Annotated in this window: 193 protein-coding genes, 11 tRNA genes, 1 other RNA gene, 2 pseudogenes and 1 riboswitch (1 of these 208 cut by a window edge); of the genes and pseudogenes, 90 read left to right on the forward strand and 117 right to left on the reverse strand. The window is 45.1% G+C overall.

Annotated features, from left to right (window positions below; genetic code table 11):
- Positions 1-50 precede the first annotated feature (50 nt).
- The 6 genes from HUB64_RS06755 to HUB64_RS06780 all read right to left on the reverse strand — a co-directional run bounded on the left by HUB64_RS06755 (position 51) and on the right by HUB64_RS06780 (position 5,136).
- The gene (locus HUB64_RS06755) at positions 51-488 is read right to left on the reverse strand and encodes a phosphate ABC transporter substrate-binding protein (RefSeq protein ID WP_028760063.1); all 438 of its coding nucleotides are present in this window, start codon (positions 486-488) and stop codon (positions 51-53) included.
- A 10-nt stretch (positions 489-498) separates the two neighbouring features.
- Positions 499-1,677 (reverse strand): porin, encoded by a 1,179-nt coding sequence (locus HUB64_RS06760; RefSeq protein WP_105252605.1) that lies wholly within the window; start codon positions 1,675-1,677, stop codon positions 499-501.
- 325 nt (positions 1,678-2,002) lie between these two features.
- A complete protein-coding gene (locus HUB64_RS06765; protein ID WP_173496658.1) occupies positions 2,003-2,833 on the reverse strand; it encodes an alpha/beta fold hydrolase in 831 nt (276 codons plus the stop codon).
- A gap of 112 nt (positions 2,834-2,945) precedes the next feature.
- Complete coding sequence (locus HUB64_RS06770) at positions 2,946-3,659, reverse strand: M15 family metallopeptidase (protein ID WP_173496659.1); 714 nt, start codon at positions 3,657-3,659, stop codon at positions 2,946-2,948.
- Positions 3,653-4,792: a succinyl-diaminopimelate desuccinylase gene (dapE, locus tag HUB64_RS06775; RefSeq protein ID WP_173497894.1), complete on the reverse strand. Its 1,140-nt coding sequence runs from the start codon at positions 4,790-4,792 to the stop codon at positions 3,653-3,655. The genes HUB64_RS06770 and dapE overlap by 7 nt, the downstream gene beginning before the upstream one ends.
- The gene (locus HUB64_RS06780) at positions 4,792-5,136 is read right to left on the reverse strand and encodes an ArsC family reductase (RefSeq protein WP_173496660.1); all 345 of its coding nucleotides are present in this window, start codon (positions 5,134-5,136) and stop codon (positions 4,792-4,794) included. Before HUB64_RS06780 ends, dapE begins: the two co-directional genes overlap by 1 nt.
- A gap of 269 nt (positions 5,137-5,405) precedes the next feature.
- On the opposite strand from HUB64_RS06780, the gene HUB64_RS06785 reads away from it, so the two are divergent.
- Positions 5,406-6,776, forward strand: a complete 1,371-nt coding sequence (locus tag HUB64_RS06785) for an MFS transporter (protein WP_173496661.1) — start codon at positions 5,406-5,408, stop codon at positions 6,774-6,776.
- Between the two features lie 221 nt (positions 6,777-6,997).
- On the opposite strand, the gene crr is transcribed toward HUB64_RS06785, so the two are convergent.
- The 5 genes from crr to HUB64_RS06810 all read right to left on the reverse strand — a co-directional run bounded on the left by crr (position 6,998) and on the right by HUB64_RS06810 (position 11,988).
- Positions 6,998-7,507, reverse strand: a complete 510-nt coding sequence (gene crr, locus HUB64_RS06790; protein ID WP_006081821.1) for a PTS glucose transporter subunit IIA — start codon at positions 7,505-7,507, stop codon at positions 6,998-7,000.
- Between the two features lie 71 nt (positions 7,508-7,578).
- Positions 7,579-9,282, reverse strand: coding sequence for a phosphoenolpyruvate--protein phosphotransferase (gene ptsP / locus HUB64_RS06795; RefSeq protein WP_173245108.1), 1,704 nt, complete (start codon positions 9,280-9,282; stop codon positions 7,579-7,581).
- Positions 9,283-9,460: 178 nt separating this feature from the next.
- Positions 9,461-9,718, reverse strand: coding sequence for an HPr family phosphocarrier protein (locus tag HUB64_RS06800; RefSeq protein ID WP_028760055.1), 258 nt, complete (start codon positions 9,716-9,718; stop codon positions 9,461-9,463).
- Positions 9,719-9,746: 28 nt separating this feature from the next.
- Positions 9,747-10,142, reverse strand: coding sequence for an ACT domain-containing protein (locus HUB64_RS06805; protein WP_173245105.1), 396 nt, complete (start codon positions 10,140-10,142; stop codon positions 9,747-9,749).
- A gap of 208 nt (positions 10,143-10,350) precedes the next feature.
- Positions 10,351-11,988, reverse strand: a complete 1,638-nt coding sequence (locus HUB64_RS06810) for a methyl-accepting chemotaxis protein (protein WP_028760053.1) — start codon at positions 11,986-11,988, stop codon at positions 10,351-10,353.
- A gap of 357 nt (positions 11,989-12,345) precedes the next feature.
- Between HUB64_RS06810 and HUB64_RS06815 the strand changes: the two genes are divergently transcribed.
- Positions 12,346-13,074: a DUF3334 family protein gene (locus HUB64_RS06815; protein WP_028760052.1), complete on the forward strand. Its 729-nt coding sequence runs from the start codon at positions 12,346-12,348 to the stop codon at positions 13,072-13,074.
- 104 nt (positions 13,075-13,178) lie between these two features.
- Positions 13,179-14,225 (forward strand): LacI family DNA-binding transcriptional regulator, encoded by a 1,047-nt coding sequence (locus HUB64_RS06820; protein WP_028760051.1) that lies wholly within the window; start codon positions 13,179-13,181, stop codon positions 14,223-14,225.
- 112 nt (positions 14,226-14,337) lie between these two features.
- Here the strand turns inward: HUB64_RS06820 and HUB64_RS06825 are convergent, their stop codons facing one another.
- Entirely contained in the window at positions 14,338-14,964 is a 627-nt protein-coding gene (locus tag HUB64_RS06825) for a PolC-type DNA polymerase III (protein ID WP_173496662.1), read from the reverse strand.
- Positions 14,965-15,183: 219 nt separating this feature from the next.
- Between HUB64_RS06825 and HUB64_RS06830 the strand changes: the two genes are divergently transcribed.
- A complete protein-coding gene (locus HUB64_RS06830; RefSeq protein WP_173496663.1) occupies positions 15,184-16,341 on the forward strand; it encodes a cupin domain-containing protein in 1,158 nt (385 codons plus the stop codon).
- A 272-nt stretch (positions 16,342-16,613) separates the two neighbouring features.
- Here the strand turns inward: HUB64_RS06830 and fadE are convergent, their stop codons facing one another.
- A complete protein-coding gene (fadE, locus tag HUB64_RS06835) occupies positions 16,614-19,061 on the reverse strand; it encodes an acyl-CoA dehydrogenase FadE (protein WP_028760048.1) in 2,448 nt (815 codons plus the stop codon).
- 244 nt (positions 19,062-19,305) lie between these two features.
- On the opposite strand from fadE, the gene HUB64_RS06840 reads away from it, so the two are divergent.
- Positions 19,306-20,085: a class II glutamine amidotransferase gene (locus HUB64_RS06840; protein WP_113939616.1), complete on the forward strand. Its 780-nt coding sequence runs from the start codon at positions 19,306-19,308 to the stop codon at positions 20,083-20,085.
- Positions 20,086-20,432: 347 nt separating this feature from the next.
- Here the strand turns inward: HUB64_RS06840 and HUB64_RS06845 are convergent, their stop codons facing one another.
- Together HUB64_RS06845 and HUB64_RS06850 are read right to left on the reverse strand one after the other, a co-directional pair.
- On the reverse strand, positions 20,433-21,224 hold the full coding sequence (locus tag HUB64_RS06845) for a DUF3108 domain-containing protein (protein WP_105252420.1): 792 nt from the start codon (positions 21,222-21,224) through the stop codon (positions 20,433-20,435).
- Positions 21,225-21,439: 215 nt separating this feature from the next.
- Positions 21,440-21,868: an MGMT family protein gene (locus HUB64_RS06850; protein ID WP_173496665.1), complete on the reverse strand. Its 429-nt coding sequence runs from the start codon at positions 21,866-21,868 to the stop codon at positions 21,440-21,442.
- A 545-nt stretch (positions 21,869-22,413) separates the two neighbouring features.
- Between HUB64_RS06850 and def the strand changes: the two genes are divergently transcribed.
- From def to HUB64_RS06865, 3 genes are all read left to right on the forward strand, one after another.
- Complete coding sequence (gene def, locus HUB64_RS06855) at positions 22,414-22,905, forward strand: peptide deformylase (protein WP_173496666.1); 492 nt, start codon at positions 22,414-22,416, stop codon at positions 22,903-22,905.
- Positions 22,906-23,135: 230 nt separating this feature from the next.
- Complete coding sequence (rhlP, locus tag HUB64_RS06860) at positions 23,136-23,981, forward strand: rhombotarget lipoprotein (protein WP_173496667.1); 846 nt, start codon at positions 23,136-23,138, stop codon at positions 23,979-23,981.
- A 143-nt stretch (positions 23,982-24,124) separates the two neighbouring features.
- Positions 24,125-24,565 carry a DUF4274 domain-containing protein gene (locus HUB64_RS06865; protein ID WP_173496668.1) on the forward strand — a complete coding sequence of 147 codons (441 nt, stop codon included), beginning with the start codon at positions 24,125-24,127 and terminating at the stop codon, positions 24,563-24,565.
- A gap of 81 nt (positions 24,566-24,646) precedes the next feature.
- On the opposite strand, the gene HUB64_RS06870 is transcribed toward HUB64_RS06865, so the two are convergent.
- From HUB64_RS06870 to HUB64_RS06890, 5 genes are all read right to left on the reverse strand, one after another.
- Positions 24,647-24,856, reverse strand: a complete 210-nt coding sequence (locus tag HUB64_RS06870; RefSeq protein ID WP_168825107.1) for a hypothetical protein — start codon at positions 24,854-24,856, stop codon at positions 24,647-24,649.
- Between the two features lie 185 nt (positions 24,857-25,041).
- The gene (locus tag HUB64_RS06875; protein WP_113939623.1) at positions 25,042-25,425 is read right to left on the reverse strand and encodes a VOC family protein; all 384 of its coding nucleotides are present in this window, start codon (positions 25,423-25,425) and stop codon (positions 25,042-25,044) included.
- Positions 25,426-25,567: 142 nt separating this feature from the next.
- On the reverse strand, positions 25,568-27,739 hold the full coding sequence (locus HUB64_RS06880; RefSeq protein WP_173496669.1) for an alpha-amylase family protein: 2,172 nt from the start codon (positions 27,737-27,739) through the stop codon (positions 25,568-25,570).
- Positions 27,736-29,976 carry a glycoside hydrolase family 13 protein gene (locus HUB64_RS06885; RefSeq protein ID WP_254451401.1) on the reverse strand — a complete coding sequence of 747 codons (2,241 nt, stop codon included), beginning with the start codon at positions 29,974-29,976 and terminating at the stop codon, positions 27,736-27,738. Before HUB64_RS06885 ends, HUB64_RS06880 begins: the two co-directional genes overlap by 4 nt.
- 120 nt (positions 29,977-30,096) lie before the next feature.
- Positions 30,097-32,919, reverse strand: coding sequence for a TonB-dependent receptor (locus HUB64_RS06890; RefSeq protein WP_173496670.1), 2,823 nt, complete (start codon positions 32,917-32,919; stop codon positions 30,097-30,099).
- A 495-nt stretch (positions 32,920-33,414) separates the two neighbouring features.
- Here HUB64_RS06890 and HUB64_RS06895 point away from each other — a divergent pair, with 495 nt between their 5' ends.
- The 4 genes from HUB64_RS06895 (at position 33,415) to HUB64_RS06910 (ending at position 40,221) form a co-directional block, all read left to right on the forward strand.
- Positions 33,415-35,037, forward strand: a complete 1,623-nt coding sequence (locus HUB64_RS06895; protein WP_173496671.1) for an alpha-glucosidase family protein — start codon at positions 33,415-33,417, stop codon at positions 35,035-35,037.
- A gap of 141 nt (positions 35,038-35,178) precedes the next feature.
- Positions 35,179-36,450, forward strand: a complete 1,272-nt coding sequence (locus tag HUB64_RS06900) for a sugar MFS transporter (RefSeq protein ID WP_173496672.1) — start codon at positions 35,179-35,181, stop codon at positions 36,448-36,450.
- Positions 36,451-36,593: 143 nt separating this feature from the next.
- A complete protein-coding gene (locus tag HUB64_RS06905) occupies positions 36,594-37,808 on the forward strand; it encodes an RsmB/NOP family class I SAM-dependent RNA methyltransferase (protein ID WP_131524969.1) in 1,215 nt (404 codons plus the stop codon).
- A gap of 148 nt (positions 37,809-37,956) precedes the next feature.
- Positions 37,957-40,221 (forward strand): EAL domain-containing protein, encoded by a 2,265-nt coding sequence (locus HUB64_RS06910; RefSeq protein WP_173496673.1) that lies wholly within the window; start codon positions 37,957-37,959, stop codon positions 40,219-40,221.
- A gap of 206 nt (positions 40,222-40,427) precedes the next feature.
- On the opposite strand, the gene HUB64_RS06915 is transcribed toward HUB64_RS06910, so the two are convergent.
- Complete coding sequence (locus HUB64_RS06915; RefSeq protein WP_173496674.1) at positions 40,428-41,441, reverse strand: D-alanine--D-alanine ligase; 1,014 nt, start codon at positions 41,439-41,441, stop codon at positions 40,428-40,430.
- 333 nt (positions 41,442-41,774) lie between these two features.
- On the opposite strand from HUB64_RS06915, the gene HUB64_RS06920 reads away from it, so the two are divergent.
- Positions 41,775-42,245 carry a GNAT family N-acetyltransferase gene (locus HUB64_RS06920; RefSeq protein ID WP_105252433.1) on the forward strand — a complete coding sequence of 157 codons (471 nt, stop codon included), beginning with the start codon at positions 41,775-41,777 and terminating at the stop codon, positions 42,243-42,245.
- Between the two features lie 168 nt (positions 42,246-42,413).
- Here the strand turns inward: HUB64_RS06920 and HUB64_RS06925 are convergent, their stop codons facing one another.
- The 10 genes from HUB64_RS06925 to rmuC all read right to left on the reverse strand — a co-directional run bounded on the left by HUB64_RS06925 (position 42,414) and on the right by rmuC (position 61,785).
- Positions 42,414-42,809 carry a hypothetical protein gene (locus HUB64_RS06925; protein WP_217363085.1) on the reverse strand — a complete coding sequence of 132 codons (396 nt, stop codon included), beginning with the start codon at positions 42,807-42,809 and terminating at the stop codon, positions 42,414-42,416.
- A gap of 95 nt (positions 42,810-42,904) precedes the next feature.
- Positions 42,905-45,103 (reverse strand): exodeoxyribonuclease V subunit alpha, encoded by a 2,199-nt coding sequence (gene recD, locus HUB64_RS06930; protein WP_173496675.1) that lies wholly within the window; start codon positions 45,101-45,103, stop codon positions 42,905-42,907.
- Positions 45,100-48,888, reverse strand: coding sequence for an exodeoxyribonuclease V subunit beta (gene recB / locus HUB64_RS06935; RefSeq protein WP_173496676.1), 3,789 nt, complete (start codon positions 48,886-48,888; stop codon positions 45,100-45,102). Before recB ends, recD begins: the two co-directional genes overlap by 4 nt.
- Positions 48,885-52,670, reverse strand: coding sequence for an exodeoxyribonuclease V subunit gamma (recC, locus tag HUB64_RS06940; RefSeq protein ID WP_173496677.1), 3,786 nt, complete (start codon positions 52,668-52,670; stop codon positions 48,885-48,887). The genes recB and recC overlap by 4 nt, the downstream gene beginning before the upstream one ends.
- A gap of 155 nt (positions 52,671-52,825) precedes the next feature.
- A complete protein-coding gene (locus HUB64_RS06945) occupies positions 52,826-54,997 on the reverse strand; it encodes a DUF3488 and transglutaminase-like domain-containing protein (protein ID WP_173496678.1) in 2,172 nt (723 codons plus the stop codon).
- Positions 54,994-56,091, reverse strand: coding sequence for a DUF58 domain-containing protein (locus tag HUB64_RS06950; RefSeq protein WP_173496679.1), 1,098 nt, complete (start codon positions 56,089-56,091; stop codon positions 54,994-54,996). The genes HUB64_RS06945 and HUB64_RS06950 overlap by 4 nt, the downstream gene beginning before the upstream one ends.
- A 71-nt stretch (positions 56,092-56,162) precedes the next feature.
- Positions 56,163-57,074, reverse strand: coding sequence for a MoxR family ATPase (locus HUB64_RS06955; protein ID WP_028760026.1), 912 nt, complete (start codon positions 57,072-57,074; stop codon positions 56,163-56,165).
- A 185-nt stretch (positions 57,075-57,259) separates the two neighbouring features.
- Positions 57,260-57,964 (reverse strand): EAL domain-containing protein, encoded by a 705-nt coding sequence (locus HUB64_RS06960; RefSeq protein ID WP_131524978.1) that lies wholly within the window; start codon positions 57,962-57,964, stop codon positions 57,260-57,262.
- Positions 57,965-58,203: 239 nt separating this feature from the next.
- Positions 58,204-60,129: a transglycosylase SLT domain-containing protein gene (locus HUB64_RS06965; protein ID WP_028760024.1), complete on the reverse strand. Its 1,926-nt coding sequence runs from the start codon at positions 60,127-60,129 to the stop codon at positions 58,204-58,206.
- 81 nt (positions 60,130-60,210) lie between these two features.
- A complete protein-coding gene (gene rmuC / locus HUB64_RS06970) occupies positions 60,211-61,785 on the reverse strand; it encodes a DNA recombination protein RmuC (RefSeq protein ID WP_173496680.1) in 1,575 nt (524 codons plus the stop codon).
- 253 nt (positions 61,786-62,038) lie between these two features.
- On the opposite strand from rmuC, the gene msrP reads away from it, so the two are divergent.
- Complete coding sequence (msrP, locus tag HUB64_RS06975) at positions 62,039-63,073, forward strand: protein-methionine-sulfoxide reductase catalytic subunit MsrP (protein ID WP_173496681.1); 1,035 nt, start codon at positions 62,039-62,041, stop codon at positions 63,071-63,073.
- Positions 63,074-63,119: 46 nt separating this feature from the next.
- Complete coding sequence (gene msrQ, locus HUB64_RS06980) at positions 63,120-63,782, forward strand: protein-methionine-sulfoxide reductase heme-binding subunit MsrQ (RefSeq protein WP_105252441.1); 663 nt, start codon at positions 63,120-63,122, stop codon at positions 63,780-63,782.
- A gap of 158 nt (positions 63,783-63,940) precedes the next feature.
- Here the strand turns inward: msrQ and gloA are convergent, their stop codons facing one another.
- The 14 genes from gloA to HUB64_RS07050 form a co-directional block, all read right to left on the reverse strand.
- A complete protein-coding gene (gene gloA / locus HUB64_RS06985) occupies positions 63,941-64,351 on the reverse strand; it encodes a lactoylglutathione lyase (protein WP_006087315.1) in 411 nt (136 codons plus the stop codon).
- Positions 64,352-64,842: 491 nt separating this feature from the next.
- Positions 64,843-65,484 carry an endonuclease III gene (gene nth, locus HUB64_RS06990; RefSeq protein ID WP_168825144.1) on the reverse strand — a complete coding sequence of 214 codons (642 nt, stop codon included), beginning with the start codon at positions 65,482-65,484 and terminating at the stop codon, positions 64,843-64,845.
- Between the two features lie 192 nt (positions 65,485-65,676).
- Positions 65,677-66,375 (reverse strand): electron transport complex subunit E, encoded by a 699-nt coding sequence (locus HUB64_RS06995; protein WP_028760019.1) that lies wholly within the window; start codon positions 66,373-66,375, stop codon positions 65,677-65,679.
- Positions 66,368-67,006: an electron transport complex subunit RsxG gene (gene rsxG / locus HUB64_RS07000; RefSeq protein WP_131524983.1), complete on the reverse strand. Its 639-nt coding sequence runs from the start codon at positions 67,004-67,006 to the stop codon at positions 66,368-66,370. Before rsxG ends, HUB64_RS06995 begins: the two co-directional genes overlap by 8 nt.
- 74 nt (positions 67,007-67,080) lie before the next feature.
- On the reverse strand, positions 67,081-68,130 hold the full coding sequence (gene rsxD, locus HUB64_RS07005) for an electron transport complex subunit RsxD (RefSeq protein ID WP_173496682.1): 1,050 nt from the start codon (positions 68,128-68,130) through the stop codon (positions 67,081-67,083).
- Between the two features lie 26 nt (positions 68,131-68,156).
- Positions 68,157-70,757, reverse strand: coding sequence for an electron transport complex subunit RsxC (gene rsxC, locus HUB64_RS07010; protein ID WP_173496683.1), 2,601 nt, complete (start codon positions 70,755-70,757; stop codon positions 68,157-68,159).
- Complete coding sequence (gene rsxB / locus HUB64_RS07015) at positions 70,751-71,350, reverse strand: electron transport complex subunit RsxB (protein WP_063884360.1); 600 nt, start codon at positions 71,348-71,350, stop codon at positions 70,751-70,753. Before rsxB ends, rsxC begins: the two co-directional genes overlap by 7 nt.
- A gap of 1 nt (position 71,351) precedes the next feature.
- Positions 71,352-71,930 (reverse strand): electron transport complex subunit RsxA, encoded by a 579-nt coding sequence (gene rsxA, locus HUB64_RS07020; protein ID WP_006081543.1) that lies wholly within the window; start codon positions 71,928-71,930, stop codon positions 71,352-71,354.
- 125 nt (positions 71,931-72,055) lie between these two features.
- The gene (locus HUB64_RS07025) at positions 72,056-73,960 is read right to left on the reverse strand and encodes a GGDEF domain-containing protein (RefSeq protein WP_173496684.1); all 1,905 of its coding nucleotides are present in this window, start codon (positions 73,958-73,960) and stop codon (positions 72,056-72,058) included.
- 211 nt (positions 73,961-74,171) lie between these two features.
- Positions 74,172-74,247 (reverse strand) — tRNA-Asn (locus HUB64_RS07030).
- 50 nt (positions 74,248-74,297) lie between these two features.
- A tRNA-Asn gene (locus HUB64_RS07035) sits at positions 74,298-74,373 on the reverse strand.
- A 43-nt stretch (positions 74,374-74,416) separates the two neighbouring features.
- Positions 74,417-74,492, reverse strand: a tRNA-Asn gene (locus HUB64_RS07040).
- Between the two features lie 32 nt (positions 74,493-74,524).
- Positions 74,525-74,600: transfer RNA gene (locus HUB64_RS07045), tRNA-Asn, on the reverse strand.
- A gap of 57 nt (positions 74,601-74,657) precedes the next feature.
- Positions 74,658-74,733, reverse strand: a tRNA-Asn gene (locus HUB64_RS07050).
- A gap of 611 nt (positions 74,734-75,344) precedes the next feature.
- On the opposite strand from HUB64_RS07050, the gene HUB64_RS07055 reads away from it, so the two are divergent.
- Together HUB64_RS07055 and uvrB are read left to right on the forward strand one after the other, a co-directional pair.
- Entirely contained in the window at positions 75,345-75,497 is a 153-nt protein-coding gene (locus tag HUB64_RS07055; RefSeq protein WP_158497640.1) for a hypothetical protein, read from the forward strand.
- Between the two features lie 305 nt (positions 75,498-75,802).
- Positions 75,803-77,809 carry an excinuclease ABC subunit UvrB gene (gene uvrB / locus HUB64_RS07060; RefSeq protein WP_173496685.1) on the forward strand — a complete coding sequence of 669 codons (2,007 nt, stop codon included), beginning with the start codon at positions 75,803-75,805 and terminating at the stop codon, positions 77,807-77,809.
- A 76-nt stretch (positions 77,810-77,885) separates the two neighbouring features.
- On the opposite strand, the gene rrtA is transcribed toward uvrB, so the two are convergent.
- Positions 77,886-78,482, reverse strand: coding sequence for a rhombosortase (gene rrtA / locus HUB64_RS07065; protein ID WP_173496686.1), 597 nt, complete (start codon positions 78,480-78,482; stop codon positions 77,886-77,888).
- Positions 78,479-79,201, reverse strand: coding sequence for a 7-cyano-7-deazaguanine synthase QueC (queC, locus tag HUB64_RS07070; protein WP_173496687.1), 723 nt, complete (start codon positions 79,199-79,201; stop codon positions 78,479-78,481). The genes rrtA and queC overlap by 4 nt, the downstream gene beginning before the upstream one ends.
- Positions 79,202-79,372: 171 nt before the next feature.
- Between queC and queE the strand changes: the two genes are divergently transcribed.
- Positions 79,373-80,041 (forward strand): 7-carboxy-7-deazaguanine synthase QueE, encoded by a 669-nt coding sequence (gene queE, locus HUB64_RS07075; RefSeq protein ID WP_131524163.1) that lies wholly within the window; start codon positions 79,373-79,375, stop codon positions 80,039-80,041.
- Between the two features lie 112 nt (positions 80,042-80,153).
- On the opposite strand, the gene HUB64_RS07080 is transcribed toward queE, so the two are convergent.
- The 4 genes from HUB64_RS07080 to HUB64_RS07095 all read right to left on the reverse strand — a co-directional run bounded on the left by HUB64_RS07080 (position 80,154) and on the right by HUB64_RS07095 (position 81,994).
- Complete coding sequence (locus tag HUB64_RS07080) at positions 80,154-81,299, reverse strand: PLP-dependent cysteine synthase family protein (protein ID WP_173496688.1); 1,146 nt, start codon at positions 81,297-81,299, stop codon at positions 80,154-80,156.
- Between the two features lie 227 nt (positions 81,300-81,526).
- A tRNA-Tyr gene (locus tag HUB64_RS07085) sits at positions 81,527-81,611 on the reverse strand.
- A 142-nt stretch (positions 81,612-81,753) separates the two neighbouring features.
- Positions 81,754-81,838: transfer RNA gene (locus tag HUB64_RS07090), tRNA-Tyr, on the reverse strand.
- 71 nt (positions 81,839-81,909) lie between these two features.
- Positions 81,910-81,994 (reverse strand) — tRNA-Tyr (locus HUB64_RS07095).
- 125 nt (positions 81,995-82,119) lie between these two features.
- On the opposite strand from HUB64_RS07095, the gene HUB64_RS07100 reads away from it, so the two are divergent.
- The 3 genes from HUB64_RS07100 (at position 82,120) to HUB64_RS07110 (ending at position 85,533) form a co-directional block, all read left to right on the forward strand.
- Positions 82,120-82,608, forward strand: a complete 489-nt coding sequence (locus tag HUB64_RS07100; protein ID WP_173496689.1) for a VC2046/SO_2500 family protein — start codon at positions 82,120-82,122, stop codon at positions 82,606-82,608.
- Positions 82,609-82,817: 209 nt separating this feature from the next.
- A complete protein-coding gene (locus tag HUB64_RS07105) occupies positions 82,818-83,105 on the forward strand; it encodes a DUF406 family protein (RefSeq protein WP_173496690.1) in 288 nt (95 codons plus the stop codon).
- A 244-nt stretch (positions 83,106-83,349) separates the two neighbouring features.
- Positions 83,350-85,533, forward strand: coding sequence for a GGDEF domain-containing phosphodiesterase (locus HUB64_RS07110; protein WP_173496691.1), 2,184 nt, complete (start codon positions 83,350-83,352; stop codon positions 85,531-85,533).
- A gap of 150 nt (positions 85,534-85,683) precedes the next feature.
- On the opposite strand, the gene HUB64_RS07115 is transcribed toward HUB64_RS07110, so the two are convergent.
- Positions 85,684-86,202, reverse strand: coding sequence for a YchJ family protein (locus HUB64_RS07115; protein ID WP_131524167.1), 519 nt, complete (start codon positions 86,200-86,202; stop codon positions 85,684-85,686).
- Positions 86,203-86,306: 104 nt separating this feature from the next.
- On the reverse strand, positions 86,307-86,882 hold the full coding sequence (locus HUB64_RS07120; RefSeq protein ID WP_131524168.1) for a nuclear transport factor 2 family protein: 576 nt from the start codon (positions 86,880-86,882) through the stop codon (positions 86,307-86,309).
- A gap of 118 nt (positions 86,883-87,000) precedes the next feature.
- Here HUB64_RS07120 and smrA point away from each other — a divergent pair, with 118 nt between their 5' ends.
- On the forward strand, positions 87,001-87,591 hold the full coding sequence (gene smrA, locus HUB64_RS07125) for a DNA endonuclease SmrA (RefSeq protein ID WP_173496692.1): 591 nt from the start codon (positions 87,001-87,003) through the stop codon (positions 87,589-87,591).
- An 84-nt stretch (positions 87,592-87,675) separates the two neighbouring features.
- Here smrA and HUB64_RS07130 read toward each other — a convergent pair whose 3' ends face one another.
- Complete coding sequence (locus tag HUB64_RS07130) at positions 87,676-89,535, reverse strand: M2 family metallopeptidase (RefSeq protein WP_173244956.1); 1,860 nt, start codon at positions 89,533-89,535, stop codon at positions 87,676-87,678.
- Between the two features lie 220 nt (positions 89,536-89,755).
- Here HUB64_RS07130 and HUB64_RS07135 point away from each other — a divergent pair, with 220 nt between their 5' ends.
- Positions 89,756-90,394 (forward strand): TetR/AcrR family transcriptional regulator, encoded by a 639-nt coding sequence (locus HUB64_RS07135; RefSeq protein WP_028760001.1) that lies wholly within the window; start codon positions 89,756-89,758, stop codon positions 90,392-90,394.
- Positions 90,395-90,410: 16 nt separating this feature from the next.
- The gene (locus HUB64_RS07140; RefSeq protein WP_028760000.1) at positions 90,411-92,690 is read left to right on the forward strand and encodes an acyl-CoA dehydrogenase; all 2,280 of its coding nucleotides are present in this window, start codon (positions 90,411-90,413) and stop codon (positions 92,688-92,690) included.
- A gap of 242 nt (positions 92,691-92,932) precedes the next feature.
- Here HUB64_RS07140 and pyk read toward each other — a convergent pair whose 3' ends face one another.
- Positions 92,933-94,372 carry a pyruvate kinase gene (gene pyk / locus HUB64_RS07145; RefSeq protein WP_105252459.1) on the reverse strand — a complete coding sequence of 480 codons (1,440 nt, stop codon included), beginning with the start codon at positions 94,370-94,372 and terminating at the stop codon, positions 92,933-92,935.
- A gap of 187 nt (positions 94,373-94,559) precedes the next feature.
- Entirely contained in the window at positions 94,560-95,414 is an 855-nt protein-coding gene (locus tag HUB64_RS07150; RefSeq protein WP_006081563.1) for a MurR/RpiR family transcriptional regulator, read from the reverse strand.
- A 312-nt stretch (positions 95,415-95,726) separates the two neighbouring features.
- Here HUB64_RS07150 and zwf point away from each other — a divergent pair, with 312 nt between their 5' ends.
- The 4 genes from zwf to HUB64_RS07170 are packed head-to-tail and all read left to right on the forward strand — an operon-like array spanning position 95,727 to position 100,420.
- Positions 95,727-97,199, forward strand: a complete 1,473-nt coding sequence (gene zwf / locus HUB64_RS07155) for a glucose-6-phosphate dehydrogenase (RefSeq protein WP_028759998.1) — start codon at positions 95,727-95,729, stop codon at positions 97,197-97,199.
- A 9-nt stretch (positions 97,200-97,208) separates the two neighbouring features.
- Entirely contained in the window at positions 97,209-97,907 is a 699-nt protein-coding gene (pgl, locus tag HUB64_RS07160; protein WP_105252460.1) for a 6-phosphogluconolactonase, read from the forward strand.
- A 24-nt stretch (positions 97,908-97,931) separates the two neighbouring features.
- Positions 97,932-99,758 (forward strand): phosphogluconate dehydratase, encoded by a 1,827-nt coding sequence (gene edd / locus HUB64_RS07165; protein ID WP_028759996.1) that lies wholly within the window; start codon positions 97,932-97,934, stop codon positions 99,756-99,758.
- 20 nt (positions 99,759-99,778) lie between these two features.
- Positions 99,779-100,420 (forward strand): bifunctional 4-hydroxy-2-oxoglutarate aldolase/2-dehydro-3-deoxy-phosphogluconate aldolase, encoded by a 642-nt coding sequence (locus HUB64_RS07170; RefSeq protein ID WP_028759995.1) that lies wholly within the window; start codon positions 99,779-99,781, stop codon positions 100,418-100,420.
- Between the two features lie 190 nt (positions 100,421-100,610).
- Here the strand turns inward: HUB64_RS07170 and HUB64_RS07175 are convergent, their stop codons facing one another.
- From HUB64_RS07175 to HUB64_RS07185, 3 genes are all read right to left on the reverse strand, one after another.
- Entirely contained in the window at positions 100,611-101,960 is a 1,350-nt protein-coding gene (locus HUB64_RS07175; RefSeq protein ID WP_173244953.1) for an anti-phage deoxyguanosine triphosphatase, read from the reverse strand.
- A 25-nt stretch (positions 101,961-101,985) separates the two neighbouring features.
- The gene (gene yfbR / locus HUB64_RS07180; protein WP_173244950.1) at positions 101,986-102,573 is read right to left on the reverse strand and encodes a 5'-deoxynucleotidase; all 588 of its coding nucleotides are present in this window, start codon (positions 102,571-102,573) and stop codon (positions 101,986-101,988) included.
- A gap of 209 nt (positions 102,574-102,782) precedes the next feature.
- Entirely contained in the window at positions 102,783-103,997 is a 1,215-nt protein-coding gene (locus HUB64_RS07185; protein ID WP_131524175.1) for a pyridoxal phosphate-dependent aminotransferase, read from the reverse strand.
- 753 nt (positions 103,998-104,750) lie between these two features.
- Here HUB64_RS07185 and HUB64_RS07190 point away from each other — a divergent pair.
- Together HUB64_RS07190 and HUB64_RS07195 are read left to right on the forward strand one after the other, a co-directional pair.
- On the forward strand, positions 104,751-106,133 hold the full coding sequence (locus HUB64_RS07190; protein WP_173244947.1) for a Na+/H+ antiporter NhaC family protein: 1,383 nt from the start codon (positions 104,751-104,753) through the stop codon (positions 106,131-106,133).
- 296 nt (positions 106,134-106,429) lie between these two features.
- The gene (locus HUB64_RS07195; protein WP_173244944.1) at positions 106,430-107,764 is read left to right on the forward strand and encodes a glutamine synthetase family protein; all 1,335 of its coding nucleotides are present in this window, start codon (positions 106,430-106,432) and stop codon (positions 107,762-107,764) included.
- 132 nt (positions 107,765-107,896) lie between these two features.
- Here HUB64_RS07195 and efp read toward each other — a convergent pair whose 3' ends face one another.
- The 6 genes from efp to HUB64_RS07225 form a co-directional block, all read right to left on the reverse strand.
- Positions 107,897-108,457 (reverse strand): elongation factor P, encoded by a 561-nt coding sequence (gene efp, locus HUB64_RS07200; protein ID WP_105252465.1) that lies wholly within the window; start codon positions 108,455-108,457, stop codon positions 107,897-107,899.
- A gap of 45 nt (positions 108,458-108,502) precedes the next feature.
- Positions 108,503-109,684 carry an elongation factor P maturation arginine rhamnosyltransferase EarP gene (gene earP / locus HUB64_RS07205; protein ID WP_028759989.1) on the reverse strand — a complete coding sequence of 394 codons (1,182 nt, stop codon included), beginning with the start codon at positions 109,682-109,684 and terminating at the stop codon, positions 108,503-108,505.
- Between the two features lie 86 nt (positions 109,685-109,770).
- Entirely contained in the window at positions 109,771-110,298 is a 528-nt protein-coding gene (gene fldA, locus HUB64_RS07210; RefSeq protein WP_006081576.1) for a flavodoxin FldA, read from the reverse strand.
- Between the two features lie 54 nt (positions 110,299-110,352).
- Complete coding sequence (gene ybfE, locus HUB64_RS07215; RefSeq protein ID WP_006081577.1) at positions 110,353-110,625, reverse strand: LexA regulated protein; 273 nt, start codon at positions 110,623-110,625, stop codon at positions 110,353-110,355.
- A 10-nt stretch (positions 110,626-110,635) separates the two neighbouring features.
- The gene (locus tag HUB64_RS07220) at positions 110,636-110,857 is read right to left on the reverse strand and encodes a DUF2788 domain-containing protein (protein WP_006081578.1); all 222 of its coding nucleotides are present in this window, start codon (positions 110,855-110,857) and stop codon (positions 110,636-110,638) included.
- A 101-nt stretch (positions 110,858-110,958) separates the two neighbouring features.
- Positions 110,959-111,735, reverse strand: a complete 777-nt coding sequence (locus tag HUB64_RS07225) for an alpha/beta fold hydrolase (protein ID WP_173496693.1) — start codon at positions 111,733-111,735, stop codon at positions 110,959-110,961.
- A gap of 298 nt (positions 111,736-112,033) precedes the next feature.
- Here HUB64_RS07225 and seqA point away from each other — a divergent pair, with 298 nt between their 5' ends.
- Both seqA and pgm read left to right on the forward strand, forming a co-directional pair.
- Positions 112,034-112,576: a replication initiation negative regulator SeqA gene (gene seqA / locus HUB64_RS07230; protein ID WP_173496694.1), complete on the forward strand. Its 543-nt coding sequence runs from the start codon at positions 112,034-112,036 to the stop codon at positions 112,574-112,576.
- A 73-nt stretch (positions 112,577-112,649) separates the two neighbouring features.
- Complete coding sequence (gene pgm / locus HUB64_RS07235; protein ID WP_173496695.1) at positions 112,650-114,302, forward strand: phosphoglucomutase (alpha-D-glucose-1,6-bisphosphate-dependent); 1,653 nt, start codon at positions 112,650-112,652, stop codon at positions 114,300-114,302.
- Between the two features lie 116 nt (positions 114,303-114,418).
- On the opposite strand, the gene msrA is transcribed toward pgm, so the two are convergent.
- The gene (gene msrA / locus HUB64_RS07240; RefSeq protein ID WP_105252470.1) at positions 114,419-114,898 is read right to left on the reverse strand and encodes a peptide-methionine (S)-S-oxide reductase MsrA; all 480 of its coding nucleotides are present in this window, start codon (positions 114,896-114,898) and stop codon (positions 114,419-114,421) included.
- 331 nt (positions 114,899-115,229) lie between these two features.
- Here msrA and astE point away from each other — a divergent pair, with 331 nt between their 5' ends.
- From astE to nadA, 5 genes are all read left to right on the forward strand, one after another.
- Positions 115,230-116,264, forward strand: coding sequence for a succinylglutamate desuccinylase (gene astE / locus HUB64_RS07245; protein WP_173496696.1), 1,035 nt, complete (start codon positions 115,230-115,232; stop codon positions 116,262-116,264).
- Between the two features lie 162 nt (positions 116,265-116,426).
- Positions 116,427-117,605: a thiamine pyrophosphate-dependent dehydrogenase E1 component subunit alpha gene (locus HUB64_RS07250; protein WP_113939702.1), complete on the forward strand. Its 1,179-nt coding sequence runs from the start codon at positions 116,427-116,429 to the stop codon at positions 117,603-117,605.
- A gap of 3 nt (positions 117,606-117,608) precedes the next feature.
- Positions 117,609-118,586 carry an alpha-ketoacid dehydrogenase subunit beta gene (locus tag HUB64_RS07255; RefSeq protein WP_028759982.1) on the forward strand — a complete coding sequence of 326 codons (978 nt, stop codon included), beginning with the start codon at positions 117,609-117,611 and terminating at the stop codon, positions 118,584-118,586.
- A 9-nt stretch (positions 118,587-118,595) separates the two neighbouring features.
- Complete coding sequence (locus HUB64_RS07260; RefSeq protein WP_173496697.1) at positions 118,596-120,218, forward strand: dihydrolipoyllysine-residue acetyltransferase; 1,623 nt, start codon at positions 118,596-118,598, stop codon at positions 120,216-120,218.
- Positions 120,219-120,350: 132 nt separating this feature from the next.
- Positions 120,351-121,433 carry a quinolinate synthase NadA gene (gene nadA, locus HUB64_RS07265; RefSeq protein ID WP_028759980.1) on the forward strand — a complete coding sequence of 361 codons (1,083 nt, stop codon included), beginning with the start codon at positions 120,351-120,353 and terminating at the stop codon, positions 121,431-121,433.
- Between the two features lie 162 nt (positions 121,434-121,595).
- Here nadA and gap read toward each other — a convergent pair whose 3' ends face one another.
- The gene (gene gap / locus HUB64_RS07270) at positions 121,596-122,606 is read right to left on the reverse strand and encodes a type I glyceraldehyde-3-phosphate dehydrogenase (protein ID WP_006081590.1); all 1,011 of its coding nucleotides are present in this window, start codon (positions 122,604-122,606) and stop codon (positions 121,596-121,598) included.
- 201 nt (positions 122,607-122,807) lie between these two features.
- Positions 122,808-123,707: a DUF2989 domain-containing protein gene (locus HUB64_RS07275; RefSeq protein ID WP_173496698.1), complete on the reverse strand. Its 900-nt coding sequence runs from the start codon at positions 123,705-123,707 to the stop codon at positions 122,808-122,810.
- Between the two features lie 203 nt (positions 123,708-123,910).
- On the opposite strand from HUB64_RS07275, the gene HUB64_RS07280 reads away from it, so the two are divergent.
- From HUB64_RS07280 to HUB64_RS07300, 5 genes are all read left to right on the forward strand, one after another.
- Positions 123,911-125,344, forward strand: a complete 1,434-nt coding sequence (locus HUB64_RS07280) for a glyceraldehyde-3-phosphate dehydrogenase (RefSeq protein WP_028759978.1) — start codon at positions 123,911-123,913, stop codon at positions 125,342-125,344.
- 363 nt (positions 125,345-125,707) lie between these two features.
- A tRNA-Gly gene (locus tag HUB64_RS07285) sits at positions 125,708-125,783 on the forward strand.
- 24 nt (positions 125,784-125,807) lie between these two features.
- Positions 125,808-125,881 (forward strand) — tRNA-Cys (locus tag HUB64_RS07290).
- Between the two features lie 49 nt (positions 125,882-125,930).
- A tRNA-Leu gene (locus tag HUB64_RS07295) sits at positions 125,931-126,017 on the forward strand.
- A 413-nt stretch (positions 126,018-126,430) separates the two neighbouring features.
- Positions 126,431-127,624 carry an amino acid aminotransferase gene (locus HUB64_RS07300; protein ID WP_028759977.1) on the forward strand — a complete coding sequence of 398 codons (1,194 nt, stop codon included), beginning with the start codon at positions 126,431-126,433 and terminating at the stop codon, positions 127,622-127,624.
- A 113-nt stretch (positions 127,625-127,737) separates the two neighbouring features.
- Here the strand turns inward: HUB64_RS07300 and HUB64_RS07305 are convergent, their stop codons facing one another.
- The gene (locus HUB64_RS07305; RefSeq protein ID WP_173496699.1) at positions 127,738-128,658 is read right to left on the reverse strand and encodes a YvcK family protein; all 921 of its coding nucleotides are present in this window, start codon (positions 128,656-128,658) and stop codon (positions 127,738-127,740) included.
- Positions 128,659-128,968: 310 nt separating this feature from the next.
- Here HUB64_RS07305 and HUB64_RS07310 point away from each other — a divergent pair, with 310 nt between their 5' ends.
- Together HUB64_RS07310 and HUB64_RS07315 are read left to right on the forward strand one after the other, a co-directional pair.
- Positions 128,969-129,781, forward strand: coding sequence for a glucosaminidase domain-containing protein (locus HUB64_RS07310; protein ID WP_173496700.1), 813 nt, complete (start codon positions 128,969-128,971; stop codon positions 129,779-129,781).
- On the forward strand, positions 129,774-130,397 hold the full coding sequence (locus HUB64_RS07315) for a DUF2987 domain-containing protein (RefSeq protein WP_173496701.1): 624 nt from the start codon (positions 129,774-129,776) through the stop codon (positions 130,395-130,397). Before HUB64_RS07310 ends, HUB64_RS07315 begins: the two co-directional genes overlap by 8 nt.
- Before the next feature lie 184 nt (positions 130,398-130,581).
- Here the strand turns inward: HUB64_RS07315 and ttcA are convergent, their stop codons facing one another.
- The 11 genes from ttcA to ccoN all read right to left on the reverse strand — a co-directional run bounded on the left by ttcA (position 130,582) and on the right by ccoN (position 140,812).
- Positions 130,582-131,550: a tRNA 2-thiocytidine(32) synthetase TtcA gene (gene ttcA / locus HUB64_RS07320; RefSeq protein ID WP_173244915.1), complete on the reverse strand. Its 969-nt coding sequence runs from the start codon at positions 131,548-131,550 to the stop codon at positions 130,582-130,584.
- A gap of 78 nt (positions 131,551-131,628) precedes the next feature.
- On the reverse strand, positions 131,629-132,561 hold the full coding sequence (uspE, locus tag HUB64_RS07325) for a universal stress protein UspE (protein WP_168827704.1): 933 nt from the start codon (positions 132,559-132,561) through the stop codon (positions 131,629-131,631).
- 222 nt (positions 132,562-132,783) lie between these two features.
- A complete protein-coding gene (gene etrA / locus HUB64_RS07330) occupies positions 132,784-133,536 on the reverse strand; it encodes an electron transport transcriptional regulator EtrA (RefSeq protein ID WP_006081599.1) in 753 nt (250 codons plus the stop codon).
- A 55-nt stretch (positions 133,537-133,591) separates the two neighbouring features.
- Positions 133,592-134,284, reverse strand: coding sequence for a sulfite exporter TauE/SafE family protein (locus HUB64_RS07335; RefSeq protein WP_173496702.1), 693 nt, complete (start codon positions 134,282-134,284; stop codon positions 133,592-133,594).
- Positions 134,281-134,529, reverse strand: coding sequence for a cbb3-type cytochrome oxidase assembly protein CcoS (gene ccoS / locus HUB64_RS07340; RefSeq protein ID WP_173244909.1), 249 nt, complete (start codon positions 134,527-134,529; stop codon positions 134,281-134,283). The genes HUB64_RS07335 and ccoS overlap by 4 nt, the downstream gene beginning before the upstream one ends.
- Positions 134,530-134,567: 38 nt before the next feature.
- Positions 134,568-136,967 (reverse strand): heavy metal translocating P-type ATPase metal-binding domain-containing protein, encoded by a 2,400-nt coding sequence (locus HUB64_RS07345; protein WP_173496703.1) that lies wholly within the window; start codon positions 136,965-136,967, stop codon positions 134,568-134,570.
- Between the two features lie 22 nt (positions 136,968-136,989).
- Positions 136,990-137,469, reverse strand: a complete 480-nt coding sequence (locus HUB64_RS07350) for a FixH family protein (RefSeq protein ID WP_028759968.1) — start codon at positions 137,467-137,469, stop codon at positions 136,990-136,992.
- Between the two features lie 110 nt (positions 137,470-137,579).
- On the reverse strand, positions 137,580-138,548 hold the full coding sequence (ccoP, locus tag HUB64_RS07355) for a cytochrome-c oxidase, cbb3-type subunit III (protein ID WP_028759967.1): 969 nt from the start codon (positions 138,546-138,548) through the stop codon (positions 137,580-137,582).
- Positions 138,548-138,724: a CcoQ/FixQ family Cbb3-type cytochrome c oxidase assembly chaperone gene (locus HUB64_RS07360; protein ID WP_028759966.1), complete on the reverse strand. Its 177-nt coding sequence runs from the start codon at positions 138,722-138,724 to the stop codon at positions 138,548-138,550. Before HUB64_RS07360 ends, ccoP begins: the two co-directional genes overlap by 1 nt.
- A gap of 11 nt (positions 138,725-138,735) precedes the next feature.
- Positions 138,736-139,362, reverse strand: coding sequence for a cytochrome-c oxidase, cbb3-type subunit II (ccoO, locus tag HUB64_RS07365; RefSeq protein WP_028759965.1), 627 nt, complete (start codon positions 139,360-139,362; stop codon positions 138,736-138,738).
- A 13-nt stretch (positions 139,363-139,375) separates the two neighbouring features.
- The gene (ccoN, locus tag HUB64_RS07370; RefSeq protein WP_028759964.1) at positions 139,376-140,812 is read right to left on the reverse strand and encodes a cytochrome-c oxidase, cbb3-type subunit I; all 1,437 of its coding nucleotides are present in this window, start codon (positions 140,810-140,812) and stop codon (positions 139,376-139,378) included.
- A gap of 257 nt (positions 140,813-141,069) precedes the next feature.
- Between ccoN and HUB64_RS07375 the strand changes: the two genes are divergently transcribed.
- Complete coding sequence (locus HUB64_RS07375) at positions 141,070-141,522, forward strand: hypothetical protein (RefSeq protein WP_173496704.1); 453 nt, start codon at positions 141,070-141,072, stop codon at positions 141,520-141,522.
- A 77-nt stretch (positions 141,523-141,599) separates the two neighbouring features.
- On the opposite strand, the gene HUB64_RS07380 is transcribed toward HUB64_RS07375, so the two are convergent.
- The gene (locus HUB64_RS07380) at positions 141,600-143,171 is read right to left on the reverse strand and encodes a DUF3369 domain-containing protein (RefSeq protein ID WP_113940482.1); all 1,572 of its coding nucleotides are present in this window, start codon (positions 143,169-143,171) and stop codon (positions 141,600-141,602) included.
- A gap of 180 nt (positions 143,172-143,351) precedes the next feature.
- Here HUB64_RS07380 and HUB64_RS23150 point away from each other — a divergent pair, with 180 nt between their 5' ends.
- Both HUB64_RS23150 and HUB64_RS07385 read left to right on the forward strand, forming a co-directional pair.
- Positions 143,352-143,570 carry a hypothetical protein gene (locus HUB64_RS23150; RefSeq protein ID WP_081729032.1) on the forward strand — a complete coding sequence of 73 codons (219 nt, stop codon included), beginning with the start codon at positions 143,352-143,354 and terminating at the stop codon, positions 143,568-143,570.
- A 61-nt stretch (positions 143,571-143,631) separates the two neighbouring features.
- Positions 143,632-144,927 (forward strand): site-specific integrase, encoded by a 1,296-nt coding sequence (locus HUB64_RS07385; protein ID WP_173244903.1) that lies wholly within the window; start codon positions 143,632-143,634, stop codon positions 144,925-144,927.
- 964 nt (positions 144,928-145,891) lie between these two features.
- Here HUB64_RS07385 and HUB64_RS07390 read toward each other — a convergent pair.
- Positions 145,892-146,791: a hypothetical protein gene (locus HUB64_RS07390; protein WP_217363087.1), complete on the reverse strand. Its 900-nt coding sequence runs from the start codon at positions 146,789-146,791 to the stop codon at positions 145,892-145,894.
- A 182-nt stretch (positions 146,792-146,973) separates the two neighbouring features.
- Here HUB64_RS07390 and HUB64_RS07395 point away from each other — a divergent pair.
- Positions 146,974-148,151 (forward strand): IS3-like element ISSba5 family transposase gene (locus HUB64_RS07395; RefSeq protein ID WP_173244624.1). Its coding sequence is split into 2 segments (ribosomal slippage): positions 146,974-147,232 and positions 147,232-148,151, totalling 1,179 coding nucleotides; the frame shifts between segments, so codons are not numbered across the junction.
- Here the strand turns inward: HUB64_RS07395 and HUB64_RS07400 are convergent.
- Complete coding sequence (locus HUB64_RS07400) at positions 148,070-148,912, reverse strand: hypothetical protein (protein ID WP_173496705.1); 843 nt, start codon at positions 148,910-148,912, stop codon at positions 148,070-148,072. The two genes, HUB64_RS07395 and HUB64_RS07400, sit on opposite strands and share 82 nt — an antisense overlap.
- 511 nt (positions 148,913-149,423) lie before the next feature.
- Entirely contained in the window at positions 149,424-150,416 is a 993-nt protein-coding gene (locus tag HUB64_RS07405; RefSeq protein WP_173496706.1) for a class 1 fructose-bisphosphatase, read from the reverse strand.
- A 266-nt stretch (positions 150,417-150,682) separates the two neighbouring features.
- Between HUB64_RS07405 and HUB64_RS07410 the strand changes: the two genes are divergently transcribed.
- Positions 150,683-152,995, forward strand: coding sequence for a S9 family peptidase (locus tag HUB64_RS07410; RefSeq protein WP_173496707.1), 2,313 nt, complete (start codon positions 150,683-150,685; stop codon positions 152,993-152,995).
- A 97-nt stretch (positions 152,996-153,092) separates the two neighbouring features.
- Here the strand turns inward: HUB64_RS07410 and arcA are convergent, their stop codons facing one another.
- Positions 153,093-153,809, reverse strand: coding sequence for a two-component system response regulator ArcA (gene arcA / locus HUB64_RS07415; RefSeq protein ID WP_006080127.1), 717 nt, complete (start codon positions 153,807-153,809; stop codon positions 153,093-153,095).
- A gap of 588 nt (positions 153,810-154,397) precedes the next feature.
- Here arcA and HUB64_RS07420 point away from each other — a divergent pair.
- The 3 genes from HUB64_RS07420 to HUB64_RS07430 all read left to right on the forward strand — a co-directional run bounded on the left by HUB64_RS07420 (position 154,398) and on the right by HUB64_RS07430 (position 157,736).
- A complete protein-coding gene (locus HUB64_RS07420) occupies positions 154,398-154,832 on the forward strand; it encodes a DUF3293 domain-containing protein (protein WP_131525181.1) in 435 nt (144 codons plus the stop codon).
- Between the two features lie 100 nt (positions 154,833-154,932).
- A riboswitch (Lysine riboswitch) is annotated at positions 154,933-155,107 on the forward strand.
- 150 nt (positions 155,108-155,257) lie between these two features.
- Positions 155,258-156,613: a lysine-sensitive aspartokinase 3 gene (gene lysC, locus HUB64_RS07425; protein ID WP_173496708.1), complete on the forward strand. Its 1,356-nt coding sequence runs from the start codon at positions 155,258-155,260 to the stop codon at positions 156,611-156,613.
- Position 156,614: 1 nt separating this feature from the next.
- Positions 156,615-157,736, forward strand: a complete 1,122-nt coding sequence (locus HUB64_RS07430) for a succinylglutamate desuccinylase/aspartoacylase family protein (RefSeq protein ID WP_173496709.1) — start codon at positions 156,615-156,617, stop codon at positions 157,734-157,736.
- Positions 157,737-157,835: 99 nt separating this feature from the next.
- On the opposite strand, the gene HUB64_RS07435 is transcribed toward HUB64_RS07430, so the two are convergent.
- Positions 157,836-158,801, reverse strand: coding sequence for a zinc transporter ZntB (locus HUB64_RS07435; RefSeq protein ID WP_131525184.1), 966 nt, complete (start codon positions 158,799-158,801; stop codon positions 157,836-157,838).
- 196 nt (positions 158,802-158,997) lie between these two features.
- Here HUB64_RS07435 and HUB64_RS07440 point away from each other — a divergent pair, with 196 nt between their 5' ends.
- On the forward strand, positions 158,998-159,372 hold the full coding sequence (locus HUB64_RS07440; RefSeq protein WP_105250233.1) for a YacL family protein: 375 nt from the start codon (positions 158,998-159,000) through the stop codon (positions 159,370-159,372).
- Between the two features lie 91 nt (positions 159,373-159,463).
- Here the strand turns inward: HUB64_RS07440 and HUB64_RS07445 are convergent, their stop codons facing one another.
- Positions 159,464-160,093, reverse strand: coding sequence for a response regulator (locus tag HUB64_RS07445; RefSeq protein WP_105250232.1), 630 nt, complete (start codon positions 160,091-160,093; stop codon positions 159,464-159,466).
- The gene (narQ, locus tag HUB64_RS07450) at positions 160,086-161,921 is read right to left on the reverse strand and encodes a nitrate/nitrite two-component system sensor histidine kinase NarQ (protein WP_168824638.1); all 1,836 of its coding nucleotides are present in this window, start codon (positions 161,919-161,921) and stop codon (positions 160,086-160,088) included. Before narQ ends, HUB64_RS07445 begins: the two co-directional genes overlap by 8 nt.
- A 225-nt stretch (positions 161,922-162,146) precedes the next feature.
- On the opposite strand from narQ, the gene nrfA reads away from it, so the two are divergent.
- Positions 162,147-163,550 (forward strand): ammonia-forming nitrite reductase cytochrome c552 subunit, encoded by a 1,404-nt coding sequence (nrfA, locus tag HUB64_RS07455; protein WP_113939112.1) that lies wholly within the window; start codon positions 162,147-162,149, stop codon positions 163,548-163,550.
- A 155-nt stretch (positions 163,551-163,705) separates the two neighbouring features.
- Here the strand turns inward: nrfA and HUB64_RS07460 are convergent, their stop codons facing one another.
- Positions 163,706-164,248: a hydrolase gene (locus tag HUB64_RS07460; protein ID WP_168824640.1), complete on the reverse strand. Its 543-nt coding sequence runs from the start codon at positions 164,246-164,248 to the stop codon at positions 163,706-163,708.
- A gap of 344 nt (positions 164,249-164,592) precedes the next feature.
- On the opposite strand from HUB64_RS07460, the gene HUB64_RS07465 reads away from it, so the two are divergent.
- From HUB64_RS07465 to aroG, 5 genes are all read left to right on the forward strand, one after another.
- Positions 164,593-164,931 (forward strand): P-II family nitrogen regulator, encoded by a 339-nt coding sequence (locus HUB64_RS07465; RefSeq protein WP_028761800.1) that lies wholly within the window; start codon positions 164,593-164,595, stop codon positions 164,929-164,931.
- Between the two features lie 10 nt (positions 164,932-164,941).
- Positions 164,942-166,192: an ammonium transporter gene (locus HUB64_RS07470; protein ID WP_028761801.1), complete on the forward strand. Its 1,251-nt coding sequence runs from the start codon at positions 164,942-164,944 to the stop codon at positions 166,190-166,192.
- Between the two features lie 178 nt (positions 166,193-166,370).
- The gene (locus HUB64_RS07475) at positions 166,371-166,709 is read left to right on the forward strand and encodes a hypothetical protein (RefSeq protein ID WP_173496710.1); all 339 of its coding nucleotides are present in this window, start codon (positions 166,371-166,373) and stop codon (positions 166,707-166,709) included.
- Positions 166,710-166,837: 128 nt separating this feature from the next.
- Entirely contained in the window at positions 166,838-168,031 is a 1,194-nt protein-coding gene (locus HUB64_RS07480; protein ID WP_131525190.1) for a tetratricopeptide repeat protein, read from the forward strand.
- A 351-nt stretch (positions 168,032-168,382) separates the two neighbouring features.
- Positions 168,383-169,438 (forward strand): 3-deoxy-7-phosphoheptulonate synthase AroG, encoded by a 1,056-nt coding sequence (gene aroG, locus HUB64_RS07485; RefSeq protein ID WP_131525191.1) that lies wholly within the window; start codon positions 168,383-168,385, stop codon positions 169,436-169,438.
- Between the two features lie 103 nt (positions 169,439-169,541).
- On the opposite strand, the gene HUB64_RS07490 is transcribed toward aroG, so the two are convergent.
- Positions 169,542-169,718, reverse strand: a complete 177-nt coding sequence (locus HUB64_RS07490; protein ID WP_105250227.1) for a hypothetical protein — start codon at positions 169,716-169,718, stop codon at positions 169,542-169,544.
- Between the two features lie 472 nt (positions 169,719-170,190).
- On the opposite strand from HUB64_RS07490, the gene HUB64_RS07495 reads away from it, so the two are divergent.
- Positions 170,191-171,987, forward strand: a complete 1,797-nt coding sequence (locus HUB64_RS07495) for an ABC transporter ATP-binding protein/permease (protein ID WP_173496711.1) — start codon at positions 170,191-170,193, stop codon at positions 171,985-171,987.
- Positions 171,988-172,066: 79 nt separating this feature from the next.
- Positions 172,067-172,324: a hypothetical protein gene (locus tag HUB64_RS07500; RefSeq protein ID WP_105250225.1), complete on the forward strand. Its 258-nt coding sequence runs from the start codon at positions 172,067-172,069 to the stop codon at positions 172,322-172,324.
- Positions 172,325-172,432: 108 nt separating this feature from the next.
- Here the strand turns inward: HUB64_RS07500 and HUB64_RS07505 are convergent, their stop codons facing one another.
- The 3 genes from HUB64_RS07505 to HUB64_RS07515 form a co-directional block, all read right to left on the reverse strand.
- Positions 172,433-172,642, reverse strand: coding sequence for a hypothetical protein (locus HUB64_RS07505; RefSeq protein WP_105250224.1), 210 nt, complete (start codon positions 172,640-172,642; stop codon positions 172,433-172,435).
- Between the two features lie 151 nt (positions 172,643-172,793).
- The gene (locus HUB64_RS07510; protein WP_173496712.1) at positions 172,794-174,284 is read right to left on the reverse strand and encodes an FMN-binding glutamate synthase family protein; all 1,491 of its coding nucleotides are present in this window, start codon (positions 174,282-174,284) and stop codon (positions 172,794-172,796) included.
- An 11-nt stretch (positions 174,285-174,295) separates the two neighbouring features.
- On the reverse strand, positions 174,296-174,913 hold the full coding sequence (locus HUB64_RS07515; RefSeq protein ID WP_173496713.1) for a histidine phosphatase family protein: 618 nt from the start codon (positions 174,911-174,913) through the stop codon (positions 174,296-174,298).
- Between the two features lie 226 nt (positions 174,914-175,139).
- On the opposite strand from HUB64_RS07515, the gene HUB64_RS07520 reads away from it, so the two are divergent.
- The 3 genes from HUB64_RS07520 (at position 175,140) to HUB64_RS07530 (ending at position 177,329) form a co-directional block, all read left to right on the forward strand.
- Positions 175,140-175,754 carry a DUF5610 domain-containing protein gene (locus HUB64_RS07520; protein WP_173496714.1) on the forward strand — a complete coding sequence of 205 codons (615 nt, stop codon included), beginning with the start codon at positions 175,140-175,142 and terminating at the stop codon, positions 175,752-175,754.
- Positions 175,755-175,890: 136 nt separating this feature from the next.
- Positions 175,891-176,640 (forward strand): ferredoxin--NADP reductase, encoded by a 750-nt coding sequence (locus HUB64_RS07525; RefSeq protein WP_105250220.1) that lies wholly within the window; start codon positions 175,891-175,893, stop codon positions 176,638-176,640.
- A 92-nt stretch (positions 176,641-176,732) separates the two neighbouring features.
- Positions 176,733-177,329 (forward strand): glutathione S-transferase N-terminal domain-containing protein, encoded by a 597-nt coding sequence (locus tag HUB64_RS07530; RefSeq protein ID WP_131525196.1) that lies wholly within the window; start codon positions 176,733-176,735, stop codon positions 177,327-177,329.
- A 14-nt stretch (positions 177,330-177,343) separates the two neighbouring features.
- On the opposite strand, the gene HUB64_RS07535 is transcribed toward HUB64_RS07530, so the two are convergent.
- Entirely contained in the window at positions 177,344-177,745 is a 402-nt protein-coding gene (locus HUB64_RS07535; protein WP_113939102.1) for a hypothetical protein, read from the reverse strand.
- Between the two features lie 220 nt (positions 177,746-177,965).
- Here HUB64_RS07535 and HUB64_RS07540 point away from each other — a divergent pair, with 220 nt between their 5' ends.
- The 5 genes from HUB64_RS07540 (at position 177,966) to HUB64_RS07560 (ending at position 184,802) form a co-directional block, all read left to right on the forward strand.
- Positions 177,966-178,973 carry a Fe(3+) ABC transporter substrate-binding protein gene (locus tag HUB64_RS07540; RefSeq protein ID WP_173496715.1) on the forward strand — a complete coding sequence of 336 codons (1,008 nt, stop codon included), beginning with the start codon at positions 177,966-177,968 and terminating at the stop codon, positions 178,971-178,973.
- A 76-nt stretch (positions 178,974-179,049) separates the two neighbouring features.
- The gene (locus HUB64_RS07545; RefSeq protein WP_173247444.1) at positions 179,050-180,681 is read left to right on the forward strand and encodes an iron ABC transporter permease; all 1,632 of its coding nucleotides are present in this window, start codon (positions 179,050-179,052) and stop codon (positions 180,679-180,681) included.
- The gene (locus HUB64_RS07550) at positions 180,681-181,760 is read left to right on the forward strand and encodes an ABC transporter ATP-binding protein (RefSeq protein ID WP_173496716.1); all 1,080 of its coding nucleotides are present in this window, start codon (positions 180,681-180,683) and stop codon (positions 181,758-181,760) included. Before HUB64_RS07545 ends, HUB64_RS07550 begins: the two co-directional genes overlap by 1 nt.
- A gap of 145 nt (positions 181,761-181,905) precedes the next feature.
- Positions 181,906-183,618 carry a gamma-glutamyltransferase gene (gene ggt / locus HUB64_RS07555; RefSeq protein WP_173496717.1) on the forward strand — a complete coding sequence of 571 codons (1,713 nt, stop codon included), beginning with the start codon at positions 181,906-181,908 and terminating at the stop codon, positions 183,616-183,618.
- A 248-nt stretch (positions 183,619-183,866) separates the two neighbouring features.
- Positions 183,867-184,802 (forward strand): Dyp-type peroxidase, encoded by a 936-nt coding sequence (locus HUB64_RS07560; RefSeq protein WP_173496718.1) that lies wholly within the window; start codon positions 183,867-183,869, stop codon positions 184,800-184,802.
- A 72-nt stretch (positions 184,803-184,874) separates the two neighbouring features.
- Here HUB64_RS07560 and HUB64_RS07565 read toward each other — a convergent pair whose 3' ends face one another.
- A complete protein-coding gene (locus HUB64_RS07565) occupies positions 184,875-185,777 on the reverse strand; it encodes a LysR family transcriptional regulator (RefSeq protein WP_113939097.1) in 903 nt (300 codons plus the stop codon).
- A gap of 106 nt (positions 185,778-185,883) precedes the next feature.
- Here HUB64_RS07565 and HUB64_RS07570 point away from each other — a divergent pair, with 106 nt between their 5' ends.
- Positions 185,884-186,516, forward strand: a complete 633-nt coding sequence (locus HUB64_RS07570) for an NAD(P)-dependent oxidoreductase (RefSeq protein WP_173496719.1) — start codon at positions 185,884-185,886, stop codon at positions 186,514-186,516.
- 161 nt (positions 186,517-186,677) lie between these two features.
- On the opposite strand, the gene argR is transcribed toward HUB64_RS07570, so the two are convergent.
- Positions 186,678-187,148, reverse strand: a complete 471-nt coding sequence (argR, locus tag HUB64_RS07575; protein WP_006080175.1) for a transcriptional regulator ArgR — start codon at positions 187,146-187,148, stop codon at positions 186,678-186,680.
- A 294-nt stretch (positions 187,149-187,442) separates the two neighbouring features.
- Here argR and mdh point away from each other — a divergent pair, with 294 nt between their 5' ends.
- Complete coding sequence (mdh, locus tag HUB64_RS07580; protein ID WP_105250210.1) at positions 187,443-188,378, forward strand: malate dehydrogenase; 936 nt, start codon at positions 187,443-187,445, stop codon at positions 188,376-188,378.
- Positions 188,379-188,472: 94 nt separating this feature from the next.
- Here mdh and HUB64_RS07585 read toward each other — a convergent pair whose 3' ends face one another.
- Complete coding sequence (locus HUB64_RS07585; RefSeq protein WP_173496720.1) at positions 188,473-188,871, reverse strand: thiol-disulfide oxidoreductase DCC family protein; 399 nt, start codon at positions 188,869-188,871, stop codon at positions 188,473-188,475.
- Positions 188,872-189,137: 266 nt separating this feature from the next.
- On the opposite strand from HUB64_RS07585, the gene folM reads away from it, so the two are divergent.
- Positions 189,138-189,884, forward strand: coding sequence for a dihydromonapterin reductase (folM, locus tag HUB64_RS07590; RefSeq protein WP_173496721.1), 747 nt, complete (start codon positions 189,138-189,140; stop codon positions 189,882-189,884).
- Positions 189,885-190,028: 144 nt separating this feature from the next.
- Here the strand turns inward: folM and HUB64_RS07595 are convergent, their stop codons facing one another.
- From HUB64_RS07595 to HUB64_RS07605, 3 genes are all read right to left on the reverse strand, one after another.
- The gene (locus HUB64_RS07595; RefSeq protein WP_173496722.1) at positions 190,029-190,727 is read right to left on the reverse strand and encodes a 5-formyltetrahydrofolate cyclo-ligase; all 699 of its coding nucleotides are present in this window, start codon (positions 190,725-190,727) and stop codon (positions 190,029-190,031) included.
- Between the two features lie 9 nt (positions 190,728-190,736).
- Positions 190,737-190,917, reverse strand: a non-coding RNA gene (gene ssrS, locus HUB64_RS07600) — 6S RNA.
- A 117-nt stretch (positions 190,918-191,034) separates the two neighbouring features.
- Positions 191,035-191,337, reverse strand: a complete 303-nt coding sequence (locus HUB64_RS07605) for a cell division protein ZapA (RefSeq protein ID WP_105250206.1) — start codon at positions 191,335-191,337, stop codon at positions 191,035-191,037.
- A 235-nt stretch (positions 191,338-191,572) separates the two neighbouring features.
- Between HUB64_RS07605 and HUB64_RS07610 the strand changes: the two genes are divergently transcribed.
- From HUB64_RS07610 to gcvP, 6 genes are all read left to right on the forward strand, one after another.
- Positions 191,573-192,148 (forward strand): UPF0149 family protein, encoded by a 576-nt coding sequence (locus tag HUB64_RS07610; protein WP_105252998.1) that lies wholly within the window; start codon positions 191,573-191,575, stop codon positions 192,146-192,148.
- 179 nt (positions 192,149-192,327) lie between these two features.
- Positions 192,328-193,569 carry a 2-octaprenyl-6-methoxyphenyl hydroxylase gene (ubiH, locus tag HUB64_RS07615; RefSeq protein WP_173496723.1) on the forward strand — a complete coding sequence of 414 codons (1,242 nt, stop codon included), beginning with the start codon at positions 192,328-192,330 and terminating at the stop codon, positions 193,567-193,569.
- Between the two features lie 42 nt (positions 193,570-193,611).
- Positions 193,612-194,835 carry an FAD-dependent monooxygenase gene (locus HUB64_RS07620; protein ID WP_173496724.1) on the forward strand — a complete coding sequence of 408 codons (1,224 nt, stop codon included), beginning with the start codon at positions 193,612-193,614 and terminating at the stop codon, positions 194,833-194,835.
- Between the two features lie 253 nt (positions 194,836-195,088).
- Positions 195,089-196,183 carry a glycine cleavage system aminomethyltransferase GcvT gene (gcvT, locus tag HUB64_RS07625; RefSeq protein ID WP_173496725.1) on the forward strand — a complete coding sequence of 365 codons (1,095 nt, stop codon included), beginning with the start codon at positions 195,089-195,091 and terminating at the stop codon, positions 196,181-196,183.
- Positions 196,184-196,208: 25 nt separating this feature from the next.
- On the forward strand, positions 196,209-196,598 hold the full coding sequence (gene gcvH / locus HUB64_RS07630; RefSeq protein WP_011845766.1) for a glycine cleavage system protein GcvH: 390 nt from the start codon (positions 196,209-196,211) through the stop codon (positions 196,596-196,598).
- A gap of 122 nt (positions 196,599-196,720) precedes the next feature.
- A complete protein-coding gene (gcvP, locus tag HUB64_RS07635; RefSeq protein ID WP_173496726.1) occupies positions 196,721-199,609 on the forward strand; it encodes an aminomethyl-transferring glycine dehydrogenase in 2,889 nt (962 codons plus the stop codon).
- 392 nt (positions 199,610-200,001) lie between these two features.
- On the opposite strand, the gene HUB64_RS07640 is transcribed toward gcvP, so the two are convergent.
- The 4 genes from HUB64_RS07640 to HUB64_RS07655 all read right to left on the reverse strand — a co-directional run bounded on the left by HUB64_RS07640 (position 200,002) and on the right by HUB64_RS07655 (position 205,531).
- A complete protein-coding gene (locus HUB64_RS07640; protein WP_173496727.1) occupies positions 200,002-201,159 on the reverse strand; it encodes a hypothetical protein in 1,158 nt (385 codons plus the stop codon).
- Positions 201,156-201,608: a hypothetical protein gene (locus tag HUB64_RS07645; protein ID WP_173496728.1), complete on the reverse strand. Its 453-nt coding sequence runs from the start codon at positions 201,606-201,608 to the stop codon at positions 201,156-201,158. Before HUB64_RS07645 ends, HUB64_RS07640 begins: the two co-directional genes overlap by 4 nt.
- A 1-nt stretch (position 201,609) precedes the next feature.
- On the reverse strand, positions 201,610-204,519 hold the full coding sequence (locus HUB64_RS07650) for a hypothetical protein (RefSeq protein WP_173496729.1): 2,910 nt from the start codon (positions 204,517-204,519) through the stop codon (positions 201,610-201,612).
- Positions 204,520-204,616: 97 nt separating this feature from the next.
- Complete coding sequence (locus tag HUB64_RS07655) at positions 204,617-205,531, reverse strand: nuclease-related domain-containing protein (protein WP_173496730.1); 915 nt, start codon at positions 205,529-205,531, stop codon at positions 204,617-204,619.
- A gap of 649 nt (positions 205,532-206,180) precedes the next feature.
- On the opposite strand from HUB64_RS07655, the gene HUB64_RS07660 reads away from it, so the two are divergent.
- Entirely contained in the window at positions 206,181-207,500 is a 1,320-nt protein-coding gene (locus HUB64_RS07660) for an SGNH/GDSL hydrolase family protein (RefSeq protein ID WP_217363088.1), read from the forward strand.
- A 497-nt stretch (positions 207,501-207,997) separates the two neighbouring features.
- On the opposite strand, the gene HUB64_RS07665 is transcribed toward HUB64_RS07660, so the two are convergent.
- Together HUB64_RS07665 and HUB64_RS07670 are read right to left on the reverse strand one after the other, a co-directional pair.
- Positions 207,998-208,558, reverse strand: coding sequence for a DUF2726 domain-containing protein (locus HUB64_RS07665; RefSeq protein WP_173496731.1), 561 nt, complete (start codon positions 208,556-208,558; stop codon positions 207,998-208,000).
- A 161-nt stretch (positions 208,559-208,719) separates the two neighbouring features.
- Positions 208,720-208,800: pseudogene (locus tag HUB64_RS07670) on the reverse strand (DUF3297 domain-containing protein); the annotation flags it as partial.
- A gap of 86 nt (positions 208,801-208,886) precedes the next feature.
- Between HUB64_RS07670 and HUB64_RS07675 the strand changes: the two are divergent.
- The gene (locus tag HUB64_RS07675; protein WP_251073360.1) at positions 208,887-209,702 is read left to right on the forward strand and encodes an ABC transporter substrate-binding protein; all 816 of its coding nucleotides are present in this window, start codon (positions 208,887-208,889) and stop codon (positions 209,700-209,702) included.
- Positions 209,703-209,763: 61 nt separating this feature from the next.
- Here the strand turns inward: HUB64_RS07675 and HUB64_RS07680 are convergent.
- Positions 209,764-209,850: pseudogene (locus tag HUB64_RS07680) on the reverse strand (DUF3297 family protein); the annotation flags it as partial.
- A 251-nt stretch (positions 209,851-210,101) separates the two neighbouring features.
- Between HUB64_RS07680 and thrS the strand changes: the two are divergent.
- A complete protein-coding gene (thrS, locus tag HUB64_RS07685; RefSeq protein ID WP_173496733.1) occupies positions 210,102-211,298 on the forward strand; it encodes a threonine--tRNA ligase in 1,197 nt (398 codons plus the stop codon).
- A gap of 189 nt (positions 211,299-211,487) precedes the next feature.
- On the opposite strand, the gene HUB64_RS07695 is transcribed toward thrS, so the two are convergent.
- From HUB64_RS07695 to HUB64_RS07705, 3 genes are all read right to left on the reverse strand, one after another.
- Positions 211,488-212,018: an SMI1/KNR4 family protein gene (locus HUB64_RS07695; RefSeq protein ID WP_173496734.1), complete on the reverse strand. Its 531-nt coding sequence runs from the start codon at positions 212,016-212,018 to the stop codon at positions 211,488-211,490.
- Positions 212,019-212,407: 389 nt separating this feature from the next.
- Entirely contained in the window at positions 212,408-212,653 is a 246-nt protein-coding gene (locus tag HUB64_RS07700) for a DUF3297 family protein (protein ID WP_173496735.1), read from the reverse strand.
- 137 nt (positions 212,654-212,790) lie between these two features.
- Positions 212,791-213,414: a short chain dehydrogenase gene (locus tag HUB64_RS07705; protein ID WP_173496736.1), complete on the reverse strand. Its 624-nt coding sequence runs from the start codon at positions 213,412-213,414 to the stop codon at positions 212,791-212,793.
- Between the two features lie 99 nt (positions 213,415-213,513).
- Here HUB64_RS07705 and HUB64_RS07710 point away from each other — a divergent pair, with 99 nt between their 5' ends.
- Complete coding sequence (locus tag HUB64_RS07710) at positions 213,514-214,401, forward strand: LysR family transcriptional regulator (protein ID WP_173496737.1); 888 nt, start codon at positions 213,514-213,516, stop codon at positions 214,399-214,401.
- 164 nt (positions 214,402-214,565) lie between these two features.
- Complete coding sequence (locus HUB64_RS07715; protein WP_173496738.1) at positions 214,566-214,982, forward strand: ribosome recycling factor family protein; 417 nt, start codon at positions 214,566-214,568, stop codon at positions 214,980-214,982.
- A gap of 31 nt (positions 214,983-215,013) precedes the next feature.
- Here the strand turns inward: HUB64_RS07715 and HUB64_RS07720 are convergent, their stop codons facing one another.
- Positions 215,014-215,193 carry a DUF6435 family protein gene (locus tag HUB64_RS07720; protein ID WP_028759324.1) on the reverse strand — a complete coding sequence of 60 codons (180 nt, stop codon included), beginning with the start codon at positions 215,191-215,193 and terminating at the stop codon, positions 215,014-215,016.
- Between the two features lie 207 nt (positions 215,194-215,400).
- Positions 215,401-217,065, reverse strand: coding sequence for a methyl-accepting chemotaxis protein (locus tag HUB64_RS07725; RefSeq protein WP_173496739.1), 1,665 nt, complete (start codon positions 217,063-217,065; stop codon positions 215,401-215,403).
- A gap of 285 nt (positions 217,066-217,350) precedes the next feature.
- Here HUB64_RS07725 and HUB64_RS07730 point away from each other — a divergent pair, with 285 nt between their 5' ends.
- Positions 217,351-217,581, forward strand: coding sequence for a hypothetical protein (locus HUB64_RS07730; protein ID WP_113939077.1), 231 nt, complete (start codon positions 217,351-217,353; stop codon positions 217,579-217,581).
- A gap of 258 nt (positions 217,582-217,839) precedes the next feature.
- Positions 217,840-220,029 carry an OsmC domain/YcaO domain-containing protein gene (locus HUB64_RS07735; protein WP_173496740.1) on the forward strand — a complete coding sequence of 730 codons (2,190 nt, stop codon included), beginning with the start codon at positions 217,840-217,842 and terminating at the stop codon, positions 220,027-220,029.
- Between the two features lie 160 nt (positions 220,030-220,189).
- Here HUB64_RS07735 and HUB64_RS07740 read toward each other — a convergent pair whose 3' ends face one another.
- Complete coding sequence (locus HUB64_RS07740) at positions 220,190-221,098, reverse strand: GGDEF domain-containing protein (protein ID WP_173496741.1); 909 nt, start codon at positions 221,096-221,098, stop codon at positions 220,190-220,192.
- Positions 221,099-221,496: 398 nt separating this feature from the next.
- On the opposite strand from HUB64_RS07740, the gene HUB64_RS07745 reads away from it, so the two are divergent.
- Both HUB64_RS07745 and lgt read left to right on the forward strand, forming a co-directional pair.
- Entirely contained in the window at positions 221,497-221,967 is a 471-nt protein-coding gene (locus HUB64_RS07745; RefSeq protein WP_173242850.1) for a cupin domain-containing protein, read from the forward strand.
- 216 nt (positions 221,968-222,183) lie between these two features.
- Positions 222,184-222,963 carry a prolipoprotein diacylglyceryl transferase gene (lgt, locus tag HUB64_RS07750; RefSeq protein ID WP_105250184.1) on the forward strand — a complete coding sequence of 260 codons (780 nt, stop codon included), beginning with the start codon at positions 222,184-222,186 and terminating at the stop codon, positions 222,961-222,963.
- An 83-nt stretch (positions 222,964-223,046) separates the two neighbouring features.
- Here lgt and HUB64_RS07755 read toward each other — a convergent pair whose 3' ends face one another.
- A complete protein-coding gene (locus tag HUB64_RS07755) occupies positions 223,047-223,964 on the reverse strand; it encodes an alpha/beta hydrolase (RefSeq protein ID WP_168824707.1) in 918 nt (305 codons plus the stop codon).
- A gap of 412 nt (positions 223,965-224,376) precedes the next feature.
- Here HUB64_RS07755 and HUB64_RS07760 point away from each other — a divergent pair, with 412 nt between their 5' ends.
- Positions 224,377-225,738, forward strand: coding sequence for an MATE family efflux transporter (locus HUB64_RS07760; protein ID WP_173496742.1), 1,362 nt, complete (start codon positions 224,377-224,379; stop codon positions 225,736-225,738).
- 27 nt (positions 225,739-225,765) lie between these two features.
- Here HUB64_RS07760 and HUB64_RS07765 read toward each other — a convergent pair whose 3' ends face one another.
- Together HUB64_RS07765 and HUB64_RS07770 are read right to left on the reverse strand one after the other, a co-directional pair.
- Entirely contained in the window at positions 225,766-226,371 is a 606-nt protein-coding gene (locus HUB64_RS07765) for a DUF4274 domain-containing protein (RefSeq protein ID WP_173496743.1), read from the reverse strand.
- 99 nt (positions 226,372-226,470) lie between these two features.
- Entirely contained in the window at positions 226,471-226,896 is a 426-nt protein-coding gene (locus HUB64_RS07770) for an HPP family protein (protein WP_173242855.1), read from the reverse strand.
- 255 nt (positions 226,897-227,151) lie between these two features.
- On the opposite strand from HUB64_RS07770, the gene HUB64_RS07775 reads away from it, so the two are divergent.
- Together HUB64_RS07775 and HUB64_RS07780 are read left to right on the forward strand one after the other, a co-directional pair.
- Complete coding sequence (locus tag HUB64_RS07775) at positions 227,152-228,918, forward strand: alkaline phosphatase (RefSeq protein WP_173496744.1); 1,767 nt, start codon at positions 227,152-227,154, stop codon at positions 228,916-228,918.
- Positions 228,919-229,202: 284 nt separating this feature from the next.
- Positions 229,203-229,769 (forward strand): phosphoribosyltransferase, encoded by a 567-nt coding sequence (locus tag HUB64_RS07780; protein WP_028759331.1) that lies wholly within the window; start codon positions 229,203-229,205, stop codon positions 229,767-229,769.
- Between the two features lie 89 nt (positions 229,770-229,858).
- Here HUB64_RS07780 and HUB64_RS07785 read toward each other — a convergent pair whose 3' ends face one another.
- On the reverse strand, positions 229,859-230,686 hold the 3' portion of the coding sequence (locus tag HUB64_RS07785) for a glycerophosphodiester phosphodiesterase family protein (protein WP_173496745.1). The gene runs 450 nt beyond the window's last position; the window shows 828 of its 1,278 coding nt (coding positions 451-1,278); its start codon lies beyond the right edge, outside the window; its stop codon occupies positions 229,859-229,861.

A 230,686-nucleotide genomic window follows, 5' to 3' on the forward strand; every position in this document is an offset into this window, starting at 1 on the left:
GAAACCTTGTCCGCCACAGATTAAGGCGGACAAGGATGATGCAGTATGGGTTAGAACTTACTGATCACTTTCACGCTATCGTTGACTTCGCTGACGTCAACAAATCCGATCATATTGGGATTGGCGGCAATCAATGCGAGCATTTCAGCGCTGGAGTCGACGACTTTGGGCGGTTGACCTTGGCCTGAAAAGACCAGTTTTGACCAATAGGCTTTTAACTGACTCTCGGTTTTATTAAGGATCTGTTTAACAAATGCATCACGTGCGGGCGTGCCTTCAGGTTGATCGAGTGCGACGACAGTGCCACCACTGGGGAAAGACTTGAGTTTGCCTAAATAGATCCGTGAAATATCCGCAGCGCTAATTTCTGACGTATTAGAAGGGTGCACCACGACGGCAATTTCGGCTTGAACACAGGCACTGCCAAGTAGAAGCGCACTGGCGACTAAGGTTTTTATCATCAACCGAGAACTTATTAATAGTTTCATGCTTAACTCCTTAAAAAACTAAGTCTATTGCCATACTCAGCAACTGTTCATCGGAGGACGGTTTGTCGTTACTGTAGTTGGTGTACTCTAGTTTCAGTGCGGCAGAAGGATGGAAATCCCAGCGGGTGCCTATGATGTAGTAGGCGCTGTCTTCCTGCTGTGCTTCAAGCGCCGCTTGTGTTCCAAAAACAAGCGGTGCGAGTGCAGCTTGGTTTGCCGGTGGCAGACCATTGTAAACAGGTAACATAGCGTCATAGGCATCGTATTGGGGCTCACCTTTATCAATACCGTAGGTTAAGTGGAAGGTGAAATCGTGATAGCGGATCCCGCCGGAAACAAAGGCTGAATCTTGAATATTAAAGCTACTGGGATCGACATCAATTCGTGTGTATTCGGCCAAAATAAACCATTTTTCAGCATCATATTTAACATTCGCGCCAATGAGTAACGCGCTGTCATTAATCGGTAAAAGATCATCAACCACTTGCTGAGTAAAGAGTCCGGTTTGAGAAATTGCATTGCCTAAGCCAAGCAGTGCGGGTAATTCGTAGGAGAAATCGGTAACTATGCCAATATTTAAACCGTACTCAAACCCTGAGGTTACAAAGTTAAAGTTCATTATGTGGCCCTCGGCGGAGAAGGGCGCAGGAGGCGTTGATGAACCAGTAGGCGAGTAGTCAGAAACTGAAGTGGTAATGTATTTATAGGTCAAACCTACTTCGGTATCGCCCCATAAATCGGCATAAACTAAGCCTACACCTTCACCTGAATTAAATGGCAGTGAATAAACTCCGCGGGGCGGAGTGATCCAATGATAGGCATAGCCTACATCAATATAATCGGAGTATTTATAGAGATTAAAACGTTGGCGACCTGCCATAAGCATAAGTTTGTCGCTGATGTCATAGGAGATATAAGCCCATTCGAATTCAGCGCTATAATCGTTACTGCCTCTGGATAGCACTTGTGCAGTAGCTCTTAAGCCACTACCAAGATCGGCGGTAAATTGTAAGGCAACTTTGGAATCATTATTAAAATCGAGTTCTTTATCGTAACCATAATAGCTTTTATCGTCACTTAGACTCGAGCCCGCGACAATAGAGGCAAATCCATTTATTTGAACATCGGCATAAAGAGACGGCATATAAAGTGTGCTGAATACGCAGAGGGCAACTGTACTTTTTCTCATGGCAGAATACCTTGTTGAGGGAATACAGTATAAAGGTAGTTGATAATTAGTAGATTTCACCTTTGTGCAACATTTTTTAAGCCGCTTGGAACAAAAACAAGGTCTTTACTTGTTAATAGAGGTTTCACAGGTGAGTTTAATGAAATGAGGCGTGCTCAATAACAGACTTTAATAAAGTAAAGCCTAATGTATTTATCCATAAAATAGGAATTAAGTATGGGTGAGCAATATTGATATAAGCACATTTTGGTAACATGTGCTAAGTAGAAATACTCATCTTCAAGATGCGAGTTTTCGCACCTTGAAGCGTAGATTTAGCGATTAATTAATAATGTTTAGCCAGAAAATCGGCTAAATGTTGGTTAATAAATTCCGCTTGTTCGAGAGTTGATATGTGTCCTGCCGCAGGAATATGCACAAGTTGGCTGCCGTCAATGGCATCACTCATCAGGTAACTTTCCAATACGCTGCGGGCCTTATCTTCCACGCCAGCCATGATGAGGCAGGGTAGCGTCAATTGCTCGGCGTATTCCATGGTATCGCGACGACCAAAAATCATTCGTCCAAGTTTAACTATCGTGAGGATTTGCTCCGCTGTGATACTGGCAAGTGACTGTTCAAAGTCCGTAACCAGTTCGGGAGTGCTATTCGCGGCATCATTGGCGAAGAATAAAGGTGAAATTGCACTGATCAGCGGCGCAGGGATCGCCTTAGCGGCGGTAATCATATCCAGCATGCCATCATATTTCGCACGGGTGACTTCGGGTTCGAAGCCGATAAAACTGTTGAGCATAACGAGGGTTTTAACTCTTGTTGGTGCTTTCAGTACCAATTCTGCGCCCCACATAGCACCGACAGATTGTCCGACAACACTAAAGTGAGTTATCTCAAGAGCATCCATTAGCTCAAGCATTTGATCGGCAATATCGAGTAGCGTTTTGCAGTTATTGGGCAGTAAATCTGACTGACCATGGCCCCAAAGTTCAGGCACTATGCAGCGATACTGGGCGCTTAAGGTGGCAATTTGAGGCGCCCACATAGCGCTATCCCATAAATAACTGTGCCCAAACAACAATACAGGGCCTGAGCCGACATCAAGGTAACTTAATTTTCGATCGGCAATAACAAGCTGCTGGCGGTGTGAAGAAAAATCCATAAAACCTACTTTATCAAATATATCATTGTGTTAAACCGCATTTTGGCGCCAATTTTGACGATATAGCGCTATGCTTAACCTGTGTTGACTGATCTTGGCGAGTATTTCGTGATTAGGGCTGAGCGATACGCAGCACGTATTCATCTATTAGATTGTCTAATCGGGCGAGTACTGCATCTTTTAGCAACATATCACTGTTTTCTAACAGGATTGCCAGTTCGGCACGATCGAATTGTGGCAACAATAACTGTGCTACAGGGAAATAGCTGATGTGCCAAGGCTCAGGACTTACCGCACTTTGTCCCTGCTGAAACGGGAAGTAAAAGCCAAAATCATGGGCATTTTCTACCAGCCAAGCATGCAATTTAGCGCAGGGACCACCCTGAACATATTCAGCTTCAACAAGGCGCAGGACTTTAACATCAATTTGAGCCGCATCGAACACATCGAGATCGGTACCCCAATGGTGGCGTGAAGCGCCAGGCAACGCCGACCAGAGCAAAATCAAGTCAACTATGGCATCGTCACTTAAGCCCTGAATATTGACCGGTAACTCATTGGCATCCAATACCGCGCGTTTACCGCTAGCCTTGGCATTCCAAATTGCCAGTTGCCGTTCAAAGGGACGATGTGCCGAGCAAATCGCGAGTTTTATGCCCGCATCTTCAGCTTTTGCCGCCATAGACTTAAAGGCGATAGCTGTGTTCTCCTCTAACCCAAAGCTATGATAACCAAGGTGATACGGGCTTAAATAATCCACTAATTCAGGGGAGCTTAAGCCGTAAAGTTTTGCGGTTTCGGGACGGATCTTCAGATGTGCTAACACAGTAATTGTTCCAAAATGACTTCATAACACAGGGCTAACTGCTCAAGGTCGTCCACTTTAACGCATTCATTCACTTTATGAATGGTGGCGTTGACAGGGCCAAGCTCTAACACTTTGGCGCCCGTTGGTGCGATAAAGCGACCGTCTGATGTGCCGCCCGTGGTTTGCGGATCGGTTTCATAACCTGTGACTTGGCGGATCGCGATACGGGTTGCATCTAATAACGGGCCATCACCGGTTAAAAATGGTAGTCCATTGAAAATCCAGCTGATATCGTAGTCTAGCTCATAGGCTTTCAATAGAGTTTCAACTCGCTCAATCAAGATTTCGGCGGTCACTTCGGTGGAGTAACGGAAGTTAAACATCACTTCCAGTGCACCAGGGATCACATTTGATGCACCTGTGCCGCCATTAATATTGGCGATTTGGAAGCTGGTGGGCGGAAAGAACTCATTGCCATTATCCCAGTGCATTTGACTTAGCTCGGCTAAGAAAGGCGCGGCTTTGTGGATTGGATTATCGGCAAGGTGTGGATAGGCCACGTGGCCTTGAATGCCTTTCACGGTTAAGTTGCCGGTTAAACTGCCGCGGCGACCATTTTTGACCACATCGCCCAGCTTTAGGGTTGATGAGGGTTCGCCGACTAATGCCCAAGTGATCTTCTCGTTGCGCGCTTCTAAGGTATCAATGACTCGCGTCGTGCCGTTGATGAATGGACCTTCTTCATCGCTGGTGATCAAAAAGGCGATAGAGCCATTGTGATTTGGGTGTTTCGCTATGAAGCGTTCGGTGGCAATCACCATAGCCGCGAGTGAGCCTTTCATGTCCGCTGCGCCGCGGCCATACAAGTAGCCATCGATAATGGTGGGCACAAAAGGCGGCGTGTGCCAGCGGCTCACATCGCCTGTTGGCACAACGTCTGTGTGACCCGCAAAACAAAAAACGGGGCCTTCATTACCACGGCGAGCCCACATATTGGTGGTGTCTTCAAATACCATAGGTTCGATATTAAAACCGATGGCGCTGAGTCTTTCAGCCATTAAGGTTTGGCAGCCTTCATCAAGCGGTGTCACCGAAGGGCGGGCGATCAGCGCTTTTGTCAGTTCTGTAACGGGATAATTGTCGGCTGGCATCATACTGAGAATACTCTTTTATAGGCGGCTTCATCAAAGCCAATCAGCACTTGTTCACCGACGACTAAGACGGGGCGTTTGATCAGTGTCGGTTGCGCCAGCATAAGTTGAATGGCTTTGGCTTGATCGATATCGGTTTTATCTGCGTCACTGAGCGCACGAAAGCTCGTGCTGCGCTTATTGAATACGGTTTCCCAGCCTGAGGTTTTACACCATAATTCGAGGTCTTCTTGACGTAGGCCGTCATCTCTAAAATCATGGAAATGAACTGGAAGTTGATGATTTTCAATCCATTTACGTGCTTTACGCACTGTATCGCAATTCTTAATACCGTAGAGGGTCAAAATGATGCTCCAGTGTGGATGGACGCTTGGCTTGCAAGCATTGATTTTACTGGCATTGTGGCATTGTGCGTCGCATGTCACAAGTGGGATGTGTTGCCGATATCTGGTGATTAATAAAACGTTAATTTTCTAGAGATAATAATCGCTGGTGACTTGCTTTGGTTTAACTTTTTAACACTTGTCTAACTTAAGTGCCTTGTATATATTGTTTTTTCATTAAAATCAGTTTGATTTAAGCATTGAAGTCAATGCGCTTTTAAAGGATTAAGATGCACAGCGATGTTTCATTGCAGCGATTTAAGCAATTTCCGCGCTTGATGTGGATATTTTTGTTTGGGTCTTTTATCACCCGTGGCAGTTATTACATGGTGTGGCCATTCTTAGCCGTTATTTTATATGAGAAATTTGCGCTAAGTGCCACTGAGGTCGGCATGGTCTTGTCCAGCGCCGCGATTATTTCGGTATTTACGAGCTTTGTTGGTAGCTCATTGTCCGACAGAATCGGTCGTCATAAGCTGATGTACCTGACGGGCATTCTCTATATCATCTCGTTTTCGTTATTGGCTGAAGCCAATTCTGTCGAGGGGTATGTGGTCGTGATGCCCCTGTGCTCTATGGCCACTTCACTGTGGCGACCGCTGACATCCGCCGCTATTGGCGACATTATTGCCGATCCTAAGACACGCGAATTGGCGATGCAGTCGCTGTATTTTATCGTCAACGTTGGCTGCGCCGTTGGCCCTATGCTGGGGGTATGGCTTGGTCTTACGGGCAAGCAATCCAGTTTCTACCTTACTGCAGTGGCCTTTGCCGTGTTGTTGGCCTTGTTATATTGGGGATTTAACCATCAAACCCGTCAGGAACTTGCTATGGCGGCTGGCGCCTCATCGAGTGACAATTTAAGTGGCGATACGAGTAGCAGTGAAAGTGACTTTGTAAATGACATGACAAGTGATGGTGTTAATCGTGGTGTGAATGGCTTATCGACTGATGCAGAGGCGAGCACGAAAAAAGCGGCAGTCGTGAGCCGTAAGCAAATTATCGCCATTCTATTGCAAGATAAACTGCTGCAATGTTTAATTTTTGCCAATATTTTGTGTATGTTCATTTATGCCCAAATGGACAGTTCGTTGATCCAATATCTTACTCGCGCAGGTGCGCCTGATTTGCTGACGTTAATTTCTGGCATGATTTTCACCAATGCTATGGTGATTATCTCCACCCAATTTTTGCTATTGAAACTCATGGCCCGTTTTCCGCTCGTCAAACGGATTCAAATCGGATTGCTATTACTGATCGGATCACAAATCTGGCTGGCATTTAATCCGCTGGATCTATTTTGGGGCTGGATTGGTGCGATTGTGGTGATGAGCGTCGCCGAGACTATTTTGTTCCCCACTATGAATGTGCATATCGACCGCTTAGCCCCTGATCATCTTCGCGGCGCCTACTTTGGGGCTGCTTCATTCTATGACTTAGGATTTGCGCTCGCGCCCCTTGGAGGTGGCATCATATTGGATCATTTTGGCGGTCAGTGGCTGTTTTTGACAGGCGCTTTACTCTCGGTATTGGTGATTTATCTGTACAGTATTTTAGATAAATTGCCGCGCCCCGATTTTGCCATGTTCAAAGTAGATTAGTTTACTAGAGTCATGTAGCCGTTATTCGCAGGGAACGTGATGCTTAGCGTGAGAATGGTCGAAATAGATTCTCTCAAGCCTGTGTATCGGTGCAGCTTGGCGAATTCAAATACTGTGTATAGGCTTGGTTTTTAAAAATTTAAAAGGCTGGCTCATGATGGTGAGTCAGCCTTTTATTATTCAGAAAACAGCCGATAAACGATTTATTCGAAATGGTTAAATTAGAGCTGTACCGTAAAGATCACGTCTTTGCCCGCGGTGACACTGCCTTGGGCTTTGTCGAGGTATTTGACATCTTCCATGTTCGCCAGCACGACAGGAGTGAGTAGGCTGTCGACTTGATCTTTTAGATAATCAATATCGAATGACAGAATCGGATCGCCGACTTTCACTTCTTGACCTTCCTGGGCCAAACGTTTAAACCCTTTGCCTCTCAGCTCGACTGTACCTACACCAAAGTGAACAAATAGCTCTAAACCTTGGGGAGACTCAATGCTGAACGCATGATTTGTCTCAAAAATTTTACCTATGGTGCCGTCGATAGGCGCCAGAATTAATTCGCCTTTGGGGGCGATAGCGATGCCATCACCGACAATCTTTTCAGCAAAAACCACGTCGGGGACTTTTTCAATGGCGACGATATCGCCGGAAACGGGGGCATATACCATGATACCGCCAGCTAATTGAGTCTGGCCCGATACCAAGCGCCTTATTCGGCTTAAAAATCCCATAATCTAGAGCCTCTTTTGCTTGTTTTTGTCATTGTTTTTGTTCTGTAATGCAGCATAACGAATAAATGTCTCTATTTATAGCTTGTTATACACTGCTGTAAGCTTGCAATTCTATCTTGTTGTAATGCCGTGTGAGCTAATGCCGAAAATTGTGTGATGCTGCCTTGGCAAATGGCCGCTTTCACTTCTAAGAGTGAGCTTAAGTTAACACTGAGTTCGTCCAAGCCCATGCCGATTAACAGCGGCGCAATTTGCGGTGAACTGGCGAGTTCACCGCACAGAGAAACTTTAACATTAGCGGCCTTAGCTTGGGTTATTGTCATGTTAATTAAGGCTAAAATGGCAGGCGAAAGGGACGGATAGTCACGGGTAAGCTGCGGGTTTGTCCTATCGGCTGCCATTGCATATTGGGTTAAATCGTTGGTGCCAATGCTGACAAAATCAAGTCTTGGCAGCATAGCGTTGAGGTTGAATACCGCAGCAGGGGTTTCGACAACGATACCGTAGCTAAGTTCGCCATAGCCTTTCTCTTCTTCTTCCAAGGCATCTTGGCACTGGGCAATAAGTTCAAACACTTCGTCCAATTCTTCGACTTGATTGACCATAGGGAACATCAAACGGATCGGGCCATGGTTAGCGGCACGCAAAATTGCCCTCAATTGGGTTTTAAATAATTCTGGGTGCGCCAAGGTGTAGCGAATGCCGCGAAGACCTAAGGCAGGATTATCTTCAATTTCTTGGCATAAACAGGGGAGTTCTTTGTCTGCACCGATATCTAAGGTGCGGATGGTAAAGGTTTTACCGCCTAGGGCGTGCAATGCATCGCAATATAAGCTGTATTGGGCTTTTTCATCGGGCAGGGTGGCGACGTTCATCAACATAAATTCGGTGCGAAACAAGCCTATTCCATCGGCGCCGACATCGCTGACATGGGTGATGTCGTTGAGATTACCCACGTTTGCCATGAGTCCCACAGTATGACCGTCTTGGGTTTGCGCTGGGACATCCTTGTAAGTTTGAAGTGCTGCGCGCCTTGCTTGTTCATGGTGAAAGGTAACTGTGAGTCTTGCCTGTTGGTCTGGATTGGGATTGACACAAAGTTCACCCGCGAGTGCATCGAGCACTAAGGGCGTACCGTTGGGAATAGAGTCTGCGTCGAACTGACAACTTAAGATGGCAGGAATGCCGGCTGCTCTGGCTAAAATGGCCGTATGGCTCGTTAAACCGCCCGTTTTCAGTACAATACCGCAGAGGTTTTCCCGTGGTAGTAAGGCAAATTCGGCGGGTGTCAAATCCTGCGCTAATAAGATAGTGGGTCTATCGAGTTTTTCGAGCCCTTGAGCTAAATGGCCGTTTATCGCCGCGACGACTCTTTGGCCCAAACAGCGTACATCTTGGGCTCTATTGGCTAAATAGGGATCATCTAAGGATTGTAACTCATTGGCCTGATGGGCAAAAATACGTTCAACCGCCACACTTGCCGACAATTGTAAGGTGCGAATGGCATCGTTCACTTGCTCGATTAATTCATCGTCTTCTAATAACAACAAATCGGCTTCGATTAACTGATAATTTTCGGAGTCGCTGTCGAGTGCAGCTTGGCTGTGGGTCAGTTGTGCCTGTAGTTCTTGCAAGGCTTTGGCAAATTTACCCTGTTGTTGAGGGATTTTAGACAGGGGAATAGGGCGATAATCGAGGTGGTGTTCGGTGTGGAGTAGGTGAAGTGCCTGTCCAAAGGCAATTCCCGATGACACTATAATCCCCGTTATTGACATATCCCTTCCTAAATTAACCACTGAACTGAGTGTCCGTTAGCGATAGCGAGTCTAGTTGAGTGACGCTAAGCTTGTAAAGCGTTTGTATGTAAAGCATTAGCATGTCAAGACGGTCGAGACGAGTTTTTTGCGTGTCGGTTAAACCTGCAGATAAACGCATTTTAGCGTAAGAAAAGGCCTAGCTTAGGGTAATGAGCAGCTCAGAGACTTTCTCAACCGCGGCCTGTGCCTGTTCACCTTCGGCAAACACTCTTACCGTGACGCCAGAATATAAGCCTAAGGTTTGTAGTTTAAACAGACTCTTAGCACTGGCTTGCTTACCATTACATTCGACCATGACATCACAGTCAAAGGTTTTGGCTTCTTTAACCAGTAAGGCTGCTGGACGGGTGTGAATGCCATGTTTGGCGGTAATGGTGACTGTTTTTTCGTACATAGTAGATGAGCTCATATTTAAAGGGGTATTACACTTCGTCTTTCGATTCTATGATGTGATAGCCCTGTTTTTTCAAGGCGGCGACGGCACTTTTGAGGCGATTATTTTTTACTAAAATGTAATCGGTATCAAAGGTCGAAATCGCAAAAATACTGATTTGTTCGTCCGCTAAGGTGCCAGACACTTTAGATAAAATGCCTGTCATCGAAAATCCCAGTGGCCCGAGTACTTCAAAGCAACACCAGCCCGGTTCTTGCTCTAGGCTGTCGAGTTCCATTTCACTGGAAACGACTAAAGATAAACCTTCTTGGGTCTTACCAATGAAATACATGTCCTGTGCAAAAACCTCACTGGGCAATACGGCATTCGGGCTAAAGCTATGAATTGTGTACTGTTCAGGGTGAACGGCTAAGGTCATTCGCATGGCAGTGTCTCGGTTGGATTTTTAAGGCTAAAGCATACCGCATATCAAACGTTAGCGTGACAGAGAATTTGTGGTTAATGGGATTTTGTCGTTGAAATTCATTATTGGTGAGATAGCGGTTAACAAGCGTTACCAGAAGGTTTACCCAAAGAAAAGGGCGCCCTATGGCGCCCCAATCGACAAGTCATGCCGTTCTCATACACTTTAGTTAGATTTTAAACTGGCCTAAGGTGCGGGACATGTCTTGGCTAATGTCTTGCAGTGACTGAGCTGCATGGCTATTACTTTCGTTAGCTTTTACTGAGACTTCGGTTAATTCCGAAATATTACAAATATTTCGATTAATTTCTTCGGTCACCAGTGATTGCTCTTCGGTGGCGCTGGCTAATTGTGTGTTCATGTCACTGATATGGGCAATCAATTGCAGAATCGCCGCCATGGCTTTACCCGCTTCGTGGGCTTGGGCCTGTAGCTCATCGGATTGCAGTTGAGTTTGATTGTTGCTCTTCATCACTGAGCCAACACCGGATTGGATCTCGCTAATGATTTTTTGGATCTCATTGGTCGAGTCTTGGGTGCGAGTAGCAAGGGCGCGGACTTCATCGGCAACTACGGCAAAACCACGGCCGTGGGTCCCAGCTCGAGCAGCTTCAATGGCGGCATTAAGGGCGAGTAAGTTGGTCTGCTCGGCAATGCTGCGGATCACATCGAGAATGCTACCGATTTGCTGTGAGGCGACGCCCAGCTTTTGGGTGATGACTTCAGAGGCTTTTAATTCTGCCACCAGTTTTTCTGTGTTGCTGACTGTGTTGTCGATCACGACTTGGCTTTGCTGCGCTTGTTCTTTTACGCTGTTCGCCGCATCGGCCGCTTGCTGGGTGTTGCTCGCCATTTCATGGGTGGTCGACAGCATTTGATTGACGGCTGTGGCGACGCTGCCAGTTTCTCTGTGGATATGTTCAGCACTCTGATTGGACTCTTCAACTGCAATCAAAAGCTGTTTTGCATCTTTATCTAATGCTTGGCCTAAAGGTTGTAAATGGCCGACCATGTCGCCAATTTTTTGGGCGAACATGTTGAAGGCGCGGGCGAGATGGGCAATCTCATCTTTACCTTGAGCATTAATGCGCTGACTTAAGTCGCCTTCGCCTTGGGCAATATCTTCAAGGGCATCAATAGCATCATTTAATGGTGAGGTGATGGAATGGTTAAGCACAAGGAAGAAGGCAAAAATCGGCACTGAAATCAAAAACATGATAATTAGATAGTCGATAATGACTGACTTTAAGCTCGCTTTGACATCGCTAAGATAAGCGCCTGTTATGACTGTCCAACCCCATTGTGGGTAGTAACGGGCTTCTGCGAGCTTATCTTCGATGGCACGTGTCATAGGATCGGCGATAGGGTATTCGAGGGTCGTTTTCGATTTAGCACGCGCTAATGGCAGCATAGTGGCTAAGGGATTTGTGCCATTAGGTAACTTGAAGGTTAATGCTGAGGTGCCAATAAGATTTGCGCTATCCCCGTGGGCGAGGATTTGATTATTATCATCAATAACAATGAAGTAGCCTGAACCTGAATAGCGAGTTTGATTGATTAAATCCGCGGCGATTTGTTTAGCTTCTGCTTCGCTAAACTTACCTTTGAGCGCATCCTGACGATGCACATCTATCACACTTAACATGCTGGCGAGCTGACCGTCTATCTGCAACCATTTCTGTTCAATTAAATTGCTGTACTGCTCTTTAATTGAAAAACTGGCAAAACACACAGTCCCTATCGCGGCCATAAGGAGCATCATCATTAAGCGTTGTAAAATGGTAAACCGGCGCAAAAACGTGATCATTTGGATTCCTTAAGGACTTATTATTGTGCATCAATATACCTGCGAATCAATCTCAATTGAATCGTCTGTGACATAAATTAAGCAAAAGCCGTTATAAAATATGAGTTTCTTTGATCTAAAGCAGGGAATAGTGATAGGGAACTTTAATCTGTTGCATTATGGGGCATGTTCTTATTAAGTTAGGCCGTTTTATAAGTCGCTTTATGTTGAAGGTTTTATCTGATCTATTAAATATCAATAAGTTAGCGTTATGTTAATTTTACCATCTTGCTATATTAGGCTAATCAATTGTTTTAATTTTGATTTTTTACGCTTTTACGCGCAAGATTAATTCATTATTCAGTTTGAGAATCGATTATGACCACAAATACTATCGTAACGTCGGATGATATTTTACTGAAGTTATGCCACTCAGTTGCCCACGTCCTCTCTAGCACCAGTGCCAGCAATGTTACCCATGCGGGTATGGTACAAAGTATTGCGCGTACTCGTCTTAAACCTGATCTCGGTTGTTTCTCGATTTTTGATGGTGGTTTTTCAGGCCTAGTGGTGATTAACTTTTCAGCTTCGGCGGCGATTGAAATCTACCGTCGCTACATGCTGAACATGGGTATGCCTGAGTCTGAGCTCGCGTTTTCGCATACGTCAGATGAAGTGAGTAACGTGATGGGTGAGTTGATGAACCAAATCTTAGGGGATTTTATTAATAAAATTTCAAAAGAATTGCAAACGTCAATCAGCCAAAGCCAGCCAAAAATGTTGACGATTAATAAAGAGTTAACCATATCAATCGACGCTAACTTAGACGATGCGGTTGCCCGCAGAGTGTCGTTTAGGACTGAAAATAACCATATTTTTTACCTCGAGTTTGCCATGGACAAAACCGAATTCATTCGCTTAGATGAATTTGTCTACGATGAAGAATTCGATCCCGATAGTCTGTTAGAGCAGCACAGTTCGATTGGGGGAAATAACGACTCAAATTCGAATGTTTCGCCTTGGGTTAAGATGGCCGATAAACCCGCCATTGCGACTCGTGCCATTGATAATGAAGCCGATGATTTGCTCGATCAGCTCGGCATTTAAGCAGAGTCTCTAATGTAAGACGGATGTTAACGCATTCGTCTATACAAGTGGGTGGAACTGTTTTAGTATCGACGCAAAATAATAACTAAGGTTAAATCCTCTTTATGGCATCGAAAGCGACCTCGATTGATATTGCTTATCGTGCTGGCGTATCCCAGTCAACGGTTTCCCGTGCCCTTAGAAACAGCCCGCTAGTCAATTTAGAAACTCGCCAACGTATTCAAACCATTGCCAAAGAGCTGAATTATAAGGTCGATAAAAATGCCAGCAATCTTCGCACCCAAAATAGCCATACCTTAGCGCTGTTATTGTGTGAAGACCCCACCAACGATGACTCGTTAATCAATCCTTTTTTCCTGTCTATGCTTGGCTCCATTACCCGAGCAACGGCGCAGCAAGGTTATGATTTATTGGTTTCTTTTCAGCAATTGTCCAGCGATTGGCACGCCGATTATGAAGACAGTAATAAAGCTGACGGCATTATTTTGCTCGGTTACGGCGACTACATGGACTACGAGCAAAAGTTGGAGCGATTGCTCGCGCAGAATACTCATTTTGTGATCTGGGGTGCTGAGCATAACAATAAGTCAGTACTATCGATTGGTTGTGATAATCATCAAGGCGGCTTGATTGCAACAGAGCACTTGATTTCCCTTGGTCGTAAAACTTTTGCCTTTTTAGGCGATGCCTCGAGCCACAGCCCTGAGTTTAGGGACAGATATTTAGGCCATGTGAAAGCGCTGCAAATGGCGAATATTGCAGTCGATCACACTAAGCAAGTGTCGGCAATTAGCACTGAAAGTGCTGGTTACGATGCGGCTATGGCATTGATGGCCAAAGGCGCACAGTTTGATGCTATTTTTGCTGCTAGCGATCTGATTGCCATTGGTGCTATTCGTGCGCTGAAAGAGAAGGGCATTTCAGTTCCAGAGCAAGTGGCCGTCGTGGGATATGATGATATTCCGGTGGCGAGTTTTGCCAATCCGCCATTAACGACCATTAAGCAGAACACCCAATTAGCCGGTGAAATCTTAGTCGACAGTGTACTCAAACTTATCCGCGGACAAGAGGTGAGTGCGCAGCTTATTCCGACGACCTTAGTGGTTCGCAGTTCCTGCGGCATTGATAGCGCGCCGCTTAAGCCGTTATAGATGGGTCATTATTGCTAGGAGTGTTTTTTGCTGGCAAGTCGTTGAGCACTTAATTTGCTTATTGAAAAATCGCCGATAATCCTTGGATTTATCGGATTTTTGCTTTTTGGGATCACTTAACCGCATATTGACGTAAAAACTTCGGCACATCTGCTTTGGTTTTCTTGGCGATTTTTTGCAGTAACTCGAAGGTGGGAGCATTGAGACCGAACTCTTGCTGAAGGTCTGCCAGCATTGCCAGCCACAAATGGCCAGTCATCTCAGCATCGGCTAAGGCGCGGTGAAAGGTGCCATCGCTTGGTAACTGTTTATAGCGCACTAAAGTACCTAACTGATGATTCGGCGCCGCTTGATACAAACGTCTCGCCACCAGCAAGGAACAGCCAAATTGTCCAAGATAACGATGGCGAATTTGAGCAAATTCCGCGTCTAAAAAGCGCTGATCAAATGCCGCATTGTGGGCGACTAAGTTATGATCGGCGATAAAGTCGGCAAAACGCGCCATCACTTCATTGCAGGGCGCTGCATCCCTGAGCATTTGATTGCTGATCCCTGTGTAGTCCTCAATAAAACGACTTATTCTAAATCCTGGGTTCATCAACTCTGAAAATCTTTGGGTGATCACGCCGTTTTCAATCAGCACAGCTCCGATTTCAATCGCGCGGTCCCCTTGATTGGGCGATAGCCCCGTGGTTTCAAAGTCGAGCACGACCAAAGTGTTAGCTGCAGATGTAGGCATAGATCTTACATGGACTCTATAAATGATGTGTCAGCATTGCCGTCTTTGACAGTGCAACGCTTTTAGATAAGCCGATTGTAATTCAATACGTTAGTAAATTCACTATCACATTGACGCTGATAAAAGACTTAATGCTTTGTTGATCCGGTCGAGCTTTCTTGGTTTCGCTTCCTGTTAGCATTTACCTCTATGAATAACAGTTTGGTTTGTGAGCGACCCATGCAACTCGATATTAATGGCTTAACACCCGCGCAATTTTTAGCAGAATATTGGCAGAAAAAACCTTTGGTTATCCGCCAAGGATTCAAACATTTTCAAGATTTAATCTCGCCCGAAGAGTTAGCCGGCTTAGCCATGGATGAGCTGGTGGAATCTCGGCGAGTGTACCAACAGGCAGGGCAATGGCAGGCTGAATTTGGCCCTTTTGATTCCTACGATCATCTCGGTGAACGGGATTGGACTTTGATCGTGCAAGCATTGAACAACTGGGTGCCCGATGCAGAAGCCCTGATCCAATGTTTTGATTTTATTCCGCGCTGGCGTTTAGATGATGTGATGGTGAGTTTTGCCACTCCTGGCGGTGGCGTGGGGCCGCATATCGATCTGTATGATGTGTTTATTTGCCAAGGTTCGGGACGTCGCCGCTGGCGCGTGGGCGATCTGGGGCCGCACAAAGAGTTTGCCGCCCATCCCGCTTTGCTGCACACAGAAGCCTTTGAACCGATTATCGATACTGAGTTGTTGCCCGGCGACATCCTTTATATTCCCCCTGGATTCCCCCATGACGGCATAACCTTAGAACAGTCTTTAAGTTTTTCAGTTGGTTATCGTACAGCTTCCGCCAAAGATATGGTAAGTGCTTTGGCCGATCATCTGTCTGAGCAAGATTTAGGCACACAGCAGATTGAAGATCCAGACCGCGAGCAGACAACGCGCAGTGGTTGTGTTGATAATCGTGATTTAGCGCGGTTACGCACGCAACTGACTAATATGTTAACCGATGAACTGGTGAGCGAGTTTTCGGGCCGCTATTTAACTCAATCTAAATGCGCCCTCGATTTACCCGATGAGCCATTGGACATCACGCAAGACGAAGTGCTCGCTTGGCTCGATGAGCAGCCGCTTATTCGCCTCGGCGGACTGCGTTGTTTGTATTTTGATATCAATGTGGGACAAGGCGTTGTCTATATTAATGGTGATAAGTATCAGCTCTCTGCCGAATTGGCCGCGGTGATCCCACTCCTGTGTGATAGCAATCAGTTAGATAAAACCGCCTTAGCCCCCTGGTTAGCCGATGCCGATTTGCTTACGCAGCTGACTGAGTGGGTGAACCTCGGTTACTGGTACTTTGAAGACCTGAGTGATGAAGAGTGTTAAGGCTGAATTAGATCTAAAGCCTTACAGGTTTAAAAACTGAACAGTTTTTAAAGTGGCATGTCAGCGACTTACTGACATGGTATTCTTTTATCAATGGATTGATAGTAATGTCATTTGCATAGTACTGTTCAGTCATACTGAGCAATGAAAGCATTGGTCAAAGTCGAGGTCGTAACTCAACCAAATTCACTTAGTTGTGGCACGCCCTGCCATCGGAATAAAAAAGGAGGCTAATTAGCCTCCTTTTTGTGGTTTAAATCTTACTGAGTGGATTACGCAGCACGTTCCTGTGAAGTGGTTGAAACCACTTCTGGACGCAGTTCTGCTGGGTCAAAGTCATCAACGTTGATTGATTTCATTCGACCAATTTCCGCTCTTTCCAGTAATTGCACTTCGGCATCGCTTAACACACCTAAGGCTTTACCTTCGGCGGCAACTTTATCTAACCACATAAATGGTAGACGTTTACCACTGGCTTTACAGACTTTGTCATGCAGCGGTTCAGACGCGATGATGTCGAGTAGTGTTTGTTCTTGGATCCCCACAGCATTGTGCTCAGAGTTAGTCCAGAACTGACCTTTACCTAAACGGTTACGGCTTTCACACGGTGTTTGCATGATCTTAGCGACTTTATGATCTAACACATCGCTTGGGCGTTTCAGTGGACGACCGAATGGGAACATCACCACACGTAACGCGCCGCCAAGGCCCATAGGGAAGTTATCCAGTAAATCGTCTAAAGAAGCTTGCAGCTTGTACAGCGCATCTTCAACTGCCCATTGTACTAATGGCAAGTCGTCGGTTTGACGGCCTTCATCTTCATAGCGTTTCAGCGTGGCTGATGCCAGATACAGTTGACTCAGTAAGTCACCTAAACGGGCAGAGATACGTTCTTTACGTTTAAGGTTACCACCCAAGGTTGCCATGGCTAAGTCAGAGAGCAGGGCAAGGTTGGCACTGAAACGGTTCATCTGTTGATAATAACGCTTGGTTTTATCTGAATAAGGCGCGTTAGAGAAACGGCTTGATGTTAGACCTAACCAGAAGCTACGGATGAAGTTACTGGTCGCGAAACCAATGTGACCAAAAATAGCTGCATCGAAGTTAGCTAAACCTTGACCCGATTCAGTATCAAACGCAGACTCCATTTCTGCGAGTACATACGGATGGCAACGAATTGCGCCTTGGCCGTAGATGATCATAGAACGGGTAAGGATGTTTGCACCTTCAACAGTAATTGCGATAGGCGCAGCTTGGTAGCCACGGCCTAAATAGTTATTGGGGCCAAGACACACACCTTTACCACCGTGAATATCCATGGCATCGATAACGCATTTCTGCATTCTGTCTGTCAGGTGATATTTCACAATCGCAGAGATAACCGACGGTTTTTCACCTAGGTCGATACCTGTAGTGGTCAACGTGGTTACCGCATCCATCAGATAAGCGTTACCGCCGATGCGTGCCATTGGCTCTTCGATACCTTCAAGCTTGCCGATAGGCAATTTGAACTGACGACGAATGCGAGCATAGGCCCCTGTTGCCAGCGCTGCGGTTTTCACGCCGCCAGCTGAGTTTGATGGCAGTGTGATACCACGGCCCACAGATAAACATTCCACCAGCATGCGCCAGCCTTGACCAGCCATTTTCGGGCCGCCAATGATGAAGCTTAATGGTACGAATACTTCGTTGCCGCGAGTCGGACCGTTTTGGAACATGCAGTTGAGCGGGAAGTGACGACGACCCGTTTCTACTCCTTCCACATCGGTAGGGATCAAAGCACAGGTGATGCCGAGTTCTTCTTTATCGCCAAGGAGATGCTCTGGATCGCGCAGTTTAAAGGCTAAGCCTAATACTGTCGCGACAGGGGCTAAAGTGATGTAACGCTTGTTCCAAGTCAGCTTCATCCCCAGAACTTCTTCACCTTCCCATTGGCCTTTACACACTATACCAAAGTCAGGAATAGAGCCTGCATCGCTACCTGCTTCTGGGCTGGTCAGAGCGAAACAAGGGACTTCTAAGCCTTTGGCTAAACGCGGTAAATAATGGTTTTGCTGCTCTGGCGTGCCGTAATGTTGCAGAAGCTCTCCAGGGCCTAAAGAGTTAGGTACGCCAACAGTTGAAGCCAACTCACTGCTTAACCCCGCCAGTTTTTGTAACACACGAGATTGGGCATAAGCTGAATATTCTAAACCGCCGTATTTTTTCTTAATGATCATGGCGAAGAAACCGTGATCTTTCAGATATTGCCATACGTCGGCAGGCAGATCGGCAAGTTGATGTGACACTTGGTGTTGATTCACCATGCGGCACACTTCTTCAACAGGGCCATCGAGGAAGGCCTGTTCGTCTGCACTTAAACGCGCAACTGGGTAGTTATGGAGTTTTTTCCAGTTCGGGTTACCCGCAAACAGATCCGCTTCCCACCAAGTGGTGCCGGCTTCAATCGCTTCTTTCTCTGTTGAAGACATTTCCGGCATGATGCCGCGATATACCTTCATCAGTGGACGACTGATCACATTTTGTCTAAATGCACTGATATTTAACGGCAGCGCGATCACGAGGAAAACGATCCAAGAGATAGGGCCGACAACATCGAGTGTCCATCCTGCTGTCATCACAACAGCGGCTGTAATAGTGGCAGTGAGCAAAGATACCCGAAGGTAAGCTAGGGCTCCTAGCACTAAGATCATGGCGATGATCCAAAGTAGGGTAGTCACTGTAATTCTCCTTAAATATGACCGAGTGCCAACCACAGGTCATAGAGTGTTTTATTGATTGCGATCACAATTATAGTTTGTGGTCAGACCTGTGTCGCATAAAAGTTAAACCTAAGAGAATTTTAATACAAGTATTTTTCAAACAATTGTTTAAATTATTTGTCAGCTTTGATCATTCCACAAATGTCATCAACTAGTTACAATGCCAATAAGTAGTTTTTTTGATTGATGATAGGCGAGAAATATGTGCGAGTTACTGGCGATGAGCGCCAATGTGCCGACCGATATTGTGTTTAGTTTTACGGGATTAGCACAACGTGGTGGTGTAACCGGTCCCCACGTGGACGGCTGGGGTATTACTTTTTACGAGGGGAAAGGCAGCCGTACTTTTAAAGATGCTTGCCCGAGTAGCGAATCGCATATTGCAAAATTGATCAAATCCTACCCGATTAAAAGTGAAGTGGTGATAAGCCATATTCGGCAGGCTAATCGCGGCTGTGTGTCTTTAGAGAATACTCATCCTTTTACCCGCGAATTATGGGGACGTTATTGGACCTATGCCCATAATGGGCAATTGACGGACTATCTGCCCAAGTTTCATGTCTCGCGCTATCAACCCGTAGGCGATACCGATAGCGAACTTGCTTTCTGCTGGATTTTGGAACAAGTCGCCCAGAAGTTTGGCGGTACTAAACCTGAAGATATGTTGGCAGTTTTCCATTACGTCGCAACGTTGGCCGAGCAAATCCGTGCGTTAGGTGTGTTCAACATGATATTGAGCGATGGCGAGCATTTAATGAGCTATTGCAGTAATAACTTATGTTACATCACTCGCCGCGCGCCGTTTGGTAAAGCGAAACTTATCGATACCGATGTGGTGATTGATTTTGATAAGGAAACTACCGCCCATGATGTGGTGACTGTGATTGCGACTCGCCCTTTGACCGAAAATGAACAGTGGCGCGTTATGCAGCCGGGTAACTGGAAGCTGTTCAGATTGGGTGAGCTGTTAATCGATCTCTGATGTGATACCACTGAGCTAAATAATGAGGGCAAGCGGATTTACGGTTGACTTTGTTTTGTTCAGGTCACTTTATTAAAAAGTTCGAGTCAGTATCTAACATACCTTCTAGCAATCAGTGATGAACCATTAGCCATGAACATTAACTGAACTTAGAGGTAGGCCCTAAGTTCAGTTAGATATAGTTCAGTTAAATATAGTTCGGTTAGATATAGTTCGGTTAGATATTAGTTCGGTTAGATATTAGTTCGGTTAGATATTAGTTCGGTTGGGCTTTAGTTCAGTATTGTGAAGCTAAGGCTTTGTATCATTGGGTTAAGTTTATACATCTTAACTCAATGCCTTACCGATTAACCTTCAGTCGTGCCGAGCAGTTTAGGCACTAGCGGTTTCTCTGCAATGTCTGCTGGTATGGTTTCTTGGTGCGGCACTTCATCGAAGTGATATTTAAGTAACTTAATATCGAGCTGCTTACTGCCTTTTTCAAAGTGAGTTAACCGCACGGGCAAATACGCTAAGTCAGGCGCCATCCAGAAGAAGGTTTGACGTTTTTTATTGTCACGCACGACTTCGATTTTGACTGTGTCGTAACTGCCGCTGTCGATGTTCATTCGTTCTTTACCGATCACATGAAACTTGTATTCATCGACTTCGTTGTCCTTGACCATCTTATAGTCGAGCACTTCTTTGCCCGCCATCATATCTAGCCTAAATTGCAACTGCACCATAAGAGGATCAAAGATTTTATCATCATAGGGAAACTTGCCTTTTTCATCTTTGTAACGGGTATGAATAAAGCCTTGAGCTTTGGCGAATGCGGTTTGCTCCGTGTAATTAGGCCCGACACCTTGGCGTTGTTGTAAGTAACGCAAAGGACTGAGCTGCGTATCATTTTGAGTAAATTCACTCAAGATGTGACGCACATCGGTTAACAATAACAGGCTGAGATCGCTATCAAAACGATACTTAAACACGCCATCTTCGGGATTGGGTAGCGTGTATTTGGCTTTTCCTAATTCAATGTCTCCATAGTTGACTTGGTATTCGGCCGTCTGCGGTGTTAGCGGCGTTGGCGCTGCCATGGCAAACATACTTTGAGTGAGGACGGTAAAACTCACTAATAATGTGGGAATGGTACGCAAAGAATGCTCCTTGGGTCGCAGGTTTTCACCTTGTATCACTACAGAATGGTCGGTAGTGGTTGATAAAAAAGTGTCGAGTAGCATGCTTACTTACACAGTTCTGGGTCAATCAGTTGAGTATAAATCAATTATCGGATCGACTGTAAGCAGGTTATAGCCGAGGACGACGTTTCTGTAAATAGAGATGTAAATAGTTTATGGATCAATATATTAAACTAAAATGGCATTGCCATGACTAAAGTCACCAGATCCGGGCGCCACTCGTATTCAGACAAACTAATTTTGCCGCAGTTCACTGTTATCCCTTCAATTCTTAACAATTCCATCTGTTCTTGAAAGAAGGTTGAATTTTTCTCGAAGGATATTTTGCCTTGACTATTGAGTACCCTATGCCAAGGGAGTGACAAATGTTCGGGAGCTGCTTTCAGCGCTTTTGACACATAACGCGCTCGTCCCGGTAATCCTGCATAATCGGCTATTTTGCCATAGCTGCTGACTTTACCCTGCGGGATCATGGCGACGATATGCCAGATTTTCGCCATAGGAGACAAGTCCACTGCTTGGGGCTGTTTTCTCGCTACACTCTGTTTATCTTGTTCAAGGTATTGATACAGTGGTGATTTTTCTTTAGGAAACGATGCCATTGAATTGTTAACCCTCAGCTTAATGGTATTGATACCAATCACATTAAATATCTAATCAGTTCAAAGCCTCACAGGTATTTAAATCTCAGGCGCATTGACGCAGAAATCGTTATTCTCTTTTAAGTCAATGCAACACCGGAGTGGGATACCTGTGAGGCTCCCAAAGGGCGGGTTTCAAAACGCTTTATACTGCGTTTAAGGCTTTCGACAGAGCACCACTATGCCTTCATGCCTTCGCCTTGTCTAAAGCGCGTTGAATTCTCGCTGAATGAACAGATATTTAATACGATTGGTATGACTCACAAAGAATCACTCTCAAAAACTTTTGCTTGATGAGTTCACGCTAGTGTAACGGTAAAGCGTGGCTTAGCGGTAGATGTGAGGGTATTTGGCATTTAAAGGATTAAGCACTTCTCGATATTTTTATCGGCTAGCTCGATTACTAACAAAATATTTAAACTGTTTTTAGCTTAAATGTTGTGTAAATGGTCAAATAGTCCATAATAGCGCCAATTTTTTTGACTCGATGAGAGAAGATAACTGGCATGGCTGTACTCGATATTCTAACTATTCCCGATGAGCGCCTTAAACGTAAAGCGCAACCTGTAAAAAATATTGAAGCTGTTCAGGGATTTATCGATGATTTAATCGAAACCATGTATCACACGGACGATGGTATCGGTTTAGCGGCAACGCAAGTCGGCAGTACAGATGCCATTATCGTGATCGATTTATCTGACGGTCGCGACCAGCCTTTAGTGCTGATTAACCCTGAGATTGTTGAAAAGTCAGGTGAGTTCGTCGGTGAAGAAGGTTGTCTGTCTATCCCAGGTTATCGCGCTAAAGTGTCACGTTTTGAAAAGGTTAAAGTGACCGCCTTAGACAGAACGGGCAAAGCTATCGAAATCGAGACCGATGAGTTTTTAGCCATAGTGTTGCAGCACGAAATCGACCATTTGCATGGCAAAGTATTTATCGAACATTTATCCATGCTAAAACAACAAATCGCCCTTAAAAAAGTGCGTAAATACGCTTAATTTTTGACTTAAGTTGTATTTTAGAAGGTGGTTTTACCTATTCACTAGCCGCATTTATAGTGCGGCTTTTTTGTATTTAAAATCTAATCAAAGAAGATTAATGCTGTGATATGTGAACATAACAGCTTGTTTTTACTCTGATGAGTGGATAAGGTAATCCAAAATCTGCATTAGTTGTGGGTTCAGTTTTCATCATTAACAGCAAGTGTATGTATACGGTAGGGAAACAAATGAAACTTAAGGTAATAGCCTGTGGTATAGCCTCATTCGCAATGCTTTCACTGGGTGGTTGTAGTGCATTTTTTAACGGTAATACTACTGAGAAAAATGCGGTATCAAGTAGCTTAGTTGAATATTTATACCCTGATGAGAAGAGTCGCCAAGCCCAGCAGCCATCCTTACCTGTGCTGCGTTTACCTATTACCGTCGGCATCGCTTTCTTGCCTTCGTCCCATTGGCAAGCCGATGCAATTGATAGCCGAACTCAGATGGCATTACTTGATAAGGTGAAAAAATCCTTTGTTAAATATGACTATATTGATCGTATCGAAGTGATCCCAAGTACCTATCTTAAAAATGGTAAAGGTTTTGAAACCTTGCAGCAGGTTGCTCGCCTGCATGATGTTGATGTTATGGCATTGGTTTCTTACGATCAATTGATGCAAAGCCACGAGAACAAGTCCGCCATTCTTTATTGGACTATCGTGGGCATGTATTTAATCCCCGGCAATGAAAATGCGATTCAAACCTTTGTTGATACAGCCGTTTTCGATATGCGTAGCCAGAAGATGTTATTTAGGGCGCCAGGTATTAATCAGTTAACTGAGAGTTCAACCGCTGTTGGCGTGACGACAACCCTAAGAGAGAAATCCTACGAGGGCTTTGATCTTGCGGTGAACGACATGATAGTCAATTTAGATGACGAGCTTGCCCGTTTTAAAACTCGGGTTAAGGAAGAGCACGTCGCCACCATAGAACATAAACAAGGTTACAGCGGCGGTGGCAGCTTATCGCTATTGACACTTTCACTACTGGGCATTTTTGCGGTGCGCCGTTTTACCATCTGCCGAGAATAGTTGAAATCATTTATCAGGGGTGAGGTGAACGACAAGGAGTTTCAATCTTTTGGCCATTCCTATTTCGGGCTTTGTATTAAGTTCTTATCACTCCTTTACCCTATGTTAAATGGGCTGATTGAAACATTAAGGACTTAAATATAATGACAGAAATTATTGATAGAATTGTTTATGAAATCGAGGATGTTGAAGAGGCGGTAAACCTTGTAAAAACTATCTCGTCAGCACATGAATTGTATGCCTTATTGGACCATTATAATTGGGATGATGGTAATGAGATTCCTATTGCAATTGCGGATCATCCATTATGCGAGTTAGCCATTGCCATAAAGCTATTTTGGCTTGCTGAAGCGATGGATTGGCTAGAAATGAATGAGTTAAATGAATTAATTCCAACAAATGATGTAATAGAACCTTATCAACAGGAACATTATGATTTCGCGGTCATGCTGACTAAGCGAATTTTAAGCGGTTATTATCAGGTAAAAACTGTTTCTCATACTGAAAAAATAACAAAGACGGCGCAATATTTTCTTAAGAAGCGTGGAGTGCCTGAGATTCTGTATCAACCTATTGTGGTATGAGTGTAGAGGTATACGAAGTTGTATTAGCCTCACCATTTATTTTGTAGCTATCTGTTCGTAAACATTTCTATAAACCCCAAATCATATCCTTACAAAATAGGGCAGTGCGATCAGGGCGATGCCGATAGCGATAAGTAACGCGAGATTGGTGACAAAATAGGGATAAATCATCAGGGTGAGGCCAACAACTAAAGGGATGGGGGCCGCTTGGCGTTTGCCATAGGTGAAAAAGCCAAGACCAAAGAGGCTAAAGACTAAACTCCATAGTAATAATGCTGGATTATCAAACATCTTGAGTTCCTAAATGGTTAGCCTAGGTAGGCTTTGACCTTATCACAGTGCCAAATTGGTCAATCGATTACTTAAACTATTGGTTAAACGGCTGCGTCGTTTTATTGAGTCTAATGCTGACTATCCCGTAGCGTAATTAAGCTTTATTCATCTTATTGCTGCGATGTTGCCTTATTTCACTCGTGCTATAGCTCATATAACTCTAAGGGTAAGCCGTCGGGATCGCTAAAGAAGGTGAATTTTCTGCCTGTGTATTCGTCAATGCGGACGGGTTCAACGGTAATGTGATGGCTATGAAGATGTTCGATGGCGGTTTCAATCGATGCTACGCGAAAGGCGAGATGCCTAAGTCCACAGGCTTCGGGATAGCTTGGTCGTTTGGGTGGATTATCGAATGAAAATAACTCAATTTGACTCTTATCGGCCAGTTGTAAATCAAGTTTATAGGACTTACGTGCCTCACGGAAATGCTCTGCAAGCACGGTAAGGCCAAGAATGGTTACATAAAAGTGTTTGGACTTTTGATAGTCGCTGCAAATAATCGCTGCATGGTGAATGCCGAGTAACATCGCTTTCCTTTGTGATTTTTAAAGGGTGATCAAATAAGATAGAAAAGTTTGAGAGTATACGGTTAAAAAAAGATAGCGTCACAGTTTAGCGTGACGCTATCGGTCGATTTCACTTTTTAGCTCACCTCGGCTTTTTGCTCGTTTAATCTTCCAGCTCGAATATGGCTGAAGACAGCGGTGCAAGTTGCATCTGAACTTGTCCTTCCCCTTGTTTGACAACCAACTGCGCTTTGTTGTCTTCCAGCAAATCCTTAAGTGGATAGGTCCCATCCGTTAACTGCCATTGGTCGATAAGTGGCTTTGGCAGCTTAAGGGATAATGGCTTTGCTTGGGTTTGATTAAAGTTATTCACAATAATCAGTTTTTGGCCCGTTTTATTGGCTGTATTTTCCTCAAAGCGCACAAAGGCAAAAGTGCTGTCATCATAACCCGTTGCACTGCCATGAGTATCCATTGTGGCGGTTTGTGCGCTGCGGTTGGCGGCATCGAGTGAGTAATATTCTCCTAAAAGTGCAGGTACATTTTTACCTGTGCTTAGGTTCAGTAATTTTTGATAATAAGCCCGCAAAGTGACTTCCTTTACGGTTGATTGTCCACCATCAAACTTGCCATTGTTCATCCAGCGCTGATGGGCGGGGACGCCAACATAGTCAAAAATACTGGTGCGTGATGCATGACCAAATCCTGGGTTGTCGATGGCTTCTTCTCCCACTTCTTGGCCAAAATACACTAACGTCGGTGAAGTGCCTATCGTTGCCGACACTACCATAGCGGGTAGGGCATAGTGTGGATTCACTGCTTGGGTTGCCGTGGGCTTATTTGTGTGTAGCGATGCTAAAAATGCCGCATTACCAATACGTTGCTCGTCGTGGTTTTCTAAAAAGTGCAGCATGTGAGATTCAATATCGTGCACTTTTTCCTGATCTGCCGCGATATTAGCTGTGCTGGTTTTACCCGCCATCACGGCTTTTAGGGTGTCGTAAAGATCGACCTTATCGTACAGATAATCCATTTTGCCAAGCTGAATATAATCTCGGTACAAGTTAGGGTTATAGACCTCGGCTAAGATAAAGGCATCGGGATTTGTGTGTTTTATCTGGCTGTTGAGATAGCTCCAAAACTCCACTGGCACCATTTCGGCCATATCATAGCGAAAGCCATCGACCCCTTTCGCTAGCCAGTATTGCGCAATCTGATTGAATTTAATCCAAGAGCTTGGGAGCTCGGCTAAGTGTTGTTGCCAAAAAGCGTAATGCTGCGCCTGCGTTAAAGTGGCGAAATTGGCTGGCAGGCGAGGGAAGTCATAGGTGCCATCGGGGCGTACGCCGTAATTGATTTTTACTGTTTCGTACCAATCATTGGCATCGGGCTTGGCTAAGCGTGAGCCATTGCCAGTCCATTTTGCGGGAAATTCGTTGAATTTTCCGTCACTTAATGGGTGAGCTTCTCCGCCCAGCGGTTTAAGATTTGCGGGTAGGCTTGGCACTTCAAAGGTATGCGCTTTTCCCTTTGCCCTCTCGAAGCCATTATTAACATCAACTTTATCAACGACGTAATAGAAGTTATTATTTTTGGCATACTCCAGACTGGTATCATCATCTTCGCCAAAATCGCGCACGCCTTGGGGTTTATTAACGGATTGATAATGGCGCGCCACATGGTTTGGCACGATATCGATAATCACCTTTAAGCCGTGGTGATGGGTACGGGCAATGAGCGCTTCGAACTCGGCTAAACGGTTGGCGGGATTGACCGCCAGATCTGGATTGACGTTGTAGTAATCTTTGACTGCGTAGGGTGAGCCCGCACGGCCTTTTACCACATCGGGATCATCTGCACTCACGCCAATCGCGCTGTAATCACCAATCAAGGCATGGTGGGGAACGCCCGTGTACCACACATGGGTAACGCCTAGGTCCTTGATGCTATTGAGTGCAATATCATTGATATCATTAAACTTGCCGATGCCATTGTCGGCAATCGTGCCCCAAGGTTTGTTGGTTGGATTTTTATTGCCATAAAGGCGAGTAAAGATTTGATACACCACAGGTTTAAGCGTCATAACCTCACTCTCAGACTTTGGCAGTAACTCATTATCAAGCGCCTGCATCGATGTATTTGCATTGGTCGAGACGCTAAAAAGCGAGGCAGTTAATAAAGAGGTACTGAATAGAGCGTTTAAACATAAGCTGAGTGATGACTGTCGGCGCTGCTGGGTTTTTGCCGCTTTGGTTATAAGTAAAGCCACTATGGGAAATTTAGCCTCTTCAGGGCACTGAGTCACTCGGGAATAGATAGGCGATAAAAAGCTCAAGACTGAATTCCTTTTAGGGTTGAGTTTTTGATTGGGTGAGTTGTTTGAGCCTGAGTTAAATCGCTAGCTGAGTAACTCATGTAATTAGAGGTTTGACGGCTAGGTAAGCCAGTATTTAGCTGCGGTCTGGCTTTAAGCTCAAGGATAGTGACACCTGCGTGGGGCAATGCTAGCGCTTGATTGAGTGAAACTGTGTTGCCACTGATAATATCTGTAGCGGCGCGGTTATCGCCAAGTACACTGGCAAAGCGGTTTACATCTAGCGTGACTGCTTTGTCATTTTTATTGTAAATCAACATGACTTTATCGGCTGAGGGCTGAGTACAGGCATTGTGTTGGGTTGGAGAATTGTGTTGAGTTAGTGACTTAAGTACTTCAGCTGTCTGTTCAGCTGATAATGGCACATTTAATATGCAGCGAAATTGCACATAGATGCCATCCTGCGGCACAAAGTGCAGTAAGTCGCCCGATTGTAGCGCTGGGGATTGTTTGCGGTAATTCAGTAGGGTTCGGACAAATTGCTGTGCTTGTCGCTGGGGTTCACTCAGCCCTTGGCCGGTAAAGGCGTTAGTGGCACTGTTGGCAAACCCGCCGGGGAAATCACTGCGCACAACGCCATCGTGACGGCCTTCTGTCGGGCTAGTCATTAACACTTCTGTACCGTAGAACAGCTGCGGAATGCGTTTGGCGGTCAGCACATAAGTGAGGGCCATCTTGTATAAGTCTATATTTTCTTTCACTAAACTGAAGATACGATTGGTGTCGTGATTGCCTTCAAATAGCACTAGCTTACTGGGATCAGCATACACAACATCGTTGGCTAACATCTCGTAAAGCTTAATAAAACCCGTATCCCAGGTTTCTGGCTCATTAAGGCTGGCAATCAATTTTTCGTATAGCGGGAAGTCCATCAAACTGGGTAAATCTGAGGTATAACCATCGTCATTGATTTTGCCCTTTTGCCAATAGGACACTGTGATGGGGTTTGCGGTCCATTCTTCACCCACAATATTAAAATGGGGGTATTCAGCCATCACGGCCTTAGACCATTTAGCAAGAAATGCTTTGTTGGCGTAGGAGTAAGTATCTTCACGTATCCCCGAAAGTCCTGCGTACTCGACCCACCAAATACTGTTTTGGATAAGATAGGTTGCCAGTTTTGGATTGCTTTGATTTAGATCTGGCATAGTGTCGGTAAACCAGCCGTCGACAAAATCAATATGATCTTGCGCTGCCGCGTAGGGATCTTGCACTGTCGTGCGCCTATGGCTGGTGAAACGGGGGCTGGTAACGCTGGATTTAATAGCACTGGATTTAGTATCGGCAGACTGCATCAAGTCAGGCTTGGATTTGCGATTATGTAGCTGCGTTTTTGTGGCATCGTTCAGCCAGTCTTGGCTAGGTAAATCGTTGAGCCACCAATGGTTAGAGCCGATATGATTCACCACAACATCTTTAATCACCCCTAGGCCAAGCTTGTTAGCCTTAGCGACTAAGGCTTTATAATCTTCGTTGCTGCCAAAGCGGGGATCGACGCGGTATAAATTGGTAATTGAGTAACCGTGGTATGAATACTGGGCTTGATTATTCTCAAGCAGCGGATTGATCCATAACTGAGTCACGCCAAGTTTTGCCAGATATGCTAAGTGCTGGCTGATCCCTGCTATATCGCCGCCATGGCGAGCATCGGGATAGTTGAGATTACTGGGAGAGTTAGCTGCGACTTGCTCTAACATATCGGCTTGATTGTCATTACTCGTGTCGCCATTGGCGAATCGGTCCGGCGTGATAAGGTAAATCACATCCTTATTGCTAAATCCTTGGCGCTCACGGCTGCCCTTAGCACGCCCTTGCAACGTATAGGGCAGGCGATAAAGAGGCGTGTCGGCTTTTGAAGCCGAGTCAGTGTTGGAAATTATTAGCTCAAAGGTTTGCGGCGCAGCTTGGGTCAGATCTAAATTGATAAACAGATAGTGAGGGTTATCAGTGTGCTCAAGGCTTTTAAGTGCGATGCCTTTTCCTTGTATATCAACCTTAATCTGCTGCGGTAAGCTTGGAAGTTCGCGGCTATACAGCATCAGCTGTAACTCAGGATTCTGCATTCCCGCCCACCAAAAAGCGGGTTCAAGCTTAACGTCCGTCGATATATCTTGCTCAAAGGTGTTTGCATAGGCCGTATTAAATGAAGAGCAAACCAAGCATAAATAAAGCGCAATCATTAGGTTTTGACGGATCATAATGTAAGCCTTTTAAAGAGAAATAAGTAAAACGTGCTGGCATGATGAATGTTAGAAATGCTGAAATCTACATAAGCAAAAGCCTGCTTCTTAATTGAAGCAGGCTTTATTTGGGGTAGTTTATAAAGAGTAACTTAACCCTAGGAAGTACTGTCTACCGAAGTATTGGATTGTTCCTGTCTGATGTTCTTCACCAAAATAGGTTTTGTTCGGTTCATCAGTTAAGTTATTAATTTGGAATAAGAACTTAAGTCCATTTTCCAGAGCGTATGAAGCTTGATAATCCACAATCGTTTCGGCATCGAAGAAAGCAAGTTGTGATTCAACAGCCACTTGTTCTGAAACATAGCTGCTACGATATCTCATGCTGACGCGAGTATCGAAACCGTCCAGAGTATAGAACAAGGTGGTGTTGAGTACGCTTTCTGATAAACCTGGTAATGGAATGGTTAAGTTTGAACCACTTAAATCTGTGGTAAATTCCACTTCACTGTCTGAATACGAGTAGCTGCCAGTGAAGCCAAGACCGCTGAGTGGCGATGGTAGGAAATCAAAGACTTGGGTATAACCTAACTCAACACCACGAATGTAGCCGCCATTGTCGTTGTTGATCGCAGTTTGATATTGACCTTCATCTTTCACTACTGGGAATTCAACACCATTATCGATAATAGTATCGGGGACGATAAATCCATTACCTTCAAAATCAAATGGTTGGATTGTAAAGTTGTTGATAAAGGATTTAATATCTTTGTAGAACAAGGCTACGACAACCGCACCTTCAGAATCTTCAAAATAGTGCTCGTAAGATAAGTCGTATTGATCTGCATAAAACGGATCGAGTAGAGGACTGGTGTTACCCCAAGCATTGTATTTTTTGTATCCCGGTGTAGCAGAATCGTCATACCAAGATCCCATGCCTGACTTTAGCTTGTCGATTGGAGGACGTGACATCACAGATGCTGCAGCAAAGCGCAGTTGATCATTTTCAGTGAGGTGGAAAGTTAAGTTGAGTGACGGTAAATAATCGGTATAGGTTTTACCTATCTCGTTACGGATATAATCGGTACTGATCACGCCAAGTTCATCAGTAATCGCTTCACCTAGACCATAGCCAACTTGTTGTAGACCTTTACTGCTTTGATCTGTTTGAACAACACGCACGCCCACGTTACCCGTGACTTTCATATCGCCTAAGTCAAACTCGAGATTACCTTGGACATAGCCAGCTAATACATCTTCATTGACCGAACCGCTTTGGATCATGGTCCAGTTATTAGACCAATTTGCTGTCGGGGTGAAAGGGGATTGTCCTGTTGCCGCTAACTGCGCGTTAACCAGCTCAATGGCTTTGTTAAAATCAACGGAAAGGAAGTTAGGGTAGCCTGATAATTCACCGCCAAAGTTGACGACATTTGTCATGTCAGTGTTCATTTGAAGCACCGGCTGGTTAGTTGGGTTTTTACCAAATTCAAAACCATAACCGGCTTGTGAACGTTGCGCATTAAACTCACGTTCTGAGTAGCGCAGACCAAAATCAATTGAAGTTAAGAAACCAGAATCTAATGCATAGTTAAAGTCTAACTTGTAAGCGACAAGATCATTTTGTTGATCGTATGGCCACATACCCACTTCTTTTAAACCCAAGGTAGCGGTATTGGTATAGTCGTTTGAAAAGCTGACATCGGCTGGGCTTAAACCATGTAGTTGATAATTAATTGATTCGGCTGAGCGTATTTCATTACCTATATCATCATATAAAACGGCACGAGTGCCGCCGTTGACGAACTCACCATCGGCTTTTGAATAGCTCACATCACCTGCGACAGTTAATGCGCCGCCATTGTTCCACTCAATATTGACTGAGCCTGATGTCAGTTCTGAATATTTTGAGTCGTTATCATTGATAACAAAAACGGCAAAGTTATCAGTACCATCAGTTGATACCGTTCCGCCTGTCATAGAACCATTTTCGACAACCGCATCACTAATAGTACCGTTTTTTAATGACTTAACGCGAAAGCCTCGGGCAAAGTTTTCGGAAGTGAATTTTGAATGGAATAAATCACTTTTTACACTGAGATTGTCTGTTGGTTGCCAATGGATAGCCGCCATATAACCATCACGTGTATCATCACCGCCTTTTTGCTGTAACTCAAAACCTTCACTGATTGATTCGGCAGCACCGTCGCCATTGACATCTTTTTTATCGTCGTTGAAACGTAAACCAATGAATTGACTGGCAACATAAGGTTGGTACAAATGGGCATAGCCTAGCGCCACACCGAGTGTATCTTCAAGGAATTTGCCTTGATAGGCAAAGCTAAGACGGTTGCCATATTGATCGGCATCGGAAATCTCATCCGCTCTGTCATTAAAACTGCCGCGAGCATTGATATTAAATGATTGGTCTTTGTCGCTTTTTAAGGGATCTGCGGTTTTTAATTCTACCGTACCGGCGACGCCACCTTCAATCAGCGAGGCTTTTGGTGTTTTATAGACGGCGGCTTGACTAATTAATTCGGATGGATATTGGTCAAACTCAATCGCGCGTTTACCGCCCGTTGTCACTTGTTCGTGTCCATTAAGCGTTGCAAAGACGAAATCACCATCAAGACCTCGAATATTGAGGCCGCTTGCTTGTCCACCAGTGCGCACTGCGGTCACGCCTGGTAAGCGAGTCAGTGCATCAGCGATTGACTGATCGGGAAGGGCGCCAAGATCATCTGCTGAAATCGATTCAGAGACGGTATCTCCAAAGCGTTTATCATTTAGTGATTTGATGACACTGGTTCTAAAGCCTTTAACTTCAATAACCTCAATAGCAGCTTCTTTTGCTTTTGCTTCCTTATCTGTGGTCACTTCATCTGCCGCATAGGAGTGCATACTGGCACCTGCGGCGATGAGCGCTAAGGTTAGCAAACTGGGTTTAAATCGCATCATATCTCTCTTCCCCTTGGAGTCGCTTTATCGCTTTGTAGAGCGTTTTATCGTTATCACCGCGTTATTTTTGCGGCCTTTTTTTGGTATATGGGCGCTTAATTGACTGCATAAGTGCTGCGTTTATGACCAAATTGTTATGCAACGGTGAAGATACTACTCCCGAGTTTCTTAGCTGAACAACAGAGTGCATACGTATTCAATACCTAGCAGAGTTAAGAATAGACTGTGATAGAGGGTGAACTCAGGGAATAAAATGATTTTATTTTGTAATCAAGTGACTGTTACTAAAAAGTAAATTTCATTGTGATGCCATGTGACTATTGGCTGCATCTTCTGCATACGTATGCAGGTGTATTGAACCTTATTTCCCTCTTCACGTATGCTCGGTAACACAAAAGAAGCCGCGATGACTTTACTCTGCAGTAACAAAACGATAACTGTTTGCTTGAGTGTGTTAGGGAAAGTTCGCTGTAGAATAATGATAAAGGGGCAACAATGAGTGAGTTAACGTGGTGGCGTGGTGCTGTGATTTACCAAATTTATCCGCGTAGCCTTTTAGATACCGATGGTGACGGCGTCGGGGATTTACGCGGCATTATCATAAAGCTGGATTACATTGCGAGTCTCAATGTCGATGCCATCTGGATTTCACCTTTCTTTAAATCTCCTATGGCAGATTTTGGCTACGACATCAGTGATTACCGTGAAATTGACCCTCTTTTTGGCACTATGCATGATTTCGATGAATTGATTGAAAAAGCCCACGGTTTAGGTATTAAGGTCATTATTGATCAAGTATTAAGTCATACCTCGGACCAACATGCGTGGTTTATCGAGAGCCGCGAAAACCGTTCGAATCCCAAGGCGGATTGGTATGTGTGGGCAGATCCTAAGGAAGACGGTACAGCGCCTAACAACTGGCTCGCGATTTTTGGCGGTTGTGCTTGGGAGTGGGAACCGCGCAGACAGCAATACTATTTACATAACTTCCTGCGTAGTCAGCCCGATATTAATTTCCATCATCCCGAAGTGCGCCAAGCTGTGCTGGATAACGTTGAATTTTGGCTTAAAAAGGGGGTAGATGGCTTCCGCTTAGATGCCATTACCTTCTGTTATCACGATGAACTGCTCAGGGATAATCCGGCAAAACCTAAGGATAAACGTCAGGGCCGTGGTTTCAGTGAAGATAACCCTTACGCATATCAATACCATTACTACAATAATGACCGTCCGCAAACCATCGCTTTTATTGAAGATTTACGAAAGCTCATCAATCGCTATCCAGGAGCGGTGACCTTAGGCGAAGTCTCTGCCGAAGATTCTTTGGCTGTAATGGCTGCCTACACTAAGGGCGAAGATCGCCTGCATATGGCCTACAGTTTTGAGCTGCTGACTGATGATTACAGCGCAAGTTATATTCGCCAAACCGTAGAGGCTTTGGAAGCGAGCATAGGTGATGGCTGGCCATGTTGGGCTATCGGCAATCATGATGTGCAGCGCGTAGCGAGTCGTTGGGGGCAAGGTAAGCAGAATTCAGACATGGTCAAAATGCTCAATGCCATGCTAAGTTCGCTGCGCGGCAGTATATGTAGTTATCAAGGTGAAGAACTCGGTCTAACTGAGGCGCCAATTGAATATCATGAGCTGCAAGATCCCTTTGGCAAAACATTTTGGCCTATGTTTAAGGGGCGTGATGGTTGCCGTACGCCAATGCCGTGGCAGCAAGGCGCTGACTTTAGTGGTTTTAGTGATGTTTCTCCTTGGCTGCCAATTGCACCTGCGCACCAAGCGTTAGCTGTGGATCTACAAGAATCTGATGCTGATTCTATGCTCAATGGTTATCGACGTTTTCTGGCTTGGCGTAAGTTACACCCAGTGTTAGTTGAAGGTGATATTAAATTTGTTGATACAAAGGAGCCCATTTTGGCCTTTGTTCGCACCTTAGGCGATATAAAAGTGCTCGTGGGATTCAATTTAGGTGATACCGAGGTCGAGTTTGATTTCTCTGCATTTGAAATCAGTGAGTCGCTGACGGGACACGGCCTTAAAACCGCACAAATAGAACACAATCAGCTGAAGTTTTCGGCATTTACCAGCTTTTATGCAGTGTTAAAGTGAAAATGATTCATTTTTATTCGGTTGAAGTGTTATAGATACGGGATCCCAAGCCCACAGTTCGATATAAACCCGCCCACGGGCACCATGGGGAATGTAACCTTAATTAGTTCCTGATAATAAAAACATACAGAGAGAATAACTATGGCGTCATCAATTAATACCGGTAGCTACACGAGCAGCACTGGCGAAAATGGGTCGGGCAGTTATCGTTTTGCCTTGATCTCATTGACTTCACTGTTTTTTATGTGGGGTTTTATCACCTGCTTGAACGATATTCTGATCCCGCATCTTAAAGCGGTGTTTTCACTGAATTATACTCAAGCCATGTTGATCCAGTTTTGTTTCTTCGGTGCTTATTTTCTAGTCTCAATCCCTGCGGGTAACTTAGTGAAAAAGCTGGGTTATCAAAAGGGAATTGTTACAGGTCTCGTGATTGCAAGTATTGGTTGTGCGCTGTTTTATCCTGCGGCGGCCCTCGCTACTTACAACTTGTTCCTCGGTGCATTATTTGTTTTGGCATCCGGCATCACAATCCTGCAAGTGGCAGCCAATCCTTATGTCAATGCCTTAGGCAGTCGCGAAACTGCGTCGAGTCGTTTGAATTTAACGCAAGCGTTCAACGCCTTAGGCACAACGGTTGCGCCGTTTTTTGGTGCTATGTTAATTCTTTCTGTCGCCAGTTCAGTATCAGGCGATTTAGCCCAAGCGAGCGCTGAAGCAGAAGTGGTTAAACTGCCATACCTGTTACTTTCTGGCGCCTTGGCAATTTTAGCGCTGATTTTTGCGAAGTTAGATTTACCTGTGATCCGTGAGCATGATGAAAGTGTTCAAGGTGAAGTTCAGACCCATCTAGGTAAAACCAGTGCCTTACAAAGCAAGCACTTAGTGCTCGGCGCTGTGGGTATTTTCGTGTATGTCGGCGCAGAAGTGTCTATCGGTAGCTTCTTAGTCAGCTTCTTAGGTGAAAGCCATATTGCCGGTATGCCAGAAGCCGAAGCCGCCCATTACATCGCCTATTATTGGGGCGGCGCTATGGTGGGACGTTTCATTGGCTCTGTGGTGATGCAAAAAGTACCGGCAGGCTCAGTACTTGCATTTAATGCTTTTATGGCGGCGCTACTTGTGGTTGCAGCGATGACAACCAGTGGCAGCATTGCCATGTGGGCAATCCTTGGGGTGGGGTTATTTAACTCGATTATGTTCCCAACGATCTTCAGCTTAGCGCTTCGTGATTTAGGTCCACACACTTCACAGGGCAGTGGCATTCTGTGTTTGGCGATTGTGGGCGGCGCGATTTTGCCTTTATTCCAAGGCATGTTAGCGGATAATCTTGGCGTTCAGCTTGCCTTTATTCTGCCCGTGATTTGTTATGGTTTTATCCTGTTCTACGGGGCTAAAGGCTCAAAAATGTAATGGATTAAACTGACTGTGGCAAAAAAGCGATCTTAGGATCGCTTTTTTTATGGCTTTAACCTTAACTCGGCGCCAGCGCGCTTGCGTATTAGGGCCTGACCTCCTATGATCCTCCGGTTTTATCATTCATGGTGACCTTTTAAATGTTGAATTCTCCGCTTTCTGCCAGCTCGAACGAATTAGTGATCAGTATCTTAACTATGGTGCTGAGCCAAGGAAAACCCTTAGATCGGGCCTATTCTCAGCATTTTTCTGGGTTGCAATTGGTACCCGCCGAACAGGCGCGTATCGCATTAACGACGGGTGATATCCTACGTCGTTTAAATTTATATTGTTATCTGGCGGAAATCAGCCCAGATGAGATGGAGCGTTTTGGCTCTAAATTGCTTAATGCCTGGCATTTATTCCACGGGCTTGAATTGCCTAAAATGCAATATTCGCTGCAAGTTGATGAGGTGCGTTTAGCTGAGCGTATCGAGCAAGCGAAAACTAAGCCTGTGTTGTGGGATGGTTGCCCTGAGTGGCTCGATGTTATGGGCCGTGAGCAACTAGGTGAGTCTTGGGAAAAAGAGCGCGCCGCGTTAAGTACTGCGCCGAAACGTTTTTTACGCGCTAACGGCCTTAAGGTGACTCGTGATGAACTGGCCGCTAAGCTTGCTGCCGAGTTTGTGAGCACGCTCTGTGTTGATGGGGTCGATTCAGCCCTTGAAGTGACCTCCGATTCAGCCTTGTTCCGTACCCAAAGCTTTAAAGATGGCTTATTCGAGCAGCAGGATGCGGGCTCTCAGCGCGTAGCTGCGGCGCTTGATGCCAAGCCAGGCATGAAAGTTATTGACGCTTGCGCAGGCGCGGGCGGTAAAACCTTACACATAGCTGCGCAAATGCAGGGTAAAGGACGCTTGTTGGCCATGGATGTGGAGCAATGGAAACTCGACAAACTTAAGGAACGCGCCCGTCGTAATGGGGCACACAATGTCGAAACCCGTGTTATCGCCAGCAGTAAAACCATTAAACGCTTAAAGCTCAGTGCCGATAGAGTATTGCTTGATGTGCCTTGCTCTGGTTTGGGTGTATTAAAGCGTAATCCCGATGCAAAATGGCGTGATACCGTAGAGCGTTTACCCGTGTTAATGGAACTGCAAAAACACATTTTGAGCAGTTATAGCCGCATGGTCAAAGTCGGTGGCATAGTCGTCTATGCGACTTGTTCTATCTTCCCTTGCGAGAACCGCGGTCAAGTGGATGCGTTTTTAGCCGAGAACCCCAACTTTCGCCTGATTGAGGATGAAAGTATCAGCCCAGCCGATAGCGGTTTTGATGGCTTTTACCTTGCCAAACTTGAACGTATTCAAGAATAAAGCATTGCTTTTTAGACTAAAGTAAACCTTTTACCGCGCAGGTAAAGGGTTTACTTAATTAACATTAGTGCCTAGAATTTCTTATAAGTTATAAATATTTAACAATGTTAATCAGTATTTATATTGCAACTTTGCTCTTAAGGAAATTATGGCGTACGGCGTTAACCTTCCAGATCTGCTCGATCATGCAGACGTTAAACTCGCCCACAATGTCAGCATAGCTTGTTATAGCAGTATTCTTTCTATGCTGCTTAATGGCGCACCGCTACATGAAATATTGCACGCCTTAGTCTTAAAAATCGAAGCTCAAAAAGTAGGAACCAGAGGGTCTGTGTTACTGCTCAGTGCTGACGGTAAACGTCTGTTATTAGGTGCCGCACCCAATTTACCCGACAGTTACAATCAAGCCATTAATGGTGTCGAAATTGGCCCCAACGTGGGTTCTTGTGGCACGGCAGCCTATTATGCGCAGCGTGTTATCGTTGAAGATATCGCTCAACATCCTTACTGGGTTAATTATAAAGAACTACCATTACGTGCAGGTCTTAAATCTTGCTGGTCAGAACCTATCAAAGATACTCATGGTAAAGTGCTAGGCACATTTGCCATGTATTATGATACGATAAAGTCCCCAACAGAACAGGATTTAGAACTCATTTCAGAGGCGGCAAGACTGGCGAGTTTAGCCATTGAACGCAGTCGTGCAATGGAATTTCAGCATTTAGCTGTGAAAATTTTTGACCGGTTACCCCTTGCTCTGGTTATTTCCAATTCTGACGATGCAGTTCTCTATGCTAATCCTGCTTTCAGACATATAGTTATCCATCAAGATACTGATATTGCTAGCTTTCATCCTAAGATTTTTTTAGCATCATCCCAATCTAATGAATTAGTGGGGTTATTTGAGCATTTAGCTCAGGACAGAATGTGGCAGGGTGAGTTGGTGGGTCTTAGGGGAAATGGTGAGGAGTTTTATCTTGACCTTATCGTCACGACCTTCCGAGAGTCCAATGGTCAGCAACCCTGTTTTGCATGGCTATTTTCAGATATTAGTGAACGTAAGAAAGCGGCGCAGCTAATTAAGTATCAGGCCAATAATGACTCTCTTACCGGACTTGCTAACCGCAATGCGTTATTCAAGCAGATCCAAGCGTTAATTACTTCCGACAGTTTGACTCCCGGCTTTAGTTTTATGTTGATGGATTTAGATAACTTTAAGCAAGTTAACGACACCCATGGCCATGACAAAGGTGATGCACTGTTAGTGCAAGTGGTTAAACAGATCAGCGAGTGTGTCGATGACACTATGGTGTTTGCACGCTTAGGAGGGGATGAGTTTGCCTTGCTATTACCTGGGGTTGTTAACCAGAAAGAATTGGCACAAATTGCAGATACAATTAACAAAAATGTGGCAAAACATTATGTGCTAGCCGATGGAAAAGGCGTTTATAGCTCGGTAAGTATAGGGATTGCACGTTTTCCTGAAGATGCCCTCGATCTTGAACAGTTGTTAAATTGTGCCGATCAGGCCATGTATATTTCTAAGGCAAATGGTCGCAATCGATATCATTTTTTTACTGAACAAATGCAGCTAAATGCCGAGCGTGTTGCTAGCCTTCATAATCAGCTTAAGCAGGCATTAGATCAGCATACCTTCGAGCTTTATTACCAACCCATAGTCAATGCGACCACAGGCTTGATTGTCCGTGCTGAAGTGCTGCTGCGCTGGCAGCATGAGGGAACGTTTATTCCACCCGATGAATTTATTCCCATCGCTGAGAACAGTGGTTTAATCGTTGATATTGGTCGAGATGTTCGCCTTGGTGCTATGCAGACTATTTTAGAGATGCAGGAACGAAATTGGCCCATTAATTTATCGGTGAATGTCTCGACTTTTGAGTTTTGGTCCCATGAACTACAAGATGCCTTTGTGGAATCCTTTGCTGCGATTACCGAGCAACTTGAGGTGACAGATTTCCCTTATGACAGATTAACCCTTGAGATCACTGAATCTTTATTGATGAAGCAGCATACGTATCTTATTGATGTACTTAATGGTTTGCGAGTTAAAGGGATTAAAATCTCCTTAGATGATTTTGGGACGGGTTACTCATCTCTATCTTATTTAGCTAATTTTCCTATCGATCAAATTAAAATCGATAAGAGCTTTATCGACAGATTAGATGAAGGCAAACGTCACGAAGCGTTGGTGGAGGCCATAGTGCGTTTAAGCCATGCGTTAGATTTAACTGTGACGGCAGAAGGGGTAGAAACTGAGTCCCAGCTTAAATTTGTAATGGCGAATCATATTCAAGAAATTCAAGGATATTTATTTTATAAGCCTATGCCCAAAGCTGCATTCTTTGCCCTGTTGGCAAAGCAAGCTGAGCTGCATAAGGGTTTTGACGTTTGACCTTGATGTTTGACCTAGATGTGAGGGCGGCTTAATTAGTGACAGTCTGATTTTGATATTGGGTTTAGATGTAAGGTAATAATTCAAGTTTTAGATATAAAACATTGAAAAATAATAAATAAAAAGAGCGCAGAGGCGCTCTTTTTATTACTGAAAACAGGTGCTGCACTGAGTCTCTGAGTTTACATTGAGTCAGGTGGCGAGCGCTAAGATTTAGCGGTTATCTGGTTGTTAATCACTAGACTCAAGTATTCAGTAAAGTCATGACCGTGATTTTGCAGCATTTTGGGGAACATAGAAATCGGCGTAGAACCTGGGAAGGTATTGATTTCATTTAGTAAAATTTCATTGTCCGCGGTTAAGAAAAAGTCGATGCGCGACAGGTGACGCAATTTCATGCCTTTAAATGCCTTGATTGCATAGGCGCGGATTTGTTCACTGATCTCAGCTGACACATGCTGTGCCACCACATCGGTGCGTGCTTTACTGTTTTTGGCGTATTTCTCATCGAAGGTGTAGAAGGTGTTGGTATCACAGATGATTTCACCTGGTACTGTCGCCACCACTTCACCGTTGTATTCGTATACTGCGACTTCTAACTCACGGGCTTTAATGGTTTTTTCAACGATAACATAGGGCGCATAGCCGAAAGCATCTTTAAGCACGTCAGCGACTTTATCGTTGTCATCGACTTTATAACAACCAACAGAGGAACCCTGTGAGGCCGCTTTGACAAAGATGGATCCCCATAGTGCTAATGCGGCTTGGGTTTGCTCTATTGCTGCATCATCGAATTGGTTTAGGAAAATATACGGGGTATTCGGAATACCTAAGGCCGAGAACCACATTTTAGCGGTGATCTTATTAAAGCAGTTACTGCTAGCCTCGGATTCACAGCCAAAATAGGGCAGTTGGATTAGGTTAAAATAGGATTGAATGTCACCTGTTTCGCCGGGATAGCCATGAATGCAGGGAATGACGTAATCGACCGGCCATGGGGCTTTGCTCTCATCGCGGAAGCGAATTTCACGGCTATTGGTCAGTTCACAATCATCACCCGCAGCGGTGCGGTATTGACCAAATTTATCCAGTTCGACTCGCAATACACAAAACTGCTCGGATTTTGCCAGTGAGGTTTCAAAATAATTGGCCGACATGAGTGAAATATCGTGTTCGGCACTTCCGCCGCCGCACAGCAAAAGCAGGTTGATCTTAGACATTGTGAGTGATTCCTCAAAGTGAGCAAAATCGGATGACATCGGCCTGTGGCAATACGAATATCATCCTATAGTACAGCCGCTGTCATCTTAGTTTTCTTGACCCTATGAGTGCAAGGTTTTGCTGACTGACGGCTATTAAGTGGTGAATTTTAACGCATTACATCGCATTGCAAATATGGGGTTGTGCCTTTGTCGGGTTTATTTTGATTTTTGCTGCGTGAGATGGCAATGTCGTTGGACTATTGCTTCGTCACCGTCACCGTCACCGTCACCTAAACTATGCAACCCAGTACGAGTGACATTGACTTTAGGCAGATTACAGCATGGTATCTCATGGTGAATAAAAACATTCGGTTAGCCCGCTTACAGGATACAGATAGTGTGCAGGTATTACTTGAGCAACTCGGTTATTCTTTGCCCCATGCCGCTTTAGCCCAGACGTTAAGCCAATATCAGCATGACTCTTTGCGCCGCAGTGATGAATTACTGGTGTATGAGCAACATAATGCGCAGGGTGACCTGCAAGTTGTCGCTGTGATGGCCTTAATGTTCTTTGATTATTTCCCCGCCTTGAGTCGTATCTGTCGTATAACCGCAATTGTGGTGGATGCCGACATGCGGGGTCAGGGCGTTGGCTCTCAGTTGATTGCCTTTGCGAAAGAGAGGGGAAAGCAAGAGAATTGCCAGTTACTCGAACTCACTACATCGATGCAGCGCATTGCCACACAGCAATACTATGAAAGTATAGGGTTTACCAAAACATCCTTTCGCTACAGCTTAGTTTTGAGCGAACCAAACGGCTAACTCTTGGCTCGAGCGAGCATAATCAGATCCGTTGTCCTTGTGCATTCGGGTACTGGAAAAACGTTGCGGGTGACATTGATAATTTCAAATTGATTGATTTTAGCAACTGATATTGCTTGGCCCACCACCGATATTTAGTCATCCGAATTTGTACATTAATACAAAAGATCAGAGTAAGTAGTTCAGATCAAAACAGATGTTTAGCCCTAAGTTATAGGCATGATTTTTATGTAAATTCACCATTAACTCGACATCCATCAGTTGCGCTAAGGTCACTGGTCTCGCTTCCCAGCGCGGTGCGTGGCCAGCATCATTACAGTGTGCTAGGTATAAACGTCGCGTACTTTGATGTATGCCAAAATACGTCATATTACAACGCTGGCTAATCGTTAAATAGGGCTCAAAGTCGAGTGCATATACCTGCATGTCTTTAAATTCTGACCACTGGATATAGCGGGTTTTTTCATAATAACGCTTAGGTAAAGCGGCATCTGGTGCTATGGCGTCAAACAAGGCAATAACGGCTTGTAGATCCTTAAGTGTAATAATGTCCTTTTTAATCAATGTTTAAATCCTTAGTTTCATGGTTAGAATAAATCTAAAAGCCATATCTTAAAATGTAGTTCCTAAAGTGTTCCCCATTGACCACAAAGCTTCATTTACCCCCAAAGGCGGTCGGCAAGACCCGATGCGCGTTGGGTTGCTTGGCTACTGGCCCGCTCGAATACGTGCTGGGTGCCTAAGCAGGTAAAGTGGACTTTAGCGCGGGTGATGGCGGTGTAGACCAACTCTTTGGTCAGCAGTTGCCATTGGGCTAGGCTGGGGCTCGGCGGCAATACTAAGGCCACACGGCTAAATTCGCTGCCTTGGCTTTTGTGTACTGTCATGGCATAACAGGTTTCATGGCTGGGCAAACGGGCTGGCAAGACTTTTAATAGGCTGCCATCGGCCTTGATGAAGTGCGCCATTAAACGTTCGGGTTTATCTTCATCCTGCAAAATCAATCCGATATCACCGTTAAAAAGGCCTAAGTTATAGTCATTGCTTTGGATGATAATGGGCCGACCCAGATAAAACTCCTGTAGCGGTTTAATCAGCTTGGCATTGGCCAGTGCTTGAGTCACATACTGATTAATGCCTTCAACCCCATAATCGCCCGAGCGCATAGCACATAGAATACGGTACTGGTTAAAGCGTTCAATGATGTCAGCTGTGCTTGGACGCTTGCTTAAATCACTATTACTCGTATCGCTATTCAAGGCGCTGAGATAAGTGCCATATTGCTGGCAGGCCTGCTCCAGAAGTGAATTGAGTCCCATATTATTAGCAGACTCGCTCACTTTGGCTTGGGTTTGGCTTACGACCATACTGTGTTCTAACCAGCTCAATTCTGCAGGTCCCTGTTGCCATACCTGCAAAATACCTTGAAGATCAGCACGATTGACGGCGCTAGCAAGCAGTCCAATCCCTGCATCGCCTTTAAATCTGTGGCTGTGCATTAGCATACATAAGCTATCGCCAAGCTTAGGGGCGTCGCTGATATAGGGCGTTAACTCAAAACCTGTTAAAGCACTCAGACGCTCGGCTTGTTCCTTGGAATAGCGCATTTGCCACAGAGCAGGGCTGCTTGACACTATGTTATTTTGCGCAAGGTTATTGGGATCTACTGGTATTTTAAGGCCCGCACAAATATCGGCGAGCACAGCGCCAGCCTCAACCGAGGCGAGTTGGTCTTGATCGCCGAGTAAAATCAAACTGGCGTGCTCAGGCAATGCGCTCAGCAATTTATACATCATGGGCAAATCGACCATAGAGGCTTCGTCGACAATCAATAAGTCGAGCCTAAGCGGATTACTTTGATGGTGGCGAAAGTGCGGCGAATTGGGGATCACCCCAAGCAGTCTGTGTAAGGTTGAAGCTTCCTCTGGAATGCGGCCCAGAGCCGTTAAAAAGTCTTGGCTATTTCTATTGCGAACTTCATCAATAACATTAGCATGGGCGCTGAGTTCCTTCGCTAGACGCGCTTTTGAGGCTTTGATTGATTCGCTTAAGCGAGCCGCCGCTTTTCCCGTTGGCGCGACTAAACGGATTTCCTGCTGTGATTCCATTTGTAGCAATAACAAAAGTTTAGTTACAGTGGTGGTTTTACCCGTACCTGGGCCGCCAGTGATCACTGACAGTTTTTTACCCAGCGCTGTGGCCGTTGCGACCTTTTGCCAATCAATGGGTGCTGTGTCTTCACTGTTAGTGAGTACATTGGTAGTGAGTGAATGGGGATCGCTCACATTGGCAGGGAACAGTTGATCTAGCAGTGACCTCAACTTAGCGATTTGCGGTTGCTTTTGGTGGCTTGTTTCTTCAGATAATTGCCTAGATACACTTCCGGACAAGCGGATTAATGAGGCGGCCACTGAGGTTTCAAATTGATGATAACGTTGTAAATAGAGTCTGCCATTATCAAAAATAAGCGGTTTGTTACTGCCTGCTTGGCCGACGGCATCAAAGGTTTGCAAGGTCTCTGTGAGTGCTTCGAGGCTTAAGGTGATTTTACAATGGCTATTTTGTTCGGCCATGGGATTGAGTGGCACAATATGGGCGAGCACTAGGCAACTGTGCTGTGAAGATAATTGCTGGCTTAATAGCGCACATAGCAAAATAAATAAGGGTTGTTGGCTGTCGCTTGGATGTAAGAGACTCATTTCGAGTGCGAAATGTCGATCGAGCGGTGTGAGCAGTCGTTCTTGCTCCCACTGTTTTAACAGCTCTGGCAGCGGCGCTGTAAGCTGAATTGTGCCATGGTCTATCCATTTCGCCGCTGTGAGTGAATGTGCATTTAGCCCTTGGGTTGAGCGCATCATGCCGTGACTCCTGTATCGATTGCACGAGCCAATTTGCTGTGAAATAAATTGTCATTAAAAAGTGAATCTAGCGCGAGAATAAGTGCCTTCGGCGGCTTGTCGTAATAAATACCATAGCCGGGATATTGAGCCGACATTCCCCGTAAGAACAAGTAATAACAACCGCCTATGTGGCTGTCGTAGTCATAACTTGGCAGGCGTAAACTCAAATACCTGTGTAGCGCCAATGAATAGAGAATGTACTGCAAATCGTACCTGTGATCGGTTATTGCGCTTTGCAGCGCGCTCTGATGATAGGCATTGATGTTGTCGCCTAAATGATTCGACTTATAGTCGGCGATATAATATTGACCTTGGTATTCAAAGGTTAAATCGATAAAGCCTTTGAGCATGCCCTTGAGATCATCAAACTTAAGTGTCGACTCATAGCCAAATTGCTGCAGTAGCGCATTGAGCTCAGTATCTTTAAGTTCGCGTAAGGGTAAATAAAACTCCATTTCGACTAAGGTATTCTGCGGCGATAACTTGGCTAAGCACAGATCTGGATGAGCAGGTTTGACGGCGCTTACATGCCCCGTGACCTGCGACTCTAAGGCGTGCGGTATCGCGCAGAGCGGTGCATGCAGCACATCCAAATACCAAGTATGTAATACTGTTTGCCATTCGGGCGCGATACCGTATTGCAGCATGGCTTTAGGCAATTGCAGCGGTAAGTCGATTTCTGCCTGCGTAAAATCAATCTCTTCTAACACTAAATGCATAAAGCTACCGGCATTGGCGCCGCGCTCAAAGTTAAAGCGATTGAGCATGCCATCCTGCAGCTCATGGCTTGCCTCATTAGGAATAGAGAGTGTTTGCGCAGCCGTATATTCAAGCGTACCTAATATTTCATCATCGGCGCCCGGCGCGGCTTTACCATGGCTGGTATTTTTAACGAGACCTGAATAACTGCCGACTCGCCACGGCGTGCGGTATTGGCGGGTTAAGGCTTTCGCGCTCAGTATTTGCGCTATGTCTTGGCTTGAGGGCAATGGGCGCTCGTCTATGTCATCGGGCACCTTATCAATACTTATGGCTTCCACATCTTGGGCGAGCTGCTGCGCAGCATTGCAGATACGGGCAAAGTCACATTCTGAGTCGCCTATGCCCAATAGATAGCCGATAGCGGTTTCATGCAGCTGACTTTTGAGACCATTTTTAAGCTGACGACTGTGGTTGGCGATATACAAGTAACACAAATACACAGGGCGAGTGAGCGCCACATACAAAAGGCGCAAGTCTTCGGCCAAGGTTTCTTGTTTTGCGCGCTCCCAACCCTCATCCGTGCCTTCGATATCCCATACTAGCTCTTGCTCACCTGCATCGTTAGTTCTGTGGTACAGCATAGGCGTCGGGCGGCGGCGATTGTCACGGGCTAGGCTGACAAAGGGCACAAAACACACGGGATACTCAAGGCCCTTACTCTTATGGATAGTCACAATTTGCACCAGATTCTGCTCGCTTTCAAGACGCAGCTGCTGTTCATCGGTGCCTGTGTTATCAATCAGTTGCTGTTCATACCAATTGAGCAGGGCGCTAATACCATCAAGTTCGGTGGCCTTTTGCTGTAATAGCTCGGCAAGGTGGCGAAAATCCGTCAGGCGGCGCTCACCGTTTGTGGCATCTTGCTCTTGAGCATCTACCTCAGCACTGGCGGTGTGCAGTAAACGGTCAATCAACTTAGTGTTATTGGCAAGGCTTAATAGCGCGGGCATGATGCCGCGTTTTTGCCACACTTGGTGTAAGTTAAAAAACTGCTCTAATAACAGCTGTCTGTGTTCTTCATCTTGGTTAAAGGCATGAATTTGCTCAGCGCTGTAGCCCAATAATGCCGTGGCTAGGGCGCTGCGCAGTGCCCGCTCATCCTTAGGGTTTGCCAGAGATCGCAAAATTAACGCCATTTCCCGCGCTTCAAGGGTATCGAACACACTGTCGCGGCTTAAAAACACTGCGCCTATGTGACGTTTACTCAGTGCGGTTTTCATCACCGCCGCCTCGTTGCGATCCCGCACTAAGATAGCGATGTCTTTAGCGATTAAAGGCCCTTTCGGGCTGTGGCATTCGCCATTGGCCGCATCTGTCAGTAAACGGGTGATCTCCGCCGCGGTATCTTCGGCGAGCAAGTGTCTGGCGGTGGTTTTGTTGAGGCCGTTTTCTGCGCTTTCGCTTAAGAGTCTTAATCTTAAGGCAGCTGGATTGACGGTTTTTTCAGTGAGAGTTTTCTCCTTGGCACTGCTGGGCGTTTTCACGCTATCAAAGGGGATCGACTGACTGATAAACGGATCGTGATGCTGGCTAAACAGATGGTTAACCCCAGCGACCATGTTTGCGCTTGAGCGGTAGTTGGTATCCAGATGATAGTGGGCCTGCGTATGATGACGGGCCTCAATATAGGTATGGATATCGGCGCCGCGAAAGGCATAAATAGCTTGCTTAGGATCGCCAATCATCAACAGGCTGAGCTTATTTTCTGTAGCGTCAGCACCTTGCTTTGCAAACGAGTAGCGGTCTTGGTAGATACCAGAGAAAATCGCAAATTGCAGCGGATCGGTATCTTGGAATTCATCAATAAGCGCGACGGGAAAACGTGTTGCCACGGCTTTGGGCAAGGTTTCATTATTAGCGTTTAACGCGCTCGCTAATGTCGTGAGTAAATCATCTGGGGTCAGCACATTTTTTTGCTGCTTTTGCTGGGCAAATCGCTCGCTTATGCCAAGTTTCGCGCTATATAAAAATGCTGGTTTAATGGCGGCAATCAATGTGGCGAGTTGCTCCATATGATCCATTAGCGGCGCTTCGCTTACACTTGGGATCACGCCGCCCTTGTTGAGTTTTAACTCAGACAGCGATAAGGCTTCTAACTCTTTCAGCGGCGGCAACCCATGACCGAAAGCGAGCCAGTTATCCAGCGCATCGAACATGGCGGCGAGTTTGGGGTACTTATCCGTTGCCTTGCCAAAGCGGGTGCCATTGAGTGGCAAACTGTAAAGCAATGCCAATAAGCCATCGCGTCCCCGTGGCCAAGCTAATTTAAAGCGCTCTAAACTTTGGCGTAGTGACAGGGCTAAGGCATCAAACTTAAGCGCGGATTTCAAAGGCTTTGCTTGACTGGCGCCAAGGAGCGGTCGCAACTGTTTGACTAAACCATCGGGCTCGCCAAATTCCTTGGCAATGATTTGCGCTAAGTAATCGGGCAGCGGATAACAGGCCTCACGCCAAAAATCCCGCACCGCATGGTGCAAAAATTCGCTGTCGTCCAAGGTAAAGTCCGATTCGAACAGCAAGGAAGACTCAAAGGCGAGATCCGATAAAATTCGCTGACAGAAACCGTGGATGGTAAAAATTGCTGCTTCGTCGAGTGATTTAAGGGCGAGATCGAACCGCCGCAGGGCAATGGCGCGTTCACTCTCTGGGGTGTTGTCATACAACGCCTGCACAAAGGGATCGGCAATCGTTAGCCCTAAGAAGCACTTAAAGGCGACTTGAATACGGCGGCGAATACGATCCCTTAGCTCTTCGGTGGCCGCATTGGTGAAAGTTACTACGAGAATTTGTTCGCAGGTGAGCGGCGCAGGAATGCCATCACCAAGCAATAGGCGTAAGTAAAGACCTGAAATCGTGTAGGTTTTACCTGTGCCAGCGCTGGCCTCAATAAGACGACTACCGCCAAAGGGCAATGTGAGTGGATCAAGCGCCTGCGCCACTGAATGTAACGCTGCTGCGTTTAACTGCATCTGTTCACTCATGCTTGCTCTCCCTGTGCGCTATCGCGGTTCAAATGTGGTGCGAGAGCTTGTGTGTCAGTCGCGTGTTCATTAGCAGGGCCTTGGCTCATACCATCGTTGAGCGCAAATTCCTCAAGCTGAGCCAGCGTGTCTTTGAGATATAAACTCACCATAGGGCGATAGATACGCTCGGCTAATGCGCCAAAGCTATCCTCAGAGAAATCCCGCGGGAAACTGAATAATCGCTGGTAATGGGGTTCGTTCCCTTCACCCAATTGACTTTGCTCATCTAACCATTCGGGTAACGCTTGCTGCAAACGCTCATCGTGCTCACCCTCGCAGCTGACGTAGGCCAGTGACGTGCGCGGCATAAAACACAGTGGGTGTTGTTGGCCTTGGTAAAACAACACCAACAAATCGGCCAGTAACGCATGGGCGCGCTCAGCAGTGATTGGAGCCAAGGCGTGGAAGTGCCCCATGTCGAGTAGATAGCTTGCATGTGTGTGGCCCATTGCCATTAAACACAGGTGGCGAAGGTACAACCTCAGCACATCGCGACCGTGGGCGCTACCAGGACGGTAATTCACTAACCCCTTAGGGCTAATATCATCGATACGGCCTTGCAGTAACACTTGCTGGGATTTACCCGCCGTGATGGGCAAGTCAAACACGAGTTTAATATCCGCATGGCTGCTGGCTTGTTCTCCCTTGAGGAACAAGGTTCTGCCAATCAAAGGTTTAATATCATGCTGATATTGGCGCAGTAGCAAATCATCGAAGGGCTGCATGGGCAAAGTGCCACTGGCTTTGAGGCGTTTAATCAGCTCGATATCGGGCTCAGTCTGACCTTGGCCTATGGCATCGTCGAGTAACTTGGCCTGTAACATATAGCGCTCTAGCGCATTCAAGCTAAAGGGCTCGTCATTATCATCGGCCTGAATATTAAGACTAAGGTCGACTTTAAGCGTTCGGTTGAAGAAGTACTGCGCTGGATTTCGAAAGAAACGGATCAGGGCGGACACATCCACTTGTTTGCTTTGCTGTTGTTCGTGCACAGAAGCGGGCTGTGCCTCTGTATCTGGCACTGAGTCTTGTTCATCCGCTTCGAGCAGAATGCGAGTTTGCGCGCTGATAAAGCGGCCCGCATGTGTACCCACAGCGTCCGTATTGGGTGGACACCATTGCAGGCTGTAACTTTGGCCTATGCCTGAGTTATGTTGGCTTATGTTTGAGCCATCTTTGTCATCATTTTTTACTGTGGCTTGATACAACTTGGGATCAAAGGGTTGCAGCGGCTGGTGGCTGACAATTGCGTTATAGAGGGCTTTTTCGGCATCCTCTGGGTCTATGGGGCTTGAAGCGTTTTGCGATTGAATCAATAGGGCTTCAGGCAAATAGCACAGCTGACAATATTCAATCAGCTCAGAGACGAGCATAGAGGCGATACGTTCAGAGTTATCCCGTTCGCTGCGGCCAATATAGCTGATATACAGTTGTTCCCGCGCCGACAATAAGGCTTCTAAAAACAAATATCTGTCATCGAGGCGGCGGGAGCGATCGCCTTTACGGGCACCAAAGTGTGCCATTAAATCAAAGCCAACGGGATGTTGAACCCTAGGATAAACCCCATCATTCATGCCGAGTAAACACACGACCTTAAAAGGAATCGAGCGCATCGGCATCAAGGTGCAAAAGTTCACGCTTCCCGCAAGATAACGCTGGCCGACCCGAGATTCGGTTAAGCGTTGATTAAACCACTGTTGCAGCACTTCAATACTGAGGCTCAGTCCGCTTATGCTTTCTTGGGCTAGCGGCGCTAACGGGTTTGTATCCAACGTTTTTGTATCAAAGGGCCTGCCCGCCGATAGTAACTCTTGCTCTAGGGTGGCAATGGCATCGCGGATTTCCTGTAATTGTTCGCGCTCGTCTTCATCTGTGTCGTAGAAGGCATCTAGTAGCTCAGTTAATTCCGCTAAACGCAGGGCGCCCACTTGCGGTAAGGCGAGTATTTGCGCCGTTTCATCGAGCACTTCAATAAAATTGAGTAGCTTACCCAGCGCCTGCGCCGATTGGCCTTCGATGCCAGTGACGACCAGATGGTCTTGGTAGAGCGGCGCATCGTCACTCAAGGCGTAACCTAAAATCAGCCTTTTAATACCAAAGGCCCAAGAGTTTTGCTCAAACGCTGGCACACCTTGTTTAAGGCGGCTTTGTTCATCGCGGCCCCAGCGTACGCCCGCTTCATCTAACCAGCGGCGGATCAGTTGCAATTCATCGTCATCGAGCTGGAAACGGCGCAAAATGGCGGGCACTTCGAGTATGCTCAAAATGTCGGTCAGACCAAAACGACTCTGATTAATCCCGAGTAAATTTAAAAAGCTATTGATGAGCGGTGATTCCTGCGCTGCGCCGCGGTCGGCAATGGCGTAGGGAATGTAATGCAGGCCTTGCTTCGCCGAGAAGACGGCATCGATGTAGGGCGCGTAGGCGGCGACATCGGGCATCATCACCACTATGTCTTTAGGCGTCAGGTCGATATCATTGCTGAGTAACTCAAGCAAGTGATCGTGCAGGGTTTCGATTTCCCGCAGTGGGCTGTGACAACTCTTGACTCGAATAGATTCATCGTCGCGCTTTAGTAGGCGTCTGTTCTCGACATTTTGGTACAGCTCGGCATCTGGCCCTAGCACTCTGTCTAAGGTTTGCATCTCTAAAATATCGTATTGCACGCCGTGGAGCATGCTGGCGTGACTGTGTGGCGAGTTGGGATCGTCACAGGGCTCACAATACACATCATCGCCAAAGTCGCAGTGTTCGGCGGGGAGCTCAAGCAGCATATCGAGTAATTCACGGCCCATCTTGCCGTTATTGGCAAGCAGCGGATTGCCCACTTCGAGTTTATCTTCCCACAGTTCGGCTAATTGGCGTTTACCCGCATATTGCACCGCCATGCGGGCACGATTACGGGGATCAACAATGTCACCCCAATAGTGCTGACACGGGCTTAAGCCAAGCACGATCACATCGATACGGCCTGCCAGATGGTAAAGCACTTCAAGGGTTTGCGGCGCCATCGAGGAAATGCCAAACACAAATAGGCGTTGTGGCAATTTGGCGAGTGACGTGTCGGGATTATTCAGCGCGGCAATTAAGTCACTGTGCAGGTTGGCCCTGTGGTAATGGCTTTGATTAAGCTCATCACGGTTAAAGGCAATGAGCGCGCGCCATAAAATAGGTTGCCAGCGTTGGTCTTCATTCAGCGGCTTGGTGAGTGAGTCGGGCTGCTCGTTTTGCTCCCACGCTAAAATCCAATCGGGGCGATACACTAAGTATTGGTCGAAGATATCGGCGATGCGGCCACAGAGTTGGTACAGCGTAATATCATCAGCCGTCAGGTTACTGGCGTTGAGATGTTCATTCGTGTCGGCGGCATTTGTGCTGGATTGCTGATGACTTAGATAGTGTCTCAACGGCCCAAAGGCGTCATTTTGCAACATGCGCGGTAAGAGTTGCATCAGCTTCCACGTCATTGCCGCCTTAGTGAAGGCGTTATTCTTAGGCACATTGGGCAATAAGTCATGGCACAACTGCCAGGTAAAGCTCGATGGCAGCGGGAATTCCAGTGCGGCAGCAATTCCATTCTGTTTGGCGATTTCGAGGCGTAGCCAAGTCGACATGCCGGGACTCTGTACCAGAATATGCTCGTTACTCAGTAGACGTGCGAAAGCAAGGGGTTGGGTCAGGTAAGCGGCTAAATGGGCGCAGAGCACTTCCATCTGATTGGACTGGATTAACTTTAGCATGTGCAACTCGGCATGGTGACAATAAAACAATTCTATGTGTTTGATTTATAAGATTCAACACTATTGCTGCTTCTGTGGAATTAACCCGCAATTTTAGGTGTTTATTGGTGCTTGCTCCGATGATGTATCGTCAGTTACAGCTCAGTTGACGAATGCTAGGCTAGATTGAACTTATCTTTCACTTTGGCTCTGAGCAATAACCAGTTGAGTTGCTTCGCCGCCGCTTTAAATGCGGTTAAATGCGCTTGATAGTCTTTAGCCGGTAAATCTTGGTACTTCAGCGCTACATAACTTTGGGTCAAGGTTTGGAACAGCGTGCAAAGCTTTGGTGCACTGTGTTGGTATTGCTCAATAATCTGCTGCGCAAATTGATTTGGTCCATCACTGTCTTTGCGCTTAATGCCGTGGTGTGCAAGACGATTACAGATCTGTTGATAACGAGTGCTAATAGGATCGCCTTGAACTCTAAAATGTAATAAGCCCGCACTGTAGGCGATATAGAGCACGATAAGGCTGATACAGATCCCCATAAAGACCGCGATTTTAGTGTGAGTCACATCGCCTAAAATGCCACTGAGCACTTGATTCTGCTTCTCTTGGTTAAAACCCAGTACCCACACGCTCCAGTAATAATCTATGCTGGCAAAACGTTGTCTTAACTCATTGAGCCAAGGCATTGATTTAAATCGTAAGCTACTAAAAGGGCTTTCCTGCAGGTAACTTTGCTCGGGATCAAATTGGGCGTCGAAACCTTGTTCGATACGATCGGGCGCCACCATAGCGGTGGGGTCGAAACGCACCCAACCTTCATCTTCAAGCCAGACTTCTGCCCATGCGTGGGCCATATATTGATATACACTGTAGTAACCCGCTTGCGGATTAAATTCACCGCCCTGATAGCCTGTGACCATACGCGCGGGTAAGCCTGTGGCCCGCGCCATAAAAATGAAGGCTGCGGCATAGTGCACGCAAAAACCGGCTTTGTTTTCAAATAAGAAATCATCCACTTGCTGCGGCCCAAGGGGAGGCGGCGTGAGAGTGTAGAAGAAAGGCTCACTATTAAAGTGACCCATCATGGCCCATAGTCGTGGCTTAGGCGCGGGATACTGAGTCTTAAACTGCTCAGCTAACGTTAAAGTGCGTGGATTACTTTGGCTCGGCAGTTCGAGGTTAATCTGCCTTTGCCGCGCAGATAGCCTGAGATCCATCTTAGCCTTAGGCCAAGACTCTACTTGATAACTCATTCGCTGATCGATATTGCGCAGCGCCAACAGCCGATAGTCGGGCATATTGACCACGTTATCATCTTGGCTATAGGCCACATCGAGACCAAATAACCACGGCTGGTGGCTCGGCTCAGCAATCACTTGATAACGAATACTATGCTTATCTTGCTTACTTAATGCGATCTCTTGATCTTCACTGCTTATCGGAGCAGGACTTTTACTCATGGGATCACTCATGGGATCAGGATGATTGACCATCAATGCTGGGCTGGGCCGTGAGGGCGGAAACAGCAGCGCATCTTTTTGCAACTGTTTAATCCCTGCTTCTTGGCGCCAAGTGACACCATCATAGTTCTCCATCACGAGGGCGCGCCAATATAACTCGGCATTAATGGGCGTTGCATTGGTAAAACTCGCCCTAAAGGCAAGTTCAGTCGAACGGGTGAGCTTACCTATATCACCAATCGCTAGACTATCGGACAAGCCCGTTTGGGTTTCTTTCATGTTAGGCACTAACCAGAGCGGTGCAAGACGCGGTAACACTAAAAATAACAGCAGCGCGAGGGGAAGGCTCTGGAGTAAAAATTTGCCACCGATCCAAGCCGTGTGTTTTAAGGATTGCTTATCTTGATACAAAGTCACGAGTACGCAGGTATTGATCAGCGTTACCACGAGTAAATGCGCGGTATTAAGCAGGGATTGATGGTCGATAAAGGTCAGCGCGATAATAAAATAGCCCGCGAGGACGACAACGCGCACATCCCTTTGATTACGCATTTCAATGTATTTTAAGGCATAACCTAACAGCAGCAGATTCACTAGCGCATTGAGTAAGCCGATTTCCTTTGAAACGAGTGCCAATGTGGTTGCGGCGCCGATCGCAAGACTGGTGACCAAAAAACGCGGTGGTTTTGCCACTTTGCCGACATAAATCCCCACACGCCACAGCAAACAAATTGCGCAAATGCCTAAGGTCCAAGGCGTGGTTTTATCAAATAGTGGGCTTAATACCGCAATATTGGTGATTAATAACCAAAAGAGTGTCTGACGGCTGATGTTATCGCCAATTTGCGGTGTTGTGCTGCTGGCCGTTAATGTCATGTCTGTTCCCTCGAAGTCGGGATATGACGTTTCTTGCTGGTGGTTTTCGCCGTTTTATTTGAGTGCTTTGCCGCTGATGACGAATTAACGGCTGACGGCGCTAGCTGTGGATACAAGGCAATGGCTTTTTGACAGGCGATCCTATGGTGATTGCCTATCGCGGGCGCGATCAGCACATCGTCTCCCATTGGGTTTTGCAGATGTAAGCCAAAATACTGCTCAAGTTGCGTGAGTTTATTGACTTGCCAGCTTAGCTGACTCAATTGGATTTCGAGGCGTTTGGTATCGGGTCTGAGCCTTAACCAGACGGGATCACCTTGGGGCTGCTGGAATTCTTTAGTCAGCATGCCGCGACCCTGTGCCCATTGTTTCCATGCCACTTGCTTGAGGGATTCGCCGAGCACATGGGGTTTAAGGCCTTTAAACTCATCAATCCCCGATACATGTTTACCCGCGAGTAACAGGGGATCTTGCTCCGACTGGGTATGATCAGCCTCAAGCTGCAGCGGCGCTTCAATCGGCTGGGCAAAGACTAAGTGACTAATGGCCAAATCCACATGGGACCATGCGCGGCAAAGCCCTAAGGGATAGAAGGATTCAATTTTGAGCCGACCCGGTGACACTTGGCCCCGCTGATGATATTCGAAGGGTACGAGCGCTTGCTGTTCATCTGTGCCGACGTTCTGCACCGTATAAGTGCGATTATGCGGATAGTTAAGTTGTATGTTATGGCCACTATGGTGAGTGTTGATAAGGACAGGAAAAGTTAAGGTTTCGCCCGCATAGACTTCGGGCGGCGTCGTGGCCCGTACATGTAAGCCGGCCAGATTTTTGTAACTGTAGAGAATGCAGGTATTAAAGAGGCTTAGGAGTAAGATGCTGAGGCCAATGACTAAGTTGTTTTGATAGTTAGTACCGAATAAGTATAAGAGTAAAACCAGACCAAGCCAAACTAACCCAAAACCGCTCGGCAGAATAAAAATGCTGCGATGGCTTAAGGTTATTTCGGGACTCGGTGGCAAGCGTCTTGCTAACCAACGTTGCCAAATCGGGACTAACGTCGGAATGAAAGTCGGGAGTATCAGTCGTTTCACTTCTGAGTTATTTCCTTAGTTTAATGGGTTAACTGCATACTTTAGCGATATCTCCTCATTACAGTATCTTGCTACATAATAGGGTTAACGCTGGCGAGAATTCGCTCAGATAGGGCTTCACCCTGTAATTGGCTACTGGTTCTGAGTCTATGCTCCGCTACACAACAAAATACCGCTTGCACATCTTCTGGGACTAAATAATGTCGACCTTCTAAAAAGGCCCATGCCTTAGCCGCTTGTAATAGCGCTTTGGTGGCACGCGGTGATAACCCCACGCTGTCACTTTGGCTACGGGAAAAACTCACTAAGGCCAGAATATAATTGAGTAAGGCATCGGAAGCGCTGACCTTGTCGCACTGCTCTTGCAGTTGCATTAAGGCCATCGGTGTCAGGCATTGGGGCAATTGATCTAAGGTTAAGTGGTTATGATTGCTCTTAAGCATAGCGAGTTCAGCATCGTGGCTTGGATAACCAATAGACAGACGCATCATAAATCTGTCGAGCTGCGATTCTGGTAGCGAAAATGTACCGGATTGATCGGTGGGATTTTGAGTCGCGATCACAAAGAAAGGATTGGGCAATCTGTGGGTGATGCCATCGACGGAAATTTGTTGTTCGGCCATCGCTTCGAGTAAAGCGCTTTGTGTCTTAGGGCTGGCGCGATTAATTTCATCGGCCAAAATCATCTGCTTAAAAATTGGTCCAGGATGAAAGATAAATTGTGCTTGATGTTTATCAAAAATCGATACGCCGAGAATGTCGGCAGGCAGCATGTCACTGGTGAATTGGATCCGCTGATAGCTCAAACCTAAGCTTTGGGCTATACCATGGGAAATACTGGTTTTACCCATACCGGGTAAGTCTTCAATCAACAGGTGCCCACGGGCGAGAATACAGGCTAAAGCGAGACGAATTTGCCTAGGCTTGCCCAGCAATACTTGTTCGAGTTGTTGTAGTAATTCGCTGATCCCAGATTGTGCCACGGGCGACTCCTAATACATTTGGAAGTGTGCTTAAGGTGCATTTGCAAGCTGATGTGCGTTATCACTATGGCGGATCATCGCCCGTATATCCAGTGGCATTTCTAGTGCTAAATCAATTACTCGACAGCATTAGGTTTGGTCTTTAGTGGGCTGGTGGCGCGAATGTAAACCGTTTTAGCCTGATCTTACGTAAGGCACAGTACTTGGCTGCTGGTGGGGCGAATAAACCAGGATTTAAACAAAAAGCCTTGGACAAAGTCGACACCGATATCCCGCGCAAAGGCTAAGTGAGCTTCAGTTTCTATGCCTTCTAAAATGCACTGTTTGTGGGTCTTTTTGGCAAAGTTGACCAATGCAATTAATAATTGGGCTCCCTCGGGGTGTGTTATGTGCGTTAACCAATGGCGGTCAAACTTAAGATAATCCACGTTCATCATCAGATCGACACTGAGCATGGAGTGGGGCGCACCAATATCATCCAGCGCCACATGTATCTTAGCTTGTTTAAATTGAGTGAATAATTGACTGGCCAGCTGGGCATCGTTAATGCAGGTGTTTTCGATGATCTCGACTGTGACTCGTTCATAGTGGGACAGTAAACGAATGAGCTTGGCGGTATGTGGTCCATCGACGGCGTGGGGATCAACATTGATAAAAATTCGCTGCTGACTCGGCGCATGGATGAGTTGAAATGCCTTGGCTTGATATTCAACTGCAGCGAGTATTTCTGTGGATTCATGCAATTGCTCGAACACAATATTAGGTGCAACCGCATCACCATTAGGCAAGTAAAAGCGTGCTAAGGCTTCATAGCCGTCGATGGCTAAAGTATGAGGATTGACAAAGGGTTGGTATTCGCAGCTAAGCGTTAACGAACTAAGGTTAATCATGGGTGTAATGGGATTCTTAATGCTTTAATACTAATTATTCGCATTTAACGCCCTTCAGTGCAAACAAGTTTTCGATAAAACGGCGTGATTGCTGAATAATTATTCGCTTTGCTAATTATTTGAATTTAGAGAATATCATTTAGAATTTTTGGTGGTTAAAGCATGAGCTTTACCCTAGGGTATGCTGAAAAGTAGGAACTCGATGCAGCTGAGTATCGAGTTCCTTTTCATGTCACGAGTTAGTAAGCAAACTTAAGCTCAGCTTCGCTGAATAATGGCTGTGCTTTTTGCTTTTGCGCCTCATAAATCAATCGATAGCTGAGGACGGCTTGAACATATTCACGGGTTTCAGTAAAGGGAATGGCCTCGATAAAACCCATGGCATCGAGTTTGCCATCAGAGTTTGATAACCAGCGACGCACGCGAGAGGGACCTGCGTTATAGGCCGCCGTGGCGAGGATGCGGTTTTGGTTAAACTCTTTCAACAGCTGGGCATAGTAAGCGCTACCAAGATTGAGGTTAAGCTCTGCGCTGTAGAGATCCTTTGGATCGCTATATCTGGCCCCGTGTTTTTTGGCGGTAGCTTTGGCCGTGGCAGGCATAATTTGCATTAGACCACGGGCACCTACGCCCGAGGTCGCATAAAGATAGAATGCACTTTCGCGGCGGCTAATCGCACGGATCTCATCGATGTTAACCCTATGCTTTTTGCTGGCGTGCTCAAAACCGGCTTGGTGTGCCATAGGGAAGCGTAGAGGAATATCATCCCACAGCTTACCTTGAATACTGGCTTCAACACCAAAATCGTACCAGCCCTGTTCATGGGCATAGCGTCCATAGCGTGCTCGCATCGTATTGTCACTGCGTTTTAGTAGTGACATCCATTCATAGCGAGCATCAAAATAACGGTCGAGCGCCATCAGCTCTTGCACGCGCACAAAACCCAGATCATCTGTTAACTTTTGGCTATTGGCATCAACAACAGGCTCAGGGCTTTGATTGAGTGATACCGGTTTATTTAAGAACTGCGCAGCAGCAAAACCGTAAAAATTACGTTCATTACTGATTGTCGCGAGCGCTTTTATGGCGCTTTCAGGCGCTTCTTTGGCATTGGTGCGATAAAGCCAGTATTGCCAACGTTCCTTTGCCAAGGTTTCTGGTTGGAGTAGGTTCAAGTAACGGGCAATACTGCGCATGTCGTGATCGCGGATAGCCCATCTTAAACGGCGCTCAAATAAGTCGTCATTTTTCAGCTCAGTGAGCACATTGTCGACATAGTTTTTATAGTTATCATCTTGTTCAATTAAAATGCGGCGAACAAGGTATTTATCGAGTTGCTGTGCTTGTTCTGGGGTAAAACGATGGGCCTTTTGATACCGTTCATACAAATTAATAGCTTGGTCGAGATCCTTACGGGCAAGGCGTTTTAATCCTGCGGCAACTATGTCACCGACAATGGGATTTTTATCTTTAAACTTTTCGGTATGGCGCAGGCTATTAGGATCTTTATAGACGGCGACTAAACGCTTAGCTTCGTTACTATGGGTGGTGATTTTTTGGGATAAAAAACTCAGTAAACTCGTTTCGCCAGCCTCGAAACTCAGCATCATTCGCGCCCATACGACATCTTGCGTGCGTTTACCGGCTTTGGTCCATGTGTTGAAAAGAGGATCACATTCCTTTGGTCGCGAACCCCCAAATACCCAAAGTGATTGTGCGGCCGCATAAGCCGTTTTTAGATCGCCCTTGGCGAGTTTCGCCTCATAGTAATAACACTGCAGGCGGATGTCGGTAGGCGCTTCTGGGGTGATCGCAAGATAATCATTCCAGCGTTTTTGGCTACCAGCATTGTTTAAATATTTAGACCGTAACCTATTGTACATGGGTGTGGTTTCATATTTTTCAATCAAGGCTTTAGCTGCATAACCCTGTAAGGCATTAAGAGCACCTATGTCGATATCATGATCTAAATAAATCGCGAGCGGATAATTACCTAGTTTTGCCCGTAGGGGTTTATAGGTTGCATAATCTTGCTTCTTCAGGGCTTTTTCGGCCTCAAGAAAGGTTTTCTGCGTTGATGTTAACGCAAGTGCAGCAGGGGCATTCAATGCGCCTGCGAGCAATATTGCACTGGATATAACCACATTTATAACTGCTTTGCACATGGAGCGTTTGCCTCCGGGCATCAAGGTATCAATCGACATGTCCGTATCGATTTGAGGTAATTAATGGGTGTTCAATTCTTGTTATCTATCATTGCACTCGACAGGCTCGAGTTCTGTGTCCTTAGGATCGCGGGTCTGCGATAGATTAAGTTCAGCGTCGTCATCCTGAGTGTCGTTATCGTCTTGGGCTTCATTGAGTGCTTTTTCTAGCAGCATTTTATCCAGTTGTTTGCTGGTATCGACCCCGAGCTGCTGCATTAAATGGGCTTGACGCACTAGGTTGCCTTTGCCCGATGACAGCTTGTTCATTGCACTGTGATAGGTTTTCTCCGCATTATCTAAGGCGCGGCCGAGTTTTTCCATGTCTTCAATATAACCACATAACTTGTCGTAAATTCGACCCGCTTGTTTTGCAATGGTTTGTGCGTGTTGATTTTGATATTCGTAGCGCCAAATATTGTTAATTGTGCGCAGGGCCACCAACAAATTCGTTGGACTAACGAGCATGATATTTTGCTCAAGGGCAAAATTGACTAGGCTAGGATCATGCTCCAATGCCAGTAAAAATGCCGGTTCGATAGGAATAAACATCAACACATAATCGAGACTCTTAAGGCCATGCAGATGTTGATAATCCTTTTGACTTAAGCCTTTAATGTGACTGCGAATTGAAATGACATGCTCGTTAATGGCCTGTTGGCGCAGTGCCGGATCTTCACTGTTGAAGTAGCGCTCATAACTAACCAACGACATCTTAGCATCGATGACCACATCTTTATTTTCTGGCAGATGCACAATCACATCCGGCTTAAAGCGTTTACCGCTATCATCCTTGAGATCTTGCTGAGTATGGTACTCATGGCCTTCACGTAGGCCGCTTTCCTGCAGTACGCGATCGAGGATCACTTCACCCCAATTACCTTGTTGCTTGTTATCGCCCTTGAGCGCTTTGGTCAGGTTGATAGCATCTTGGCTCATCTTCAGATTGAGCTCCCTTAAGTGCTCAAGCTGATGTTTGAGGGCGCTGCGCTCGGATTGTTCGTGGGTGTAGGATTCACGAATTTGCTGTCTGAATCCTTCAAGTTGTTGTTTTAATGGCCCAAGTACGCCTTCGAGTTGGCTGGCATTTTGGTGCTTAAAGTTTTCGCTACGTTCTTCAAAAATACGGTTTGCGAGGTTTTCAAATTGGGTTTGTAAACGCACTTCGGCCGATTCTAAGCTGGCAATTTTATCCTGCAGCGATTCTTGCTGGGCATCGGCCTTGGCTTGAATGGTTTGCTGCATGGCATTGGATTTCGACAGGGCTAATTGGATCTCTAACTGACGGCGCTGGCTATCATTTAATTGCTGCTCTAAGGTGGGAACGCGTTCGGCTAAGGCCTCGGCTTTGCCCAGTTGTTCAATTTTGAGCTCAAGGCGTTGCTGGTATTGACGTAATTGCGCTTCTTTGTCATCGACCAAAATTTGCTGTTGTGCTAAGGATAATTCCGCATCTTCATTTACTTGACGCATTTCTTGCTCAAGTTGGTCTTTGTGTAGTTGCCAGCGTTGGCGGGTGAGTCTTTGATTGAGCAGAGCACCGATCAACAGGCCTAAGAAGGCAATGGCGAGAAGGCCGATGATTTCGGCGACAGAAAAAGATTGAGAAAATGGCATGATCAATAGCACTCCTTTAGCTTTGGCGCTTAGGTTCGCATGCCCCCCAACAGGCTTCAAGCCCTTTAATCAACTATATCTGCGCTTAATGCTTGAATGAGCAAGTCTTATACGTTTAAGGTGAATTTATTCACGGGTGGAAAGTTTTTCTGGCTTTTACCTGTCTATATAAGAGTGAGCGATACAGACGAGCGCCAGAGAAGGTTTTTATCGCGACTCGGTGGCTTTAATCATTGGATGGTAGAGGTGTCAATTGGCTAAACATTCCCGTTTTACCCCAGGTATTCTTAAAAAAGCGCAGTGGCACATGCAAGACAATCAAGTGACGCCCGAAGCGGTATTTCGCTCGCGTCGGCAAATTGTAAAAGCCATGGGACTCGGTGCTATCGGTGCCAGCGTGCCCGGTTATGTGCAGGCTGGATTATTCGATCTATTTGGCGATCAACCTAAGTCCTCATTTATCACTACGCCACTGACGTTTCAATCCAATAAGCAGTACGGTGCCGCCGATGTGTTAACCCCGTTTGATAAAGTGACGCAGCATAATAATTTCTACGAATTTGGTACGGACAAACAAGATCCCTTCAATAATGCCCAAGGCTTTAAAGTCGATCCTTGGCAACTGCGTATCGAAGGTGAAGTTGAACGGCCCATAACCTTAGATTTTAATGATCTGACTAAAATGTTCCCGCTTGAGGAGCGTAACTATCGCCTGCGCTGCGTTGAAGCTTGGTCTATGGTGATCCCTTGGGTGGGGTTCCCGCTGGCGGCGTTATTAAAAAAGGTTGGCGTCACCAGTAAGGGCAAGTATGTCGCCTTCGAAACCGCTTTTGATCCCGAGCAAATGCCGGGGCAGAAGAGCCGATTAATGGGTGGAGGTATTCATTATCCCTATGTTGAAGGCCTCACGATAGCCGAAGCAATGAACGATTTAACCTTAATGTCGGTGGGTTTGTATGGCAAAACATTGCCACCGCAGAACGGCGCGCCCATTCGCTTAGTGGTGCCGTGGAAATACGGCTTTAAGAGTATTAAATCAATAGTGCGAATTCGCGTCATGGATAAACAACCGCCGACCAGCTGGAATCAGCTTGCCTCACACGAGTATGGATTTTATGCCAACGTTAATCCGGCGGTGGATCATCCACGCTGGTCGCAAGCCACAGAGCGTCGTATCGGCGAGGGGGGATTGTTTTCAGCAACCCGCATCGATACCCAGCCGTTCAACGGTTACGGCGAGTTTGTGGCTTCACTGTATGACGGCATGGATCTGAGGAAATACTATTGATGATTGGTTTGTTGTTTGGATATTCGCCATTAAGCGGGGACAACCTATGTTGAGATTAACCGCTAAGCACTTGTTTTGGCTAAAGGCGTTATTTCATTTGTTGGGTTTAGTGCCAATCGTCTACCTTGTGCTCACTGTGGTGCTTGGCCGTGCGGGTGGCGATCCCGTGCAGCACATTATTCACTACACAGGCATAGGCGCATTAAATGCGCTAGCGGCGACCTTACTGATCTCACCGATTGCCAAGTTGACCAAGCAAGGGTTGTTGATGCAGACCCGCCGTTTAGTGGGGTTATATGTGTTTGCCTATGCCACCTTGCATATCTTGGCGTTTTTTAGTTTAGATCTGTTATTTGCTTGGGAATTACTGTTTAGTGAAGTGGTAAAACGGCCGTACATTTTAGTCGGCGCAGTGGCTTATCTTATCGTCACCGCTTTGGCGATAACTTCGTTTAAAGCCTTGATGCGCAAGATGGGACGTCGTTGGCAAACCTTGCATAATGGGGTGTATTTAGTCGCGATATTAGCGCCAATCCATTTTTACTGGTCGGTAAAATCGGAAATCATCGAGCCGAGTCTGTATATCGTAGGTTTTAGTGTGTTGCTGCTGTGGCGCACGCCTTGGTTTAAACGTCATTTCAGCCGTAAAGTGGCGAACAAAACCGAGCGTAAGCTGACACAAGATAAAGCTTCGATAAAGTCGGTTTAGACGCATGGCGCGAGCAGTAAATCACTGGCTTGATTTATGTTGCTTTGTGCCTAACGTGAGATCTAAAGTATAAAAACAAAAATGCCGAATGAAGATCCGGCATTTGTCGCTGAATAAATAGTCTTGCTCAGCTATTTTTCGGGTTCAGTTAGCAGGACTTAACCTAAACCTTGAGTCGCTGATTTCATTTGAATGAACTCAATTTTATAACCGTCTGGATCTTCAACAAACGCAATCTCAGTGGTACCACCTGCGACAGGACCTGGAGCACGAGTCACTTTGCCACCGGCTGCGGCAATCGCTGCGCAACGGGCATAGATATCTTCATCACCAATCGCTAAGTGGCCAAAGCCTGTGCCTAAATCGTATTTGTCAGTGCCCCAGTTATAGGTCAGTTCAACTACGGCTTGGCCTGTGGATTCTTCACCGTAACCCACGAAAGCTAAAGAATATTTGTACTCTGGATTTTCAGAGGTGCGAAGTAGCTTCATGCCGAGCACTTCAGTATAAAAAGCAATACTGCGTTCTAAGTTACCGACGCGGATCATAGTATGTAATAGTTGCGACATAGGTCCTCTCTCTAAATAGATTACGGGGTGGAGTATACCAAAAATCCGTAGATGGACCTCGATAAATGTCAGCCATTGTTTTTACTGCGCTTGACCCAGATTAACGCTTAGGATAGGGAAATGATTGTCTGTAAGAGGAATTTTCAGGATTTAGAAGAGAAAATTGCCGATAAATTGGCTATCGCTCACAAAACACAGATACAAACATGGGTTTTTATCACTGGGTTGATAATAATGTAGCCATACCAACTAGGAGAGTGAATGATGAACACCGAACTTAAAATGGCTTTAGGCACCACAGTTGTTATTGCTTTATTTTTCAGTGCTTTTTTTGTTTCAATGTTTTAACGACTAATACAAGTTTGAGTTAACCCAGTTCCAAGTTAAGCAAAAAAGCCGCTATTGCGGCTTTTTGTTTGTCTGAAATCCAGTCTAATCAATGTGAAAACAACACTGAAACGTCAATTTGCTCCACTCAGTTGATTCGAAGCTTATTCTTCAGGGTATATTTTTTCTTTAAATTCACACAAGTCTTCAATGATACAGCTGCCACAGCGGGGTTTGCGCGCAAGGCAAGTGTAGCGTCCGTGCAGGATAAACCAGTGGTGCACATCGACTTTAAATTCTGCCGGCACGACTTTTAGCATTTTCTCTTCCACTTCGACTACGTTCTTGCCGGGCGCGAATTTAGTGCGATTGGCGAGGCGGAAAATATGGGTGTCGACGGCGATGGTTGGCCAACCAAAGGCAGTGTTTAGTACCACGTTAGCCGTCTTGCGGCCAACGCCGGGCAGAGACTCTAGAGCTTCGCGGTTTTCTGGTACTTCGCCATTGTACTTTTCAATCAAGATCTCACAGGCTTTGATCACATTGATGGCTTTGTTGTTATATAAGCCTATGGTTTTTATGTATTGCTTTAAACCTTCTACGCCAAGGGCATAAATGCTGTGGGCTGTGTTTGCCACAGGAAAGAGCTTGTCTGTTGCCTTGTTGACGCTCACATCTGTTGCTTGGGCCGATAACGTCACTGCCACTAGCAGTTCGAAGGGACTTGAAAAATTGAGTTCGGTTTCAGGTTTGGGATTGTTATCGCGAAGACGAGTGAGGATCTGGATACGTTTTTCTTGATTCATGTACGATTCCTGCGCTGTGGTGGGGTTCAACTCTCAACCGCTCATTATTAATATCCTATTAATGATGATTGATGAGTTTACAACCCACGTTCGCTGATTTTCTTATGCTTTGAGTTTTGCCGCTAATCATGTGCTAGGCACACATTAAACGCGTTAACACGAGCGCCATAATGCCTGTCGTTACTTGAAAGCCTAACCTACCTTAGTGATCCGTGCGCGGGTAACGCTCGGTTCTGCGGCGACTTGAGGTTGGCGTTCTTTGACTTTTTTATCAATTACATTTTTCAATGCAATCAATAATCCCATCACGATAAATGCGCCGGGTGGCAACATAGCAAGGAGAAATGGGGTATCGACTTGCCATAGATGCATGGTTAACGATTTAGCCCATGGGCCGAGCAGTTGATCCGCTCCATCAAACAGTGTGCCTTGACCTAAGATTTCCCGCGTTGCGCCCAGCACTGTAAGCACTAAAGTAAAACCAAGGCCCATCATTAAGCCATCGAAGGCGGCACTAAACGCATTATTGCGCGAGGCAAAGGCTTCGGCGCGGCCGATGATGATGCAGTTCGTCACAATTAATGGCAGGAAGATCCCAAGGGATAAATACAGGCCGTAGGCATAGGCATTGATGAGCAGTTGCACTGTGGTGACTAGCGCGGCGATGATCATCACAAACACAGGAATACGAATTTCTTTTGGCACATAGTCGCGCACCAGTGACACCAAAATGTTAGAGCCAATCAGCACCAGCATAGTGGCTAGACCAAGGCCAAGGGCGTTAGTGATCGTTGCAGTAACCGCGAGTAGCGGACATAAACCTAACAGTTGCACTAGGCCTGGGTTGTTTTTCCACAGTCCTTGCCACGCAATTTCGCGATAATTAGTCATGGTTGGCCTCACAATTTAGCGGCTGGCTGAAAATTTGTGCTTGGTTAGTGCTGAAATACCATACCGCGTTTTTGACTGCTTTAACATAAGCGCGCGGGGTGATGGTTGCACCGGTAAATTGGTCAAAATCGCCGCCATCTTTTTTAACTAACCATTGCTTATCATCTGCAGAGCCCAGCACTTTACCAACAAACTGAGTGACCCAATCCGATTTACGTAGTTCAATTTTGTCACCCAGCCCAGGGGTTTCTTGGTGGGACAAGGTACGTACGCCTAAGACTTCACCTTGGATATTAATTCCAACAATTAATTTGATATTACCGCTATAGCCATCGGGTGCTATGGCTTCCATGGCGATAGCGACAGGCTTGCCTGCATGGGTAGCAATATAGGCTGGCATTGGACTATCCGTGCCTAATGCTTCTTTGTTTAATAGCAAGGTACACTGAGCGGTAAGCTCGTTATCATGTATTTCATCAGGGATTAATTGTTGCAATACTCGCATCAATTCCTGTTGTTCTTGCTGCTTAATCTTGTCAAAGGTTTGTTGATTGACCGCGGCGACGAGACCCGTGCAAATCAAGGCAAACAGCGCCAATAAAAAACCATTTTTAATCATCGGATTTTTCAACTCTTTTTCCTTAAGCTCTCGTTGCCAGCAGAATGACATTATCTTGTAGCATGACTGTAGTCCGCCAAATGACCTTAGCTAGCTGAATGACCATAGGTGCGTGGCCGCACATAGTAGTCAATAAAGGGGGCGCTGAGGTTAGCCAATAACACGGCAAAGGCAAAGGCGTCAGGGTAACCGCCTTTAATGCGGATGATATACACCAACACACCAATTAACGCGCCGAAGATAATGCGACCACGGGGGCTGGTTGCTGCTGTGACGGGATCGGTTGCGATAAAAAATGCCGCTAACATGGTCGCGCCAGAAAACAAATGTAATAGGGGACTGCCTTGTGTATCGGGCGACAGTAAGAAACCGATACTCGATGCGAAAAAGAGCCCCAATAACACGCCAGTACTGATGTGCCAACGAATGGCTTTCAGTTTAAGTAACACTAAACCGCCAGCCAGATAAGCTAAATTCACCCAGAACCAACCTACGCCTGTGCTGCCATCAAAGATGGCTTTAGTCTGGCTTTCAGTGGTGGTTAATCCTAGGGATAAATCGGTTTTAAGGGTATCGAGTGGTGTCGCCATTGCGATGCCATCTATCCCTAAACGAAACTGTTCCAAGTTAACGTGGGCGCCAATGTTGAAGATAAGTTGCAAGCTCTCAGCTAGGCTAGGCGAATGCAGCGCAACGGTACTCGGTGCTATCCAAGTGGTCATTTGCACTGGGAATGAGATTAACAGCAATACATACGCCGCCATTGCAGGGTTAAACAGGTTATGGCCTAAACCGCCGTAAAGGTGCTTAACGATAACGATCGCAAAGGCGGTGCCCATCACTATCATCCACCAAGGTGCTAGGGGAGGAATGGCGACACCAATCAAGATTGCGGTCAGCATGGCGCTGTTATCGCTAAGGCTGGCTTTGATATCACGATTGCGAAGTTTCATCACCGCGGCCTCACAGCTTAGGGCAACAAGAATCGCAAGCAACACTTGAACAAGCGTGCCCCAGCCAAAAAAGGCGCATTGCACCACAAGGCCCGGCAGTAAACATAAAATCACCCTTTGCATCACAGTTGAGGTATGCAAATTACGTGTGACATGGGGTGATGAGGCTATTTTAAACGCCATTGTGTTCCCTTTTTATCATTCTGTTCTTAATCATTAGCAACATTTGAATCGCTCGAGGCTTCGGTTTGTTGAGCGAGTGCCGCTTTTTTGGCTTTCGCCTTGGCGATGGTCGCAGCAATCCGTGCTTTTTTAAGCTCATCGCCTGATAAGGCTGCCGTTTCAATGGGTTCTGCAATTTGTTCTGCGGATGGTAAAACGGCTTCGGGTTTGGTTGCGACGGCATCAAGGGCTGCTATCGACGGCGATGCCACGTTAGCTTTAGTTTGAATGTCGTCAACGGACTCTATTTCAGACTCAGCTGCTGATGCCGCAGCTATTTTCTTCGCTTTAGCACGAGCAACAGTGGCGGCCACTTTGGCCTTTTTAATCGCTTTAGCGTCGTTAACGTCAGTAGCGGCTGCTTCTGTATCATCATTCACATCTGCTTGAACGCTAGCTGCGGAATCAACTGCTGGAGTCGCTGTCTGAGTTAAATCATTGTCAGCATTTGTCTCAACTTGCTGCGCGGCTTTTTTCGCTTTAGCACGGGCAACCGCGGCGGCTACTTTGGCTTTCTTAATCGCTTCTGAATCATTAACGTCACTAACGCTAACATCACTAACGCTAACGTCAGTATTGCTAACTTCAATATCACTAGCGGCGGTTTCTGCTTGCTGCGCCGCTTTCTTGGCTTTTGCCCGCGCGACTGCGGCAGCCACTTTGGCCTTTTTATCATCGGCAGCGCTGGCTTCTGATGTGCTGTCAGTGGTTTCAGTAGGCTCAAGCGGCGCAGTATCGGCTTGCTGAGCCGCCTTTTTAGCTTTGGCACGAGCAATGGCCGCGGCGACTTTGTCCTTCTGAGATAACGGCACTTCTTGCGCGATTGCATTTGTTGCTAAGAAGGATTCATCACTTGCAGTAACATTCACCACATCGTTTGTATCAGCACCATTGGCATTCACTTGGGCGGCTTTCTTCGCCTTAGCGCGGGCGATGGCTGCGGCAACGGCAGCTTTACCCTTGGGCGCGTCTGTCGTATCAGTGCTTATTACGTTTGATTGATGATTCAATGATTCTTCAGTCGACAACTCTTCAGTTGCTGATTGTGCCGCTGCGGCTTTTTTCGCGGCGATCCGTGCCATGGCTTCAGCAACGGCATTTTTATCTGTGCCAGTCATAGTCGCTTGTCGGCGCTCTGCGGCTTCTTTGGCCTTAGCTTCACGGGCAAGCTTTTCTTCTTCAAGACGCGCTAAACGGGCATCGAAACGCTGTTTAGCGCGCTCCGCTTGTTGCTTTTCATCGGCGGCTTGTTTAAGTGCAGACTTGGCAATGCGGTAATACTCGACTAAGGGAATATCACTCGGGCAGACGTAACTACAACAACCGCATTCAATACAATCCTTTAGATTGTAGCTGGCAGCTTTGTCATATTCTTCGGCCTTGGCGTGCCAAAAGAGTTGCTGTGGCAATAAGAGTGCAGGGCAGGCATTGGCGCATTCGCCGCAGCGGATACAGGCTTTTTCTTCTGGCGTAGTTCCTATTTCTTGGCTGCTTGGCACCAGAATACAGTTAGTACCTTTTAAAATAGGCACTTGGATATTCGCCAATGCATGGCCCATCATAGGCCCGCCAATAATCACCTTTTGTTCAGGTTCTGGCGTGAACTCAGTCGCAGCTAGCACATGCTCAACAGGTGTGCCTATCGGTAACCAGTAGTTCCCCGGTTTACCGACATTTTTGCCCGTCACAGTCACAACGCGCTCAATCAGCGGTTTACCTTGGGTAACCGCTTGATGAATTGCAAAGGCAGTGCCGACGTTATGCACGACGATACCGAGTTTGGCGGGAATCGCGCCCGAGGGTACTTCGCGGCCAGTAATGATTTGAATTAACTGCTTTTCACCACCAGAAGGATATTTTGTCGGAATGACCGTTACCCGAATACTGTCCGCTGGGAGCCCACATTGGACGACTGCAGCTTGCATGGCTTTGGCCGCTTCTGGCTTATTATCTTCAATGGCGATAACAATGCGTTTTGGCGTTAATAACCGATGAATAATGCCAATACCGGCGAGGATATCTTGGCTGTATTCGCGCATTAATCTGTCATCGGCGCTGATATAAGGTTCGCACTCGACGCCGTTGATGATGACTAAATCAATTTCACTGACCGGATTAAGCTTAATATGAGTTGGAAACGCCGCGCCGCCCATGCCTGCAATGCCAGCAGCACGGATCTTATCGATCATCTGTTGATGGGTTAAATCATCAAGCTCATTTTGCACCAGCTCACACCAAGTGTCTTTGCCATCGGCTTGGATAACGCAGGTATTAACCGGCAATGCTGAGGCGTGGTTACTTGCCCTTGGCTCAATGGCAACGATAGTGCCTGATGTCGGCGCATGCACAGGTAAATGCCAAATGGAGGTGCCTTGCGTTAACGGCGTGCCTTTTAATACGCTATCGCCGATTTTTACCGCAAGTGTGCAGTTTTCACCGACTTGAGGAATGGGCACTAAGTACGTAGCGGCTAAGGGCAGTTGGCTAATCGGCGTCGCGTTCGAGAGGAATTTGACTTCGGGTGGATGTATACCACCGGGTGAGCGCCAAAGGGTTCCTTTATCTAATTGATCTAATAAAGTTAACACCGCTTTTCCTCTTCTAACTGTGGGTCTTGGTTCTGAATCTCTTGAATGAGAGTCACTGGGATGGCATTTAAGCGCCAGTTCCAATTTTTAAGATTCTGGGTGACTGGGATCATATCAATACAATCGACGGGACAAGGCTCAACACAGAGATCGCAACCCGTGCAATCGGTTGTCAGCACAGTATGCATAAGCTTACCTGCACCGATAATCGCATCCACGGGGCAGGCTTGAATACACTTAGTGCAGCCAATACATTCGTCTTCACGTATGTAGGCGACCTTTTTCACTTGAGATTGTGCTTCGGCATTCAGCGGCTCTGGCTCGACGCCCATCAGGGTCGCCAGTTTTTCCATGGTGGCAGTGCCGCCGGGAGGGCATTTGTTGACTTTATCGCCGTTGGCAATCGCTTCAGCGTAAGGGCGACAGCCAGGGTAACCACATTGACCACATTGGGTTTGTGGCAGAATCGCTTCGAGTTCATCGACAATCGGATTGCCTTCAACCTTAAATTTAACGGCGGCAAAACCGAGTAATAGCCCAAAGACTAATGCCAATAGGGTCAACAATATGACTGCAATTAAAATTCCGGACATCTTACTTAACCAATCCTGTGAATCCCATAAAGGCGAGGGACATAAGACCTGCGGTGATCATCGCTATGGCGCCGCCTTTGAAAGGTAAGGGGACATCTGCGGCTGCTAAACGTTCGCGCATCGCCGAGAAGAGAATTAACACTAATGAGAAGCCTAATGCAGCACCAAAGCCATAGATAGCCGATTGGATAAAATCGTGCTTCTCGTTAACGTTCAATAGGGCAACACCCAACACCGCACAGTTAGTGGTGATCAGCGGCAGGTAAATGCCTAAAGCGCGATGCAGTGCAGCACTGGTTTTTTGCACCACCATTTCAGTAAATTGCACCACAACCGCAATCACTAAAATGAAGCTCATGGTTCGCAGGTAGCTCAGATCAAAGGGTAATAATAGATACTGGTTGACGAGGTAACTGAGAATTGAGGCTAACGTCAGCACAAAAGTAGTCGCCATAGACATGCCAATAGCGGACTCCAGTTTACTGGAGACCCCCATGAAAGGACACAAGCCTAAGAATTTCACTAAAACGAAATTGTTGACCAGTACTGTACTGATCAACAAGAGGAGATATTCAGTCATCTCAATACTTTTCTAAACGGATCTTGGCCGTATTATCGACTTTTCCGTTTGCATAAACAACATATAGAATGCAGGGTTAACCATCTTTACTGTAAATTTTGGCGACGAATTAACCCGTTAAAGTATTAAATTTGATCTGTAATCGCCATGGCTTGGGGCTGTGCTATGTAATAGCCTTGCAATCCATCAACTAAGAGTTTTTCGAGGGTGAGTTTTTCTTCTTGGCGTTCGACGCTGGTCGCAATAACCCGAATGCCTATCCGTCTTGCAACATCCACCATCATACGGACGAAGAACTTATTATTGCTGTCTTCATCGATGTTCGATGTGTAGCTGCCATCAAGCTTTATGTAGTCTGGGCGCACTTCACTGAAGAATTTGAAGGACGTAAAGCTCATGCCAAAACGCTCTATCGACACCCGCGATCCAACGCTATGTATTTCGCGAACGAACTTATAGCTTGCCCCTAAGTTAGACTGCATACCGGACTCATTGATCTCAAATACTAAGCGCGAGGCGATGTATTTTTGCTTGCCTAAAATGTCCTTTAGCCAAGCGACAAACATATCTTGATGCGCAGAAAATGCGCTGATATTGATGCCAAAGTTACCCGAAATGGTCGGGTTTTCCTTAAGCATTCTTAATGCACTGATCACCACCAGTTTATCTAATTCAGAACTCATTCCGTGACGTTCGGCCATAGCGATCACTGTGGTGGTCGGTAAAAACTTACCTTCGCTATTGTAAAAGCGCGCCAACAACTCACGGTAAACCTCTACATCGGTACGACACGGCTGAATTGGCTGTTGGTAGAATTTTAATGCTTGGCGAGTGACTAAATCATTGATCGCCATTTTCCAGCGATCATCACCAAACTGCTCGTCACCATTGAGTTTTTCTTGGATATGATAGCTATTAGGTCCAAGGGTCTGCGCTATGCTGACTGCGGTATCCGCAATCGTCAGTAAATTAACCGCATCGGTACCTTGGTGATAGGGAACTAAACCGATATGGGCAACAGATTCCGCTTTTGTCATCTGCAAATATTCATCGAGATAAATTTTTAATTGATCTAAAAATTTTGGCGCATCCTTCAGCATGACATCAGGAATAAAGATGGCAAAATCAGCGCTCGATACCCTGAAACATTCTGCATCTGAATACTTACTACAGGCTTTGCGGATACAATTTGCCACCCTTGAAAGATAATCATCCCCCGCAGTTCGCCCTTGTTTTTGATTGATTTGCGCAAGCTCTGTGGCCTTAACCATTGCCATCAGCCCCAATTGAGGAATATCGGGATTGCTTATGGTTTCTAATTTTTGGGTAAAGCGCTGGCGACTACCAAAACCCGTCACTGTGTCTTGATAGGCCGCTTTATGCAGCTTTTCATTCTCTTGATTGAGTTTATCGATTTGGGCTTTAAGTTGAAGACGACACTCTTCAAGGGATATTCCAATGGGGTTGAGCTCACCTGTGAGTTTTGATGATGCGACAGCAGAAAACCCTAACTCAGGTATTTTTGAAATATAATCAGCAGCATAACGTATCGCCGCCCTATGTTTTGACATTAACAGAATAAACACTAACAGCAAGATAAGGTAAGCCACCAGTAACATGACACCGAGCTTTTGAGTATGACTAATCGAAGTTTCAATCGCTTGGTTTGCACTGAGTTTGACTTGTAAACGACCGGTTGCCAATTTTTGTGTATGACTGAGCTCGATAGAAAATAAACGGGCTAAAGGATGAGGATGTTGGCTGTCTAAACGACCTTCTGTATGACTCCGTTGGCCATCGGTATCATCAATATATTGGAAAAATTGGAATGGGTAATTTTCAGAAAGCTTTTTGAAGAGTTCGGCGCCATCACCTTGCCATTGTTGGTAGCGGGTTAAACTGGTTTTAAAGCTATCCAGTTCTTGCTGTTGTTGGATTTGTAATTGGCTATTTTCGCTTTGATATACCCAAGCAAAAAGACCTAAGAAAATAAGCAGTAAAAAAATTGGATATGATTTTGACATGGCCATAAAAATCCGCTCTATTTTTTTGGGTGAGCTCAAACAGGATAAGTTTAAGTCAAGAATACTTAACTGCAGCTATCTGTGTGATGACACTCATAAATTTTTATTAATAAGCTGATAACAGTGTAACTGCATTTGCTTAAAAACAAAACGGAAAAGAATAGGGTAACTAGAAGCCGGAAGAGGCAAAGACACGGGAACAAAATGAAGAATAAATTGGCTCCCCTGACTGGACTTGAACCAGTGACATACGGATTAACAGTCCGCCGTTCTACCGACTGAACTACAGGGGAGTAGAGGGTGCGATATTGCTATCGACTTTACAGAAATAACACTTTTTAAATGGCTCCCCTGACTGGACTTGAACCAGTGACATACGGATTAACAGTCCGCCGTTCTACCGACTGAACTACAGGGGAATCGAGGTGCGATATTACTATCTACTTTTTAGCTTGCTTAAATTGGCTCCCCTGACTGGACTTGAACCAGTGACATACGGATTAACAGTCCGCCGTTCTACCGACTGAACTACAGGGGAATCATTTTAATGCTTCAGCTTGATAATGTAATTGGCTCCCCTGACTGGACTTGAACCAGTGACATACGGATTAACAGTCCGCCGTTCTACCGACTGAACTACAGGGGAATTGTTTACAACTTATCTTACTGCTTGTTCTAACTCATTTTTATCATGTGCTAAAAGTGGCTCCCCTGACTGGACTTGAACCAGTGACATACGGATTAACAGTCCGCCGTTCTACCGACTGAACTACAGGGGAATCGTTTCACACAATCGTAGCGACTCGTTGAGAACGGAGCGCATAGTAAAACGCTCTGTTGGATGAGTCAACTCGAGTTACTAAAAAAAGTGTAATTATGCTGTTAAGTGCTCATCTAATGTGCATCGTGGTGCAGAATTCGACATTTTCCGTGAAAAACCACTTAACAATTCGCAATATAGCCATAATTGAGTCCATCGTTTTTAAGCGGTGATTCTATGAAATTGAAATCATTCGCTAAATAATCGACACCGTTTTCGGTACTTGGTCGAGTACTTAAGACTCAAACCGCTCAAAAAAGGATCTCAGGTGGGGTAATGTGAATTTACTCAGTTCTTTATACCGATAGAAAACGTGGGTTATCTTTTCGCTGTTAAAGTCTGTTTTTCTGTTTTAACAAGTTTGCTGTTGTTGATGGAGGTGTTAATTGAGGCTTTATCGAATTAGCGTGAGCTGTTTTTCAAATGAAGTGATGCACTTCACTATAAAGTTGTGGCACCAGATGCGCTACCACAGCGCGTGTTAATTACAGTTAGTGAAATTGATACAAGTAGCAACATTTATCAAATGTAATTAAATTACTAAATGCCGAGAGACGGTTGTTAAGGCACATGACAGCCTCCAATCCCGCGTGGTTTCTAGGTTATTTCGACTTATCAACAAAATCTGTGGATAACCCTGTGAGTTGTCCTGAAAAATGGCCGCCAAAGCCTTGGGGTATGGGCGGCGGACTTAAAATGCACTATTTTGGGGTTCAAAAATAAATTTAAGTATTATCAAATGCATACTAAAAGCAAGTGGTTTTTGTTGAGGGTGAAAACAAGGTTGCAATTTTGTAATCGAACGAAATTGATTTCTTGTGTATTAAATTGGCATTTTTGCTTAGTTTGCGGGTGTTTTGTGAGCAAAAAACGCTGAAAACGCCTTAGTTTAAAAGTTTCATGTTTCTTCCTTTAAATTGTCATCTTGCGGTTTTAGACCGTATTGATATGACGACAGGAAGGATAACTGTGGAGCTTAGTCGGCGACTTGATTAGAATGGTGCGACTCACTAAAAGGATATGTGCGCGTGTCAGAATCTGTTTTTCAGCTTGAATCGCAATTCGCCCCCGCAGGCGACCAACCTACAGCGATTGCCAAATTAGTCGATGGACTCGAAGCGGGTCTGGCCTGCCAAACCTTACTCGGGGTGACGGGCTCAGGTAAAACCTTCACGATTGCCAATGTGATCCAAAAGTTAGGTCGGCCCACGATTATCATGGCGCCTAATAAAACCTTGGCGGCGCAGCTTTATGGCGAGATGAAAGAGTTCTTTCCCCATAATGCGGTCGAGTATTTCGTTTCTTACTACGATTACTATCAGCCCGAAGCCTATGTACCTGCATCAAATACCTTTATCGAAAAGGACGCTTCGGTTAATGCTCACATTGAGCAGATGCGTTTATCCGCCACTAAGGCGCTGTTAGAGCGTAAGGATGTGGTGCTGATTGCTTCGGTGTCGGCTATTTATGGCTTGGGCGATCCCGATTCCTATTTAAAAATGTTGCTGCATCTACGCCAAGGCGATGTGATGGGGCAGCGTGACATCTTAATTCGTCTCAGTGAATTGCAGTACAAGCGCAATGATATTGAGCTACAACGTGGTACTTATCGTGTGCGCGGTGAAGTGATTGATATTTTCCCCGCCGATTCTGAGCGTAATGCTATTAGAGTCGAGTTGTTCGACGATGAGATTGAACGCTTAAGTGAGTTTGACCCGTTAACGGGCCATATTATTAAACGTATCGCACGTACGACGGTTTACCCTAAAACACACTATGTCACGCCGCGGGAAAAAATCATCGCCGCCACTGAGTTTATTAAAGAAGAACTACGCGAGCGTAAGCAATATCTACTCGATAACAACAAGTTAATTGAAGCCCAGCGTATCCATGAGCGGGTGCAATACGATGTGGAAATGATGGTGGAGTTGGGTTACTGCTCTGGCATCGAAAACTACTCGCGCTATTTGTCTGGCCGCGCACCGGGGGAAGGGCCACCAACCTTGCTCGACTATTTGCCTGCCGACGGCTTATTAATTATCGATGAATCCCATGTGACAGTGCCGCAAATCGGCGCTATGTACAAAGGTGACCGTTCCCGTAAAACCACACTTGTGGAATACGGTTTCCGCTTACCGTCCGCCTTGGATAACCGGCCGCTCAAGTTTGAAGAGTTTGAGCAATTGATGCCGCAAACTATCTATGTGTCGGCAACACCGAGTGCCTACGAGCTGGAAAAGAGCGAAGGCGAGATTGCTGAGCAGGTCGTGCGGCCAACGGGATTACTCGATCCTGAATTAGAAGTGCGCCCCGTTGGGACCCAAGTGGACGATTTATTGTCTGAAATCGCCAAGCGAGTGGCCGTCAATGAGCGGGTGCTAGTGACGACGCTGACTAAGCGTATGTCGGAGGATTTGACTGAATACCTCGACGAACATGGCGTAAAAGTGCGTTATCTGCATTCGGACATAGACACTGTCGAACGGGTTGAGATCATCCGCGATCTGCGTTTAGGTAAGTTTGATGTATTGGTTGGGATCAACTTATTGCGCGAAGGCTTAGATATGCCTGAAGTGTCATTGGTGTGTATTTTAGATGCCGATAAAGAGGGCTTCTTGCGCTCTGAGCGCTCGCTCATCCAAACGATTGGCCGCGCGGCGCGTAACGTCAATGGTAAAGTGATCCTCTATGCCGATCGCATCACCAATTCGATGGAGAAAGCGATAGGTGAAACTGACCGACGTCGTGAACGTCAGCGGGCGCACAACTTAAAACACGGTATCACGCCTAAGGGCGTCGTTAAACGGATCACCGATGTGATGGATGTGGATGATAGCCGCGACAGTAAAGCTGTGTATGGCAAAGTGGCTGAGCCTAAGTCCCATTATCATAAAGCCGATGCGGCAGAGTTGAGCCATCAAATCGATCAGCTTGAGAAGAAGATGCATGAACATGCGCGCAACTTAGAGTTTGAACAAGCGGCGGCAATGCGTGATGAAGTCAAGCACCTGCGGGACCTGTTGATCAAAGCCTAGATTTATTCTTACGCTCAGCATTAAAAAAGCCGTCCAGCAATCATGCTGCGACGGCTTTTTAATATCTTGACTTGGATTAAGCAGGGACTTTTGATTGGCTCATTTTGAGCTTGATAAACACCGCTAAAGTGCAAATCAGCCCGCAGATTAAGCCGACCAAATGCGCCTCGGTTGCTACGCGCGCACCTATCATGGCGGTGACATCACTGCTGGCACCATAAAGCTGTTCGTAACCGACCTTGATGATAACGCCAACGAGCAGCAGATAGCCTGAGCGCAGCTTACGGACAATATCCTGCACTGCGCCGTAGGCGAACAAACCATGCAACATACCGCTTAAGCCGACATAACCAAGCAATTGCGGATAGCCTAAATACAAGCCTATACCTTCAAGTAAACATAACACGAAAAATAGTGCACTTAATCCTTTGAGATGATAATGAAAATGGTGCAAAAATAGCACCACCCACAGCCCTGCAAGGTTCATCAATAGATGCCATTGATTCGTATGCAGTAAATTTCCACTGATTAATCGCCACCATTCACCCTCACTAATTGCACTGCGGCGATAGGCGAGTAGGTTATCGACATCGGGGCTTGCTAAGCCTGCGGCATACAAACCCACACAGATCAGACTCACCATCAGCGCGACCCAATAGGGACTGCGTGTCATGCTTTAGGCTCGCTGGCGTCAAGCTCAGCCATAACTGCTGCTTTATTCTGTAGATAGTCATCTAATCCACGTTTGCGAAGATGACAGGCAGGGCAATCACCACAGCCATCGCCAATCACGCCGTTATAGCAGGTGAGAGTATGGTGGCGAACCAGATCAAGTTGCTGATATTTATCCGCCAGTGCCCAGGTTTGTGCCTTATTGAGCCACATTAAAGGCGTGCTGATTTTTAGTTGTTTATCCATGCCTTGAACTAAGGCGGATTCCATCGCTTTGACAAAATCGTTACGACAATCAGGGTAGCCTGAAAAATCGGTTTCACACACGCCTGTGATAATCGCCTGCGCGCCTAATTGATAGGCATAAATGCCTGCAAGCGTTAAAAATAAAATATTACGGCCGGGCACGAAGGTATTGGGTAAGCCATTTTCCATCAACTCGTGTGAAACGGGTATTGCATCACGGGTGAGGGCTGAAATAGCTAACTCATTGAGTAAGGTGACATCCATGACTTTATGGCTGGTGATCTTCAAGCGTTTTGCTAAGGATTTGGCAACTTCTATTTCTTCGCGGTGACGTTGACCGTAGTCAAAAGTGATCCCATGTACTTCATCGTACTGGGTTAAGGCTTGAATAAGACAGGTTGTTGAGTCTTGTCCGCCACTGAATACCACCACTGCTTTGGACGCGACTGTTTTTGACACTAAGCTCGTTGACATAAAGGATTTCACTTCACCGTAGAACAGGTATAAATAGGGCGTTAGTGTAACTCAGGCCTTAGGGCTTGCAAACTCTGACTATAGGGTCGAAATAGGCTTTCTCGGCGCAAAAACTTGCAGCTCAAGCTAAAATCCACTATAAATGCCGCCCCAGAAAAGTGGAACGTCAGTATGAATTACCCTGTCAACGAAGTATTTGAAACCATTCAAGGTGAAGGTGTATTTACCGGAGTGCCCGCCATATTTGTCCGCCTACAAGGTTGTCCCGTGGGATGTGCTTGGTGCGATACGAAACAGACATGGGATGTACTTGAAGCCAATAAGGTCTCGCCAGAGCAAGTGATTACCGTGGACGGCACCATTGGTCGCTGGGCTGATCATACGGCGCAAAGTCTTATTGCTGCTTTTCACGCTAAAGGTTTTACTGCGCGGCATATCGTGATCACCGGCGGTGAGCCTTGTATGTACGATTTACGCGAATTAACCGAGACCTTGCACAGCCAAGGTTTTGCGACTCAAATCGAAACCAGTGGCACCTTCGAAATCAACTGTGCCGATGACACTTGGGTGACAGTATCACCCAAGGTGAACATGAAAGGGGGCTATCAGGTATTAGCACAGGCGCTGAACCGTGCCAATGAGATTAAGCATCCTATCGCCACTGAAAATCACATCGATGAACTTGATGAGTTACTGCATGACATCGATATTTCAGCGAAAACGATTTGCCTGCAGCCGATTAGTCAAAAGCCTAGAGCGACAGAACTGGCGATGAAAGTGTGTATCGCCCGTAATTGGCGCTTATCGATCCAGACCCATAAGTATTTGAATATTGATTAATGCTAATCTGCAAAGCATAAAAAACGCCTCACAGTTGTGGGGCGTTTTTTATGATGGATGTTTTGTGGATTCTAAACCTAACGACTTAAGATAAGGTTTTTAATACAGTTGCTTAATCAAGTTCACTTAACTGGCCGAAATGATTAAATGCTGCAAGTTGGCGCTGATAGGGCGCAATATCGCCGATGTTAGCTGTAATCCAATCTGTATCGTAATAAGTATCAAGATAACGCTCACCCGAGTCACAAATGAGGGTCACTATTGAGCCTTGCTCTCCGCGTGCTTGCATTTGTACTGCAAGTTGCAATGCACCGTACAGGTTGGTTCCTGTGGATGCGCCGGTTTTACGGCCAATCAATTGTTCTAACCAATGAATTGTCGCCACTGATGCGGCGTCGGGAATTTGCAGCATAGTATCGACAACTCCAGGAATAAACGATGGCTCGACTCTCGGTCGACCTATGCCTTCAATCTTACTGCCATTGCAACAGGTTAAGCTGGCATCGCCGCTCTGATAGAAATCAAAAAAAACGGAGTTTTGCGGGTCGACCACGCAAAGTTGTGTCGCCAACCTTTGATAGCGAATGTAACGGCCTATGGTCGCCGATGTGCCGCCAGTGCCTGGGCTCATCACTATCCAGCGCGGGATAGTGTGTGGCTCGCGCTCCATCTGATTGAAAATCGAGTTAGCGATATTGTTGTTGCCACGCCAGTCGGTTGCACGCTCGGCGTAGGTGAATTGATCCATATAATGGCCGCCTAGCTCTGCGGCAAGGCGCGCCGATTCGGCGTAAATCTCACTGGAATGATCGACAAAATGACATTGACCGCCATAGAAAGTGATCTGCTCAATCTTCTTTTTAGCTGTGCTTTTGGGCATCACGGCAATAAAAGGTAAACCGAGTAAACGGGCAAAATAGGCTTCAGAAATCGCTGTGCTGCCCGATGAGGATTCGATAATCGGCGTGCTTTGCTTAATCCAGCCGTTACACAGGGCATAGAGGAAGAGTGAGCGGGCGAGGCGATGCTTTAAGCTGCCTGTCGGGTGGGTACTTTCATCTTTAAGATAAATATCTATGCCATCGAGCATAGGTAATTCAAGCTTAATCAAGTGTGTATCGGCGCTGCGCTGAAAATCCGCTTCAATCTTGCCTATCGCGTGGGCTTCCCATGTGGGGCAGAGTCTGTGAGCGCTGTGAGAATCCACTGGTGGTTGAATCGTGTTAGAAATCATAGTAGTCACATCGAAAGGGATCATTTTCAGAGCATATCACAGGGACGGGCAAAGCGGTTTTATTGGATGAGCTTGAAGTCATTCGCTTAAAGTAGAGCACGACGTAATTGAAATCAAAAATGTCGTCCACCAAGAAGTTTACTTAATATAGAAATGCCAAGAATTTAATCAGATTAAGCTGGAACAGTCAGATTAAGTTGGAACAGACTAAGCGGAAGTGGAACAAGAAGGATATGCGAGAGTGAAAGAAATGGTGGAGGGAGAAGGATTCGAACCTTCGAAGGCTGAGCCGTCAGATTTACAGTCTGATCCCTTTGGCCACTCGGGAACCCCTCCACAAACTTTTTTTTTAGCTTTACAACTAACTTTTAAAATTGTCTTTCAAAACATCATCAATAACAGACTTATTTATCAAGACAAAACTAAACATTGGCCATGTTTAGTCTTTGAAAATGATTCTCTGCGTTAGAGATAAAGATGGTGGAGGGAGAAGGATTCGAACCTTCGAAGGCTGAGCCGTCAGATTTACAGTCTGATCCCTTTGGCCACTCGGGAACCCCTCCACGAATACCTTTAACGCTTTTGTAAAACTCTACATCATTTTCGAATAACACGATAAAACTTGCAGTGCAAATGGTGGAGGGAGAAGGATTCGAACCTTCGAAGGCTGAGCCGTCAGATTTACAGTCTGATCCCTTTGGCCACTCGGGAACCCCTCCTCAATTGCGGCCGCCATAGTAGTCAGAAACCTTTTCCATGTAAATACCCAATTTAAAAATATTCCTAAAGTTATGTATCAAATGGTCGATTAACTAACAACGAATTGTTTTGACGATGTTTTTTTATGCAAATTGATGTTCCTTTAGTCAACGAAGCCCAAATTGGCACCCGCTTAAACGCGGCGATAGAAAACGACAGACGGGGCGAATTCGCCCTGTTGCTGTCGTTACTGTCGGTTGACGCTCGGGACATGGCACAATTCCAATGGCAAAATGAACTTGATATGGCGCAAAAATTACAACGTCAGTTCGAATTGCCACCGCAGCAAAGTTTAATGGCGGATTTATCGTCTGCTGAACCAGTGGTTGATAACAGCAGTATTTTTATGTCTCAAGGTCCACGTGCGTTTCAATTACAACAAGCATTGCGACCGGAAGCCTTAGTCATCCGTGGCGGCGAGCCAGTCGCAATGGCAGAAGCGTTAAGTAACTGTGACCATGTCACTCAGCTGAGACAAAGGGGCCAATTAACCGCACCCAAAGTCGAGATCATGCACTTTGCTGATCAATTGGCAATCCAACGTAATCTTGTGCCTTTGCTCGCCTCAGCCTAAGGCAGTCTTCCCGCAAGTGATCTTCAATACCCATCGGGTCAATCTAATCCATTTCTATAAATAAGCGTGAGCTAAAGCCAGTTATCTTGAAGCTTAATTACCTATAATTCGTATTTAACCTATCGAGTTAAAATTTACCGCGTTAAAAATTTAACGAGCATATTTTAGTGATGCCGTTAATCAGTCGCTCTATACATTAAGGAATACAGATGAAAGGCATAATAGAAGCACAGAGCCCGACAGTGAATGACACTTGCACCGATTGCGGCAGCTTTGTCGATATCGGCGCCGTTATTGATGAACACGATACGTTATTGACGTTAAATTTTGTTGGCGATAGCGCTCAAGCGGATGCCAAAAGCATGGCAACACGCGCTCAAACTCGATTTGCTGAAGTACAAACTGAATTTGTGACTAAAGCTGAAGGCGTCGACTTACTGCTGACCTTCAATGTCAGCGCGGAAAAAATGATTTTTCAATTGGAAAACGGCCTGTAATTTTTAAAGCAGCACTTTAGTTTTTAGTCGGTTATGGATATCCGGAAATCGCGCTAATTGCCTAAAAATGCTGCTATTGTTAACCAAATTGTAATAAATTGTGCCACATGTTGCTGTGCTTACAACAGTTAGTGTAATCTGCCTCCAAATAAGAATAATTCAATCAGCTTAATTCCACATTTTGAGGTAAGTTTGCTAACAGCAAAGACCTTTAGCCCAACACGAAGTTTTGTAGGGAACCAGCGTGAAGCGACGTCAGCATCAGCATTTATTGGAGTCTTTGGTACAGTCAACTGCAAAACAGCAGGGCGATTTCACAAAGACGGCAGAGTTAACCACAGAGTTGTTGTGCCAGAATTTAGCGGTTTCTTTGGTATCAGTGTGGACTTTTTCATCTGATCAACAAACCCAATCACTCGTCGCACAATTTGGTTCTATGATGTTGCAAGACATTCATAGACCTAAGTTATTACAAGATTGCCCCCGGTATGTACACGAGCTCAAAACTTTGCGCCATATCGATGCAGGCAATGCCCTGACCGATCCACGTTTAAGTGAATTGGCTGAGTGCTATTTTATCCCGCGGCAAATCAACTCGAGTCTTGACATCGCCATTCGCATCAATGGTCATCTTGAAGGTGTGCTCTGCATTGAGCGGGCACAATTGACTCCCCACTGGCATGACAGTGAAATTCACCTCGCGTGCCAGATGGCCGACCAATTAGCCCTGACCTTAGCGACAAAGCACAGCTACGATAAAGAAGAAAGCTTAAGTTTATTTCGCTGTGCCACTGAACAATCGCGACAAATCAGTATGTTAATTAATCTGCATACTGAAAAAGTCGAGTATGTGAATCAGGCGCACAGTAAAATCACCGGCATGCCCCGTGAGCAGATTATCGGCGCGAATATTCGTGAGTTGGCTTTTTTCAAGCAGCATGCCCAGTTAGCCGAGCAAACCCTAGCGCAAATCTTTAGGGGCGAAATTGCCAAAGGCGAAGTGCAGTTTAGTCGCGCCGATGGCAGTCGTTATTGGCTGACATACGTGCTGAGTCAGTTCATTACCGATCGCGGTAATCATTATGCCTTGGTCTCGTGTGAAGAAAATACCGACGAGCATAACTATAAGTCAGAGCTTGAACGGCTTGCTTGGCGTTGTGGATTAACGGGACTCCATAACCGTACTCATTTTAATCGAGTCCTTGAACGTACCACGAAGGGACTGTTGTTATTAGTTGATTTAGTGGGATTTAAGCGTTTTAACGATACCTATGGTCATGAAAATGGCGATAGCTTGTTGATAGAAATTGCCCGCCGTTTGAAACATTTTTCTGAGATTAATAAGGCCACCGAAATTGCCCGCGTCGGCAGCGATGAATTTGCAGTGCTATTGACCGATGATAATGCGGTTTACGATCTCGATTATTTTAGTACTCGCCTGTATCAACATCTTGCTATGCCTATTTTAATCGGCCGCGAGCAAGTCGAACCAAAGCCTGCTTTAGCTGTGGTTGATATTGCCTCTGTGGCGAGTTTGTTTGCCCCATTAACCTGTGCCGATATTGCAGTGCAGTATGCTAAAAAGAAAAAAGGCACTGCAATCCAAGTATTTAACAGCACGTTATTGAGTGCATTTAAAGAGGATGCGCAGATAGAACGTGATTTACACAGTGCGATCCGTGGTCGTCAGTTTGAGCTTTATTATCAGCCTCTGAGGGATCTTGAGCAGAATACCTATATTGGCGCCGAAGCCTTAATCCGTTGGCACCACCCTAAAAGAGGCGTGTTATTTCCAGCTTCCTTTATTGATATTGCTGAGCAGTCGGGGATGATTAATTCTATCGGCAGCTGGGTTTTAGAGGCCGCATGTCGACAGTTAAACCTATGGCAGCATCATAATGCAGATATGACCATGCATGTGAATGTGTCGGCCCGCCAGTTCTTCAGTGGTAATTTATTCGAGCAAGTGTGGCAGTTGTTGACGCGTTATCGCTTGAAACCTAAGACGTTAATCTTAGAGATCACTGAGACTGAATTGATGGGTGATATTCGCCACGCGACCTTGTTATGCCAAGAATTAGCGGAATTAGGCGTAGGGCTCGCGATTGACGATTTTGGGACGGGTTACTGCTCTATGCGTTATTTGAAGCAGTTTCCGATCAGTAAACTTAAGATTGATCGTTCGTTTATTTCAGATCTTACCGTCAGCCGCGAAAGTCGCGAAATTGTGTCAGCCATTATCGCCATGGCGAATGCATTAAATATATCTTTGACGGCAGAAGGGGTTGAAACCCTTGAGCAAGAAGCATTTTTAGCGAAAAGTTTTTGTCATCAGGCGCAGGGTTATCTCTATAGCCCTGCATTACGGGAGCCTGAGTTTGCACAATTTATCTTGTCGGCTAAAAGTGCTTCGGTCATAACCCACTAAGTCACAATTATTTCAAATGTGCTGCTCACGATAAAATAAAGGCAACCTAGGTTTGTAATCTAGGTTGCCTTTATTATTCATCTCTGTGCTTGTTCAATCAGCACTATAAACCTTCATCGTCATTCTCTAGTGCAGTTCAGCACTGTATATCTATCGAGATTTTAAACAGCATTGTTTGAATTTTTTGCCACTATGGCAAATACAGAGATCATTTCTACCAGGCAATTTAGCCGTCATTTGCTGGCCTTGGCTGTAATACCAGCGACTTGCTTGATAGATGAATTCGGATCGCTCATAGATAGCATCAATTTCACCATCGAGCTTATACCAAGCTTTAAAAGTAACAGTGCCATGTCGTTGTTCAGCTATCGCCGCTTGAGCATTGTGGATTGGTGTTTCAGTACTGCTCTGTACATCTAATCCTAACCAATGTGGATGAGGACCAGTAGTGAGGCTCGTGAGAGTAAGGCCATTTAGATGGTCAGGGTGATGTGTTTTTAAAATGTAATCAAAATTTTTCAATACAAATGCGCAGTAGCGTGAGCGCATAAGCTGTTCAGGTGTACGGGCAATCACTTGCCCAGTGTCTACATGCGTATGCAGTGGACCACAGCAATCTTGATAGCTTATCCCACTGCTACAGGGGCAGGCTTGTGTAGTTATAGTCATGTTAGCTAAATCTTTAATTTAATTGTATTTGTTTAAATTTATTCGATTTCTATCTAAATGCGTTAGATGTGAGATAGTCCATTTAAACGTAATCGGCATTAATATTAGGGTAATTTTTTACCCGCAGGTAAAGGCGGAAATTGGCGACCATAATATAAGTTAGGTACCGGTTTCGCATTCAGATAATAGCTAGGTTCTGCGCGGTTATTGGTATCTAAGCTCACTTTCCATTGGGTGGATGAGACTTTTTCTGAACCAATAGCAAACTTGCCCGCAAATTCACTCACAGGTTCGCCGGTTTCTTGTGCTGGGTAAAATCGAACCAAATAATAGCCTGTATCTATGGCACCATTACCGATAATTTTGCGTTTAGTAATGCGAAAATCCACGTCGATAGTGGCTTTTTTGGCGCGGATTTTATCGAAAAACTTCTTGTAAATGGCGATAATATTGTCTCGTCCATAGTAAATTTCTTTACTTTGACTTTCAGATAAGTAGCTAGCGTCATCAGCGTAAATCTCACGGGTCACCTCGGGGGACAATTGATTAAAAGCGCTAATAAACAAAGGATAATTAGCGTTGATCAATTGATCATCAGTGGATTTTGTATGAGTTTTAGCTGGATTGGCTAAGCTTGGCAGTGACAATAAGCACATCAGGACTAGCGGCAAAAATTTCATTACTTTATTCTAATCTGGCAATCATGGCGTCACTATAATGGAGGCGCTCGCTGAACTAAAGCCTTGAATGTTTACAAAGTGTGTTTCTATACAAGAGTGTGAAGTAAAGGAGCTTGCCATGCTGGATGATGAATCAGCACTGTTTTTTGAGGAAATGGCTGGAGTCGTGCCACTAAAAGGCGATATGCCAGTGGTAAATTTAGCACCGAAAGCGTTGACGGCTGAGCAAATACACAGACGCGATGCTTTACAACGGGAAGTCTTCCTAGCGTCTATGCCACTGGATTTAAAAGTATTTCCACAGCAAGCGCCAGATGACATTGTGAGCTTTAAGCGTGAGGGGGTACAAGGCGGCGTTTTTAAACGACTCCGAATGGGGCAATACAGCATCAAGATGGAGCTTGATGTGCATGCTTATCGGTTAAACCAAGCTCGTGATGCCGTCCTTAACTATTTACTGGCAGCGCAGGCACATGGTGAACGCTGTGTCATGTTGATCCACGGTAAAGGCTATCAGAGTCAACCCTTTGCGGGATTGCTCAAATCCGCTGTGTGCTATTGGTTATCACAACTCGACATGGTGCTTGCCTATCATTCGGCGAAAACCGAGCAGGGCGGTGCTGGGGCACTTTATGTGATGTTAACTAAGTCAGAACAGCTCAAGCTTGAAAACCGTGAAGCTAATCGTAAAGGCATGGGATGGCGTTAGATTAAACAGATAAGTATTGAATAAAAATGCCCAATTTTATTGGGCATTTTGTTTTATGTTATTGGGTGATGATTTAACGAACCCTTACCAACCACACTGGCGGTTTGCGGTGGTATTTTGCTCATCTAACCATGTTTTAAGTGGGGCGAAGTAATCGAGCACCGCTTTTGCATCCATCGTTTCTTTGCCTGTGACTTCTTTCAATGCTTCTGGCCAAGGTTTACTTAAGCCTAACTCGAGCATCTTATTGAGTTTCTCTCCCGCGGCTTGATTACCATAAATACTGCATCTGTGTACCGGACCTTTATCGCCTGCAGTTTCACACAGCGCTTGATGGAATTGGAATTGCAAAATATGCGCTAGGAAGTAACGGGTGTAGGGTACATTGCCTGGTACATGGTATTTAGCACCCGGATCAAAATCTGCTTCACTACGTTCAGTCGGTGCTTTTACGCCTTGGTATTTTTCCCTCAGATCCCACCAAGCTTGGTTATATTGGGCAGGCGTGATTTCGCCGCTAAACACTTTCCAGCGCCACTGATCTATCATCAGGCCAAAGGGCAAGAAAGCAATTTTGTCTAAGGCTTGTTTTAGTAAGAGGCCGATATCCTTAGATGCATCAGGTACTTCTTCTAATAAGCCGATTTGCTTTAAATAGCTTGGCGTAATCGACAGTGCTATTGTGTCACCAATTGCTTCATGGAAACCATCGTTAGCGCTGTTTTTAAACAGGAATGGTTGTTGCTTATAAGCGCGTTGATAGAAGTTATGCCCAAGTTCGTGGTGGATAACGCTAAAATCTTCGGCAGTTTTTTGGATACACATTTTAATGCGGATATCGTCGAGATTATCGAGATCCCACGCCGAAGCGTGACAAACCACATCACGGTCCTTTGGCTGAACGAATAGAGAACGTGCCCAAAAACTTTCTGGCAATGGTGCGAACCCTAATGATGTGAAGAAGCCTTCGGCTTGTTTCACCATTTTATGCTCGTCATAGCCTTTCTTTGCCAGTAACTCAGTGACATCGTAACCCGGATCAGCATTGTTAGGGGCGACGAGATCATACACATTACCCCATTGCTGGGCCCACATGTTGCCAAGTAAGTGTGCCGGGATGGGGCCTGTGGTCGGTGCGACGGTATCGCCGTACTCTTTATTCAATTCTCCCCGCACGTAGCAGTGCAAGGACTCATAAAGTGGCTTAACTTGGCCCCAAAGACGGTCGAGTTCCTGTGAAAAGTCATCGGGCTTCATATCATATTGACTGCGCCATAGTTCAGACAGGTTGGCATAACCGAGATCCTTTGCGCCTTCATTGGCCAGTTCAACTTCGCGTTGAAACAAGGGGCGCATGGGTTTAGCGATTTCACGCCAGCCTTTCCACGCTTCCAGTAATTTTACGGGATCACGTGATTCGGCCATTAAGCTCGATAGCTCAGGCTGAGTCATACACTTGCCGTCGGCAAAACAGTATTTTCCTTTGCCGTACAAGCCATTTAATTCTGAACTAATTTGCGCCAGCTCGGTATTTTTCGCAGGATCGAGCGGCGCGGGTAACACTAACGCACTGCGCAGGATATTGAGCTTGCGGGCATTAACGGGATCGAGTTGCACATTGGCGTACTTCGCCGCCTCGGTTGCAAATTTTACCGACGCGGCACTGACCTTTTCGCCGACTGCGGCAGACAGGGCCGCGGTATCATCAGTAATAAAGTTGCTGTAAATCCACTCGGCGCGATTAGATTCAATCGATAATTCGGCCATCTTGGCTTCAGCATCATTAATAAAAGCAATGGCTTGTGCTTTATCTGGGGCGGTATTGATGACAGCTGCTGTAGCTGTTTTGTCTGTTTTACTTTGTGCATCATTACAGGCCGTTAATCCCAGCGCGAGTGCCACTGTGAGGGCGATTTTACTGCGACGATTCAATGAAATAACCATGTCTAGTTGTCCTTGTTGTTTTTGTGTTACACAGTTTACCTAAACCACTGGGTTATTGCACAAGGGTTAATTGACTTGTTTTTAACACTTATTCGGACATGTACGACATACCGCTTGTATCACAGACTAGAAAGCGGTGAATTTGTCCAATTTTTGTTTGACATCCTAGGTGCCAATGTTTAATTTAAACGAGTGTTTTAAATTAATTCAAGGTCACGGAATGGCAAGTCGATCCGATACAAAAACTAGAATACTTGATGCCGCAGAAAAACTGTTCGCCGAACGGGGCTTTTCTGAGACTTCCTTGCGACTCATTACCAGCAAAGCTGAGGTGAATTTAGCATCGGTCAATTATCACTTTGGTTCTAAAAAAGAGCTGATCCGTGCAGTGTTAGCCCGCTATTTAGACGTATTTATGCCTGCTGCTTCAAGCCAAATTCACCGTTTAAATGCCGCTCCAGCACAAGCTACACTCGAAGAGATCCTGTCTTCTTTGGTCGATCCTTTATTGGATTTAAACGCGCTACGTACCGAAGGTACCACGATCTTCCTGCAGCTTTTAGGCCGTGGCTATATCGAAAGCCAAGGGCATTTACGTTGGTTTATTACTACCCATTACGGCCAGCATCTCGATGCTTTTGTTAAAGCCGTTTCGGCCAGTGCACCACATATTCCACCCGCTGAAATGTTTTGGCGCTTACACTTTACCTTAGGCACTATCGTGTTCACTATGGCGTCCGCTGATGCCCTAAATGACATTGCTGCTGCTGAGTTTGGTGAGCATAACGACATCGAAGCCGTGATCCGTAAAGTGATCCCCTACATGGCGGCTGGTGTATCAGTCCCCGTTTCTTCTTAATTAAAAGGTCTTGATAATGTTGACGATTATAATTCTTGCCCTGATAGCCATTGTCGTGTTGTTTGCGGTGAAAAATATCCGGATGCAGTTTATTACCCGCCCAGTTTTTAGTTTTTTCAAGAAGGTCTTGCCGCCACTTTCAGATACCGAGCGCGAAGCGATGGAAGCCGGTGATGTCTGGTGGGAAGGGGAGTTATTCCGCGGAAATCCTAACTGGAATACCTTGCACAGCTACGGTAAGCCGACGCTGACAGCTGAAGAAAAAGATTTTATTGATAATCAAGTAATGACAGCACTGACGATGATCGATGATTTCGACATAGTGCATAACCGCAAGGATTTACCGCCAGAGCTGTGGGAATACTTTAAGAAAGAAGGTTTCTTCGCACTGATCATTCCGAAGAAATTTGGTGGTAAAGCTTTCTCTGCCTATGCAAACTCGACCATTGTCAGCAAATTAGCCAGCCGTAGCGTAAGCGCTGCTGTGACTGTGATGGTGCCGAACTCTTTAGGCCCAGGTGAGTTGCTGACCCACTATGGTACGAGCGAGCAGAAAGAACGCTGGTTACCTGCTTTAGCTAAAGGCGATGAAATTCCTTGTTTTGCATTAACTGGTCCAGAAGCGGGCAGTGATGCCGGCGCTATCCCCGATGTAGGTATTGTGTGTCGTGATATTTTCAACGGCGAAGAAATGCTTGGGCTTAAACTTACATGGGATAAGCGTTATATCACGCTGGCTCCTGTAGCAACAGTGCTGGGTTTAGCGTTCCAAATGCGCGATCCTGAAGGTCTGCTTGGCGATAAGAAAAACTTAGGCATTACCTGTGCGTTGATCCCAACGGATCATCCTGGTGTGGTTATTGGTCGTCGTCATAATCCGCTGGGAATGGCGTTTATGAACGGTACTACTCAAGGTAAAGAAGTGTTTATTCCGCTCGATTGGATTATCGGTGGCCCTGAGTTTGCTGGTAAAGGCTGGCGTATGCTGGTTGAGTGTTTGTCAGCGGGCCGCGGTATTTCATTGCCAGCATTGGCAACGGCTTCTGGTCACATGGCGACGAAGACGACAACGGCTTACAGCTATGTGCGTCACCAGTTTGGAATGGCAATTGGTCAGTTTGAAGGGGTGCAAGAAGCGCTGGCGCGTATTATTGCCAACACTTATCAGTTAGAAGCCGCACGCCGTTTAACAACCACGGGTATCGATCTTAAAGTCAAACCTTCTGTCGTGACCGCGATAGCTAAGTACCACATGACTGAATTAGGCCGTTCAGTGATGAACGATGCCATGGATATTCAATCGGGTAAGGGCATTCAATTAGGACCTAAAAACTATTTAGGCCACCCTTATATGTCGAATCCAATTTCGATCACTGTGGAAGGCGCGAATATTCTAACCCGCTCGTTGATGATTTTTGGTCAAGGTGCGACTCGCTGCCATCCATACGTGCTCGCCGAAATGGAAGCCGCAGCGATGGAAAACCAACATGAAGCCTTAGAGCGTTTTGATGCGTTATTAATGGGTCACATGGGTTATGCCACGCGTAATGCTTTCAGTGCTTTGTTTAGCGCGTTAAGCGGTAGCCGTTTTGGCAGTGCGCCAGTGAGCGGTGAAACTAAGCAGTACTATAAAGATATGTCGCGTATTTCGTCTGCATTAGCCTTAATGACAGATTTATCTATGCTGATCATGGGCGGCGATTTAAAACGCAAAGAAATGCTGTCTGCACGTATGGGTGATGTGCTCAGCCAGTTGTATTTAGGCTCAGCGACCTTGAAGTTATTTGAAGATAATGGCCGTCAACAGGACGATTTGCCTGCGGTACGTTATGTAATGGCCAATCGTTTGCACTTGGCGGCTAAAGCGTTGGAAGACACGATTCGTAACTTCCCGAGCCGTCCTGTGGCCTGGTTACTGCGCGGCTTAATTTTCCCGCTGGGTAATCACTTCACTGCACCGAGCGACAAAATGGCGACCGATTTAGTTAGCGGTATGTTGAAGCCTGGCCCTGCTCGTGAACGTATTACTTTCTTATGTCCTGAATTTGAAGGGGATAAGGGCGGTATTGCTGAAGTAGAGCAAGCATTTATCGCGCAATATGCCTGTAAAGATATCTATAAAAAACTGAAGAAAGCGCAGCGTGCCGGTGAGTTGCCAGCAAAAGTGCCGAATCTAGTCTTGTTTGCAAAAGCACTCGAGACTGGCGTTATCACTGCCGACGAAGAACAAAAGTTACAGCATGCTGATAAGCTGCGCTTAGCGGCAATTAATGTGAATGATTTCGAAGCGTTATAGTGATTGCTAGTGTTTGATGTTCGCGTTTAATGTTAATGCAGTTTGGTCTAAGCGGTGTTAAGTTCGATAGCTAAGCCGTTTGGGCCGCTTAGATTTCCTTCAGCAATGAGAACCTGACAAATTTCCATCAACAGAAATAAGCACTTACAGAAAACAGTCAATATAAAAAACCACCTTCATGAGGTGGTTTTTTATTGGCTGTTTTCTAACGAGCTTGAGTTGTTAGAGGAAGCTTAAGCAACTTAAGCTACGATCAACACTTTACAGGTGTTAGTGCCGCCGATCGTTTCCATTGCATCGCCTTTGGTCATCAGCACCATATCACCGCTATTCAAATAACCAGCCGCTGTTAATGCTTCTAACGCTTTTTGCGCTAGCTCATCGGCTGGGTGGATAGTTGAATCGAAGTAGATTGGTAACACGCCGCGGTACAAGGCCATTTTGGCTAGGGTTGTTGCGTGACGTGATAAACCCAAGATTGGCAGTGAAGAACTGATACGAGACATCAACTGTGGTGTTGCACCTGATTCAGTCAGAGCGATAATTGCCTTAACGCCTTCTAGGTGGTTTGCTGCATACATAGTTGATAGCGCAATGGTCTCTTCAACTGAAGTGAAACGCACATCTAATCTATGTTTAGACACAATCACACTTGGGTGAGATTCAGCGCCAACACACACATTTGCCATTGCCTTAACGGTTTCTTCTGGGAAGTCACCGGCAGCAGTTTCAGCAGATAACATCACAGCATCGGTACCATCAAGCACAGCGTTCGCCACGTCCATTACTTCGGCGCGGGTTGGCATTGGGCTTGAAATCATCGATTCCATCATCTGGGTGGCAGTGATGACGACTTTATTCAGTTGGCGTGAACGGGCGATTAACTTCTTTTGTACTGCAACGAGTGCTGCATCACCAATTTCAACACCTAAGTCACCACGGGCAACCATAACAACGTCAGACGCTAAGATAACATCATCCATAGCGGCATCGGTCGCAACCGCTTCAGCACGTTCAACTTTAGCAACGATCAACGCATTACAACCTGCTTGACGGGCAAGATCGCGTGCATAGTCCAAGTCAGCACCACTGCGCGGGAAAGACACGGCTAAATAATCCACTTGGATCATTGCTGCAGTGAGAATGTCAGCCTTGTCTTTTTCGGTCAGCGCAGCAGCAGAAAGTCCGCCGCCTTGTTTGTTAATACCTTTGTTGTTAGATAAAGGGCCTGCCACAGTCACTGTGGTATGCACTTTACGGCCTTCAACACGCTCAACGCGTAATTGAACACGGCCATCATCTAACATCAGGATATCACCAACAGTCACATCGTCTGGCAATTGCTTGTAATCGATACCCACTTGGGTCTCGTCGCCTTCACCTTTGGCTAACTCGGCATCAAGTACATAGGCTTGACCTAATACGAGTTGTACTTTCTTATTGTCTTTGAAAGTAGAAACGCGGATTTTAGGGCCTTGTAAGTCACCAAGAATGGCCACATGAACGCCTAACTCTTTAGCGATTTCGCGCGCTTGAGTTGCTCGTTTTAGATGATCTTCGGGGGAACCGTGGGAGAAATTAAGACGTACAACGTTTGCACCTGCCGCGATGATGCGGCGTAGGTTATCATCACGATCGGTAGCGGGACCTAGAGTGGTGACGATTTTGGTTCTGCGGAACATAAGGATACTCCGTTAAAGTTAAAAAAAATCTTGGGACTATATTACCATGCAATTCCAAATTTTGTAGTAAAGTTACAATCAAATTGATCTAAAGTTATGTATGAAAATTGTGAGGTATCGCTGATATTTGCACGATAAATGGCTAGGTTAAGGATCAACACTAGCCATTTTTAGAAAAGGAAGTGAGTTACAGTATCGGATCTTTATTGATGCGAGACTCTTTTAACACTTCTTTCACTCGTTTCAAATTATCGCGGAAACGTGGACCTCTACGTAAGGTAAAACCCGTTGCCAATACATCTATAGTGACTAATTGGGCTAAACGCGAGGCCATAGGTAAATACATGTCAGTATCTTCTGGCACTTCCATTGTCACGGGCAGTGTACATTCCATTGATAAAGGCGAGTTGCGGGCGGTAATACCAATCACAGCTGCACCATTTTCTCTCGCTAAACGCGCGATTTCAATCAATGACTTAGTACGGCCAGTGTGGGAAATCAATACCACCACATCGCCCTCATTACTATTAATACAGCTCATGCGTTGCATTAGAACATCGTCAAAACAGATGACAGGGACATTAAATCGGAAGAATTTATTTTGCGCGTCATGGGCAACTGAAGCGGATGCGCCTAGGCCAAAAAAGGAAATAGTCTTAGCTTGAGTGAGAATATCAACGGCTTTATTAATGGCTGAAATGTCTAGGCTTTGACGTGCGGTATCGAGCGAAGCCATTGAAGATTCGAATATTTTTGTCGTATAAGACTCAGTCGAATCATCTTCTTCAACGTGGCGGCTCACATAAGGTGTACCGTTCGCAAGACTTTGCGCTAGATGTAACTTAAAATCAGGGAAACCTTTAGTATCTAAGCGGCGGCAGAAACGATTCACAGTAGGTTCACTGACATCTGCCATCTTAGCCAGTGTGGCGATGCTAGAATGTATAGCTGTCTGTGGTGATGCTAAGATCACCTCTGCAACTTTGCGTTCTGATTTACTAAAATGGGTGAGGCTTTTTTGAACCTTTTCTAGGGTATTCATACGCGTATGTCCGCTAAATTGAGAATGTAATTTTATTTATTTTTATTTCGTGGGAGCAGATCAAGACTGGCAGCCCACTAATAGACTCTATGTAGTAACTTTTCAGTACAATTTTGAAATAAGACTTTACTACCTTCAGTAATTTAAGCACAAAAAGCATATCAGATTTATGCAGCAAGTGACTAGTTAGCAAGAATGTTAATATTTATAAAAATAGATGCATTTAACAAATTCTGTTGTTATATTACAACAAAAGTGTGGATTTCTTCATCGACATGAAGGGACACGACATACAAAGGAGATCGTAACGCAATGGGCAAAACAACATCAGGCGCCAAAGCTTGTGACTTCGTACTCTTTGGTACTAAAGGCGATTTGGCACGACGCAAGTTGTTACCTTCTTTATACCAGCTAGATAAAGCTGAACTTCTCGATAAAGATACGAAAGTGATCGGTGTCGCGAAAGACGAGTTTACTCAAGATGAGTTTATCGAATTAGTCACGCTTGCATTAAACACCTTCGTGAAAGAGCCTTTGTGCGAAGAGACTCTCCAACGTTTTCTGTCCCGCTGCCACTATATAGGCACTAACTTTACCGATTCAGCGGGCTACAGTGCCTTCCATGATCTGCTCAAACCAGAAGAGCGCGTTATGGTCAGTTACTTTGCTACGCCACCTGCAATATTCGGCGACATTTGCCGTTGTTTGCATGAACAAGATCTTATCCACCCAGATTCACGCGTGGTGCTCGAAAAGCCCATCGGCTCAGATTTAGACTCTTCTCGCGTTATCAATGACCAAGTTTCCGCTTACTTCAAAGAACGTCAGGTTTACCGTATCGACCATTACTTAGGTAAAGAAACCGTACAGAACTTGATTGCCCTGCGTTTTGCGAACTCTTTATTTGCCTCTAAGTGGGACAACCGTACGATTGACCACGTCCAGATCACAGTCGCAGAAGAAGTGGGTATCGAAGGCCGTTGGGGTTACTTCGACAAAGCGGGTCAAATGCGTGACATGATCCAAAACCATTTGCTGCAAGTGTTAACGCTCGTTGCCATGGACCCACCTGTTAACTTAGACGCTGACAGTATCCGTGATGAAAAAGTTAAAGTACTTAAATCACTGCGTCCGATTAATTCTGACAATGTGTATGAAAATACCGTACGCGGTCAGTACAGCGCAGGCTTCTTAAAGGGCAGTCCAGTACCGGGTTATTTAGAAGAAGAAGGCGCCAACCTTCAATCACACACAGAAACCTTCGTGGCTATTCGTGTGGATATCGACAACTGGCGTTGGGCGGGCGTGCCTTTCTATTTACGTAGCGGTAAACGTATGCCGTTTAAGAGCTCTGAAATTGTGGTGTATTTTAAAAACCCACCGCATAACTTATATCGCTCAAGCTACCGTAATCTGCCACCGAACAAGCTGACGATCCGTCTGCAGCCCCATGAAGGGGTTGAAATCCAGATGATGAACAAAGTGCCAGGTTTGGAGCAAAAACAACGTCTACAAACCACTAAACTCGATTTGAGCTTCTCTGATACCTTTAAAAATGAACGTATCGCTGATGCCTACGAGCGTCTATTACTCGAAGCTATGCTCGGTAATCAAGCGCTGTTCGTGCGCCGCGACGAAGTCGAGCAGGCATGGACTTGGGTGGATGGCATTATCCAATCGTGGGAACAAAGCAACGAAAAACCAAAACCTTATCCTGCGGGTACTTGGGGTCCAGTTGCGTCAGTTGCTTTGATCACCAAAGATGGCCGTTCGTGGGACGAGTAGGAGACTTTGATGATTAAAGAAACCGTATTCAAATCTTTCGATACGCCAAGTGCGTTAGAACAACAGCTTGCGAATAGAATTGCGAGCCAGTTGCAGGAAGCCGTCGATGCCCGCGGAAAAGCGAGCTTAGTGGTTTCCGGTGGTTCGACGCCGCTTAAGTTATTTCAACTATTGAGCATGAAATCCATCGATTGGAGTGATGTTTATATCACGCTTGCCGATGAGCGCTGGGTTGAAGCCGACGCCGATGCTTCTAATGAGCGTCTCGTGCGTGAACATTTATTACAAAACCGTGCGGCGAATGCCAAATTCCGCGGTTTAAAAAACATGTTTTCGACCGCAGAAGCGGGCGCCGATATGGCCGCCGAGTCCTTGTCTAACTTCCCACGTCCTTTTGATGTGGTGGTGTTAGGCATGGGTAACGATGGTCATACTTGTTCTTGGTTTCCCTGCAGTGCAGAGCTTGAAAATGCGCTCACAACCCAAGCCCTGTGTGTGGCGACGAACCCCACCACAGCGCCCCATGGCAGAATTACGCTCTCTAAGAGTGCGATTTTGAACAGCAGACAAATCTACCTGCACTTGGTCGGGGAACAAAAATTATCCGTATATCGTCAAGCGTTAGAAAGTGATGATGTCCATGCTATGCCTATCAGAGCCGTATTAGCGCAGCGTAAAACGCCCGTTGATGTGTTCTGGAGCGCTTAAGGAGTCACTATGCACTCAGTAGAAATACATTCAGTAGTTCAAGCTGTTACCGACAGAATTATTGCCCGTAGCAAAGCGTCACGTGAAGGTTATCTCGCCGCATTGAATGATGCCCGTAACCATGGTGTACACCGTAGCTCATTGAGCTGTGGCAACTTAGCCCATGGTTTTGCCGCCTGTAATCCAGACGACAAAAATGCATTGCGTCAATTGAATAAGGCGAACATCGGCATAGTGACGGCATTTAACGATATGTTATCTGCGCACCAACCCTATGAAAGCTATCCTGAATTGCTTAAAAAAGCCTGTCAGGAAGTCGGCAGTGTTGCACAAGTGGCGGGCGGTGTTCCGGCCATGTGTGACGGTGTGACTCAAGGTCAACCCGGTATGGAATTGAGCTTACTGAGTCGTGAAGTGATTGCGATGGCAACGGCTGTGGGCTTGTCTCACAACATGTTTGATGGCGCTTTACTGCTCGGCATTTGCGATAAAATCGTACCAGGTTTGCTTATCGGTGCCTTAAGCTTTGGTCACTTACCTATGTTATTCGTGCCGGCAGGGCCGATGAAATCAGGTATCCCGAACAAAGAAAAAGCCCGTATTCGTCAACAATTTGCCCAAGGTAAAGTAGATCGCGCGCAGCTGCTCGAAGCAGAAGCCCAGTCTTACCACAGTGCAGGAACCTGTACTTTCTACGGCACGGCAAACTCGAATCAGTTGATGCTTGAAGTGATGGGTCTGCAGTTACCTGGTTCATCTTTTGTTAATCCTGATGATCCACTGCGCGAAGCGTTAAATAAGATGGCGGCTAAGCAAGTGTGCCGTTTAACTGAAATGGGGACTCAATATACCCCAATCGGTGAAGTGGTCAGCGAAAAATCTGTGGTTAACGGCATTGTGGCACTTTTGGCTACTGGCGGTTCAACTAACTTGACGATGCACATTGTCGCCGCGGCTCGTGCTGCCGGTATTATTGTGAACTGGGATGATTTTTCTGAATTATCCGATGCTGTACCATTAGTGGCGCGCGTGTATCCAAACGGTCATGCCGATATTAATCATTTCCATGCAGCCGGTGGCATGGCGTACTTAATCAAAGAATTGCTCGATGCGGGTCTATTGCATGAAGATGTGAATACCGTTGCGGGCTTTGGTTTACGCCGTTATACCCAAGAGCCAAGGTTGCTCGACGGTGAACTGCGCTGGGTCGATGGTCCAACGACTAGCTTAGATACTGAAGTGTTAACGTCAGTCGCATCACCTTTCCAAGGCAATGGTGGCTTAAAATTACTCAAAGGTAACTTAGGCCGCGCTGTGATCAAAGTGTCAGCAGTACAAGAACAACATCGTGTCGTTGAAGCGCCCGCAGTGGTGATTGACGATCAAAACAAACTCGATGCCTTGTTCCAAGCCGGTGCTCTGGATAGAGATTGTGTTGTGGTGGTTAAAGGTCAAGGCCCGAAAGCCAACGGTATGCCAGAGCTGCATAAATTAACGCCATTATTAGGCACGCTTCAGGACAAAGGTTTTAAAGTCGCGCTGCTGACTGACGGTCGTATGTCTGGCGCGTCGGGTAAAGTCCCTGCGGCGATTCACTTAACGCCAGAAGCCTTAGATGGCGGTTTAATTGCCAAAGTCCAAGATGGCGACTTGATCCGTGTCGATGCGTTAACAGGCGAACTGAGCCTGCTTGTATCTGAAGCTGAACTTGCCACCAGAGCAGCGGGAATAGTGGATTTACATCGCTCACGTTATGGCATGGGCCGCGAGTTATTTAGTGCGCTACGTTCAAATCTAAGTAGTCCAGAAACTGGTGCGCGTTGTACTAATGCCATCGATGAACTTTATTAATACAAAGGAAGAATAACGCAATGCTTGAGAATAACTGGTCACTACAGCCACAAGATATTTTTAAACGCAGCCCTATTGTTCCTGTTATGGTGATTAACAAGATTGAACATGCGGTACCATTAGCGCGAGCACTGGTTGCCGGCGGCATTAGCGTGTTAGAAGTGACTTTGCGTACGCCTTGTGCACTCGAAGCTATCACTAAAATCGCCAAAGAAGTGCCTGAGGCCTTAGTCGGCGCAGGGACTATCTTAAACGAAGCTCAGCTTGATCTTGCGATTGCCGCGGGTGCGCAGTTTATTATTACCCCAGGCGCAACGGTTGAACTGCTCAAAGCGGGTATGCATGGTCCAATCCCTTTAATTCCAGGGGTTGCGAGCATTTCAGAAGTGATGACGGGGATGGCGCTCGGTTACACCCACTTTAAATTCTTCCCAGCTGAAGCTTCGGGTGGTGTTGATGCTCTTAAAGCCTTCTCGGGTCCGCTAGCGGATATTCGCTTCTGCCCAACAGGTGGCATTACGCCAAGCAGCTATAAAGATTATTTAGCGCTGAAAAACGTCGATTGTATTGGTGGTAGCTGGATTGCGCCAACGGATGCAATGGAACACGGCGATTGGGATCGTATCACTCAACTTTGTAAAGATGCCATCGGCGCTTTATAAATCGAGCTTGACTTGAAATAGTGACAAAATAAAAACCACCGCAAGGTGGTTTTTTGTCTTTTATCTTTCGCATTTTGATAAAGAACGGCTGTGATCGCTGACTCTGTAGAAAGTCTAGCTTTTATAGAAACTCGTACATTTACAAACGGTCTGGCTTTATAGCAAGTCGGGCCGCGCAATGTCTGCTTACCTACATTTCCTTGCTCAGTTCCACATTTGAGCCCGCTTTGGGGCTAAATAGCTGTTGATACAGTCGCCCCGCAAACTCATCTGTCATCCCTGAAATATAGTCCGCCAACACTCTGTGACTGTTTAAGCCTTGTTGCTCACTTTCGCGCCAGCGCTCTTGGGTGTTCAGTGGCAGTAAACGCTCGGGATCGGAAGCGAAGGCTTCGAATAATCCCATCACAATCTGCTGGCCCTTATATTCGAGCATTTGGATCTCAGGTTTACGGATCACGTATTTATAAACCAGTTGCTTGAGCACATTGAGCGCAATGGCAAATTCTGGCTCTAACGTCGCATTAAAGCGTAATAATGGCTCTTCGAACACGTCATCTTCTGAGATAACAATAGCGGTGACAAAGCCATTAACGAGTGTGCCTATGGCATCTTTACGTAGGTGATGCTCATGGGAAAACAGCTTGTTGCCAATATCTGCCAGCTCTTGTTTTATCCACGCATCGCTGCTGTTGGTCAGTGTCGGCGCCACATCTTGATGCCACTGGGACGCTGTGACTATGCCCATCACAATCGCATCTTCGAGATCGTGCACCGCATAGGCGATGTCATCTGCCAGTTCCATAATCGAGCAATCGAAGGATTTAAACTGGGTTCGCAGATGTGGATAGTGGTGCAGGGCGGGGTGTGAACCTTGCTGAGTTGATGTAAAACGACGGCTATCCGCCTCAGACAAAGGCTCAAGCACCCAAGCGAAGATGTCGTTATCATCGTCGAAAATGCCCTTAACCGGCGGCCATTGTGACGGTTTTAACTGTCTGTGGTTGGTGATTTCATTATGTTCACCCGCGACAAATAGCTTCGAGTGCGGCGCAGGGTATTTCAAAATCCCGAGCATGGTACGCCGACATAAGTTCATCCCGAAATCTAATGTGTAAGGCTCAAGTTTCGATAAAATACGAAAGGTTTGGCCATTGCCTTCAAAACCGCCGTGGTCGCGCATCATGTAATTTAATGCGACTTCGCCACCGTGGCCGAAGGGAGGATGACCAATATCGTGGGCCAAGCACAGGGACTCTAATAAGCTCATAGAGCAAAGCAGCTGTTTATGTTGTGGATATTTACGTCTGAGCTGAGCAGCTATGCCGGTGCCAATTTGCGAGACTTCGAGTGAGTGGGTTAATCGGGTGCGATAGAAGTCATTCATGCCAACGCCGAGCACTTGGGTCTTGGCCTGAAGGCGGCGAAAGGCGGCCGAGTGGAGAATACGCGCCCTGTCTCTTTGGTAAGGGCTGCGGTGATCAAAGCGCCGTTGTTTATCTTCACCATGACGGCGTTCTTGCCAAACACTTGAAGTCATATGCATTCCTAGCGAGAGTGGAAAATCAAAGCATCTTGTTAATTTCGTCTAAATTCAAGGTGAAACTTGGCACAAAGCAGCTTATAAAATACTGTACTGCGGGATCTGGATTTGTCGCCAGCATGTCTTCGAGACGCTTACGGGCGGTATTGAATTCACTGTTGCCAGCGCGGTTTTCCTCAAGGCATTTAAGATAGGCACACAGAGTATCAGCCGATTTCACTATGGTCTTGTAAACGGGGTCGGCGTAATCGCTGATGAACAGACTGCGATAATCTTCTTTAAATTCCTCAGGTACCATATCTAACATGCGCTGCTCGGCAATCGCCTCAATCTTTTTATACTCGGCTTCAATTTCTTTATTGAAGTATTTTACCGGCGTCGGTAAGTCACCCGTGAGAATTTCACTGGCATCGTGAAAAATCGCCAGACTCGTGGCTTGATGGGGATCGAGCGTCGTGCCGAATTTCTTATTACTGATGATCACCAGTGCATGGGCCACCATGGCAACTTGCAGCGAGTGTTCTTGAACATTTTCAGTGCGAACGTTGTACATCAAAGGCCAGCGTTGGATCAGTTTCATGCGAGCTAAATGGGCAAATAAGTGACTCATAGTTTTCCTGCTAAAGAGTGAAATCGGAAGGCGACAAGCTGCAATGGAAGACATGAAACGAGTGAGTAGGCAGTATTGACGCTAGTGAAGTCTTAGATTATCACAGCCTTGGATGACACGTGAGCATGAGCGTAGAGGATTTAAAGAAATAGCTAAAAATAAAGCGACCACTAGGATCGCTTTATGTCTCAAACCGTTAAAGGGATATTTTACTGTCGATAGTTTTCGAGGAAGGCCCCAAACTCGGTAAATGCTTTCTTCAGATCTTCTTTATAGGGCAAGAAAACCACTCGCAAATGATCGGGCTCAGGCCAGTTAAAGGCGCTGCCATGGACTAACAGGATTTTCTTTTCTCTGAGCAAATCCAGCACTAAACGCTCATCATCCCGCAAATTGAATTTTTTCATATCCAGTTTCGGAAAGGCATAGAGTGCGCCCTTTGGTTTTTTAACGCTCACACCTGGAATTTGGTTAAGCAATTCGTAACAGGCATCCCTTTGGACTGTGAGGCGGCCATTAGGCAAAATAAGCTCGTTAATACTCTGATAACCGCCGAGCGCGGTTTGAATTGCATGTTGATTGGGCACGTTTGCACAGAGGCGCATCGAGGACAGCATTTCTAAGCCTTCGATGTAACTTTTAGCAGCCTTAAGATTGCCAGATAACATCATCCAACCAACACGAAATCCTGCTGCACGATAAGCCTTTGATAAGCCGTTAAAAGTAACAGTTAAAATATCGTCTGATAGACCCGCAGCAGGAATATGCTTGGCTTCGTCGTATAAAATTTTATCGTAAATTTCATCGGCAAAAAGGATCAGATCATGTTGACGACACAGTTCAACCACTTGCAGCAGTAATTCTCTGCTGTATACCGCTCCGGTTGGGTTGTTCGGGTTAATCAGCACTATGCCGCGAGTACGTGATGAAATTTTACTTTTAATGTCGTTGAGATCGGGGAACCAGTCCGCTTCTTCATCGCAGCGATAATGCACAGCCTTGCCGCCCGCGAGATTCGCCGCTGCTGTCCACAGGGGATAGTCTGGTGAGGGGATTAAGATCTCATCATCGGTATTCAGCAGGCCTTGCATTGCCATCATAATGAGTTCTGAAACGCCGTTACCTATATAGATATCTTCGATATCGACACCAAAAATCCCTTGGGCTTGATAATGCTGCACTATGGCCTTACGGGCAGAGAATAATCCTTTTGACTCACAGTAGCCTTGGGCACTGGGTAAATTGAGGATCACATCGCGCACAATTTCTTCAGGCGCTTCGAAACCGAAGGGGGCCGGATTACCAATGTTGAGTTTGAGGATTCGATGCCCCTCGTCTTCTAAACGTCTGGCTTCCTTGTGCACTGGGCCGCGGATGTCATAGCAAACGGTATCCAGCTTGTTGGATTTGATGATAGGGCGCATTTACACCTCGGAACATGCATAAAGTTTTGGCTTAAGTTAGCGCACCATAACGAAATTTCATTGTAGATGAAAGGGGGGATAAGCACAGAATTGCGCTTTTTTTATAAATATCCCTCAGTTAAATATGCTTTAACAGACGATTAAAGAAATCTGCACAAGTTTTATGTTCTGACATTGGCATGATTTTAAGATTGTTTATCTATTGGGTTGGTAGGGGAATCTTGTTTATGTTTTTTCATTTCGAAAGATGAAAATGCGTTTTCATTAGCTGACCCATATTTAATTTCTCTATATTAGCCATATCAATCGTGACAGAAGGAAATGTATTTTAGCTGATACTTAATGGTTGATTTTTAGTCAGATATTTTTGATAAGGTAAACTTATGCCGCGGCATTTTATCTTGTGATAATTAGGCATATTTATTGAATGCTTATTAAGCTAAGAAGATCATAAATGTTTAAGTTACAATCGCGTTAAAAGTCTTCTAGATTATACGGTTATGTAAAATTGTCTCGCGGGAAATAAATTTATTTTCTATCAAGTTAAATTTATAGTTGACTCAATATTCGATGCGCTTTATTTTCTGCGCGATGTTTTTGGCAAGGCACCTTAGATAGCAAGCAATTCGCGGGTTTTATCTTCAGGGTTAGTCATCATGAAGCAGCTGTGTTGACGTTCTAAATCGTGTTGATTTCAGACGTTATTCTAAAACCATTTGCCTTTTAGGCGATTTATTTAGAGGACCTAAGTGCATGTCTGAACCGACAGCGTTAAGTCTCATTCCACCTTTGGTGGTATTGGTGTTAGCTATTTGGTTACGCCGTCCTATTTTATCTTTGATCATAGGTGCGGTAACCGGTTTCCTGTTACTCGATCCCAGTCAAGTCTTAAACAATTTTGCTAGTGTGTCATTGAAGGTTATGGCCGATGAAACCATAGGTTGGTTGATTCTGGTGTGTGGTGGTTTTGGTGCGCTCATCGCACTTTTAGTACGAACTGGCGGCGCATTAGCGTTTGGCCGCAATGCACTTAAATTGGCGAAAGGACCTAAATCTTCCCTATTAATGACATTTATCCTTGGGATCGTGATTTTTATCGATGACTATCTCAATGCGTTGACCGTGGGTGAAACCATGAAGCGTGTAACGGATAAATTTAAAGTGTCCCGTGAAATGCTCGCCTATGTCGTGGACTCCACCGCCGCGCCCGTGTGCGTGTTAGTGCCATTATCGACTTGGGCGGTATTTTTTGGTGGATTACTGGTGGATAACGGTGTGGCAGCCGAAGGTCAAGGCATTGCAGTTTATATGCAAGCTATTCCTTACATGCTTTATGCTTGGTTAGCTGTGGCTATGGTGCTACTTGTCGCATTAGGTATTGTGCCCGCCATTGGTCCAATGAAGGCTGCGCAGCTGCGCGCTGCCCAAGGTGAACCCGCTGAAGCGCAAGTGGATTTCGACCAAGTGCAAACTTCGGATGAATATGCGGTTAAAGCCATAGAAGAGGAATTTAAGCACGCCGATAATCAGGGCAAACTGCATAACTTTTTAGTGCCTATTGGTTTGTTAGTTGCCTTTACCGTGTACTTTGATATCGACGTGTGGAAAGGCTTGCTGGCGACCTTAGTTATCACGATTCCTTATTATGCAGTGCAGCGTTTGATGCCATTTTCAGAGATGATGGACCAAATGATCGATGGCTTTAAAAGCATGCTACCAGCCATTAGCACTGTGATTGCGGCGTTTGTGTTTAAGGATGTGTGCGATCAGTTATTACTGCCGCAGTATGTCATTGAATCATTAAGCCCATTTATGACACCTAAATTGCTGCCTGCGGTAGTGTTCTTATCTATGGCTATACTCGCGTTTGCCACAGGTTCGAGCTGGGGTATATTTGCCGTGACGATTCCTATCGTGATGCCATTAGCGCAAGCGGTTGGGGCGGACATCCCATTAGTCATTGGGGCCTTATTGTCTGCATCATCATTTGGTAGCCAAGCGTGCTTCTACTCAGATTCAACCGTATTGGCCGCCCAAGGCTCAGGTTGTAACTTAGTGAGCCATGCTGTGACTCAGTTACCTTATACGCTTATCGCAGCAGTAATAGCATTTATCGGCTTTATTGTGATTGCATAACTTCTGTCACGATTAATATAAGAAACCAGCTACGGCTGGTTTTTTAATGTCTGCCGTAATGGGGTTAGGCGGCTAGAGTGAGTAAAAGGTGAGTAAAGAGTGATGAGGTTTGAACTAGAATAAACACGATTACACTGTTAAATGAATATTTTCAACTGATGTCAAATTATATTTTACGAAATTGTCATTTATATTTTACATATTTCATCGTCGCCATGTAGCTTTTCAAATCAAAGCCTGATTATACTTTGCATCCTTCAGGGCATTATTTTCAACATTAGTGGCAAACGAATCAAATGGACTCAACTCTTCTTACTGCGTTTTTCGAGCACGGCACAATACGTGATGTCGAATGTTTATTCCCTGATATTTCAGGCTATCCAAGGGGAAAGCTTATGCCAGCCCGAAGTTTTGCTCAGGGTGCTGAATTACGTATTGCCCAAGCGATTTCGATGCAGGCGATTACCGGTGAGTATTCCTACGATCCTGTTTTCCCTGATGCTGATCCTGATCTTTTACTCGTCCCCGATTACAGCACTCTCAAGATGATCCCATGGAGCACAGTGCCGCGCGCATTTGCCATCCATGACTGCGTATTACTGGATGGCAATTTATGTCCATTTGCGCCGCGCTCTATGTTAAAAAATGTATTGGCCCGTTACCAAGCCCTTGGGTTAACGCCCGTGGTGGCCCCTGAGATTGAGTTTTATCTGACTGAATCGAATACCGATCCGAGTGTGCCGTATCAGGCACCCATTTCAAAAAGTGGCCGAGCTGAAAATGGTCAATCCGCGTTTAGCATGAATATGCTCAATGAACTCGCACCATTTTGGGATGAGTTTAATGCCGCCATCGATGCGATTGGGATTAAAGGTGATACTTGGATCCATGAAATGGGGCTATCGCAATATGAAATTAACCTAGTGCATGGCGATCCGCTGGCCTTAGCGGATCAAGCCTTTATGTTTAAATACGCGGCGAAAGAAATCGCCATTAAACATGGCTTGAATGCAATTTTTATGGCAAAACCCATAGCGGGGCAACCCGGCAGTTCTATGCATTTACATCAAAGTGTCATCGATGATAAAGGTAATAATATTTTCAGCCATGCTGATGGTAGCGACACTGACCGTTTTCACCACTACATCGGCGGATTACAAAAGTATCTACCTGATTTAATGTTGTTATTCGCACCCAATATCAATTCATTTAGACGTTATATTTCCGGCAGTCAAGCGCCGATTAATTTAAGTTGGGGCGTTGATAATCGCACCACTGGCTTACGTGTGCCATTAAGTGCTCCTGTAGCGAGACGGGTAGAGAATCGTATTGCGGGCGCCGATGCTAATCCGTACCTGATGATTGCCGCATCTTTGGCTGCGGGCCTTGCCGGAATGGAAGAAAAATTATCGCCAAGTGCACCAGAAACAGGGAGCGCCTACGATAGCAGCCATGACCTAGCGCAGACATTTTTAGCTGCGTTAACGCAAATGCGCCAAAGTGATTCGGCACGACGCTTACTCGGGGACGATTTTGTCACTGGCTTTGTATCGGTGAAGGAAATTGAATTCCAAAGTTATTTGAGTGAGATAGGGGCTTGGGAGCGACGTTTCTTAGGGCCGCAATGCTAACGCTTATTTAATGAGGGGATTTTGCTGGATAACACCTATTCCCTTGAGTGACTCGACACATCACTAAAAAAACAGCAACAAAAAAGCCAGTGCAAGCACTGGCTTTTCTGTGTCTGGAAACGAGAAGGGCGATTAAACGCGCTTCTTGAATTCACCAGTACGAGTGTCGATTTCAATTTTGTCGCCTACTTTCACGAAGTCAGCAACACTCACTGTGCCACCGCCAGTGATAGTCGCTGGCTTCATCACTTTACCTGAAGTATCGCCACGAGCTGAAGGCTCAGTGTAGATCACTTCACGTACGATAGTGGTTGGCATTTCAACAGAGATAGCTTTGCCATCATAGAAAGTCACTTGGCAAGTTTCTTCCATACCATCAACGATATAAGCCGCTGCATCACCTAGGTTTTCAGCTTCTACGTCGTATTGGTTGTATTCTGCATCCATGAATACAAACATAGGATCTGCAAAGTAAGAATATGTGCAGTCAAGACGATCTAAGATGATGTCTTCTAACTTATCTTCACCTTTGAAAGTCGTTTCAGTACCAGAGTTAAGCAGTAAGTTTTTCAACTTTAACTTAACGATAGCAGCGTTACGGCCAGAACGAGTTGTTTCAGTTTTCTGCACAACCCATGGGCTGCCATCTAACATGATCACGTTACCAGGACGGATTTCATGAGCAGTTTTCATTACACTATTTCCTATATTTAGATTTTTCTGTTTTCGCGCAGTATCTTAGCTGTTTTTAACGAACTGAACTAGTCGAGTAGCGAGATCTGCAGCATTTAATGCATTAATTGGCCATTGTTTAGCATGGTGATGCAACAAGGGCAAATTAACAGGATTAAGGTTTTGCCAGTGAAGGCTCACGGCTGATTGCTGTGCTTGGTTGAACGCGAGATTCAATTCAGACCAATAACAAGCAATTTTAGGTGGCAGATTATCGCAGTAAAGTTTGAGAAAAGCTTCTAATTTTACGAGGTGATAATCATCTTCTTGGGGATAAATGTGCCAAATGAAGGGTTTTGCGGCCCATTGGGCACGTAAAAAGGAATCTTCACCGCGCACGATATTAAAATCACAGCTCCAGAGCAGGCGATCAAACCCCTGTTGGTCTGTCATAGGTAAAATGTGCAGGGTTAAATTACCATGATTTATCTGTTGACCCGGCACTAGATCGGCAATCTCACAGGGCAGTAAATGTGTCAGACTGTTTAAGCTACGCCCCTTTGGGAGCAGCGCATGGATTTTTTCTACCGATTGCTGCCATAACTCACATAATGCGGGTAGCGCCTCGGTCTCATAGCTAAAAACGCTAATCACTGTGTCTTGTGCCTGAATGTCCTTAAGACCTAGATCAGTAAAAAGCTGCAATTTATTGGCAGTATCAGCTTGCCAAGCATCACGCTCTGCAAACAAATTTTGCTCGCAAATGAGTCCACCCGTTTTGGCGCTAAAACCGGGAAAGTAGAAATACTTTTTCAAACCATTGGCTTGTAACGATGGCAAACCATGGCAGCCTTCAACCCAATCCTCTGCGCTTAAATACTCTAAATTCAGCCAAACAGGTACAGATTTTGGGGCGTTCTGATGTAAATAAGCCAGCTGCTCTTTTACCTGTTCGGGGAGTTCACAGGCAAAGGCTTCGATGAGCACTGCTCCTGCGACAAACTCTATAGGTAAAGGCTCTTTCCAATGAATAATATTCACACCATTGAAGGTTTGAGTGGCTTTTAGTGGATCGAGTGTCGGTAAGATATGCGAGAAGCTTGCGAGGTCGTCGACCCACAAATTAACGGGGATCTGATACTCATTGGCTATTTGTTTGGCTAAACGCCAAGTGACGCCAATATCGCCATAGTTATCAACGACGGTGCAAAAAATATCCCAATGATTGGAGCGAGGTGTGTTGCTCATGAGTGTGGTATGTCGTTATTCTTAGTCAGAAATATATGCATAAAAAAAGCGGCGTTAAAGCCGCTTTAATCAAATGGTTAACAGAATTAATCTTCTAATTCAGCTAAACACATTTCTTCGTAAATTTGCTTAACCCAAGCATCAACACGTTCTTCAGTCAGCTCTGGCTGGCGATCTTCATCGATACCTAAACCAATAAAGTGGTCGTCATCGACTTGACCTTTAGAGGCTTCAAAATTGTAGCTTGCAGTTGGCCAATGGCCGATGATGATACCACCACGGGCCTGAACAATATCGCCAACCATGCCCATGGCATCAAGGAAGTACTCAGCGTAATCTTCTTGATCACCACAACCAAAAATAGCGACAAGTTTGTCAGTAAAATCAATTTGCTCTAATTCAGGGAAGAAATCATCCCAGTCACATTGCGCTTCACCGTAATACCAGGTCGGGATGCCGAACAGCAGCAAGTCATACTCTGCAATCTGTTCTTTGGTACTTTTGGCGATATCTTTCACCTCAACCATTTTTTTACCCAGTTTTTTCTGGATCATCTTGGCTACAGCTTCGGTGTTACCTGTGTCGCTACCGAAAAAAAGACCTACAGTTGCCATTGTCTATCCTTTAATGTCTAGTTCACTTATTAGGTTAATCTTGCTGGTACTCGTTCAGCACTCAACTTGTTGCTGAAGAATTAATTCGATTAACTGGCTACGGCTGATGTTACTGGCCAATGCCTGCTCATTCAAGGCGTCATACAAATCTTGTGACACCTTTAACTCTATTCGCTTTAATCCGTTGGCTTTATCGCGCTGGATTTGATTGCGTTTGTTGACCTTAAGCTGTTGGCTACGGGACAAAGGATTGCTACGTGGTCGGCCCCGGCGCTTTTCGTTGGCAAAAAGGTCAATAGTGGTTCTGTCTGTCGCTTCTTTTGCCATGTTCTTATTGTTAACCGATCCCTGAGCCTTCCCAAGTGATCTGGATAATACCTTTTACAATAAACCCGGCGCAGCCGAGAAATAACACTAACCAAACAATAAATCGACCAAATTTTGGCACGTTACCTTGTTTAAGCACATCGTGGATGGCCATGCCGATAAAGAAAAATATCGAGGCAAAAAACAGGTTCAGGCCGATGGTTTCAATTTGTTCCATGTACTGAGATAACATACTTTCTTAGTCCTTGAGAGTGTTCTAAGGCCAAAAGAGGCGCGAATATATCACAACAAGATGGCGGCTGCCATATGCTTTCGGTCGAGTTTGCTGCTGATTTACATTGAATGTTTGTCAATAAATTCAGACACGATCCGGTTAAAAATGACGGGTTTTTGCGCATGCAACCAATGACCACATCCTTCAAGTGTTTTTGCCTGTGCCGCGGGGAATTGCGCCATGATAGCGCTTCTGTGCTCGCTAGTGACATAATTTGAGTCGCCGCCGCGAATAAACAGACTTGGTCCAGCATAGCTTTGTACTGGATTTAGTGTCTGATTTTGCCAGCCAATAATATTAGGATAACAAGCCTTTAGGCCACTTAAGTTCATTTTCCAACGAAAGCCAGTATCCGTGCGTTGTAGATTTTTGAGTAAAAATTGTGCCGTTGCTTCGTCAATACCATTGTCAATTAAATGGTTTAGGGCAAAGCGTCTGTCGGTATGGCCTTCTAAGGGCAGGCTTTCTAATGCCGCAAACACTGTGTCGTGTCTTGGCTCATAGGCGACGGGGGCGATATCGGCTGCCACCATACTGATAATGCGCTCTGGAAAGGCTAACGCCGTCGCCATGGCGATTTTACCCCCCATGGAGTGACCCACAATATGGGCGCGTTCAATAGCCAGTTCGTCGAGCAAGCTGATCATTGCAGTGGCCAGACGAGGGTAGTCCATTTGATCCCAATGCTCACTTAAACCATGATTGGGCACATCGACACGAATAACTTGATACTGATTTTCTAATACTTGCCCTAGACCTTTGAGGTTATCTAGATTACCGAACAAGCCGTGGATCAAGAGCACTGCGGGTCCTTGGCCTGTGGAAACAAAGTTCATGGTGATTCCTGTTGGAGATTTTTAGCTTAGCGTGACGCGAATTGTGCCCTTAATGCCGTTGGCTTGACAAGTCAGTTGCCATTTCTATAGTGGGGGCGGCCAGTAACTTGTGTGCTTTTTCGGCAATTGTCGATTAACTGCTAGTTTGCTGTGCTATTTCCCGCACTTTTAGAATAATGGCGCTTTATCAGATTGATAGAGATAGATACACTGGTAACAGATCGCAATGATCTGCCCCGATCGCTGTGGTAAACTTTTTTCGGTTAAGCCTGTCGAATAACAAAGGATAATTAAGGTTATGAAATATATCGAAGTAGATGAAGAGCTCTATCGTCATATTGCCAGCAAAACAGAACGTATTGGTGAGAGCGCCTCTGACATTCTTCGTCGATTACTCGGCCTGTCCGTCGATGCGGTCGAACAACCCCAGCCTTTGGCGATTAGCCAACCGAGCCTTGAAGCTGAACCTATTCAGCCTATCGCGGCGCAAACAGTGCCAGCAGTGAATGATTTTAGTCGCTTAGTCGATGAACATCAGTTATCGCAGCAAAAAGGCGCAGTAGGTCGTTTTCTGTTTTTGCTCGAAAGTTTGTATCAATTAGCCCCAGAGCAATTCTCACAAATTTTGCAGATCCAAGGGCGCGATCGTTTGTATTTTGCTCGCTCTAAGGAGCAACTGCTCGAAGCGAGTGCTTCGGCTAACCCAAAAGAAATTGGTACAAGTGGTTTCTGGGTAACGAGTAACAACAATACCGCCAAGAAACGCACTATTTTATCGGAAGTTTTAGTGCAATTTGGTTGTGATGCGACAGTAGCTGCGGGCATCGCCGAGCGCGTTTAATCCGCGGGTGAGCCAAGTTAGTACGACATTTTTCTACTTTTTCTAATTGTAATTGAGTGCAGGAGAGCCATAGGTGGCAATACATCAAAGGGCAGGACAAATCGCTAATCAGACGGATCTGGTCAATATTCCAAAACTGATGAGCCATTATTACAGCATCACGCCAAATATGGATGACGTACAACAACGCGTCACCTTTGGCACTTCTGGGCACAGAGGCTGCGCCTTCAATGGCAGTTTTAACCAACAACACATTTGGGCGATTACCCAAGCTGTGGTGGATTATCGCCAATCGGTGAATATCAATGGGCCGCTGATCCTTGGGATTGACACCCATGCGTTATCCTACGCCGCTTATTTATCGGCCATTGAAGTGCTTGCGGCAAATAAAGTCACAGTGAAAATCCAACAGAACGATGGATTTACGCCTACACCAGTGGTGTCCCATGGGGTGATTTGCGCCAATCGCGAAGCAAATATCACAGGTGCGTCTCTTTCTGATGGTTTGATTATCACGCCTTCACACAATCCGCCTCAAGATGGCGGGATCAAATACAATCCACCTCATGGCGGACCGGCCGAAGGTAATATTACTGCTTGGATTGAATCGCGGGCCAATGATTACTTGCGCCAAGCGTTAGCTGGCGTGCAAAAATTAGCGTATGCCGAAGCGCTGGCATCAGGCTATGTCAACGCCATTGATTTGATCACGCCCTATGTGGCTGATTTAGAAAATGTTATCGACATGCAGGCGATTGCTAACGCTAAGCTGCGTATCGGCGTTGACCCGCTCGGTGGTTCAGGGATTTTCTACTGGGCACCGATTGCCGCGCGTTATGGGCTCGATATCACCTTAGTCAATGATAAGGTTGATCCAAGCTTTAGCTTTATGCCGCTGGATAAAGACGGCAAAATCCGCATGGATTGCTCATCTCCCTACGCGATGGCCGGGTTACTCGCCCATAAAGAATCCTTTGATTTATGCCTTGGTAATGATCCCGATTATGACCGTCACGGCATAGTTTGCCCTGGTACGGGTTTGATGGATCCGAATCATTATCTTGCGGTCGCTATTGATTATTTACTGACACACAGACCAGATTGGAGCGATACCTTAGCCATAGGTAAAACCTTAGTATCGAGTGCGCTTATCGATAAAATCTGTGCTTTCCACGGCAAAACGTTACTCGAAGTGCCAGTGGGCTTTAAGTGGTTTGTTGACGGTTTAGCCGAAGCCACAATCGCCTTTGGCGGTGAAGAGAGTGCTGGCGCGGCATTTTTACGCCGTGATGGCAGCACATGGTGCACAGATAAAGACGGCTTCATTTTAGGGTTACTTGCCGCAGAAATTCTTGCAGTGACAGGTAAAACCCCAGGTCAGCGTCACCAAGAGTTAGTAAAACAATTTGGCCAAAGTTTCTATAAGCGTATCGATAGCCCAATCAGTCTTGAAAACAAAGCCAAGTTTGCTTTGCTCAATGCTGATACCTTAAATGCCACTGTGCTTGCAGGTGAGAAAATCGAAAACGTGTTAACCCATGCGCCGGGCAATAATGCGGCGATTGGCGGCATCAAAGTGACTACGGCGAATGGTTGGTTTGCGGCGCGTCCATCGGGCACTGAAGCGTTATTTAAGATCTACGGCGAAAGTTTTATCAGTGAGCAGCATTTAGCTGAAATCATCAAAGATGCGCAGGCATTAATTGATAAGGCGCTAAACGCTTAATGCAGTAGTAGGTTTAGCTAACGTCTCAAAATAAAAAACGCACTCAGATTTGAGTGCATTTTTGTTTGTGTCTAATTCAGCTGTGAATAGTTAATCTAATACTGATTTGACCGTATTTAGTACTCGATATGACAACTCGGTAAGTTATTCTTATCGATGTAATTTTGATGATATTCCTCAGCCACATGGAACTGTTGAAGTGGCACTATTTCAGTGACGATATGGCGTAATCCCCAACGGCCCGAGCGGGCAAAAGCTAACTTTGAGGCTTCTGCGGCCGCTTTTTGCTCACGGTCGTGGAAGAAAATAGTGCTGCGATATTGAGTGCCAATATCTCCGCCTTGCATGTTCAGACTCGTAGGATTATGGTTTTTCCAAAATACATCGAGCAAGTCTTCATAACTGACAAGGGCGGGATCGAATTCCACTTGCACCACTTCGGCATGGCCCGTTTTGCCTTTTTTGACTTCTTCATAGCTCGTCGCCGCATTATTGCCGCCCATATAGCCGCAGGTGGCATTGGATACGCCGTTCACTTGTCTAAAAAAATACTCTACGCCCCAGAAACAGCCGGCACCAAAGGTTGCTAACGCCATAATTAAATCCAATAGAAGTCTAGATGGCTAAGGATTGTGATAAAACTTGAGTGCAAAAGCAAGCCTCAAGTTGGAATATTTATCATGGGAAATTCTTAGGGAATGTCCTGAGAATTTAACAATCAGCTTAGTTGAATGTCATTCCGCTTAAAACTGGGTCCTACGGCAATAAATGTCTGAGAACAGCACTAAAAACATGTGTTAGTATTGAAGCCGTTTTTTAGGTGCGAGTGAGACTAACCGCGGTGAGAAAAATGCTTAAGAGGTTATTTACTGCCAGCACTTATGTTATTGCGCCAATACTGTTACACACCATTATAAGGAGAATTCTGTGTTACAAGCTCTGTTAGATTCAAAGGATTTTTTAGCGCTCACCTTAGCCCATCCTGAACAGTTCGATGGCGAATTTTCATTTAACTTAGGCGATCATACTCAAGTGGAAGTGTGGGATACCGGTGTTATTGTTTTCGAACCAATACAGAATGAAGGAAAAGATATTGTGCTTTCCTGCGGTGTTCACGGTAACGAGACCGCGCCCATTGAACTCTGCAATAGCTTAATTAAACAACTTCTACAGCAAAAGATCATCGCAAAGCAGCGCACTTTATTTCTCATTGGTAACCCATTAGCGATTAATAACGGCACGCGGATTATTGACGAAAACATGAATCGTCTCTTTAGTGGTGAGCATTCCAATCCACCAGGGTTAGTGAACCCTGAGCGAGTACGCGCAAAAAAACTCGAAGCCTATGTCGATCGTTTTTATACTACGGTTGCCGATGGACGTCAGCGCATCCATTATGATTTGCACACGGCGATGCGCGCCTCGAAGCATGAAAAGTTCGCTATCTATCCCTACCGTCCAGGGCGCGCCTTTAGCGGCGAGCAAATTATGTTTTTAGCCGCAAGCGGCGTCGATACAGTACTTTTCCACCACGAACCGACCACGACCTTCAGTTATTTTTCCTCTGAACGCTACGGTGCCGATGCCTTTACCATTGAGCTTGGCAAAGTGTATCCCATGGGGCAGAACGACATGACGCGTTTTATCGCGACCCATGAAATGTTCATGCGCTTGATCACCGCTAAGCCGTTGGAGCTGGATGCATTTGATGCCGATAAGGTTAACTTGTACCAAGTGTGCCGCGTCATCAATAAACATTTCGATGATTTTGAATTTACCTTCGCAACTGATGTCGAAAACTTCAGATCTTTCCCGAAGGGCTTTGTTTTAGCGCGGGAAGGTGGGCAAGAAATTAAAGTGGAACATGAGTTTGAGTCTGTCGTGTTCCCTAATGCCAAAGTGCCTATTGGCAATCGCACTGTGATTTGCCTGATCCCTGCGGTGAATGCGGACGTGCGTTAGGCTTGTAAAGCAATATATACATGCGTGGCAGGGATAACTTGTGGTTTGAGCTATGCCAATGGTTGATAGGTAGTTTACGTTAACGTAATGTTCGTCGGGCATATTCGTATAAACAGACGCATCAAAACGCTTTGATGCGTAATGAGATAACAAGAGCACAATATGAGCAAAGCAACACTCAACACTGATACAGTGCACCGTGTCGGCTTCTTGGATAAGGCATCGCTACACATTCCTATCCTTCGAATTCTACAAGCCGACGGCACCACTTATGAAACCGCGGTTTTGCCTGTGATAGATGAAACCTTAGCCACTAAAATTTACGATACCTGTGTATTCACTCGGGTACTTGATGAACGTATGCTTGGCGCCCAGCGTCAAGGGCGCATCAGCTTCTACATGACCTGTACGGGTGAAGAAGCGGCGATTGTCGGCAGTGTGGCCGCACTCGATCAAGAAGATGTGATCCTCGCGCAATATCGCGAGCATGCGGCGCTGCGTTATCGCGGCTTTACCACTGAACAGTTTATGAATCAGATGTTCAGTAACGAGAAAGATCTTGGTAAAGGTCGACAAATGCCAATCCATTACGGTAGTGCGGCATTGCATTATCAAACGATTTCTTCACCGTTAGCCACGCAAATCCCGCAGGCGACTGGTGTGGGCTACAGCTTAAAAATGCAAGGTAAGCGCAAAGTCGCGGTTTGTTATTTTGGCGAAGGCGCTGCATCGGAAGGGGATTTTCATGCTGGCCTAAACATGGCCGCGGTACTGAAATGCCCAGTGATTTTCTTCTGTCGTAACAATGGCTACGCGATTTCTACCCCCACTGAAGAGCAGTTTGCCGGTAACGGTATTGCCAGCCGTGGTGTCGGTTATGGCATGCACACCATTCGTGTTGATGGTAATGACATGTTGGCCGTGTTAGCCGCAACTCAGCAAGCCCGCGCCTATGCGATTGAGCATAATGCGCCTGTGCTGATTGAAGCCATGACTTATCGTCTCGGCGCGCACTCTTCTTCAGACGACCCCTCTGGTTATCGCTCGAAAGATGAAGAAGCCAAGTGGCAGCAACACGATCCGGTTAAACGCTTCAAATTATGGCTTATCAACAAAGGTTGGTTGGCTGAAGCGGATGATGTGAAACTGCATGAAAAATATCGTGAAGAAGTATTGGCTGCGGTAAAAGTGGCTGAAAAAATTCCTGTGCCTATGCTGGATGAAATTATTGAAGATGTGTACGACAAGCCGACGCCAGTGCTGAAAAAGCAACTCGCCGAGCTTAAAGAACATATCAAGAAATATCCGCAAGCCTATCCAAAAAGTGCAGGGAGACTATAAGCCGTGGCTGAAATGAATATGTTACAGGCCGTCAATGAGGCCTTGTCGATTGCCATGCAAGCCGATGAACGCATGGTGGTTTTTGGTGAAGATGTGGGCCACTTTGGCGGGGTATTTCGCGCCACCTCTGGTCTTCAAGAAAAATTCGGTCGCGCTCGCTGCTTTAATACGCCGCTGACAGAACAAGGTATTGCCGGTTTTGCCAATGGTTTAGCCTCAAATGGCATGACCGCCGTGGCTGAAATTCAATTCGCCGATTATATCTTTCCGGCGTTCGATCAAATCGTCAACGAGTCGGCTAAGTTCCGTTACCGTAGCGGTAATGAGTTCGATGTCGGTGGATTAGTGTTCCGTACGCCCTATGGCGGCGGCATCGCGGGCGGACATTATCACTCACAATCACCTGAAGCCTATTTTACCCAGACGCCGGGGTTAAAAGTCGTTGTGCCACGCAACCCTGAGCAAGCCAAAGGCCTGCTGTTGGCGTCAATCCGTGACAAAAATCCGGTGATCTTCTTTGAGCCTAAGCGTTTATATCGTGCATCGGTTGGCGAAGTGCCCGCGGGCGATTATGAAATTGAACTGGGTAAGGCTGAAGTGGTTCGCGAAGGTAAAGACATCACCTTAGTGGCGTGGGGCGCGCAAATGGAAATCCTTGAAAAAGCCGCCGACATGGCCGCTAAAGAAGGGATCTCCTGTGAAGTTATCGATTTACGCACCTTGTCACCTTGGGATATTGATACCGTTGCCGATTCAGTCAAAAAGACCGGACGTTTACTGGTTAACCATGAAGCGCCATTAACCGGTGGTTTTGCTGGTGAGATAGCGGCGACGATTCAGCAAGAATGCTTCTTGTATCTAGAGTCGCCCATCAGCCGCGTTTGTGGTTTAGATACCCCGTACCCACTCATTCATGAAAAAGAATACATGCCAGATGCTTTCAAAACGTTTGAAGCCATCAAAGCATCAGTGACCTTCTAGGAGTCCGGTATGATTAAAGATTTTATTTTGCCGGATATTGGCGAAGGTGTTGTGGAGTGTGAGTTGGTTGAATGGCTGGTCAAAGAAGGCGACACAGTCGTTGAAGACCAACCTATTGCCGATGTCATGACAGACAAAGCCTTAGTGCAAATCCCTGCGCCTTTTGCGGGCGTGGTCACTAAACTGTATTACGCCAAGGGCGATATTGCGAAAGTGCATGCGCCGCTCTATGCCGTAAAAATTGAAGATGCCGTTGAAATCGCAGGCGAATCTGTTACGGCTGAACCTGCTGCGACGACTGCAAAAGTGACTGAGCCAGTGGCAGTCACAAACGCGACCACGTCATCCCATTCATCAGTCAGTATTGAAGAGTTTTTACTCCCAGATATCGGCGAAGGCATTGTTGAATGTGAGCTAGTTGAATGGTTAGTGAGCGAAGGTGATTGGGTTGAGGAAGATCAACCGATTGCCGACGTGATGACAGATAAAGCGCTGGTGCAAATTCCTGCCATTAAAGCGGGTAAAATTGCCAAACTGCATTATCGCAAAGGTCAGCTAGCTAAAGTACATGCGCCTTTATTTGCCATTGAAGTTGAACAGACGGCTTCTGCACCTGCGGCGACAATAAATACAGATACTGTGGCCAATGCCGCACCTGCAGCGCAGATTGTGAATGCAGAGCCTGCTCGCCAAGGTAAAGCCTTAGCCAGCCCCGCAGTTCGTCGCATGGCGCGGTCGTTAGATATCGATTTGAGCCAAGTACCTGGCACAGGAAAGCACGGCCGTGTGTATAAGGAAGACATCACTCGCTTCCAACAAGGCGCGAGCAATGTTTCTGCATCAAGTGCGACTCAGGTAAAAGAGGCGCCAGTTCAAGCGACTCAAGCATCTCAAACCCAAGTTCCAACATCTACAGTGACTCAACGCGCTGACACGGTTGAGCCGATTCGCGGCGTAAAAGCTGTGATGGCACGCATGATGGTGGAATCTGTGTCGAGCATTCCGCACTTTACCTATTGCGAAGAGTTTGATTTAACAGACTTAGTTGCACTGCGTGAAAGCATGAAAGTGAAGTATTCGTCAGATGAAGTGAAGCTGACCATGATGCCTTTCTTCATGAAGTCAATGTCGCTCGCGTTAGGTCAGTTCCCTGTGATGAACAGTCAAGTGAATGCTGATTGCACTGAACTAACTTACAAGGCGCGTCACAATATCGGCATGGCGGTGGATTCTAAAGTCGGTCTTTTAGTGCCTAACATCAAAGACGTGCAGGACAAGAGTATTTTAGAAGTGGCGGCAGAAATCACCCGTCTGACCCAAGCTGCCCGCAGCGGCCGCGTGGCGCCAGCGGATCTGAAAGACGGCACGATTTCCATATCGAACATTGGCGCCTTAGGTGGCACAGTGGCGACGCCTATCATCAACAAACCTGAGGTGGCGATTGTGGCCTTAGGTAAGTTGCAAACCCTACCGCGCTTTAACGTGAAAGGGGAAGTCGAAGCTCGCCAAATCATGCAAGTGAGCTGGTCTGGTGACCATAGAGTGATCGATGGAGGTACGATTGCTCGCTTCTGTAATCTGTGGAAACAGTATCTTGAGCAGCCTCAAGAGATGTTATTAGCGATGCGCTAAGCCGCTGGCACGAATAACTGACACTAAAAGGACGCTAAAAGCGTCCTTTTTTATTTGCTTTGCACAAATGGGTTAATCTTTTGATCCCGATTACGTATAATTCCCAAACGTAGTTATCCTGATGGATGTGTTATGAGTCAGTTAGCCCCCAGCCCATTTGCTCCAACAATAGAAACCATTGATTACCCGTTTCCGCCTAAACCAGTGCCTTTGTCCGATGCGCAAAAAGCCGATTACAAGGCGCGTATCAAGCAACTGCTCATTGAAAAAGATGCCGTTCTGGTTGCCCACTATTATACCGATCCTGAAATCCAAGCCCTTGCCGAAGAAACCGGCGGCTGCGTTTCAGACTCCTTAGAAATGGCGCGCTTTGGCCGCGATCACCCAGCAAAAACCTTGATCGTTGCTGGGGTCAAGTTTATGGGCGAAACCGCCAAGATTTTGAGCCCTGAAAAAACTATCCTAATGCCGACCTTAGAAGCCACTTGTTCATTGGATTTAGGTTGTCCGATTGATAAGTTCAGCGCTTTCTGCGACGCGCACCCAGATCATACTGTGGTGGTTTACGCCAATACTTCGGCTGCGGTTAAAGCGCGCGCCGATTGGGTGGTGACCTCCAGTATTGCCCTTGAAATCGTAGAGCACTTAGACAGCGAAGGCAAAAAGATCATTTGGGGACCCGATCGTCATTTAGGCAGCTATATTGCCAAGCAGACGGGCGCCGACATGTTGATGTGGCAGGGCGATTGTATCGTTCACGACGAGTTTAAATCTAATGCGCTGCGCGATATGAAAAGCGTTTACCCAGATGCGGCTATTCTTGTGCATCCTGAGTCGCCAGCCAGTGTGGTGGCGATGGCCGATGCAGTTGGCTCGACCAGTCAACTGATTAAAGCAGCGCAGACCATGCCAAATGAGCGTTTTATCGTGGCAACCGATCGCGGCATTTTTTATAAAATGCAGCAGGCGGCGCCAGGTAAAATTTTAATTGAAGCGCCAACGGGCGGAAATGGCGCAACCTGTAAGAGCTGTGCCCACTGTCCTTGGATGGCGATGAACGGTTTGCAGGCAATTGAAGCGTCACTCGCCGACAGCGATAAAACCACCCATGAGATTTTTGTGGATGAAGACTTAAGAGTTAAAGCGCTTATCCCACTGACGCGTATGCTGGATTTTGCCAAGACACTGAATATGAAAGTGAAGGGTAATGCCTAAGCCCATTATTTAGCTTTTCTTCAGCCTAATAAAAATCCCCGCCATAGAGTGGGGATTTTTATGTCTGTTGCTTTTATTAAAACTAAGGCAATAAAAAGCCCCGCAAATGCGAGGCTTAATTGAGTAACGCGGAATCTAGTGACTAGATTACTTTACGCTTACTTACTTGGCGTTCATCAGTGCAACCGCGTTATCTAACATACGGTTACTGAATCCCCACTCGTTATCATACCAAGACATCACTTTCACTAAACGACCGTTTACACGGGTTTGAGTTGCGTCAAAGTTTGAAGAAAACGCATTGTGGTTAAAGTCGATAGACACCAATGGCTCTTTGTTTACCGCTAACACTTCGCTCAATGGCGCAACGCTGGCAGCACGTTCAATAATGGCATTCACTTCTTCAACCGTAGTATCACGGGCAGCGATGAAAGATAAATCCACGAGTGATACGTTAACTGTAGGTACACGAACCGCTAAACCGTCGAATTTACCTTGTAATTCAGGTACAACCAAACCTACAGCAGCAGCTGCGCCAGTTTTAGTTGGGATCATTGACAGTGCCGCAGCACGGGCACGACGTAAATCTGTATGGTACACGTCAGATAAACGTTGATCGTTGGTATAAGCGTGAATGGTGGTCATCAGGCCTGATTCGATACCAATCTCGTCATTTAACGGCTTAGCAAAAGGGGCTAAACAGTTTGTTGTACAAGAAGCATTTGAAATCACTGTCATGTCTGACGTCAGCACGTTGTTGTTCACACCGTAAACAACTGTGGCATCCACATTTTTACCTGGAGCAGAAATAATCACTTTCTTCGCGCCAGCGGTTAAATGTGGTTGAACGGTTTCTTTAGAAGTGAAGATACCGGTACATTCGAAAACCACGTCAACCTGTAGCTCTGCCCATGGCAGTTTTGCAGGATCACGTTCTTGGAAAGTGAGGATCTTATCGCCATTCACATAAATAGCTTCGGCATCATGGTCAACTTTCGCATTGAAACGACCATGAACAGAATCGTATTTTGTCAGGTGAGCGTTGATTGAAGCGTCGCCTAAATCATTAATAGCGACAATCTTGATTGGATAAGCTTTTTCGCTTTCGTACAAGGCGCGTAATACGTTTCTACCGATACGGCCATAGCCATTTATTGCTACACGGATAGTCATCTCATATCCCTCTGGTGATTATAAAATTCAACTGGTAGTAAAATTACCAAACTGACAGCTATCGTCAAGTTAAATCGGCATTTTACCGCTGTCTTGATTAACAAATTAGGTATTTTTTTTACATCGGTCGCGAAATCGCCATTTTTTACGCGTTAATTGGGTAAAAAATTACAAGATGGCAAACATTTTGCCATCAGTTGCTTAGTTTACTTTTTCGACAGGCGCAGGCGGCACCACCTCAGTTACAGTTGGCGCTTGGGCAACCGCTTGAGGATCAAGCCATTGTCTTACTGGGCTCATAGAATAAGTGCCCTTTTTTAGCGCATCGATAAGGGCTTGGGCTTTTAAATCGAGTTCAGTCGCCAGCGTTTTATTGCCACCGAGCAAGGCTAGCATTTTTTCTTCAGAATACTTCTGCTGCGTAAGTAGTAAATTTGCTTTCGTCAGCATATAGGATTTATCTAAAACTTGTTGCTGGCGATAGACAGATGCGAGCCCAAGTAACCAGTTAACGTCGAAATCATCGTAATGGATCTCCGCAAAGACTTTAAGATAGAGTTGTTGCGCTTTGATGGCATTTCGATTGCTGTAATAGGTTGCGACTTGGGCAAGTAGAAAGGGGTCAGTCACTTCGCCGGCGTTTTCCTGTTCTAATAATCTATTTAACGCTGCGGTATCGCCAAAGCGAGTCCATTGGTAATAGGACATAAAAGGGTCTTGCCGTTCACGGGTTTGATCTTGTAGTAAACTTAAATTTTGAGTGCTTAGTCTAAAGGCTCTGGCTCTATCTGCTGTGCGATTGGTGTGGATGATATGCTGAACGCCAGAGGCGAGTTCAATGCAACGGCTGTAATCCTCAAGGTAGGTTAATTGTGAGTAGAGCTGCTTACCTGTGAGGTTTTCGTTGTCTTTTAACATGTAGCGGTTTTGGATAAGCTTGGTCTTTTCAGTCAAACACCAGCTGTCCTTATGCAAATCGGCACAAATTTCAGGATTATTTTTACAAATTGCTGAGATATTTCGGTCATTATCACAACCGAAAAGACCGAAAAAGCTCATCCCTAAGGTAAATGATGTAATTATTACTAGATTTTGTCTCAAAACACTCTCCAAACGATAATTTTTCTAATAAAATTACAGATTTACAGAAAATATCTTACTGGCAACAAAGCGCGACTTTCATTACAATGGCGCCGACCAAAACAGGGTTTTCCCTAAAACCCGCATTAGATTATTGGTCTTTTCGTCATGTTACTCAAACCTTTCAGTACATTTTATTGAAAAGTGAGATAAAGGATCTGTAAATGAGCGCTGATAAACACCTACAAAGTTGGCAAGAACGTTTTGAAATGGCAGAGGCGATGCAGCCTTTGTTAGGCAAGTTGTACCGTAACCAAGGCGTTGAAGTCGTGGTCTACGGCAAGCCGTTACTCAATGCTTCTACGATTGAAATCATTAAAGCGCACCGTTTAGTTCGTCGTCATGTCGGTGAAAAATTACGTTTACGCGAGAGTTTCCCCTTCGTTCAAGCTTTGAGCAAACTCGCAGTTAAACAATGTAAAGTGGATATTGGTAAACTCGCTGTCAATTACTGGCGCGACCATACTGATGTCAGCGAAATTGAAAGCTATATGGCAAAAGAATTGGCCGATGCTATCGACCATGCCGATGATGTCGCGCCGCGTGACGTTGTGCTTTATGGTTTTGGCCGTATCGGTCGCTTATTGGCACGCTTGCTGATTGAACGCACAGGTCGCAGCAATAAGTTAAGGTTACGCGCTATCGTTTTACGTGGCGGTAAGAAAGGCGATTTAGAAAAACGCGCGAGTTTACTGCGTCGTGACTCAGTCCATGGTCCTTTCAATGGTTCTGTTGAAGTTGACGAAGAGAACAACGCCATCATAGCCAATGGCACTTATATCCAAGTGATCTATGCTAATTCACCCGACGAAGTGGATTACACTAAATACGACATCAATGATGCATTGATTGTTGATAACACGGGTATTTGGAAAGATGAAGCGGGTCTTGGTTTACACCTTAAGAGCCCAGGTGCCAGCAAAGTATTACTGACGGCTCCTGCAAAAGGCGCGATTAAGAATATCGTTTACGGTGTGAACGAAGGCGATATTACCCCAGAAGACATTATTGTTTCTGCGGCGAGTTGTACCACCAATGCTATTACGCCAGTACTGAAAGCTGTGAATGATAAATATGGTATCGAGAATGGTCACGTTGAAACGATTCATTCTTATACCAACGATCAAAACCTGATTGATAACTATCATACCGCTGACCGTCGTGGCCGTAGTGCACCATTAAACATGGTGATCACTGAAACGGGGGCAGCAAAAGCGGTTGCTAAAGCTTTGCCTGCATTAGCCGGTAAGTTAACAGGTAACGCGATTCGTGTGCCGACGCCTAACGTCTCTATGGCGATCATCAGCATGAACCTGAATGCTGAAACCAGTAAAGATGAGCTTAACGAGTATCTGAAAGATACGGCGCTACAATCACCACTGCAAAATCAAATTGACTATACAGACTCTACTGAGATTGTATCGAGCGATTTAGTGGGTTCTCGCTACGCGGGTGTGGTTGATTCACAAGCGACTATTGCAGAAGGCAAGCGTGCCATTCTTTATGTATGGTATGACAACGAATTTGGTTACAGTTGCCAAGTGGTTGGCGTAATGCAAACTATGTTAGGTTTAACGACGCTATCTCTACCTGCGTAAATTGCCCACGTAGTTTTTGCTTGAGTGATTAATAACTTTGCCTAACCTTTGAATAAAGCGCCCAATAGGGCGCTTTTGTTTTTCTATACTTCTACAATTTTATTGGACTCGACTCCATGATCCCCTGTTTATCTGCCGTGTTTAATTAGCGGTAGCATCGGCATCAGTATCGGTAAAAAGCCTAAATTGATGAATGAAACATCAACTTTACTGAGGTGTGGCGGTTTATTGGGCAAACGATGCGGCTTAGATCATTTTTTAAAAATTGTTGATTGACTCTGAGGTCTAAATCGGTAGAATGCCAATCCGCAGTCAGGGGAAAGCATGCCGAGCATGAGTTCAAATGATTAAGCGCAATGATAGGCGACATTAGCTCAGTTGGTAGAGCGATACCTTGCCAAGGTATAGGTCATCGGTTCGAACCCGATATGTCGCTCCAAATTTTAATAAATTTGGCAGTTTGGGCGCGATGGCAGAATGGCTATGCTGCGGATTGCAAATCCGTCGATCTCGGTTCGACTCCGGGTCGCGCCTCCATAGATTAAAGTATTAATGACACGATTCCCGTCGTTAATATAAAGAGTTTGCCCGAGTGGTGGAATCGGTAGACACAAGGGATTTAAAATCCCTCGCTGGTAACAGCGTGCCAGTTCAAGTCTGGCCTCGGGTACCAAAAACAGAAAAGCCCTGACTGATGTCAGGGCTTTTTTGCTTTATAACTTCTACATCCACATTTTATGATTCTTAATCTAGTATCACTACAGCTATAGTCTAGTATCACTACAGCTATAGATTGGTTAGGCCCAAGCCCACTATTTTACTCATTCAGTATTGCGACTTCTGACCTGTTTCTTTTCTACAATATAAAACTGAGTGATTTTGTGTTCTAGATGTTGTAAATCGCTTTATTCAAGTAGTGTAACTATATTAATGGGAATTATACAATAAAATGTACTTTTTATTGTTGAATCGACAATAGTGTAATAATTTCCCTAAGAAGGGACTTAAGTCGCTATTACCCCCTTAAAGACAGTGGTATAAATAAGCCGAAATTTCCCCTACACGCGCATATTAGGATACGTAGTCATGATTTTCTCTCAAGTATTACTCGCACCCGCTGATCCAATTCTTGGTTTAACCGATACCTTTAAAGCTGATCCGCGTCAGGATAAAGTTAATCTTGGTGTTGGCATTTATAAGGATGAGGCAGGACAGACTCCCGTTCTGGCTTCAGTGAAAAAAGCCGAGGCCATTTTACTTGAGCAAGAGAAGACCAAAAACTACTTAGGCATTGAAGGCGTTCAAGCTTATAACCGTGTAGTACAGACATTGTTGTTTGGCGAAGGCAGTGCATTAATTTCTTCTGGCCGTGCTGCCACAGCGCAAGCTCCTGGTGGTACAGGAGCACTGCGTATTGCTGCTGAGTTTTTACTGCGTAATACCGATTCGCACACGATTTGGGTGAGTAATCCAACATGGGCCAACCATCAGAATATTTTTGAAACGGCGGGTTTAACGGTTAAAGAGTACGGTTATTACAAAGCAGAAGCCCATGACATCGATTTCGATACCATGATGACTGATTTATCTAACGCGAATGCGGGTGATGTCGTGTTGCTACACGGTTGCTGCCATAACCCAACGGGTATCGATTTAACGTTGGCGCAATGGGAACTTGTTGCTCAATTGTGTGCTGATAAGAAACTCGTGCCACTGTTTGACTTTGCTTATCAGGGTTTTGGTGCTGGCATTGAAGAAGATGCGGCAGGTCTGCGTTTAGTAGCGTCTAAAGTGTCTGAGTTGCTGGTCGCTAACTCTTTCTCTAAAAACTTTGGTTTATACAACGAGCGTATTGGCGCCGTGACTGTGGTGGCTGAAGATGCTGATGCTGCCGTACGTGCTTTTAGCCAAGTGAAACGTACCATACGCGCCAACTATTCTAATCCGCCAGCCCATGGCGCACTGATCGTCAGCACGATATTAAATGATGCAGCTCTGAAAGCCATGTGGGTGCAGGAAGTCAAAGAGATGCGTGAACGTATCGCCGAAATGCGTACTCTGTTTGTTGATAGCTTAAAGGCTGAGGGCGTGACTCAGGACTTCAGTTTTATTTCTCGCCAAAATGGCATGTTCAGTTTCTCAGGTTTAAACAAAGCCCAAGTGGCACGTTTGAAAGACGAGTTTGGTGTCTATATTGTCGGCTCTGGGCGCATTAGCGTTGCAGGCATGACTAAGACGAATATGCCTGTTATCTGTAAAGCCATAGCACAAGTGTTGTAATGGTTATAGCAGCCTTATAGACAGACTAAAGGGACATTCCTTTTAGCTTTACAATATAAAGGACAGCACTTGCTGTCCTTTATTATTTCGATTGAATGATTAACAGGTAAGCGCTAGCAGGCAAGCGGTTGTTGAGTGAGATCATTGATCTGCAGCAGGGCGCTTAATGCATCTAATAAATTAGCTTGATCATGTAGATTGGGATTATGGCGATTCTTCAACGGAAAATAGTTAATCAGTGGCCCTAAACGCGTTTGTTCAGCGTGGCGAAGTACTTTGTGAATAATGGGCTTGCCAATCACCTGGTGACACCAAGCTATGCGTTGCTCAATGCTAAACCGACCCGCGGGTGAGGCCTCTTCGGCAAGGTTATCGATAAAGATCACCTGCGCTTTAGTTGCTGCAAGACTTTTGGCAAATTTAGGTAACAGCAGCGGTGGCATGATACTGGTTAAAAAACTTCCAGGGCCTAAGATGACCAAGTCTGCCTGACGAACAGCTTCACAGGCTTCAAAGGTGGCATCGACCTGTGGTTCAAGGCTGAGTGCAATAGGAGCCTCATTCATACTGTCGACATTAATCTCCCCAAAGACTTTACTACCACAGGCTTGCAGGGCCACTAAGTGAGTGGGCTGCTCTGACATGGGAATAAGTTGGGTTTCTATCTTAAGTAAGTTACGGATGAGATTAACCGCTTCTAATGGACGAACGCAGAGTTGATCAAGAGCCAGTAAGATTAAATTACCTAAATTATGACCACTGAGTTCAGTGGCACCTTGGAAACGGTATTCAAACAATTGCGAACCAACGGAAGGACGATTAGCTAAATGGGATAAGCAGTTACGTAAATCCCCCCAAGCAATACAGTCTTGCTCGGCTCTCAGTCGACCAGTAGAACCGCCATTATCAGTGGTGGCGACAATCCCCGTAAGGCGGTTGCCTAAAAAATCGAGCGAGGATAATACTCGGCCTAAACCATGGCCTCCGCCGATGGCGACGACACGTTCAAATTGATTTAACATCAAATGCTGCATCTGGGTTTTTCCTTCCTGAATACCCGAAAATTTAATGTCATAGCCATCCATTGTCGCTATAAGCGGGATGACTCATGAGCCGTTGTGCAATGGTGATAACGCTAAGGAACCTTAGTATAAATACTCAGTCAAATGCTTGCATCTATAAATGACGGCGTAATAGCAAGCTCGACTCGATAATGGTGCCTCAGGCGTAATATTGTACCTGAGTTCGTGATCATGATGATGGGCAAATTTCGTGAAATCTGACAAATAGCTTATAATCCGGCCTTTATTTGCCCAATAAGGGCGTTACACCTAAGGTGAATGATTGAAAACGGGTAGAATCGGTTCGTTTACATTGGCATTAGCCATGGTCATAGTGGCGATTTTTGCATTACGAGTTTGGATCATTCCTCACTCGAATGACTCATCCGCTATTGCGCCCCAATTCGTCAGCGATGTCGATCCTGTTACGCAAGTCCCTGACTTTTCAGCGATCAGCGACATTACCGAAAAGAAGAAAGCTTTTTTTGATTTCCTGCGGCCGATTGTTCAGCAACAGAATGCCATTATCTTGATGGAGCGTGGCTTTATCAATGAGATGCTTGCCTTAGTCGATAATGGTAAGAGTTTATCTGATACTGAATTAGCGCAGATCAATGCGTTACTTGATAAATACCAATATGCGGCGCGTAACGTAGATGCTAAGTCATTAGCAAGCTTACTTAAACGTGTCGATATCGTGCCTGAATCTATGGTGTTAATTCAAGCCGCGAATGAATCGGGTTGGGGGAGTTCACGTTTTGCCAGAGAAGGTTTTAACTTTTTTGGTGAATGGTGTTTTACTTCTGGCTGCGGCATAGTGCCGTCCTCACGTGGTTCGGGTAAAAGTCATGAGGTGAAAGTGTTTTCATCGGTCGATGAATCGGTTTCATCCTATATGCGTAATTTAAATTCTAATACTGCCTATGCGTTATTTCGCTCTATTCGAGCAGATCTACGTTCACAGGAGCTAGAGCCAACAGCGGATCAATTGATTTACGGTTTAGTGAATTATTCTGAAAGACAAGAAGCTTATATTGATGAGCTGCTTGATATGTTACGTCATAATGAAAAATATTTGGTGAATGTCGATGTATAAAAAACTGTTGTTTAGTAGCCTGTTTTTTTTGGCAACTAGCGCCGCTGCAGAAACCGTATCCCTTGAATATAAAGGCTTTTATGATAGGTTAAAACAAGTCAATAAAGGCGGTTATCAACTCGTGGAAGTGGCTTTTAGCGTTCCAATGCAAAAGAACTGTTTGATCCAAAGTGGTTCTATTTCCAGTGAAAAAACCTCAACGCCACTGACGTATACTGATGCTCAGCGGTTATTCATTCCCTTAGATGATGATTTAAAAGATCAGCGAGCCTTGGTTAATCTGAATTTCGCTGGCAGCGCTGAGGGATGTGGTATTGCAATGCAAGTTAGAGCAAAACAGACATTAGCCGAGTACGATAAAACGCGCCTACAACAAATCATGACTGAGATGGACACGCTGCTCGGTGCTATGCAAGGCTTCCCGATGCGTTATTTTAGGGAATCCATTACTGGCTTAAACTTTGAATTCTCACCTGAACAAGAAGTCTATGTACGCTTTAATGGCCGTGAAGAAGCGATAAAAGGCAGTTATAAATTAGCCGCTAATGAGCTTGAAAGCATCACCACGCTAAGCTTCAGTGTCCAGCCATTAGTCTTGAGTCCTTGGGTGAAGTAATCATCTTTGTATATTTGAATAGGCGTCTTGAGATAAGCGATTCAGAAGCGCTGGCTCAAAGATAAACTTATTCTGTAGCCATAAAAATGCCCACATTAAGTGGGCATTTTGTTGTGCTAATTTATCTTGCTTACTTTCGTTGCGTTAACTTCTCTTACTGAATAGGCGCTAAATTCAGTCTAATTTAGACTTCGTAAGTGTTAACAATATCAATGCGTTTTGCTGCATCCAAATCGATACGACCGCTATTGGCGATATCAAGAAAATCGAATGCAGGTAGATTGGCTTCAGCAACATCACCACGCATAGGCGCATCTGGGTCACGTGTTAGAGACACAAAGTCGAACTGTTCACGGTCAACACCCTGTGATGGTGCGGTGTTTTGCATGGCGGTGAATATTGTTTCAATGCGGCCTGGGTATTGTTTATCCCACTGATTCAACATGTCTTTGACTGCGGCGCGCTTTAAGTTTTCCTGTGAGCCACACAAGTTGCATGGAATGATTGGAAATTCTTTTAAGCTGGCATATTCTTCGAGATCTTTCTCGCGACAATAGGCTAGGGGACGTATGACGATATTAGCGCCATCATCCGACAGCAGCTTTGGCGGCATTGCTTTCATCTTACCGCCAAAGAACATATTTAAGAACAAGGTCTCGATAATGTCATCCCTGTGATGGCCTAGGGCGATTTTAGTGGCGCCGATACGCTGAGCAAAGCCATAAAGCGTGCCGCGGCGCAGGCGAGAGCACAAGGAGCAGGTGGTTTTACCTTCAGGGATTTTGTCTTTCACTATCGAGTAAGTATCTTTCTCGAGGATGTGATAAGGCACATTGAGCTTATCGAGATAGGCAGGCAATACATGTTCAGGGAAGCCCGGTTGCTTCTGATCTAAATTAACCGCAATGATTTCAAACTGAATGGGCGCGCGTTGCTGCAGATTCATCAAAATATCGAGCATGGCGTAGCTGTCTTTACCGCCACTGAGGCAGCACATGATCTTATCGCCATCTTCAATCATATTGTAATCGGCAATCGCGCTGCCCACTTCACGACGAAGCCGCTTCTGTAATTTATTCAGACGGGTAGTTTGTTTTTTTGATAATTCTTCCGGCATAGGATTTACCGTAACTTCAGATATAGCTTCAAGCATAAAAAAGCGCCCAGTAACACAGTTTCAGGGCGCGTATTATTCCAGCTATCTTTGGCGGGGTAAAGAGTCGCGTATTGCTTAGGCTTCTTCTAACGGTGATTTATAACCGTCGGGCTTTATAGCCAATAAATCGCAGTTGATGCTATCGATAACATGTTCAGCGGTATTGCCTATCAGTGCTGCTGAAAATCCGGTACGACCGACAGTCCCTAGGATCACCAATTCAGCATCAAGTTTTTCAGCAAGCTCAGGGATCACATCCTCTGGTAAACCTTCTTTTACATGGCAATGACTTGGATTAATATCATAAGCGCCAGCAAGATAACTCACGCGCTGCTCATGCTGCATGCGAATGGTTTCGTTGTATGACTGGGCATCAAAGTCAGGAAGCTCAATGGCAAGGTTAACAGGCGTGCCGGGATAACCATTGACTAAATGTACTTCAGCAGAGAACTTTTTCGCCAAATCTTTTGCATGTTCAATAATTTTACCGTTAAGCATTTGATGATCGGTATCTTCGGTTGCCACATTCACAGCACAGAGGATTTTACCCGTGGCTGGCCAGTCATGTGCTTTCACCATCAACACTGGCACAGGGGCTTTACGCATCAAATGCCAATCAGTTGGAGTGAAGATCACCGCCTTGAGTTTGTCGTGGGCATGGGTGCCTTTAACAATCAAATCGTATTGCCCTGAAATAGCATGATTAATAATGCTTTCAAAGGGGCGATTATGCCAAATAACTTGAGTATCGATATTGAGTTGCAGATGAGTATAAGCGGCGAGTAAGTCTTGGATCCAAGCGAGCCGTTGATCTATGACACCTTGACGCATAGCTTCGCGTTCTTGATTCGACAGAATCGAAGTCATTTCGTAAGAGAAGTCGAAGATAGAAAGAAACACAGTGACTTGAGCGTTGCATTTACTGGCCAAGGCGACCGCTCGTGCAAGGGCAACTTGATTCTCAGTGGTAGGGTCAACCACAACCAGTATTTTTTGATAATCCTTCATGGGAGGTTCCTTTAGTCATAGGCTCAATATCATCATGAGCCTTTGGCAGTGAGCTGTATTGTTCTAGATCAAACTCATTTGAAATTGATTAAAACTCGCTTAAAAATCATGCCTTAATCTGCATGACATGTCTAGCAAGCACAGCTTTTACCATTAAACTGTTATGCTATTGGCGACAATTATTTAGGCTTGACCTCTCACGGTTAATGCTCTTGCGATTGACTATCTCGCGATGCGAGAATTACCCGCTAACAGATTTAGCTCTTGCGAGTCGAGGATAGTGATGTACTTACCCTTAACCTCTATCAAGCCTGACTTTTGGAAGCGTCCAAGTAAGCGGCTGATGGTCTCAACGGTTAAACCGAGATAATTGCCAATGTCACCGCGGGTCATGGTTAAACGGAATTCTTTAGGTGAGAAACCACGGCTGCCGAAACGATTTGCTAAATTGCTGATAAACGCTGCTAGACGTTCTTCGGCATTTTTCTTACTGAGCAGCAGGATCATTTCTTGATCGCTCATGATCTCATTACTCATTAGACGCATGATCTGCTGACGTAACTTAGGCATAGTGCCCGAAAGTTCATCGAGGATATTAAAGGGGATTTCACAAACCATAGAGGTTTCGAGGGCCTGTGCAAAACTCTGGTGCAACTGAGCGTGAATACCATCAAAACCAATCACATCACCCGCCAGATGGAAGCCCGTTATCTGCTCATCACCTTGCTCGGTAATAGTGTAACTTTTGATGGTGCCAGAGCGGATCGCAAACAGGGATTTCAACGCATCACCTGACTTAAAAATTTGCTCGCCTTTCTGGATTGGCTTTTTACGCTCAATAATATCATCGAGCTGATCTAGCTCACTTGCATTGAGGGTAAAAGGAATACAAAGGGTACCCATACTGCAATCGTGACAATGGATTGTGCATCCGCTAGCGGCAGGACGACGATTCTTATTTTGTTCAATTGTCATGTTGATTCTCAAGTTTATCCACTGCAACCATGTTAAACCAATTCACTCACTTGGGCTAGTTTAGCTGCGCGAGTGCGATATATAAAGTTTGACCACCAAAGGCGATTAACAGTAAGCCGCTCAATAGTCTAACGGTTTTCTTTTGTACCCATGCAGCAAGGCGTTTTGCCGCCACGCCAGCGCTTAATAGGGCGGGTAAAGTACCCAAGCCAAAGGTTAACATAATCAAGGCGCCTTGGCTGGCAGAGCCAGATGCAACCGACCAAGTTAAGGTGCTATAGACGAGGCCGCAGGGGAGCCAGCCCCAAATGAATCCCGCCATGACTGCTTGGCTCGGATTCTTGATTGGAACAAGGCGCTGCGCTATGGGTTTTAAATATTGCCATAGCCATTGACCTACACGCTCAATTTGCACTATACCAACCCAAATTTTAGCGATGTAAAGTCCTGTGGCGATCATCATTAGTCCGGCAATCATGCGCAGGACAATCAGATAAATATCCAACTCAAATAAGTGACCAAGACCTGCCGACGATGCGCCCACTAAGCCGCCCGCTAAGGTGTAACTTAAAATACGGCCTAAATTGTAACTCAGTAAATATTTAAGCTGATGGGCCAGATGGTTACCTATTTTAGGATGAGGGATTTGGGCGGAAAACGCGCCCACTAAACCGCCACACATACCAAAACAATGTGCAGCTCCCATCAAGCCGACGAGAAAGGCACCAGTGACATTGTACTCAATCACAAAGGCATGCCTTTTTGCTGATTTTTTATCGCTTGCTGCGCTGCGATATCATCATGTTCTGCTGTTGACTGAATGGCGGGGGTGGGTAGATGGCCTGGTTTATCAGTATTTTCATCAAACAATATAGAAACACTTTGACGGTCAAGATCGTCAAATTGCTCAGATTTCACTGCCCAGAAAAATACCATTACCGCAATGGCGACGAAGATCATGGCAATGGGGATAAGCACATAAATAATTTCCATAATGACCTCTTAGTATCTGGTTAAACGTTTTATTATGATCACACTTTTACCCGTAATAATCTCAGGCTATTACCGACCACAATCAAAGAACTCGCCGACATGCCAATCGCGGCAATATAAGGTGCCACATGACCAGTGACGGCTAAAGGCAAGATAAGGGCGTTGTAACCCAGCGCCCACGCTAAATTTTGTTTAATAATTTGCGTGGTCAGTTTAGCGACCGCGACAGCTTGGGTGAAACGGGATAGATGATCGCCCAGTAAAATCAAATCGGCACTGTTTTTGGCAATCGCACTGCCACTACCCATGGCGACCGACAAATCAGCCCCCGCAAGTACTGGCGCATCATTGATGCCATCGCCAAACATCGCCACGCGAGTATGCTGTTGTAATTTCGTTACTAGGGCAAGTTTACCCGCGGGCGTTAATCCGCTGTGCACATCTTCAATTCCCAGCTCTTTGGCTAGTTGATGCACATGTCCGGAGCTATCGCCGCTGGCGATACTAATGCGGCAACCTTGTTGCTTTAATATCTCAATCGTGGCCTTACTGTCTTGACGAATATTGTCTTGGATCTCAAAGCTGGCAAGCACTTCAAGCTGCTCATTGGCTGAGCGTGCTAACCAAATCTTTTGGGTTGGGTCCTGAGTATCGACACGTGCGCCAGTAAATACTGCATTACCAATTAAATAGTCAGTCCCCTCGATACGACCTCGAACACCAAAGCCGACTTCATGGTGAACTTGTTCCGCGACCAAGGCATTATCGGCAAATAGGGTAAATGCTGCCGCAATCGGATGGCGAGAGCCCATTTCCAGCGCTGCAGCAATCGCTAAGGCTTGCGTCTTGGTTAAATCGGCCATGCACTGCGTTTGCCCGATAGAGAGCGTACCACAGGTAAGGGTGCCAGTTTTATCAAAGACCACATGTTTAATCTGCGGCAGTTTTTCAAATACGCCGGCTTTGCGGGTAATGATCCCAAGACGGGTAAAAATGGCGGTTGCACAGGTGACGGCGGTCGGTGTCGCTAGCGCTAAGGCACAAGGACAAGTGGCGACCAGAACCGATAGCGTTACCCAAAAGGCATCCTCTGGGGAAATCTGTTGCCAAACCAAATAGGTGATCGTCGCGATTGTTAGAATCGTACCCGAGAAATAGCGGGATAATTTATCGGCTAATAGAGCTATCGCAGGTTTTGTATTGGATGCCAGTTCCTGCAGTCGAATAATTTCAGCCACGAGTTGGTCTTGCCCCAATGCGGTAACTTTAACTTTTATCGGTTGGTCGACGTTGATAGTACCAGCGTACACTTGCTGATCTTGCTGTTTTTCAATGGGCATTTGCTCACCTGTGAGCATAGCTTCATTGATATTTGTGTGGCCTTCAATCACCACACCATCGGCCGCAACCATTTCCCCTGGTTTCACAAGGATCACATCATTGAGGCGTAACTTTTTGGCCGGAATTTCTTCTTGACCATTTTCGGTGACTAAGTGTGCAGTGAGCGGCACCAATTTATGTAAATTACTGGAGCTGACCGAGGCCTTTTGTCTTGCCTTTTGCTCGAAGTAACGCCCAAGTAACAAAAAGAAAGTAAACATGGATACGGATTCAAAATACACTTCGCCTGTGCCATTCACTGTGGCAAAACAGCTTGCGGTATAGGCACCACCAATGGCAATCGAAACAGACACATCCATATTGAGTTTGCCGCTGAGCAGGGTACGAATGGCACTAAAATAGAAGGGCTGCGCCGAATAAAGCACCACAGGCGTGGCAAAAATCATGCTAACCCAGCGGAAATAGTCCCGATATTGCACGTCTAAATCGGTGAAGTAGCCAGTATAAAGGGCGAGGGCGAACATCATAACTTGCATAGTCGCAAAGCCAGCTAAGCCTAAACGCAGTAAAAATTTGCGACTATTGAGTTTATTGTTGAGCTCTTGTTCGTCAACTTGGTAGGGCGCGGCTTGATAGCCAATACGACTAATTTGTCCGAGAATATCGCTAAGTTTTACCTTGCGTTTATCCCAACTGATCATGGCGCGTTGGGTGGTTGAGTTGACTAGCACTTGGCTCACGCCCGCAAGTTGTTTGACTTTGTGTTCAATTAACCAAGCACAGGCGGCACAGGTGATACCATCGATGGAGAGTGATACTGATTCGACATTGTCCTCAGAATGCACAAAGTCTTGCTGCACTTCGGGCAAGTCATAGGCGCTAAATTGCGTTAATGCTTCGGGGACTAGGGCATTCTGTTTATTGCCAGGCTCAGTGCGGAACTTGTAATAACTGAGTAATCCCGCATCGACAATCGCTTGAGAAACTGCCTGGCAGCCAGGGCAACACATCCGTTCATCACGGTCATTAATGCGAGTCACAAACTGCTGGCCCGTGAGAACGGGCTCTTGGCAGTGAAAACAACTTGGATACGTCATAGCGCTACTTATTTAACCACAATCAATTTAGCCAAAGTTGGACGTGATCTTTTAATTCAACGCGTTGGTGAATTCGCCATTTACCGTCGTAGCTTTCGAGGCGAACTTCCCAAGGGCCGGTTAGGGTAGAAGGGATGGTAATGCGATACACATTACTGGCATCGGCCGTCGCAGTGAGTTTCATATCTCTGTCGGCAATGGTTGGATGATAGAACTCGACTTTCAAGGCGGCTTGATATGCAGGTCCCCCTTGCTGCGTCAGTAAAATCTCATTATTGGCTTGATCGAGTGAAAAATTCATGCCTATTTGTTTGGCATACTTCACTTTACTTAAGTCCATATTAATGGCTTTGCCATCTTTGTAGTAATCCTCGGCGACTAAAGAGTCCGAGTTCGTAAGGGCAATTTTTAGCGTGGTAAAACTTGCGACGACGGCACATAAAGGAAGAATAATTAAAAACCAAGGCCAGAACTGCTTATACCAGGCTTGTTGTTCGCTCATGTCAGATACCCATTCAAAAAATTTGCGCCATTTTACCGTTAAAAGACGGTTTTAGCACTTTAAAAAAAAGGCCTCGAAGTCTTCGAGGCCTTAGTGTTACTTATACCTAATTACTTGTTTGACAAGCTATAAACATAAGCTGTAATGACGTGAACTTTCTCTTCACCTAGAACGTCTTTCCACGCTGGCATCACACCTGCGCGACCATGTTTAATGGTCTCTTCGATCATGCCACGGCTACCGCCATATAACCAAACATCGTCAGTTAAGTTAGGAGCACCCATAAACTTGTTGCCTTTAGCGTCCATACCATGACACGCAAAACAACCTTTCATGAATGAGCCTTGACCTTGGGCAGCGAGTTTCTCGTCATGCTCACGACCAGACAATTTAACAACGTATTCAGCTAAACCAGCAATCTCGCTATCTTCGATTGGCAAACCACCTTTGGGTGGCATCATGCCATGACGACCTGCCATGATAGTGGTCTTAATCGTGGCTAATTCACCACCATATAACCAGTCACCATCGGTAAGATTAGGGAAGCCTTTGCTACCACGTGCATCAGAACCATGGCACTGAGCGCAGTTTTGCAGGAACAAACGGCCACCCACTTTCAACGCTTCTTGGTTTTTCACTAATTCTTCTAGTGGTGTTGCCAAGTAAGCCGCGAAGATTGGGCCATATTTTTCATCAGCGTGTTTTACTTCTTGATCATACTGAACATAAAGACCTTCTTTTGCTGCTAGCTCAATCGCTGCGGCAGAATCGGCTTTAATGCCATGCTCTGTACCGATACTCTGGTTAGAACTCGTCCAGCCTAATAAGCCTTTGTAGTTACCTAAACCAGGAAATAGTGCCAAATAGATCAAGCCAAACACGATAGTGATATAGAACATATAACTCCACCATTTTGGCAGTGGGTTATTGAGTTCTTCAATACCGTCGAAACTGTGACCCATGGATTCGCCTTCTTTTACGTCAGTGGTGTTCTTAGAACACACACGCAGTAATAGAAAACAACCCGCGATCACGACTAACGAGAGTACAGTAATCCAAACACTCCAGAAGCTACTCATCACTTATTCTCTCCTGAGTCCTTCGATACCTTGTTGACTTCCTCATCGGAAAACACAAGGTTAGCTGCTTCATCAAATGATTTTTGACGACGCGAGCTATATGCCCAAGCAAATATACCGACGAAGGTCAGCATCACAATGATGGTTAAAATGCCTTGTAATGTGCCGTAATCCATATATTGCCTCCTTATTTGAGTGCGTGACCCAAAGACTGAAGATATGCAATCAAGGCGTCCATTTCTGTCTTACCTGCAACAGCCTGCTGTGCGCCTGCGATTTCTTCATCGGTATAAAGATCATTACCTTTGTAACCGCCTTTATGCAGGTTACGTAGTATAGTCATCTTGTCACCCGTTAGTTTGCCGTCTAACTTGTTTTCGGCTAACCATGGGAACCCTGGCATATTCGATTGAGGAACTACAGCACGAGGATCGATTAAGTGAACTTCATGCCATTTATCGCTATAACGACCGCCAACACGTGCAAGATCAGGACCCGTACGCTTAGAACCCCATTGGAATGGATGATCCCAAACTGATTCGCCCGCGACAGAGTAGTGACCATAACGTTCAGTTTCTGCACGTAAAGGACGGATCATCTGGCTGTGACAGTTATAACAACCTTCACGAACATAAATGTCACGACCTTCAATTTGCAGGGCAGTGTATGGCTTTAAACCTTCAACTGGCTCAGTCGTATCTTTTTGAAAAATCAACGGTGTGATTTCAACGAGACTACCGAAGCTGATAGCGATAACGGTAAAAATCGCTAACAAACCGATGTTTTTTTCAACTATCTCATGATTAAATTTCATCGAGTTTGCTCCTTTAAGCCGCTGTTGGTTCAGCCAATGCTGGCAATGAATCTTTAGAGGCTTTCACAGTACGGATCACGTTATATGCCATGATCAGCATACCGGTCAGGAAGAAACAACCGCCAAGGAAACGTACAAAGTAGAAAGGATAAGAAGCTTCCAGACTTTCAACAAAGCTATAAGTCAAAGTACCGTCAGCATTCACTGCGCGCCACATCAGACCTTGCATTACACCTGAAATCCACATAGAGACGATGTAAAGCACAGTACCAATAGTCGCTAACCAGAAATGGACGTTAATTAACTTGATGCTGTACATACGGCCGTGACCGAACAATACAGGGATCAAGTGATACAGAGAACCGATTGACACCATCGCAACCCAGCCTAGCGCGCCGGAGTGAACGTGACCGATAGTCCAGTCTGTATAATGTGATAGTGCGTTAACTGTCTTAATTGCCATCATAGGGCCTTCGAAGGTAGACATACCGTAGAAAGACAGAGAAACAACTAAGAAACGTAACACAGGGTCAGTACGCAGTTTATGCCAAGCACCAGACAAGGTCATGATACCGTTAATCATACCGCCCCAAGAAGGTGCGAATAGGATCAGTGACATCACCATACCTAAAGACTGAGTCCAGTCAGGTAAAGCTGTGTAATGTAAGTGGTGAGGACCAGCCCAGATATACAGTGCGATCAGTGCCCAAAAGTGGACAATAGAAAGACGGTAAGAGTACACAGGACGACCTGCTTGCTTAGGTACGAAGTAATACATCATCCCCAAGAAGCCTGCGGTTAATAAGAAACCTACAGCGTTGTGACCATACCACCACTGCACCATAGCATCGACAGCGCCGCTATACAGAGAGTATGACTTGAACAGACTGACTGGTACTGCCATAGAGTTAACTATGTGTAGTACGGCAACGGTAATAATAAAGGCACCAAAGAACCAGTTCGCCACATAAATATGCGAAGTTGTTCGTTTGATAATAGTACCGAAGAACACGATAGCGTAGGACACCCAAACGATAGTAATTGCGATATCGATAGGCCATTCTAGTTCAGCGTATTCTTTTCCTTGGGTGAAACCCATTGGTAAAGAGATAGCTGCTGACAGAATGATGGCTTGCCATCCCCAAAACGTAAATGCGGCTAACTTAGGTGCAAATAGTCGGGTTTGACAGGTGCGTTGTACGACATAATAGGATGTTGCAAAAAGGGCTGATGTACCGAACGCGAAGATCACCGCATTGGTGTGTAATGGTCGCAAGCGACTATACGTTAACCAAGGAGTGTCAAAGTTCAGCTGAGGCCAGATTAACTGAGCCGCAATTAATACGCCGACTGACATACCAACAATACCCCACAAAACTGTGGTTAAGGCAAATTGGCGGACAATGGCGTAATTGTAATCAGCGCCTGTTGGCTGGGAATGGTTCATCATAATGCTTCCACTGCTTATTACTTTTACTTTTAGTAAAGACAAGCTTTACCTGTTATAAATGACATAAAACTCAGCCTCCCTATTAAGGTTGCTGAGTGATGTCAATGCGTTACCCTGCATATTTTTGCTCAAATATGAGGTTTCGCAATGATACTTGAGCCATATCAAAAAAGATACCAAAGAAGGGGTGTGGAAAGTTGATCTAGATCAACCTACGCCATAGAATGTTAACATATTGCATCATAAGGTTAATCTTTGTGCTAACTCGTCTGAGCCCCTATTTATTTATTGCATTATTTAGCTTCAATCTCACAGCTTGTAAGGAAGATGCAAAGCAAGTCACACTTAAAAGCAGTCTTGATCCTTCACTTTGCCAATTTTCTAAGGGGGATTGTGTTAAAAAAGTTGGGGATGTTGAGCTCACTTTTCGCTTGTCACCAGCGAGTGCACCAAGCGAAAAGCCATTGACATTACAGTTGTTATCTTCCATGCCAATTTCTAATGTGCAAATCCGCTTAGAAGGAAGAGACATGTTTATGGGCGTTATTCCTGTAAATGTGAAGCAAACTGACAAAATGACTTATATCGGTCAGTTAGTCTACGGTTCTTGTAGTAGTGGCTACATGGTTTGGCGTGGCTTTGTTAGTTTTAGCGTTAATGGTGAAACTAAAACGGCTGTTTTTGATTTTCTCGCAGATGACAATGGTTAAAACTGCCTTGATATATCTTTGAAAGTGCTTGATATGGCTTTCTAAACATCAAGACCATCAACTGGGCATATTACAGATTAGTGATCCTTCCAGTTTTCTTTTACTTTGACAAAAATGTCTACATTTTCAATAAAGAGCTGTAATAAGTGAGGATCGAAGTGTGTTGCCGCCCCTTTACGCATTTCAGCTAAAACCTCTTCTAAAGGCCAAGCTGTTTTATAACAGCGAGCATGGGAAAGAGCATCAAACACATCTGCGATTGCCACAATCCGCGAGAAAATGTGAATTTCGTCTTGTTTTAGATTTGCAGGATAACCAGAACCATCATATTTTTCATGATGTTGCAGTGCAATAATTGATGCGGCCTTTAGTATTGGTCGCTCAGAATTTGCAAGAATTTGATGGCCAATCATAGGGTGCTGACGCATAACTTTCCATTCTTCGTCATCTAATTTGCCGGGTTTAAGTAGGACAGCATCGGGGATCGCAATTTTACCTATGTCATGCATTGGTGAGGCACGGCGCAGTAAATCGGCTTCGTATTCACTTAAACCGGCTAGTAATGCTAATTGAGAACAATACTCCGCCATACGTTTCACATGATTGGCAGCTTCTTTCGAGCGGCTTTCAACAACATCACCTAAACGTAAAATAAGCTCTGATTGTGTATCTTCCACCTCCTGATTGAGCAGCAAATTTTCAAAAGCTATGCCCACGTTGATGGCAAAAATATCAATGAGTTTCTTATCAAGATCATCAATTCTATCAATACCATCCATATAAAGTAGATTGATTAAACCGCCTTTGGTGGGAAAGTAACCGATAAAACAATTGTCTTCATAAAGGCACCGCTGTTGGGTGAGCGCACTGCGCAGTAGACGATCAATATGTTCAGGTAGTTGCGTAATGTGGGATTTATTCGCAAATTGGCCAGTACCTGCAAGGATTTCTATATTGACAGGTTCAACATGACCACTAATTGCATCAATCGCATTACAAGTCAGCAGTAGCGTTTCTGAATCGAGATTAAGTAGAGTGGCCACTTGAGTCAGTAGCCCATCGGCGAATTTATGTAGGGTGCGCAGTTCAAATAATCCTGAGGTGGCTTCTAGTACTCTTTCTAAGCCCTTACGGTGATTTATTTGGGTGCGCCTTGCTTGCTCGATTTCCATGATATCGCGATAAGAGCGAAGGGCTGAGTAGACGCTAGTCATCAGTTTACGGGAATCCAGTTCAGCTTTTGCTTTGTAATCATTGATATCGTAATTGACGATAACGTCTTCTTCAGGTGCTTGCCCTGGCTGGCCTGTACGTAAGATCAATCGAGTGGTTTTATTCAATAATTCTTCACGGATCCACTTTACTAGTTCTAACCCCGCATGGTCACTTTCCATGACAACATCAATAAAGGCAATGGCGATGTCATGTTCTTGATTGAGTAATTCTTTTGCTTGTTCGGCACTATAAGCATTAATAAAGGTGAGGGCACGGCCATCAAGTTTAAAGCGGGAGAGGGCAAGCTTAGTGACGGTATGAACATCAGGTTCATCATCGACCACTAATACCTTCCAAGGAATACCAGACTCTGTTGTCTCGGTAGACTTTTTACCGGAAAAAAGAGGGTTTTTCTTTGCAAGATCAATCAGCATCCGATACCTCATTCAAGTAAAAATAATGATCACATAATCAGTGTAGTAGACACATTTCAAAGCGGTGCAAAATCTTGCATAAAATAGCGAGGTGAGTGGCAATCCTTAAATTACATTGTTGATAACGATTCTCATTTGTGTATTCTGTTACTATCAAACAATGATAGGGAGGGAAAGGGCATGACTAATCGAATTAACTTATCAATTTCAGCGCATAAATTGGCACAGCTAATACATGATGGACACATCTGCGCATCTGACTTCACGTGCTTAGATAGCCAATCGAAACAGCAAGTGTGGCAGCTATGCTTGATCTGCTGCAAAAAGCGTATTACTTGTCAGCAATGTTCATTTTCAAGTTGCACTAAAAATCTGACATATCTTGATGCCGATAAATAACATTATCGGCATTTGCGTTTAAGTATTATCATACAAGAAACTCTTATAATTCAGATGTAATATGCAACTTCCTCCAGTAATCCCGTTATTTGACTCATTTGAATTCATACAAGTTGGCAATAGTATTGTTAACCAATATATCACCCAAATTAGCATGAAAAAGGTGGTTGATGCGGGCTTAGTCATCGAGCATGCCAGTGATTGGCTATTTGAGCAAAAGCATAACGAAAACAACTATAAAGCTTATCGCAGTGAACTCACTACGTTTCTGCATTGGTGTTTTGATGTGGTTTCAATGTCTCCCATTCAAGTTACGCGCAAAGACATGAGTCGTTACGTTGATTATTGCCAAGCACCGCCGATAGCACTGATCGGTTATTTTAATGTGCCACAGTTTAAGTACGATAAACTGCATGATGAACGGGTTCCAAACTCGCAATGGCGACCATTTGTCGGCAAAAAACAACTCGGGCAAATCCAGCCTTATGTGTTAAGCGATAATGCGTTAAAAACAAAAATGGCCATTTTGTCTTCGTTTTATTCGTATCTGACAAGTGAAGAATATTGTGAGCGGAATCCTGCTCAAATCTGGCTTAATCACAGTCGATTTGCAGCAAACAGGCAATATCAGCGTCAAAGTCATGAAGATGAAAATAGTCTCGCATTCACTGAATTACAGTGGTCATATATTATGGCGACCGTTACTGGACTAGCAGAAGAATTTCCTGAGTTACATCAAAGAAGTTTATTCCTCATTACATTGATTTATTGCTGTTATTTACGCGTTTCAGATGTGTCTGCACGTGCGGGTTATTCGCCGGTGATGAACCAGTTTAAACGTAATCAGCAAACGGGCATCTGGAGTTTTCATATTCCGTTGAGTAAAGGTGGTAAAAGACGCAGCGTTGCGATTTCAAAAGCTTTGCTCGATGCGTTAGTCAAATATCGTCAGTTTTTAGGATTAACGGATTATCCAGGACCAAACGAAAATCATCCTTTGTTTGTACGGCACAAAGCTGCTGGACGCGGCCGAGATGTTGGTATCCTCAATGCCAATCTAGGCATTCGTCATGTTCGCGACGAAATTCAAAAAATAATTAATCTGGCTGCAGAACGTATAGAAATCGATGGCTTTACACAAGATGCGGCGCAGATGCGCAAACTAACTGCCCACAATATTCGTCACACTGGCATTACGCACGATATCAATATCAACCGCAGACCGTTATCCCATGTACAAGCCGACGCTGGCCACGAAAGTATCGACACTACATCGCAATATTTGCACACTAGCCAAATTGAACGTCATGAAAGTGCGTTCAACAAACCAATCGATCATTTGAAAGGTATAGAGTGATTAGATACAATGCTGCGCACAATATATATTATGTTAAATATTCTCTATATTGCTTGAAATCGTCGTATTTTTATTGTGGCTTGTCATTCCAAATGAGTTTTGTGTCATTTCGTGAGTCTGATTTTTGTTTTTATATATCAATACCATAAGTAACTCCGTCAAAAAACTTGCTCCATTATAGTGCAAAACTGTTCATCCAGAGCGCATTAAACTTTGTGTTTGCTGCTTTTTAACAAAGTGCATCTCACACGCAGCTATGCGAACACTTTTGAAGTATAGATGACGTGTTAGAAATGAATTTTATGAAACAATGTCCCAATCAAATTATGTTGCTCCATTAGAATGATTACTTACAATAATTCATAGGTTTACCAAGCTTAATTGAAATTGGTTCGTAGCTATATTTCCACTGCTAAATCTTACCGATTAATTTGTTGTAATGTTGATGACGTGATTTATCAACATAGGAGTCGCTCGAACACATCACCAGTTCCACTTGACTGTATCTTAAACAATTTAATCGTCGCTACGTGAATGCTTTGGTATATTGGACTCGCAAACTAGCCAGAAACACCTAGCAACGCGCTTATGCTTGTCAAAAAAGTCACAATAAAATACTAAGATGTTGCCGATTTTGAGCCGCTATGGACATAAATATGTCATTTTCAGGAGTTTTTATAGATATCGAGTGAAGCGCCCTAACCTTCTTTTGTCGGATAGACGGCACCTGTTACCAAGTGCCGCCCTCCTAAGAACCGTACGTGCAACTTTCACTGCATACGGCTCAAGCCTCCACTAAGGCGTATTCTGTTACCCAGCACCCTACATAGCAGCTGTAGTGCTCAACTAAATTTGGCCACAACAGTTTATCAGCAAGTGTAGTGATGTATAAATTTTTCATTTCTACTTTAAGGTAAAACCATAAATTTCGAATTTAAGCTTAAAAAAAACAGAGCATTGAAATTCAACTTTGTATGGTTCTAGTTACCTCATGTAACCAAGTTACACCTCTAAATAGCCTATTCTCTGCATCAACGGGAATAACATTGATCCGGTCACGAAACTGAAGTGATATTCTTAGGCGCTTAATAAGGCGCCTTTTCTGTTCTTCAGCTGTGCCATCAGTTTCTAGGCACACCCAATATAAGGACTTTTCTTTTTCCTCAATCAATTTGCGGAATAATCCATTGATATGACTGTCGTCTATGTTAAATCCATAGCCTACGACAACTATGGCTTCACATTCCGAATATTGGTCAAATAGACCCACGTATCGTCTGGACATGTCTACCGAAGTAAGAGGCTTTAGTCCACTTTGGGTCAGGACAAAAGGCACATAAATTTGGTCTTTGGGAACATCTTCTGGACTGACACCGGATATCACAGAGTTCTTATAGGGGTTGTAGTAATCAGTTACGCCACCATTCAGGTGCTGAACTGGAGGGATATCGAAGTTCAAATTCTCTGAGATTTTTTCAACAAGATTGTTGTAGTTAGATGTGCCAATCGCACCGATTTCGATTCCTAATTCTTTGCATTTTTCCAAATCATGGTAATAACCAGTATCAGGTAGCTCACCTACACTCTCTAATTGCTGCACGATGTATTCGCGAGTCGAGCGCAAGAATATGACCATTTTGGAAAACTTTGCCCATTCTGTGCGCGGGGAAAAAAGATATCTAAAATGGCTGTCAATCAAAGACTGATAGTCAAGCACAGTCGTAAAAATGTTCTCTAGTACTTGCTGCGATATCGCAGATAACAGATCGCATACATTACAGGCAGGTAAATCATATTCCTTATGTTTCTCCAGCAGCAGCTCTAAAGCGGTCAGTCCAGCCCGACTAAACTCGAGTTTGAACATTCCGGTTACGTCATCAAATATTGGGATATCATCTGGAGCTGTCTCAAAGAGCTCCTGATTTAACCTTTGAACAAGATCTTGCCCATGCGCACCAACTAGAAGTTGTAGTGTAGTGGCACACTAATTTTGGCCACCTAAATAGAGGTGATATTATTACCTCGTAGATGACTTTAGGTGAAAACATGAGATCGACAACCAGAAAAACATTTAGTGCTGAATTCAAACTTGAAGCAGCCCAATTAGTCCTCGATAAAAACCATAGCATCATCGAAGCTGCAAAGGCGATGAACGTAGGTAAGTCCACTATGGATAAATGGGTGAGACAGTTAAAACTAGAACGCCAGGGTGGCACACCAAAAGCATCTCCGATTACCCCTGAACAAATTGAAATCCGTGAGCTGAAGAAGCAAATAGCTCGTCTTGAGGAGCACAATCTTATCCTAAAAAAGGCTACCGCTCTCTTGATGTCAGACTCGATGAACAATTTACGCTAATCAGCGCACTCAAGCAGAGCCACTCTATTCTCACAATTTGTAATGCATTCAAAGTGCATCGAAGTAGCTATAAGTATTGGCTAAAAAGAAAAGAACATATTGATACAGACTTTACTATTTTATGCAGTGAAGTGAAGGCCGCACATCGTATTAGTCATGGCTCTGCCGGTGCGCGAACGATAGCGCAATTAGTGACTAACAAAGGGATTGGTCTCAGTCGTTATCGAGCCCGTAATCTAATGAAAAAACTTGGGTTATTAAGCTGTCAGCAGCCTAAGCATTCTTATAGGAAAGCGACACAAGAGCATGTTGCAATCCCCAATACGCTTAATCGACAGTTTGCAGTAACTCAACCAGATCAAGTGTGGTGTGGCGACGTGACGTATGTTTGGGTCGGTAATCGCTGGGCCTATCTAGCCGTTGTTTTAGACTTATTTTCCCGCAAACCTGTTGGATGGGCTTTGTCATTATCACCAGATAGTGCGCTGACCTGTAAAGCTTTGAAAATGGCATTTGAGTTAAGGGGTAAGCCTGAGAATGTGATATATCACAGCGATCAAGGTTCGCATTACACAAGCTTGAAATTCAGACAATTAATATGGCGTCTTCAGATTGAGCAAAGTATGAGTCGCCGCGGGAATTGTTGGGATAACGCACCAATGGAGCGTTTCTTTAGAAGTTTGAAATCTGAGTGGATACCTGCCAGTGGTTATGGGAATTTTACAGAAGCAGATAAAGAGATCACAAATTACATCACTGGATATTACAGTGAGACCAGACCCCATCAATATAATGGTGGGTTAACGCCAAATGAGTCAGAACGTTTATATTGGAATGACTCTAAAACCGTGGCCAATTTTACTTGACCACTACAATATAAGCTATTTTGTATTGAATCCCAGTCAGAAGATTGCTTAGCGAGCATAACCTTTAGCTGATAGAAGAAAGCGATTTCGCTCGAAACATCTGAAATTAACTCTTCGAAAGCAAGGTCTTCTGATTCATATTTACTACCAAGGTAAGAAAATATTAATTTATCATAACCCATTAATTTTATATGGTTTAGTTCAAAGTTTGAAGACATGCTTGGAGTGGTATCCTCGTTCTCACTTAAGAAAAAATCAGCGTGAAATGGAGAAGGGCCCACATAGTCAAGTTGTAGGACCTTTCCGGTTGAGTCGAACTCTCGCTTTAAGTATTCCCTAACTATTTGAATTGCGGTAGAAGGTGAAGAGTTTTCACCAGCTCCGATAAGCTCTATAACGGTAAAAGGTCCATACCAATCATGTTTAAACACTATTCTGAAGTGTTCAGTTTCGGTATGAATATAGTTTTGATCTTCATTAATTACTTCCGCTTGTATTCTTCGAGGTAGGTAAAGATTAAATGAGAGCTCAAAAAATGGAATATGTGGATGGCAAGGGTCACCATCATTCATATGAGTACTTTCTGAGATGCTGATCTTTTCGTCTTTTACATCTTTATCAAAGTCGAGTTCAACATCGCTAACATTAGAAAGTCTTTCTAAAGATGCTCTAACTTCGTCAATATACTCTTGGACTGTAATTTCTTCTTCTACACCGCCCTTAAAAGAAAAGTGTAGGCAGCCAATGCCAAATGCCTTCATACATAGTCCTGTTCGATTGGTGTTATAACGTCTTAGTATTTATACGCTGTGCTGTTTGCAAAGCATAAATCGTTTGTTGGACTTGGCAGCTACCACATCCATGTAAATTGTTATAAATGATGCTATAGGAATTTGCTTTTTTGCGGTAGCAGTTTTTATACAGTTTGGCAGGTAATTACTTGATATCGTTTTAGCTTTATCATTCTTTCTGGTTCACTTTTCTCTGCGAAGTTGCTGTGAGCCATTGGAGTAAATCGTTCGAAAGATGGTACAGGCACAAATCTCTGGGGATTAATAGCTCGCACAGTGGTTACAGAAGTTCACGTTCCCCCACGACTTTGATTCATCTCGTCCGACAGGCCGCATAAACTCCAAATGTGAAACCCATCGCTAAAACTTTACAGATCCCTGATTTCGCAATCACAACCCAAAATGTCGCATTACGCGACAACAAAAAAGCCACTGTGGTCAGTGGCTTTTATCCTAAAAATCAAAATCTAAGCGATTCGGCTTACTCTATATTTGGCTCTTCGCTGTAATCGATACCGTGGTAGCTCAGGCAAGTGTCGACTTCGTTGCTGCTGCCTAGGATGACGGCAACACGTTGGTGAATTTGAGTTGGTTGAATATCTAAAATGGTTTCATAACCCGTTGAGGCTTTGCCGCCAGCTTGTTCGACTAAGAAGGCCATTGGGTTGGCTTCGTACATCAAGCGCAGTTTGTACGGTTTTTTAGGATCTTTATTGTCGGTTGGGTAAGTGAAAATACCGCCACGGGATAGCACGCGGTGTACATCGCCGACCATGGCCGCGATCCAGCGCATGTTGAATGATTTCTCGCGTGGGCCAATTTTACCGAGCAGTAAATCGGCAATATAGGTCTGCATTGGCGCTTCCCAAAAACGCTGGTTCGACATATTAATGGCAAATTCGGCGGTGTCTGCGCTAATGCTCATGGCGGCGTTAGTCAGTAAAAACTCATTGGTTTCTGGGTGCAAAGTAAACAGTTGCACGCCTTGGCCTGTGGTTAATGCCAGCATGGTCGATGGACCATAAAGTACATAACCTGCGGCTAATTGCGCACGGCCAGATTGTAAAAAGCTGGTTTCAGTCAACTCGCCAGCAGAGGCGGGCAGGATAGAGAAAATCGTGCCGACTAACGAGTTGATATCAATATTAGATGAGCCATCAAGTGGATCGAAACACACCAGATATTGACCATTTTGGCTGACTTCAACCACATGATCTTCTTCTTCCGACGCTAAACCGCGCACTGTACCGTCAGCTTTTAATGCATCTTTGAGCATGTCGTTGGTGATGATATCCAGTTTTTTCTGGGTTTCACCTTGGACGTTTTCTTGCTCAGTCGCGCCTAACACGCCTGCAAGCGCACCGTGGCGAACGGCATGGCTAATGGCTTTTGAGGTGTCGGCTAAGGTTAAAATTAGGTGGGAGAGGGAGTCGTTCACTGCCTGTGAGGTCAGGTGCTGGGCCAGAGTCTGCATGTTATGTCCTTTAGAGGTTCAACAATGAGGTCAATTTCGTTATTTGCCGCGAATGATAACTCAGTTAGTCGACAATTTCAGCGATGTTGCTGATGCTTTTAGCGAATATTAGGGCTTTTTGGGATTATTTGGATTGGGCTTGGCGCAAGGGCCTAATTTGTATCGGCATATTGCATGCTCTTTCTATTTATAGGCGGCCTCTGGCACAATGTCGGCTTGTTTTTAATCGCTGACATCTTAGGCGATTATGCTCCCAAGGAATAATAATGATTAAAAATAGGTTAACTTGGTTCCCTGCGTGCTCACTTAAGGTGCGCGCCGTTCCCCTACTGATAGCGAGCCAAATGGCCATGATTTCGACAGCTATGTTTTCAATTACCCCAGCTTTTGCAATGGAAGGCGGCAAACTGCCACTGACGATTGAGCGAATGAATGCCTCGCCCGCATTAGCGGGCACCAGTCCTCGAGGTTTGAAATTGTCACCTGATGGTCAGCGTGTCACTTATCTTGCGGGCCGTAAAGACAATCAAAATTTTTATGATCTCTGGCAGATGGATGTAAAGACGGGAAAATCTAGCCTATTGCTCAATGCAGATAAGTTGGCAAGCAATGAATTATCCGATGAAGAAAAGGCCCGCCGCGAACGCCAACGTATTTATGGTGAAGGCATTATGGAGTACTTCTGGGCCGATGATAGCCAAGCGCTATTAATTCCGGCTGCTGGTAATCTGTATTACTTTTCATTAGTGGATAACAGTGTCAGCCAACTTCCCATTGGCGAAGGGTTTGCCACAGATGCGCGCCTATCGCCCAAGGGACGTTTTGTGTCTTTCGTGCGGGATCAAAATCTGTATGTGTTAGAGCTGGCGACCAAAAAACTCCAAGCTATGACGAGCGATGGCGGCGGGGCGATTAAAAATGCCATGGCCGAGTTTGTCGCTCAGGAGGAAATGGATCGCATGACAGGTTATTGGTGGGCGCCCGATGAATCGGCCATCGCCTTTACCCGTATTGATGAGTCCGGTGTCGAGCAAGTAACCCGTAACGAAATCTATGCTGATGGTATTAAACTTACTGAGCAGCGCTATCCCTATGCCGGCAAAAACAACGTCGATATCGCCCTCGGTGTGGTCACGCTAAAAGATAAGGCCATCAATTGGGTGAAGCTGCGCGAAGAGAACAGCAAAGACAAGAGCAAAGATATTTACCTGCCGCGGGTCGATTGGTTGCCCGATAGCAAACATTTGTCGTTCCAGTGGCAGAGCCGCGATCAACATCAGCTCGATTTACAGTTAGTGGCGTTAGATGCGCTTACTAAACCAAAAATCTTAGTGAAAGAACGCAGTAACGCTTGGGTGAACCTCAATAACGATCTGCACTTTTTAAAACAACAATCGGCTTTTATTTGGGCATCTGAGCGTGACGGCTTTAATCATCTGTATCTTTTTGACTTAAAAGGCAAACTTAAAACCCAATTGACTCAGGGCGAGTGGGCTGTCGATGCGTTGGAATACATAGATGAAACCGCTGGTTGGGTATATTTCACTGGCCGCAAAGATACGCCAATCGAGAAACAACTTTATCGCGTGCCTTTAGCGGGTGGCAAGGTTGAGCGGGTAAGCAAGCAAGCGGGCATGCACGATCCTGTGTTTGCCGACAATCAAAGTGTGTATCTGGATTATTTCAATAGCTTATCTCAGCCACCGCAGATCAGTTTACACGGTGACAAGGGCCAGCAACTGGCTTGGGTTGAGCAAAATGAAGTCAAGCAAGGCCATCCTTTATATGACTATGCGGGTCTGTGGCAAATCCCTGAATTTGGTGAACTAAAAGCCGAAGATGGCCAAGTGTTACAAACCCGTTTATTCAAACCTGTTCCCTTCGATGCGAGCAAGAAATACCCTGTCGTAGTGCGGGTTTACGGTGGGCCGCACGCACAGTTAGTGACCAACAGTTGGAGCGAGCAGGACTACTTTACCCAGTATCTGGTGCAACAAGGCTATGTGGTGTTCCAGTTGGATAACCGCGGCAGCGCCCACAGGGGCACAAAGTTTGAGCAAGTGATTTACCGTCATTTGGGTGAAGCTGAAGTCAAGGATCAAAAAGTGGGAGTGGACTATTTACGGAGTCTGCCATTTGTCGATGCCGATAATGTAGCGATTTACGGCCACAGCTACGGCGGTTACATGGCCTTGATGAGTTTATTTAAGGCGCCGGATTACTTTAAAGCCGCGATTTCGGGTGCACCTGTAACCGACTGGCGCTTATATGACACCCATTATACTGAGCGTTACTTAGCCCATCCTGAGGGGAATGAAAAAGGTTATGAAGCCAGCAGTGTGTTCCCTTATGTGAAAAACTATCAAGCGGGTTTGTTGATGTATCACGGCATGGCCGATGATAACGTCTTGTTTGAAAACAGCACTCGGGTTTATAAGGCGTTGCAGGATGAGGGCAAGCTGTTCCAGATGATCGATTATCCTGGATCTAAACATTCGATGCGTGGCGAGAAAGTGCGTAATCACTTATATCGCTCACTGGCAGATTTCCTCGATAGGCAGTTGAAAAACGCCAAATAGTAGGCATAAAAAAACCAGATCCTAGGATCTGGTTTTTTGTGAATTGATTCTTATCAAACCAATCCTGTTTCTAATGCGGGTGTTGCTTAGCGGGCGATTAGCCTTCTAAGTTACCGCAAAAACGATAGCCTTCACCGTGAATAGTCGCGATGATTTCTGGCGTATCTGGCAAGCTTTCGAAATGCTTACGGATACGACGGATAGTCACGTCTACAGTACGATCGTGTGGCTTAAGTTCACGGCCAGTCATTTTCATCAGTAGATCGGCACGAGTCAAAATTTTGCCTGGGTTTTCAACAAAGTGCAGCATAGCGCGGAACTCGCTACGTGGCAGTTTGTAAGATTCACCCTGTGGGCTCACTAATGAACGGCTGTTGATCTCTAAGCTCCAATCATTGAAGCGGTAGTATTCTACTGAGCTCTTTTCTTCGACTTCAGCGCCAGCGCTGTTGACACGAGTCAGAAGGTTACGAGCACGAATCGTTAATTCACGTGGGTTGAACGGCTTGGTAATATAATCGTCCGCGCCAATTTCAAGTCCAAGAATTTTGTCGACTTCGTTGTCACGACCTGTCAGGAAGATAAGACCGATGTTGTTGATTTCACGTAGTTCACGTGCCAACAATAGACCATTCTTACCTGGCAAGTTAATATCCATAACGACCAAGTTAATTTTGTTTTCCTGCATAGCCTTATGCATTTCTGCGCCATCATTGGCCTCAGTTACCACATACCCTTCTGCCTCGAAAATACTTCTCAGCGTGTTACGGGTAACGGCTTCATCTTCAACGATCAGAATGTGCGGATTTTGCATATTATTTACCTAAATTTTAATCAGTTTATACTAACCAATAAGAGCAACTTACTTCGGGCTCTTATATTCATAAAAGCGTTGATACTTCCTTGAACTGCTTTGTGCTCAAAAGGAAAATCTTTACGGTGACATCTATATCTGGATGTAGATTAAGTGCACGTTTAAGTGTAATACGAGAAAACGTAATCAGTACCAACTTCGATAAGCAATAGTTAGAATAAGTTCCTTAACTATTGTTTTTTTTAAATGTTTAAAAGACAAATCAAATGTAGAACAGATTTTAAACAGATGCCCGGTCAGTTCACGTTACTTAAAGCGATATATGTAACAAACTGTATTGAACGATAAGCATCTTGCTCAATCTATTTCAACTCACCAGTACGTACATTGTACTCGTTTTAGTCATTTGTTAACAAATGAAATGTTAACAAATTTTAGGTGAGCAGGGGTTTTTACCATGATATTTACTTTAGCTATTGATTAGTATAACTAATGTATTTCTTATTCCTGTGAGCCAGTTCACGCCTCTTTGGATTTTACAATCACTCTGCTACACTAGCTTGGGTTCATTTTTCGACTAGACTACCAATGGACAATACGACTCAAAATTTGTGGCAATGTTACCAAGCGCCGTTGTTTTTGCTGACTCAAGCATTATCCTGTGATTTTTCCTTTGCTGTTATTACCGCTCATAATCCCGCTTCAAAGCTTCTCTCTCCTAGCCAAAACCGTTTACTCGATCGCCAACTTCTCCGTGAAATTGAATTACTCGGTAGCCCTTATCGTGCTTTAGTGGGCGCAGCACCGGATTTATCCCACATGGAAAAAAGTTGGGCCGTGTTTATCGATAGAACGATGGCATTGCAATTGGGTAAGAAATTTAATCAATATGCGATTTATGTTGTCGAACAAGGGGATGTGAGCTTAGTGCCTTGCATCTTGGATGGACATGATGAAGTGTGTTTAGGCAAATTTAGAGATTATGTGCAGCTGGTATACGAGCTACCCGATTTGAACATTTAGTTGTTTTCAAAAGATTTTATTTAAATTGTTCATTTGTTATGAAATTAGCATTGACTTCATTAGGGGTTTATTGCTACTTTTTTCGTCCCTTTCCTAGGAAAGGAACAGAAGAGGAGCGTTAACTAGGTAGTCGGTCAGAGGAGCACAAACTCCAGCGATGACTGATGAGGGAGATTAACGCCGAGGCATAGATATGGTTGCTGCATGTTTATGTCGGTCGCTCAGGCTGAATCCTGACGATTGTCACCTGTAATTGGTGGAGAGCTTCTGGTGACGATTGCTGTTTCCCTTCTTTTGGGGTGCGTTATCATTGAGCACCAGGCTCTTCGAACGAAGTCAGTTCGGAGTGTGATCATGTTAGTTAATCAATATCTTATTCAATCTGCATTTATTTGTTGCCCTACGTGTTTTACGGAGGTGCGCTAATGTCTCTCGTTGTCGCAAAATTTGGTGGCACCTCAGTTGCCGACTATAACGCTATGAATCGCTGTGCAGACATAGTGTTAGCTAATCCTCATTGTCGTTTAGTCGTGGTCAGCGCTTCGAGCGGCGTGACTAATCTGTTAGTGGAATTGACCCAAGAATCGATCAACGACGATGGCCGATTACAGCGATTAAAACAAATTGCCCAAATTCAATATGCGATTTTAGATAAGCTCGGTCGTCCTAACGATGTGGCCGCCGCATTAGATAAATTATTGACTCGTATGTCAGTATTGAGTGAAGCGCTCGCATCACAACGCAGCAAAGCGACTATGGATGAGTTGTTGTCCCTCGGTGAGCAATGTTCTTCGGCGTTGTTTTCGGCGGTGATCCGCGAGAAAGGTGTTAACTCAAGTGCCTTCGATGTGCGCCGAGTGTTACGTACTGACAGCCACTTTGGCCGCGCCGAACCTCAGGTCGAGCAGATTGCGACTCTAGCTCGTGATTATCTACAGCCACTGTTAGCGGAACAAGTGATTGTCACGCAAGGCTTTATCGGTGCCGATGAAGCCGGTCAAACGACCACGTTAGGTCGCGGCGGTAGTGACTATTCTGCTGCACTGTTAGCTGAAGCGTTACGCGCCTCAGCGGTAGAGATTTGGACCGATGTCGCGGGAATTTATACAACGGATCCTCGTTTGGCGCCCAATGCCTTTCCGATTGCAGAGATCAGTTTCAATGAGGCTGCCGAGATGGCGACCTTTGGTGCCAAGGTATTGCATCCAGCGACTATTCTTCCTGCCGTTCGTCAGCAAATTCAAGTGTTTGTGGGTTCAAGTAAAGAGCCTGAAAAGGGCGGAACTTGGATCCGTCATCAAGTGGAAGATGCACCCGTATTCCGCGCTGTGGCTTTGCGCCGCGATCAAACCCTATTAAATCTTCACAGCTTGCAAATGTTGCATGCTCAGGGCTTTTTAGCGGAAACCTTTGCGACATTAGCGCGACATAAGATCAGTGTGGATTTGATTACCACATCAGAAGTGAATGTGTCTCTAACCCTCGATAAAACTGGTTCAGATTCGAGTGGTCAAGGTCTGTTGAGTGAGGCATTGCTGCAAGAATTATCACAGCATTGTCGTGTGCGAGTTGAAGATGGATTGGCCTTAGTGGCTATTATCGGTAATCGCATCGCGACAACGCCTGGTATTTGTCGCCGTGTATTTGAAGTGTTAGAACCACACAATGTGCGGATGATTTGCCAAGGCGCCAGCCCACATAATCTGTGTGTGTTAGTGGCAGAATCGGAAGCGGCACAAGTGGTGAAATCGCTGCATCAAAATCTGTTCGAAGGCGCTTAATATGCTGCCGACAACATCGTCTCTGCAAATTGGCGAGCTTGCCGCAGGGCAAGCGCTTACCTTGCCTATTTACCATTTTAAGCCGAGCGACGATAAGGCGACTGGCCCCAAAGTGTATATTCAGGCCAATGTCCACGGCGCTGAAGTTCAAGGTAATGCGGTGATTTATCAGTTGATGAAACAGCTCGAACTCTGTGACATCCGCGGCGAAATCACCTTAGTGCCATTGGCCAATCCCCTTGGGATCAACCAAAAAAGCGGTGAGTTTACCCTTGGCCGCTTTGATCCTATTACGGGCGCGAATTGGAATCGTGAGTATTTGAATCATGCTATCGATTTGCCGACTTGGTATGGCGAACATGCCAAGCTGAGTGATAGCGAGCTGATCCAGGCCTATCGCAGTACTTTGGTTGAAGCCTGTCAGCAAAAATTGCGTCATGAATGGGGCATTACTACTGGCCATTGGCTCGCGGTTAATCTGCAGATTATGGCCCATGGCGCGGATATAGTGCTCGATCTGCACACAGGTCCTAAGTCTTGTAAGCACTTGTATTGTCCTGAATATGACTTAGCTGCTGCGCAGTTTTTTTCGATCCCTTATACGCTCATTATCCCCAATGCCTTTGGTGGTGCCATGGATGAGGCTGCGTTTTGTCCTTGGTGGCAATTGAGTGATTTTGCTAAATCTCAAGGGCGCGATTTAGGGGTTGCAGTGTCAGCGTTAACCTTGGAATTGGCGAGCCAAGAGCGCGTCTGTCTTGAGGATGCACGGGTTGATGCACAAGGGATTTTGGCATATTTAAGCCACCGAGGCGTGATCGCTGAAACCGTTGCACCCGCTAAAATGCAGCGCTTTGGTTGTTATCTAAAAGACTATAAAAAATATCACGCGCCAAGTGCTGGTTTAGTGGAATACCTTGCACCTGTGGGCGAGCCATTAGCTGCGGGGCAGCCCTTAGTAAATTTACTGCGAATGGATTTATACGGTACGGCGGATGAGCTAAAAACGGTTAGTTTGCCGCAGGACTGCGTGCCGATTTTGCACTTTGCTTCGGCATCAGTGCACCAAGGAACAGAGCTTTATAAAGTCATGACTCATGCGTTTGAGTTGCCAACGACATAATCGCCCGCTTAGAGCATAAGCATTAGCCCATAACAATTAGTTTATGGTACTGAGAGAAAACAAAGCCAATCGATTAGGATTGGCGTTGTTTTAAGGTGGCTATAACCACTTGAATCGATAAAACAGCGCCATTTGCAGGGCGACGAGTGAGATTAATATTCCGCAGAAGGTGGCGAAGGCCCAAGTGTTGTCCGCGCCCGGTATCCCGCCAATATTGACCCCAAGTAAGCCTGTTAAAAAGCCTAGCGGTAAGAAGATTGCTGACACTAAGGATAAGAAGTATAAGCGTTTGTTGAGTTGCTCCGATTGCTGACTGAGTAATTCTTCTTGAGTCACATTAGCCCTATCGCGCAGGGCATCGAGATCTTCAATGGTGCGGATAAGTTTATCGTTTGTTTCCCTCAGCTTGAGTCGTTCGGTATCTTTAAATAGGCTGAATTGCTCGGAAATCATTTTCGAGAATGCTTCGCGCTGTGGGGCTAAATAGCGGCGAATGGCTACAGTTTGACGGCGCAGTTCGGCGATATCGGTACGTAAGTCTTTCACATTGCCTGAGACGACTAGTTCTTCTAAATCAGAGAGCTGTTCTTCTAATTTATCAATAAACTCGACTTTACGATTGGTCAGTCGTTCGCAGATTGCGACGATAAAGTCCCCCGTAGTTGTAGGCCCATTTCCCTCAAGGATCAGCTCGGCGACATCTTTGACCGACTGTAACTCGCGATCGCAGGTGGATATGATCCGCTGTTTATCGGCATAGATACGCACGGCCACCATGTCTTCGGGAGCTGAATTGGGGTTGAGGTTGACGCCGCGTAACGCGAGTAATATGCCTTCACCTGTTATCACTGCACGGGGACGAGTGTCTTGGGCGAGTAGGGCATCACTTTCGACCTTAGGCAGACCGCTATTGAGTATCCAGTGGCGTGCCTTTTTATTGCGATAGCGAAGGTGTAACCAGAGTAGGCCATCCTGAGGATCCCATTTTTCGATCTGTTCTAGGCTCAAGGTGGAACCCGCTTGGGCGCCGCTTAGCACTAAACTGTAGATAAACCCTTCGTGCATATCGCATTCCATTTAACTTTCAAAATCATCCAAACAAACTAACTGATTTTGTCATGAAAATGAAGTCAGTACTTATGCTTAACGACATGAGGTAAACGTTAATTGACATAAATTTGATGTGCTGAGTGATGCAAGCAACTTAGCCAAGGATAGGTTAAAATTAGCATTAGTAGGCTTAGATCAAAGAGACAATAAAATGGAATACGAATTTCGGCGTAACAGTTTAACTGGCACTTTTTTGGCTAGCTTTAGCATGGATCATGAAGTGCTTGGGCAATGGTTTACGGAAGAATTAGGGACTGAGTTAGCTAAAATTCAGCAAGTGTTGGGTGTGATAAAAGAAATTCAAGCCGATAAACGAGGTTCATGGCGTCTTGTTGGTAATGATTTTACCTTAGAGTTAGAGCGTGAACAGGCGCGAGTCTTTGCCAATACCTTAGGCTTTGAGCAAGAATATGAATTAGAAGAGGCTATGTCACTCTATGATGCTGAGTCAGAAGCTTATTGTGGCCTTGAGGATTTTGAGCAGGCGCTATTGAGTTGGCAGCAATTTATTGAGAAAGGTTTGTAATCATTTATTTAATCTCTATTTGATAAAAACATAAAGGCAATCATGGGATTGCCTTTATTGTTTGCGCGATACCAAGCTTATTTTCGTATCTTTAATTATTTAGGTAGCGCACCGCCATTTCGGTTCTCGATTTAGCATTGGCTTTACGCAGTAGGTTTTTCACGTGCACTTTAACTGTGCCTTCACTAATGTGTAAATGCTCTGAAATCATGCGATTACTTAAGCCTTCCGCCAGTTGCTGTAGAATTTGCAACTCCCTTGGGGTCAGGCTTGAAATCCATTCTTGTTCATCGGTCGCATCTTTAAGTTCGTAAAGGTATTCCTCTACTTCATCGCTGATCACCCTATGGCCAAGCATGGCATTTTTGAGTTTTTCGAGCAGCAAATCTGGCTCAGTATCTTTGAGCAAATAGCCGTCGGCTCCAGCGCGAAGTAAACGGATAACATCCTGTTTTGCATCTGAAACGGTGAGAATTACTATGCGTGAGGTAACACCTTCTTGGCGCATGGCGTTGAGGGTATCTAGGCCTGTCATGCCTTTCATATTCAGATCGAGCAATATGATGTCGGGTTCATCGGTGACCACTGCGGTTAATGCGTCTAAACCACTACCGGCTTCGCCAAATAGGCTGAAGTCAGGATCTGAAGCGATGAGCTGGCAGATGCCTTTGCGCAAGAGGGGATGGTCATCGACCACTAGTACTGAATAAGGTTTACCCATTTGAAGGCTCCTGTTGAGATGGGAAAATAAGCGTCACTCTAGTGCCACTTGACCCCTTGCTGTGCTGCATAAGGTTTAATGGGCTGTTAGGGTTGAGTGCGTCGTCTTGTGCATTGCATCCTTGCTCAGTCGTGGTTGCCATAGCAGGTTTAAATCTCTTTAAATCATTGTCGCTGAACACGACTTTACCTGAAAGCTTACTGGCTCGTTCATGCATTATACCTATGCCAAAATGTTGATCTCGTTCTTTTAAATGTCCAATACCTATGCCGTTATCACAAACATCAATATTGACCATACCCTCGTCATCCTTATAGCAATGGATGTTAATGAGGCTGGCCTCAGCATGTTTGATGGCGTTTAACGTCGCTTCTCGCGTGATCTGCAGTATGTGGATGTGCTGCTTTGCCTCTAGCCATTGTGGCGCAAGTTTATAGTCTAAGGTTATCTTTATATTCGTCTTTGTCCTGAGTTGCTCAAGCATAGCCTCTAAAGCACTTTTTAGATCGGGCTCTTTAATTGTGAGCCTAAAGGTGGATAGTAACTCCCTGAGCTGCACGTAGGCAGTGCTTACACCTTCGTTGATTTCGGTTAGCTGCGCCTCAACGATTGGACTGCGGCAACTGCAATCTAAGTTTTTGCGTAATAAGCTAATTTGGATTTTTAGGAAAGATAGCACTTGACCTAAAGAGTCGTGCAGCTCTCGGGCAATTACGCCACGTTCCTCCATTAGCGCCAGTTGCTGTCTTTGCTCTGTGGCATTGTGGATCACGATTGAGCGTGTCAACATAATTGCGAAATTGTTAAACAAGGCGATATTGGGTGTTTGGTCGGCAATTAACTCTAAATAGCCTAAATTAGCCTGCTCAAATTGCAGTGGGAAACGGGTGCTCTCTTGAGTCATATCTGGCCAACCGCCATCGGCCTCAATCACTTCTAACTCTTGCTCTGGGTATTGAATGATGAGTCTTAGGTAGTCGAGTGATTCATAGCCTTTTAACTGATTCAGCGCCGCCTTGAGAGCCTTGTAATCGAGTTTATTTGCGTTTAATGTCAGTAGGTTATCATATAAGAATGCCAGCTCGTTGTTGGCCCTTGTCAGCGCTAAGGTTTTTTCTGCTACCTGCGATTCTAAGTTGCCATAAAGCGTCGCGAGTTCCTTCGCCGTTTTTTGTAGGGCATGGGTCAGCGCTGTAAGTTCAATATATTCGGTCTCGGGCATTTCTATTTCAAAATTACCCTTAGAAATCGTGTTGGCCGATTCCATCAGTTTTTGCAGCGGGATCACCACTTTCTTCTTTGTAAAACGCACGGCCACAAAAGCGATAATGAGCATGACGCCTAAGCCTAATATTTGGCTGGCGGCAAGGAGCCTGAGTTTAAAGGCGGCGTAGTGCTCCATCTCAAGCACCAGTAAATCAATGGTATCAACAAAGTCCTTCAGTGAGGCGACATAATCGCGGGAGTTTTCTTGTTCTATGTAGTGTTTCATCACCAGCCATTTATCGATGACAAGCTGATATTGAGCGGCAATTTCTGGCGGACTAAACCAACTTTCCGAGGGCTTTAATGTGTCGGAATAGAGCGTATTTTCGAATTCGGTGATTTTATCCTGCGCAGCATCACTGCCTGAGTTGGCGTAAAACATTAACCGATAGCTTTGCATCCTCAGCGACCCTGAGGCATTAATCGCCTTGGCGTCGCCTAAGCTGTAGGACAAATTGATGATAGCAAAAGTCGATAAACTACTAGAGAGCAGAATAAGTACTAACATTAATCCTAAGATTTTTGAGGTGAGACTACCTCGTTTCATTAATCCGCTGTTCATTTTGATGGCCGCTGTTATGGCACTTTGCAGTGGTTTTTACATTAGAAAATAATGTAATACATTAACAAAAGTATAGAAATGTGAACAACAACACCTTTACATTTTGATCTAGCGCAAACTTCAACCTAGATACCCCCTAAGAGGTATATTTTTAGCAGGGTTAAATCACTAAGTTTGACCATGGAGATGTCGTGATTTACAACAATAATGCAACACGGAGATGAGATGATGAAGAAGATGACAGGTAAGTCCTTTGCACTGAGTGCACTGGTTGCCGCCAGCTTCATGGCAGCGGGCGCAATGGCGAGTGATAAAACAGAGCCTCGCAACGAAGTTTATAAAGATAAATTTAAGAATCAATATAATAGCTGGCATGATACCGCAAAGAGTGAAGAACTTGTCGATGCGATTGGGCAGGATCCTAATATGGTGATCCTGTGGGCTGGCTATGCATTCGCAAAAGATTACAACGCTCCTCGCGGCCATATGTATGCCGTGACCGACGTGCGTAATACCCTACGTACTGGTGCGCCGAAAAATGCGGAAGATGGTCCATTGCCTATGGCATGTTGGAGCTGTAAGAGCCCTGATGTACCTCGCTTAATTGAAGAGCAAGGTGAAGATGGCTACTTCAAAGGTAAATGGGCTAAGGGTGGCCCTGAAGTCACTAACACCATTGGCTGTGGTGATTGTCATGAAAAAGGTTCACCAAAACTGCGGATCTCTCGTCCTTATGTAGACCGTGCAATGGATGCTATCGGTACGCCATTTGATAAAGCTTCGAAGAAAGACAAGCAATCTATGGTGTGCGGTCAGTGCCACGTTGAATACTATTTTGAGAAAAAAGAAGACAAAAAAGGTTTCGTCAAATTCCCTTGGGATATGGGCATAACTGTTGACCAGATGGAAGTTTACTACGACGGTATCGAGTTCTCCGATTGGACTCATGCGCTGTCTAAAACACCTATGTTAAAAGCGCAACATCCAGAGTATGAAACGTGGAAACTGGGTATTCATGGTAAAAATAATGTCAGTTGTGTTGACTGCCATATGCCAAAAGTGACTAGCCCTGAAGGTAAGAAATTTACCGATCATAAAGTGGGTAATCCATTTGACCGTTTCGAAGAAACCTGTGCAACTTGCCATAGCCAAACGAAAGAATTCTTAGTTGGCGTCACTAATGAACGTAAAGCTAAAGTTAAAGAAATGAAACTGAAAGCGGAAGAGCAATTAGTCAAAGCGCACTTCGAAGCTGCTAAAGCGTGGGAATTGGGTGCAACTGAAGCTGAAATGAAGCCTATCTTGACCGATATCCGTCATGCTCAATGGCGCTGGGACTTAGCGATTGCTTCCCATGGTGTTGCTGCTCATGCTCCTGAAGAAGCCCTACGTGTTTTAGGTACTTCAGTGAATAAAGCGGCCGATGCCCGAGTTAAGTTAGCACAGTTATTAGCGAAAAAAGGCATCACAGATCCAATCGCTATTCCTGATATCTCTACCAAAGCTAAGGCACAAGCAGCCTTAGGTATGGATATGGATAAGATGAATGCAGAGAAAGAAGCATTCAAGAAAGACATGTTACCTAAGTGGGATGAAGAAGCGAAAAAACGCGAAGCCACTTATAAGTAGGTTTTAATCAATCGCGGTTGAGTTTTCAATATGAGCTAACCCCTCATGTAAATAAAAGCCCTCGCTGACTCAGCGGGGGCTTTTTTATGGAAAAAAATATCGAGTAATGTCAGGCGTTGGTCATGCTGGCTGAAGAAATACCACGGGCTAAGTCGCTATTTGATCAGTTTTAATAATGCCCTAAAGCGCTCGCCTTGGGCTTGATGTTGTAATTCAAATAATAGCGATTCCACGTTAGTTAATAAGGCGCCTCTGGCCGTCATCATCTGAATACCCAGTTTTTTATTATCGGCACTGCGTGACGAGACGCCATCTGCGACGAGATGCACCGAATATTGCTGTTCGATAAGGTCACAACAGGTTTGGTAAACACACACATGGGTTTCAATACCCGCGAGTATGACGTGTTTGCGATTCGTCTTAGTTAATGCCTTTGCAAACGCGTCACAGTGCCAGCCGCTAAAATGCTGCTTGGCAATGGGTGAGCTGGTCTTTGCAAGTAAAGTTTGCAGCTCAGGGCTAGTTGCTCCGAGTTTATCGGGTAGCTGTTCTAACCACAGTATTGGAATTTCAAATAATTGTGCGCCTTGGATTAAGGTCTGTAGTTGTTGATGCAGCTTGTCACTGTTATCCATGATTTGTGCAAGTTTTCCTTGCACATCGACGATAACGAGAACACATTCTTCTGGTTTTAACATCGGGCCTTCCTTCTGCGCTTGATGATTGTCTTAGTGATGATCTTCGCTTTTGTTTAAGAGCTTGTGTTGTGATGCTCAGATTTCATCTCGATTTACGCTTCCCCCAGTAGACCCTAATTTAACCTTGTTACCAATAGGCCTAAGGTCGAATAGCTGTCGCACTTAAACTGCTCACTAAAAGAGTGCATCGCACCAGTTAGTGCTCGATTATGGTGCATTTTTAACCTTAAAAAATAGTGTTAAACAATTTAAATCAATAATAATCAATGGATTAAATTGTTGGCCTAATGATTGAATTACCTTTGATACAAGTTAATAACAATCGCGTTTTTTTGGAGGTCAGGATGAAACTAGTCAGCGCTATCATCAAGCCGTTTAAGTTGGATGATGTCCGTGAAGCTATCGCCGGAATTGGTATTGAGGGCATGACGGTGACCGAAGTGAAAGGTTTTGGCCGTCAGAAAGGGCATACAGAGTTGTATCGCGGCGCCGAGTATCAGGTGGATTTTTTGCCAAAAGTAAAACTAGAAATTGCCACTAAGGCTGAAAATCTCGACATGTTGATTGAGGCCATTACCACTGCGGCCCATACGGGGAAAATTGGTGACGGTAAGATCTTCGTCGTTGATTTAGAACATGCTATCCGTATCCGTACGGGTGAACTTGATACTGAAGCGCTATAAGGGGCTGACAATGGAAGAATTAACGAAATTAGGCGGCACAGTCACTGAACTACGCTTTGCACTCGATACCTTTTACTTTTTGATTTCTGGCGCTTTAGTCATGTGGATGGCGGCGGGATTCGCCATGTTAGAAGCGGGTTTAGTTCGCTCTAAAAATACCACTGAAATTTTAACTAAGAACGTTGTGCTGTACGCGATTGCCTGTGTGATGTATCTGTTGGTTGGCTATAACATCATGTATGTGGATAACACTGAAGGTGGCTGGTTACCGTCAATTGGCACCTTAATTGGTTCGCAATCAGCAGATGCGAGCCATGCATTAGAATCTGACTTCTTCTTCCAAGTTGTATTTGTGGCAACGGCGATGTCAATTGTCTCTGGTGCTGTGGCGGAACGGATGAAGTTGTGGGCTTTCTTGTTCTTTTCTGTGGTGATGACAGCGGTTATCTATCCAGTAGAAGGTTATTGGACTTGGGGCCAAGGTTTTATCGCTAAACTGGGCTTTGTAGACTTTGCTGGTAGCGGTATTGTGCATATGACGGGGGCGACCGCGGCGATTGCTGGCGTAATATTACTCGGTGCGCGTAAGGGTAAATACGGGCCTAATGGTCAAGTGAATCCTATTCCAGGCTCTAACTTGCCAATGGCAACCTTAGGTATGTTTATTCTGTGGATGGGCTGGTTTGGCTTTAACGGCGGATCGCAATTAATGGTGTCGGATGCGGCGAATGCAAGCTCAGTGGCGAAAGTGTTTGTGAATACCAATACTGCAGCTGCTTTTGGTGCTATCTCTGCGCTTATAGTGTGTAAGATGATTTGGGGCAAAGCGGATTTGACCATGATCCTTAACGGTATTTTGGCTGGATTAGTGGCGATTACGGCCGATCCTCTCTCGCCTTCATTGTTAATGGCGGGTGTGATTGGTTTAGTGGCGGGCGGCGTGGTGGTGTTCTCGATTGTGGGCTTAGATCGCATTAAGATCGACGATCCCGTCGGTGCGATTTCAGTACACGGTGTGGCTGGTTTCCTCGGCTTAATGTGTGTGCCATTATCCAATGCCAATGCAACTATTACCGGACAGTTGACGGGCGCAGCGATCATTTTCACTTGGGTGTTCTGCTCATCATTTGCTGTCTGGTATGTGATTAAGATAACCATGGGGATCCGTGTGACTGAGGAAGAAGAATACAACGGTATGGATGCTTCTGACTGCGGTATTGATGCCTATCCTGAGTTTGTTACGGTCAAAAATGCGGGCTGATTAAACTTGCACATTAATGCGTGATTCACCTTGATGCTTAGCTTGGATCGAGGGATAGTGAAGCAGAGCCTAGGCTCTGCTTTTTTATGGGTAATCACTGTGATTGAAGTTTAAGCACAGGGTCATAAGCTTAATTACTGAGCCATTCTGTTTTCTTGCATAAATTAAGGAGTGTTCTATGAGATTGAATATAAAAACAATAGGTCAATTTTTGCGACTAAGTCTTATCGTCATTTCTGGCTGGATATCGGTTTCAGCCTTTGCAGGAGAAGTGATCGTTAATCGCTCAAGTGAGCCTGTCGATGCCTTTGCCGTGCGTGATCAAGTGCTCAAGGATTTTGAATGGCAGGAGTCGCTTCGTCGCCAGCAGCAAATCCAAATTCTGCAGGCTTTACCCTTAGGTTGCGTTACGGTCATGAAACCCTATCGACATTTTACCTGTGGAGAGCATAACTATCGGCCGTATGATTATCAGCAGCGTGAGTTATACATAGAAGTTGACCGACCTTCGCAATAGTTAATTCGTTAAATTATTTGCGATTATTTTCAATCGATCGCGATTATCATTTTTTTGTAACCATTTTATGTCGTCTTTTTCGCCATTTGTAATAAGCTCAAATAGGAGCTAATGGTGTGGGAGGACGTATGTCGAAACTATTCCGAGCCGTATACTTGAGTACGATCTTGAGCGTTGTATTCAGTCAATTGTTTGCTTGTAGCTCGACGACCATTGAGCCTAATCCGTCGGATCTTGAGTCGTTACTTGCCGATTCACTGTTTACCCCTGTGGCCGATATTCCTTCTGTTGCGGATATTTTTTATCTGCCACCCGAGGTCGTGACAGACGTAAAACGTCGCTATGGGATATACACTTTGTCACACAATAACAACATGTTAGCCAATGAATGGTTAGCTAGTTATATCAATGCGAGTCAAACCAATAGCGCTAACATTGATTTTCGATATAAAGATAATCTGACCCAAATTGCCCGTGAAACCTATGCCCAAAGGGCGGGTAATTGCATGTCTTTAGTGGTCATGACTTCTGCGTTAGCGGACATATTGAATGTGAGTGCTGAGTATCAAGATATTGCGATAGAACCGGTATGGGATAAGCAAGGTGATTTCTATTTAATCAATGGGCATGTGAATTTACGCTTACTTCCACCTGAAAACGCACATTCAGTTTATGTGTCATCTACCGCAGTTTTAGTGGACTTTATGCCAGAGCGAGCTCTACGGGGATACGGTAAAACCCAAGTGGATCGGCAGACCTTAATCAGCATGTTTTACAACAATATGGCGGCAGAGTCTTTGGTGAACGGTGATTTAGACAGGGCCTATGCCTTGATTAAAGTGGGTTTAAAAGTCGGCCAGTTTGTTCCTTCACTCAACACGCTCGCCATTATTTACCGGCATAAAGGTGATGAAAAGCGGGCCGAACAGGTTTATCGCTATGCACTCAAGTTTGATGCGAAAAATCTGACAACGCTTTATAACTTAGCCTTGATTTTAGGGGAGCAGGGGCGGCTTGATGAATGGGCCGAAATTAATAAAGTGCTTGAATTAGCGCGAATACGTAATCCCTATTATTACTATGACATGGGGCAGCAAGCCTATGATGAGCATCAATACGATGAAGCCTTGGCTTGGTATCAAAGGGCGTTGGCAAAAGCGGATTATCGTCATGAGTTCTTCTTCGGTTTATCTAAAACCTACTGGGCGCTGGGGGACGAAAAGCGTGCCAAACTGAATATGGATAAAGCCTTGGCTTTGAGCCGAGATGAGTCAGAGCGTCAACGCTATCAGAGCAAGTTACAAGTCATGTTACAGCATTAGCATTTGCCCGCTCTTTTCTATAGAGAGCTGGCCATCAATTAAGCTTATTACGGGTAAACATCTTTGCTTGCTAACATAGGGCGCCTAAATACACTTGCAGCAAATATGTTTATTCCTTTTTATCCGCCATATTCGATTTTGTTCATCAAGGCTGTGAGTTAGCTGGCATATTTGAATTTTGATTTTTTTTAAATATATTAAAACAATAAGTTATATTTGATTTTTTGAAATGGAGACAACTTGGTTGCATTGGCGCCTGAGACTCGATAAATTGAACTCAGTATTGCAGTTGAGATCCCTTATCGCAGCGATAGAAATAGCCTAAAACACCAGCGTTGGAGCAGTAAAATTATGTATTACCAAAATGATGATGTTCGCATTAAAGAAGTAAAAGAGTTACTTCCACCTATCGCGATTCTTGAACGATTTCCTGCTTCCGAAAAAGCCTCTGCGACTGTGTTTAATGCGCGTAATAGTATCCATAATATTCTGGCTAAGTCTGATGATCGTCTATTAGTGGTGATTGGGCCTTGTTCTATCCACGATCCCAAAGCTGCGTTGGAATATGGACAGCGTTTGGTCTCACTGCGTGAACGTTATAAAGATCAACTCGAAATTGTGATGCGAGTGTATTTTGAAAAACCAAGAACCACAGTGGGTTGGAAGGGGCTGATTAACGATCCTTACATGGATAACAGCTTTAAACTCAATGATGGTTTACGCACCGCCCGTAAATTATTAGTGGATTTGAACGACAGCGGTATGCCAACTGCGGGTGAGTTTCTTGACATGATCACCCCACAATATATGGCTGATTTAATGTGCTGGGGAGCCATTGGTGCCCGTACGACAGAATCTCAAGTACACAGAGAGTTAGCCTCGGGTCTTTCTTGTCCGGTCGGTTTTAAAAATGGTACTGATGGCACGATTAAAGTTGCTATTGATGCGATAGGTGCTGCCAATGCACCACACCATTTTTTATCTGTGACTAAGTTGGGCCATTCGGCGATCGTTTCGACTAAGGGCAATCCTGATTGCCACATTATTTTACGGGGTGGCCGCGAGCCCAATTATAGCGCGCCGCATGTCACTGAGATTAGCCAGCAATTGTTAAAAGCAAAGCTTGCCGACAACATCATGATCGACTTTAGCCATGCTAATAGTAGTAAAGAGTATCAACGTCAGTTAGTGGTTGCTGAAGATGTAGCTGGTCAAGTGGCGGCGGGAAATACTGCTATTTTTGGTGTTATGGTAGAAAGCCATTTAGTGGAAGGTCGTCAAGATCTTATTGAAGGTCAAGAGTTATGCTATGGGCAGAGTATTACCGATGCGTGTATTGGTTGGGATGATACCGAGCGTCTGTTAGCCATTTTGAACCAAAGCATTATCGAACGCCGTCAGGTTTAATTATCTGCTCGAGCGAACATAAACCGCAACTATACCTGAGTTAGCCGTTAACGATTGCGGGTTAAGTAAAAACAAAGGCGCTATCCCGGCGCCTTTGTTTTATCTATTTATTGCTTATTTCAACAATGTATTCATTTGCTTTGGCTAAGCTACCAAAGGCGGCAATAAGGTTGTTTCTACCTTTATCTTGTATCTCTGGATTGCCTGATTCGATCATCATCCACACCCAAGTTTGGATCAGTGGTAATGGCGGGTATTGAACTTTAGCGGAATCCAACATAAAGCTTCCTTTGATCTTAATTTAATTTGTTTGTCTTAATGTTCTCGCTAGAACTTGGGCGTATGAATCGCAAAATCTAGCGCGTAGAGGTTAACAAATTCTATTGATTTGTATAACCGCCTCCATGGCATTTTGGGCAAAACTGCAAAAATAATCAACAGCAGCAACTCTGTGCCAAGTCTTCTTCCATTGCACTCTTATCCTCCTACATACGGCTCTGAGGTTAAGTAAAACGGTACATGCCTGAACACAAATCAGTATAAATTCATTTATTGTGAATACGCCAGTGTAATGCGTAAGTATGATGTTTTGACTTTAAATGCAATCAAAATAGCAGCTGAGTATGTCGTGAATAAGTCTATTTGTCTGTCAGGAAAATCTGATTGATTTTATTCAGACTTTGCTAGTTTCGCTTAGCTTATGTTCGGTGTGAACTGTTACAATTGGCATAACTCATTCAAGGTTATGTCTTATGCGCCCAACGTTATATTTTGAAGGTCCAGTCGATAAATTAAACTGGCACGTCATGAAACTGCTTTGGCCTTACTTATTGGAATACAAAGGCCGTATTGCGCTGGCGATGTCATGCCTCATCATCGCTAAGCTGACCAGCGTGGCTCTACCTTTTATTCTGAAGCATTTGGTCGACACCTTAGATGCCGATAAAACCGCGCAAGCCCTCAGTGTGCCCGTAGGATTAGTGTTGGCCTATGGTGCGGTACGTTTACTAACGGCGATTACGGGGGAGATCCGCGATACCTTGTTTGGCCGCGTAACCGAGCGGGCGATCCGCCGTTTAGGCTTAGCAGTATTCGACCATTTACACCGACTTGACCTCGATTTTCATCTAGAGCGCAAAACCGGCGGCCTCTCCCGTGATATTGAACGCGGCACCAGCGGCGTGAGTTTCCTCATGCGTTTTATGGTGTTCAACATAGTGCCGACCTTGCTCGAAATTGTCATGGTGATTGGCATTTTCTTCTATAACTACGGCATTGCGTTTGCGGCAATCACTTTTGTTGCTGTGCTGGCTTATATTATTTTTTCTGTGGTCGCGACCGAATGGCGTACTGAGTATGTACGTGATGCGGCCAAGGCTGACTCGTTATCGAATACCCGCGCCATCGACAGCTTGCTGAACTATGAAACGGTAAAGTATTTTAATAATGAGAAGTATGAGTCGCAGCGCTACGATCAAGCGCTCGAACAGTGGGAAGTCGCTAAGCGTAAAAACCGTTTATCTTTGTTTGCGCTCAATGGCGGACAAGCTGTGATTATCGCTCTGGCGATGACAGCTATGATGGCGCTGGCGGCGTACCGAGTCACCTATGGCGATATGACCTTAGGTGATTTTGTATTGATTAATGCGTTCATGATGCAGCTCTTTTTACCCCTTAACTTCTTAGGTTTCGTGTATCGCGAAATTCGCGGCGCCTTAGCCAATATTGAGCGCATGTTTAGCCTGCTCGATAAGCATCCCATGATAGTCGACTCACCCCAAGCACTCGATTTTCAGCCTACTAAGGGTGAGCTGGTATTTGAAAACGTGAATTTTAGCTATGACGAGCGGCAAATTCTGCGGGACGTGAGTTTTAAGGTTGCTGCGGGAAAAAAAGTGGCCGTAGTCGGCGATAGTGGTGCTGGTAAGTCGACGCTGATTAAACTGCTGTTTCGATTTTACGATGTGGACCAAGGCGCGATTAAAATCGATGGACAAGATATCCGTCATCTGACGCAAGATGCGCTGCGACGGGCCATCGCTATCGTGCCGCAGGATACAGTGCTGTTTAACGATTCATTAGTTGAGAACATACGTTATGGTCGCCCGGGCGCGACGGATGAAGAGGTGCGCAACGCGATTAAACTGGCGCACTTAGAGCAATTTATTGCATCACTTGCCCTTGGTTGGGACACAAAGGTGGGTGAGCGCGGCTTAAAGCTATCTGGCGGAGAAAAACAGCGGGTCGCGATAGCAAGGGCCATTTTGAAGGGCTCGCCCGTGCTGGTGTTTGATGAGGCTACATCTTCACTCGATAGTCGCTCCGAGCAAGCTATTTTGTCGGCACTGCGGGAAGTCGCTAAGGGGCACACTAGCCTAGTGGTGGCTCATAGGTTATCGACCATAGTCGATGCCGATCAAATAGTCGTATTAAGCCAAGGAGAAATAGTTGAGCAAGGTAATCATCAGACTTTGCTGTTGGCAAATGGTCTCTATGCCAAATTATGGCGGATACAAAATGAGCAACAACATACTCCTCTGAGCAGTTAATAGCGTAATACAGTTCAGTCTTTATTCAGCTTCGGCTCTCTATACTCAATGCCAACACATCAATCGGAAGAGATCTGGCATGGAAAATATTACACTGAGAGCTAATATTGAAGGCAAAGAAGAAAAAGTCGCCACTGATTGGTATGCCATCATGGCGACATTGAAAAAACGTGGTGTTGATTATGATTCATTGCAACGCATTCATGCTGAGTTGAACGCGGGCCTGTTGGTTACCACTCGGCGACTTACCTTGGCTAAAGTCAATCCAGAAATGGTGCTGGCAGGTGTGATCCGCGATATGAACGCGCCGACAAGTGACTTTATGGGTATGCGTTAGGTGTGTTCGCTAGTGCTTTAGTACAGTTTGGGTGAGAACGTCCGAGAATAGAGGTGAGCCTCTATTCTTGATGCTCTAGAGAGACTCCAGAGATAAAATATGGCTGAATTAAGCTACGCCGTTCAGCTTCCCCGCTTTCCAACCTTCACATAAAAGATTCAATTTAGGTACTGACTCATCTATCAAAGTGAGTCGAATGATCTGCCCTTCGCGAAAACACACCAGTTCACCTTCGATCTCGGTCAGGCGATTACAGCTCTTACAGCTAGTGCTTACAGTTTTACTGGCGGGCAGTTGGCTTACGAAGCTAGATTTCAAAGTGTTTCCTTAAGTTCAATTGTGGGTAAGACATTTGAATAATGTCTCACGTCACGGATCTTACCTCTTTTGTGATACGCATTCAAATATACCTTATGTAAACCCTATATAGACGAAAGTTGTATTCGCCATTAACCGCGAGTGTTCGCGGCTACTTATCCATATGTGCATAGTATTTATCGAGTGAAATGGATAAACCGCTATCGAGCACAATTCGGACATGTGAAGGTTTGAGTTGTCTTGGTTCTGTCACTCCGCAAGAGTGCGCAATTAAGGCTAAGTCATGGTGTAAATTATGATTATAGTTAGCAACACGAGCCGATTTATCCCTAGGATCGAGTCCTTGTTGTAGCTTGGGATTGTGCGTTGTGATGCCCGTTGGGCAGGTATCTCTATTGCACTGTAAGGCTTGAATACAACCGAGGGCGAACATATTGCCACGGGCCGATGCGATGAAGTCGGCACCTAATGCCAAAGCCCAAGCGACTCTTGATGGCACAATAAGTTTACCCGAAGCGATGACTTTGATGCGTTTACGCAAGCCTCGTTGGATCAAGACATTAACTAGGATAGGTAAGCTTTCCTTCAGTGGTAATCCGACATAATCCATTAAAGGTTGTGGTGCAGCGCCTGTGCCGCCATCGGCACTGTCTAAGGTAAAGAAGTCGGGGGCAGAGTCTTCGCCACGACGTTCAATTTCATCACATAAATCTTCGAGCCACTGCACGTCACCGAGTACGGCCTTAATGCCCGTTGGTTTACCGGTAACTTCACGTACTCGTTCAACCATATCCAAAATATCGTTCACGGATTTGAATTCAATATGACCATTAGGGCTAATAGAGTCATAACCCTGAGGAATACCGCGAATATGGGCAATTTCAGCTGTGACTTTGATCCCTGGTAAAATGCCGCCTTTGCCCGGTTTAGCTCCTTGACTCATTTTAATTTCAAACATTTTGACTTCGGGATGAATGGCTATCGACTTGAGCTTTTCATCGTCTAAATGTCCGTGCTCATTACGTACACCGTATTTGGCCGTTCCAATTTGAAAGACGATATCGCAGCCACCTTTTAGATGATAAGGGCTCAAGCCGCCTTCACCTGTGTTAAGCCAGCAACCCGCCTGCGCTGCACCGTGGGAAAGGGCGGTAATTGCTGGGCGCGATAGAGCCCCAAAGCTCATGGCTGAAATATGACAAATGGCTTGAGTCGTATAGGGTTGGCGGCAATTGGTGCCAATTGTCAGTGGATGAATGGGTGTGATCTCTTCATCTTGGGTTGGGAAGGCGGTATTCATAAACATAACAGTACCGGCAGTATCCAAGGGGCGAGTCGAACCAAAGGCGATAGTTCTATCGACATTTTTAGCGGCGCGGTACACCCAGCTGCGTTCAGCACGGTTGAAGGGCAGTTCTTCTCTGTCTTGGGCGAAAAAGTATTGTCTGAAAAACTCACCTTGTTTTTCAAACAAATATCGAAAGCGACCAATCACGGGATAGTTATGTCTTACCGCTTGTTTGGTCTGCATTTTATCTGCGATATACATGTAAATAACCGCGAGTACTGCGAGTCCTATTACAATCAAAAACAGCCCTGAAAATAGATCGAGTCCCCACATAAACCAATTGAGTTCACTCATGTTATTTATCCTTATTCTTGTCCGTAACGGGTGGCGATCAAGCTCGCAGGTTGGTCATCATTAAGAGAGAGTAAAAACAGCTGGCTATAGTCATCTTCACTGATCGCTTGGATCTCAGGTCCACCAAGGGCTTTAATGATCTGTGGGACAGTATTTGAATGCCCAACGATGAGTGTATTGCCCTTTACAGCATGCACTTGTTCAACAATGTGTTGGATATGTCCTTCGATAGGTTTGGCAGCTTCTACTATCGTCACAGGTAAATGGCGATCCTCGGCGATGGGCGCGAGTGTTTGCTGGGTTCTTAGGTATTGAGTCGCAATAAGTTGCGACAGCGGCGTGCGGCTCAAGGCAGTGATCAGTGATGCTGCGCGTATTTCTCCCTTGGGTGATAACTGCGGGTTATTGGCTGGCGTGTCGGCTTTCTCGGCATGTCTGACTAAAATAATTAGTCTACTTTCAGCATGAGCTTGGCTAATGGGAGCAAAGCCGAGGCAAGTGAATATGACGAGGCTTGTTAGCAGGCTAAAGCGTTTTATATTGATACCCAGATTATGCTTAAAATAGTGCTTAAGGATTAGTGTAAACCCGTGAAAGCGGAAATGACTCAAACTGCGGCCTGCTGCCATGGTGTAACATCCTTTTCTATTGGCTTATGTCTAAGCTCAGCGATAGTAATGATCTGCATTGCGGTGGGTTGGCGCTTTATGCACCTTATTAAAGAATGAACCCACTTAATTTATGTGGGCCTTATCATGGCCTTGTGGTCAGATGGTACTTCAATTCTAAAAATTACTAAAGCTGGTTAAATTTTGGTCGATAATTAAGTCGACCCGAATTGAATGGATAGTCATCATGGAAATCAATAAACCCCCTCAAGTGCAAAGTACCCCTTTGCCACAGAAAAAATATGCTGAAAACGCGGCGTCTAAGGGCACCGAAGTGAGTGATTCGAAGGACGCGAAAGCCACAGAAGTAACCTCGAAGCAAACTGCGCAGCAAACGAGCAAGCAGCTGATGAATCAAGCGATTTTATCGGCACAGCAAGATGTGAATATCAAGTCAGGCGATCAGTCTATGGCCTTGCTTTATCGCGCAGCGATAGAGTCGATTAATAAAGAATTAGCGCCCACTATGGGCGAGAACGCGATTCAGACGGCTTACGATAATGGAGTAGATACTTCTCCAGAAGCGACTGCAGATCGTATCGTGAGTTTTGCGACGCAGTTTTTTAGCATTCACCAACAACAAAATTCGGGTATGAGTCTAAGTGATCAACTCGATAGCTTTATGGGGATTATTGGCGGTGCCATCGACAATGGCTTTAAAGAGGCTAAAGATATTCTGTCCGGCCTTAAAGTATTGCAGGGTGATATTGCCGATGGTGTCGATAAAACCTACAGCTTAGTGCAAGAGGGGCTGCAAGCCTTTAGAGATAGCTTTAACAAGAAGACTGATGAGACAGCATAGAGTCCGAGTTAATACCTCAGTATTTTCAGTTCTATATTCAGCGTTATAGTCATAAGCCCCTTATATAAGGGGTTTTTGTTGTGCAGAAAAAAGTCTATGCTGGAAGCCTATTTAACGTTTCGCTTGAGGGCAAGTTATGTGGATTAGGGGACAGGTGATAGAACGTATTGATTGGAGTGATAAGTTATTCTCATTGCGCATTGCTGCCGAGTTAGCTCCATTTATTCCAGGTCAGTTTATCAAGTTAAGTCAAATGCAAGATGATAAGCGTGTGGCTAGAGCCTACTCCTTAGTCAATTCTCCCGATAAACCCTATGCCGAGGTGCTCGCCGTTGCGGTAGAGGATGGCTTGTTATCGCCTCAATTACATAATCTTGCAATAGGCGATGAAATTGAAATTACCTCAACCGCGACTGGTTTTATGACCTTAGCTGAAATTCCTAAGGGTGAACTCCAAGGGAAGCATTTGTGGTTTTTAGCCACAGGAACAGCAGTAGGGCCATTTTTGTCTATGCTCGACACCGATGAACCTTGGGAGCGTTTTGAAAAAGTCGTGCTTGTGTATGGCGTGCGCGAGGCACAGGATTTGGCATATCTTGATAAGCTGCGTAATTTAGAACGCAAATACCCTGAACAATTTACATTAGTCTTGAGTGTGACCCGTAAACCCTTTGCCGATGCTTTGCAGTGCCGCATTCCCGAGGGGATCGTCTCGGGTGAAATCGAAAAAAAGGCAGGATTAACCTTAAACGCAGCTGACTCTCAAGTTATGATCTGCGGCAATCCGGGTATGATTAACGGTGCGCAAGCCGCTTTACTCGATAAAGGGTTAGTGAAGAATTTACGCCGTGCTCCTGGGCAAATTACCGTTGAAAAATACTGGTAATCTCAATTTTACATAGAAGGCGAGAGTAAACTTGTTTCCGTTCTTGCCCCTAAAAAGCCATAGCGTTTAATGCAAACAAAAGGAAATTTTTGATGAAGTTGTTAAGTTCTCAAGCTTCGCCCTATGCCCGTTGTGTAAGAGCCTTAATCCAGTATCTAGGGATTAACAATATTGAAGAGCAGTTAGTTAATCCCTTTGAAAACAGCGCAGAATTACTCGATGCTAACCCGTTAGGACAGATCCCGTGTCTTATTACCAACGATGGTGTAGCACTATTCGATAGTGAAGTGATCATGCGTTACCTAGATGCAGAGCTTGGCGATCGTAAGATGTTTGGGATCTCAAATAATAACTGGGTGCTGGAGTGTCAGTATTCTTTAGTTAAAGGCTTAATCGATAGCGCGGTGAAATTACGCCAAGAGCAAATGCGTGAAGAAGAAGGCGTGAGATCAGTATTTTGGACTGCACGTTTTGAACAAGCACTACTGCGCGGCCTTATGCAGATTGAGCTTCAAACTGTGATCACCCAAACCACGATTCAAGCACCGCAATTAGCTTTGATTTGCTTACTCGATTATGTGGATTTTAGACATCCAGAGCTAGATTGGCGTAAGGTTGCACCTGCGACAGCACTTTGGTTCAGTGAAATGCGTGATTTACCTGCATTTATTCAAACTCGTCCCCAATAATCCGCAGAGGATGCTCAACCGTCGGTTGCGCGTCTTCCTTTTGGCCTATCACGGCGATTTTGTTCACCAAAAGCGCCGAATAACTCACGAGTAACCCCATATTCTACTCTGCGATCATTGCCTAGTTGGCGCCTGTCTTCATGGTGTTGATAGCGGCATTGGCAGTTTGCCATAGTGCATTCTTCCATCGGAATTTCGGGCGCATCTTTCGATAAAAATCGTTTTCCAGAAAGCGCTTCAATCTGCTCACAGCAACTGCCGTTATTCACTATGCTCACACTGTGAAAACTGTGAGTTTTATTAATGCTGGGATCTGCAACTTGAGAAGAGTGTTTATGTCTTTTGGGACTAGTATTGAGTTTGAATAAGCCAAATAGCGCAATTGCGGCTACGCCTAGCAGCAAAACAGTAAACATAACGCCTCCTGAAAGCATTTTAATCAAATTAAGGTTCAGTTTAGTTTGATTTGAGATAATCTCAAATTTTCAGATTAATGCCATTAAAAACATAAAGTTAATTAGCTGCTTGCTCTCAAGTTCCGTATCTATTACTCTTGCGAAACTGATAAGCATTATCATTAATGCGTTAGTGTTCAAATTTTGCTGAACACGTCATCACTTTGGGGAGAATTCGGTAATGAAATGGGTAACTTGCGCGGCTGTTTTTGGGTTAATGTCGGTTGGGCATTCAGCGAATGCAGATGATAAATTAACCGTTTATTCTTATCGTCAAGCTTTCTTGGTGGAGCCTATCCTGACGCGTTTCACCGAAGAAACTGGCATAGGTGTGAATTTGGTATTTGCTAAAGACGGTATTGCCGAGCGTCTCGTCCGTGAAGGCCGTTTATCCCCAGCGGATCTTGTGCTGACGTCTGATTTTTCACGTTTAGTTGAATTAGTGGATAAAGATCTAACCTCTCCAGTCAAAAATCCCCTGCTAGAGAGTAATATTCCTGCGCAGTATCGCGATCCCGACGGCCAGTGGTATGCCCTGACTATGCGGGTGCGAAATCTCTATACAGCCAAGGATCGTTTAGGCCAGCAGCAATTGACCTATGAAGAATTAGCCGATCCCAAATATAAAGGAAAGATTTGTACTCGCAGTGGTAAACATCCATACAACATAGCGTTAGTAGCATCTATGATTGCTCATCACGGTGAAGCTGAGGCAAAAACTTGGTTACAAGGCGTGAAAACTAATTTAGCCCGTAAACCTCAGGGGAACGACAGGGGGCAAATTGCCGCAGTAAAAGAAGGTGTGTGTGAGATCGCCATTGGTAATAGCTACTATTACGGCAATATGTTGCAGGATCCTGAGCAAAAGGCGATTGCCGAAGCTGTGACGCTCAACTTCCCGAACCAAGCTGACCGCGGTGCCCATGTGAATGTGTCTGGTATGATACTCACTCGCCATGCGCCTAATAAAGCCAATGCGATCAAATTGATGGAGTTCTTATCCGCCGATGTGGCTCAGAAGGCCTATGCCGATGTGAATATGGAATATCCAGTGAAAGCCGATGTGGCACCTTCATCTTTAGTGGCTTCATGGGGTAAGTTTAAGTCAGATCAATTGCCCATTTTTAAGTTGGCAGAATATCACCAAGCGGCGGTTAAGCTATTAGATGAAGTGCAGTTTGATCTCTAGCTCCAGTGCTAGCGACAAAATGCAGATTTAGGTTATCAGCGCCAGTGATTGGCGCTGTGATGTTTTAAGGATTGACATGATTTTAGGATTAGCCAGAAGCTGGTCGCTTGCTGGTTATGCCGTGGCTGCCTTGCTGGTATTGCCACTATTTGCGTTGATATTTCAAGCTTTTCAGCCTGACGAAGCCGTGTTTGGGCACTTGATGGCAACGGTTCTGCCGACATATATCATTAACAGTTTATTGCTGATTTTCTGGGTGAGTCTGGGGGCGTTATTACTCGCTTTACCCTGCGCTTGGTTGATGGCTCGTTGTGAATTTGTCGGCAGGCGATATTTGCAATGGGCGCTATTATTGCCCCTCGCTATGCCTGCGTATATTGTCGCCTACGTCTATACCGATTTACTCGATTATGCGGGGCCAGTGCAGCGCGGTCTTCGTTCGATATTTGGCTGGGACTCACCGCAGGATTATTTCTTCCCCGATATTCGTACCTTAGGCGGCGCGGCGTGTATGTTGTCGCTGGTATTGTTTCCCTATATTTATCTCTTGGCGCGTACCGCTTTTATGGAGCAATCCTTAAGTTTGGCACATGCTTCGCGCATTATGGGCTGTTCACCGTGGCAAAGTTTTTGGCGTTTATCTTTGCCTATGGCAAGGCCTGCGCTCGCCGTTGGGGTGGCTTTAGTGGCGATGGAGACGGCCGCTGATTTTGCAACGGTTAACTATTTTGCCGTGCCTACCTTAACGACAGCCGTGTACGACACTTGGTTGGGTTATGGCAATTTGACCGCCGCCGCTAAGTTATCGGCGATTATCTTGCTGGTGGTATTTAGTCTGATTGGATTTGAGCGTTTTGCCCGTCGTAAACAGCAGTTATTCCAAAAACAATCACGTATACAAGCCACTGACTTGTATCGACTCTCGATGACTCAAACCTTGGTCGCACTCAGCTTTTGCGGCATGCTATTGCTATTAGCCTTTCTGTTACCTTTCGGGATTTTATTATCCTATGCCATTGGTTACTTTGAACAAAGCTGGGATAAGAGTTTTTGGCAATTGAGTCTTAACAGCCTCAGTCTAGCGCTGATCACCAGTTTACTCTGTTGCTTAATCGCCTTACTGCTTATGTTCGTTCGCCGGATAAGCCCAAGACAGAGTGATGCTTTGCCCTCACGGTTAGCTTCGACGGGCTATGCCTTACCTGGCACTGTGCTGGCTATTGGGGTATTAGTGCCTTTAACTATGTTAGATTTTGCGATTAACGATCTGGCGGATCTTGTCGGCATAGCAGGTCCTGGTCTTATCCTTACAGGCAGTGTGATGGCATTGATTTTTGCTTTTTGTGTACGTTTCGTGGCAATTGCGATTGGCAGTGTTGAAAGCAGTTATAAACGCATCTCGCCATCGCTAGACATGGTGAGCCTGACCATGGGGCAAACTCCTAGGCAACTTTTGCGGCGGGTGCATTTGCCTTTACTTGCTAAGGGATTGTTTGCGGGTGCTTTATTGGTGTTTATCGAAAGCATGAAGGAACTGCCCGCTGCGTTATTGCTGCGGCCTATCGGCTTTGAGAATCTTGCAACTTATGTATTCCAGTTTGCGTCCGATGAAAAACTCGAGCACGGCGCATTAGCTGCTATTGTGATTGTACTGGTGGGTTTAGTGCCGCTTATTTATTTAAACCGTTCATTGGAGCATCACAGCTGATGACAAGTACGCTCAAGCTTAAGCAAATTCATAGCGATTATCAGGGCCAGCAAGTACTTAAAGGTTTGAGTTTAACGCTCGCTCAAGGGGAAATCCTGGCGTTGTTAGGCCCAAGCGGTTGTGGCAAGACGACCTTATTACGTGCGGTTGCTGGATTACAGGCCATAAGCCAAGGTGAAATCCAGATTAATGGCCGCATAGTGAGTGGCAATAGCCAGTTTGTACCTAGTGAGCAGCGCGGCATCGGCATGATTTTTCAAGACTATGCGCTTTTCCCTCATTTGACTGTGGCGGAAAATATCCTCTTTGGGGTGGCTAGATTGTCGGGCGCAGAACGTCAGGCACGTTTGGATGAAATGCTAGCCTTGGTCAAACTTGAAGGGTTGGCACAGCGTTATCCCCATGAATTATCTGGCGGTCAGCAGCAGCGAGTTTCGATTGCGCGGGCACTTGCCTATGAGCCGCAATTATTGCTGCTCGATGAGCCTTTTTCTAATATTGATGCCCAAGTGCGTTACGAGATGATGGCGGAAATTCGCAGCATCTTAAAACAGCGTAATGTCAGCGCGGTGTTTGTTACTCATAGCAAGGATGAAGCCTTTGTATTTGCAGATACTTTAGCCATCTTTAATCAAGGCATCATAGTGCAGCATGGTAGTGCCGAAGCTTTATATGCCGCCCCAAACAGCCGCTATGTGGCGGACTTTTTAGGTAGCGGTAATTACTTACCTGCAGCAGTGTTTGATGGGCACAGTGTTGTCACTCCCATAGGTCATTTAACGAGCCTCACGCCATTAAATTTGCCGAGCGAGTTCAGCGGAACAGTATTCTTGCGACCACAGCAATTGACGCTCAGCGCCGATGAACAGGGCGTTGGTACTATCACTGAGCGACGTTTCTTAGGCGCCTTTTGTCATTATTGGGTCAAAATTGAGGCCGCTTCCCATGCTTATTATGTGGAGGTGCGTAGCCAAATGATGCAGCTAAGTATCGGTCAAAAGGTTGGGGTAACGACTGAGCCGCATTCGCTTGTGCTGTTTGAATCTTCAGCATATTCAAACTGTGGGGACCCAATCTAAGCGATGAGTATTTATTCAATGCTGATATAGCATAGCCAACTAAAGTACGACATTTTTGCTTACGTTAAACTTGGGTCTATGCGGTATTGGTTGGTGATATTTTCGACCATCCTTGCTACTTTTATCCTCCGGTTTTGGAGGAATTATGATAAAAACAATAAATTCAATTTGCACCCTCGTTATTGTAGCAACGGCAATATCGTCTTCAGGAGTGATGGCCATGGATAGGATCACAGGTAAAGCCTTCGCAACGCGATCAGAAGTGTATGCAACCCAAGGGATGGCGGCGACCAGTCAGCCTTTAGCCACGCAAGTCGCTATTGATATACTCAAACAGGGCGGCAGTGCGGTCGATGCAGCGATTGCCGCTAACGCTATGTTAGGATTAGTCGAGCCAACGGGCTCGGGTGTCGGCGGGGACTTATTTGCTATCGTTTGGAGCGCAAAAGATAAACGCCTCTATGGTCTAAATGCATCGGGGCGCAGTCCCAAATCCTTAAGTTTAGAAAAGCTTAAATCCCTCGGATTAGACTATTTACCGCCGCTTGGACCTTTGCCGGTTTCTGTACCGGGCACTGTGGACGGTTGGTATGAGCTGCATAATAAGTTTGGTAAATTAGCTATGGCTGATAACCTCGCGCCTGCCATTCATTACGCCCGTGATGGTTTCCCTGTGTCAGAGTTGATTGCCTATTACCTTGATGGCAGTGGTAAAAAACTGGCTAAATTCCCCGGTTTTAAAGAAACCTATATGCCTAATGGTAAGATGCCTACCGTAGGGGAAATCTTTAAAAATCCCGCGCTTGCTAACACCTATGAGAAAATTGCAAAGGGCGGCCGCGATGCTTTCTATAAAGGTGATATTGCCAAAAGTATTGATAAGTACATGAAATCCCAAGGTGGTTATTTAAGTTATGATGACTTAGCGAGCCATACTAGCGACTGGATAGATCCCGTTTCGGTGAACTACCGTGGTTACGATGTGTGGGAACTGCCACCTAATGGTCAAGGCATTGCGGCGCTACAAATCTTAAAAACTATGGAGCCCTTTAATGTGGCTGCCATGGGCTTTAATAGTCCTGAATATGTTCATCTATTTGTCGAAGCAAAGAAACTCGCCTTTGCCGACAGAGCTAAGTTTTATGCCGACATGGCCTTTAATAAAGTGCCCGTTACTGAGCTTATCTCACAGAAATATAACTATGATCGCGCTAAGTTAATTGACCCTACAAAAGCCGCCAAGAGTGTCGATGCGGGTAATCCAGCGTTGCAACATGGCGATACTGTGTACCTGACTACCGCTGACAAAGATGGCAACATGGTGTCACTCATTCAGAGTAATTACCGTGGTATGGGGTCAGGGATGACACCACCGGATCTCGGCTTTGTGCTGCAAGACCGCGGGCAAATGTTTGATTTAACGGAAGGGCGTTTTAATACCTACGCACCGGGCAAGCGTCCATTCCATACCATTATTCCGGCTTTTGTGACCAAAGACGGTAAACCTTGGCTGAGCTTTGGGGTGATGGGCGGCGCGACTCAGCCACAAATGCACGCGCAGATTGTAATGAATCTGATTGATTTTAAAATGAACTTGCAAGAAGCGGGCGATGCCCCCAGAATTTTGCATATGGGGTCAACCGAGCCCACAGGCGAAGTGATGAAGGATGGCGGCTACGTCAGTTTGGAATCAGGTTTTCCGGTAGAAACCCGTCGTGAGTTGATTAAGAAAGGCCATGTACTGCGTGATGGACTTGGGGAGTTTGGTGGCTATCAAGCCATTGGATTTAATGCCGAAACCGGCGTATATCGTGCGGCCTCTGAGAGTCGCAAGGATGGTCACGCCGCAGGCTATTAACACTAAGATAAATGCTAAGGTAAACTCAACACTGAGTGAACCTGACGTCATTGATTCGATTTAACTGATTGGCGAGACTTTAATGGTCTCGTCAATTTTTATGTTTAAGGGTCTGGGGTGGGATAATGCTCCGCTATTGGCATTATCATAAACAGATCAGAGCAAACTGTGCGTTAGTTAATGTCATTTTTAGGTAAAGTTGCGGATAATATTGCCGAAAATGAATTTAGAAAAAGGGTGATAACCAAATGGATATTCAAAATATGCCGCGTGAACAGTTGGGTGTGTGTGCTGAGGGGAACTTACACAGTGTCTATTTGATGTTTAATGCCAATGACAATGTCGAGTCGCAATTACGTCCCTGTCTTGCCAACGTTGCGCAGTATATTTATGAGCTGACAGATCAATATTCCGACAGTGCATTCAATGGTTTTGTTGGTATTGGTGCTAATTATTGGGATAGCCTCTATCCTACTGCTCGCCCAGAACTGCTCAAACCTTTCCCTGCGATGCAAGTGGGCAGTCGTGAAGCGCCTGCAATTGAATATGATTTATTCGTGCATATTCGCAGTGATCGTTACGACATTCTGCATTTAGTGGCTAATGAAATCAGCCAAATGTTTGAAGACTTAGTGGAATTAGTTGAAGAAGAGCGTGGCTTTAGATTTATGGATAGCCGTGATTTAACCGGCTTTGTCGATGGTACCGAAAACCCTAAGGGGCGCCACCGCCAGGAAGTGGCACTTGTGGGTGATGAGGATCCTGAGTTTAAGGGTGGCAGCTATATTCATGTGCAAAAATATGCCCATAACTTAAGTAAGTGGCATAGGTTACCAGTTAAAAAACAAGAAGATATTATCGGCCGTACTAAGCAAGATAATATCGAGTATGAATCTGAAGATAAGCCACTGACCAGCCATATCAAGCGCGTTAATCTTAAAGATGCCGATGGTAAGTCAATGGAGATCCTGCGTCAGAGTATGCCCTATGGTTCGCTGAAGGAGCAGGGATTAATGTTTATCTCTAACTGCCGCACGCCAGAACATTTTGAAAAGATGCTGCATAGCATGATGTTTGGTGATGGCGCAGGCAATCATGATCACTTGATGCATTTTACTAAGGCGATGACAGGTTCATCTTTCTTTGCCCCTGCACTGGATTTTATGCTGCAGTTCGACGAATAAGCTTTCTATAATCAAGCCGAATTAGTATCAATCGAGACGCACTTAAGCTAACGCCTAAGTGCGTTTTTTATGCTAATGCGCGGGAACCCATTTTTTGATATCGAGCTGCCATTGCAGGGCGGTGAAATCGATAAAAGCGCGCACTAGATTTTGCTGATAACTGCGGGACAAATATACCGCCCACAAGGTTTGGCCTGGTGTCGTAAATTCGGGTAGGACCTCTTTGAGTTGACCACTGGCAAGGTATTGGTTAGCTAAGTCACAGGGTAAACGCACTATGCCATGTCCACGTAGCGCCGCACTGACCAACACTCCCATATCGTTAGCCCTAAGATTCCCTGTAACTTTGACGTGCTCGGCTTGCAGTTCTTTTAGAAAAGGCCAGTTTTGTTGCGCTGAGTGTATGAGGCAGTTGTGGGCCAACAGATCAATGGGTTCGAGGAGTGGCGTTGCGCTATCAAGATAGCTCGGTGCCGCGCAAAGTACTGCATCTATGGTCATCAAACGCCGAGCTATGAGATTCTCATCGGGTTGCTCGGTATAACGTAGCGCCACGTCGACTCTCTCATCTACCAATTGTGCAAAACTGTCCGACATCACCAGTTGAATGTTGACCTTAGGATGAATTTTAATAAAGCGATCGACGACATCAAACAGACTGTGCTGCCCAAGGCCAATAGGTGTAGCGATACGAATACTGCCTACCAGTTCACTGTTATGGCTGTGGGCACGGCTCTCCATGGCAGCAACTTCACTTAAGATCCGCTGGCAAAATTGTAGCGCTTCCTCACCCTGCAAAGTCAAGCTGGCGCTGCGCGTGGTGCGGTGTAATAAGCGTAAACTCAACCACTGCTCCACTTCTTGAATATGACGGGAAACCTGCAGGCGGCTGAGGTCTAAATGTTCGGCAGCTTTGGTAAAGCTGCCACAGTTTGCGACTTCGACGAAACTGCGTATTGCGGCAATTTTATCCACATTAGTATCCTATATTGAAACAATCATGCTCAATTATTGATGTTTATTAGGTGAAAAACTGCAAGTAAACTGGATCCAATGTAAATCATCTGGGTGGGACAATGAAATGAAAATCGCAATTTTAGGTGCAACGGGTTGGATTGGTGGTGCAATTTTAAAAGAAGCACAGAGTCGTGGACATAAAGTGATAGCGTTAGTGCGTGACTCAAGCAAGTTATCCGTGGCTGACGTAGTAGTACGTGCCGTGGATTTAGAGCAGCCATTGGTCGCCGATACCTTTGCTGGCGTAGATGTCGTGATTGCCGCTGTTGGTGGCCGCGCCCAACAAAATCATGGTCTAGTGGCGAGTACGGTTCAGCATTTACTGGATGTGCTGCCTAACGCTAACGTGCCACGTTTATTGTGGGTCGGTGGTGCTGGGAGTTTAGAAGTGGCGCCGGGTGTGGCGCTGGTCTCTAGCCCAGATTTCCCCGCAGCATATAAAGATGAGGCGTTAGCTCAGGGTGAAGCCTTGAAGGTATTCCGTGAGGCACAAACGGCAATCAATTGGACCTTTGTGAGCCCAGCGGCTGAGATTTATCCCGGTGAGAGTGAAGGCCCGTACCGTCTTGGTGGCGACAGCTTCTTTACCGATGCTAATGGTCAAAGCCGTATCTCTGTAACCGATTACGCAAAAGCCATGGTAGATGAAGCCGAAAAGAGTGCTCACCCAAACCAGCGCATCAGTGTGGCTTACTGATATCGTTATAGTTGAGTTAGATATTGTGAGTTAGATATTGTGAGTTAGATATTGTGCTTGAATGTGTAACGTAATCGGGACAATGGCCAAATAACCAGCGCGGTATTGCACTTCAAAATGTATTGATAAAATAGAACAGGTCAGCTCACTGACCTGTTTTTTTATTCTGCGTAATTGAATAAAGATTTGATGGTTTCTAAGGTATCGGCGATATCTTGGATGCTCGATGGGCAAATGAAGATAGTGTCATCACCGGCAATCGTACCCAAAATGCCTTCTGGTTTACCGATAGAATCCAACAAGCGGGCAATCAGCTGCGCGGCACCTGGGCTAGTTCGCACGACGATCATAGCTTGGTTGTGATCGACGTCGAGTACCAAATTCTTCAGTGGGCTACCCGCGGTGGGTACGCCTAATTCGGCTGGTAAGCAATACACCATCTCTTGCTTAGCGTTGCGAGTCCGCACTGCGCCGAACTTGCTGAGCATGCGTGACACTTTTGATTGGTTAATATTACCAAAGCCTTCAGCTTGCAAGGCGGTGACGATTTCACTCTGAGAGCCAAAGCGCTCTTCTTTTAAAATCGACTTAAAAATTCTAACAAGGTCATCCTGATTCTTGGTCGTTTGCATAATATTATTATTCGTTATTCAAAAAAACAGGCCCATTTTGAATATTTTTAGAAAAATTGTCAACAAATAACCAGATTGGTTGAATAAAAATTCACTAAGCCCTAGTGGTTAAGCATTTGCTGGGGGCGTAAAAATCCCAATTTGAGTAATTGTTCTACATTGCTTCTACGTTATTCCGGAATTCTTTTGTCCCACGACTAAGGGATAATTGAAATTGTTGTGACATTCCAGTAATGTGACGCCAACGCAAATTAGATCCATGTCACACATATCCGAGAAATAACGGAGATAACTATGAAAGTTGCTGTACTTGGTGCTGCTGGTGGTATCGGCCAGGCTCTTGCCCTACTGTTAAAAACTCAATTGCCTGCGGGTTCACAATTGTCTCTATATGATATCGCACCGGTAACTCCGGGTGTTGCGGTTGACTTGAGCCACATTCCAACTGCTGTTGAAATCAAAGGTTTTGCTGGTGAAGATCCAACGCCTGCCCTAGTGGGTGCTGACGTTGTTCTAATTTCTGCTGGTGTTGCACGTAAGCCTGGTATGGATCGTTCAGATCTGTTCAATATCAATGCCGGTATCGTTCGCAACCTGATCGAAAAAGTAGCGGCAACTTGCCCTACGGCTTTGGTTGGCATTATCACTAACCCAGTTAACACGACTGTGGCTATCGCTGCAGAAGTGATGAAAAAAGCGGGTGTTTACGATAAAAACCGTCTGTTCGGTATCACGACTCTAGACGTGATCCGTTCTGAAACTTTCATCGCCGAATTAAAAGGCCTGAACGTTGCTGACGTTAAAGTTAATGTGATCGGCGGCCACAGCGGCGTGACCATTCTGCCATTACTGTCTCAAGTTGAAGGCGCGACTTTCACTGACGAAGAAGTGGCAAGTTTGACGACTCGCATCCAAAACGCGGGTACAGAAGTGGTTGAAGCTAAAGCCGGTGGCGGTAGCGCGACTCTGTCTATGGGTCAAGCGGCTTGCCGTTTTGGTCTGTCTCTGGTTCGTGGTCTGCAAGGCGAAGCTAACATCGTTGAATGCGCCTATGTTGACGGCGGCAGCGAGCATGCAGAATTCTTCGCACAACCTGTGCTGTTAGGCAAAAATGGTATTGAAAAAGTACTGCCTTACGGTGAAGTGAGTGCATTCGAAGCTAACGCTCGTGATTCTATGTTAGATACGCTGAAAGGCGATATCAAACTAGGCGTTGATTTCGTTAAATAATATTTCGGATAATCTTTTTAGATTATGACGAATTAAAAACGGAGCCATGAGCTCCGTTTTTTTATGCCTGGGTTTTACACTTTACCAAGCTAATTCAGCGGCGCTTAGTGGGAATTTGGCAGTTATCATCGCAGCGGGCTTTGCCCGTCAGTAAATAAGAGATGCGATATCTGTTTTTTGCGAATCTGAGATAGCACCAATCGGCGACAGTTTTTATCACGGGCATGCGTAACAGTTGGATCCAAGCGCGCGTCCCTGTCAGTGCCCACGCTTTACAAGTGACATCTAACCCGAGTAATACTTCGCCCGTTGCGGTTTCACCGTGAAGAATAGTATTGGCGTAGTCTCTATCGATATGGCTGAAGCGCTCACTAAAGTCTGGCGCATTTAAATCCTCAAGCGCAATCAAGTTCTTCGGATCGCGCGCTTTCAGTTGACGCATTTCGGCGCTACATAATGGACAATTCCCATCGTAAAAAATCCGCAGTTCCATCGGTATTACCTCTGATGACTTGATCACAATACTTGGTCTAAGCTCTTGGCTTGAGTACTTAAGCTTGGTTTTCTTCTACCCTATACGCAGAATAAAGGGTTTTAGATCGAAGCGATTGTAGAACGGATCAGCATCTCATTTGGCTTTTTGTTAGGTTAAATTCAAATGAGTGCAGTAACATCTTGGTTATTCATCAGTTTAACTTGATTGCTGACTTTTAAGTGAACAAGGTAAAGCCTGACAAATAACGACTCAAAAGGATAGGTATGACATCTCCCATCATTATCACAGGCGTGGGTAAACGCATAGGTTACGCCTTAGCCAAACATTTTCTCGCCCAAGGTCAGCGTGTGATTGGTACTTATCGCAGCCATTACGCTAGCATCGATGAGCTTAACGCTTTAGGTGCGACTCTGTATCCCTGTGATTTTTATGACGATGCCCAAGTGCAATCCTTAATTGCTGAGTTAGCTAAATTGCCGCAAATTCGTGCCATTATTCACAATGCCTCTGACTGGCTGCCGGATCCTGTGCTTACAAAGAATGAGTCTTTAAAGAGTACCACTTTTGCGCCGAGCGAAGTGATGCAGCGGATGATGCAAGTGCATGTGAGCGTACCCTATCAGTTGAACTTGGCCTTAGAGGCGCAGCTGCGTGCGGCTGCTGGCGATGAAATCGGCGGCAGTGATGTGATTCATATTACTGACTATGTGGCAGAGAAGGGCAGTCAGAAGCATATCGCCTATGCCGCCAGTAAAGCCGCACTGCACAATATGACGCTATCCTTTGCCGCCAAATTTGCGCCCGAGGTCAAAGTGAATTCGATTGCGCCAGCGATGATCCTATTTAATGCGGGTGATGACGCTGCCTATCAGCAAAAAACCTTAGCCAAAGCGCTGTTGCCGAAAGAGGCGGGAAATGAGGAAATTATCGATTTAGTGGAATATCTGCTGAATAGCCACTACGTCACCGGTCGTTGCCATAATGTTGATGGTGGCCGGCATTTGAAATAAAGACGAATATAGAACGGCCTGCGGCCTCTAGAGCGCCATTGCATGGCTCTAGAATCTAGATTCAAGAAGAAGTCGTTATGGAGCGACGCTCTGCTTTTTCTAGCAGCGCCGCGCCCTAGCTTCTAGTTTCTCGATCCTACTTTTTCAAAACGTCAGTACCCGACTTGGGGTGATGATGAACGGTAAAGGCACATCCCAATGTTCGCAAGGTAAACTCGTCACTTGCTGACAGTCGTGGGCGTAACCCATAGGCAAAGGTTTACCTTTGAGCTGCCAGTTCGCCAGTGTCCTATCGTAATAGCCGCCGCCCATGCCCATGCGATTCCCCATTAAATCAAAAGCCACTAAGGGCGTGATAACCACATCTAGCTCAGTTACTGGGATAATGGCGCGCACATCTAACTTAGGTTCTAAGATGCCGAATTGATTCGCCTGCATCGGCGTGTCTGCGGTGTAATGCAGGAATAACAGTTGCCCAGCATTGAAGGGATGCAACCTTGGCAGATAGGTGTGAATGCCCAATTGCCACAGCGCAGCGATCAGCGGCGGCGTGGCGAGTTCGCCATCGTGGGTGAGATATAATGCCACATGTTGCGCTTTGTTGGCCTGCAATGCATCGAGCATTCGCTGGCAGGCGTTTAAACTTGCTTGGGTTTGTTCTATTTCGGAGAGAGATTTACGGGCGGTGCGAATGGCTTTGCGTAACAGATTGCGGCTTTCTTTTGTATGGAGTGCGATATTTGCCGCATAGTTTGCGACATCTACGGCATCAGCGACTTCTACGGCAAGTTGCGCCGTGTCGCTTTGGGGATTCAAATGAGAAAGTTTGGAAGATGTAGACATAGAATTAAGATGCTCCCCAGAATGCCGCTACCGGTGTAGCCCTTGAACCGTAGGTTCAAGGCGGGTAAATGATTACCTCCTAAGGCTTCTCGGTACAAGCCGAGCATGCACAATGTCAGTAAAGCATTCACCCTGAGATAAAAATTATCGGCACAGGGACATTACCAGTTGGCATGCATCCCAGGGAGCAAAACGGTATTGAATCGCTAAAGCATTGGTTTATTTAAATAAGCCAGTTTAGCCATTCACTGTGCGTCAGTTGGTTTAACTCAATGAGTGCTAAATCACTAAGGTGCACAGTTTAAATCTATTTAGTTGAACGCTCAACTAAGGCACTTTCGAGGGTCGACTGCAGCAAGCTGATCCTGTCGTCCATTTGTTGCATGTAGTGCTTATTTTTTTGCTTTTCTTGGAACAACTCGTGTCCAATATTCAGCGCCGCCATGATCGCAATTTCTTCACGGCTTAGGCTATTGGTTCGGGTTTTTAACGCGCTGAGTTGTTGTTCAACTCCCAACGCTACCGTACGTAAGGCATCCTCTTGACCTTTCGGGCAAGCGATAGAGTAGGTGCGCCCAAGTAGGGTAATTTCAACAGCACTGTTACTCATGTCGCGGGTGATCCTTTCGTTAGCCTCTTAGGGCGGACTATATAGGGCTGATCTTAAAAGTGCAAGGTAAGCCGCAAATGGATTGGTCTTTGACGGTTTTGTTTGCTGTTTGTGTGAGCAGTTGGATAGTTTTTTATCAGGGCGTGGCCGATTTCGCCATTATTGGGATTCAGTATTGGTTCAAGTCTTTATCTCTGCTAGCATTGCTGCTGGAAAAATCTTATTGGGATCTGATATGGCAACCCCTCCTTCGTTACGTATCGACAGCTTAAAACTCGCCTTAGATGCGGCTGAAATCGGCCAGCATCCGGTAGAAGTTCACGGTGCTTTAGTCGGTTTAATCTGCGGTGGTGTAGAGCAAACTGGCGACACTTGGATCAAGCCTTTATTCGACCTGATGAACGATGGTCAACCTTTGCCAGCGCAGTTGCACCAATTAGTGTGTGATTTGTTTAACGATTCAGTGACGCGTTTAGTGGATTTTGAATTTGGTTTCATGCCGCTGTTGCCCGAAGAAGAAGAGCCGCTCAGCCAACGTGTTGAAGCCTTGTCTCTGTGGACCCAGAGTTTTTTGACTGGCATGGCGATTATTCAGCCGAAACTGAATCAAGCCTCGGCAGAAGTACGTGAAGTGATCAAAGACTTGGCGGAAATTGCCCAAGTGGAATTTGATGTTGCCGACGATGAAGAATCCGAAGCCGCTTACACTGAATTACTCGAGTTTGTACGTATTGCAGCCATCATGTGTTACTCGGAGTTTGGTCCTGAGCTTCCCCATGGCGAGGCTGACGATACTGCGGTGGTGCATTAATTTACCGCGGTTGTTTAATGTTCAATAAGTTAACACAGTAGTGGCTTCATTAGATGTCAAAGGTGGGCAAACCTGCCTTTGAGTCCATAGCACTGGTGTTTTTGAGTGCATAGCATTGATGTTTACATCTTTTATGTTTACATGCCTTAGTGTTATGCCAAAGCTTGAATGAGATCCCCATGACGGCCACAAATCACATGGATACTTCAGTTCAACACGTCGACATCGCAATTGTAGGCGGTGCGATGGCGGGGGCGACCCTAGCGTTAGCTCTCGCGCGTCTTTCTCTATCCGCAGCTCGGCCACTTTCTATCGCCTTAATCGAAGCGCACCTTCCCGATAAGCAACACCCCGGGTTCGATGCCCGCTCTATTGCTATCGCCCACGGTTCTATTTTCGAATTATCCCGTTTAGGTTTATGGCAAAAGCTCGCCCATTTGGGCACGGCGATTGAAAATATCCATGTGTCGGATCGCGGCCACTTTGGCATGACAGAACTCAATGCGGCGCAGTTTCATTTAGATGCCCTAGGCCAAGTGGTTGAGCTTGAACGGGTTGGCCAAGTGCTGTTTAACGAGTTGAATAAGAGTAATGTCAAACTCTATTGCCCCGCCAAGCTTGCCCAAGTTGAACCCGCCGTTGAAGGTCACACCTTAGTGCTCGATACGGGCGAGCGAATTCAAGCCAAACTTGTGGTTGCCGCAGATGGTTTGCAATCCAAAGTGCGCAGCAGTTTTAATTTGCCCGTGACTCAAGTGGCCTTCGAACAAACGGCCATTATTGCCAATATTCAAACTGCCGATTTGCCAACCAATAGGCCTCACAAACATTGGGCCTATGAGCGCTTTACCCAAACAGGTCCCTTAGCGTTGTTGCCTATGGCCGATATTCAAGGTCAACCTCGCTTTTCTCTCGTGTGGGCGCTCGATGATGCGCGGGCTAAACAGATGCAAGACGCGCCTAAGGCTGAGTTTTTAGCGGCGCTGCAACAGGCCTTTGGTTATCGTGCAGGCACGTTTATCGATGTCAGCGCGCGCCATGCGTATCCGCTTAATTTGTCCTATATGCCAAGGCCAATTCATCACAGATGCGTGTTTATCGGCAATGCGGCGCAGACACTGCATCCGATTGCGGGGCAAGGGTTTAACTTAGGGTTGAGGGATGTGGTGAGTTTGCTCGAGGTGATCCAAACGGCGCTAGCTCAGGGTGACGATATCGGCTCCGCTGCTGTGACCCATGCGTACCTTAATGCCCGCGAGCACGACAGAAACAGCACTATTCGAAATATCGAATTTTTAGTCCGTGGCTTTTCAAACCAATATTGGCCGATGGCGCTGGGTCGTAACGTAGGATTACGGCTCTTGTCTTGGTTTCCGCCACTGAAAACCCCCGTCGCTCAAAAGGCAATGGGCTGGAAATAACTCCGCAATTTACTGGTATCGCAACGCGAAAAGGATGTACCCATGTTAAGTTCACAAGCCTATGACATCGCCATTGTGGGTGGCGGCATGGTGGGACTCGCCACCGCGATTGGATTGGCGCAGGCCGATCTGAATGTTGTCGTTATCGATGCGGGCCACACCGAGGCCGTGAGCGGCGAGCCGCGTTTACGGGTGAGCGCCATCAATAAGGCGAGCCAGCGCTTGTTAGAAAACTTAGGGGCATGGAGTTATTTAGACACTTCCCGCGCCACGCCTTATCAAAAAATGGCGGTGTGGGATAAAGACGGTTTCGGTAAAATTGCCTTTGATGCCAACAGCATCAGCGAAACCAGTCTCGGCGCGATTATCGAAAACGATGCCATTAGCTTTGCCCTCGCCAAACGCGCCAGTGAGTTTGACAATATCACCCATATTCAAAACCAACGCATAGAGCGCATTGCTTTTGGTGAGCGCGAAGCTTGGTTGACCCTTGCCAATGGCGTCGAGTCTGAAATAGAAAGTGTCAGTGCTGCACTTGTGATAGCCGCCGATGGCGCCAACTCTTGGGTGCGCGAGCAATGCAAGATCCCGCTGACATTCTGGGATTACGGCCACCACGCAATCGTCGCAACTATTCGTACCGAAATGCCACACCTTGCCACCGCCCGCCAAGTGTTTTTGCAGGACGGCCCGCTAGCATTTTTACCTCTGTATGAAGACAATCTCTGCTCTATCGTCTGGTCGGTGCCGCCTGAGCGCGCCACTGAATTACTGGCGATGGACAAAGTGCAATTCGAGCGCAACTTAACCGCGGCTTTCGACGGACGTTTAGGGATTTGCAAGCTGGAAAGCGAGCGCCACGCTTTTCCATTACGGATGCGCTACGCCCGCCATTTTGCCCGTCACCGCTTAGTGTTAGCAGGTGATGCAGCCCATACTATTCATCCGCTGGCTGGCCAAGGGGTGAATCTCGGCTTTTTAGATGCGGCCAGCATTATCGAAGTGATCAGCGAATTACAGCAAGCGGGTAAAGATATCGGCGATTATGCGCAGCTGCGTGCACTTGAACGTTGGCGCAAAGCCGATGCAATGGAGATGATCGCGGCGATGGAGGGCTTTAAACGCCTATTCGAAGGTTCAAACCCAGTCAAAAAGGTGATTCGCGATCTGGGATTAAATCTCGTTGATAATGTCGCTGGGCTGAAAACAGTGTTCATACAACAGGCCATGGGCAATAAGTCGGCACTGCCTAAGTTATGTCGTTAGCCTAGGTTGCGCTAATGTGATCAGAATTGCCGCTAATATCAGCATATTGACTGCAAGCTGCGCAAATCTGGCCTTCGCATGTAAAAAAATTACATGTTGAAGATGAGAAAATCTAATGACAATGGCTTCGGATTAGAAAAATCTCCTGTATACAAATTTGTGACGCAAGGTATAATTTCGCCGCATTTTAGACCCTAGTATCTACACCCTACACTAGGCAGAGACCTGAAAAAGGCCGCAAAAAGGGATAACAATGGCTAACAAAACTATTCTGTTTAACAAGCACTTAGAATCAAACGCTAAGATGGTCGACTTCCACGGTTGGGATATGCCCCTCAACTATGGCTCACAAATCGAAGAACACAACGCTGTGCGTCAAGACGCGGGTATGTTCGACGTATCCCACATGACTGTGGTTGATGTGATAGGTAGCGACGCTGGTGCATTTCTACGTAAGTTGCTGGCGAACGATGTGGCTAGACTTAAAGTGCCAGGTAAAGCCTTATACAGCGGCATGTTAGATGACAATGCTGGTATCATCGACGACCTCATCACTTATTACCTCACTGACACTAACTACCGCGTGGTAGTGAACTCAGCGACCCGCGAAAAAGATCTCGCTTGGATCGCCAAGCAATCCCAAGGTTTTGATGTCACTGTGACTGAGCGTCCTGAGCTGGCGATGATTGCCGTTCAAGGTCCTAACGCAAAAGCGAAAGCCGCTGCCGTGTTCAGTGCCGAGCAAAACGCCGCCATCGAAGGCATGAAACCTTTCTTCGGTAAGCAAGCTGGCTCACTGTTTATTGCGACTACGGGTTACACAGGCGAAGCGGGCTACGAAATTATCGTCCCAGAAGATGAAGCCCAAGCCTTGTGGCAAGCATTGTTAGATCAAGGGGTTAAACCTTGTGGTCTCGGTGCCCGTGACACGCTGCGTCTCGAAGCCGGTATGAACCTTTACGGCTTAGACATGGACGAAACCATCAACCCATTGGCCGCCAACATGGGCTGGACTATTGCATGGGAGCCAAACGACCGTGACTTCATCGGCCGTAAAGCCCTCGAAACACTTCGCGATGCCGGAACCTGCAAACTTGTTGGTCTAGTGATGGAAGAAAAGGGCGTGTTACGCCATGATATGCCAGTATTTTTCACCGACTCAGCCGGTGTAGAGCAACAAGGCGTGATCACCAGCGGGACTTTCTCGCCAACATTGGGCTATTCTATTGCGATGGCACGTGTTCCTAGCTCGATTGGGGATACGGCGGAAGTCGAAATGCGTAAAAAACGTGTGGCTGTTAGAGTAGTGGCGCCAAACTTTGTGCGCAACGGTAAACAAGCATTTTAAAAAAACGGAACAAGGAACAAGAACAATGAGCAATATTCCGACAGAACTGAAATACGCCTCTTCACACGAATGGATCCGCAAGGAAGAAGACGGTAGCTACACAGTAGGTATCACTGAGCACGCCCAAGAGCTGTTAGGTGACATGGTTTTCGTTGAACTCCCAGAAGTTGGCGACACTGTGACTGCGGGTGAAGACTGTGCTGTAGCTGAATCAGTAAAAGCGGCGTCTGACATTTATGCCCCCATTTCTGGTGAAGTGATTGCCGTGAACGAAGCGCTGGAAGATTCGCCAGAACTCGTTAACAGCAGTGCTTACGGCGAAGGCTGGTTCTTCCGCGTAATGCCTTCTGACGAATCAGAAGTCGACGCTCTGCTGGATGCTGAAGGCTACCAAGCTGTCATCGACGAAGAATAATCGTCGACGCTAACGAAGCCCTAAGGGGCTTCGTTTGTTTTAGCGCAAGATTGACATAACAACAGTCCGTTAATCAGTACCCTACAGTTCTGAATTTCGGCAAATCTGGAACAAGGTTTATCATGACCAAGCAAACCCTCACTCAGTTAGAACAGCACGATTTATTCCTACGTCGTCATATCGGCCCAGATAGCAGCCAACAGCAAGCCATGCTGAACTATGTTGGTGCTGAGTCTCTGGACGATCTGACCGCGCAAATCGTGCCTGAGTCGATCCGTTTAAGCCAAGATCTGAGCATTGGTGATTCCTGCGGCGAAGCCGAAGGCATTGCTTACATTCGTGGTTTAGCGAAACAAAACCAAGTATTTAAGAGCTATATCGGTATGGGTTACTACGGCACTCAAGTGCCAAACGTGATCCTGCGTAACGTATTTGAAAACCCAGGTTGGTACACGGCTTATACGCCATATCAGCCAGAAATCGCCCAAGGCCGTTTAGAAGCCATTCTAAACTTCCAACAAGTGTCGATGGACTTAACGGGTTTAGATTTGGCTTCTGCTTCTTTGTTAGATGAAGCAACTGCTGCTGCCGAAGCGATGGCGCTGGCAAAGCGCGTTTCTAAAGCGAAAAAAGCCAATATCTTCTTCGTTGCCGATGATGTGTTCCCGCAAACCTTAGACGTAGTGAAAACCCGCGCTGAGTGTTTTGGTTTTGAAGTGGTGGTTGGCCCTGCATCTGAGGCCGTTAACCATGAGCTGTTTGGTGCTTTGTTCCAATATACTAACCGTTTCGGTCAAATCACTGACTTCAGCGAATTATTCGCAACTCTGCGTGCGAAGAATGTGGTTGTGACTGTGGCCGCCGACATTATGTCCTTGGTATTACTGAAATCACCGGGCGCTATGGGCGCCGATGTAGTATTCGGTAGTGCACAGCGTTTTGGCGTACCAATGGGCTTTGGTGGCCCACACGCGGCCTTCTTCGTTGCCCGTGACGAGCACAAACGTTCTATGCCTGGCCGTATCATTGGTGTGTCAAAAGACGCCCGTGGTAACCGCGCACTGCGTATGGCAATGCAAACTCGTGAGCAACATATCCGCCGCGAAAAAGCCAACTCAAACATTTGTACTGCACAAATTCTGCTAGCGAATATGGCGTCTTTCTACGCCGTATTCCACGGCCCAGATGGCCTGAAAACTATCGCATCACGCATTCACCGTTTCGCCGACATTTTAGCGGCAGGCTTAAAAGCGAAGGGCGTTAACTTAGTCAACAACACTTGGTTTGATACTGTTAGCATCAAAGGCTTAGATGTTGCTGCCGTCAATGCACGCGCACTGGCTGCTGAAATGAATCTACGTTTCGATGCCGATGGTATTGTGGGCGTGAGCTTAGACGAAACCACATTACGCACAGATATCGAAGCCCTGTTCGATGTGATCTTAGGTGCCGGCCATGGTTTAGATGTTGCTGCGTTAGACGCGCAAATCGTGAGCCAAGGTAGCCAATCGATTCCGGCGGCACTCGTGCGCCAAGATGCGATTTTAAGCCACCCAACCTTCAATCGCTATCAAAGCGAAACCGAGATGATGCGTTATATCAAACGTCTTGAAAGCAAAGACTTAGCACTTAACTACTCGATGATTTCACTGGGCTCTTGCACCATGAAGTTAAACGCAGCGGTTGAAATGCTCCCAGTGAGCTGGCCAGAATTTGCCAACATGCACCCATTCAGCCCACTGGATCAAGCCAAAGGCTTTACTCAGTTGATTGAAGAGTTGTCGACTTGGTTAGTGAACATTACAGGCTATGACGCTGTGTGTATCCAACCTAACTCTGGCGCTCAAGGTGAATACGCTGGCTTGTTGGCCATCAAGAAATACCATGAGTCACGTGGCGATGCGCACAGAAACATCTGTTTGATCCCGCAATCTGCCCACGGTACTAACCCTGCATCGGCACAATTAGCCGGTATGCAAGTGGTGGTGACGGCGTGTGATAAGCAAGGTAACGTCGATTTAGAAGATCTGAAGACTAAAGCTGCCGAAGTGGCTGAAAACCTGTCTTGCATCATGATCACTTACCCATCGACCCACGGTGTGTATGAAGAATCTATCCGCGAAATCTGCAACATAGTGCATCAGCACGGCGGTCAAGTGTACTTAGACGGCGCTAACATGAACGCTCAGGTCGGCTTAACGTCTCCTGGCTTTATCGGTGCCGACGTATCACACCTTAACCTGCACAAAACCTTCGCGATTCCACACGGCGGTGGTGGTCCAGGTATGGGCCCAATCGGCGTGAAATCACACTTAGCCCCATTTGTTGCGGGTCACGTTGTGGTGAAACCGGGCCGCGTGAGCGACAACAATGGCGCCGTATCAGCCGCACCTTACGGTAGCGCGGGCATTCTGCCGATCAGCTGGATGTACATTAAGCTGCTTGGTTCAAAGGGCCTGAAAAAGTCGACCCAAACTGCGCTGTTAAACGCTAACTATGTGATGAAGAAGCTGTCTGAACACTACCCAGTATTGTTCCGTGGCCGTAACGATCGCGTCGCGCACGAATGTATTATCGACCTACGCCCACTGAAAGAAGCCTCAGGCGTGACCGAAATGGATATCGCTAAGCGTTTGAATGACTACGGTTTCCACGCACCAACCATGAGCTTCCCTGTTGCGGGAACTCTGATGATTGAGCCGACGGAATCTGAGTCTAAGGTGGAACTCGATCGTTTCATCGACGCTATGGTGTCAATCCGCGCTGAAATCGCCAAAGTGGAATCGGGCGAATGGCCAGCGGACAACAACCCGCTGCACAACGCACCGCACACTATGGCCGATATCATGGACCCAGAGTTTGATACGCGTCCATACAGCCGCGAAGTGGCCGTGTTCCCAAGTGCAGCAGTACGCACTAACAAGTTCTGGCCAACCGTGAATCGTATTGATGATGTTTACGGCGACCGGAACTTAATGTGTAGTTGTGCCCCATTATCAGACTACGAATAATTAATAATGGCTACTTGGCCTAGATAATTCGGCGTCAGCCAACACTTTTCGCTACTCATTGACACCAGTCAACTCCGTGGCGAAAAGCATCGGCTTCCTTGCCTTATCGTCGGCAGTAACGCCATTATCATTCTTCGGCTTCAGCGAATTTGAAGCATAAAAAAGCGACCGAAAGGTCGCTTTTTTTGTTGCCTGCCGCAGGATTCTGCATGCTCTTGTCGCTCTTGTATGAGCTACACCTGTGACTCGCCGTGCTTATGCTTAAATAAAATAGCCCCTGTAGGCTCTACTAAAACATCATATTTTAGAAGGTCACTGGTGCAACAATGCTGGATTTGGTGCAACTGTTCAGATGGGCGTTATGCCTGTTCTGACATTAATATCTTGTGCAGTTAACTATGAAATTTAGATATGTACTCACATATAAGTCTCGCAGATAAAATAGAACCTATATCATGATAGTCATCATCTTTATCTTTGTTACCTAAATCAATAACCGTTTTGGCAGCTAAAAAGCTAGGCTTGCAAGTTGCTTGTAGGGCTGCTTCATGTAGTGCTTGAATTTCCATTTCCAAACCTAGCATTTTTCTATATTGGTCTTTGATCTCTAGCATCATTGCTTCATCAGCAATTACAGTCGATCCTGAAGCAATAGCACCAGGTAAAATTTGAGACTTTTCTAAAAGTTTATTTCCAATAAAACCATACTTAATTTTTTTGACGATTTCTTGATTTTCTATGAATTGTTCAATACGTGTTATAACTTCATCGGGCTGCCATGATTGATGAGGTTGCTGTATAAATTTACCATCTTGATATTTACCTTCTTGATAATTCCACGCAACAGTACATACGATAACGTCTAACATGTTTACAGAGCCACTTTTTCCAGCACAAATGCCGCTCATACCAACAAATTCGGGCTTAAACATTTCTATTGCTCGAGTTGCGGTAATCGCCATGCTTACTAAACCCATATTACTTGGCTTAATACACAATCCCTTTTTATTATTGATTGTGATTTCTTGACAATTTAGACCATGTATTTCTAAGTGTTTTCCAAGTTTTGCATGTGTTTGATGGAAAGCGTTACGCTCTTTTGTTAATGCACAAAATATTAAAAAATCAAACTTAATAATTTGAGCAATTCGTTCTAATTTCTCTTTAAGCGCACTTTCCCATGGTCTACGCTCATCTGAATAACTTACGAAAGTTATCCCATTTTCATTGAATAATGTTTTATCCTCAGAGTTTGGGAGTGCTGTTAAAACAATAGCTTCGGTAAGTTTGTTTTTACTTTTGTTTTTTGCATAAATTATGTCGTTTGAAAAATTATAATCTTCGCCATTAGTTGTATCTGCTGGCATGTAAATGTCAAATATTATTAAGTCGAATTTTGTATTGTAAATTGGGTTGTAAGCATCTCTCATGCCTTCTACATGAACAATATTTAACTCATCAATAATATCTTGTTGCTCATGCCAACTTTTTATACATTCTTCGAGATTATCGAACTTGTCTTTGTTGTCTTCAATAATTAAAATATTCATTCTTGTAATAGAAACCTTTTAGTAGATATTTTCCATTGATTATCTTCACTATCAAATGAGTCGACAGTTAGTTTGGTGAAATTAAACTTCTTTTGAATTAACTCTGCCACTTCTGATATGTGAAAATAATCATTGTTTATTAGGATTTGCGGGTACTGAGTCAAAATTATAATAGGTATGTTAACCTTTTCTAGATATGAAAGTTCTCGGATAACTTCCATCCCGCCTGATGGTAGTGCTAATGATGTTCCTTCGCCTAGTTTTGCTACGTGACTAGGTAAAGACATATCTAAAATTATTTTTTCTGGAGTGTTTTCATTCAAGTATTTAATGGTGTCAGCTACTGCTAGCTTTACAATTATATCCTTATCAAGTATTCCATTATCCGTTATAAATTTTTTAATTTCAGAATACTTAAAATTATCATCCTCTACTATTAATATAGTCATGTTAGTAGTCCAACTCTATAGAGAACATTGCAGTGATTTTTGGAGGGCAGCTATTATCATCAAAGCTGTAATCTAAATTATGTATTAATTTTTCAAACTCCATACTTTTTAGTTTTATGATTCCACTGTTACCTTCAATAATGTTGGCATCGCTAATGTTATTGCTTGTTAACTTATCTTTTATTCTCTTCTTGGCTATGCAGTGTGCTTCATTGCTTACAGATTCAGAAGTTATTTTTATCGCAAGAGATTTTATCTCATCCTTGCTCTTTGGTTGAATTACTTCATAATTTAAAACTATTAATCCATTACAATTACCATGCTCTGCAATGTTATTTATTATAACTGTTAAAGAGTCGTATATAACAAAATAATGGCCTCCTGTTAGCATTTGAGTTGTATTTTCATCTTGTATTGTTGGAGAGAATTTTGGTTTTTGACTCTTAATTTCATTAACTACAACTTTCAATAATAATGATATGTCAGCGCTTTGAGTTGCATATGAAGGTTTGTTAAACCAAGAACAAACCATTGAGAATTTCTCTTCTGTGAGAGCATTAATTTCATTGGAAAACTTCTGAGATAACCGTCTGTTGATTAAGCGATTCTGGTCTTTAATGTTAAAAACTGATACACTAGATTTTACTTTTAAGATATGTTGTCTAGCTTTTGCTAAATCTCCATCAATTAAACGCCAACAATAGTCAGTAATTAATGCAGGAGCTAAGGCTACATTATCAATTTTCATATAAGACTTATACAGGGCATTGACTAATGAATTAGCTATTATAAATTTTTCCTCATTATCAATTAAGGGTGATAAAAGACCTTTTTTCTTTTTGTCACTTTTAATGTGGAAAAATTCGCCAATTAACTCATCAAAGCTTGCTATATATATATCCAACCATTTCTCCCATTCTTCAACAAAATATTGGTCAGAAAAAAGAGGCTTAAACTCTTGCTCCAAGGCCAAAGCCTTTACTTCTTCAACACCAGTACCTTTCGCTGTTCCATGTCGTATTCTTCTACCAAGGTAAGAATTAATACCATATATTTTATTATTAACGAATTCATTGTAAGAGTCAGAAATAGCTATTCCAATAGAGTTCTCTGGGTTTAGGTTTGATGTTAGGTTGGACCATTCTAAATTTATTTTTCGATTTTCTAATATATCTAAGTTGTCAAACTGAAGTGCTAGTTGGTTATTTATGTTGTCAGTTATCCATTGTATTACGCGTGCTGGTTCCGCATATATCCTTGAATCATCTATATGCTGTCTGTGTTTATTGATTTGAATATCAATTCTTGTATTTTTTGCTCTGTCATGATATTTTTTCTCTCCTGTAATATCACCATACCAGTCAAATAAATCAGCTCTAATATATAGGGCTTGATTTGGTCGTACATCAATATTAAATAATCTACTGATAAATATTTCATCGAATGACATCAAAAAATAATCTGTTATTGAGGGAGATATCTCGTAGAATGATTTTAATGTTTCTAAAATATCTCCGTCAAATTTACTTGCGCATAGGTTTTGAAACACTTTACGTAATTCAAAGTCAGCATCATCGTCGCCACCTAGTGATGATGCAGTTAATAAACATAGAGCAATTAACTTTACCTCTAAATTTTCCGTCCTGTTTTTAATAGTCTCAATATATTCTGGTAAGCAAAGTGACGCAATGTCACGAGTTCTTGACATTAATTTTATAAAAATAATTTCATCATCTTTGTTATTTATCAAGCAGCCATCAACTTTATTAATTAGATAGTCGAATGCTGAAGAGTTCTCAAATATTGAACAGCTTTTTTTATCAAATTTATTCAAGTTTATAGAGTGTGATTTAGTATCTTCATATCTTAAATCAGAGATGCAGTTTAAACTACCAAAATACTCTTTAATTACCTCTGATTCATATGCGGTTTTAATTCTTAATGTTGTATCTGGTAGATTAAAATAAGGGGCGTGGACTGTTTTGTATTTTAAGCAATCATCCTGCTCAATTAATAGATAAGCTTCTCTGTAAAAGCTAATGTCAAAATCAGAGTCGGGTGAGTTTTGATAGTATGATAGGTTGATTTTTATTAATGCTATTTCATTTAGTATTGCTTGGATTTCTATCGGGAATGAATATTCTTCAGTATGAAACTTCATTCTTTTTGTAAGGCTAAGATATAATAGTGAGTCTAGTAGTGAGTATGATAAGTGTGCATTTAAGTTTTTAATAAAATCCTCTTCATTGCTTGGCGAGTGACTAATAAAACTTAAAAGAATTCTTTTGCTGTAATCTTGTATATTTGCATTTGATATTTTTGAGCATATAGTAAAGTAATCAGCTCTGTCACTGATTATTTGTTTTACACCATCATTAATATTTGTTAAATTGCTAATCTGAATTTTATTTAGAATTTCATCGATTAGCGTTGCATAATGGCTATGTTCGTGAATATATTCCAGTCTGTTCTTTAAAAAAATTAAAAGTCTGTATAAAACTAATGAAACCCCCTTGTTGTCTATCAGTTTTATACAATTGTTTATTGCTTCTTTGAAGTTCTTATTATTAATGTTTGAGTATATTTCTTTGACTATAATTAGACATTTTTTCAAGTTTTCACTGCTGTGGTTTATTATTTGAATTATTTCATTTTGGTTGTATTCGCATATGTCAATTAACTTCTTAGGTACTTGGCTGTTAAAATGTCTTGTTAGTGAGTTGTTATTGTATATCGGACTTGTTCTTAATATCGTTAAGGCTTGTTTTGTGTTGTGTTTGGTTGTTGTTTTTTCTATTTTAATTAATGCTTTTTCAATATCGTAGTAGTTGCTTAGCGCTCCAGGTAGTCCTCTAAGTATATTTCTGGCTAGAGGGTGTGAAACTTGAAGTAGATCATTTATTGTTTTCATTTATAAACCTTAATTTTTTTATTTTTATGGAATCCATATCTGGGAATATTTTATAGTTATTGATTTTTGAATTTTTGAATTTTTGAATTTTTGAATTTTACTTCCCGACCTCGCGCTTACTCAAACACCTTTGTGCGACTTGATAAATAATTTGTTCTACTTGTTGCTGGGTAAGGGCTTGGGTTCTGAGTGTTGGGATAGTGCCGACTAATTGTTTGTGGTTGACGATCGGGAACGGTGGTTTTGATTGACTCGTGACATACCAGCCGGGGAATACTAGGACTGGGGTTGAGGATACTGGTGTTCCTGTGGCTTTGGTTAACCATTGGCTGACCCATTGGGCTTGGCGCTGCGCTTGTTCGATTGGTTTGGTTTCTGTCCACGAGGGGAAGTTTAAGCGCCCGTCTTTGTAAAATACTTGATAACCTTTTTTACCAGAGCTTGGGCCATTTCCATTGGTTTGGAGTAGGTCTTTGTTCCGTTTATGGCGGCCTTTGGTTTCAATCGCGAATACGCCATTTTTGCCGATAACAAGATGGTCGATATTAAAGCCGTCGGCTTGCACATCGTGAAACACTTGATAACCGAGTGCTTGTAAGCCTATGAGTTCATTGGCTGTGGCAATTTCAGCGGTATGACCGAGGCGTAATTTGATGAGCTTGGAAAAGAGTTTCCAGGTTTTAATGCCGAAGTAAATTACTCCTATTAAACCTGTTAAGGCGAACAACCAAGGGAATTTTCCGACTATGATATGCGCTTGGATGCTGCTGGCGGCAAATGGAAGGCAAACAATTAATAGTCCCATCATCATGCAGCCGATTAAATCTAATTGCAGATCATGGATTTGCTCTTGTAAGCCATAGGCGGGGATACGGGTCAGTTGCTCACGATCAACGGGCAGCTTGACGGTTGCATCGCGATGTTTGAGCAACACATACATCACACCCACTGTGACAAGAAGGCCAGACAGAAGTATCCCGTAGGATAAAAGAATGCTGCTGAAATCGGTCATTTACGTCCCTGAAGTAATGCGAGTCAATAGTTAACCCGATGACATAACCCGTTAATAAAATTTACTTATCATTTTGGAAAGTGGTGGCAGACTTGTCTGCTTAGAGTTTGGGTGCACATTGCTGATTTGCTTCTTCTTCCCTAAATGGCGTGCTCGATGATTGAGTTCGAGTTTGCCCTGCATTTTCCTGAGTGGTCACACTTTTTACTTTGTGGTCACACTTTAACCCGCTCTGTGCGGTTTAATCAATGCGTTTTATCACAAAAACGTATTTTAAATAACAACTTGTAGACAAATTACTCTGGTGAAAAGATCTGATAGGCATCATTTTTCGCGTCGCGTTTTTAGATTCTGATATTTTTCCTTACTAAACTTGCAGATCTACACAAGTGTTAAACAAGATTAAGCACTTCATGTAAATAACTGCCCGTAGTAAGGATATTTTATATTGCCTCATCGGACCAGTTTCAAGTGTCAACATACTAATTATAATATTTTTTTGAGTTTTTTATCATTATTCTCCCATACTTAATATTTATTCTGATATTGGCTGTGACAAAACTTATTAGTCTGTTGAATTACTAGGTTTCTCAATTTTAATTTTATGGCCAATTTATGTGTGTTGATTTTATTTTTGTTAAGGAAATGTATGAATAAGGCTTTATTATTTTTTTCATTAACCCTACCTTTTTCAGCTGCTTGGGCTGCTAATGAAACGTTTAGGGATGATATGGAGAGCCAAACTAACATATTGGAAACGCTTAGATCTGCGGATATCGATGATATAGATGATATAGATGAGACAGATGGTCCAGATAACCATTTGGAAGCTGGTCACAGTCATACTTATATTCGTTGTTGGTATAGATTAGATCAAACGCATAATAATCCTGCAACTGAACATAGATGGGCAAAGCAAAAGGACAGTGATGAATATTATTCTATTCAAGGCGCTTGGAGACATAAGCTTTCGGGTAAAAATATGTTTTATACAGAGACGTCACAAGATGAAATCATGCAACGGTGTGTTGATACATTAGGGGTTTCAAGCAACGAAGTCGCAGACATTACCTTCTTTGCTGCTAATGAAAAATTGTCATTTAATCAGACTATCTGGACGCAAGATAAGGCGGATCAAGGGAATAAAATTAACAAAATTATCGCATTTGGTGATAGTTTGTCTGATACGGGAAATCTATTTAATGGTTCTGAGTGGCGATTTCCAAATCCTAACTCTTGGTTTTTAGGGCATTTTTCTAATGGATTTGTATGGCCAGAATATTTAGCTAAATCACAGAATATTCCTCTGTATAATTGGTCTGTTGGCGGGGCCGCAGGTATTGATGAATATAAGATTATTCCCGGTTTAGGTCATCAAATACAATCCTATTTTCATTATTTAAAAAAGGCTGAAAATTACCAGCCTGCAAATACGTTATTTACACTTGAAATTGGCCTTAATGATTTTATGAATTATGATCGTGAGGTTAAAGATGTGAGTCAGAATTTAAGTGATGGGTTAAAACGTTTAGTTGATGAAGGCGGGGCTCAGCATATTATTTTATTCACGTTGCCTGATGCTACGCGCGCACCACAGTTCAAGTATTCTACTCAAGAGAATATTGTAAAAATAAAATCAAAAATTGAAGAGTTCAATGGCTTTATTAAACAGCAGGCTCTGTTGTATCAAGCAAAAGGTATAGATCTAGTGTTGTTTGATGCTCATTCTATCTTTGATGAAATTATTCAAAATCCTAAAGAGTATGGTTTTGTTAATGTCACAGATGCTTGCTTAGATATCAATAGAGATAGTAGTAAGGATTATTTGTTGTCACACAGCTTAACAAAAGATTGTGCCTACTATGGCTCTGATAAGTATCTGTTTTGGGGGATCACTCATCCAACGACTGCCGTGCATAAAGTTTTTGCGGATAAGATTATTGAAACAGGTTTTTTTAATCGTCATTAACAGAATAGTCGGCGAGTAAGATATTTTGGTTAAATATATCTCTAAATAATCAATAATATGGAGGTAAGCCAGTCAAAGCTGCTTTACCTCCATGAGTCAATTGAGTCAGTTGTAATTTAAGCCAGTAAAGCCACATCTTTTTGCATTTTTTAGCACCGCTTTTAAATTGCCCGAATAATGCTGATACTTTGAACTGTGGTGAAATCATGTTACTTGACGTGTTGCTCGCCGAGTAGAATGAGCTGCTAAGTAGTATTAGCTAGCTTATGCTTTGTTTTATTTTATTGAAGAAATTGCTCGCAAGGCCAATCGTGAAGACAAGTATTAAAGGTGCGTTTGGGGAAGGCCGCTTTAAATCTCAAGCGCTGTTAGACGAGTAAGCGCTGCTCGCTTACATGATGTACATGAATTCAAAAAGCAGCATAAGGGTAAAAAATCGAGTCAAGCTTAACATCCTTAAACTCAGGATGTGTAGTGTTCATGGATTTAGTTTATGTTTAGTCCGCGGTCAGTATGAGTGGCGACTCTTCAGCTGCGTGAGTTTTTGCTGGTAAGGCTGCATGTATAGTGCTGCGAATAAGCTCTAGCTGATAGCTGCGTTTGGCATCGAAGCGGATTAATGGCAGTTTGGCGCTTTTGCAGGCTTGCTCGATGAGGAGGTCGCGTTGCTGAGTACGTGTTTGCTTATGGCTTTTATCGTCGAGTTCGATGGCGGCGATAACTTCAAGTGTATTTTTGTCGCAGAGTAAGTAATCGAAGTGCTTGGCTGAAATTCTATTAAAGGCAATTTGCCAGTGTTTGCGGTTCATGCCTTTTTCTGGGGTGATAACGTCGGCGATACGCACTTTGCCCAGAACTCGGAATTGTTCGCCTACAGCTTGATCTAATATCCCGAGAAAGGAGCGTTCAGCACTGGAAAATAGGGCGTCTTGTTTACGGTAGCGATAGTTATTATCTGATGATGGGATAAGCAGATTAGTGAAAATGCGTAAGAGTAGCGGCACGAAAATGATAATCGCCAAACCCAGCCCGATAAGTATTAATTGATTCGAATTCATCATTACATCCTTGTTTAGTATTGTCATTGTAACTTGCTAAGTACATATCTGTTAGCTGCTAGTACTTTTATGCCAAAAATAATGAGTCTTTGAGTGTAGTGGTCACATATTGTTAGCCACTACATCAACAGTCGTACCGATATTATCAGTACTCATACGTCTTAACTATAAAACGCTTCAACTGTGCCTTTTACTGTGAGTAAAAGAGGTTGGCCGCGACGGTCTAAGGATTCATTATGGATGGCCATTTATTTTAATGTTTTATGCACTTTAGTTTTCGATTTTTTGAGTTATGCTAAATGCAGCATATAAATTTGCGGGTATCTCTATGTATTTTAAAAGTATCCTTGTTTCGTTGCCTTCTGTTTACGCAATTTTGTGTGTACTTGGTTGTGGTTTTTTCGCGGGCATCATTGTCGCCGCTGAGGTGCAATCGGCTACTTTTTCTAACGTGTTACGTGCCGATTTTCGGCATCGTCCTCCTGAGATGGTGCTTGATGAGCGAACTAATACTATGACGAGTCCGTTAAAGGATATTCTTGAGGAAGCGGCGGCTAAGGTCGGTTATCGCGTCGAATGGAGCGCGCGTCCTTTTGCACGCAGCATTCATGAGTTGCGGGTAGGCACGGTCGATATTGTGCCGCGCACGATACGAGACGAAGAGCGAGAGGCATTTGTACGGTTTCTTGGTCCTATCGGCACTCAGACTCGCGATATTTTGTTTCTCGTAAAAGCCGGCGAGGAAGGACGGATTAAGTCCTATGAGGATTTGTATCAGCTTACTGTAGGGGTTAAACGGGGCACAGTTTATTTTGAGCGTTTTAATACGGATCCCGCGCTACGTAAAATTGAGTCTACCGATGATGAAAACATGGCTCGCATGTTTATCATGGGGCGTTTTGACACTATGGTAGTGCTCGATCGTGCCGCCATTGAGAATGCCTTCAAGCAGCTCGGTTACGATCGTTTTAGCTATGCCGATTACCGTCAGTCAAATCGGATCGAACATTATTTTGGTATGTCCCGTAACTCTACCCATGCTGCTATTTTCGATGAACTTAATCGGGCGCTGCTTGATATGGCTGCATCGGGCCGTGTAAAACAGATTTACCAGGCCTATGGTTTAGCCGCAGAAGTAGAATAGGCAAACAAAAACGGCCAATATTAATTGGCCGTTTTTATGATCCAGCTCTTTGCGCTAAAGCTTAACGATAAAAGGCTTCAACTGTGCCTTTTACTGTGAGCAAAAGAGGTTGGCCGCGACGGTCTAATAATTCATTATGGATGGCCATTTATTTTGTTTTTATTTTGTCTGCCATTTATTTTTTTTATAAACAAAATGCTTGCTGCGATAGGGATGATTTGTTATTACTGGCGCATGAAAAAAATATACGTAAGCGCAATTAACACCACCACTACCACCACGAGAATTCTCGGGGGGTAGTTTTTTGCGTCTTTAAAAAAACCCTCTGAGCGAAATCGCCAGAGGGTTTTTTTATACCTTGGTTTTGTATTTCGCTCAGATTTTACTTAGGAGAGAATGATGAAAACACATCGCGAAATTGCAGAACAACTTGACCTATTTCACTCTGAACCACAGGCGCCGGGTATGATTTTTTGGCACCCGAATGGCTGGGCGTTATTCCGAGACATTCAAGAGCACATGAGGCGCGTGTATCGCCGAAATGGTTTTGAGGAAGTGAACACGCCTGTTTTTATGAAGAAGGAGTTATGGCAAACGTCTGGGCATATGGACATGTTTGCAGAGAACATGTTTTTCGGTGGCGGAAAGGAAAACATGGATGAATATGTGTTAAAACCCATGTCTTGTCCTGCCCATATTTTGCTGTTTAAGCGCGGGGTACATAGCCATAGAGATTTGCCACTGCGACTATTTGAGTTTGGCTTAGTGCACCGTAATGAATCCTCAGGCTCGTTAAATGGTTGCCTGCGCGCACGCCAGTTCACTCAGGATGATGCCCATGTTTTTTGCTGTTGGTCTCAGGCAGAGGAGGAGATACGTGGTTTTCTCCAGCGTGCAAAGCAGGTTTATGGTGATTACGGCTACCATAATTTAGACGTAAAAATATCGACTAAACCTGAGAAGGCATTAGGCAGCGATGAACAATGGTGCCGAGCACAAAAGCTACTGGATTCAGCCTGTCAGATTGAGGGCTTTGATGCCGAGTATCAAGCTGGCGAAGGGGCTTTTTATGGTCCCAAAATTGAATTGTCACTGACAGATTCTATGGGAAGACGCTGGCAGTGTGGAACTATCCAGTTTGATTTCAATTTGCCTGAAAGATTCGATGTTCACTACACAAATGAGCAAGGTGAATTCGAACGGCCAGTGATTATGCACCAAGCTATGTATGGTTCTATCGAGCGTTGGTTGGGGATTCTCTTGGAAGTCTCACAGGGTAACCTGCCGGATTGGTTGCATCCCGTGCCTGTTGCTATCGCTTCAGTGAATGAGTCAAACAGCCAATTTGTCCGTCAGTTAGCCGCACTATGTTTAGCACGAGACATGCGAGTGTTGATTGATATCAGTCAACACTCAGTTGCCCGCAAAATGAAACGTTTTCACAAGCAAAAAGTGCCTTATATCTTAACGGTTGGGGATAAGGAGGAGGCTGAAAATAGGGTTTCAGTTAAGTGCCGCAAAGACGGTGTGATGACACACATCCCTCTTTTTGAATTAGCTGACTACCTCGCGGATAAACTAGAATGCAAGCTATAACGTAAGGAAGACTGTGTTTGTTATCTAAGGCTAGCTAGGGTTCCCACGGCTAGCCTTTACTCATTTTATGATCCGGCTCTTTGCGCTAAAGCTTAACGATAAAAGGCTTCAACTGTGCCTTTTACTGCGAGTAGCAGTGGTTGGCCGTGGCGGTCCATGATTTATTGCGGATGACCATTTATTTTTTGTTTAAATTTTTTCAAAGGTAACATTTTTAGGAGGGAAACTATTAGGTAATGATCCTGATCTTATTTTTCTTAACAATAAACCAGTCAATAGAGAGGTTATATTTTCATCAAAATATTCTACATCTGGCGATCTAGATGCGATTATTGCAGTGCCCCATGTCTCACTGTCTTTTAGATCGGAAACAACCCAAAATATGCAATCACCATTATCCGTTACGCCTATTGGTAAAAGGCCATTAATTTCTGGATAGAGATTATATTTAAAATACTCTGGGTCTTCATTATTAAGGTAATTGAAATCCTCAATGATTGATTTCTTCTGCTCAAAAAAATCAAGGTCACAATTCGTAGTAAATGGATTGAATATCGCTATAAAATCGGCAATTCTTCCTGTGCCATAACGATTAATAAACGCAATGTAATCCCTGGGAAAACTAAGACCTTCATCTATAGAAGGCCAAACTTTACCAATCCCAGATTCATTAGGGAAGTTAGGGGGAGTTAAAATGCTATTTAATACAGATAGGGTCATGATCTACATTCCACGAGGATTAAGAAGAGCAATGCTTTCAAAGAAACCACCACTACCTTGAGCATTCACTGTTATACCTGCCGGTATTCTGGAAGAACCTTTATATATTGGAGTTACCGAGACATCAACTATTTCTCCTCTCTCTCTAACGCTTTTCTCTAGCGAATCCCCAAATAAACTTAATGATATTCAAATAAGTAGGCATGCATAATGCTATTTGATTTAATCCATTTCGCCAAAAACCGACTAGATAGCTGTTCCGAATAGTCGTTCACTGCACTGGTGCCGTTTCAGCAAGTAGTATTGAATTAGTATCATTTGCTGCTGGGCAAACAAAAACGGCCAATATTAATTGGCCGTTGTTATGATCCAGCTCTTTGCACTAAAGCTTAACGATAAAACGCTTCAACTGTGCCTTTTACTGTGAGCAAAAGAGGTTGGCCGCGACGGTCTAAGGATTTGCTTGGCACTTTTACCCAACCTTCACTGATGCAATATTCTTCGACATCAAAACGCTCTTTGCCGTTGAGCTTAATACCGATATCGTGCTCGAAAATTTCTGCCACATGGTGTGGGCTGCGTGGGTTAACGGAAAGGCGATCCGGTAAAGCAGGTAATGATATTGTGTCGGTCATGGTCGTGATCTGTCGTTGTCTATAGTGAAAAAGCGTGCGCTATTGTAGGCAATCCCAGCGTAACGCTCAAGACTTTAACTGTGACTGATTACGCGCCTTGCGTTACAAGGTTAGGTTGTCCTGTTAGGACACCGCTGTTAGGACACTGTGCCGCAGCTGGAAAAGGCTTTCAGCACTCGGCCGTTTTCTCTGCCCATGACTGAGCGCAAATAAACCTTGGCTAATGTGTCGGCATTGATTGCACTAAAACCGGAAAAATAGTCCTGATAGCTCGCTAACGATTCGCTTAATACCGTTGGGCTGACAATGTTTATTCGCTGCTGTGCAGGTAATTCTCCCGCGACGGCGGTAACAAAATGCTCAAGTGCGCCATTGATTGTGGCGGCACTGATGCCATCTTTTACTGGGACATCGGCAATAATACCACTGGTCAGTGTAAAACTGCCCCCAGCGTTGAGGTATTGGCTACCTATTTGCACTAACTGTATCTGCCCCAATAACTTACTTTGGAGCCCTGTATACCAGTCTGCTTGGGTCATCGCGTTGAAGGGTTTAAACACGACATCACCCATGGCCGAAATCATTGCATCGACTTTACCGATTTTTTCTAGCCCTTGATGGAGTGAATGTTCATCCCGAATGTCTATCAGGACATCCCCCGTTGTTCGCCCTACCTGAATAACTTCATGCTGAGTTGAATGAAATAAGCGGACTATGGCTTGTCCGATTGTGCCTGATGCACCCACTACGACTATTTTCATGACATGCTCCTAAATTGAATACGAATTAAGGATAGTCTGGTTAATTAAATAGAAAAAGCGCATATAATCACCACATTGTTTCGTTAATAGGTTTAATTGATGAATCTCACTCATCTGCAGTCATTTATGCTGGTTGCCAAAATGCACAGTTTTAGCGCTGCGTCTGAACAACTCGGCGCTTCTAAAGGCTTAGTGTCGCGCCATGTTAAATCCCTTGAAGATGAAATGGGTTGTCAATTACTCCACCGAACCACTCGGCGAGTATCAATGACCGAAGCAGGGCATGCGTTATATGGTAAAGCCTGCGAAATCGAGAGGCTGGCCAATGAAGCTGGACGTTTAGTGCAGGATTTAACGCAGGACTCCTGTGGCACTTTAAAATTCACCGCTCCAACGGAACTGGGCAAAAAATTGCTGAGTCCTATGCTGCTTCAGTTTATTGCTGAGTATCCTCAAGTGAAACTCGAACTGTGTTTTGAGCAGAATATTCAAGATGTTGAGTTCGGCAAGTTTGATCTCGCCTTAAGAACAAGCATTGCGCACAGCGATAATCTGGTCGCCAGATATCTTGGCAGAATTCGTCATGTCTTAGTGGTTTCACCCGCACATCCCGCAGCCGCAGAAGTTCGTCACCCTGATGATTTACGCCATTATCGTCTATTGTCTTCGGGCGAAACACAGTGGGTGTTTGAACCGCTCGCGGGGGACAGTCTCACGCTCACTTTTGAGCCTGCACTGTGCAGTTCAAACTATGCCACTACGCATTTGCTTACTTTGAGTGGTACAGGTGTCGCTAGCCTGCCTTATTATTTGGTAGAGGAGGATATCGCTCAGCACAAACTCACTTTGCTCGTTCCCCAATGGCAATGCTATCCACATGAGTTGTATATGGTTTATGCCAAGCAGAGCCATTACCCAAAGAAGCTGCGTGATTTACAACATAAGCTACAAACTTGGTGCGAAACTCACTCAAAATATGTTGGTTAATGAGTAAAAGCATAATCGCATCAAATCTTATCCGGCAGAGGGCGGAGCTTTTAGAATAAAGTGAGGCAGAGTACACTGCCGCGCATTGAATTTTTGTATTTGAATGTAAAGTCGAGCAGGCTTTTACCATGCAGGCATAAAAGAGCGGCGATGAACCAAGCGTTATGAACGACGACATTAGTATCTCGCTGCCCTCGCTGATCCATCGAATTGGGCGGGAGGCGGTTAAACAAGCTCAAGCGATTGCAGCCCAATATGATTGCGAGCTTAAGCGTGTGCGGCGTTCGAGAAATTGGTGCATGGTTGGCGCGGCGATCAAGATCCAATCCTGCTGTGCGCATTTACAAAGTGAGCCATTGCTGGCGCAGCAGTTAACAGCTAAAGATGGCCAGTTTGGTTATCTTATCAAAAAGTTGGAGTCAGCCTTGCTGCAACATGCGGACAAACTTGAACCATTAGACGCTAAGCTGATTCGGCTTATCACAGACAACCCTGCGATTACCTTAGGTGAGTTGATGCAATTGACCCAATGCACAGTCACAGAGGCCAGATTGGCACGTTTTCAAGCTGACTCTTGGTAGTTTGTCTGCTGAGTGTTTTTGCTTTGAAGGTTTATTTATGGCTTGTTGTTTCTAACACTTTTATTTGATTTTCGATTTGCTCGGCTTCAGCGGTCAGCATTGAGTAGGATCTAATATCGCCTTTTCTCTGGGCATGCATAGCTTGTTCAAGCTTGGCGTTATATTGCTGAGTTAATTTTTTTAAGGGATTTTTCTTAAATATTGAGAACATGGCCATTTCTATTGGATTGGGTATTTGGACTTATATACGTAGGCAATGGGATTTAAGTTTTACTTTTTGAAATTAAAAAATCCCACGATCCCACAATCCTTCAATTCCACTGCCATCGGCCTCAGCAAGGCTGAGACCTTATCTTACATTTGCAGCAAACTAATGGGTTGCTATGTCTTATTTAGCTTACAACCCATTGAAAATATTTTAAATCTTAAACTGACCGACGAGCTTACCTAAGTTAATTCCTTCCTGCGACACGGTTTGGCTGACTCTGGCAGCATCTTCGCTGGAATGGAGTAACTCATTCACAATCTCTTGGATGGCGAACACATTACGGTTGATTTCTTCGGTCACAGAGCTTTGTTCCGTGGCCGCCGTCGCAATTTGGGTGCTCATGTCGTTAATTGCCGTGACCGCCGATGTCACTGAGCCTAGGCTTTCAGAAATTGCACGGGAAGAGTCTACCGAGCGCACGCAGCTTTGCTGACTTTCTTCCATCGTTTTTACTGCCAGTGCGACAAGCTTGTGCAGTTCAGATAGCATCTCATTGATTTCCAAAGTGCTTGATTGCGTTCGGCTCGCTAAGTTACGCACTTCATCGGCCACCACGGCAAAGCCTCGGCCCTGTTCTCCGGCGCGGGCCGCTTCGATGGCGGCATTTAATGCTAATAGGTTAGTTTGCTCAGCAATACCGCCAATCACTGACAGCACGTTGTTGATTTTTTTAGACTGTTCGCTCAAGGATTGAATACTGCCCGCCGCATTGTTGATTTGCGCCATGAGTGCCGAAATTTCTTCTAAAGAAGCATCGACGCAGCGCTGAGCATTGGCTACATCGCCAGTGGCAGCGTGAGTCGCTTCAGCCACTTGCGTGGTATTTTGCGCTACTTCGCTGGCGGTGGCTGACATTTCAGTGATGGCGGTAACCACTTGATCAGTTTCATTGTTATGACTGATGAGTTGGCTCGACATGACTTTGGTTTGATCGTGAATCGCGTTGGCGGCGGTTTTAACTTTAGCCGTCGCGTTTGCCACATCGCCTATGATGGTTTGGAGTTTATCGACAAACAGGTTAAAGGATTGACCTAGTTGTGCAATTTCATCTTCACCTTTAACAATAAGACGTTTGGTTAAATCGCCTTCGCCTTTAGCTATATCGTTTAAGTTATTCGCCATATTTTTAATTGGTGCGACCATACGTTGGGCGGTGATCAGAATAACAACGGTAGTAATCGCGGCGAGTAACAGCGCAATTAACAGAATGGCATAGGATTTTTCGATCATCTGCTCAGTGACTGTCGCACGATAATCCTCAACGACAGTGTCGATATCATCGATATAGACTCCCGTGCCTAGCATCCAGTCAGTGCCAGGGATCATCATGGAGTAACCGATTTTTTCAATTTGCTCATTGGTATTGGGTTTTTGAAAGTAGAACGAGAAGTTACCGTCCCCTTTTTTAGCGGCATCGAGTAAACCGACAATGATTTTAGTGCCGCGGGGATCTGTCATATCAATTTTATTTTGCCCTTCGAGGTTGGGCATGACGGCATGGAACAGGTTTTTACCTTGGGAGTCGTAAATAAAGAAGTAACCAGAACTGCCAAAACGGATATCACGTAGCGCTTGGTTTACATTGCCATTTTCTTTTAAAGACAACTGATACTGCACTATTCCTGCGGCAATTTCGGTGGCTTCTTTTATTTGTGTTTTACGTTCACCGATGAGCTTAGTTCTAAAGGTCGTCACTTCATCTGCAAGGGCGTCTTTTTCGACATAGTAAGAAACTGTCATGAGTACGAACAAAGTAAAAATTAAAGGGAATAACGACAACAGCAGTAATTTATTACGTAGGCTGAAATTAGACATGCTTGACGACTCCATGATGAACATCTCTTTTATTGCAGGGCAGTATAGCTAATTTCCCGCATTCTTAAGTGTTTAAGTTAACAAAAATGTAATGGAAATCGATAAAATGCGCGCTGTTGATTTATTCCAAAATCGTTAACTATGCTGTGAATCTAGGCCTTTCTTTTGATCTTTATCAACACTATATGGGCCCAATGAGTTCACTATATTAGCTAAAATTGATGCAAAATTAGCTAGAGCTGGTGCAGCCTGGTGTAGATAGTGGCGAACAGTAAGGGCAGGGTTGTGACGAATGAAAAGTTGATCCTAACGCTGAAAATCTGCATTACTGTAGGCATTTGTCTTATTGCGTTGGGCATCTACTTACATAACTTTAATGAAACTGTTGAGGCGATGGGCGTGCAAGGGATTATTATCAGCGCTATGTGTGTCGCCTTTGGCATGGCCTTGTCATTACCGACTAAGATGTATTTAACCTTTCTGTTGGTTAAGCGAGAAACTGAAAAACATCCATAATGTGTTTTTGCGCAGAGTGTTACTCTGCGACTCATTGGTTTCCTCGCCTTCTTGAGACTCAATCTAAGTACTCGCTTAACCCTGCTATTCAAACCGTCAAGCTCAGCCGTAAATGCCCTGATTATGGTTTTTAACATAATTAACCCAAGACTAATGGGCCAAAAACACCGATAATTCACCCTTAATGACTCATTACCAATGACGCGACTTGGTCGATGGGCTGCTACAGACTCGCATATTTAGTGGAAATCATATTCAATGGAAATCAAAGTTAATTTTCTCGACAATCTTAGACTTGAAGCCAAGTTTGATGATTTTACCGTGACCGCCGATCAGCCAATCCGCTACAAAGGGGATGGTTCTGCCCCTAGTCCGTTTGACTATTTCTTAGCATCGTCAGCCCTGTGTGCGGCCTATTTCGTGAAGGTATATTGCAAAGCCCGTGATATTCCAACGGATAACATTAGACTGTCGCAGAACAATATTGTCGATCCAGAAGATCGCTACAACCAGATTTTCCAAATTCAAGTTGAGTTACCCGAAGATATTTCAGAGAAAGATCGCGAAGGTATTTTGCGCTCGATTGACCGTTGTACCGTTAAAAAAGTGGTGCAAACGGGTCCTGAATTTAAAATTGAAACCGTTGAGAACCTAGATTCAGACGCCAATGCCATGTTGATGGGTCAGCCTAATGGCGCATCGAGCACCTTTATTCTGGGTAAAGATCTGCCACTGGAGCAGACTATTGCCAATATGACGGGCATGCTCGCCGATCTTGGAATGAAGATAGAGATCTCGTCATGGCGCAATATCGTGCCGAACGTGTGGTCACTGCACATTCGTGACGCGGCTTCGCCAATGTGTTTCACCAATGGTAAAGGCGCTACCAAAGAAAGCGCGCTGTGTTCGGCGCTCGGCGAGTTTATTGAGCGGTTAAATAATAACTTTTTCTATAATGATCAATTCTTTGGGACTGAAATCGCCAATAGCGAATTTGTGCATTATCCCAATGAAAAGTGGTTTGCGTTAGAGGAAGACGATGCGCTGCCAGCGGGTATTCTCGATGACTATTGCTTAGAGATTTATAACCCAGACGACGAGCTGTGCGGCTCGCACTTGATTGATACTAACTCGGGCAATATCAAACGCGGTATTTGTGCGATTCCTTACACCCGTAAATCTGACGGTGAAACGGTTTACTTCCCGTCGAACCTGATTGAAAACTTATTCTTAAGCAATGGCATGAGTGCGGGTAATAACCTGCAAGAAGCCCATGTGCAGTGCTTATCAGAGATTTTTGAGCGCGCTGTAAAACGTCAAATCATTGAGCAAGAAATTGTCCTGCCCGATGTGCCTATGTCTGTACTAGAAAAGTACCCAAGCATCCTCGCGGGCATTAACGGCTTAGAAGAGCAAGGTTTCCCGGTTGTGGTCAAAGATGCCTCACTCGGCGGCCAGTTCCCAGTGATGTGCGTCACCCTGATGAACCCGAAAACTGGCGGAGTATTCGCCTCCTTTGGCGCGCACCCAAGCTTTGAAGTGGCGTTAGAGCGCAGCCTAACTGAATTGCTGCAAGGCCGTAGTTTCGAAGGTTTAAACGATGTGCCAAAACCGACCTTTAACAGCATGGCGGTCAGCGAGCCTGAAAACTTTGTTGAGCACTTTATTGATTCAACAGGAGTGATTTCATGGCGCTTCTTTAGCAGTAAATTTGATTATGAATTCTGCGAATGGGATTTTTCTGGCACCAGCGAAGAAGAAGCCTGCGGCCTGTTTGGGATCTTAGAAGCGTTAGGTAAAGAGGTGTATATCGCCGAGTTTACCGATTTAGGCGCATCGGCGTGTCGTATTTTAGTTCCTGATTATTCTGAGATTTATCCAGTTGATGACTTGATTTGGGATAACACCAACAAGGCGCTGGCGTACCGTGAAGATATCTTAAATCTACATTCGTTAAGCACTAAGCAATTGGCTAATTTGGTTAACCGTTTAGAAGAAAGCCAACTCGATAACTACACGGATATTCGCACCTTAATCGGCATTGTATTTGATGAAAATACCGTGTGGGGAAAACTGACGATTATTGAGCTTAAGATCCTGATTTATTTGGCACTCGGTGCACATGAAGACGCGATTGAGCTGGTCGGTGAGTTCCTACAGTTTAACGACAATACCGTTAAACGTGGCCTGTTCTACCAAGCCATGAATGCTGTGCTGGAAGTGACCTTAGATGAAGAGTTAGAACTTGATGATTTTATCCATAACTTCAACCGTATGTTCGGTAAAGAAGTGATGGACAACGTCGTTGGCTCAGTCACAGGAAAAGTGCGTTTTTATGGCTTAACTAAGACCAGCATGCAGCTCGAAGGTATTGAGCCGCATTTAAGATTGATTGAAAGCTATAAGAAGTTGCATCAAGCCCGTAAAGCTGCGAAAGACCTGAATTAATTCTGTTATTTGGCATTAGCTTAATGTGTTTAAAAGCGAACCTTTTGGTTCGCTTTTTTGTTTGTTGCTCTTTTGATTCGCGCTTCTTATGAGCACTTGTGGCTATCACTTATTAAGGGCGCTTGTTATTGCTATGTGTGGTTTGAAATGTTCAGCCCGCTTAGGCTGTATTTGATATAACTCGATTTTTGCCGTTACGTTTAGCTTGATACAAGGCGGCATCGGCCCGCTTAAGCGTTTCTTCATATGACTTATCCAATGGTTCGATAGAAGCGACTCCAATGCTTACGGTGGCAAACAAGCCATTGACCGCATATTTTTGCAGCTCAGTGTAAAAGCAATCGCAGAGGTATTCTGCAAATTCAACCGCTTGCGAATGCTCTACCCCAGGTAGGGCAATCACAAATTCATCGCCACCAAAACGATACGCGCTATCGGTTTTTCTAAATTGAGTTCGGCAGGTTTCAGCAACTGCGATGATGATTTGATCGCCAGCATAGTGACCCAACTGATCATTGATGGACTTTAAGTGGTCTAAATCGAGGATCAAGATTGAGGTGGGAATACGGTGGCGCTGAAATATATCGAATTGAAAGGTTAAATCACGTTCTAAACGGCGACGGTTATACAACCCTGTCAGTTGATCGGTATCGCTTAGTTGACGAAGTTGCAGTTCAAGCTCATGCCGCTTGGAAATATTACTGGCGACCCAAAGCACCACAGGCTCATCATCAACCAGAAAGTCTAGTGCTTGAATGCGTCCCTCAAACCAAATGGGTTGTTCAGGGCCTATATCGGGTAAGCCTTTGACATCTTTATTGCTCAATTCATATTCTTCGATCAGTAATTTTCGGCTGGTTAATGCACTTTCGATAACCTGTAAAAAGTATTTGAGTTTATCAGTCTTTAACACATCGCTAAGATACAAGCCGATTAGGCCACTACCATCGTGGTAATAACGGTCATCTTTACCACCGAAGACGGCAATGTATTTACCACTTTTTGACAGAACAAAAGTAGGATCAGGAAGTGCATCAAGGACTAAAGCCATTTCTTCTATTTTGATCATCGATTAAAATCCCTGTGGAAAATCACCCAACCTTAAGTCCGCGTGTCCAAGTTATCATAGATAAACTACTCTTTGGCGCTTTAGCCGCGAATGCATCCTGCGAACTCATTACAATTTAGCCGCTTTTGTGGGTAACAACAAACCATAACAATATGCCGTACAATTTATTTGTCGGCGCGATTTTACCAAGGCATCAGAGCGTTCGATGGCGCAGAGTTGTATCCCTGTTGAGGCTTAAAACCTAAGCCTTGCAATCGTATCGAGTCAGTCGTGATGTCTTGAACTTTAGCGTTTGTGCTTATGTTCAAAAAGCTTCATTGCGGTGCTTAGTGGACAGATGATTTTCGAGTAGAATCTAGGGCCTTAATTGTGGTTTTAATTTTACACAGGGATTTATAATGCATACTGCAGATGATTTTATTGAACATTTAGCGCTAGAGCAGCATGTTGAAGGCGGTTATTACCGCTCATCCTATCGTTCAGAAACGGCATTTGATCAGACTCGGGCATTATGGAGCAGTATCTATTTTTTGCTGCGTACGGGAGAGGTTTCCCATTTCCATCGTCTGACAGCTGATGAAATGTGGTATTTCCATGCGGGGCAATCGCTGACGATTTACATGATTGATCCTGATGGGGTGCTAACGACGGCGCAATTAGGGCTTAATTTAGCTGCGGGCGAGCGGCCACAGTTTTTAGTCCCTAAGGGCTGTATCTTTGGTTCAGCCATGAATCAAGATGGTTTTTCATTAGTGGGCTGTATGGTATCGCCCGGTTTTACCTTTGATGATTTTGAGCTGTTTAGCCAACAAACTTTGTTAGCCCAATATCCACAGCATAGTGACATCATCCAACGTCTGAGCCGTTAGGGAAGCGCCAAAGTCAGTTAAATTTAGCTAGTTGATTTGTTAAATGGTAACTTGGTTGACATTGCCTCATTCGGCAAAACCAAGGTCGCTCTGAGTCATTAAATTTGACTCAATAGTAAGATATCCCCGCGACAAGGCTTGTCTATTGGCGTTTAACCACGTAAAACATGCTTTTTGGCGTACCTCTATGTACCAAGTGTTATGGAGTAATTGAATTTGGAACACTTAGTGTGGGAGCTCGATCCTGTATTAATCTCGTTTATGGGACTAAAAATACATTGGTATGGAGTCCTGTTTGCTCTTGCTATTACTGCTGGTTTTCAGGTGATGAAGCGGATTTATATCAAGGAAAATCTCGATCTTGAGTCCCTTGATAATTTACTGATTTATTGTGTGGTTGGCATTATTGTGGGTGCGCGTTTGGCCCATTGTATGTTCTACGATCCGACTTATTACTTTGCTCATCCGCTTAAGATCTTGGCGATTTGGGAAGGCGGACTCGCCAGCCACGGTGGTGGTTTAGGCGCGATTCTGGCCTTGTATTATTACCAACGTAAAGTGAAGCTACCATTTCTGTTTTTGTTGGACAGACTCGCGATCGCCACCGCCATTTTTGGCTTTTTTGTGCGTATGGCAAACTTCGCCAACTCAGAAATTTTAGGCGATCCTACGACTCAACCTTGGGGCATTATATTTGCCCGTGTCGACATGTTGCCAAGACATCCAGCACAGCTCTATGAGGCTTTCGCTTATTTAGCTATCTTTATTGGTCTGTATGCTTTGTATCAATACACGCAGATTAAACAAAGACATGGGGCTATTTTCGGCCTGTTTCTGGTGTCGGTGTTTAGTGCGCGAATTGCGATTGAGTCGATTAAAGTTAGCCAAGCGGCTTACTCTGAAACTTTCTTAAGTGCGGGACAACTTCTGAGCTTACCGTTTTTAGCCGTAGGTATAGTTTTGTTGTTCTTGGCGTATCGAAAGAAAACCGTTTAAATCTGAATATCAAACGATTAAAAAAGGCTTTCTATCTAGATAGAAAGCCTTTTTTATGAATGAATTAATCATCAAGTATGACGTTAGGTTGTCTTCACTATATTGGTCACCTGCACCATGGCATCCCGAGCGGAACGGCTCACGCCCGAGAGTTGGAAGAAACCATGGATGACGCCAAGATAACGACGGCAGTGGACATTGACGCCAGCCTCTAATAGATTCCTAAATAGCTGTTCACCTTCATCGACGAGTGGATCGAATTCGGCGGTGATGATATGGGTTTCGGGTAAGCCTGCTAAGTCATCACGGCGTAGTGGACTGGCTTCGGCATCGGTTCTGGGGTGCCAATCTAAATACAGATCGAAACCTGTTAGCAAGGTGTCGCGGGTGATGATGTATTTCTCGCCATTGTCGCTATAGCTTTGGCTCTTCGCGGTGGCATCGAGCATAGGATAGATAAGCACTTGTTTCTGTGGCAACCATTGCCCTTTGGCTTTTAAACGCAGGCAAGTGACTAGGGCTAAATGGCCGCCGGCGCTGTCGCCCATTAGGGTGATCTTAGTGTTATCACCGCCCCATTGGGGACAATGTTGATAGATGACTTCTGCGGCATGGCAGGCATCGTCGTGGGCAGCGGGATAAACATGTTCTGGGGCGAGGCGATAGCGAACGGCGATCACCAGTGCGCCAGAATCATTGGCGAGTTTTCGCAGTTGTTGATTATGGGTTTCAACGCCGCCACTGACAAAACAGCCACCATGGTAGTAAATGACGATAGGTAAATTGTTTGCCGCCGAGGGTTTGAACAGAGTTAATTCTGCGCCATCGATGGAAATAGATCTAACCTCGAACACCTCTTCAGGCTCACCCGCGAGTACAGTGCTGGCAATATAACCTTGTCTACGTTGCTCAATACTTTGCTCTCGCACCGATGGGCAGCCCGCCGCGATAAACTCGCTAACCAATTGTTTAATTCCCTCTTCTAAATAGAGTTGGCTCATTTAATACTCCCTCAATTTTTAGTGCGCTCGGCTGTTCTGCAATGGGCTGAGTTTATCGGCAGCTTAATTGAATTGGTAGCCTAGATTCACACTCAGCCATGAGCTCTATCATGATTGCGGAAATTAACTTTGGTATTAACTTAGTAATGAATACGGTTGCAGTCGGCATCTTTTTCACTATTACAGATTGAGTTGTAGGGTGTCTTGTAAGAAAATTACCAACTTAATTGACTGTCAGGCTTAATGCGCTTAAATGTCCGCCTGATTGTGCGTTCGATAGCACTTTGATGTCTATTTGTGAAAGTGGGTTTCAGTCTCTTGGCTAAAATATAGGTTGCCAAGATGCTGTTTGAGCGACACATTGAGCCAGCGATCACACTCGTTATTCGTTCTCTATTTGCAGGAATCTTTCGTGGCCAAAGCACCCAAAACATTGCAACAGCGCATGGGCATAGTTGCCCTGACGTGGCCGATTTTTATCGAGACCTTGCTGCAATCTCTGCTTGGGATCAGCGATATCTTTATGCTGAGCCATTATTCCGATAATGCGGTTGCCGCGGTGGGACTCACGACTCAACTGATGTTCTTCATGATGGTCATGTCCATGATGGTGAGTACGGGCGCAAGTATTTTGATTAGCCAAAGCAATGGGGCCGGCCAACCGCAGCAGGCTGCCGATATCGGGGTGGCGAGTGTCGTATTGAGTTTGGTATTAGCCATGGTCATGGGCGCATCTATGTTCTTTGGTGCTAAGGGTATTATCGGCTTATTTGCGCTTGAGCACGATGTGGCTGGTTTTGGATATGACTATTTAGTGATTTGCGGCAGCTTGAGCATAGGGCTAGTGATGAACATTGCCTTCGCCGCTATTTTGCGTAGTTACGGTTTTACCCGCTCGGCCATGTTAGTCACCTCGAGCACTGGCTTAATGAACGTGATCGGTAATTATATTGCCCTGTATTCACCTTTTGGTTTACCTGTTTATGGGGTAACAGGGGTGGCGATATCGACAGTGACCAGCCAGATCATCGGTGCGTGTATCATGCTGATGGTGATCCGGCATAAGCAAATTCCGCTGCCACTGCAACGACTTAAGCTTTTACCGCGCAGCACTTATTGGAGTGTGATGCGTATTGGCCTGCTCAATGCTGGCGAGATGCTGTCTTACAATGTGGCTCAGATGACCATCATCTACTTTATCAGCCAGATGGGCACTTTATCGCTCACGGCCTACACCTATGGCTTGAATATTAGCCGTTTTATCTATTGTTTTGCGGTAGCACTCGGGCAAGCGACGCAAATTCAGACCGGATACTATGTAGGTAAACAATGGTTCGATGAAATCACTACTCGGGTGCAGCGTTACTGTTTGGTGGGCTTTGTCGCTTCACTGACCATAGTATTAGTCTTCTACTGGCAGCGATTCGTTATTGTCGGCTGGTTGAGTGAAAACGAAGACGTTATCCAACTAACAGCGTTATTGCTCGCAGGTTCTATCGCCCTTGAAACTGGGCGAGTGTTTAATCTGGTGATTATCTCGGCGCTCAAGGGCGCCGGTGATGTGGCGTTCCCTGTGCGGATTGGTCTTTTTAGCATGTGGGGTATTGGGGTATTTTTTGCTTGGTTCTTTGGCTTGCATTTAGGTTATGGCGTGTTGGCTGCTTGGCTGGCCGTTGCGGCAGATGAGTGGGTGCGTGGATTGATTATGGTGCAGCGTTGGCGCTCGGGTCGCTGGCAGCGTTTTACGCGTATTCCGCTAGTAACCCTAGCTTAAACCGCGCTGATAACAAAAGGTCAGCACTTATTGGTTGCCCCATTTGCCCGATTTCAGTAGTTCATTTTTAAATTGTAGATACCTTGGATGCCCTTCATAGGTTTCGATTTCCATAGTGCTGTAGGGGGCAAAAATAGCCCCTGGAATTTGGCATCCTCTAGTAAGAACGTCTTCTAATGAGGGCATAAAACATTCTTTAATCGGGTCAAAATGGATTTTATAACTGGCATAGCCGCGCGCAACAAATCTATCGGTTATGGTTTTGAATAGCTGTCCAAAAGGCGTGTCGAGCGTCTCCGGCGTGGAGTAATAAAAGCCTTGTCCGTACCAGTAGAGTAATAAGGCGGTACCTGCGTCGCAGAGTGGATGTTCGATAATCGCCCTGACCATGTCGGGATCATCGTTATCCCAATTCAAGTTGGCCGCGACAAAATGCAATTCCTCCATACTTTGTAAGTCACTGATACAGGTGATTTGTGTCGCCGCTTTGCCAAAGTAGGTACTGTCTTGATGTAAAAAGTCGTAATCGGGATCGGCGAGTAATTTGGCGAGTTGTTGTTGATTGGCAATACAGCCTAATTCTGCGCATTCATAGGCGCGAATAAATTGTTCCTGGGAGAGTAATTTAGCCAAGGGAATCCTTTCTTTTTATAGAAAATACAGTTTATAAAAAATACAACGCCAGCCTTTACGTAGTAAAAGGCTGACATAGAAGAAAAGGAGCGTAAAACGTTACGCTTGCTGTTGCAGCAGGGTACGGCACAGCTTAATAAAGTCCGATGAAGTGACGATACCGAGCACTTTTTTATCGGCATCGACGACGGGCAGGCAACCAAGTTTGTTCTCGATAAAATATTCAACCACCACAGTTAAGGGCTCGTCGGCGGTGAGATGCTGATAGTCTTTATCCATCACAGTTGTGATCGGCGTGTATCGTTCCTTGCGCTCGAGCGCGCCTTGGCCGTACTTGTTCAACATAGTCATCACGCTGGCGATCATCTTTTTATGGGTGAGTACGCCAACGAGGGTGCCATCAATTTCAGAAATCACGGGTAAGTGGCGTACGCCACGGGTTTGCATCAGATGGTGGGCATCTTTCAAACTGGCGCCATCGCTGATGCAGATGACTTGATCACTCATAATATCGCTGACTTTCATTGTTAAATTCCTTTTCTTGCCATTCTTAGGCGTGCATTTAACACGCTGCGTTAGCCTGCACCGATGTTAGCAGCTTCTCTGTAACCTACGCCAGTCCTGCACAAATAAAGTACGCTATCCAGTATAAGTGTTTGAATTGATAGATATCATAAAAGGCTGACAAAGATGTCACAAATATGTAACAGTGATATCTCACAATCGTGGTCTTATTAGACCTCATACCAGTGAAGCCTTATCTAACAAGGAATAATAATAATGAATCGTACCGTAACTCGTCGTGATTTTTTGGCTATGTCGGCCAAAGGTGTTGGTGTTGCTGTGATCTCTTACGGCTTGATGGGCTGTAGTGATAGTAATGATGAACATTCTGTACCCGCGCAATTTTTACATGGGATTGCCAGTGGCGATCCGGCCGTCGATGCTGTGATCCTCTGGACTCGTGTCACGCCTGAGTCTGAGGGCGATGTAAAAGTGAGTTGGCAAGTGGCAAGCGATGCGGCCTTTAGTCAATTAGTGACCACAGGTGAGACTGTCACTAATGCGAGCCGTGACTACACGGTTAAGATTGATGCCCGTGGTTTACGTGCTGGGCAAACCTACTTTTATCGTTTTATGACGGGTGATAAAACCTCTGTTGTGGGTAAAACCCGCACTCTGCCTGAGGGTGACGTAAGCTCAGTCAAATTAGCCGTGATGTCCTGTGCTAACTTTCCTGCCGGTTATTTTAACGTCTATGAGTTAGCGGCGGCGCAGGATGATTTAGATGCTGTGGTGCATTTAGGCGATTACATCTATGAATATGCCCGCGGTGGTTATGCCAGTGAGCATGCTGCCGAATTGGGCCGTGAAGTGTTACCCGCCAATGAGTTGCTAACGTTGAGCGATTACCGCACTCGCCATGGTCAGTACCATACCGATGCGAGTCTGCAAAAGTTACACGCGAAAGTGCCTTTTATTACAGTGTGGGATGATCATGAAGTGGCCAATGATACTTGGCGTGATAGTGCCGAGAATCACAACGAAGGCGAAGGGGATTTTGCCGTTCGTAAAGAAGCGGCACTACAAGCTTATTTCGAGTGGTTGCCGATTCGCCCATGGCGTGAAGGGAATCATGAAGAGATTTACCGCAGCTTCAGTTACGGCAATCTCGTCGATCTGCATATGCTGGATACTCGCGTATTAGCCCGTGATAAACAGCTCGATTATGCCGATTATATGGATCCTACCACGGGCTCGTTTGCTGGAGAGCGTTTCCTTGCCGATGTCACTTCGACCACTCGCACTATGCTGGGGCTGACGCAATTATTATGGCTGCAGGGCACATTGCTACAGTCGACAGGCAAGTGGCAGGTACTGGGACAGCAGGTATTAATGGGTAAGATGTCATTGCCGGCGGCGATTGCCACTCAGCAGATGAGCATTCCCCAATTTGCCATGTTAGGTGCGTTAGCTAAGTTAGCGGCCCGTGCGGCGGCAAATGATCCCACGCTGACCGCCCAAGAGCTGCAATATCTTCAAGCCAATCAAGCCTTACTCACGCCAGAAGTTATCGGGCTGCTGCAATTACCTGCAATCCCGTACAACTTAGATGCTTGGGATGGTTATGCCTATGAGCGTGAAGTGATTTTAGGTACGGCTAAATCGAAAAATCTCAATCTAGTTGTGATCGCGGGTGACACCCATAATGCATGGGCTAACGAGCTTAAAGACGTGAATGGCGATACCGTTGGGGTGGAGTTTGCGACTAGCTCAGTATCATCGCCAGGCCTTGAATATTACTTGAATCTGCCAGCGGAACAGATCCCCGCGACCGAGGCGGCAATCGTCGAGTTAGTGCCAGATCTTAAGTACGCTAACTTAAAAGACCGAGGCTTTATGACGCTCACCTTTACCGCTGATGAGGTGCGCAGCGACTGGCATTATGTGGATACCATTTTGTCGAAGGATTTCCAAGTCGCAACGGCCCGTGGTTATAGCACTAAGACAAAAGTAGGCGAGCATGTGATTACGCCTATCGTTTAATGCGGTATTGTTCGCTTGTTTATCGGCCACCTTAGGGTGGCCTTTTTGTTGCTTTTGGCTTTAAAAGACAAAATAAATGTCTGTTGTCACGCAAGTTCTTACTATTACTGCAGCACATCGCATTTTTTTGGTATAAAATTCGCTCCCAAAATTCGGCGGCTGCCTACACTTGCTAAGGCAAAGCTGTTCTAGTGTTTTGGGAACCTTTACCCGCCGAACAGACCTTACAGGGGTCATAAGCTTTAACGACCTAAGAATAAAATCAATGTGATGGGGACTGTGTCATGTCAGAAAAGTATTTTGTTACCGCGCAGCAATTGCTGGAAGATTCATTTTTATTAGCTTCGCAAGTGTATGAGAGTGGCTTTCGTCCGCAATTTATCGTGGGTATTTGGCGTGGCGGTGCTCCAATCGGGATCGCGGTACAGGAGTTTTTCGATTTTAAACAAGTTGAAACCGATCACATTGCCGTGCGTACCTCTTCTTATTATGGGATTGGCACTGACAAACAAAGCAAAGAAATCAAAGTTCATGGCCTGCATTACATCGTTGAAAATGCGAACGCGAGTGACGGTTTGTTGATTGTGGATGACGTGTTTGACTCTGGCCGTAGTATTCATGCATTAAAAGAAAAACTCAGCCAACTGATGCGCCTAAATATGCCAACCGATATCCGTATCGCTTGCCCTTATTACAAGCCAAAAAATACCGCAGTGCCTTTAAAACCCGACTATTACATTCATGCCTCTGAAGACTGGTTAGTTTTCCCGCATGAAGTCACAGGTTTAACGCCTGAAGAAATTGCCGAAGGTAAGGGCGATTTAAAGAATATTCAGCACCTGTTTAAATAGCTTGCTCGCGGCGAGACAAAGACTATTTTCGCAATAAAAAAACGCGTTAACGATGAATCGTTAACGCATTTTTTTTTCTGTTTTAAAACTTATAAATCCATACAGTTAGCATAGTAAGTCACTGTGGCGGGCCAGTCGGAGAACACTCCAATCACGCCAACATCTTTCGCCAGTACATCAAGTAATTCAAAGGTATCGCCTTCGTTATCTATCGCTTCGGTAATGCTTTGATAGTAAAAGCCGCCGCCATTTTTTAATAAACCAGATCGCTCCAGCGACCAAGTGATGATCTTAAGCCCTGCGCCTTTGGCGGCCTTAGCGTATTCCGAAGGAATGATCTTTTTGTCCGCATCTAAGGCGACTAATACCCAGAGTGGCGGCGCAATAATTTCGACGCCTTGGGTCTTTAAATCCGCCATTGATGGCGACCAAGTGGCAGAGTTCTGCGGATCAAAGGCGCTGTTATAATCGTATCTGTCATCGAGAAACACAGCTTGCTTCGCAAATTCAGGTGCGTTGGCGACCCAATATTTGATGTCATCCAAAATAAATGACTGGGGGAATACTTGCGAAACATCGACGCCCGCCGCCGTGTATTCATCCAACATTTTTTGCGCGTAATCCTGCTGAGTAAAACCATCGAAGGGCATAGATACGCTGGCGGCTTTTAGCTCAGGCGTCATCTTCACACCGGCTTTTTTAAACATTTCAATACTTTCAGCGTGGGTCATCAAGGTGCCATTGCCAGCATAAAGATCGGTGCGCCAGCTTGGGGTACCATTGATGAATTCGGCCGCAGTGGTCGCTTTCGGATTGTTGCCTTCCATCTTACCCTTGAGAGTTTTAAATTCGGCGAGGGTGATATCGCTAGTGCAACAGGTTGCCGATGCGCTGACGCCATTGGCGGCATCAGCAGG

It is taken from the genome of Shewanella sp. ISTPL2, assembly GCF_013283205.1.
Lineage (GTDB): Bacteria > Pseudomonadota > Gammaproteobacteria > Enterobacterales > Shewanellaceae > Shewanella > Shewanella oncorhynchi.

Excerpts from the sequence above, each read along its gene's own strand:
- HUB64_RS06755 (WP_028760063.1), bottom strand. The coding sequence starts at position 488 with ATGAAACTATTAATAAGTTCTCGGTTGATGATAAAAACCTTAGTCGCC.
- HUB64_RS06760 (WP_105252605.1), bottom strand. The coding sequence starts at position 1,677 with ATGAGAAAAAGTACAGTTGCCCTCTGCGTATTCAGCACACTTTATATG.
- HUB64_RS06765 (WP_173496658.1), bottom strand. The coding sequence starts at position 2,833 with ATGGATTTTTCTTCACACCGCCAGCAGCTTGTTATTGCCGATCGAAAA.
- dapE (WP_173497894.1), bottom strand. The coding sequence starts at position 4,792 with ATGCCAGCCGACAATTATCCCGTTACAGAACTGACAAAAGCGCTGATC.
- HUB64_RS06785 (WP_173496661.1), top strand. The coding sequence starts at position 5,406 with ATGCACAGCGATGTTTCATTGCAGCGATTTAAGCAATTTCCGCGCTTG.
- crr (WP_006081821.1), bottom strand. The coding sequence starts at position 7,507 with ATGGGATTTTTAAGCCGAATAAGGCGCTTGGTATCGGGCCAGACTCAA.
- ptsP (WP_173245108.1), bottom strand. The coding sequence starts at position 9,282 with ATGTCAATAACGGGGATTATAGTGTCATCGGGAATTGCCTTTGGACAG.
- HUB64_RS06800 (WP_028760055.1), bottom strand. The coding sequence starts at position 9,718 with ATGTACGAAAAAACAGTCACCATTACCGCCAAACATGGCATTCACACC.
- HUB64_RS06805 (WP_173245105.1), bottom strand. The coding sequence starts at position 10,142 with ATGCGAATGACCTTAGCCGTTCACCCTGAACAGTACACAATTCATAGC.
- HUB64_RS06810 (WP_028760053.1), bottom strand. The coding sequence starts at position 11,988 with ATGATCACGTTTTTGCGCCGGTTTACCATTTTACAACGCTTAATGATG.
- HUB64_RS06815 (WP_028760052.1), top strand. The coding sequence starts at position 12,346 with ATGACCACAAATACTATCGTAACGTCGGATGATATTTTACTGAAGTTA.
- HUB64_RS06820 (WP_028760051.1), top strand. The coding sequence starts at position 13,179 with ATGGCATCGAAAGCGACCTCGATTGATATTGCTTATCGTGCTGGCGTA.
- HUB64_RS06825 (WP_173496662.1), bottom strand. The coding sequence starts at position 14,964 with ATGCCTACATCTGCAGCTAACACTTTGGTCGTGCTCGACTTTGAAACC.
- HUB64_RS06830 (WP_173496663.1), top strand. The coding sequence starts at position 15,184 with ATGCAACTCGATATTAATGGCTTAACACCCGCGCAATTTTTAGCAGAA.
- HUB64_RS06840 (WP_113939616.1), top strand. The coding sequence starts at position 19,306 with ATGTGCGAGTTACTGGCGATGAGCGCCAATGTGCCGACCGATATTGTG.
- HUB64_RS06850 (WP_173496665.1), bottom strand. The coding sequence starts at position 21,868 with ATGGCATCGTTTCCTAAAGAAAAATCACCACTGTATCAATACCTTGAA.
- def (WP_173496666.1), top strand. The coding sequence starts at position 22,414 with ATGGCTGTACTCGATATTCTAACTATTCCCGATGAGCGCCTTAAACGT.
- rhlP (WP_173496667.1), top strand. The coding sequence starts at position 23,136 with ATGAAACTTAAGGTAATAGCCTGTGGTATAGCCTCATTCGCAATGCTT.
- HUB64_RS06865 (WP_173496668.1), top strand. The coding sequence starts at position 24,125 with ATGACAGAAATTATTGATAGAATTGTTTATGAAATCGAGGATGTTGAA.
- HUB64_RS06870 (WP_168825107.1), bottom strand. The coding sequence starts at position 24,856 with ATGTTTGATAATCCAGCATTATTACTATGGAGTTTAGTCTTTAGCCTC.
- HUB64_RS06875 (WP_113939623.1), bottom strand. The coding sequence starts at position 25,425 with ATGTTACTCGGCATTCACCATGCAGCGATTATTTGCAGCGACTATCAA.
- HUB64_RS06885 (WP_254451401.1), bottom strand. The coding sequence starts at position 29,976 with ATGATCCGTCAAAACCTAATGATTGCGCTTTATTTATGCTTGGTTTGC.
- HUB64_RS06890 (WP_173496670.1), bottom strand. The coding sequence starts at position 32,919 with ATGATGCGATTTAAACCCAGTTTGCTAACCTTAGCGCTCATCGCCGCA.
- HUB64_RS06895 (WP_173496671.1), top strand. The coding sequence starts at position 33,415 with ATGAGTGAGTTAACGTGGTGGCGTGGTGCTGTGATTTACCAAATTTAT.
- HUB64_RS06900 (WP_173496672.1), top strand. The coding sequence starts at position 35,179 with ATGGCGTCATCAATTAATACCGGTAGCTACACGAGCAGCACTGGCGAA.
- HUB64_RS06905 (WP_131524969.1), top strand. The coding sequence starts at position 36,594 with ATGTTGAATTCTCCGCTTTCTGCCAGCTCGAACGAATTAGTGATCAGT.
- HUB64_RS06910 (WP_173496673.1), top strand. The coding sequence starts at position 37,957 with ATGGCGTACGGCGTTAACCTTCCAGATCTGCTCGATCATGCAGACGTT.
- HUB64_RS06915 (WP_173496674.1), bottom strand. The coding sequence starts at position 41,441 with ATGTCTAAGATCAACCTGCTTTTGCTGTGCGGCGGCGGAAGTGCCGAA.
- HUB64_RS06920 (WP_105252433.1), top strand. The coding sequence starts at position 41,775 with ATGGTGAATAAAAACATTCGGTTAGCCCGCTTACAGGATACAGATAGT.
- recD (WP_173496675.1), bottom strand. The coding sequence starts at position 45,103 with ATGATGCGCTCAACCCAAGGGCTAAATGCACATTCACTCACAGCGGCG.
- recB (WP_173496676.1), bottom strand. The coding sequence starts at position 48,888 with ATGAGTGAACAGATGCAGTTAAACGCAGCAGCGTTACATTCAGTGGCG.
- recC (WP_173496677.1), bottom strand. The coding sequence starts at position 52,670 with ATGCTAAAGTTAATCCAGTCCAATCAGATGGAAGTGCTCTGCGCCCAT.
- HUB64_RS06945 (WP_173496678.1), bottom strand. The coding sequence starts at position 54,997 with ATGACATTAACGGCCAGCAGCACAACACCGCAAATTGGCGATAACATC.
- HUB64_RS06960 (WP_131524978.1), bottom strand. The coding sequence starts at position 57,964 with ATGATTAACCTTAGTTCGTTAACGCTTAGCTGCGAATACCAACCCTTT.
- HUB64_RS06965 (WP_028760024.1), bottom strand. The coding sequence starts at position 60,129 with ATGTGCAAAGCAGTTATAAATGTGGTTATATCCAGTGCAATATTGCTC.
- rmuC (WP_173496680.1), bottom strand. The coding sequence starts at position 61,785 with ATGCCATTTTCTCAATCTTTTTCTGTCGCCGAAATCATCGGCCTTCTC.
- msrQ (WP_105252441.1), top strand. The coding sequence starts at position 63,120 with ATGTTGAGATTAACCGCTAAGCACTTGTTTTGGCTAAAGGCGTTATTT.
- gloA (WP_006087315.1), bottom strand. The coding sequence starts at position 64,351 with ATGTCGCAACTATTACATACTATGATCCGCGTCGGTAACTTAGAACGC.
- nth (WP_168825144.1), bottom strand. The coding sequence starts at position 65,484 with ATGAATCAAGAAAAACGTATCCAGATCCTCACTCGTCTTCGCGATAAC.
- HUB64_RS06995 (WP_028760019.1), bottom strand. The coding sequence starts at position 66,375 with ATGACTAATTATCGCGAAATTGCGTGGCAAGGACTGTGGAAAAACAAC.
- rsxD (WP_173496682.1), bottom strand. The coding sequence starts at position 68,130 with ATGGCGTTTAAAATAGCCTCATCACCCCATGTCACACGTAATTTGCAT.
- rsxB (WP_063884360.1), bottom strand. The coding sequence starts at position 71,350 with ATGTCCGGAATTTTAATTGCAGTCATATTGTTGACCCTATTGGCATTA.
- rsxA (WP_006081543.1), bottom strand. The coding sequence starts at position 71,930 with ATGACTGAATATCTCCTCTTGTTGATCAGTACAGTACTGGTCAACAAT.
- HUB64_RS07025 (WP_173496684.1), bottom strand. The coding sequence starts at position 73,960 with ATGGCCATGTCAAAATCATATCCAATTTTTTTACTGCTTATTTTCTTA.
- HUB64_RS07055 (WP_158497640.1), top strand. The coding sequence starts at position 75,345 with ATGACAGCCTCCAATCCCGCGTGGTTTCTAGGTTATTTCGACTTATCA.
- rrtA (WP_173496686.1), bottom strand. The coding sequence starts at position 78,482 with ATGACACGCAGTCCCTATTGGGTCGCGCTGATGGTGAGTCTGATCTGT.
- queC (WP_173496687.1), bottom strand. The coding sequence starts at position 79,201 with ATGTCAACGAGCTTAGTGTCAAAAACAGTCGCGTCCAAAGCAGTGGTG.
- queE (WP_131524163.1), top strand. The coding sequence starts at position 79,373 with ATGAATTACCCTGTCAACGAAGTATTTGAAACCATTCAAGGTGAAGGT.
- HUB64_RS07080 (WP_173496688.1), bottom strand. The coding sequence starts at position 81,299 with ATGATCCCTTTCGATGTGACTACTATGATTTCTAACACGATTCAACCA.
- HUB64_RS07100 (WP_173496689.1), top strand. The coding sequence starts at position 82,120 with ATGCAAATTGATGTTCCTTTAGTCAACGAAGCCCAAATTGGCACCCGC.
- HUB64_RS07105 (WP_173496690.1), top strand. The coding sequence starts at position 82,818 with ATGAAAGGCATAATAGAAGCACAGAGCCCGACAGTGAATGACACTTGC.
- HUB64_RS07115 (WP_131524167.1), bottom strand. The coding sequence starts at position 86,202 with ATGACTATAACTACACAAGCCTGCCCCTGTAGCAGTGGGATAAGCTAT.
- HUB64_RS07120 (WP_131524168.1), bottom strand. The coding sequence starts at position 86,882 with ATGAAATTTTTGCCGCTAGTCCTGATGTGCTTATTGTCACTGCCAAGC.
- smrA (WP_173496692.1), top strand. The coding sequence starts at position 87,001 with ATGCTGGATGATGAATCAGCACTGTTTTTTGAGGAAATGGCTGGAGTC.
- HUB64_RS07130 (WP_173244956.1), bottom strand. The coding sequence starts at position 89,535 with ATGGTTATTTCATTGAATCGTCGCAGTAAAATCGCCCTCACAGTGGCA.
- HUB64_RS07135 (WP_028760001.1), top strand. The coding sequence starts at position 89,756 with ATGGCAAGTCGATCCGATACAAAAACTAGAATACTTGATGCCGCAGAA.
- HUB64_RS07140 (WP_028760000.1), top strand. The coding sequence starts at position 90,411 with ATGTTGACGATTATAATTCTTGCCCTGATAGCCATTGTCGTGTTGTTT.
- pyk (WP_105252459.1), bottom strand. The coding sequence starts at position 94,372 with ATGTTCCGCAGAACCAAAATCGTCACCACTCTAGGTCCCGCTACCGAT.
- HUB64_RS07150 (WP_006081563.1), bottom strand. The coding sequence starts at position 95,414 with ATGAATACCCTAGAAAAGGTTCAAAAAAGCCTCACCCATTTTAGTAAA.
- zwf (WP_028759998.1), top strand. The coding sequence starts at position 95,727 with ATGGGCAAAACAACATCAGGCGCCAAAGCTTGTGACTTCGTACTCTTT.
- pgl (WP_105252460.1), top strand. The coding sequence starts at position 97,209 with ATGATTAAAGAAACCGTATTCAAATCTTTCGATACGCCAAGTGCGTTA.
- HUB64_RS07170 (WP_028759995.1), top strand. The coding sequence starts at position 99,779 with ATGCTTGAGAATAACTGGTCACTACAGCCACAAGATATTTTTAAACGC.
- HUB64_RS07175 (WP_173244953.1), bottom strand. The coding sequence starts at position 101,960 with ATGACTTCAAGTGTTTGGCAAGAACGCCGTCATGGTGAAGATAAACAA.
- yfbR (WP_173244950.1), bottom strand. The coding sequence starts at position 102,573 with ATGAGTCACTTATTTGCCCATTTAGCTCGCATGAAACTGATCCAACGC.
- HUB64_RS07185 (WP_131524175.1), bottom strand. The coding sequence starts at position 103,997 with ATGCGCCCTATCATCAAATCCAACAAGCTGGATACCGTTTGCTATGAC.
- HUB64_RS07190 (WP_173244947.1), top strand. The coding sequence starts at position 104,751 with ATGTCTGAACCGACAGCGTTAAGTCTCATTCCACCTTTGGTGGTATTG.
- HUB64_RS07195 (WP_173244944.1), top strand. The coding sequence starts at position 106,430 with ATGGACTCAACTCTTCTTACTGCGTTTTTCGAGCACGGCACAATACGT.
- efp (WP_105252465.1), bottom strand. The coding sequence starts at position 108,457 with ATGAAAACTGCTCATGAAATCCGTCCTGGTAACGTGATCATGTTAGAT.
- earP (WP_028759989.1), bottom strand. The coding sequence starts at position 109,684 with ATGAGCAACACACCTCGCTCCAATCATTGGGATATTTTTTGCACCGTC.
- fldA (WP_006081576.1), bottom strand. The coding sequence starts at position 110,298 with ATGGCAACTGTAGGTCTTTTTTTCGGTAGCGACACAGGTAACACCGAA.
- ybfE (WP_006081577.1), bottom strand. The coding sequence starts at position 110,625 with ATGGCAAAAGAAGCGACAGACAGAACCACTATTGACCTTTTTGCCAAC.
- HUB64_RS07220 (WP_006081578.1), bottom strand. The coding sequence starts at position 110,857 with ATGTTATCTCAGTACATGGAACAAATTGAAACCATCGGCCTGAACCTG.
- HUB64_RS07225 (WP_173496693.1), bottom strand. The coding sequence starts at position 111,735 with ATGAACTTTGTTTCCACAGGCCAAGGACCCGCAGTGCTCTTGATCCAC.
- seqA (WP_173496694.1), top strand. The coding sequence starts at position 112,034 with ATGAAATATATCGAAGTAGATGAAGAGCTCTATCGTCATATTGCCAGC.
- msrA (WP_105252470.1), bottom strand. The coding sequence starts at position 114,898 with ATGGCGTTAGCAACCTTTGGTGCCGGCTGTTTCTGGGGCGTAGAGTAT.
- HUB64_RS07250 (WP_113939702.1), top strand. The coding sequence starts at position 116,427 with ATGAGCAAAGCAACACTCAACACTGATACAGTGCACCGTGTCGGCTTC.
- HUB64_RS07260 (WP_173496697.1), top strand. The coding sequence starts at position 118,596 with ATGATTAAAGATTTTATTTTGCCGGATATTGGCGAAGGTGTTGTGGAG.
- nadA (WP_028759980.1), top strand. The coding sequence starts at position 120,351 with ATGAGTCAGTTAGCCCCCAGCCCATTTGCTCCAACAATAGAAACCATT.
- gap (WP_006081590.1), bottom strand. The coding sequence starts at position 122,606 with ATGACTATCCGTGTAGCAATAAATGGCTATGGCCGTATCGGTAGAAAC.
- HUB64_RS07280 (WP_028759978.1), top strand. The coding sequence starts at position 123,911 with ATGAGCGCTGATAAACACCTACAAAGTTGGCAAGAACGTTTTGAAATG.
- HUB64_RS07300 (WP_028759977.1), top strand. The coding sequence starts at position 126,431 with ATGATTTTCTCTCAAGTATTACTCGCACCCGCTGATCCAATTCTTGGT.
- HUB64_RS07305 (WP_173496699.1), bottom strand. The coding sequence starts at position 128,658 with ATGCAGCATTTGATGTTAAATCAATTTGAACGTGTCGTCGCCATCGGC.
- HUB64_RS07315 (WP_173496701.1), top strand. The coding sequence starts at position 129,774 with ATGTATAAAAAACTGTTGTTTAGTAGCCTGTTTTTTTTGGCAACTAGC.
- ttcA (WP_173244915.1), bottom strand. The coding sequence starts at position 131,550 with ATGCTTGAAGCTATATCTGAAGTTACGGTAAATCCTATGCCGGAAGAA.
- uspE (WP_168827704.1), bottom strand. The coding sequence starts at position 132,561 with ATGAAGGATTATCAAAAAATACTGGTTGTGGTTGACCCTACCACTGAG.
- etrA (WP_006081599.1), bottom strand. The coding sequence starts at position 133,536 with ATGACAATTGAACAAAATAAGAATCGTCGTCCTGCCGCTAGCGGATGC.
- ccoS (WP_173244909.1), bottom strand. The coding sequence starts at position 134,529 with ATGGAAATTATTTATGTGCTTATCCCCATTGCCATGATCTTCGTCGCC.
- HUB64_RS07345 (WP_173496703.1), bottom strand. The coding sequence starts at position 136,967 with ATGACGTATCCAAGTTGTTTTCACTGCCAAGAGCCCGTTCTCACGGGC.
- HUB64_RS07350 (WP_028759968.1), bottom strand. The coding sequence starts at position 137,469 with ATGAGCGAACAACAAGCCTGGTATAAGCAGTTCTGGCCTTGGTTTTTA.
- ccoP (WP_028759967.1), bottom strand. The coding sequence starts at position 138,548 with ATGAGTAGCTTCTGGAGTGTTTGGATTACTGTACTCTCGTTAGTCGTG.
- HUB64_RS07360 (WP_028759966.1), bottom strand. The coding sequence starts at position 138,724 with ATGGATTACGGCACATTACAAGGCATTTTAACCATCATTGTGATGCTG.
- ccoO (WP_028759965.1), bottom strand. The coding sequence starts at position 139,362 with ATGAAATTTAATCATGAGATAGTTGAAAAAAACATCGGTTTGTTAGCG.
- ccoN (WP_028759964.1), bottom strand. The coding sequence starts at position 140,812 with ATGATGAACCATTCCCAGCCAACAGGCGCTGATTACAATTACGCCATT.
- HUB64_RS07380 (WP_113940482.1), bottom strand. The coding sequence starts at position 143,171 with ATGCTGATTGATCTTGCAAAGAAAAACCCTCTTTTTTCCGGTAAAAAG.
- HUB64_RS23150 (WP_081729032.1), top strand. The coding sequence starts at position 143,352 with ATGACTAATCGAATTAACTTATCAATTTCAGCGCATAAATTGGCACAG.
- HUB64_RS07385 (WP_173244903.1), top strand. The coding sequence starts at position 143,632 with ATGCAACTTCCTCCAGTAATCCCGTTATTTGACTCATTTGAATTCATA.
- HUB64_RS07390 (WP_217363087.1), bottom strand. The coding sequence starts at position 146,791 with ATGTTCAAACTCGAGTTTAGTCGGGCTGGACTGACCGCTTTAGAGCTG.
- HUB64_RS07400 (WP_173496705.1), bottom strand. The coding sequence starts at position 148,912 with ATGAAGGCATTTGGCATTGGCTGCCTACACTTTTCTTTTAAGGGCGGT.
- HUB64_RS07405 (WP_173496706.1), bottom strand. The coding sequence starts at position 150,416 with ATGCAGACTCTGGCCCAGCACCTGACCTCACAGGCAGTGAACGACTCC.
- HUB64_RS07410 (WP_173496707.1), top strand. The coding sequence starts at position 150,683 with ATGATTAAAAATAGGTTAACTTGGTTCCCTGCGTGCTCACTTAAGGTG.
- arcA (WP_006080127.1), bottom strand. The coding sequence starts at position 153,809 with ATGCAAAATCCGCACATTCTGATCGTTGAAGATGAAGCCGTTACCCGT.
- HUB64_RS07420 (WP_131525181.1), top strand. The coding sequence starts at position 154,398 with ATGGACAATACGACTCAAAATTTGTGGCAATGTTACCAAGCGCCGTTG.
- lysC (WP_173496708.1), top strand. The coding sequence starts at position 155,258 with ATGTCTCTCGTTGTCGCAAAATTTGGTGGCACCTCAGTTGCCGACTAT.
- HUB64_RS07430 (WP_173496709.1), top strand. The coding sequence starts at position 156,615 with ATGCTGCCGACAACATCGTCTCTGCAAATTGGCGAGCTTGCCGCAGGG.
- HUB64_RS07435 (WP_131525184.1), bottom strand. The coding sequence starts at position 158,801 with ATGCACGAAGGGTTTATCTACAGTTTAGTGCTAAGCGGCGCCCAAGCG.
- HUB64_RS07440 (WP_105250233.1), top strand. The coding sequence starts at position 158,998 with ATGGAATACGAATTTCGGCGTAACAGTTTAACTGGCACTTTTTTGGCT.
- HUB64_RS07445 (WP_105250232.1), bottom strand. The coding sequence starts at position 160,093 with ATGGGTAAACCTTATTCAGTACTAGTGGTCGATGACCATCCCCTCTTG.
- narQ (WP_168824638.1), bottom strand. The coding sequence starts at position 161,921 with ATGAACAGCGGATTAATGAAACGAGGTAGTCTCACCTCAAAAATCTTA.
- nrfA (WP_113939112.1), top strand. The coding sequence starts at position 162,147 with ATGATGAAGAAGATGACAGGTAAGTCCTTTGCACTGAGTGCACTGGTT.
- HUB64_RS07460 (WP_168824640.1), bottom strand. The coding sequence starts at position 164,248 with ATGTTAAAACCAGAAGAATGTGTTCTCGTTATCGTCGATGTGCAAGGA.
- HUB64_RS07465 (WP_028761800.1), top strand. The coding sequence starts at position 164,593 with ATGAAACTAGTCAGCGCTATCATCAAGCCGTTTAAGTTGGATGATGTC.
- HUB64_RS07470 (WP_028761801.1), top strand. The coding sequence starts at position 164,942 with ATGGAAGAATTAACGAAATTAGGCGGCACAGTCACTGAACTACGCTTT.
- HUB64_RS07475 (WP_173496710.1), top strand. The coding sequence starts at position 166,371 with ATGAGATTGAATATAAAAACAATAGGTCAATTTTTGCGACTAAGTCTT.
- HUB64_RS07480 (WP_131525190.1), top strand. The coding sequence starts at position 166,838 with ATGTCGAAACTATTCCGAGCCGTATACTTGAGTACGATCTTGAGCGTT.
- aroG (WP_131525191.1), top strand. The coding sequence starts at position 168,383 with ATGTATTACCAAAATGATGATGTTCGCATTAAAGAAGTAAAAGAGTTA.
- HUB64_RS07490 (WP_105250227.1), bottom strand. The coding sequence starts at position 169,718 with ATGTTGGATTCCGCTAAAGTTCAATACCCGCCATTACCACTGATCCAA.
- HUB64_RS07495 (WP_173496711.1), top strand. The coding sequence starts at position 170,191 with ATGCGCCCAACGTTATATTTTGAAGGTCCAGTCGATAAATTAAACTGG.
- HUB64_RS07500 (WP_105250225.1), top strand. The coding sequence starts at position 172,067 with ATGGAAAATATTACACTGAGAGCTAATATTGAAGGCAAAGAAGAAAAA.
- HUB64_RS07510 (WP_173496712.1), bottom strand. The coding sequence starts at position 174,284 with ATGAGTGAACTCAATTGGTTTATGTGGGGACTCGATCTATTTTCAGGG.
- HUB64_RS07515 (WP_173496713.1), bottom strand. The coding sequence starts at position 174,913 with ATGGCAGCAGGCCGCAGTTTGAGTCATTTCCGCTTTCACGGGTTTACA.
- HUB64_RS07520 (WP_173496714.1), top strand. The coding sequence starts at position 175,140 with ATGGAAATCAATAAACCCCCTCAAGTGCAAAGTACCCCTTTGCCACAG.
- HUB64_RS07525 (WP_105250220.1), top strand. The coding sequence starts at position 175,891 with ATGTGGATTAGGGGACAGGTGATAGAACGTATTGATTGGAGTGATAAG.
- HUB64_RS07530 (WP_131525196.1), top strand. The coding sequence starts at position 176,733 with ATGAAGTTGTTAAGTTCTCAAGCTTCGCCCTATGCCCGTTGTGTAAGA.
- HUB64_RS07535 (WP_113939102.1), bottom strand. The coding sequence starts at position 177,745 with ATGTTTACTGTTTTGCTGCTAGGCGTAGCCGCAATTGCGCTATTTGGC.
- HUB64_RS07540 (WP_173496715.1), top strand. The coding sequence starts at position 177,966 with ATGAAATGGGTAACTTGCGCGGCTGTTTTTGGGTTAATGTCGGTTGGG.
- HUB64_RS07545 (WP_173247444.1), top strand. The coding sequence starts at position 179,050 with ATGATTTTAGGATTAGCCAGAAGCTGGTCGCTTGCTGGTTATGCCGTG.
- HUB64_RS07550 (WP_173496716.1), top strand. The coding sequence starts at position 180,681 with ATGACAAGTACGCTCAAGCTTAAGCAAATTCATAGCGATTATCAGGGC.
- ggt (WP_173496717.1), top strand. The coding sequence starts at position 181,906 with ATGATAAAAACAATAAATTCAATTTGCACCCTCGTTATTGTAGCAACG.
- HUB64_RS07560 (WP_173496718.1), top strand. The coding sequence starts at position 183,867 with ATGGATATTCAAAATATGCCGCGTGAACAGTTGGGTGTGTGTGCTGAG.
- HUB64_RS07570 (WP_173496719.1), top strand. The coding sequence starts at position 185,884 with ATGAAAATCGCAATTTTAGGTGCAACGGGTTGGATTGGTGGTGCAATT.
- argR (WP_006080175.1), bottom strand. The coding sequence starts at position 187,148 with ATGCAAACGACCAAGAATCAGGATGACCTTGTTAGAATTTTTAAGTCG.
- mdh (WP_105250210.1), top strand. The coding sequence starts at position 187,443 with ATGAAAGTTGCTGTACTTGGTGCTGCTGGTGGTATCGGCCAGGCTCTT.
- HUB64_RS07585 (WP_173496720.1), bottom strand. The coding sequence starts at position 188,871 with ATGGAACTGCGGATTTTTTACGATGGGAATTGTCCATTATGTAGCGCC.
- folM (WP_173496721.1), top strand. The coding sequence starts at position 189,138 with ATGACATCTCCCATCATTATCACAGGCGTGGGTAAACGCATAGGTTAC.
- HUB64_RS07595 (WP_173496722.1), bottom strand. The coding sequence starts at position 190,727 with ATGTCTACATCTTCCAAACTTTCTCATTTGAATCCCCAAAGCGACACG.
- HUB64_RS07605 (WP_105250206.1), bottom strand. The coding sequence starts at position 191,337 with ATGAGTAACAGTGCTGTTGAAATTACCCTACTTGGGCGCACCTACTCT.
- HUB64_RS07610 (WP_105252998.1), top strand. The coding sequence starts at position 191,573 with ATGGCAACCCCTCCTTCGTTACGTATCGACAGCTTAAAACTCGCCTTA.
- ubiH (WP_173496723.1), top strand. The coding sequence starts at position 192,328 with ATGACGGCCACAAATCACATGGATACTTCAGTTCAACACGTCGACATC.
- HUB64_RS07620 (WP_173496724.1), top strand. The coding sequence starts at position 193,612 with ATGTTAAGTTCACAAGCCTATGACATCGCCATTGTGGGTGGCGGCATG.
- gcvT (WP_173496725.1), top strand. The coding sequence starts at position 195,089 with ATGGCTAACAAAACTATTCTGTTTAACAAGCACTTAGAATCAAACGCT.
- gcvH (WP_011845766.1), top strand. The coding sequence starts at position 196,209 with ATGAGCAATATTCCGACAGAACTGAAATACGCCTCTTCACACGAATGG.
- gcvP (WP_173496726.1), top strand. The coding sequence starts at position 196,721 with ATGACCAAGCAAACCCTCACTCAGTTAGAACAGCACGATTTATTCCTA.
- HUB64_RS07640 (WP_173496727.1), bottom strand. The coding sequence starts at position 201,159 with ATGAATATTTTAATTATTGAAGACAACAAAGACAAGTTCGATAATCTC.
- HUB64_RS07645 (WP_173496728.1), bottom strand. The coding sequence starts at position 201,608 with ATGACTATATTAATAGTAGAGGATGATAATTTTAAGTATTCTGAAATT.
- HUB64_RS07650 (WP_173496729.1), bottom strand. The coding sequence starts at position 204,519 with ATGAAAACAATAAATGATCTACTTCAAGTTTCACACCCTCTAGCCAGA.
- HUB64_RS07655 (WP_173496730.1), bottom strand. The coding sequence starts at position 205,531 with ATGACCGATTTCAGCAGCATTCTTTTATCCTACGGGATACTTCTGTCT.
- HUB64_RS07660 (WP_217363088.1), top strand. The coding sequence starts at position 206,181 with ATGAATAAGGCTTTATTATTTTTTTCATTAACCCTACCTTTTTCAGCT.
- HUB64_RS07665 (WP_173496731.1), bottom strand. The coding sequence starts at position 208,558 with ATGAATTCGAATCAATTAATACTTATCGGGCTGGGTTTGGCGATTATC.
- HUB64_RS07675 (WP_251073360.1), top strand. The coding sequence starts at position 208,887 with ATGTATTTTAAAAGTATCCTTGTTTCGTTGCCTTCTGTTTACGCAATT.
- thrS (WP_173496733.1), top strand. The coding sequence starts at position 210,102 with ATGAAAACACATCGCGAAATTGCAGAACAACTTGACCTATTTCACTCT.
- HUB64_RS07695 (WP_173496734.1), bottom strand. The coding sequence starts at position 212,018 with ATGACCCTATCTGTATTAAATAGCATTTTAACTCCCCCTAACTTCCCT.
- HUB64_RS07700 (WP_173496735.1), bottom strand. The coding sequence starts at position 212,653 with ATGACCGACACAATATCATTACCTGCTTTACCGGATCGCCTTTCCGTT.
- HUB64_RS07705 (WP_173496736.1), bottom strand. The coding sequence starts at position 213,414 with ATGAAAATAGTCGTAGTGGGTGCATCAGGCACAATCGGACAAGCCATA.
- HUB64_RS07710 (WP_173496737.1), top strand. The coding sequence starts at position 213,514 with ATGAATCTCACTCATCTGCAGTCATTTATGCTGGTTGCCAAAATGCAC.
- HUB64_RS07715 (WP_173496738.1), top strand. The coding sequence starts at position 214,566 with ATGAACGACGACATTAGTATCTCGCTGCCCTCGCTGATCCATCGAATT.
- HUB64_RS07720 (WP_028759324.1), bottom strand. The coding sequence starts at position 215,193 with ATGTTCTCAATATTTAAGAAAAATCCCTTAAAAAAATTAACTCAGCAA.
- HUB64_RS07725 (WP_173496739.1), bottom strand. The coding sequence starts at position 217,065 with ATGTCTAATTTCAGCCTACGTAATAAATTACTGCTGTTGTCGTTATTC.
- HUB64_RS07735 (WP_173496740.1), top strand. The coding sequence starts at position 217,840 with ATGGAAATCAAAGTTAATTTTCTCGACAATCTTAGACTTGAAGCCAAG.
- HUB64_RS07740 (WP_173496741.1), bottom strand. The coding sequence starts at position 221,098 with ATGATCAAAATAGAAGAAATGGCTTTAGTCCTTGATGCACTTCCTGAT.
- HUB64_RS07745 (WP_173242850.1), top strand. The coding sequence starts at position 221,497 with ATGCATACTGCAGATGATTTTATTGAACATTTAGCGCTAGAGCAGCAT.
- HUB64_RS07755 (WP_168824707.1), bottom strand. The coding sequence starts at position 223,964 with ATGAGCCAACTCTATTTAGAAGAGGGAATTAAACAATTGGTTAGCGAG.
- HUB64_RS07770 (WP_173242855.1), bottom strand. The coding sequence starts at position 226,896 with ATGAAAGTCAGCGATATTATGAGTGATCAAGTCATCTGCATCAGCGAT.
- HUB64_RS07775 (WP_173496744.1), top strand. The coding sequence starts at position 227,152 with ATGAATCGTACCGTAACTCGTCGTGATTTTTTGGCTATGTCGGCCAAA.
- HUB64_RS07780 (WP_028759331.1), top strand. The coding sequence starts at position 229,203 with ATGTCAGAAAAGTATTTTGTTACCGCGCAGCAATTGCTGGAAGATTCA.